Genomic DNA, 225,443 nt, shown 5'->3' with positions numbered 1-225,443 from the left:
CGCTGGAGAGCTCGTTGACCCCGCGGTCGCGGTCGTTGGCGGTGGCGATCAGGTTGAAGCCGCGCACGGCCTGGACCTCTTCGCCCAGCTCCGGTATCGGGAGCGTCTTCTCCGACAGGACGGTGATGAGGGTGTCCTGCACGTCGGCCGGGATGCGGGTGAGCTCCTCGACGCGGGCGGTCATGCCCTCGGCCATGGCCCGCATGACGGGGCTGGGGACGAGGGCTTCGCGGCTGGGGCCGTGGGCGAGGAGGCGGGCGTAGTTCCAGCCGTAGCGGATGGCCTCCTCCGGCGTGCCGGCCGTGCCCTGCACCAGGAGGGTGGAGTCCCCGCTGACGGCGGCGGCGAGGTGTTCGGACACCCAGGTCTTGGCGGTGCCGGGGACGCCGAGCAGGAGCAGGGCGCGGTCGGTGGCGAGCGTGGTGACGGCGACCTCGACGATCCGGCGCGGCCCGACGTACTTCGGCGTGATGACGGTGCCGTCGGCGAGCGTGCCGCCCTGGAGGTAGGTGGCCACGGCCCACGGGGAGAGCTTCCAGCGGGCCGGGCGGGGCCGGTCGTCGGCGGCCGCGAGGGCTTTCAGTTCGTGTGCGAAGGCGTCTTCGGCGTGCGGTCGCAGCGCCTCGCCGCCGGTGCCGTTCTCGGGCGTGCTCATGGTCCCCCTCCGATCCTCGGCAGCCGCTCCCGACTGCTGGTCCCACCGTGCACCATGCCACTGACAACGCCCCCTGTTCGCAGCGTTGTTGCAGGTCACAGGGATTGTCAGTGGGGGTCTCTACGGTGGTTGACATGACTGAGCAGGGGGTCCGCTGGACGGCGGAACAGGTACTGGCTCTGGCTCCTGACGAGGCGTCACGCAAGGCGGGGGGCAGGCTGGGAGGGGCGGGTCCGTGGTCACAGACCGGAGGTTCCGCTTCCGGTGCGGTGTGGGGATCGTGCAAGGGCAGTGGCAGTACGCCGTACCGGACGGTCGTCGACCTGACCGGACCGGCGTTCAAGTGCTCCTGCCCGAGCCGGAAGTTCCCGTGCAAGCACGCGCTGGGGCTGCTGCTGCTCTGGGCGGCGGAGGGGCTCGGCGAACCGGGCGAGGCTCCGGACTGGGCGGCGGAATGGCTGGCCGGGCGCGCGGCGAAGGCGGCGCGGCCCGCGGGCCCGGCGGCCGGGCCGGTGGACGTGGAGGCGGCCCGCAAGCGGGCCGAGCGGCGGGCCGGACGCGTCAGCGCGGGCGTCACCGAGCTGGAGCAGCGGCTCGTGGACCTGCTGCGCGGCGGGATCGCCGGGCAGCAGCAGGCCGGCTACGCGCCCTGGGAGGAGGCCGCGGCCCGCATGGTCGACGCCCAGGCACCCGGACTCGCCGCCCGGGTACGGGAGTTGGGGACAATACCCGGTTGCGGCCCCGGCTGGCCCGCCCGGATGCTTGAGGAGTTCGCGCTGCTGCACCTGCTGGACAGGGCCTGGCTGGGGGTGTCCGGGCTGCCGGAGCCGCTGGCCGCGACCGTCCGGAGCCGGGTGGGGCTGCCGTCTCCGGCGGAGGGTGAGACCGTCCGGGACCGCTGGCTCGTACTGGCCCAGTACGACTCGGTGTCCCCGGACGGCCGCCTCACCACCCGCCGGATATGGCTGCGCGGGCTGGAGGGCGGACGCCCGGCGCTGGTACTGGACTTCGGCCCGCCGGGGCGGCCGCCGGCGCTGGCGCTGCCCGTCGGACTGGTGCTGGAGGCGGAAGCCCGCTTCCGGCCCGGATCGGCGGGGCTGCGGGCGGAGTTGGGGGACCGTACCGCGGCCGCGGTGCCGGCCGCCCGCACTCCGCCCGGGGTGAGCACCGCCGAGGCCCTGGAGTCCTACGGGGCCGCGCTGCGGGAGGACCCGTGGCTGGAGTCCTGGCCGGTGGTGCTCGGCCCCGTGATCCCGATACCGGGTGAAGGGGGCGAGGCGGCCTGGCAGCTCGCGGACGCGCAGGGGACGTCCGCACTGCCGGTGGCGCTCGGCCAGGGCCGTTCGCGGTCCGGCCTGTGGCAGCTGGCCGCCCTCTCGGGCGGCGGCCCGGTCACGGTCTTCGGCGAGTGCGGCCACCGCGGCTTCACCCCGCTGACGGCCTGGCAGCCCGGCTCGCCCGAGCCGGTGGCCCTGGTCTGAGCACGGGCGGAACCACAAGAAAACGCAGGGGGCCTGGGGGCCCGTATGCCTTCGGAGGGGGGCGGCACGGGGAGGGGCGCACGGCGCGGGGGCGCCGGAGCGCGAAGAAGGACGAGAAGCCGGGGGGCTTGTATGAACGACAACCACGCCAGTTGAACGCGGTCGAGCCGCACACCGGCGGCCCGGTCCCGCGGAGGGGGCGGGACCGGGCCGCCGGCGGCCGGCCGACGACGAGGGGCCCCGGCCGCCGGCTTCCGGCAGGCCGCAGCCGGCGGATGGCGGCCGGGCCGTTGGGCGGGAGTCGGCGGTCGGTGGAGGACGGGGTACCGGTGATGAGGGAGGGGTTCGATGGACAAGGGTGACGAGGGGTACCGGGACTGGGAGGAGCTGGTCACCGCCGCGCTGCTGGGCACCGAGCGGCGGGGCGGTTCACCCGAGGCGCTGCTCGACGCGGCCGCCGTGCAGACGCTGCGCCGCCGCGCCGGGCTGCGGCCCGCGGAGGCGGCCCGGCGGCCGCAGCCGGCGGCGCGCGATCCGCGGCCGGCGCCTCCGGAGGCCGCCCGGCGGCGGCTCGCGCAGCTGCTGGCGGGCCGGACCGCGGCGGCCGGCGGCAGTGGGCGGCGCGGGGCCGCCCCGGATCTGACGGAGCTGCTCCCGCAGTGGCTGGCCGCGGCCGCGCGGCACGGGTACCGGGCGCCGTCGGCGCTGGTACCGGCGCTGCTGGACGCGGCCCGCGCCAGGACCGACCTGCGCCCGCAGGCCCTGGCGTTGGCGGGGGCGCGGGGGCTGTGGCTGGCCCGGCTGAATCCGGAGTGGCGGTTCGCCCTGCGCGGCGCGGCCGGCGGTGCCGGGGAGCTGCCCGACCCCGCGGACGGGGAGGCGGTGGCCCGGCTCTGGCAGGAGGGGCTGTTCGCGGAGCGGGTCGCCCTGCTCGGCGCCGTACGGGCCCACGAGCCGGCGGCGGCGCCCCGGCTGCTGGCCACGACCTGGGCCACGGAGCGGGCCGAGGACCGGCTGATGTTCCTCGACTCGCTGCGGGCGGGTCTGTCCGAGGAGGACGAGCCCTTCCTGGAGGCGGCGCTGGGTGACCGCAGCCGCAACGTCCGGGCGACGGCCGCCGAACTGCTGTCCGCGCTGCCCGGCTCGGCCCTTGCCGGGCGGATGGCGGAGCGGGCGCTGGCCTGCGTGGGCCCGGGGGCAGTGGTGCCCCCGGCGGAGTGCGACGCGGGGATGCTGCGCGACGGGGTGGTCAAGCGGCCGCCGGCCGGGCGCGGGGAGCGGGCGTGGTGGCTCGGCCAGCTGGTGGAGGCGGCGCCGCTGTCCTGCTGGCGGGAGCGGTTCGGGGGGCTCGGTCCGGCGGAGATCGTGGCGCTGCCGGTGGCCGAGGGCTGGGCGGAGGAGATCCACGCGGCCTGGTGCCGGGCGGCGGTGCGCCAGCGCGACCCGCAGTGGGCGAAGGCCCTCCTCGGGCCGGCTTCCGCCCCGCCCGCGGCCGGTCCCGGCACGGCTTCGCTGGCCGAGCGGGCGAAGCTGCTGGAGACGCTGCCGGAGGAGGAACGGGCCGAGTGGGTGGCCCGGTTCGTACGCGCCCACGGGCTCTCGGAGGCGTTCCAGCTGCTCGGCGTGTGCCTGGTGCCCTGGGCGGGGGCGCTGGGCCGGGCGGTGGTGGACGCGCTGGACGCCGCGCGCGAGGCGGGCAGCTACCCGTGGAGCTTCAGCGGGGTGATGGGCCTCGCGGAGCGGTGCCTGGACCCGGCGGAGGCGGACCGGCTGGAGGCGATGACGGCCGTCGCGCAGGACCCGCCGGAGGCGTCGCCGGGAGCCGCCGCCTACTGGGCGGAGGCCTTCCAGCGCCTGGTGGCCACCCTGCGCCTGCGCGCGGCCATGCTCGCCGAACTGGCCCCGGCCGCCGCCTGATCCCCGGCGCGGGCGGGCACCGGAAGCGGCGCCGACGGCGAACAGCGCCCCGGCGCACACGCTCGGCCCGAGCGTGCCCGGGCCCAGGCCCGGTGCGCCCGGCCCGGATGCGTCCGGGCCGGATGCGTCCGGGCCGGATGCGTCCGGGCCGGATGCGTCCGGGCCGGGGGGCCGCCGGCCCGGGAGGAGGCGTCAGGCCTGGCGGACGTTGGCGTTGACCCAGTCCACGATGGAGGTGGTGGTGGCGCCGGGCGTGAAGATCGCGGCAACGCCCTTGGCCTTGAGGGGGGCGATGTCGTCCTCCGGGATGATCCCGCCGCCGAACACCTTGATGTCCTCCGCGTCGCGCTCCTTGAGGAGTTCGAGAACGCGGACGAAGAGCGTGTTGTGCGCCCCGGAGAGGATGGAGAGGCCGATGGCGTCCGCGTCCTCCTGGATGGCGGTGTCCACGATCTGCTCGGGGGTCTGGTGGAGGCCGGTGTAGATGACCTCCATACCGGCGTCCCGCAGCGCACGCGCGATCACCTTGGCGCCGCGGTCGTGGCCGTCGAGACCCGGCTTGGCCACCACCACACGGATCGGACCGGTCACACCCATCGCACTGCCTCCCGAGTGAACGAACGTTAAGTACAGCATTGCGCACCGCACCGTTTCACGGTCAACGGGGAGGGGGAAATCACACGTGGGACGCCGTTGATTCATCACCGCCCCGTCGCCCCGCCACCGCGCCGACAGCCGCGCGGCACGGTGGCGGGGCCGCGTCGGCAGCACGGGCCCGCACCCGAGAGGTCCAGGGGGAGGCCGTCCATGGGGCTGACGATCGCACCGCTGCCCGTGCCGCGGACGGGCGCCGCCCTGCGGGCCGCGGTCCTGGAGGTGGCGGTGCTCGCCGGGCACCTCCTCCTCTACCCCACCGGGATCCTGGAGGAACGGCTCGCCGACCAGGCCGCCGGCCAGGCCTCCGCCCGGCCCGCCGGGCAGCCGCCGCCCGTCCTGCTCCTGCACGGCTTCACCGACAACCGCTCGGTCTTCGTCCTGCTGCGCCGCGCCCTCGGTGCCGGCGGCCGGCGGCGGGTGGAGACGTACAACCACTCCCCCTTCACCCGGGACCTGCGGGTGACCGCCCGCCACCTCGCCCGGCGCGTCGAGGAACTGTGCGAGCGCAGCGGCCAGGACCGGGTGGACCTCGTGGGCCACAGCCTCGGCGGGCTGGTCGCGCGGTACTACGTCCAGCGGCTCGGCGGTGACGCGCGGGTGCGGACGCTGGTCACCCTGGGCACCCCGCACGGCGGCACCCGGGTCGCCCCCTTCATGGACGCGCACCCTCTGGTCCGCCAGATGCGCCCGGACTCCGAGGTGATGACCGAGCTGCGCGCGCCCGCGCCCGGCTGCCTGACCCGGTTCGTGGCGTTCTGGAGCGAGTTCGACGCGCTGATGGCGCCCACCGGGACGGCCCGGATCCAGCACCCCGACCTGGACGCGACGAACGTGCAGGTCACCGGGATCGGCCACCTCGCCCTCCCCGTCCATCCCGCCGTCATCACCGCTGTCCGGCGCGCCCTCGACGGCCCGGTCCGCGCAGCGGACGGCACGCCCCGCACGACGGAGGCCGCCCGCGCCACGGGAACCGAGGGCCACAGCCAGGTCGTCTGACCGGGACCAGGACCGGGACCGGAACCGGGACCAGGCCCAGGACCGGGAGCCGCATCAGGGGCCGGAACAGGCCCCGTGGCCGGGAAGTCCTACAACACCGGTGGACCCACAGTCGAACGAATTTCGAACTCAAGGCCAAGGCTCGGTCTTTCAGCGACCGAAAGACAGCCGAATGCCCGGTTCCGCTGAGGACGAAACCCCCGGAAGATTGTCGTGACGAGTAACCGCCGGGTACAGTCACGCCACTGCTCTCCTCCGGTGAACTTTGAGTTCCCCGGCCACCCAGGCCCCCACTGCCGAGGCGAAAGAGAAGTTGGTGAACGACCGCCCGACGTCGGGCCAGTACCCCGATTCGGGGTACGACGGCCTTTCCACCACCACTTTCGCTGGTGACCAGACCTATGCGTCCTATGAAACGCAGGGCCAGGGATATCAGTACGTCACCGACTACGCCGCTTCCGGCAGTTACGGAACGTACGACGCGTACGGGGCCTACCAGTCCGCCGCCGACACCGGCGCGTACGACACCACCGCCTGGACCGCGCCGGAGAGTTACCTCTCGAGCGTCCCGGCCCAGAGCGCCCCGGCGGACACCACCGGCCAGTACGACGCGAGCGCCTGGAACGCGGCGACCGCCGAGTACCAGCCGAACTCCTACGGCTACGACGCCACCGCGACGGAGCAGACCGGCCACTGGACCCTCCCCGGCTACGGGCAGGACACCGGCAGCTACGACGCCACCGCCTGGAACGGGGGCGCGGCCGACGGGGCCACGGCCGCCGGTTACGAGGCCACCACCGTCGTCCCCGCGTACACGGGAACCCCCGACGCCGAAGCCGACGGCTACCCGGACGCCGATCCGTACGCCGACGACGAGACCTCCGTCTTCGAGCCCGTGGCCGTCGACGCCGAGGACGAGCCCGGCTCGCCGGACGGCCTCGTGCACGACCTGCCCACGCAGGCCGTACCCGTCACCCCGGCGGCGACCGCCCCCCGCGCCGGGCGCCGGGCCACCGGCAGGGGCAACGCGGCCAAGGGCGGCGGCGGCAGCGCCGCCGGCAGCCGCCGGCGCAGCCCGGCCAAGCGGTCCGCCCTCCTGACGGTGGCCGTGCCGTCCGCCTGCGTGATGGGCGTCGCGGGTGTGGCCGCCGCCTCCGTCGGCGGGCTCACCGGCGCCGACAAGCCGGCCGAGGAAACCACCACGATGGCCGCCCCCGACCCGGCCTCGGTGCGGCCGGTCGAGGCGAACAACAAGCTCGACACGCAGCTCGCGGCGCTCAGCGCCGACGCGGGCGACTTCGCGGACCGCGCGAGCCGCACGCAGGAGCGCCTCGACCTCAAGCAGCGCCAGGAAGAAGAGAAGAAGAAGCGGGCCGAGGAGGCCGCGGCCAAGGAAGCGGCCCGCCCCAAGTTCTCGGTCCCCGTCGCGCAGCGCGGCCTGAGCGCCAGCTTCGGTCAGGCCGGCGGCATGTGGATGTCGGTGCACACCGGCATCGACTTCCCCGTCTCCTACGGCACCCCGGTCATGGCCGCCACCGACGGCACCGTGCGCACCCAGTGGAACAGCGCCTACGGCAACATGGCCATAGTGACCTCCCCGGACGGCACCGAGACCTGGTACTGCCACCTCGGCAGCACCAAGATCCGGTCCGGCAAGGTCAAGGCGGGCGACGTCATCGCGTACTCCGGCAACTCCGGCAACTCCACCGGCCCGCACCTCCACTTCGAGGTACGGCCCGGCGGCGGCTCCGCGGTCGACCCCCTGTCGTGGCTGCGCAGCCACGGCCTGGACCCGACGTAGCCCACCGAGGGGCCCTGGCCCGGGCCCCCGGCGCAGGACGCCCGAGAGGCGCAGGACGCCCGAGAGGCCCTACAGCTTCTGCACCGGCGCGTAGCGCAGCAGCAGCCGCTTCGGCTTGGCGTCCCCGAAGTCCACGGTGGCCTGCGCCTCCGCGCCGGCCCCCTGGACCTCCATGACCGTCCCGAGTCCGAACTGGTCGTGCGTGACCCGGTCCCCGACGGACAGGGCGACGACCGGCTTGTCGGCGGCCCGGCGCGTGGCGAACCCGGACGGGCCCGACTTCGTGCGCGACGACGACAGGAACGCCTCGGGCGAGGTCCCGAAGGCGGCCTTCCCGGAGGACGAGCCGTACCCGGAAGCGCGCACCGGCCCCGCCGGCTTCTGCGCGGCGCCCGTGCGCTTCCACTGGAGGTACTCGGCCGGGATCTCCTCGAGGAACCGCGACGGCGGGTTGTACGAGGGCGTCCCCCACGCGCTGCGCATGCTGGAGCGGGTCAGGTACAGCCGCTCGCGGGCCCGGGTGATGCCCACGTAGGCGAGGCGGCGCTCCTCCTCCAGCTCCTTGGTCTGGCCCAGCGCGCGCATGTGCGGGAAGACGCCGTCCTCCATGCCGGTCAGGAAGACCACCGGGAACTCCAGGCCCTTCGCGGTGTGCAGGGTCATCAGCGTGATGACGCCGCTGCCGTCGGTGTCCTCGTCCGGGATCTGGTCGGAGTCGGCGACGAGGGCGACCTGCTCCAGGAACTCGGCCAGCGTCCCCGGGTTGTTCTCCTCGCGGCCCTGCTCGAATTCCAGGGCCACGGCCGCGAGCTCCTGGAGGTTCTCGATCCGGGTCTCGTCCTGCGGGTCCGTGGAGGCCTGGAGTTCGGCGAGGTATCCGGTGCGCTCCAGCACCGCCTCCAGCACCACGGCCGGGCCGGCGCCGGAGTCGGCGATCGTGCGCAGCTCCTCCATCAGCACGTTGAACCGCTTGACGGCGTTGGTCGAGCGCGCGGCCATCCCGAAGGCCTCGTCCACGCGCCGCAGCGCCTGGGGGAAGGTGATCTTCTCGCGCAGCGCGAGGGCGTCGATCATCGCCTCGGCGCGCTCGCCGATCCCCCGCTTGGGGACGTTGAGGATCCGGCGGAGGGGGACGTTGTCCTCGGGGTTGGCCAGGACGCGCAGGTAGGCCAGGACGTCCCGGACCTCCTTGCGCTCGTAGAAGCGGACGCCGCCGACGACCTTGTAGGGCAGCCCGACGCGGATGAAGATCTCCTCGAAGACGCGCGACTGGGCGTTCGTCCGGTAGAAGATCGCGACGTCGCCGGCCTTGGCCTCGCCCGCGTCCGTGAGCCGGTCGATCTCGTCTGCGACGAACTGGGCCTCGTCGTGCTCGGTGTCCGCGACGTAGCCGGTGATCACGGCGCCCGTGCCGGCCTGGGTCCACAGGTTCTTGGCGCGGCGGTTCTCGTTGCGCTCGATGACCGCGTTGGCGGCCGACAGGATCGTCTGGGTGGAGCGGTAGTTCTGCTCCAGCAGGATCGTCGTCGCGTCCTTGTAGTCCTCCTCGAACTGGAGGATGTTGCGGATCGTCGCGCCGCGGAAGGCGTAGATCGACTGGTCGGCGTCACCCACCACGCACAGTTCGGCGGGCGGCAGATCCGGGTAGCCGGGGCCGACCAGCTCGCGCACCAGCGTGTACTGGGCGTGGTTGGTGTCCTGGTACTCGTCGACCAGGACGTGCCGGAAGCGGCGCCGGTAGTGCTCGGCGACGTCCGGGAAGGCCTGGAGGAGGTGGACGGTGGTCATGATGATGTCGTCGAAGTCGAGCGCGTTGGCCTCGCGCAGCCGCCCCTGGTACATCGCGTACGCCTGGGCGAGGGTCTTCTCGAACCCGTCGGCGGCCTGCGCGGCGAAGACGTCCTCGTCGATCAGCTCGTTCTTCAGGTTCGAGATCTTGGCGTTGAAGGACTTGGGCGGGAACTTCTTCGGGTCCAGGTCCAGGTCGCGGCAGACGAGCGCCATCAGGCGCTTCGAGTCGGCCGCGTCGTAGATCGAGAACGACGAGGTGAAGCCGAGCCGCTTCGACTCGCGGCGCAGGATGCGGACGCAGGCGCTGTGGAAGGTGGAGACCCACATGGCGTTCGCGCGGGGGCCGACCAGGCTCTCGACGCGTTCCTTCATCTCACCGGCGGCCTTGTTGGTGAAGGTGATCGCCAGGATCTGGCCGGGGTGGACGTTCCGCGCGGACAGCAGGTGGCCGATGCGGTGGGTGAGCACCCGGGTCTTGCCGGAGCCGGCGCCGGCCACGATGAGCAGCGGCGAGCCCGCGTGGACCACGGCCGCGGCCTGCTGCTCGTTGAGCCCGTCCAGGAGCGTCGCCGGGTCGATGACGGGGCGCGGGGCGCCGTCCCGGTAGTACGCGTCCCCGCTCATGGGCACGTCGAAGGCGCCCCCGAAGAGGTCGTCCGCGCCGGGCTCCGGCTCGGCGTGCTCCTCGGGCGGCGGCGGGACCTCGTCGGAGGGGGTGAGGTCGGCCAGGAAGCTGTCGTCAAAGAGGCTGCTCATCGCCTTCCGAGTCTAGGGGGCGGGACCGACAGCCGGTCCCGCCCCCGGAAAATCCGCGGGAAACTGGTGCCCGTACGCTCGTCGGCATGACCGTTCTCACCCACATCTTCGTCGGCCTGCACATCATCGGCATCGCCTCGCTCCTGGGCGGTTTCCTGACCCAGATGAAGGCGATGGGCGCCGGCACGGCGCGTTTCGTGCCCGCGATGCTGCACGGCGCGCTGACCATGCTCGTCACCGGTGTGCTGCTGGTGGGCTTCAGGGAGATGGGCGACGGCGCGCCCCTGAACCACGTCAAGATAGGCGTGAAGCTGGCGGTCCTGTTCGTGGTCCTGGCGCTCGTCTACGTCAAGCGCGACGAGGAGCACGTCGGGAAGGGCGTCTTCGCGACGGTCGGCGGGCTGACCGTGGCCAACATCTTCATCGCCGTCCTCTGGCACTGAACCGTCGCGCCCTCCGGCACTGAACCGTCGCGCCCTCCGGCACTGATTCCTCGCGTCCTCCGGCACCGACCGGTCAGCCGAGACCAACCCCGGTCGGACGCGGCCAGTTCCGATCATCTCGTCATCTGACCGTTACCTTCCGGTCTAGCGTCCTCCCCGCAAAGACCTACGGGACGAGCGGAAGGACGTGAGGCCCCCGTGGCCAGTCATCGAAAGCCCAGGCAGCGCCCGCTCTCCGGCGGCACCGTACGCACCGCCGCCACCCTCGCCCTCGCGGGCGCTGCCACCGCCACCGCCTTCGAAGGCACCTCGCACGCCGAGCCGCAGCTCACCCCCGCCCAGGTCAAGACGGAGGTCGACCGGCTCTACGGGGAGGCCGAGGCGGCGACCGAGCGCTACAACGGGGCGAAGGCCGAGTCGGACGAGGCCGAGCGGGCACTGACCGGCCTGCGCGAGGAGGCCGCCCGCAAGCAGGACCGGCTGAACACGGCCCGCAGCGCGCTCGGCGCGCTCGCCGCCTCCCAGTACCGCAGCGGCGGCCTGGGTCCGGCCCTCCAGCTGGCCATGGCCTCCGACCCGCAGGACTACCTGGACCGGGCCGGCATGCTCACCCGGGCCGGGGACCGCACCGCCGCCGAGGTGGCCTCCGTCAAGCGCGGGCTCGACGAGGTCGGGCAGCTGCGCGACCAGGCCGCCGGCCGGCTCGCGGACCTGCGCGCCCGCCGGCAGGAGCTGGCCGGGCACAAGGCCGTCATCGAGGGCAAGCTCGCCACCGCCCGGCAGCTGCTCGCCCGGCTCACCGCCGAGGAGCGGGCGGCGTACGAGGCCCGGCCGGGCGCCGCCGGCACCGCCGCCCCCGCGGCCGCCCACGGCACCCCGCCTCCCCCCGCCGACGGCTCCCGCGCCGCCCGCGCGGTGGCCTTCGCCTACGGGGCGATCGGCAAGCCGTACGTCTGGGGCGCGACGGGACCGGGCGCGTACGACTGCTCGGGCCTGACCCAGGCGGCGTGGCGCGCGGCCGGGGTGTCCCTGCCCCGCACCACCTACACCCAGATCAACGCGGGCCGGCGGGTCTCCCGGGACCAGCTCGCCCCCGGGGACCTGGTCTTCTTCTACTCCGGGGTCACCCACGTCGGCATGTACGTCGGCAACGGCCAGATGGTCCACGCCCCGCGCCCCGGCTCCACGGTCCGGCTGGCGCCCGTCGACTCCATGCCCTGGGCCGGCGCGTCCCGTCCCGCGTAGCGCCGCACCCCGCTACGGCGTCTTGACCTGCCGGCTCAGCCACCCGAACGTCTGCGGCAGCTGCTTGGACCACGCGTCGAGGTTGTGGCCGCCGGTGACCTTCTCCGCGTGCACGGTGGTCGGGCTCTTCGCGAGCCCCTGGAGGTCCGTGCCCGACAGGTACCCGTCCTGCTCGGCGCCCGACATCCACAGCGCGACCGCCGGCGGCGCGGGCTGGGCCTGGAGCAGCGCCTTCAGGTTGTGGGTGCGGCGCAGCTCCGGGTCCTGGGCGACCAGCGAGCTGGGCTCCTGGCCGGGGTCGTTGTAGCCGGAGAGGGAGACGGCCGCGCCGTAGCGGTCGGGGTGCAGGATCGCCAGCTTGGCGGCGCAGTACGCGCCGGCCGAGTACCCGGCCACGCCCCAGGTGCGGGGGTCGTCGGAGGCGCGGAAGTTGTCGGTGACCATCTTGCGGACGTCGACGCTGAACCAGCTGTCGGCGTTGACCTTGCCGGGGATGTTCGCGCAGCCGGTGTCGCCGTTGCCCAGGAGCATCGCGCGCGGGGAGACCAGGATGAAGGGCTGGACCTTGCCCTCCCTCATCAGGGGCTCCAGCACCTCGTGCGCCTTGAGCCCCTGGAACCAGGACTTGCCCGTGCCGGGGATGCCCGGGATCAGCTCGACCACCGGGAACTTCCTGTCCTTGTGGGCGGGGTCGTCGTACTGCGGCGGCAGCCACACCATGACGTCGCCCTTGACCCCGGAGATCCTGCCGTCCAGCTCGGTCTTCTTCACCCGCCCGCCGAGTCCCTCGACGGGCACGAACTCCTGGCGGACCTTCGGCTCCTGCCTGACCTGCTCGGCCTTCTTGCCGCCGAGCCCGTCCGGGCCGAGGTCCGGGGCGGCCTGCACGTACTTCCCGGTGCCCATCAGGTCGCCCCAGGAGACGTAGAAGTTCATCTCCCGGTTGAGCGCGAGGAAGACCAGGGCGACGGCGGTGGCCTGGGCGAACACCACCATCAGCCCGCGGGTGGCGACGCGTGCCGCGGCCGGGCCGCGCACCTTGCTCCACACGGCCAGCGGCAGGACGACGGCGGTCACGGTCAGGACGACCGCCGTCGCGAAGAGGGGGGTCCCGGTCAGGCTCATCACGCCACCCAAGAGTCGGGTGCGCCACCCTCCGGTTGCCCTGCGGACCTGCGGCGTGGATCACACCGGTCCGGGCCGGGATCCCGTCAGACCAGCCGGCGGGCCGTCGCCCAGCGGGTCAGCTCGTGGCGGTTGGAGAGCTGGAGCTTCCTGAGCACCGCCGAGACGTGCGACTCGACCGTCTTGACCGAGATGAACAGCTGCTTGGCGATCTCCTTGTACGCGTACCCGCGCGCGATCAGCCGCAGCACCTCGCGCTCGCGCTGGGTGAGCCGGTCCAGGTCCTCGTCCACCGGCGGGGCGTCCGTCGAGGCGAACGCGTCCAGGACGAAGCCGGCCAGGCGGGGGGAGAACACCGCGTCCCCGTCCTGGACCCGGAAGACCGAGTCCACCAGGTCGGCGCCGGTGATGGTCTTGGTGACGTAGCCGCGGGCACCGCCGCGGATGACCCCGATGACGTCCTCGGCGGCGTCCGACACCGACAGCGCCAGGAAGCGCACCGGGTTCTCGGCGGCCGCCATCAGCGGGGCGCAGCGCCGCAGCACCTCGACGCCGCCGCCGCCGGGCAGGTGCACGTCGAGGAGGACCACCTCGGGCCGGGTGGCGGTGATGACGGTGACGGCCTGGTCCACGTCGGCGGCCTCGCCGACGACCTCGACCCCGGTCCGGCCGGTGTCGCCGATCTCGGCCTGGACGCCGGTGCGGAACATCCGGTGGTCGTCGACGAGCACCACCCGCACCCTCCTGGTCTCGCCGCCGGTGGTCGCGTTGTTGTCCTCGGTCATGCTGCCTTCGCCGCCCTCTCCATCTCCAGCTCGACTACCGTGCCGCCGTCGGGCGCCGACCGCAGCACCGCGGTCCCCCCGTTGCGCTGCATCCGGCCGATGATCGATTCTCGTACGCCCATGCGGTCGTCCGGTACCGCTTCCATGTCGAAGCCCGGTCCGCGGTCCCGTACGGACACGAACACGGTCTGGCCCTCGACCTCCGCGTACACCTGGACGGCGCCGCCCTCGCCACCGTACTTGGCGGCGTTGACCATGGCTTCGCGCGCGGCCTGGACCTGGGCGCCCAGCCGCTCGTCGAGCGGGCAGTCGCCGACGACGACCACCTCGATCGGGACGCCGTGGTGGTCCTCGACGTCGGCGGCGGTCTTCTTCACGGCCTCGGCGAGCGTGGCCGGCTCCTCGGCCTCGTCCTTGCCGGTGCCCTCCGGCTTGTAGAGCCAGTTGCGCAGCTCCCGCTCCTGGGCCCGCGCGAGGCGGCGCACCTCCCCCGCGTCCTCGGCGTTGCGCTGGATCAGGGTGAGGGTGTGCAGCACCGAGTCGTGGACGTGCGCGGCGACCTCGGCGCGCTCCTGGGCGCGGATGCGCATCAGGCGCTCCTCGGAGAGGTCCTGGGTCATGCGGATCAGCCAGGGCCCGGCCAGCAGGGCTATGCCGACGAGGACGGCGAGGACGGCGGTGAGCAGGTTGCCGAGCTGGGCCGCGGAGCCGCGTACGACGATGAACACGGTCAGGCCCACCCCGACCAGCAGCACCCCGGCGAGGGCGCGGGCGGCCTGGAGGAGGCGCCGCTGGCGTCCGGCGGCTGCGCTCCAGTGGGCGCGCCGTGCGTTGTCGGCCTGGCGCCACACGAGGACGACGCCGGCGCCGACCAGCAGCGTGGGCCAGACGTAGCGGCCGCTCGCGCCGCCGACGCGCAGCTGGGAGACGAAGATGCCCACCCCGACGGCGAGCGCGATCAGCCCGGAGACCGCTCCCTTGTCGGGTTTGCGCAGCCGGCGGGTGCCGTCGCCGAGGGTCTCGAAGAAGGAGTGGTGTCCGGTCTTGCCGCCCTGGCCGAGCGGTACGAACACCCAGAACGCCGCGTAGAGCAGTACGCCGAGCCCGTCCCCGAACATGAACATGCCGAGGAAGGCGAGCCGGACCCAGAGCACGGGCAGCCCGAGGTGCCCGGCGAGACCGCGGGCGACACCGCCGAGCATCCGGCCGTCGGCGCTGCGGTAGAGCTTGCGCTGCGGGACGTCTTCCGGTTCGGCTGGGTGCGGGACGCGTGGGGCGGCGGCTACGGGCATGTCACCAAGGGTCACACGCACGGGCGCGGCCGGGCATCAGGGCGTCCCCCCAGTTCGGTAGGGGGGATATCAGGGTTGCGCCAGGGTCGGGCCCGGTGCCGGCGGCCCGCGCCGCCCGTCACCATGGACGCATGACCGACGTTCACGACGCCCCGCCCGAGGATCCGGGGGCACCCCCGCCGGCGGAGCGGCCGCTCCTGCGCCGCAGCAGGCGCGACAAGGTCCTCGCGGGCGTCTGCGGCGGCCTCGGCCGCTACTTCGACCTGGACCCGGTGGTGTTCCGGATCGTGCTCGGGGTGCTCGCCGTCACCGGCGGCGTCGGCCTGATCTTCTACGGATTCGCGTGGCTGCTGCTCCCCCTGGAGGGCGAGGAGGACAGCGAGGGCAAGCGGCTGCTGACCGGCCGGGTCGAGGGCGCCACCCTGGCCGCCGTGTTCAGCGCCCTGGTGGGCTGCGCGCTGTTCCTGTCGATGGTGGACAACGGGGTGATGGGGGCCTTCTCCGTCCTGGTCGTCCTGGCGCTCGGCGGGGCCTCCCACTGGGCCCGGCGCCACCGCGGCACCGCCGTCCCGGAGGCGCAGGCGCCCGCCGCGCACCGGCCGGCGCCGCCCGAGACGCTGGCGCCGCCGGTGCCCGGCAGCCCCTCCTGGTGGCGGGACCCGCTGGTCAAGGACGGCACCACCGGCCCGGTCGGCTCCTCCGGCTACCTGTGGGGCCCGGACGACGGCGACCCCGGCCCGGCGGGGCCGGACACCGCTCCGGCGCAGCCCCGGGCCGGCGCGCCCGCGCGGGCGGGCGGGGGCATCGGCGGCCGGGTGTTCGTGCTGGCCCTGCTGGCGGGAGCGGCCGGCACCGCCTCCGTGTGGGAGGGCAGCACGCTCGGGCACGCCCTCCAGGTGGGCCTGGCGTCCGCGCTCGCCGTCTTCGGGCTGGGTCTGGCGGTCAGCTCCGTCAAGGGCCGCACCGGCTTCGGCACGGTCCTGCTCGGCCTGATCACCGCCGGGCTGCTCGCGGGGGCGGTCGCCCTGCCGCGCGAGATCGGCACCGACTGGCGGGACGTGGCCTGGCGCCCGGCGGCGGTGGCCGACGTCCGGCCCGCGTACCGGGCGGGGACGGGGCTGGCGACCTTGGACCTGAGCCGCCTGGACGTGCCCAGGGGCGCCACCGTGTCCGTACGGGCCTCCATCGAGGCGGGCCGGCTGAAGGTGGTCCTCCCCCGCGAGGTCACCGCGAAGACCGACCTGTCCGTCCGGCTCGGCGACATCCAGCTGCCCGGTGACGGCGGCCCGGACATACGCGTGAGGAGCGAAGGGGAGACCCGCCGGGTGACCCTGCCCCCCGCCGCCGGCACCGAGGCCGGCGGGACGATCGAGCTGCGCCTGGACGCGGGCGTGGGACAGCTGGAGGTGGCCCGTGCCTCGTCATGAGTTCCAGCCGGGACGGCTGCTGGCGGGGCTGGTCCTGACCGCCGCGGGCGTGCTCTACCTGCTCGACGCGGCCGGCGAGACGGACGTGCCGTGGTTCCTGGTGGTGCCGCTCGCCCTGGGCGGCCTGACGCTGGCCGCCCTGGTCGGGGTGGTCACGTACGCCGTGCGCCGGGATCAGCGCGACCGGACCCTCGAGTCGAACGACCAGTAGGGCGCCCCCGCGAGGACGAGCGGGGTCCAGGCCATCAGGTAGGCCAGGTCGTTGCCGTAGTAGTACGGGGTCACCGCCCAGGAGACGGTGAGCCACAGGCTGAGCGAGATCAGCAGTCCGCCGGCGGCGGCGACCCGGGTCAGCACCCCGGCGAGCACGCCGAGGCCCACGAGGAGTTCCCCGATGGCGATGGCGGCGCCGAAGCCGACGGGGGCCTTCAGGGCCAGGTCCACCAGGGCCGGGACCGCGGAGGTGTCGCGCACCCCGCGCATCAGCTCGCCGATGGAGCCGCTGCCGGTCTCGGCGAGGAAGCCGGCGGCCGTCAGTTTGTCGACGCCTGCGTAGACGAAGGTCACGCCGAGGAAGATCCTCAGCGGGAGGAGCGCGTAGCGGGTGGCCCGCTCCTTGAGCGGGGTGGTCCGCTGCCCGGATGGGGCGTCAGTTCGGGTCACGCCCCCATGTCTACCCGCTTCACTCCGCCACGTCGACGACGCAGCGGTTGGATTCCACTCCCGCGGCCGTGACGACCTGGATGTCCACGCGGCCCGGTTCCACTTCCGCGGGCACGGGGACGGTGAGCACCGAGTCGGAGGGGTTGGTGAACCCGCCGGCCACCGGGACCAGCGGCACGTGCACGTGGACCGCCCCGATCCGCACCACCAGCCGGGCGAGCATCTCCGGCGTCTGCGCCCCGGGCGGCACGAAGCCGACGCCCCGGATCTCGATGTCGTCGCCGGGCCGGACGGCCGCGTCCAGGTCCCCCGGCTCGCGCCTGCGGACCACCGACAGCACGAGCGGGCGGCTCCCCTCCGCGTACTTCGCCGCGAGGTACACGGCCGCCGACAGCGCCACCAGCATGGCCAGTGCCCACGGGAGCTGGGGCAGCCGGTCGGGGAACCGGGCCAGCGACACCGCCGCGTAGGCGAGCACCACGGTGGAGACGAGCACGTACTGCGCGTCGGGGAAACTGCCGCGGCCGTCGTCGTCCGTCAGCAGGTCCACCCCGCGCGGCCGGTCCGCCGGCAGCTTCTGCAGCCGCTGCCGCATGATCCGTACGGAGACCACCCGGCGCACCAGCACCGCCACCGCCGAGGTCAGCGCGACCACCGCCAGCAACGGCAGCGCCCGGCCCAGCGCGAACCCCTGGTACAGGGCCTGGCGCTCGGGGCCGGGCGAGGAGGCGGCCAGCCGCAGCGCGGGCAGCAGCGCCGCGAACGCGGTCAGCACCAGCCAGGCGCTCGGCACCGCCTTCGAGGTGGACAGCCGGTTGTCCTCCCCCACGATCGGGGCCAGCAGGCCGCCGCGCACCGACTGGGCCCGGGCGGCGGCCGTGAGCAGCCCGGCCAGCACCAGCGCGGCCAGCAGCCCGGCGGTGCGGGCGGTGGACCAGCCGGTGCCGACCGCGGTGCCGACCTGCACCAGCAGCAGGACCCCGGCGGCGATCCACAGGGCGAGCACGGCCCGCCGCGAGAACAGGTACAGCCAGGAGTTGCCGGCCTCCCGGCCCCGGTCGGCGACCGTGCGGGCGGACAGGGCCAGCTCGTCGGACACCCACTGGCGGGAGGCGCCGAGGGAGTGGGCGACCGCGGCCGGCACCCCCTGCCCGGCGGCGAACTCGTCCCGTCTCTCGAGGAAGGCGGCGACCGCTCTGCGGTGCCCCTCCCGTGCGCAGTCGTCGCAGGCGCAGACGGCGGTATGGGAACTCCGGGACATCTCTTGGACAGCCACGTGCGTGCCGCCTCTCTGAACTACGGTGCGATGCCAGCGAATTGTGCACCACTGCGGCAGTGCTCCGGATTGCGCACGATGTCAGAGCAGGTGATTAACGGTTCATGATGTTGACGCCACCGTCCGCGACCGTCTGCCACAGCGGCTGGTAGCTCACCCACGCGGCGAGATCACCGCCGAACCGCTCGCGCGTGGCCACGGCTGCGCGGTGGCCGACGGTCACCGGCTTCCCGGCCGCCCGGGCGATCAGCTGCACCTGCGCGGCCCGCTCCGCGGCGATGAACCACCAGACGGCCGCGTCGACCGAGCCGCCGACCGTCAGCAGTCCCTGGTTGCGCAGGATCAGCGCCTTGTACGGGCCGACGGCGCGGGCGATCCGGGCGGGGTCCGCCGCGCCGTCCCCCGGGTACTCGTCCAGCAGCGCGTGGTCCTCGTAGAAGGCGCAGGCCTCCTGCGTGACCGGGGCCAGCAGCTCGCCGAGGCAGGCCAGCGCCCTGCCGTACGGGGCCTGCGTACGGACCACCGCGACCGCCTCGGGCCGGGCCCGGTGCACGGCGGCGTGCACCGCGAAGGCCAGCTCGTTGACCCGCCGCGCGCCCTCCAGCACCCGGCCGTCGCCGTCGGCCAGCAGCAGGTCCCCCGGGCGCAGCCCCGCGAAGGCCCGGCCGAAGGGGTTCACCCAGTAGCAGTCCTCGTACTCCGGGTCCCGTGCGGTGACGTGCCCCGAGACCCCGTCCTCGTACCCGAGGCGCCCCAGCAGCCGCAGCGCCCCGGCGAGCCGCTCCTTGCGGTACGCGCGCTCCTCGGCCGGGTCGGCGTGGACGGGCGGCATCTCGAAGGCCAGCCGGTCCACCGGCACGGGTACGGGCTGATCCGGCATGCGCCCTCCTCAGGCTCCTGCGGCGTGCGCGGCGCAAGGTACCGGCGCGGCCGTCAAGTGGCCAGGGGAAAGGCGGAAGCCGCCGCCCCCACGGAGGGGAGCGGCGGCTTCCGTCAGGCAGCGGTGGGGACTACTCCCACTCGATGGTGCCCGGGGGCTTGCTCGTGCAGTCCAGCACCACGCGGTTCACGTCCGGCACCTCGTTGGTGATCCGGGTGGAGATCCGCGCGAGCACCTCGTACGGCATGCGCGTCCAGTCCGCGGTCATCGCGTCCTCGGAGGAGACGGGGCGCAGCACGATGGGGTGGCCGTAGGTGCGGCCGTCGCCCTGCACGCCCACGCTGCGGACGTCCGCGAGCAGCACGACCGGGCACTGCCAGATCTCCCGGTCCAGGCCGGCGGCGGTGAGCTCGTGGCGGGCGATGGCGTCGGCCTCGCGCAGCAGGTCCAGGCGCTCCTTGGTGACCTCGCCGACGATGCGGATGCCCAGGCCGGGGCCCGGGAAGGGCTGGCGCTGGACGATCTCCTCGGGCAGGCCGAGCTCCTGGCCGACCATCCGGACCTCGTCCTTGAACAGCTGGCGCAGCGGCTCGATCAGCTCGAACTCGATGTCCTCGGGCAGGCCGCCCACGTTGTGGTGGGACTTGATGTTGGCGGTGCCGGTGCCGCCGCCGGACTCGACGACGTCCGGGTACAGGGTGCCCTGGACCAGGAACGCCACGTCCGGGCCGCCCTCGGCCTCGGCGATGATCTCCGCCTGGGCCTGCTCGAAGACGCGGATGAACTCGCGGCCGATGATCTTGCGCTTGGTCTCCGGGTCGGAGACGCCGGCCAGCGCGTTCAGGAAGCGCTCCTGGGCGTCGACGACCTTCAGCTGGACGCCGGTGGCCGCGACGAAGTCCTTCTCGACCTGCTCGGTCTCGCCCTTGCGCATCAGGCCGTGGTCGACGTACACGCAGGTCAGCTGGGAGCCGATGGCCTTCTGGACGAGGGCCGCGGCGACCGCGGAGTCCACGCCGCCGGACAGGCCGCAGATGGCGCGCTTGTCGCCGACCTGCTCGCGGATGGCCGCGATCTGCTCCTCGACGATGTTGCCGGTGGTCCAGGTGGGCTTCAGGCCCGCGCCCCGGTAGAGGAAGTGCTCCAGCACCTGCTGGCCGTGCGTGGAGTGCATCACCTCGGGGTGGTACTGCACGCCGAACAGGCGCTTCTCGTCGTTCTCGAAGGCCGCGACGGGGACGACGTTGGTCGACGCGGTGACCGTGAAGCCCTCGGGGGCGGCGGAGCAGGCGTCGCCGTGGGACATCCACACCGACTGGTTCTCGGGGGTGCCCTCGAAGAGGGTCGAGCCGCTCTTGGAGACGGCGAGCGGGGTACGGCCGTACTCGCGCGCACCGGTGTTGTCGACGGTGCCGCCGAGGGTCGTCGCCATCAGCTGGAAGCCGTAGCACATGCCGAAGACGGGGACACCGGCTCCGAAGAGGCCGTCGGCGTCGTCCAGGCGCGGGGCACCCTCCTCGTACACGGACGACGGTCCGCCGGAGAGGATGATCGCCTTGGGGTCCTTGGCGAGCATCTCGGCCACGGGCATCGTGCTGGGCACGATCTCGCTGTAGACCCGCGCTTCGCGGACACGACGGGCGATGAGCTGGGCGTACTGGGCGCCGAAGTCGACGACGAGAACCGTGTCCGGGGCGCTGTCGTGGGCGGCGGAGGGTGCTTCTGGCACGGGACGGCCTTCCGGCGGAAAGAGGTGGCTGTTTTGTCGATTCTACCGGTGGCGCCGACCGCCGGTTTGTCGCACCATCCGAGGCCCACGTCACGGCCGGGGCGCCCGGGCGTGACGGGACCGCGTCACCGCCGGGGCGTCTCAGCATCCGGGCCCGGTTGGCCGGAGCGCGGGCCGGGGGCCATAATCCACACCATGCGCAAGCAGCTGAGCTTCCTCTTTACCTATGGCACCGGCCGGTCCGGTCGCCATGGGTCCGTGTGATGCTCGCTTGAGCCGCTGACTTCCCAGAGCGCCCCGGTCCGCACGGACCGGGGCGCTCCGCGTTTCCGCTCCTGCGGGCCACCACCAACCACAGGAGAAACGCCATGACCACCATGACCACCACCCCCGAGCAGCTGATCGCCGGCTCCCGCGAGCGCATCGACGCCCTGGACGACCGGATCATCGGGCTGATCCAGGAGCGGATGGCCGTCTCGGCCGTCATCCAGGAGGCCCGGATCGGGGCGGGCGGCAGGCGGGTGCACCTCTCGCGCGAGATGGAGGTGCTCTCGCACTGGAGCGACGCCCTCGGCAAGCCCGGGACCGCCCTGGCGATGACCCTGCTGGAGCTGTGCCGGGGCCGGGTCTGACCCCGCGGGCGCCCGTTCACCCGTCCGGAGCGTGACCGGCCCGGGAGGCCTTCGTTGGTGAGGTTGTCCGTGCCAGCCAGGCGCGGGACGCAGCACCACGCGTGGCTCTACGGGAGCGATGAGGCGCGACGCCCGACGGCGCGCGTCGTGGGACCTCGCTCCCTGCGTGTGACCGGACGGCAGGGGACAGCAGCCCGGTCACCCCATGAGGACGGTCGGCCCGGGGGACGCCCCGGGCCGGCCGTTCGTCTTTCACTGCCTTCACGCGGTCACGCGGTCACGCGTGCGCGCCGCCGCCCGCCCGGCGGCGGAAGGACAGGTACAGCGCGGCGCCGACGGCGAGCAGGCCGGCGCCCGCGACGCCGACCAGACCAGCCGTGCTGCCGGTGGAGGCCAGCGGACCGCCGCTGCGGCCTGCGGCGGCCGAGGCGTTGTTGCCGGTCCCCGTGGTGGAGCCGGTGCTGCTCCCCGCGGTGGGCGAGGCGCTCGTGGAGGCGCTCGGCGAGGCGCTCCCGGAGGGGGAGGGGCTCGGCGACTTGGTCGGGGTGACCGTCGGATTCGCCGTGAAGGGGGCCTGGTTGTTGGCCAGCACCGGGTCGAAGGCGTGCCTCTCGGGTTCGCCCTTCGCGCCGAGGCGGCCGACGGTGATGGCGCCCTTGGCGTCCTTGACGGCCTTCTCGATCTTCAGCTCGAAGGGGAACTCCAGCTTCTCGTTCTCCAGCACGCTCGTCCCGCCGGCGCAGCGGTACTGCGCCGGCTGCACGGCGCGGCAGGCCGCCGGAGCCGTGAGGACCTTCACGCCCTCGGGGAGGGCCACGTCGACCACGGCCGCGGGGTCGTTGCCGGTGCCGGTGACCCAGGCGGGACCGTTGTTGCGTGCGGTGACGACGGCCTTGACCGTCGTGCCGGCGGCGCCCTTGACGGTGAGGGGCTCGGCCGCGAAGTCGGCCTTGTTCGGCACGGAGAGCTCGAACACGCGCTTGTTGTCGGCGAGGTTCAGGTCGGGCCCGTGCAGGGAGGCGGCGGCGGGCGCGGCCTTCTTGCGGGCGACGAGCTTGCGGCCCGAGGCGGTGGCGCCGCCCGCGACGGGGCCCTTGGCGTTGGCGTCCGTCGCCTGCTGCGGGGTGGGCGCCGGGTAGATGCCGTAGCCGAACCGCTCGGTCAGGGCGTTCGCACCGGCCTTCAGGTGCAGCGGGCTGTCCCCGGCCAGTTCGTAGGCGGCCTTGGCCTCGAAGTCCCCTTCGACGGTGCAGACGGCGGTGGTCGAGGTGCGGGTGGTGCGGTAGGTGCAGTTGTCGTACCGCTCCGGGAACTCCATGCCGTGGGTGGCCTCCAGTTCCAGGACCACCCCCTTCGCCGGCAGCGTCCCCTCGTTGCTGAAGGCGAGGGGCAGGGCCTGGCTCTCGCCCGGCTTCGGGTCCTTCTTGAGGTCCAGCTTCCGCATGACCAGGTCGGGGCCGCCCACCGAGAGGGTGGTCGAGGCGGGGGTGACGGTGGCCCCGGCGGCCGTGCCGGTCACGGTGAGCACGCCGAAGACGCCGTCCTTGGCGTCCTTCACGGCGACGGCCTCCAGGTCGACACCGGAGTGCGGGCCCTTGTCCTTGCAGACGAGGGTGGTGCCCTTGTCCTCACACTTCTTGCCCCCCGCCGCCTCCTTCACGGACGCGACGCCGGCGAGCTTGGTGAGGTCGACGGTGAGGACGGACTCGCCGCCGAAGGTGTCGGCGTCGAGGAGTCCGTAGTGCAGGGCGACCGGCTGCGGGGAGCCCTGCCGAAGGGCGAGGGCGGCGGGGCCGTTCAGGCGGAGGACTGGATCCGCGGATTCGGCGGCCATCGCGGTGGGGGTGGTCAGCCCCACGGCCACCAGGCCGCACGCGGCCAGCAGGGAGATGCGCTGTCTCATGCCCCCCTTGACCCCCGGACCGCCTTCGCGGTTGCGCACTCGACCGTGTGACCGACACCACAGCCCCCGGCAAAGGATTCCGGTACAACCTTTTTCGGCGACCGCCTGTCCACTCATGTACCGCGGTGAGTACCGCGCTCGGAGGGGGAGCGCGGTACTCGCCGTCGTCGTTCTCGCGGCGTCAGTGCTCCGGTTCCGCTTGCCTGGACGGCACTTCGGGGACCGCGAGGAAGGGCAGCCGCAGCGCCCCGAAGGCCTCCTTGGGCACCGCCGGACGGATCGGCTCCACCGCCTCCAGCCGCTCGTACGCCGCTCCCTGCGCGGGCCGCCGGTCCGGCTCGCCCTTGTTGGGCCAGTACGACATCGCCCGCTCCGCCTGTGCCGTGATGGTCAGCGACGGGTTGACCCCGAGGTTGGCGGAGACCGCCGAGCCGTCGACCACCGAGATGCCGGGGTGTCCGTACAGCCGGTGGTACGGGTCCACCACGCCCTCCTCGGCCGAGGCGCCGATCGGGCAGCCGCCGAGGAAGTGCGCGGTCAGCGGGGTGCCCATCAGCTCGCCGACGTTGCTGCCCGGGAAGCCGTTGATCTCCTCGGCGAGCAGGGTCGCGGCGCGGGTGGCCTCCTCGATCTGCACCGGGTTGGGCGCGCCGTGGCCCTGGCGGGCGGTGAGCAGCCCCTTGCCGAGCCCGCCGGGCTTGCGGTAGGTCGTCAGGGAGTTGTCCAGGGACTGCATGACGAGCCCGATGATGGTCCGCTCCGACCAGCGCCGGTTCGACAGGGAGCGCAGCAGCTGCACCGGGTGCGTGGCGCTGCGGGCGAACCAGGCCCGGACCCGGTGCCGGGCGTGGGGCACCTGGAGGACGGTGAGGAACCCCATGGCGTTGGAGCCCCTGCCGTAGCGGACGGGCTCGATGTGGGTGTCGGCGTCGGGGTGCACGGACGAGGTGATGGCCACCCCGCGGGTGAAGTCCGCCCGGGCTCCGGCGCCGTGCCGCTTGCGGTAGCGGCGGTCGTCGGTCTGGGCGCCGACCAGGCCCTCGGAGTTGGTCCGGGTCAGCTCGCCGAGCCGGCCGGAGATCCGGGGCAGTTCGCCGAGGTCCTTCATGGTGTGCAGCAGGGTCTGGGTGCCGTAGGTGCCCGCCGCGACCACCACGTACCGGGCGCGCAGCACCGTGGCGCGGCCCTTGGGGCCCTTGTGCCCCTTGGGGGCGGTGCGGCGCCGGTCGGTGGGGACGGTGCGGACCCGGTAGCCCCCGTCGGGGTGCTCGGCGAGCGCGGTGACGGTGGTCATGGGGTGGATGACGGCGCCGGCCCGTTCGGCGAGGTGCAGGTAGTTCTCGTTGAGGGTGTTCTTCGCGCCGTGCCGGCAGCCCGTCATGCACTCGCCGCATTCGGTGCAGGCCTTGCGGGTGGGTCCGGCGCCGCCGAAGTAGGGGTCGGCGACCTCCTGGCCGGGCCGGGCCTTCGGCCGGCCGTCGGCGTCCGCGCCGTCGCCGAAGAAGACGCCGACGGGGGCCATGTGGAAGGAGTCGCCGACGCCCATCTTCTCGGCGACGGCCTTCAGGTGGACGTCGGAGGGGGTGAGCGTCGGGTTGAGCCGTACGCCGAGCATCCGCTTGGCCTGGTCGTAGTACGGGGCGAGTTCCGCCCGCCAGTCGGTGATGGAGGCCCACTGCCGGTCCTCGAAGAAGGCGGCGGGCGGCACGTACAGGGTGTTGGCGTAGTTGAGCGAGCCGCCGCCGACCCCGGCGCCCGCGAGCACCATCACGTTGCCGAGCAGGTGGATGCGCTGGATCCCGTACAGTCCGAGGGCGGGCGCCCACAGGTAGTTGCGCAGGTCCCAGCTGGTGCGGGGCAGCTCCTCACGGGTGAAGCGGCGCCCTGCCTCCAGGACGCCGACCCGGTAGCCCTTCTCGGTGAGGCGCAGTGCCGAGACGGAACCTCCGAAACCCGATCCGATGACGATGACGTCGTAGTCGTACTGGTCGTCGTGCGGCACGGATGCCCACCCTTCAGCGCAGTCGGAGGGCCTTGAGGACCTTGAGGCTGGTGGTCATGAAGCGGGCGTACTGCTCGTCGTCCATGCCGAGCGAGGGCGCCATCGGGAGCAGCCGCTGGTGCGCGACGGTCTGGGCCTCCGTGTACTTGAGGATGCCCTCGGAGCCGTGCCGCCGGCCGAGCCCGGAGTCCTTCATGCCGCCCATGGGCGCCCGGGCGCTGCCGTAAGCCGGGGCGTAGCCCTCGTTGATGTTCACGGTGCCGGTGCGCAGCCGGGCGGCGACGGCGTGGCCGCGGCGGGCGTCCCTGGTCCAGACGCTGGAGTTGAGGCCGTAGGGGGTGGCGTTGGCCCGGGCCACGGCCTCGTCCTCGTCGGTGAAGCGGTAGACGGAGACGACCGGGCCGAAGGTCTCCTCGGCGCAGACCGACATGGGGGCCTCGACCCCGTCGAGGATGGTGGGCTCGTAGAAGAGCGGGCCGATGTCGGGGCGGGCCACCCCGCCGGCGACGAGGGTGGCGCCCTTGGCGACGGCCTCGTCCACGTGCCGCTGTACGGTTTCCAGCTGGCGCGTCCCGACGAGCGAGCCCATGTCGGCCCCATAGGCGAGGGAGCTGCCGAGGCGCATGGCCTTGGTGCGGGCGGCGAACCGCTCCAGGAAGGCGTCGGCTATGGACGCGTGGACGTAGAGGCGCTCGATGGAGATGCACAGCTGGCCGGCGGAGGAGAAGCAGGCGCGGACGGCGCCGGCGGCGGCCTTCTCGACGTCGGCGTCGTGCAGGACGAGCATGGCGTTCTTGCCGCCGAGTTCGAGGGAGACGCCGACCAGGCGGGCGGCGGCGCCCTGGGCGACCTCGCGGCCGGTCCGGGTGGAGCCGGTGAAGGAGACGTAGTCGGCGTGCCGGACGACCTCGGGGCCGACGACCGGGCCCTCGCCGAGGACGACCTGGAAGACCTCGGCGGGCAGTCCTGCCTCGATGAGCAGGTCGCGGGCCCACAGGGCGGTGAGGGCGGTCTCGGTGTCGGGCTTCATGACGACGGCGTTGCCCGAGACGAAGGCGGGCAGGGCGTCGCCGACGGAGAGCTCCAGGGGGTAGTTCCAGGGGGCGATCTGGCCGACGACCCCGCGCGGCTGGCGCAGCTCGGTGACCTTGGTGAGGGTCGGCACGGCGCCCGTGTGGCCCTTGGGGCGCAGGTACGAGGGCGCCTTGCGGCCGTAGTGGCGGGCGGCGATCGCGACGGCCTGGACCTCCTCGTGGGCGTGCAGGCGGGCCTTGCCGGTCTCCAGCTGGATGAGGTCGAGGACCTCGGCCTGGCGGTCGAGGACCAGGTCGTGGAAGCGCAGCAGTACGGCGGCGCGCTCGCGCACGGGCAGCGCGGCCCAGGCGGGCTGGGCGGCGCGGGCCCTGGCGAAGGCGTCGGCCACGTCCTCGGGGGTGGCCTCGGGCAGGACCGCCAGCTCGTCCCCGGTGAAGGGGGTGTGGTTGGCGGTCCGGCCGGAGCCGATAACTCCGCGGGTGAGCCGGGTGACCAGGTCGGGGGTCACCACGTCGGCGGCGGTACGGGCGCCTGCCGGGGCCGGGGCGACCGGGTTGGTGGGCTGCGGTGCGGTGCGGAGGGTGGCGGCGGGGGCCTGCGAGTCCGTCATGGCGGTGAGCGTATTGGGCGGGCGGGCCTTTGGGTACCCGTGGGTAACCGGATTTTGCCACATCTGCCAGTGATCGCTGGCAGGATGGCCGGGGAGCGGGGGCTCAGCCCTTCTTCCCGGCCGGCTCCCAGCCGCTGAGCACGGTGTCGAACTGCTGGCGGGTCGTGGCCCAGTCCGCGGCCGGTCCCGTCATGTAGATCGCGTACTCGGTGCCGTCCGGGGCGTAGTACATCTGCTCGATGGCCCGGCGCGGCCCGGCGTGGACCCCCTTCTCCGTCCACGTGAAGTCCCACAGCACGGCGTTGGTGGTGTCCCGGAAGGTGTTCGGGTTGAGCTTCTGCCGCTTGTAGTCCGTCCGCTTCGCCACCTGCTTCTCCAGGTCGAGCAGGTGCGCGTACGGGTCCGGGAAGTCCGGGGTGGGGTCGACGGCGATCCGGATGTAGTGCTTGCCGTTGTCCGCCGTGTAGTCGATCTGGTTGCCGTCCGTCTGGCGCGTCCAGCCGTTCGGCACGAAGAGCGTGAAGCCCTCCTTGTCCGTGACCTTGTTCCAGCCGGGCGGCGGGGTGGGGGCGGCGTCCTTGCGGCCCTCCTGGCCGCCGGTGGCACTCGTGTTCTTGTCGGAGCCGCCGCCCTTGTCCCCGTCGCCGTCCCCGTCCCCGGTGAACTTCAGCAGCCCGAAGACGGCGCCGCCGCCCAGCAGCGCCGCCACCAGGGCGACCGCGGCGACCTTCCGCACCCGGCCCGGCGGGCGCCCGGCGGAGGCCGCGGGCCGCTCGGGCAGGGCGGCGGTGGCGGCCGGGGCGGAGGCGGGCGCGGGGTCCGGCGCCGGGTCCGCGGCCGCCCGGGCCGGGGCCCGCTCCTCCTCGCTCACCGCGCGCGTGGGCACGTACGCCTGGGCCGCCCTCGGCTCGCGGCCCTCCATCGCCTCCAGCAGCATCCGCTCGGCTTCCGCCGCCGAGGGGCGCTCGGCCGGGTCCTTGCGCAACAGCGCGGTGATGACCGGGCCCAGGGCGCCGGACTGGCGCGGCACGGGCGGCTCGTCGTTCACCACGGCCTGGAGGCTGGAGATGGGCGAGGTACGGCGGAAGGGCGAGCGTGCCTCGACGGCCGTGTAGAGGGTGGCGCCCAGCGACCAGAGGTCGGAGGACGGGTCGGGGGCGCCGCCGGTGACGCGCTCCGGGGCGAGGTAGTCGATGGAGCCGACGAGTTCACCCGTACGCGTGATCGACGAGTCGCCCTCGATCGCGGCGATCCCGAAGTCGGTCAGCAGCACCCGGCCGTCCTTCGCCAGCAGCACGTTGCCCGGCTTCACGTCCCGGTGCAGTACGCCGACCGCGTGCGCGGCGCGCAGCGCGCCCAGCACGTGCAGCCCGATCCGGGCCGCCTCGCGCGGCTCGATCCGGCCGGCGGCCTTGGCGGCCTCGGCGAGGGAGGGGCCGTCGATGTGCTCCATGACGATCCACGGCCGGTCGTCGTGCTCCAGCACGTCGTGGACGGTGACCACCGCCGGATGCTGGATCCGGGCCGCGGCCCGCGCCTCCTTCTGCGTACGGGCGTGCAGGACCTCCCGGTCGGCCTGGGCCACGTACAGCCCCGCCGTCAGTTCCTTGACCGCGACCGTCCTGTGCAGCAGCTCGTCATGCGCGCGCCACACCTTCCCCATGCCGCCGCTGCCGATGGGCTCCACGAGCCGGTAACGGCCCGCCAGCACCGCACCCGCGCCTGTCTGCTGTTCCACGAATTCCCGCCGCTCTGTGCACTCGACGTCAGATTACGGAGCCCGCGGGTGCTGCCGGAACCGGGCGGGCCCCATAAGACAGCACTGTGACGCAATCGCCGTACTGATCGACCGTCAGCCACCCGCCCGGTAACTCGCCGTCGTCTTCTCGAAGACGTCGGTGACCTCGTCCTGGTTGTCCTCCGGGCCGGTGACCATGACGACGTGGTAGGCGCCGCCGAGCGCGACGACGAAGTTGCGGGCGAACAGCGACCGGCCGGCCGCGTCGATCCAGGTGTAGCGGCCCGTCACCCGCAACTGCTGCCCCACCCGGGTGGATTTGACGTCCCCGCCCGACGCCCAGGTGGAGTTGCGGTACGGGGCCAGCTCGGGCTCCTTGTCCTTCTGGTACCCCAGCGGGTCCGGGCTGCCGCCCTCGACCCGGTCCCGACCCGGGACGACGATCAGGGTGAACTGGCCGCGGGTGTAGCGCACCTGGCCGGCCTCGTTGAGGGACTGGCGCTCCCAGCCGGCCGGTACGGCGATGCTGAAGTGCGCCGGGTCCTGCTGGACGGTGTAGCCCTCCGGCGCGGGTGCGTCGCCCTGCGGGGCGGGCGTGGACTCCGGGCTCGCGGCCGGAGTGCGGCCGGGCGTCTGCGCCGGCCGGGGCGCGGGGCCCTGCGGGGAGCTGCGCGGCCCGGGGGAGGTGGCCGCGGGGCCCTGGGAGGCGGCGGGCTGCTGCCCGGAGTCGCCCGCGCGCGGCAGGAAGAGCATCGCGTACGCCACCCCGCCCGCGAGCAGGGCCAGGACGCCGACCAGCAGGCCCCGGCCCAGCGAGCGCGGCTTGCGGGGGCCGGCGGGGTTGCGGTGGCGTCCGTGCAGGTCGCCGCGGCGGCGTACGACGGGCAGCCGGGCCGGGTCCGGCTCCGGCAGCGGGAGCCCCGCGAAGTCCCCGTCGGGCTCCGGGGCGGAGCGGATCAGCGAGCGCAGCCAGCCGCGGAGCTCCTCGAAGTCGGGCCGCTCGGTCGGGTCCTGGCGCAGCAGGGACTCCACCACGGGGCGCAGCGGGCCGCACTCCTCGGCGAAGGCGGGCGGCTCGGCGCAGACCATCTCGACGAGTTCCGCGACGCTGTCCTCGGGGTACGGGGCGTGGCCCTGGACGGAGCGGTACAGCAGCGCCCCGAGGGCCCAGAGGTCGGTGGCGGGCCCCACGGGCGCGGCCAGCTGCCAGTTGCCGTGGACGGGGCCGGCCTGCTCGGGCGCCCAGCGCTCGGTGAGGGGGCCGACGACGGCCATCCGGGTCTGGCGGGCCCGCTCGGCGTCCAGACCGGTACGGGGTCCGCCCCAGGCCCCGCCGGTCGGCCGGGGGCGGGCTTCGGGGGCCGCGGGGGCTGCCGGCACCGCGGGCGGGCGGGCCGGCCGCGGGGCGGGGGGCCGTACGGGCTCGGGCGCGGCGGGGGGCTCCGCCTGGCGGTAGCCCTGCGGGAGGGCGAGCTGCGCGGGCAGCGCGGGGCGGGCCGGCTCGGCCGGCAGCTCGGGCTGCGGCGGCCGCTCCGGTGCGGGATCCGGCTCCGGGACGGGCTCCGGCTCGGGCTCCGGCTCGGCCCGGCGGCGCGGGGTCGCCCCGTGCCAGGGCGTGGCGGCGGTGTCCGGTCCCCCGTACGGGTACGCGTACTCCTGGGGCAGGTTGGCGCCGGTCGGCGGCAGCACCGGCACGACCACGGGGCCGCGCTCGCCGCGCTGCCGCGCCACCTCGGCGGTCGCGGCCCGGCGACCGGCCCGGTAGGCGGCGATGGTCCCGGCGCGGGCGGCGGCCTCGGCGGCGGCCCGGTCCGGGGCGGGCGGGGCGGGCTGGTCCGGCTGGACCGGCTGGACCGGCTCCGGGGTGATGTGGTCCGTGTAGCGCGGGCCGGTGTCGTAGCCCGGCGCCACCAGCGGCGCGTACCGGGGCCCCTCGTCCGGGATCCCGGCCGGGGGATGCCCCGGTCCCGGCCCGCCGGCCGCGTACCGTGCGCCCCGACCGGTCCCGGGGTGCGAGGACTCCCCGTCCACCTCCGCCCCGGCATACCCGGCGGCATCACCCGCCTCCATTCCGGCATACCCGGAGGCGTCATCCACCTCCGCCCCGGCGTACCCCGAGGCGTCATCCGCATCGGCCCCGCCGTACCCGGCGCCGTACCGACCGGCGTCGTCCGCCTCCGCCCCGGCGTACCCGGCGCCGTACCGACCCGCGTCGTCCGCCTCGGTTCCGCCCGGCCAGGGCACGGGCACCGGGTCGTACCCGCACAGCGCCTCCTCGGCGGCGCCCGCCGCCAGGCCCGTCAGGACGACCCGGCCGTCCTCGCATATCAGCACGGTCCGGGCGGTGATGTTGCGGTGCGTCCAGCCGTGCGCGTGCAGCACCCGCAGCGCGGTCAGCACGTCGGAGGCCACCTCCGCCGCACGGTAGGGGCTCAGCGGTCCGTCGGCGATGAGCGCGGCCAGCGGCCTGGCGGGGACGAGTTCGCTCACTATCCACAGCGAGCCGTCCTCCGCGAAGACGTCGAAGACCTGGTCGAGGCGGGGATGGTCCGGCACGGAGGCGGCCGCCTGCGCGGCGGCGATCGCCCGCCGCACGGCGGGGAGTTCCCCCGTGGCCCCGGCCCGCGCGCGGGTTCCGTCGAGCAGCTCCGCGTCCACGACCTCGGGTAACGGCACCTGCCGGACGAGGACTTCCTGCCCGCTGCGCGTGTCGAAGGCGCGGGTCTCTATCAGCTCGTACTCGTCGGACGGCGGAATCGGCAGACGGTAGCGGTCGGACAGGATCCGGCCGGCGTAGTCCTCCACATCGCCTCCCCCGAGTGCGGTCCCCATGGCCCCCGCTGGACACGATACGTCGCCGGGGCCGCCCGCGTCCTGGGCTTGCGAGGGCCGTCAGCCCAACTGCTGGAAGGTCTCGAAGGCGGTGTTGCGCAGCTGCGTGCACTCGGGGCCGTCCCACTGGTCGGCGGCGCAGCTGATCATGATGGCGTAGCCGTGCGAGGCGTCCGTCTTGAAGCCCCGGTCGAGGACACGGACCCGGACGCCCTGCTGCTCGCGCTCGAACTCCCAGTCCGCGACGGTCGGGTACCCGCGGTAGTCCACGGTGTCCAGGCGGATCTGGCGGTAGCCCTTGCTGCTTCCGGCCACGGCCGGGGCGAGCTTGGCCCAGGCCAGCCGGGCGTCACTGCCCGGGCTGTTCGTGTAGTCGACCTGGATCCGCGGGAAGCCGCCGTCGCGGGTGTATATGGCGCCGGAGCCGGCGCCGGCGGTGTCGGTCTGGTGGAAGCCCTCGGGCATCGCCATCGAGAAGTGGTACCGCAGGTCGGTCACCGTGGCGAACCCGGCCGGGAGCCCGGCGCCCGGGCCGCCGGGGCTGGCCCCCTGGCCCTGGCCCTGACCCTGGCCCTGGCCCTGGCCCGTGTCGCCGCCGCCCGGGGTTCCGCTGGGCGCGGGAGTACCCGGGGTGCCGCTCGGGGTCGCGCCCGGCGAGGAACCGGCCGAGGCGGCCGGCGCGTTGCCCGAGGCGCCGGGCGAGGGACTGCCGGACGCGACCGGGACCGGTCCGCCCTTGCCCTCGTCCTTGCGGCCGCCGCCCTTGTCGTCGCCGTGGGCCATGTACGCGATGAGCGAGCCGACCAGCGCGAGCACCACGACCACGCCGGCCACGGCCAGCGCGATGGTGCGGCGCGACACCACGTCGGTGAGTGAGGCCGGGGCCTGCGCGGGCCGGGCCGGCGGTGCCTCGGCCGCGGTGGCGGCGGCCGCCTCGGCGGCAGCGGCCTTGCGGGTCGCCTTCAGCGCGGCCCGGGTCCGCTCGCGCTGCTCGCGCTCGCGGCGCTCGCGTTCCTTCCTGGCCGCCTTCTCGGCCGTCGCGTCGGCCTTGGTGAGGGAGATCGGGCGGGTCTCCTCGACCGTCGCGACCGGCTCGGGCTCCGGTTCGGCCGCGACCGGCTCGGGGGCGTTGACCACGGCGGTGAGCATCGACCGCGCCTGGTCGTCGCCCAGACGGTGGGCCGGGTCCTTGACCAGCAGCCCGTAGATGACCTCGGTCAGTGGGCCGGCGTTCTTCGGCGGGTCCACGGGCTCCGTCATCACCGCGGTGAGGGTCGCCAGCGCGTTGCCCTTGTCGTACGGGGGCACGCCTTCGACGGCCGCGTACAGCAGACCGCCGAGGGACCACATGTCGGCGGGCGGGCCGGGCTTGTAGCCGCGGGCGCGCTCGGGGGAGATGTAGGAGGGGGCGCCGACGAGCATGCCGGTGGAGGTGATGGACGGGTCGCCCTCCACCTGCGCGATGCCGAAGTCGGTGAGGACGACGCGGCCGGATGCGGCGATCAGCACGTTGGACGGCTTCACGTCGCGGTGCAGGATCCCCTGCCGGTGGGCGGCGCGGAGCACGTCGAGCACGGCGAGCCCGACCTCGGCGGCGCGGTGCGGGGTCAGCGGGCCGTTCTCCCGGACGAACTCGGCGAGCGAGGGGCCCTCGATGAGCTCCATGACGATCCAGGGGCGGGCGTCCTCGTCGACGACGTCGAAGACGGTGACGGCCCCTTCGCTGCGGATGCGCGCGATGGCCTTGGCCTCGCGCAGGGTCCGGGTGATGAGGCGGCGCTTCTCGTCCTCGTCGACGCCGTTGCCGAACCGGAGTTCCTTGACGGCGACCGTCCGTCCGAGGACCTCGTCCTCGGCGCGCCACACGGTGCCCATGCCGCCCTTGCCGAGCACGGCGCCGAGCCGGTACCGGCCGGCCAGCAGCCGCCCCTCGCGCCGCGCGTCCTCGGCCGCTTCCTCGGCGTCGTCCTCGTCCCCGACGCCGACCCCGGCGGCCGCGGCCTTTTCGGGCGCGGCCTTCGCGGGCGCGGCTTCGGCTCCCGGCTTCGCGTCCTCGACGCCCTTGCCGGTCTCGGTCTTCGCCCCGGACACCTCGGCGGGCGCGGCGTCCTCGGCACCGGAGCCGCCCCCGGCCGCAGCCCCGGCCTCTGCGGACTCCGCGTCCTCGACGCCCTTGCCGGTCTCGGCCTTCGCCCCGGACACCTCGGCGGGCGCGGCGTCCTCGGACCGCGCGCCCGTCGGCTCCGCGTCCTCGGGTTCCGCTTCGGCGCTCGCGCCCTTCGCGGCGTCAGGACGCCGCCCGCCGGCGGGAGCAGCACCGCCCGACCTCGGCCGGGGCACGGCGGCCGGCTCGGCCTCCGCCGTCCCGGCGCCGGCCGCGGGCTTCGCGTCCTCAGGCGCTCCGGGCCGCCCGCCCGCCGGTGCAGCCCCGGCCCCGCCGTCCGGTTGGGCCGCAGGCGCACCGGCGCCGTCCGGCTTCGCCGCGCGCGCCCCGGCAGACGACTCGGTGTGCTCCGGCTTCGACATGCGTCCCCTCTGCGATCGTGCAGCCTGCCCCGGCTGCCTCGGCAGCCGCCGGAGGGCACGGTAATCCACCCCGGCAGAAACCTCATTGTTGCTCACTCCGCATCGGACGGGAGCCCCGGGTCCGACGGTTCCCCCTTCCGCATCGCGGAGTTACAACGGCACGATGTCCGGCGCCCCCAGCCGGGCCGCGTCCGCCGTCTGGTCGTCGGGCTGACGCTGTGACTCCCGCTCGGCCTGCACCCTCTTCTCGTAGTGCTCGATCTCCTTCTCGATCTGCTGCTTGTCCCAGCCCAGCACCGGAGCCATCAATTCCGCGCACTCCCGCGCCGATCGGGTCCCCCGGTCGAAGGTCTCGATGGAGATCCGGGTCCGCCGCGTCAGCACGTCGTCCAGGTGCCGGGCGCCCTCGTGCGAGGCGGCGTAGGCGATCTCCGCCCTCAGGTAGTCGTCCGCCCCGGTCACCGGCTCCCCCAGCCCGGGGTCGGCCGCGATCAGGTCGAGCAGTTCCTCCGTCAGGGATCCGTAGCGGTTCAACAGGTGCTCCACCCGCACCACATGGAGTCCCGTCCGGGCGGCGATGCGGGCGCGGCCGTTCCACAGGGCGCGGTAGCCCTCCGCCCCCACCAGCGGCACGTCCTCCGTCACGCACGCCGCGACCCGCTGGTCCAGCCCGTGCACCGCCTCGTCCACCGCGTCCTTCGCCATGACCCGGTACGTCGTGTACTTGCCGCCCGCCACCACCACCAGGCCCGGCACCGGGTGGGCCACCGTGTGCTCGCGCGAGAGCTTGCTCGTCGCGTCCGACTCGCCGGCCAGCAGCGGCCGCAGGCCCGCGTACACGCCCTGGACGTCGTCCCGCGTCAGCGGCACCGCCAGGACCGAGTTCACGTGCTCCAGCAGGTAGTCGATGTCCGCGCTGGACGCCGCCGGGTGGGCCTTGTCCAGGTCCCAGTCGGTGTCCGTGGTGCCCACGATCCAGTGCCGGCCCCACGGGATCACGAACAGCACCGACTTCTCGGTCCGCAGGATCAGCCCCGTGTTCGAGTGGATCCGGTCCTTCGGGACGACCAGGTGGATCCCCTTCGAGGCCCGCACGTGGAACTGCCCGCGTTCCCCGATCAGCGCCTGGGTGTCGTCCGTCCACACCCCGGTGGCGTTCACGACCTGCTTCGCGCGGATCTCGTACTCGCCGCCGCCCTCGACGTCGCGCACCTTCGCCCCGACCACCCGCTCGCCCTCGCGCAGGAAGCCGACCACCCTCGCCCGGTTGGCGCAGTGCGCCCCGTACGCCGCGGCCGTCCGTACGAGCGTGGTGACGTAGCGCGCGTCGTCCATCTGGGCGTCGTAGTACTGCAGGGCGCCCACGAGCGCGTCCTTGCGCAGGGCCGGCGCGATGCGCAGGGCCCGTTTGCGCGAGAGGTGGCGGTGGGTGGGCAGGCCCCGCCCGTGCCCGCTGGAGACGGACATCGCGTCGTAGAGGGCCACGCCGGAACCGGCGTAGAACCTCTCCCAGCCCTTGTGCTGGAGCGGGTACAGGAACGGCACCGGTTTCACCAGGTGCGGGGCGAGCCGCTCCAGCAGCAGCCCGCGCTCCTTGAGCGCCTCCCGTACGAGGGCGAAGTCGAGCATCTCCAGGTAGCGCAGGCCGCCGTGGATCAGCTTGCTGGACCGGCTCGACGTCCCGGACGCCCAGTCACGGGCCTCCACCAGCCCGGTGGACAGGCCCCTGGTCACCGCGTCGAGCGCGGTGCCCGCACCGACCACCCCCGCGCCGACGACCAGCACGTCCAGTTCCCGCTCGGCCATCCGGGCGAGCGCCTGCGCGCGCTGCTCCGGTCCCAGTGTCGCTGTCCTCACGGCTGCCTCCCGTTGGTGCGGGCCGTACCCGCTCGGTGCGCGGGTGATCCCGCTCACATCCCCCGCTTCACGATTCTGACCGGCCGCACCGGCATCAGCCACCGCCTGTGGACAACACAACGGCGACCACCACCCCACAATGCGGCATATCGGTCATACATACACCTAGTCTGACATTGCGCCAGCTCCAGTCGTCCACCGGACGTGCGCGCACCGCCCCCTCATGCATGCCAGGGAAGGGAAGGGACGGCCCCCCATGCCCGCAGATCTCGCCGTCATCGGACTCGGCCACCTCGGCCTCCCCCTCGCCCAGGCGGCCGTCGCCGCCGGAATCGAGACCGTCGGCTACGACAGCGGCCCCGCCACGGACAGCACCCTCACCGCCGCCGAGATCCGCCGCATGTCGGCGGCCGGCTTCCGGGTCACCACCAACCCCGCCGAACTCGGCCGGGTCCGCACCGCCGTCATCTGCGCCCCCACCCGGCTCGGCGCCGACCGCGCGCTCGACCTCGGCGCCGTCGGCGAGGCGGGCCGCACCCTCGCCGCCCGGCTGCGCCCGCACACCACCGTCATCCTGGAGTCCGCCGCCCACCCGGGCGTCACGGAGGACTACCTGCGGCCCGTACTCGAAGAGGGCTCGGGCCTGCGGGCCGGCCGGGACTTCCACCTGGCCTACTCCCCCAGCCGCCTGGACCCGGGCAACCGGACGCACACCATCTCCAACACCCCCCGGGTGATCGGCGGCCTCACCCCCGCCTGCACCGAGTCCGCGCACGCCTTCTACGCCCGGCTCACCGACAAGGTCGTCCGCGCCCGCGGGCTGCGCGAGGCCGAGACCGTACAGCTCCTCGAAACCAACTACCGGCACGTCAACATCGCCCTGATGAACGAGATGGCCGTCCTCTGCCACGACCTCGGCGTCGACCTGTGGGACGTCATCCGCTGCGCCGAGACCAAGCCGTACGGGTTCCAGGCCTTCCGCCCCGGCCCCGGCGTCGGCGGCCACGGCGTCCCCCTCGACCCCAACTACCTCCCCCACACCACCCGCACCCCCGGCCACCCGCTGCGCATGGTCGGCCTGGCGCAGGAGATCAACAACCGGATGCCGCAGTACGTCATCCAGCGCTCCGCCACCCTGCTGAACGAACACGGCAAGTCCGCGCGCGGGGCCCGCGTCCTCCTCCTGGGCGTCACCTACAAGCCCGACCTCGCCGACCAGGAGGGCTCACCGGCCGGCGAGATCGCCAGCCGGCTCCTCGACCTCGGGGCCCAGATCAGCTACCACGACCCGTACATCGCTAGCTGGCGGGTCCGCGACCAGCCGGTACCGCGCGCCGAATCGCTCTACGAGGCCGCCGCGAACGCCGACCTCACGATCCTGCTCCAGCACCACCGCACGTACGACATGCAGGGCCTGGCGGTGAAGGCGCAGCTCCTGCTGGACACCCGCGGCGCCAGCCCGGCGGGCGCGGCCCACCGCCTCTGACCAGCCCCCGGAGCAGTCCACGGGCCGATTACGGCTCGATCATCCGACCGAAATCCCCTCTTGGAACGCCACCGTCCCCTGCTAACCTGCGGCGTCGCTTATCCCGCACTTATGCCTGATCGCACGGGTGCGCCATGATCCCTGGGGGGGATTTCCATGAGCCAGAACTTCCAGCCGCCCGCACCCGCCCACTTCGCCGAGACCCCGGCGCCGGCACGCAGGGGCAACATCGGCTTGGGCGTCGTCGCCGCGGTCGTCGCCGGCCTGATCGCCGCAGCGGCGTACGGCGGCATCATGTACGCGATCGACCGGGAGCGGTCCTTCGGCGCGATCGGCATCGGCCTCCTCGTCGGCTTCGCCGCAGGGAAGATCGGCGGCCGGAACCCGGCCCTGCCCGTGGTCGCGGGCCTGGTGTCGGTCGGCGGCGTCTACCTCGGGAAGCTGTTCCTCTTCGCGCTCGCCTTGGCCGAGCTCAACAAGATCGGCCTGTCCGAGCTGATCGACAAGATCGGCATCAGCGGCCTGAACGACATCACCAAGGACTCCCTGGACGGCTGGGCCTTCGTCTACATCGGCCTCGCCGCGCTCGTCGCCGTCGGAACGGCCAAGAAGGCCAACGACTGACGCCGCCCACGCCGGAGGGCCGGCACCCCGCTCGGGGTGCCGGCCCTCCGGCGTACGTGCGCTGGACCGGTCAGCGGCTGTGCTCCGCGTCCGCGACCGTAACCTCGACCCGCTGGAACTCCTTGAGCTCGCTGTAGCCGGTGGTGGCCATCGAGCGGCGCAACGCGCCGAAGAGGTTCATCGAGCCGTCCGGGCTGTGCGACGGGCCGGTGAGGATCTCCTCGGTGGTGCCGACCGTGCCGAGGTCGACCTTCTTGCCGCGCGGCACGTCCTCGTGGACGGCCTCCATGCCCCAGTGGTTGCCCTTGCCCGGCGCGTCGGCGGCGCGGGCCAGCGGGGAGCCCATCATCACGGCGTCCGCGCCGCAGGCCACGGCCTTCGGGATGTCGCCCGACCAGCCCACGCCGCCGTCGGCGATGACGTGCACGTAACGGCCGCCGGACTCGTCCATGTAGTCGCGGCGCGCCGCGGCCACGTCGGCGACGGCGGTGGCCATCGGGACCTGGATGCCGAGCACGTTGCGCGTGGTGTGCGCGGCGCCGCCGCCGAAGCCGACGAGGACGCCCGCCGCGCCGGTGCGCATCAGGTGCAGGGCCGCCGTGTAGGTGGCGCAGCCGCCGACGATGACCGGGACGTCGAGCTCGTAGATGAACTGCTTGAGGTTGAGCGGCTCGGCGGCACCGGAGACGTGCTCCGCCGACACGGTGGTGCCGCGGATCACGAAGATGTCGACGCCCGCCTCGACGACGGCCTTGGAGAACTGCGCGGTGCGCTGCGGGGAGAGCGCGGCGGCGGTCACGACGCCGGAGTCGCGGACCTCCTTGATCCGCTGCCCGATCAGGTCGGCCTGGATCGGCGCCTCGTAGATCTCCTGGAGGCGGCGGGTGGCGGTCGCCTCGTCCAGCTCCGCGATCTCGTCGAGCAGCGGCTGCGGGTCCTCGTAGCGGGTCCACAGGCCTTCGAGGTTCAGCACGCCGAGGCCGCCGAGCTCGCCGATGCGGATCGCGGTCTGCGGGGAGACCACCGAGTCCATGGGGGCGGCCAGGAAGGGGAGCTCGAAGCGGTACGCGTCGATCTGCCAGGCGATCGAGACCTCCTTCGGGTCCCGCGTACGCCGGCTGGGGACGATGGCGATGTCGTCGAAGGCGTACGCCCGGCGGCCGCGCTTGCCGCGCCCGATCTCGATCTCAGTCACGTGTGGTGGCCTTTCCTCTGGGTCTGCCCGTCCAGTATCCCCGAACGGCGGGGACCCGCGTTCCGGTGACCGCTGTACGGACGCACGGCGAAGGGGCGGACCCGCCGAGCGCGGGTCCGCCCCTCCGGGAGCCGGTCAGCCCTTGCGGGAGTAGTTCGGTGCTTCCACGGTCATCTGAATGTCGTGCGGGTGGCTCTCCTTGAGGCCCGCCGAGGTGATCCGCACGAAGCGGCCCCGGTCCTGGAGCTCGGGGACGGTGCGGCCGCCGACGTAGAACATCGACTGGCGCAGGCCGCCGACCAGCTGGTGGACCACCGCGGAGAGCGGGCCGCGGTAGGGGACCTGGCCCTCGATGCCCTCGGGGATCAGCTTGTCGTCGCCGCCGACCCCTTCCTGGAAGTAGCGGTCCTTGGAGAAGGACTTGCGGTCGCCGCGGGTCTGCATCGCGCCGAGCGAGCCCATGCCGCGGTAGGACTTGAACTGCTTGCCGTTGATGAAGAGCAGCTCGCCCGGGGACTCCTCGCAGCCCGCGAGCAGCGAGCCGAGCATCACCGTGTCGGCGCCCGCGACCAGGGCCTTGGCGATGTCGCCGGAGTACTGGAGGCCACCGTCGCCGATGACGGGGACGCCCGCGGCCTTGGCGGCCAGGGAGGCCTCGTAGATGGCGGTGACCTGCGGGACGCCGATGCCGGCGACGACGCGGGTGGTGCAGATGGAGCCGGGGCCGACGCCGACCTTGATGCCGTCGCAGCCGGCGTCGATGAGGGCCTGGGCGCCGTCGCGGGTGGCGACGTTGCCGCCGATGACGTCCACGCCGGAGTTCGACTTGATCTTGGCGACCATGTCGCCGACCAGGCGGGAGTGGCCGTGGGCGGTGTCGACGACGATGAAGTCGGCGCCCGCCTCGATCAGGGCCTGGGCGCGCTCGTACGCGTCGCCGGCGACACCGACGGCGGCGCCGACGAGCAGCCGGCCTTCCTTGTCCTTGGCGGCGTTCGGGTACTGCTCGGCCTTGACGAAGTCCTTGACCGTGATGAGGCCCTTGAGGATGCCCGCGTCGTCGACCAGCGGCAGCTTCTCGATCTTGTGGCGGCGCAGCAGCTCCATGGCGTCCACGCCGGAGATGCCGACCTTGCCGGTGACCAGCGGCATCGGGGTCATGACCTCGCGCACCTGGCGGCTGCGGTCCGGCTCGAAGGCCATGTCGCGGTTGGTGACGATGCCGAGCAGCTTGCCCGCCGGGTCGGTGACCGGGACGCCGGAGATGCGGAACTTCCCGCAGAGCTCGTTGGCCTCGCGCAGCGTCGCGTCCGGGTGCACCGTGATCGGGTCGGTGACCATGCCGGACTCGGAGCGCTTGACCAGGTCGACCTGGTTGGCCTGGTCGGCGATGGAGAGGTTGCGGTGCAGTACGCCGACGCCGCCCTGGCGGGCCATCGCGATGGCCATGCGGGCCTCGGTGACCTTGTCCATGGCGGCGGACAGCAGCGGAACGTTCACCCGGACGTTGCGCGAGATGAGGGAAGAGGTGTCGATCTCATCGGGGGCCATGTCCGACGCGCCCGGCAGCAGCAGCACGTCGTCGTAGGTCAGTCCGAGCGTGGCGAATTTGTCGGGCACTCCGTCGGCGGTCATGACACCTTCCCAAATGGTCTTGCTCAGCGCGGATGTCCATGCTAACGGGATCCCGAGGCGTCTCATTCCACGACCAAGGTCAACCAGAAGATTCGTCGGTTCCTACGACAGAAAGGGAGCGAAACGGAACACGCACCTCCGAGCGCGGCGATCACCTCTTGGCGATCACCGCTCGGCAATCACTGCTCGGCGAGCGCGCGCAGCCGGCTGAGCGCGCGGTGCTGGGCCACCCGCACCGCGCCCGGGGACATCCCGAGCATCTGACCGGTCTCCTCCGCGGTCAGCCCGACGGCCACCCGCAGGACGAGCAGCTCGCGCTGGTTCTCCGGCAGGTTCGCCAGGAGCTTCTTGGCCCAGGCGGCGTCGCTGCTGAGCAGCGCGCGCTCCTCCGGGCCCAGCGAGTCGTCCGGCCGCTCCGGCATCTCGTCGGAGGGCACGGCCGTGCTGCCGGGGTGCCGCATGGCGGCGCGTTGCAGGTCGGCGACCTTGTGCGCGGCGATGGCGAAGACGAAGGCCTCGAAGGGCCGGCCGGTGTCCCGGTAGCGGGGCAGGGCCATCAGCACCGCCACGCAGACCTCCTGCGCGAGGTCCTCCACGAAGTGACGGGCGTCACCCGGCAGCCGCGACAGCCGGGTGCGGCAGTAGCGCAGGGCGAGCGGGTGCACGAAGGCCAGGAGGTCGTGCGTGGCCTGCTCGTCCCCCTCGACCGCACGGCGTACGAGCGCGCCGACGGCCCCGGCGTTGCCGCCCTTGGCGGCGCCGGTGGGGCCTGTGGCCGCAGGTGACCCCGGGGCCTCGTCGTCGCGCATCAATCCATGGTGCCTTGGCGCGGAAGCGTTCGCGGCACCGCGGTCCGTGTTGTGCATCGAAGCGTTATGAGCGGGTGCGCCGGAACTCGTCATCTGCGCCCTCCCCTCCGCTCGGCCCGAATCGTCGTCCCGGAGGACTCGACCTCTCCAAGAATGCGGCACACCATCAAGGATGCGGCATCGCGCCCGAAGCGACACGTCCCCCGGATTGTGCCCCGCCAATCCCCGGCGGAACACCGGGTGCGGCGGGACCGCCCCTCCGGCGGCGCGGGCGGACGCCCGCCGCCCCCGCCCGCCGGCGGCGGACGGGACCGGCCGCGCCGGCCGCCGGTGCCGTGGTCAGCGGACGAGACCCCAGCGGAAGCCGAGTGCCACCGCGTGCGCCCGGTCGGAGGCGCCGAGCTTCTTGAACAGCCTGCGGGCGTGCGTCTTGACCGTGTCCTCGGAGAGGAAGAGCTCGCGCCCGATCTCCGCGTTGGACCGGCCGTGGCTCATGCCCTCCAGGACCTGGATCTCGCGCGCGGTCAGGGTGGGGGCGGCCCCCATCTCGGCCGAGCGCAGGCGCCGGGGCGCCAGCCGCCAGGTGGGGTCGGCGAGCGCCTGGGTGACCGTGGCCCGCAGCTCGGCGCGCGAGGCGTCCTTGTGCAGGTAGCCGCGGGCGCCGGCGGCGACCGCGAGGGCCACGCCGTCCAGGTCCTCGGCGACCGTGAGCATGATGATGCGGGCACCGGGGTCGGCGGACAGGAGCCGGCGGACCGTCTCGACACCGCCCAGGCCGGGCATCCGTACATCCATCAGAATCAGGTCGGAGCGGTCGGCACCCCAGCGGCGGAGGACTTCCTCGCCGTTGGCAGCCGTCGTCACACGCTCGACGCCGGGCACGGTGGCAACCGCGCGACGGAGCGCCTCTCGGGCAAGCGGGGAGTCGTCGCAGACGAGGACGGAAGTCATGACCGCCCTCCGCAGCTGCTGATGCGCGTCACCTTGAGCCTCCAGGCTGGGTACGTATCGTCACCTGTGCGGTCGACGCCCTCGGACACCTGTCCGGGAACTTCTCGTTTCAACCGCACTCGCTCTCTCAACGATGGTCACTCGAAAGAGTTACGGGTCGGACGGACACCTTCGGCACTCTACGTGAGGAAGCGATCACCGTGCCGGAGCCACCAGCCATCTGTCCTCCATCTGGAGGTATGCCCTATTTGGCGGCTTTCCTTCCGTTTGCCATGTGTCTGAGGCTAGATTCCCAATGAGTCATATTTACATCTACTACGACAGTAGGTGTGGAGACATGGACCGTATCCGCCTCAGTACCGGCACCAAGAGGACTACCCATGGCAGATTTCTCCCGCCTCCCCGGACCGAACGCCGACCTGTGGGACTGGCAGCTGCTGGCCGCCTGCCGCGGAGTCGACAGCTCCCTCTTCTTCCACCCGGAAGGCGAGCGGGGCGCGGCCAGGAGTGCGCGCGAGGCCTCGGCTAAAGAGGTCTGCATGCGCTGCCCGGTGCGTTCGGAATGCGCGGCGCACGCACTCGCCGTCCGCGAGCCCTACGGGGTCTGGGGAGGGCTCACCGAGGACGAACGCGAGGAGCTGATGGGCCGCGCACGCCACCGCCTGATCCCCGCCTCCAGCACGATCGGCCCCCTCCCTCCGCACTGACGGCCGGCCGGACGCCCGACGCACACACCCTCGAAGCGGACACCCCCGACGAACATCCATCCGAAGAATCGTTGCCTCGTATCCGCGCGCGCTTCCGGGCGTGTCGCGACCGACTCCGGTCCGGGCCGTCACCCGTCCGGCCGTACACCCCCGTACGGTCAGCGCGCGGCGGCCCGCACCAGCTCGCCCAGGGTCGCCGCCACGGCCGGTACGCGCGCCAGGTCCGGCAGGGTCAGCGCCACGATCTCCCGCTCCACGACCGGCTCGACGGCCAGGATGCTCACGCCCTTCGCCCGTACGGACTCCACCGCCAGCTCCGGCAGCACCGCCACCCCCAGCCCCGCGCCGACCAGTCCCACCACGGCCGGGTAGTCGTCGGTGGCGAAGTCGATCCGCGGGGTGAACCCCGCCCCCTCGCACACCTCCACCAGGTGGCGGCGGCAGCGCGGGCAGCCCGCGATCCACGGCTCCCCGGCCAGCTCCGCCATGCCCACCCGCCCGGCGCCGGCCAGCGCGTGGCCCTCGGGAACCAGCCCGACGAGCCGGTCGGTCAGCAGCGGCGTGACGACCAGGTCCTCCCACTCGGCCGCGCTGCCCGCCGCCGGTCCGTCCCCTCCGTACCGGAAGGCCAGCGCCACGTCGCAGTCGCCCTCGCGCAGCATCTCCACCGACCGCGGCGGCTCCGCCTCGACGAGGGAGATACGGGTCCCCGGGTGCTCGGCGCGCATCGCCGCGAGCGCCGTCGGCACCAGCGTGGAGCTGCCGCTCGGGAAGGAGACGAGCCTGACCCGCCCCGCGCGCAGCCCGGCGATGGCCGCGACCTCCTCCTCGGCGGCCGTCAGCCCGGCCAGGATCCCGGCGGCGTGCCGCACCAGCGCCTCGCCCGCCTGGGTCAGCCGCATCTCGCGGCCGGTGCGCACGAGCAGCGGGGTGCCGGCCGACTGTTCCAGCGCCTTCATCTGCTGGGAGACGGCGGGCTGGGTGCAGCCGAGCTCGCGGGCGGCGGCGGAGAAGGAACCGGTCCCGGCGACAGCGCGCAGGATCCGCAGGTGGCGTGCCTCAATCACCCTTCGAGCATAAGGCCGGCTTTGATCCTGGCGCCAATATCCCGCCGCCGCTTTGGGCAAGGACGACCGGGGACGGACGGGGGCCGACGCGGGCGGCTATTTTGCGCACATGACGACTGCGCTGATCACTGGATCCACGGCGGGCATCGGTGCCGCCTTCGCCCGGCGGCTCGCCTCCCAGGGCCACAACCTCGTACTGGTGGCCCGCGACACCGAGCGGCTGGCCGAGCAGGCCACCGAACTGCACGACCGGCACGGCATCGAGGCCGAGGTACTGGCCGCGGACCTGTCCACCGAGGAGGGCATCGCATCCGTCGAGACCCGCCTCGGGGACCGTACGCACCCGGTGGACCTGCTCGTCAACAACGCGGGCTTCGGCAACAAGGGCCGCTACCTCGAGGTCTCGATGGCCGACGAGCTGACCATGCTGAAGGTGCACATCGAGGCGGTGCTGCGGCTGACCTCGGCGGCGACGGAGTCGATGCGCTCGCGCGGCCGCGGCGGGGTCATCAACGTGGCCTCGGTGGCCGCCTTCGTACCGCGCGGCACCTACGGCGCCAGCAAGGCCTGGGTCGTGCAGTTCACCCAGGGCGCGGCGCGGGACCTCGGCGGGACCGGGGTGCGCCTGATGGCCCTGTGCCCCGGCTTCGTGCGGACCGAGTTCCACCAGCGGGCCGGCATGGGCACGGACAACATCCCGGGCTGGCTGTGGCTGGACGCGGACAAGCTGGTGGCCGCCGCGCTGGCCGACCTGGCGCGCGGCAGGACCGTGTCGATCCCGGACCCGCGCTACAAGGCGCTGATGGGCGTGGTGAAGCTGACGCCGCGCGGGCTGCTGGGCGGCGTCTCCTCGCGGACGGGCCGCAAGTACGGGCCGCAGTGAGCGGGGAGCCCGTCGGCTGATCTGGCGGGTGACCTGCCGGGCGATCTGCCGGTGACCCGCCGGTAGACCGGCCGAATGGGGGAATTATTCCTAAAATGGACATGTCCCATCCAGCCCGGGAGACGGCCATGACATTCGTACAGATCATCGATTACAAGACGCGCCGGCAGGACGACCTCAACAGGCTGCTGGACCAGTACGTCTCGCAGAGCCAGGGCAAGCGCACCGTCACCCACAGCGTCGTGGGCAAGGACCGCGAAGCCGACGACCACTACGTGGACATGGTCGAATTCCCCTCGTACGAAGACGCCATGAAGAACTCTCAGCTCCCGGAAACGGACAGGATGTTCCAGGAGATGATGTCCCTCTGCGAGGGGATGCCCACCTTCACCAACCTGGACGTCGTCCGTGACGAGCACCTCAACACGCGGCTCGCGAACCGCATGTTCGAGGAGATGGCGATGAAGGGCGACATGTCGGTCGCCGACGAGATCTTCGCGCCGGACTACCGCGACCACGACATCGGGAACCCCCAGGACAAGACCGGTCCCGAAGGAATGCGCGAGGACGTCGAGATGTGGCGGGGCGGCTTCGACTTCACCTTCACCCGCAACGCGCAGATGGCCCAGGACGACTACGTCACCACGCTGTGGACCTGGGAGGGCACCCACAAGGGCGAGTTCATGGGCATCGCCCCGACCGGCAAGAGCTGCACGATGACCGGTACGACCGTCTTCCGCTGCGAGGACGGAATGATCAAGGAAGGCTGGTGGCACTACGACGCCATGGGCCTCATGAAGCAGCTGGGCGCCATGTAGCCGCAACGCCGCACGCGCAAAGGCCCTGGTCACCACCGCTCGGCAGTGGTGACCAGGGCCTTTTCACGCGTCGGGCGCGAAGGGCTGCGCGTCAGGCGTCAGCCCGCGGGCCTCAGTGGCTGTGGCCGTGACCGTGGCCGTGACCGGCCTCGGCCTCTTCCTCGGCCGGCTTCTCGACGACCAGGGTCTCGGTCGTGAGCAGCAGGGAGGCGATGGACGCGGCGTTCTCCAGCGCGGAGCGGGTGACCTTGACCGGGTCGATGACGCCGGCCTTGACCAGGTCGCCGTACTCGCCGGTGGCGGCGTTGAAGCCCTGGCCCTTGTCGAGCTCGGCGACCTTCGAGGTGATGACGTAGCCCTCGAGGCCGGCGTTCTCGGCGATCCAGCGCAGCGGCTCGACCGCGGCGCGGCGGACGACCGCGACACCCGTGCCCTCGTCGCCGGCCAGGCCGAGGTTGCCCTCGAGGACCTTGACGGCGTGGACGAGCGCGGAGCCACCGCCGGAGACGATGCCCTCCTCGACCGCGGCGCGGGTCGCCGAGATGGCGTCCTCGAGGCGGTGCTTCTTCTCCTTCAGCTCCACCTCGGTGGCGGCGCCGACCTTGATGACGCAGACGCCGCCGGCGAGCTTCGCCAGGCGCTCCTGCAGCTTCTCGCGGTCCCAGTCCGAGTCCGTGGACTCGATCTCGGCCTTGATCTGGTTGACGCGGCCCGCGACGTCAGCGGCGTTGCCGCCACCGTCGACGATGGTCGTGTCGTCCTTGGAGATGGTCACGCGGCGGGCGGAGCCCAGCACGTCCAGACCGGCCTGGTCGAGCTTGAGGCCGACCTCCTCGGCGATGACGGTGGCACCGGTGAGGGTCGCCATGTCCTGGAGCATCGCCTTGCGGCGGTCACCGAAGCCGGGGGCCTTGACCGCGACCGCGTTGAAGGTGCCGCGGATCTTGTTGACGACGAGGGTGGAGAGGGCCTCGCCCTCGACGTCCTCGGCGATGATCAGCAGCGGCTTGGAGCCACCCGCCTGGATGACCTTCTCCAGCAGCGGCAGGAGGTCCTGGATGGAGGAGATCTTGCCCTGGTTGATCAGGATGTACGGGTCGTCGAGGACGGCCTCCATACGCTCCTGGTCGGTGACCATATAGGGGGAGAGGTAGCCCTTGTCGAAGGCCATGCCCTCGGTGAACTCGAGCTCCAGGCCGAAGGCGTTGGACTCCTCGACGGTGATGACACCGTCCTTGCCGACCTTGTCCATCGCCTCGGCGATGAGCTCGCCGACCTGGGCGTCCTGCGCGGAGAGCGCGGCCACGGCGGCGATGTCGGACTTGTCCTCGATCGGGCGGGCGGTCGCGAGGAGCTCCTCGGACACGGCCTTGACCGCGGCGTCGATGCCCTTCTTCAGGGCGGCCGGGGAGGCGCCGGCGGCGACGTTGCGCAGACCCTCGCGGACCAGCGCCTGGGCCAGCACGGTCGCGGTGGTGGTGCCGTCACCCGCGATGTCGTTGGTCTTGGTCGCCACCTCCTTCACCAGCTGCGCGCCCAGGTTCTCGTACGGGTCGTCCAGCTCGACCTCGCGGGCGATGGTGACACCGTCGTTGGTGATGGTGGGGGCGCCGAACTTCTTGTCGATGACGACGTTGCGGCCCTTGGGGCCGATCGTCACCTTGACCGTGTCGGCAAGCTTGTTGACGCCGCGCTCGAGGGCGCGACGGGCGTCCTCGTCGAACTTCAGGATCTTCGCCATGGGAGCGGTTCAGCCCTCTCGAAAAATCGGGTTTAACGAACCGCGCCCCTCGCCGCCCGGCAAATCAGCGGGGTGACCAGGGGCGCAGCTCAAGCAAACTTCGTGAAGCGAATTACTTCTCGACGATCGCGAGCACGTCGCGAGCCGAGAGGACGAGGTACTCCTCGCCGCTGTACTTCACTTCGGTGCCGCCGTACTTGCTGTACAGCACGATGTCGCCGACGCTGACGTCCAGCGGGAGACGCTGGCCGTCCTCGAAGCGGCCCGGGCCCACCGCGAGGACGACGCCCTCCTGGGGCTTCTCCTTCGCGGTGTCCGGGATGACCAGGCCGGAGGCCGTGGTCTGCTCGGCGTCGAGCGGCTGGACCACAATGCGGTCCTCAAGCGGCTTGATGGCAACCTTGGAGCTGGCGGTCGTCACGATCCGACCTCCCCCTTCGGAGATCCGGGGTTAACTGTCTGAGGTGGCGACCAGGTCGATCCGTCGTCGCGGGTGCCGGACCTGCCTGTCGCTGTGTTGGCACTCACCAGGGGCGAGTGCCAGGTGCGAGACTATTCCGGCGATTAGCACTCGGTCAAGCGGAGTGCCAACACGGACCGTCGGTTCCACGTATTCCGGCCGCCGAACCCCCCGTTCGGCTGAACACCGACCCTCCGGGCCCGTCCGCCGGGCAAGGAACCACAGCGGGGGTGTGAACGTCTTAGACGATATGAAGATAAAGCGCCGCAATGCCGAGCAGAACGGCCCCAGGTCGACCGCTGCGACGACCCCGGCCGCTCCGGGCGGCGCACCGTCTTCTCCTCCCCCTCCCCCCGCGCGTTCATCCGCCCCGCCGCCGCCCCCTCCGCAGCCGGAGGCGGGCGCCCTCGCCGGCGGCGGCGTCCCGTGCGCGGCCTGAGGCCCCTGACGGTGGCGGGCGCCCGCCGCCGCACCGAAGCGCTGCTGCTGCTCCTGGTCATCGGCATCGCCGTGTTCGGCCACGTCAGCGCCGGGCTGGCCATGAACGGCGAGCTGCCGCAGCACCTCACCAGCTTCGTCATCAGCATGACGCTGCTGTCCCTGGTGGGACACCTGGGCATCCGCCGGTTCGCGGCGTACGCGGATCCGCTGGTCTTCCCGCTCGCCATGCTGCTGACGGGGCTCGGGCTGGTGCTGATCCACCGGCTCGACCAGGGCTACATCGAGCGCTGGGACTCGACGGCCAACGCGCCCGACCAACTGCTGTGGACGGTGGTCGGGGTCGCCGCCTGCCTCCTCGTGGTGGCGCTGCTGCGGGACCACCGGCTGCTCCAGCGCTTCATCTACATCACCATGGCCGTCGCGCTGGTGCTGCTGATCGCCCCCGCGTTCTTCGGCGCGGACACGTACGGCGCGAAGCGCTGGATCATCCTGTTCGGTTTCTCGCTCCAGCCCGGCGAGTTCGTGAAGATCATGATCGCTGTCTTCTTCGCCGGCTACCTGGTCGTCCACCGGGACTCGCTGGCCCTGACGGGCCGCAGGTTCCTGGGCGTGCGGCTGCCCCCCATGCGCCAGCTCGGACCGATCATCACGGTGTGGATCCTGTCGCTGCTCGTCCTGGTCTTCGAGCGCGACCTCGGCACGTCGCTGATCTTCTTCGGCGTCTTCGTGGTGATGCTGTACGTCGCCACCGAGCGCACCAGCTGGATCGTGTGCGGCCTGCTCATGGCGGCGGCGGGGGCCTTCGTGGTGGGTTCGACCGAACCCCACGTCAAGGCGCGCGTCGCGGCCTGGCTGAACCCACTGGCGATCTACTCGCCGAACCCTCCGCCGGGCCTGAACTCGGAGCAGTCCGCGCAGGCGCTGTTCAGCTTCGGCACCGGCGGCGTCTCGGGCACGGGCCTCGGCCTGGGCCACCCGGAGCTGATCAAGTTCGCGGGCCGCAGCGACTTCATCCTGACGACGGTCGGCGAGGAGCTCGGCCTGGCGGGGGTCATGGCCGTCCTGCTCGTCTACGCCCTGCTGGTCCAGCGGGGCCTGCGCATGGCGCTGGCCGCGCGGGACCCCTTCGGCAAGCTGCTGGCGGTGGGCCTGGCGGCGGCACTGGCGCTCCAGGTCTTCGTGGTCGCCGGCGGCGTCACGGGCCTGATCCCCCTGACCGGCAAGGCGCTCCCCTTCCTGGCGAAGGGCGGCTCCTCCCTCCTGGCCAACTGGATCATGATCGCCCTGCTCCTCCGCATCAGCGACAGCGCGGAACGCCAACGCGAGGCCGACGCCCTCGGCCCGGCGGAGACCACGATCACCCCCGTGGTCGCGGGGGTGGGGAGGGCCTAGTGGCCGTGGGGGCTGCGCATCTCCAGGAAGCGGAGTTCGAGGTCCGTGGCCAGGTAGTCCATCCGGCGCTCCCAGAAGTCCCGCAGGTGCGGCAGGGCGAGGTGGGCGTCCAGGTCGGCCCGGCTGCGCCACACCTCGTAGAAGACGAACACGCCGGGCTCCTCCCGGTCCTCGTGGAAGTGGTACTCGAGGCAGCCCGGCTCCTGGCGGGTGGGCTCCACGAAGGAGAGCAGCAACCGCATCAGCTCCGCGGCGCGTTCGGGCTTGGGGCGGGCGGTGCCCATGACCGTGACGAGCTGGTCCATCGGAGTTCTCCCCATCAGTAGGTACGACTGGATTCGTACCTGCCGGACGGTAGCAGCCGCCGCAGGTAAGATCCAATCCATACCTGAGGGAAGGGGTCGCCACCATGCCCGACGACGAGGGCCACCCGGCCGTCGAGGAGATCGAGCTCGGCAAGGTCCTGGCCGCGCTCGCCGACCCGCTGCGCCGCCGCGTCGTGCGCGAGCTGGCCACCGCCCCGGAGGGGACGGCGCGCACCTGCGCCTCGTTCGCGCTCCCCGTCTCGAAGGCGACGGTCACCCACCACTTCCGGACCCTGCGCGAGGCGGGCCTGATCCACCAGGTCGACCGGGGCAACAGCCGGATGGCGGCCCTGCGTCGAGCCGACCTCGAGTCCCGCTTCCCCGGCCTTCTGGCCATCCTGGCGTCCGAACCCGCCGCCACCTGACCCCTGCCGGCCCGGGACGGGCGGCCGGGGGTTGACCTGGAGTGCGCTCCAGGCCCTAGGGTCCGCCGGTATGACCATGCGATACCGAAATCTGGGTGGGACCGGCATCGAGGTGAGTGCGTACTGCCTCGGCACGATGATGTTCGGCGCGGTGGGCAACCCCGACCACGACGACTGCGTACGAATCATCCACACCGCCCTCGACCAGGGCGTCAACTTCGTGGACACCGCCGACATGTACTCCGCCGGCGAGTCCGAGACGATCGTCGGGAAGGCGCTCAAGGGGCGGCGCGACGACGTCGTGCTGTCCACCAAGGTGCACTTCCAGATGGGCGAGGGCCGCAACCGGAGCGGCAATTCGCGCCGCTGGATCACCCGGGCCGTGGAGGAGAGCCTGGGGCGGCTCGGCACCGACTGGATCGACCTCTACCAGGTGCACCGGCCCGACCCCTCGACCGACATCGAGGAGACCCTGTCCGTCCTCGGCGACCTGGTCAGGGCCGGGAAGATCCGGGCGTTCGGCTGCTCCACCTTCCCCGCCGAGCAGATCGCCGAGGCGCACCACGTGGCCGAGCGCCGCGGGCTGCCGCGGCTGCGCACCGAGCAGCCCCCGTACTCGATCCTCGCGCGCGGCGTGGAGCGGGACGTGCTGCCGACGGCCCGGCGCTACGGCATGGGGGTGCTGACCTGGAGCCCGCTGGCCTCCGGCTTCCTGAGCGGCAAGCACCGGCTGGGCCGTGACATCGACATGACGACCGGCCGCGCCGCGCTGCATCCCGCGCGCTTCGACCTCTCGATCCCGGGGAACGTCGCCAAGCTGGAGGCCGTCGAGAAGCTGGCCGAGGTGGCGGACGGCATCGGCCGCACGGTGCCGGAACTCGCCCTGGCCTTCCCGCTCGCGCACCCGGCCGTCACCTCGGTGATCATCGGTCCGCGGACGGCCGAGCAGCTGGAGGCCGCGCTCAAGGGGGCGGACCTGGTCCTGGACGACGCGGTGCTGGACCGGATCGACGAGATCGTGCCGCCCGGCACCAACCTCTACCACCCCGACGGCGTATGGCAGCCGCTGGCCCTGACCGACCCCGCCCAGCGCCGCCGTCCCCTCACCGACCGCTCCGCCGGTTAGCCGCCCGCCGCCGGGCGCTCCACCGCTCCCACGGACGCACGACGAAGACCACCGGTGTGGGCCAGGCCCGTCCCACTCGCGGAGGCGCCCCCGGCCCTTCCGCCCTACAGGTAGTCCTCCAGCCGGGCGATCCGGTAGCCCTGCTCCTGTATCCGCTGGAGCATCCGCGTCGTCATCTGGGTCTCGGTCGCGCCCTTGAGTTCCGAGCGGCCGCGGAAGTGGGCCAGGATGATGTCACCCGGCTTGAGGGCGGAGCCCTCCGCGTACTGGAAGTCGTTGATCTGCATCGACGCCCGCCACAGGACGACCGTCGGGGCCCCGCACTCCGCGGCGGCCTTGAGGGTGTCGTCGTTGTAGTTGCCGAACGGGGGCCGGAAGAGGGGCGGGCGCTTGCCGAAGCGCTTCTCCAGGCGCTCCTGCTGGCCGCATATCTCCTTCTTCTGCGCCGCGAAGGGCAGGGTGCGCAGGTTCGGATGCGTCAGGGTGTGGTTGTTTATCGTGCTGCCGGAGCCGTTGTCGCGCAGCTTCTCGAAGTGCCCGTAGTCCGCGGAAGCCACGTTGTCCGTCAGGAACATGCTGATCGGCAGCTTCAGGTCCGCCGCCATCTTCAGGAACTCGGGGTCCTTCTCGGCGCCGTCGTCGAAGGTCAGGAAGACGACCTTCTCCGTCGGCGCGACGGGTATTCGGTCCAGTACGGCCGCCTTGCCCGGGGCGGCCTTGGGGAGCTGGGGCTTCTGGGCCGGCTTGGGGGCGTACTGGACGGGGGCCGTCAGACCCCACTTCCGGTAGGCCTCGTCCCCCGCCGTACCGGCCTTCGCGGAGCTCGCCGCGGGGGCCGGCACGGACGGGGAGGCCGACGGGGAAGCGGTGTCCTGCGCGGTCTTGCGGCCCAGTCGTTCGATGGGATCCACGCTGTTCCCGCATCCCGTCAGGGACAGCGCGAGCGCGCCGGCCGTCAGCGTCCCGGCTACGAACCGGCGCGCGTACCTCACAAGTAGTCCTCCAGGCGGGCCACGGCATATCCCTTGTCCGTGACGGTCTTCATGACATGACGGATCATGTCAGGCATCGTGCCCTTCCAGTCCTCCCGGCCCCGGAAGTGCGTGAGGATGATGTCACCGGGGTGCAGGTCGCGGTCCCATTCGCGGTAGTCCATCCGGTTCACGAACGCCTCGGCGTTCCACAGCGGAACCGCCTTGATGCCGCAGGACTTGGCGGCGCGCAGCGTGTCCTGGTTGTAGTTGCCGTACGGCGGGCGGAAGAGCGAGGGCCGCTTGCCGAACTGCTTCTGGATGGTGTCCTGCTGGCCGCAGATCTCCTCGCGCTGCTGCTCGTAGGAGAGCCCCGGCATGTAGCGGTGGTTGAGGGTGTGGTTGTTCAGGGTGACACCCGCCGCCTGCATCTCCTTGAAGTAGGGGTAGTTGTCGCGTACGAGGTAGTCGCTGAGGAACGCCGTGTACGGGATCTTCAGCTCCCGCATCATCCTGATGAACTCGGGGTCCTTCTCGGCCCCGTCGTCCACGGTCAGGAAGACGACCTTGTCCTCGGTCGGGACGGTGGTGAAGACCGGGGGGAGTTCGTCCTGGTCCTCGACCTCGAAGCCCTCGCGGGTGGTGATCTCGGGCTTCGTCTTCGGCGCGGCCGGGGCCAGGAGCGGTGGCTTGGCCAGCCGCCACTTCTTCGCGGCGGCGATCCGGGCCTGCTGGGCGGCCTTGAGCTCCTCGGCCGGATTGGCGAGCGCGCCCGCCGCGCCGCCCGCCTCGGCGGCGCCGGGCTTGCCCTTGGCCGGCTTGGCGGGCTCCGCGGAGCCGCAGCCCGTGCCCAGGGCGGCGACGAGCAGTGCGGCCAGGGCCACCCCGTACCGGCCGCGCGGGCGTCCCGCGAGCCGGTGACCAAACTGCGCAGTATTTCCCTTTTGTCGTACAAGCTGCATAGCAGCGGATCCTCGCACCGCGCGGCGCCGCGCCCCGGACGACACCACGGCCCGGGCCCTGCCTTCCACCGGCTGGCCCACAATGGAGCGGTGACTCCCGAAGACTTCGCCGCGCTCCTCACCCCCGAGGGCCGCGCTCTCCTCGACTCGCTCCGCGACCACGACCCCGCCCAGGAGCTCGCCGTGGCCACCCGGCTGCGCCGCGAGCACCCCGCCGGGCTGGTGTCGGCCGCGCTCGGGCAGGCCCGGCTGAGGCAGCGCGCGGTGGCGAAGTTCGGGGCCGAGGACGCGTTCCGCATGTACTTCACCCCGGGCGGCGGCGAGATGGCCACCCGCGCGCCGGTGGCCGCGTACCGCGCCGAGCGGCTCGCGGAGCTGGGCGTACGGAGCGTCGCGGACCTGTGCTGCGGGATCGGCGGGGACGCCCTGGCCCTGGCCCGGCGCGGGATCCGGGTCCTGGCCGTGGACCGCGACCCGCTGACGGTAGCCGTGGCCCGCGCCAACGCCGACGCGCTGGGGCTGGCGGACCTGATCGAGGTCCGCGAGGCCGATGTGACGGCGGTGGACGTGTCCTCCTACGACGCCGTCTTCATCGACCCCGCGCGGCGGGGAGGGCGCGGCCGCGTCTTCGACCCGGAGGCCTACTCGCCCCCGCTGTCCTGGGCGGTGGAGACGGCCCGTGCGGCCCGGTACGCCGCCATCAAGATCGCGCCCGGGATCCCGCACGAGGCGGTCCCGGCCGAGGCCGAGGCCGAGTGGATCTCCGACCACGGGGACGTGAAGGAGGCCGTGCTGTGGTTCGGCACCGCCCCGGGGACGGTACGGGCCACCCTGCTGCCGGGGCCGCGCGGCCTGGAGACCGCCGAACCGCTGCCGGACCCGCAGGCCGGGCCGGTCGGACGCTGGCTGTACGAACCCGACGGGGCCGTGATCCGCGCGCACCTCGTGGCGGAGGTGGCCGAGCAGCTGGCCGGCCGGCTGATCGACCCGACCATCGCGTACATCACCGCCGACGAACTGCGCGCGACGCCGTACGCGACGGCGTACGAGATCACGGACGTGCTGCCGTTCGGGCTGAAGAAGCTGAAGGCGCTGCTGCGCGAGCGGGAGGTCGGGATCCTGACGGTGAAGAAGCGGGGGTCCGCGATCGAGCCGGAGGAACTGCGCAAGAAGGTCAAGCCGCAGGGGCCGAACTCCGCGACGGTCTTCCTGACCCGGGTGGCGGGAGCCCCGTCGATGCTGATCGGCCACCCTTCCCCTGGCCGGGGGTGACGGGTCACGCTGCCGCGCCGCCGCGCAGGCGGCCCCGGGCTGCGCCCGGGCCATCCGGGGGCTCCGTCCCCGGACCCCCGCGCCTCACACGCCGGCGGGGCTGGATTCTGCCGACCGGCGCCGGCGGGGCTGGAACTCCGGGGCGGGGCCGTGCGTCCAGCGGTGGTGGGTGGCGGCCTTGGCCAGCCCCAGCAGGGCGGTGATCCACAGGATCATGCCGAATCCGGTGGAGAACGCCACCTCCCCGTACGTGTCCGTGCCCGGCCACGCCCCCGCAGCCGGCGCGAAGGCCAGCCAGAGCCCGGCCGCGCCCAGTGCCCCCGAGGCCGCCAGCCACACCAGGCTCCGCGCCGGGGCCCGCAGCCGGGCGTCCGCCTCGGGGTCCCGGCCCGCCAGGACCCAGGCGCACAGCAGCTGCCGCACCTCCCGCTCCCGCCGGGCGCCCCGCGCGAAGCAGAGCCCCGCGCCTCCCAGGACAGCCGGCCCGGCCACCGCGCAGACGGCGCCGGCGAGGTACCCGGGCGGCCCGCCGGCCGCGAAGGACGTCACGGCCAGCCCGACGAGGGCCCAGCCCAGCGCGAAGGCCGCCGCGACGCCCCAGAGCGCCAGCAGCCGCCCCAGGCCCATGCTGCGCCGGCTCAGCTCCGCGAGGAAACGCGCGCGGTCGGCCCGTACGACGTCCTCGTCCAGCCACTCGCGCAGGTGCGCGGGCGGCGGCGGGGGCGGGAGCTCACGGCTGGGGGGCATGGACATGACCCTAGCGGCGGCCCTTCGAGCTTCACCGCAGCCCGCCTCGACCACCGTCCCGACCGGAGCCTCAGGCCGCGCCCGTGGCCTCCACCGACTCGAACCGCCAGCGGTGCACCGCCCGGGTGATCAGGTCCGCGGCCGGCTCCGGCAGTTCGGGCAGCTCCGCCGCCAGGCCCTCGGGGGCGTCCCACCAGGTGATCACGAGCACCCGGTCGTGCGGGGCGCGCAGCACCTCGCGGCGCACCGGCTCCCGGGCCAGGACCTGCGCCCGGGCCCATTCCAGGAGTTCGTTGCCCCGCCCGTCGGCCGCCCGGGCCTCCCACATCAGCGCGACGGTGCTCACGAGTAGAGGTTGTCCTTGCTGAGTTCGTGCACGTGGTCGTGGTCATGGCCGTGGCCGTGACCGTGCGGGTGGCCGTGCTCGGCGGACGTCCCCGGCACGTGCGGGTCGGTCACCGGCAGCGAGGAGTCGGCCGACAGGTCCCAGTCGGAGGCCGGCCGGTTGCGGCGGACCATCTCCGAGCCCAGCGCCGCGACCATCGCGCCGTTGTCGGTGCACAGCTTGGGCCGCGGCACCCGCAGGATGATCCCCGCGTCGTCGCAGCGCTCCTGCGCGAGCGAGCGCAGCCGGGAGTTGGCCGCCACGCCGCCGCCGATCATCAGGTGGTCCACGCCCTCGTCCTTGCACGCGCGGATCGCCTTGCGCGTCAGCACGTCCACCACGGCCTCCTGGAAGGACGCCGCCACGTCGCGCACCGGCACCTCCTCGCCCGCCTTGCGCTTGGCCTCGATCCAGCGGGCCACCGCCGTCTTGAGGCCGGAGAAGGAGAAGTCGTACGCCGCGTCGCGCGGCCCCGTCAGACCGCGCGGGAAGTGGATCGCCGTGGGATCGCCCTCGCGGGCGAGCCGGTCGATGACCGGACCGCCCGGGAAGCCCAGCTGGAGCACGCGGGCGATCTTGTCGAAGGCCTCGCCGGCGGCGTCGTCGATGGTCGCGCCCAGCGGCCGGACGTCGCTGGTGATGTCGGGGGCCAGCAGCAGCGAGGAGTGCCCGCCGGAGACCAGCAGCGCCATGGTCGGCTCGGGCAGCGGCCCGTGCTCCAGCTGGTCGACGCAGATGTGGGAGGCCAGGTGGTTCACCCCGTACAGCGGCTTGCCGAGCGCGTACGCGTACGCCTTCGCCGCCGAGACGCCCACGAGCAGGGCGCCCGCGAGGCCCGGACCGGCCGTGACCGCGATGCCGTCGAGGTCGCGGGCGCTGACCCCGGCCTCCTTCAGCGCGCGCTCGATGGTGGGGACCATCGCCTCCAGGTGCGCGCGGGAGGCCACTTCGGGCACGACCCCGCCGAAGCGGGCGTGCTCGTCGACGCTCGACGCGACCGCGTCGGCCAGCAGGGTGGTGCCGCGGACGACGCCGACGCCGGTCTCGTCGCAGGAGGTCTCGATGCCGAGGACGAGCGGTTCGTCAGCCATTGCTCTCACTGCTCTCAGGGTTTTCGGTTCTGGTCTGTGCCGGGTCGGTCAGGCGCATCACGAGCGCGTCGACGTTGCCGGGCTGGTAGTAGCCGCGCCGGAAGCCGATCGGCTCGAAGCCGAACCGCTCGTAGAGCCGCTGGGCGCGGGTGTTGTCCACGCGGACCTCCAGCAGCACCTCGGCGCACTCGAAGGCGGTCGCGGCGCGCAGCAGGTCGGTGAGCAGCCTGGCGCCGAGGCCGGTGCCCCACTGGTCCTTGGCGGCCGCGATGGTCTGTACGTCGCCGAGGTCGCCCGCGGCGGCCAGTCCGGCGTAGCCGACGAGGCGTCCGGTGCCCGGCTCTTCGGCGACGACGTAGCGGCGGGTGGCCGCGGGGCCGCGCGCGTGGGCGAGCTCGGACCAGAACATCCCGGCCGACCAGGCGTCGTCGGGGAAGAGCTCGTGTTCCAGCTCCAGCACCGGTTCGATGTCCCACCAGCGCATCTCGCGGAGCACCGTGGTCGGGGCGGTCACTGCGGGGTGACCACCTTGTAGTTCTTGGGCACCTGGGCGTCGGGGCGGCGCAGGTAGAGGGGGGTCGGAGGCATGCCCTCGGCGTTTTCGAACGCCGCCCCGGCCGCCAGCCGTTCCGCGGCCAGCGCGGCCAGCGCCGCGGCCGACTGGTGCTCGGGGCCGCGCGCGTCCGGGAAGACGTCCGGGTACAGCGCGGCGCCCTGGCCCACCGCCGGGAGGCCGGCGACGCGGTCGGCGATGTCGGCCGGGCGGTCCACGGCGGGCTCGCCGACGCGGGTGCGCGGGTCCTCGTACCGCGCCCAGTAGACCTCCTTGCGCCGGGCGTCGGTGGCGACGGTGAAGGGGCCCTCGATCCCGGCGGCCCCGGCGGCGTACGCGAGCCCGTCGAGGGTGCACAGTCCGTGCACCGGGGCGCCGAGGACGGCGGCGAAGGTGGAGGCGGTGACGAGGCCGACGCGCAGCCCGGTGTAGGGGCCGGGGCCGACGCCGACGACGATGCCGGTGACGGCTTCGAGCTTCACCCCGGCCTCGGCGAGGACGCGGTCCACGGAGGGCAGCAGCAGCTCTCCGTGGCGGCGGGCGTCGACCTGGTTCGACTCGGCGAGCACGGACTCCCCGTCGTGCAGGGCGACGGTGACGGCGGGCGTGGCGGTATCTACGGCGAGCAAGAGCACGCGAACAGCCTACGACTCCTCGGACCCGGGGCCTTGCGGCCGGTCGGGGCGGGGACCGGCTGCTACCTTTCGACCGGGTACTCAGCCACGTTCGGCAGAGAGTTCGACAACGCAGGCGCGGAGAGGTGGAGCAAGGTGGCACGCAGCAGCTCGGGAATCGTGGCCGGGCTCACGGTGGCGGCGCTCGCCGCGATCGGCTTCCTCGGCTACCAGGCCTCCGCGACGGCGCCGGCGCTCCCCGCGAAGCCGGGCGCGCACGCTCCGGCCGCACCCCAGGCGCAGGCCCCGGCGAAGCAGGACCCGGCCAAGCCGGCGGCGGTGCCGGCCGACTCCGGGACCGGGACGCGGGTCGTCTACTCGGTGTCGCAGAAGCGGGTGTGGCTGGTCACGGAGGACGGCAAGGAACCGCGGACGTTCACGGTGATGCCGAGCACGGTGCACCCGGCGCCGGGCAGCTACCTGGTCGGCTCGCGCGCGGGCACGGTCACCGGCACGGACGGGGTGCCGATCGAGCACGTCGTGCGGTTCGCGAGCACGGACGGGATCGCGATCGGCTTCAGCGCCCGCGTGGACGGTTCGATGCCGGAGCCGGACCTGGCGAAGAAGACGGGCGGCATCCGCATGTCGCGCGCGGACGGCGACGCGGTCTGGGCCTTCGCGACGATCGGCGCGAAGGTCGTGGTCGTCGCCTGACGCCTGCCCGGGGCCTTCCCGGGCCGTGGCCCTCGTCCCCCTGCGGGGATGTCCCGCGCAACGCACCACGCCGAGGCACGACACCACGCGGGGTGATTCACCCGAACGCGGTACCGGGAGGCGGTGTCAGGCCGCTTCCGAATCCGGGGCGGCCCGTTCCGCGTCCGTCCCGGGCCCGGCCCCCGCTTCCGGTTCGGGCTCCGCGCGCGCCGGCGGCGTGGACACCGCCGTGGCGGCCACGCCCGCCGCGAGCAGGGCCCGCATGGACACGACGGGCGCTCGCTCTGCTCCTGCTGCCGACATGGCTGCCTCCTGAGACCCGGGACGCCGTACTTAGGCACACCTAACCAGCGCTCGGTACCATGTCATCACGCGAGCCGGGGCCGGCGCAATATCTTCCCGACGAGTTGTCGGTACGTCGTCGGGAAGACGCCCCGAAGCCGTCCCCGCCCCGTCGCTCCGGCGCCGGACGGGCCCGGGCCCCGGGCGCGGCCGCTACCGCGCCGCGGAGAGCGCCGTCAGCTCCGCGTCGGCCCACCGCGCCCCCACGCCGCGCAGCACGACCTCGCGCACGTCGTCCAGGACCTCCTCGTGGCCGACCGCGCGCCCGATGACCACGTGCAGCCGGTCGTCCGACAGTTCCTCGACCTTGCCGTCGCCCCACTCCACGACGACCACGGACTCGGGCAGGGAGACGTCGAGGTCCAGGTCCTCCATCTCCTCGAGCCCGCCGCCGAGCCGGTACGCGTCCACGTGCACCAGCGGCGGACCGTCGCCCAGGGACGGGTGCACCCGGGCGATCACGAAGGTCGGCGAGGTCACGGCCCCGCGCACGCCCAGCCCCTCCCCCAGTCCCCGCGTCAGGGTGGTCTTGCCCGCGCCGAGTTCGCCGGTCAGCAGGACCAGGTCGCCCGGGCGCAGCAGGGCGGCGATCCTGCGGCCCAGCTCCTGCATGGAGGCGGGCGAGTCGACGGTGATCAGGGTTTCTGCGGCGGCCTCGGCCAGGGCCTCAGCGGCCGGGCTGCGCGGCGCTTCCCGCGGTACTTCTTCCATGTCCCCCAACGTTAGCCGCTGCGGGGACGGCTCCGGTGCGCGCCAGGAGGCCGGTGAGCAGCCCGGTCACGAGGTCGGGGCGCTCCAGCATCATCAGGTGCCCGGTGTCCTCCAGCACCGCCAGCTCGGCGGCCGGCAGTGCCTCCTTGATGCTCACGCTGTGCGCCGCCGGGATGATCATGTCCCGGTCGCCGGCGACGACGGTGACGGGGATGCCCGCGAAGTGCTGGAGGGCGGCGCTCTTGTCGTGGATCTGGAAGGCCGGGTAGAACTCGGCGACCACGTCGATCGGGGTCGCCTCGATCAGCCGCTCGGCGAAGCGCGCCACACCGGGATCCACGTCCCGGGAGCCGAACGAGTACATCTTGATCATGCCGGCGAAGAGGTCGGCGGTGGCCCGGCGGCCCTTCTCCACCAGCTCGACCTGCGTGCCGAGGGCCTTGAGCACGCCGGGCAGCAGGCGGCGCACCGCGCCCTGCCCGAGGGAGGGCAGCCCGTACGTCACCTCGTCGAGCCGGCCGCTGGAGGTGCCGATCAGCGCCACCCCGAGGACGCGGTCGCGCACCAGCTCGGGGAACTGCTCGGCGAAGGCCATGACGGTCATGCCGCCCATGGAGTGGCCGACGAGGACGAGCGGGCCCTCGGGCGCGGCGGCGTCGATGACGGCCTTCAGGTCCCGGCCGAGCTGCTCGATGGTCACCGGTTCACCGTCGGCCTGGGCCAGGCCCCGCGCGCTGCGGCCGTGGCTGCGCTGGTCCCAGTACACGGAGCGGACCACTCCGCGCAGGGCGGCGCGCTGGAAGTGCCAGGAGTCCTGGGCGAGGCAGTAGCCGTGGCAGAAGACGACGGTGGCCCCGGCCGCGCCCTTGCGCCGCAGCCGGTGCTCCTCGCCGTCCTCGGGCAGTTCGTCGACCTCGTAGTGGAGCTCGGTGCCGTCCTCGGCGCGGCAGCCGCCCTCGGTGCCGCGCAGCGAGCCGTAGTCCCCGGCGGCGTCCAGCGCCAGCCGCGCCTTCATCCGGATGCCGCGCCCCACGGTGATCCGTTCGACCGCGACACCGGCCGCGGCGCCCGCCGCCAGCACGCCGATGGCGGCGCCGGCCCAGCCCGCCTTGCGCCAGTTCTCGCTCACGACGTCGCCGTCCTCACTCAGGCCGTCACTGCCGGGTCAGCCGCCGAGGTACACCCGGGGGACGCGGCTTCCGATACGGGTGACGATCTCATACGCGATCGTGTGTGCCGCTTGAGCCCAGTCCTCGGCGGTCGGCTCGCCGCGCTCGGCGTCCCCGAAGAGGACCGCCTCGTCACCGGCTTCGGCGCTGTCCTCGCCGAGGTCCACGACGAACTGGTCCATGGCGATCCGCCCGGCGGCCTGCCGGACCTTGCCGCCCACGAGCACCGGACCGCGGCCGGAGGCGTTGCGCGGGACGCCGTCGGCGTAGCCGGCGGGGACGAGCGCGAGGTGCGTCTCGGACTCGGTGACGTAGTGGTGGCCGTAGCTGACGCCGTGCCCGGCGGGGACCGTCTTGACCAGCGCGAGGGAGGCCTTGAGGGTCATGGCGGGGCGCAGTCCGAGCTGGGCGGGGGTGCCGAGTTCGGGCGAGGGGGAGACGCCGTAGACGGCGATCCCGGTGCGCACCAGGTCGAAGTGGCTCTCGGGGAGGGTGAGCGTCGCGGGCGAGTTGGCGATGTGCCGGACCTCGGGGTCGACGCCCTCCTTCTCCGCGTAGGCCAGCATGTCGCGGAAGGCGTCGAGCTGGAGCCGGATGGAGGGGTGGCCGGGCTCGTCGGCGCAGGCGAAGTGGGACCAGACGCCGGTGACCTGGACGGTGCCCTCGGCCTGCGCGGCGACGGCCGCGCCGACCAGCTCGGCCCAGTCGGCGGGCTGGCAGCCGTTGCGGCCGAGGCCGGTGTCGGCCTTGAGCTGGATCCGGGCGCTGCGGCCGGCCGCGCGGGCCGCGGCCCGGACCTCGTCCAGGGCCCACATCCCGCTGACGGACACGTCGACGTCGGCCTCGACGGCCTCCCGCCAGGGCCCGCCGGGGGTCCAGAGCCAGCACATGACCCGGCCCTCGATACCGGCGTCGCGCAGGGCGAGCGCCTCCTCGGGGGTGGCGGTGCCGAGCCACGTGGCACCGGCCTCCTGGGCTGCGCGGGCGCACTGGACGGCACCGTGCCCGTAGGCGTTCGACTTGACGACGGCCATCAGCTCGGCCCGGGGTGCCCGCGCGCGCAGGGCGCGCACGTTCTCCCGTACCGCGTCAAGATCGATCTCGGCGTACACGCGCATCGGTGTCTCGTTCATCGCCCACAGTCTCTCAGAAGCCTCCCCGAGCCCCTGAGCTGCCCGGCGGCAGCATCGCAACAAGCCCCCGCCCGGGTGGCGGCCGAACCGCCGCCCGGGGTTCGAGGCGGCCCCGGGGAACGGGCGGAGGGCGGGGCGGGGGCAGGCACGCCCGGCGGCCGCCCGCCGGGGTCGGAGGCCCGGCCCGTGGGGGAGCCCGCGCGGCGGCGGCCCGCCGGGGTCAGGTCCGCACCGAACGCCACGCCTGCGGCAGCGCGGCGGCCACCTCCTGCGCCACCACCGGCGCCCCGTCCGCCGCGAACCGCCCGGCCAGCCCGTGCAGGTAGGCGGCGACCGACCCCGCGTCGACCCCCGACAGCCCGCCCGCCAGCAACGCCCCCGCCAGCCCGGACAGCACGTCCCCGCTCCCGGCGGTGGCCAGCCAGGGCGTACCCGTCGCATTGACCCGTACGACCCCGCCGGAGGCGACCAGCGTCGTCGAGCCCTTGAGCAGCACCGCCGCCCCGTACCGCCCGGCCAGCTCCCGTACGGCGGCCAGCCGCCCCGCCTCCACCGACTCCCTCGGCACCCCCAGCAGCGCCGCCGCCTCCCCCGCGTGCGGCGTCAGCAGGGTCGCCCCGCGGCGTCCGCGCACCACCGCCGGGTCCAGCCCGCGCAGCCCGTCCGCGTCCACCAGCACCGGCACGTCCCGGTCGGCCAGGGCCCGTTCGACGTCGGCCGCCCGCGCGGACCCCAGTCCCGGGCCGACCACCCAGGCCTGCACCCGTCCCCGCCCGACCAGCACCTCCGGGTGGCGGGCCAGCACGGCGTCCGCCGCCGGGCCCACGTACCGCACCGCGCCCGCGCCGCCGCGCAGCGCCCCCGCCACGGCGAGCACGGCCGCGCCCGGGTACTGCTCCGACCCGGCGACGACTCCGACCACGCCCCGCCGGTACTTGTCGCTCGACGCCGCCGGGAGGGGCAGCAGCCCCGCCACGTCGGCGTGCTGGAGGGCCTCCATCTCCGCGGGTTCCGGCAGGTCCAGGCCGATGGGCACGAGCCGCACCGCGCCCGCCCGCGAGGCCCCCGGGTCGGTCAGCAGCCCCGGCTTGTACGCCCCGAAGGTGACCGTCACGTCGGCCGACACCGCCGGGCCCGCCACCTCCCCGGTGTCCGCGTCCACCCCGCTGGGCAGGTCGACGGCGACGACGAGCGCCCCCGCCGGGACCGCCCGGGCCAGGGCGGCCGCCGCCGGCCGCAGCCCGCCCCGGCCGCCGATCCCGACCAGCCCGTCCAGTACGAGGTCCGCCCGCGCGGGTACCGACTCCGCGAGCCGTCCCCCGGCGGCCCGCAGCGCGGCCAGCCCGCCGGGGTGGATCCGCCCCGGGTCCATCGGCACCGCCGTCACCCCGGCCCCGCGCCGCGCCAGCCGCGCGCCCGCGTACAGCGCGTCGCCGCCGTTGTCCCCGGGCCCGGCCAGCACCACGACGCGGGAGCCGTAGACCCGGCCCCGGCGGCGCGCCAGCAACTGCGCGCACACGGCGGCCAGTCCGGCCGCCGCCCGGGCCATCAGGGCGCCCTCCGGCAGCCGTGCCATCAGCTCGCGCTCGGCGGCCCGTACGGTCTCCACGCTGTAAGCAGTACGCATGCCCCCAGCCTGCCCCACGACGGGGCCGCTCCCCGGGCGGTGCCCGGTCCGGGCGCGGTGGCGGCGTCAGCCCTCGGCGATGACCACCGCCGAGGCGACGCCGGCGTCGTGGCTCAGCGAGATGTGCCAGGACTTCACGCCGAGCGCCCGGGCCCGGGCCTCGACCGTCCCGGACACCCGCAGCCGGGGCTGCCCGGAGTCCTCCACGTACACCTCGGCGTCGGTCCACAGCAGCCCGGCCGGCGCGCCAAGGGCTTTGGCCAGGGCTTCCTTGGCCGCGAACCGGGCGGCGAGCGAGGCGGTTCCGCGCCGCTCGCCGCTCGGCAGGGTCAATTCGGAGTCGACGAAGAGACGCCGGGCCATCTGCGGCGTCCGCTCCAGCGCCGCGCCGAACCGCTCGATCTCGGCCACGTCAATCCCCACACCGACGATCACAACAACCCCAGCCCCTATTCCACGGTCACCGACTTGGCGAGGTTACGCGGCTGGTCGACCTCGTTGCCCCGCGCCGTCGCCAGTTCGCACGCGAACACCTGGAGCGGCACCGTCGCCACCAGCGGCTGGAGCAGCGTCGGCGTCACCGGGATGCGGATCAGGTGGTCGGCGTACGGGACCACGGCCTCGTCGCCCTCCTCCGCGATGACGATGGTCCGCGCCCCGCGCGCCCGGATCTCCTGGATGTTCGAGACGATCTTGTCGTGCAGGACCGAGCGCCCGCGCGGCGACGGTACGACGACCACCACCGGCAGGTCCTTCTCGATCAGCGCGATCGGCCCGTGCTTGAGCTCGCCCGCCGCGAAGCCCTCGGCGTGCATGTACGCCAGCTCCTTGAGCTTGAGCGCGCCCTCCAGCGCCACCGGATACCCGACGTGGCGGCCCAGGAACAGCACGGTGTCCTTGTCGGCGAGCGAGCGCGCCAGGGCCCGTACCGGCTCCATCGTCTCCAGTACGGTGTCCACCGCCGCGGCGATGTCCGACAGCTCCCGGACCACCGCCTGGATCTCGTCGCCCCACTTCGTGCCCCGCACCTGCCCGAGGTACAGCGCGACGAGGTAGCAGGCGACCAGCTGCGTCAGGAACGCCTTGGTGGAGGCGACGGCCACCTCCGGACCGGCGTGCGTGTACAGCACGGCGTCCGATTCGCGGGGGATGGTCGAGCCGTTCGTATTGCAGACGGCCAGCACCCGGGCGCCCTGCTCGCGCGCGTGCCGCAGCGCCATCAGGGTGTCCATGGTCTCGCCGGACTGCGAGATCGCGATCACCAGCGTCCGCTGGTCCAGGATCGGGTCGCGGTAGCGGAACTCGCTGGCCAGCTCCGTCTCGCACGGGATGCGGGTCCAGTGCTCGATGGCCAGCTTCGCGATCATGCCCGCGTGGTACGCCGTACCGCAGGCCACGATCACGACCTTGTCGACCTCGCGGAGCACCGAGGCGGGGATGCGCACCTCGTCCAGGGTCAGCAGGCCGCTCGCGTCGATCCTGCCCAGGAGGGTGTCGGCGACAGCCTTCGGCTGCTCGGCGATCTCCTTGAGCATGAAGTAGTCATAGCCCCCCTTCTCGGCCGCCGAGGCGTCCCAGTCCACGTGGTACGCCCGCACGGTCGCGGGCGCACCGTCGAAGCCGGTCACCGTGACCCCGTCGCGGCGGAGTTCGACGACCTGGTCCTGCCCCAGCTCGATCGCGGACCGGGTGTGGGCGATGAACGCGGCCACGTCCGAGGCGAGGAAGTTCTCGCCCTCTCCAACGCCCACCACCAGCGGGGAGTTCCGGCGCGCGCCGACCACCACGTCCGGTTCGTCGGCGTGCACCGCGACCAGCGTGAACGCACCCTCCAGCCGCCTGCACACCTGCCGCATGGCCGCCGCGAGCCGCCCGCCCCCGCCCCCGGCGCCGGCGCCCGCGCCCGCGCCCGCGCCCGCCACCGTCCCGAACTGCTCGGCCAGCAGGTGCGCCACCACCTCGGTGTCCGTCTCGGACTCCAGCCGGTGCCCGCGCTCGGCCAGTTCGGCGCGCAGCTCGGCGAAGTTCTCGATGATGCCGTTGTGCACGACCGCCACCCGCCCGGAGTTGTCCAGGTGGGGGTGGGCGTTGACGTCGGTGGGCCCGCCGTGGGTCGCCCACCGGGTGTGCCCGAGCCCGGTGGAGCCGGCCGGCAGCGGCCGACTGACCAGTTCCTTCTCCAGGTTGACCAGTTTTCCGGCTTTCTTGGCGCTGGCGAGGGCGCCGTCGGCGAGCACGGCGATCCCTGCCGAGTCGTAGCCGCGGTACTCGAGCCGCTTCAGTCCGGCGATGACCACATCGAGCGCAGACTGCGCTCCTACGTAACCCACAATTCCGCACATAGGCGGCAGCGTACGCCGTGCCCGGCCGCACGCCGCGTACCCGAACAAGACGAAAACCCCGCCCCGGTGAATCCACCGGGGCGGGGTTGACGCTGTTTTCGAACGATCCGTTCGACGTGTCCTCAGCCGAGCTTGCGCAGCTGCGCCTCGACCACGGGAGCCGCGAGCTCGGCCGCTCCGGAGGCCCGGCCGGCCACCAGGTTGGCGAGGGTGCCGCCCTTGCGCACCACCATGAGCTCGGTGGCGTACTGCTCGCCGTCGCGCTCGGCCTCGACCGTGTACGCGAGTGCCTCGTCACCGCCGTGCGCGGCGTGCGCGAGGACCCGGGTGACCCGGACGGTCTCCCCGTTCGCCGTCACCGAGTAGCCCGTGCCGCACGCCTCCCCCGCGGCCCGCACCCCGGCGAAGTGCCCGCCGGCGGTGTCCCCCGCGTACGAGCCGAGGGTCACCACGGTCACGGTCGAGCTGGCCGCGTCCAGGGCGGCCGCCCGCTTCTGCGGCTCCGGGGCGTCCTGCGGCAGCGGCGCCGGCACGGCGACCACAGACGCCTTGGCCCAGCCGGTCCGCCCGGCCGGCAGGTAGCCGGTCACGGCGTAGGCCAGTTCTCGGCACTCGGGCCGGTCCACGCTCACCGGGGCGCCGTCCGCGCCCCCGGGGCTGACCTTGTGGTCGGCCAGGTCCCCCTGCGCCAGGATCAGCCGGGACGGGAGCTCGTGCGCCCTGCCCTTCGAGGCGTGCTCGGCCGCCCCGGAGGGCGACTCGGCCGCCGGTACGATCTCCAGGACCAGGCCGGGCCGGGCGGTCCCGCATCCGGTGGCGAGCAGGGCCAGCGTCAGCCCGGAGAGGGCCGAGGCGCCCAGTGCGGCCGCGCGCCGCGCGCGGGCCCCGCTCATCCGAGCTTCTTGGCCTGCGCCTCCACGACCGCCTTGGGCTGGGCGGCCTCACCGGTCACGTTCATCGCGTAGAAGGTGGCCAGGGTGTCGCCCTTGCGCACGACCACGAACTGCATCGTGGCCTTGTCCCCGTCCTTCAGGTCCATCACGGTGTTGTAGGCGAGGGACTCGTCCCCGGCGGAGACCGCGGGGGAGGACCCCACCTTCTCGATCTTGGTGGACTCGGTGCCCTGGGTGACCGTGTAGCCACCCGCACAGGCCGTGGTCGCGGCCTTCAGCGCGCCGAAGGCCTCCTGGGCACCCTTGTCGTCGTACGAGGCGAGACCGACCGAGGTACGGGTCACGGCCAGGCCGCCCTTGAGCGCGTCCAGCTTGTCCTCCACCGACGCGCCCTCGGCCGGCTTCTTCGGCTTCTCCGTGGCGGCGACGGTCGCGGTGCCGGCCGGCTTGCCGAGCGGCACGAGGGTCTGGAGCTGGACCAGCGGCTTGCACTCGGCCTTGTCGGGGGCGGCGTTCTGCTCGGCCCCGGCCTTCGCGGCCGCGTCCGGCTCCACCTTGTGCTCGGGCAGGTCGGCCTGCGTGACCAGCAGCGGCGCCAGCTCCGCGGCCGACTTCCCCTTGGCCGCGGCGGCCGGCGCGGACGCGGACTGCTTCGGGTCCGCCTTGCCGTCGGCCTCGGCACCCGAGTCACCCGAGCCCGAACCGCAGGCGGTGGCCAGCAGGGTCAGGGACAGGGCCGACGCGGTCAGGACGGCACGACGGACGACAGTGGTACGCACGAACAATCTCCCCCATGAACAACAGAACGCCGTCAGGACGCAGGTCGGCGCCGCGGCGACGAACAATCTACGGCCCGATCGATCACACGAGCGGGTTTTCGGGCGAACGGGCGGAATCGTGATGCGCACGAGACCGGGCAGGCCTCCGATCGATACGTACACGTGCACGACCGGTCCCGCCCCTGCCACCTGCGCTTCCTCCTGCGGTCACCGCCACGTGACCGACCCCACCACCCACGAGCGCCCCCGAGCCCCGACAATGGCGGTGTGATCACCTCGCCGACGCGTTGTACGCCGGACCGCGCAACGGAGCGTCCCGGCCCCCGCCGGGCCCATGACGCCTCCCCGTACGTCGACCTCACCCGGGCGGAGTGGAGCGCCCTGCGCGAGCGGACGCCGCTGCCCCTGACCGCCGAGGAGGTCGAGCGGCTGCGCGGCCTCGGCGACGTCATCGACCTCGACGAGGTGCGGGACGTGTACCTGCCGCTCTCCCGCCTGCTCAACCTCTACGTCGGCGCCACCAGCAACCTGCGCGGCACCGTGAACACCTTCCTCGGCGACGCGGCCAACGGCCACGGCGCCCAGCCGGGCACCCCCTTCGTGATAGGCGTCGCCGGCTCCGTCGCCGTCGGCAAGTCCACGGTCGCGCGTCTGCTCCAGGCGCTCCTGGCCCGCTGGCCGGAGCACCCCCGCGTCGAGCTGGTCACCACGGACGGCTTCCTGTACCCGATGAAGGAGCTCCAGCGCAGGGGCCTTACCTCCCGCAAGGGCTTCCCCGAGTCCTATGACCGGCGGGCGCTCACCCGCTTCGTCGCCGACATCAAGGCGGGCAAGGACGAGGTGAGGGCCCCGGTCTACTCCCACCTGATCTACGACATCGTGCCCGGCGAGGAGCTCGTCGTACGCCGCCCGGACATCCTCATCGTCGAGGGCCTCAACGTCCTCCAGCCCGCCCTGCCCGGCAAGGACGGCCGCACCCGCGTCGGGCTCGCGGACTACTTCGACTTCAGCGTGTACGTGGACGCGCGCCCCGAGGACATCGAGCGCTGGTACCTCAACCGGTTCCGGAAGCTGCGCGAGACCGCGTTCCAGAACCCCTTCTCCTACTTCCGCAAGTACACCCAGGTCTCCGAGGAGGAGGCCCTGGAGTACGCGCAGACGATGTGGCGGACCATCAACAAGCCCAACCTGCTGGAGAACGTGGCCCCCACCCGCGGCCGGGCCACCCTCGTCGTCCGCAAGGGCCCCGACCACAAGGTGCAGAAACTGAGCCTGCGCAAGCTCTAGCACTAGGGTGCGGCCATGCTGCATCTGAGGATGATCACCCCGCCCCACCTCACCGAGGAGGTGGTGGGACTGGTCGAGCAGACGGTCGGGACCACCCACCTGGTCGTGCTCGCCGGCGCCGCCCGCGACCCCGTGGGCGATCTGGTGCTGTGCGACGTGGCGCGCGAGGCGGCCGACGAGCTGCTGCACGGGATGCGCTCCCTCGGCATCGACGAGAGCGGGTCCATCGCCGTCGAGAACATCGACCTGTCCATCTCCCGGCACGCCGACGCGGCGGAGGAGGAGGCGCCGGGCGAGGCCGCCGACGCGGTGATCTGGGAGCAGCTCGCGGAGTCGACCCACGAGGAGTCGACCCTGACGATCACCTACAGCGTCTTCATGATCGTCGCCACGATGATCGCGGCCTGCGGCGTGGTCCTGGACAACGCGATCCTGATCGTCGGCGCGATGGCCGTCGGCCCCGAGTTCGGTCCGCTCGCGGGGATCTGCACCGGGCTGGTGCGGCGCGCCCCGAAGGACGCGTGGCGCTCGCTGGTGGCGCTGCTGGTCGGCTTCGCCGCGGCGATCGTGGGGACGACCCTGTTCAGCCTGGCGATGGACGCGCTCGGGCTGTTCCACCCGGGCATACTCGACAAGGCGCGGCCGAACACCAGCTTCATCTGGCAGCCCGACCCGTTCTCGTTCGTCGTGGCGGTGCTCGCCGGCGTGGCCGGGATGCTGTCGCTGACGTCGGCGAGGGCCGGGGCGCTGGTGGGCGTGGCGATCTCGGTGACCACCGTCCCGGCCGCCGCCAACGCGGCCGTGGCTCTCAGCTACGGGGAGTTCGCCCAGATGTGGGGATCGGCCGAGCAACTCCTGCTGAACCTGCTCGGCATCATCGTCGCGGGCTCGCTGACCCTGATCGGCTGGAAGCTGCTGTGGCGCACCCAGCAGCCACGGATGAGCCGGCTGCCGGGTACGCCACGGAGGAAAATGATCGACTAGCCGAGGGCCGACTTCACGACGTCGGCGAGCCGGCCGGCGACCGCGCGGGCCTGCTCGATGTCGGCGGCCTCCACCATCACCCGTACGAGCGGCTCCGTACCGGACGGACGCAGCAGCACCCGGCCGGTGGCTCCCAGCTCGCGCTCGGCGTCGGAGACGGCCGCGGCCAGCTCGCCGGAGGTGGCGACGCGGGACTTGTCCACGTCCGGGACGTTGATCAGGATCTGCGGCAGCCGCTGCATGACCCCGGCCAGATCGGCCAGCGGGCGCCCGGTGGCCGCGACCCGCGCCGCGAGCATCAGGCCGGTCAGGGTGCCGTCGCCGGTGGTCGCGTGGTCGAGGATGATCACGTGGCCGGACTGCTCGCCGCCCAGGGCGTAGCCGTGCTCCTTCATCGACTCCAGGACGTACCGGTCGCCGACGCCGGTCTGTACGACCTGGATGCCCTCGGCCTCCATGGCCAGCTTGAAGCCCAGGTTCGACATGACGGTGCCGACCACGGTGTTCTCCCGCAGTCCGCCCGCCTCGCGCATGGCGAGCGCCAGCACCGCGAGGATCTGGTCGCCGTCGACCTCGGCGCCGGTGTGGTCCACCGCCAGGCAGCGGTCGGCGTCCCCGTCGTGGGCGATGCCGAGGTCGGCGCCGTGCTCGACCACGGCCTGCTTCAGCAGGTCGAGGTGGGTGGAGCCGCAGCCGTCGTTGATGTTCAGGCCGTCGGGCTCGGCGCCGATCGTGACGACCTCCGCGCCCGCCCGGGCGAAGGCCTCGGGCGAGACGTAAGCGGCCGCGCCGTGGGCCTCGTCCAGGACGACCTTCAGGCCATCGAAGCGGTTGGGCAGGACCCCGATGAGGTGGGCGACGTACTTGTCGAAGCCCTCGTCGTAGTCGGAGACCCGGCCGACGCCGGAGCCGGTGGGGCGCTGCCAGGGCGCGCCCGTGCGGTGCTCCTCGTACACGGATTCGATGCGGTCCTCGAGGTCGTCGGCGAGTTTGTGGCCGCCGCGCGCGAAGAACTTGATGCCGTTGTCCGGCATGGCGTTGTGGCTCGCGGAGAGCATCACGCCGAGGTCGGCGCCCAGCGCACCGGTGAGATACGCCACCGCCGGGGTGGGCAGCACACCGACGCGCAGGACGTCCACGCCGGCGCTGGCGAGGCCCGCGACGACCGCGGCTTCCAGGAACTCGCCCGACGCGCGGGGGTCCCGGCCGACCACCGCGGTGGCGCGGTGCCCCTCGAAGGTGCCTGCCTCGGCCAGTACGTGTGCGGCCGCCACGGAGAGGCCGAGCGCGAGCTCCGCCGTCAGATCCGCGTTGGCGACGCCGCGTACACCGTCCGTCCCGAAGAGTCGTCCCACTGTTGTCCTCCCGAGTTCACACTTCGCTTGTGACCGCTAGTGACAGGTATGTGCCGCTTATGGCGGTAAACGAACCGCCCCGGCAGCACAGAGAGTGCTGCCGGGGCGGTTTCGTTGCAGAACAGCAGGCGCAGATTAACGCTTGCTGTACTGCGGAGCCTTACGGGCCTTCTTGAGACCGGCCTTCTTGCGCTCGACCGCACGGTCGTCGCGGGAGAGGAAGCCGGCCTTCTTCAGCGCCGGGCGGTTGTTGTCCACGTCCGCCTCGTTCAGCGCGCGGGCCACGCCGAGGCGCAGGGCGCCGGCCTGACCGGAGACGCCGCCACCCGAGATGCGGGCGATGACGTCGTAGCGGCCGTCAAGCTCGAGGAGCTTGAAGGGCTCGTTGACTTCCTGCTGGTGCACCTTGTTGGGGAAGTAGTCCTCAAGGGTGCGACCGTTGATCTTCCACTTGCCGGTGCCCGGAACGATCCGGACGCGGGCGATGGCGTTCTTGCGACGGCCCAGGCCGGCGGCCGGCTGCGGGTCGCCGAAGCGGCCGGCAAGGGACTCGGAGGTGTAGTCGCCCTCGACGGCGACGTCCGACTCGGTGGTGTACTCCTCGACGCCCTCGAACTCGTCGACGGGGGTCTCGGCGGTGGTCTCGGCCACGATGCTCCTCAGAATTTTCTACGTCTTAGGGGGTGGCCGGAACTACTGCGCGACCTGGGTGATCTCGAACGGCACCGGCTGCTGGGCAGCGTGGGGGTGCTGGTCGCCCGAGTAGACCTTCAGCTTCGAGAGCATCTGACGGCCCAGGGTGTTCTTGGGGAGCATGCCCTTGACGGCCTTCTCGACGGCCTTCTCCGGGTTGTTCGCCAGGAGGTCGTCGTAACGCACCGAACGCAGACCGCCCGGGAAACCGGAGTGGCGGTACGCCATCTTCTGGGAGGCCTTGTTGCCCGACAGGTGGACCTTGTCGGCGTTGATGATGATGACGAAGTCGCCCATGTCCATGTGGGGGGCGTAAGTCGGCTTGTGCTTGCCGCGCAGGAGGGCGGCGGCCTGGGTCGCCAGACGGCCGAGGACAACGTCCTGGGCGTCGATGACGAGCCACTGGCGCGAGATGTCGCCGGGCTTGGGGCTGAACGTACGCACGCGTATGCCTTCGCTTCTTCAGTGGTGGGTCATCCCATAGGGCGCTAGCCCCGAGGGAAGGGTCCTGACAGGGTCACCACGGACGATCACGACAGCCCTCGTTCACATCGGGGACGCAACCCGTGTGAACCGCTGGTCATCGGCCCGGTGGACCGGCGTAAGGCCCTCACGTGAGAATGAGCAAGCCACTACGCATAACAAACCAGCAGAGTACCCAAGCAAACCCGTACGGGTCAAAACGCGGTCCGCGATGCCGATTCTGCTGGCGTCGCGGCGCACTCCGGTTCGGTCCTGGGTGGGGACCCCGCAGTTGTTACGGGCTCAAGGGTAACCCGACCGGAGCGCAGCGCACGACGCGCCAGCAGAACCGCGAGCCCGCACAGCGTCGCCATGTCCTTGAACGCGCGCCGCTTGTGGGCCAGCTCCGAGGGCCACGGGACCAGTGCCACCTGGGGCGTCAGGGCCGCCCAGAACCAGGGCGAGCGGGGCATCGAGCCCGGCCGCACCCCCGACGCCAGCAGCAGCGGCAGCACCACCAGCAGGTAGTGGTCGAAGGAGGGCCGCGAGACCAGGAATGCGGCGAGCATCACCATGGCGGCCGTCTCCGCCAGCCGCAGCTCGCCGCCGTCGGGCTCGGCGGAGTCCGGCCGCCGCCAGCGCCGCCAGGCGCCCCAAAGCCCCGCCCCGGCCCCCGCGAAGGCCAGCGCCACCGCCACCGGCTGGGGCACCCCCAGCCGCGGCAGCACCGCGATCGGCGAGGCGTCCCACGGCAGCGCGTAGGCGTCCTGCCCCTGGAACAGGAAGGGCAGGGTCTTGGTGAAGAACAGCGTCGGGCTCGGCATCAGCAGCGCACCCGCCAGCGACATCCCCACCGGCACCAGCACCGCCACCGCCAGCCCCCGCCACTGCCGGGCCAGCACGAAGAGCAGCCCCAGCGGCACCAGCATCGGCTTGCAGGCGATCGCCAGCCCCACCACCAGCCCCGCGGCGCCCCACTGCCGCCGGTGCGCGAGGAGCAGGGCCGCCGGCAGGGCGGCCGCCGAGATCGCCGTCCAGTTCCCGAGCATCACGAGGTTCACGTACGGCTTGTAGGCCAGCGCGAGCAGCCCGAGGCCGCCCACCGCCATCCGCGAGCCCAGCGGCACCGCGAACAGCCGCAGCGACGCCCACCACCCGGCACCCAGCAGCCCGGTCATGCCGGCCGGCAGCAGCCAGCGCAGCACGGCCCGCGGCACCATCGCCTCCGGCACCGCCATGATCACGGCGCTCGGCAGGTACAGGAACCGCTTGTCCTCGTACGGGGAGACCCCCGCCAGGAGCGCGTCCGCCGCCTTGACCACGAAGGCGTTGTCCGAGCCCCACTTCGGCTGGAGGCTCGCGGACACGGCGATGACCAGCAGGATCCCGGCGGAAGCCACCCGCCAGGGCCGCGGGGCCGGCCCCAGGAGCCAGGCCGTCACCCGGCCCGCCGTGGCCGGCTGATCCCATCGCATGAGCCAGATGCTAGGCCGCAGCCCCACAGCTCTCCTCCTCGCCCCGCCGAGGGGAGGTCACCCCCTGGCACTCGCGCCCGACGCCTACGTCCGTCCCGGACGACCGTAGGCGTCTCCTCCCTCAGCGCTTGCGCTCGACCCTACGTTCGTCCCAGACGGGCTCCTGAGTCTCCCGCACAACACCGTCGGAACCGAAGACCAGGTAACGGTCAAATGTGCGCGCGAACCAGCGGTCGTGCGTCACGCACAGCACGGTCCCGTCGTACGACTCCAGACCGTCCTGCAGGGCCTCCGCCGACTCCAGGTCGAGGTTGTCCGTCGGCTCGTCCAGCAGCAGCGCCGTCGTACCGGCCAGCTCCAGCAGCAGGATCTGGAAGCGCGCCTGCTGCCCGCCCGAGAGCTTCTCGAACTTCTGCTCGCCCTGGCGGTCCAGCTCGTAGCGGCGCAGGACGGCCATGGCGGCGCCCAGCGGCTTCGCGGCCTCCGTCCACAGGATGTCGACGAGGGTGCGCCCGAACAGCTCCGGGTGCGCGTGCGTCTGCGCGAAATGGCCGGGGAGCACCCGCGCGCCCAGCTTCCAGCTGCCCGTGTGCTTGACGTCCTCCCCCGCCAGCAGCCGCAGGAAGTGCGACTTGCCGGAACCGTTCGAGCCGAGCACCGCGACCCGCTCCCCGTAGAAGACCTCCAGCGAGAACGGCTTCATCAGGCCGGTCAGCTCCAGGTTCTCCACGGTCAGCGCGCGCACGCCCGTCCGGCCGCCCTTGAGCCGCATCCGGATCTCCTGCTCGCGCGGCGGCTCCGGCGGCGGGCCGGCCTCCTCGAACTTCTGGAAGCGGGTCTGCATCGCCCGGTACCGCGAGGCCATGTCGGGGCTGCTCGCGGCCTGGTTGCGCAGCCGCAGCACCAGGGCCTTCAGGCGGGCGTGCTCCTCGTCCCAGCGGCGCTTGAGCTCCTCGAAGCGCGCGAAGCGCTCCTTGCGGGCGTCGTGGTAGGTGTCGAACCCGGCACCGTGCACCCAGACGTCCGTACCCGTCGGGCCCGGCTCCAGGCTGATGATCTTCTCGGCGGCCCGGGACAGCAGCTCCCGGTCGTGCGACACGAAGAGCACCGTCTTGCGGGTGGCCGCCAGCTGCTCCTCCAGCCACCGCTTGCCGGGCACGTCGAGGTAGTTGTCCGGCTCGTCGAGCAGCAGCACCTCGTCCGGCCCGCGCAGCAGCGCCTCCAGCACCAGCCGCTTCTGCTCACCGCCCGACAGGGTGCGCACCTCGCGGTACTGCGCCCGGTCGAACGGGATGTCCAGCGCGGCCGTGGTGCACACGTCCCACAGGGTCTCCGCCTCGTAGCCCTGGACGTCGGCCCAGTCGCTGAGCGCCTGCGCGTAGGCCATCTGCGCGGCCTCGTCGTCCACCGTGAGGATCAGGTGCTCGGCGTGGTCCACGGCCTTCGCGGCCTCCCGAATCCGCGGCTGCGCCACCGAGACCAGCAGGTCCCGTACGGTCGTCTCGTCCCGGACCGAGCCCACGAACTGCGACATCACGCCGAGGCCGCCGCTGATGGAGACCCCGCCGCCGTGCGGCTGGAGCTCACCGGAGATCAGCTTCAGCAGGGTGGTCTTGCCGGCGCCGTTCGCCCCCACCAGGGCCACCACCGACCCCTCCCCCACACGGAAGGAGACGTCGGGGAGCAGGACCCGCCCGTCGGGAAGGTAGTACTCAAGGTGGCTGGCTTCGAGGTGTCCCATGCCGCGCATTGTCCCCGCCCCGCGGCGCGGGGCCCAAACCGATTAGCAGCAGCCCTTGCCCGGCAGGGTGCGCATGTTCCGCGCCTCCTTGCTGCGCGCGGCCAGCAGCTCGTCGGCCGGATAGCCGACCTCCTCCAGGGTGAGCCCGTGCGGCTTGACCACGTGGACCGAGGAGTCCCGTACGGCGGCGGCCAGCACCTGCCCGGGCCACTCGACGGGCCGGTGCCCGTCGCCCACGTGCAGGAGCGCTCCGACCAGCGAGCGCACCATGTTGTGGCAGAACGCGTCCGCCCGCACGGTGGCGGTGACGATCCCGTCCTCCGCCCGCTCCCAGCTGAGCTGCTGGAGCGTACGGATGGTCGTGGCGCCCTCGCGCTTCTTGCAGTACGCGGCGAAGTCGTGCTCGCCCACCAGCGCGGCGGCGGCCTCGTTCATGGCGTCCACGTCGAGCGGCCACTGGTGCCACAGCACGTGCCCGCGGCGCAGCGGGTCCACACCGGCCTGGTGGTCGCCGACGCGGTACGCGTAGCGGCGCCAGATGGCGGAGAAGCGGGCGTTGAAGCCCTCGGGGGCCCGTGCCGCCCTCCACACCCGCACGTCGTGCGGGAGCCGCCCCGCGAGGCGCCTCAGCAGCTTGTCGTGGTGCTCGGCCCACACCTCTTCGGCCAGGTCGAACTGCGCGACCTGTCCCCGCGCGTGCACCCCGGCGTCGGTGCGCCCGGCCACGGTCAGCTCGACGGGCTCCTTCAGCCGCATCACGGTCTGCAGGGCGCTCTCCAGCTCGCCCTGCACGGTCCGCAGCGTGCGCTGCTTCGCCCAGCCGGAGAAGTCCCTGCCGTCGTACGACAGGTCCAGCCGTACCCGGACGTGCCCGGGCTCCACCTCGTCACTCACGTGACAGATCCTCTCTCACACGTACCGGAACGCAGAACGGGCCCGCCCCGGAAGGGGGCGGGCCCGTTCAGAGCCGATCAAGAACGCTTGATCCCGGGCGGGGATCAGGCCTCCTTGGTCTCCTCGGCCGGAGCCTCGGTCTCGGCGGGAGCCTCGGTCTTGGCCTCGGCCTCCTTCACCGCACGCTTGGTGGCGGCCTCGGCCTCACCGGTGGCCTGCTGGGCCACGGTCAGGGCCTCGACCAGCTCGATCACGGCCATCGGGGCGTTGTCGCCACGACGGTTGCCGATCTTGGTGATGCGGGTGTAACCACCGGGGCGGTTCTCGTAACGCGGGGCGATCTCGGTGAACAGCGTGTGCACGATGCTCTTGTCCGTGATCGTCTGCAGCACCAGGCGACGGTTGTGAATGTCGCCCTTCTTCGCCTTGGTGACCAGACGCTCGGCGTAGGGACGCAGGCGACGGGCCTTGGCCTCGGTGGTGGTGATGCGGCCGTGCTCGAAGAGCGCCTTCGCGAGGTTCGCGAGGAGGTGCTTCTCGTGCGCGGCGGAGCCGCCCAGGCGGGCACCCTTTGCGGGACGCGGCATTGTTACTCCTTCATATCTGCACCGGCCGTGTCAGGTACCGGTGTCAGTTCCCTCAGGCGGTCGCGAGAGGGGGGTGCGGGGGGCGCGAGCCCCCCGCAAGCTTTCTCAGTACTGCTCGGTCTCGACGAAACCGGCGTCCGCGTCGTCGTCGGCGCCGAAGGCGTCGGCGGCGGCGGTCGGGTCGAATCCGGGCGGGCTGTCCTTGAGGGCCAGGCCCATGCCGGCCAGCTTCGCCTTGACCTCGTCGATCGACTTCGCACCGAAGTTGCGGATGTCGAGCAGGTCGGCCTCGGAACGCGCCACGAGCTCACCCACGGAGTGGATGCCCTCGCGCTTGAGGCAGTTGTACGAGCGGACCGTGAGCTCGAGCTCCTCGATCGGCAGCGCCAGGTCGGCGGCCAGGGCCGCGTCCGTCGGCGAGGGGCCCATGTCGATGCCCTCGGCGTCGATGTTGAGCTCGCGCGCCAGACCGAACAGCTCGACCAGGGTCTTGCCGGCGGACGCCATGGCGTCGCGCGGGCGCATGGCCTGCTTGGTCTCGACGTCGACGATCAGCTTGTCGAAGTCGGTGCGCTGCTCGACTCGGGTCGCCTCGACCTTGTAGGTGACCTTGAGGACCGGGCTGTAGATGGAGTCGACCGGGATGCGGCCGATCTCCTGGCCCAGCTGCTTGTTCTGGACGGCGGAGACGTAGCCGCGACCGCGCTCGACGGTCAGCTCCATCTCCAGCTTGCCCTTGCCGTTGAGCGTGGCGAGGACGAGGTCCGGGTTGTGCACCTCGACACCGGCCGGGGGCGCGATGTCGGCAGCGGTGACCAGGCCGGGACCCTGCTTGCGCAGGTACATCACGACCGGCTCGTCGTGCTCCGAGGAGACGACCAGCTGCTTGATGTTGAGGATGATGTCCGTGACGTCTTCCTTGACGCCCGGCACGGTGGTGAACTCGTGCAGGACGCCGTCCACGCGGATGCTGGTGACAGCGGCACCCGGGATGGAGGACAGGAGGGTACGGCGCAGGGAGTTGCCGAGGGTGTAGCCGAAGCCCGGCTCCAGCGGCTCGATCACGAACCGCGAGCGGTACTCGTCGACGACCTCTTCGGTCAGCGAAGGACGCTGAGCGATAAGCATGTCTGTTCCTTCAGTCGTGGACGCCCACTATTTGACGCCCGACGGTGCGGCCCCGGAGGGCCGCGGACTTACAAGGGTACGGGCGGTACGTCCCCCGAAGGGAGCGCACCGCCCGGACACTCAAGAACGCACAGGGCGTCCGCTGCGTCAGACGCGGCGGCGCTTGGGCGGCCGGCAGCCGTTGTGCGGGGTGGGGGTGACGTCCTGGATCGAGCCGACCTCGAGGCCGGTGGCCTGGAGGGAGCGGATCGCGGTCTCGCGGCCGGAGCCCGGACCCTTCACGAAGACGTCGACCTTGCGCATGCCGTGCTCCTGCGCGCGGCGGGCGGCCGACTCGGCGGCCATCTGCGCGGCGAAGGGGGTGGACTTGCGCGAGCCCTTGAAGCCGACGTGGCCGGCGGAGGCCCAGGAGATCACGTTGCCCGAGGGGTCCGTGATCGAGACGATCGTGTTGTTGAACGTGCTCTTGATGTGGGCGTGCCCGTGAGCGACGTTCTTCTTTTCCTTGCGGCGCACCTTCTTGGCAGCGCCCTGACGACCCTTGGGGGGCATCTAAATCTCCTACGGGAGGTGGTCGGTCCTACAGCGCAAGACCGCTGAACAGGACTACTTCTTGCCCGGCTTCTTCTTACCGGCGATCGCGCGACGCGGGCCCTTGCGGGTACGCGCGTTCGTGCTGGTGCGCTGACCGTGCACCGGCAGGCCACGACGGTGGCGGATGCCCTGGTAGCACTGGATCTCGATCTTGCGGCGAATGTCGCCCTGGATCTCGCGGCGGAGGTCACCCTCGGTACGGAGGTTGGCGTCCACGTACTCGCGGATCTTGACGAGGTCCTCTTCGGCCAGGTCACGAACGCGGGTGTTCGGGTTCACGCCGGTGGAGGCGAGGATCTCCTTGGACCGGGTGCGCCCGATACCGAAGACGTAGGTGAGTGCGATCTCCACACGCTTTTCGCGCGGGATGTCAACACCGGAAACGCGTGCCACAAATGGCTCCTGTGTGTTCGGGGGTCTTCCGCAGAACCACTCCCGACCGCCGACCACCCTGATGGATGGTGGTACGTCCGGGTCCCCGGCCCCCGCCGGAGGTACCGCCGGCCCTGTGCAGGGCTGGGCGGGTTCTGCGTATGTACGTTTTTACGTCGCGCTGAAGAACTGCGGAGTGCAGGTCGGTCGGCGTGCGTCAGCCCTGGCGCTGCTTGTGGCGCAGGTTGTCGCAGATGACCATGACCCGACCGTGACGGCGGATCACCTTGCACTTGTCGCAGATCTTCTTGACGCTCGGCTTGACCTTCATGTTGGTGAGGTTCTCCGGGTCAGTGCCACCACCCGCACCGGGACGGACGCCCAGGCAGGAGTGAGGACAAGATCTACTTGTATCGGTAGACGATCCGGCCACGCGTCAGGTCGTAGGGAGAGAGCTCCACGACGACCCGGTCATCGGGAAGGATGCGGATGTAGTGCATGCGCATCTTCCCGCTGATGTGCGCGAGGACCTTGTGACCGTTCTGGAGTTCCACCTTGAACATCGCGTTCGGGAGGGACTCGATCACGGTGCCCTCGATCTCGATGGCACCTTGCTTCTTGGCCACGCTTCGCCTTTCGAATCGGCTACCTTGATCGGCCCACAGGCATGGAAATGCACGCGAGCCGACGAGTCAGTCTACGTCAGGGCACCCAGAAAGACGAATCCGGAAAGTTTGCCCATGAGTCTAGATCATTAAGCGGCGGCTACCCGAGGGGGTCCGGGGCCGTCGTGACCCCGTACTCCGCCAGCTTCGCCTTGCCGCAGTCCGGGCTGGTCAGGACGATGGGGCCGGCCTCGGTCAGCGCGACCGAGTGCTCCCAGTGCGAGGACCAGGTGCCGTCCGTGGTGATGACCGTCCAGTCGTCCGCCAGTACCTCCGTCTGGGCGGTGCCCAGGGAGACCATCGGCTCGATCGCCAGGCACAGGCCCGGCACCAGCTTGATGCCCTTGCCCCGCTTGCGCGAGACGTAGTTCAGCAGGTGCGGGTCCATGTGCATCTCGGAGCCGATGCCGTGGCCGCCGTAGTCCTCGATGATCCCGAACTTGCCGAGGCTGTGCTCACCGGTCGCCGGCCTGGGCTGCCGCTTGATGTAGCCCTCGATCGCCTTGGAGATGTCCACCAGGCGGTTGCCGGACTTCATGGCGGCGATGCCGGCCCACATCGACTCCTCGGTGACGCGCGACAGCTCGAGGAGCTCCGGGGCGTGACCGGTGCCCACGAAGGCCGTGTACGCCGCGTCGCCGTGCCAGCCGTCGACGATGGCGCCCGCGTCGATGGAGATGACGTCCCCGTCCTTGAGGACCGTCTTGTCGTCCGGGATGCCGTGGACGACGACCTCGTTCACCGAGGTGCAGATGGTCGCGGGGAAGCCCCCGTAGCCGAGGAAGTTCGACTTGGCCCCGGCGTCCGCGATCACCTTCCGCGCCACCATGTCCAGGTCCCGCGTCGTGGCGCCCGGCACGGCCGCCTCACGGGTCGCCGCGTGGATCGCGGCGACGACCAGCCCTGCCTCCCGCATCTTCGCGATCTGCTCGGGGGTCTTCAGCTGAACCATGAACGGGGACCTTCCACCTTCGAAAACGGGTCTTCTCAACAGTAAGGCCGCGGTGTCACTGGGACACCGCGGCCGTACTGCCGGTCACAAGAGGAGTGACTACTTCTGCAGGGCGTCCATCGCCCGCTGGGTGATCTCGTGCACCTCGCCGAGCGCGGCGATCGTCACCAGCAGGTCCTGGGCCTTGTAGTAGTCGATGATCGGCTCGGTCTGCGTGTGGTAGACCTCCAGCCGGGTGCGCACCGTGGCCTCGGAGTCGTCGTCGCGCTGGTACAGCTCGCCGCCGCAGACGTCGCAGACGCCCTCGGCCTTCGGCGCCGCGTACGAGACGTGGAAGACGTGCGCGGAGTCCTTGCGGCAGATGCGCCGCCCGGCGATCCGCTTGACGACCTCGTCCTCCTCGACCTCCAGGTCGAGGACGGCGTCGAGCTTCATGCCCGCGCCCTGGAGCATCTCGTCGAGCGCCTCGGCCTGCGACACGTTGCGCGGGAAGCCGTCGAGCAGGAAGCCGCCCGCGGCGTCCGGCTGCTCCATGCGGTCCTTGGCCATGCCGATGGTGATCTCGTCGGGGACGAGGTCTCCGGCGTCCATGAACGCCTTCGCGCGCCGGCCCAGCTCGGTGTTCTTGCTGATGTTGGCGCGGAAGAGATCGCCCGTGGAGATGTGCGGGATCGACAGGTTCTTGGCGAGGAACGCGGCCTGCGTTCCCTTGCCCGCACCCGGGGGTCCGACGAGGACGATTCGCATCAGCGGAGGAACCCTTCGTAGTTGCGCTGCTGGAGCTGGCTCTCGATCTGCTTCACGGTTTCCAGACCCACACCCACGATGATGAGGATGCTCGTCCCGCCGAACGGGAAGTTCTGGTTCGCTCCGAAGCCGGCCAACGCCATTGTCGGCACAAGAGCGATCAGACCCAGGTACAGCGACCCCGGCCAGGTGATCCGGTTGAGTACGTAGCTCAGGTACTCGGCGGTAGGCCGGCCGGCGCGGATGCCCGGGATGAACCCACCATACTTCTTCATGTTGTCGGCAACTTCCTCGGGGTTGAACGAGATCGCCACGTAGAAGAACGCGAAGAAGACGATCAGGAGGAAGTAGGCGGCGATGTAGTACGGGTGGTCGCCCTTGACGAAGTGCTTCTGGATCCAGGTGGCCCAGCCGGCGGTCGAACCGCTGAACTGCACGATCAGCGCCGGGATGTACAGCAGCGACGAGGCGAAGATGACCGGGATGACACCGGCCTGGTTCACCTTGAGCGGGATGTAGGTGGACGTGCCGCCGTAGGCACGGCGTCCGATCATGCGCTTCGCGTACTGGACCGGGATCCTGCGCTGCGCCTGTTCGACGAAGACCACCAGGGCCACCATCGCGAGGCCCACCAGGATGACCACGGCGAACTCCACCCAGCCATCAGCGATCTTGCCCTGGAGCTTGATCGTCCAGAGAGCGCCGACGAAGCCGGCCGCGATCGAGATGAACATCAGGATGGACATGCCGTTGCCGATGCCGCGGTCGGTGATCAGCTCACCGAGCCACATGACGACACAGGTACCGGCGGTCATGGTGAGCACCATGACGACCGTGGTGAAGATCGAGCGGTCGGGAACGATCTCACGGGCGACGGGGCAGGTACCGAAGAGGGCGCCGGTCCGCGCGGTGGCGACCAGGCCGGTGCCCTGGAGGATCGCCAGGGCGACCGTCAAATAGCGCGTGTACTGGGTGATCTTCGCCGTGCCGGACTGTCCCTCTTTTTTGAGGTTCTCCAGCTTCGGGATGACCACGGTCAGCAGCTGCAGGATGATGCTCGCCGTGATGTACGGCATGATGCCGAGCGCGAAGATCGTGATCTGCAGCAGCGCACCGCCGCTGAACATGTTGACCAGACCGAAGAGGCTGTTGCTGCTCCCCATCTGGTCCACGCAGATCTGGACGTTCTTGTAGCTCACGCCGGGTACCGGGATGTGGGACCCGAGCCTGTACAGCACGATGATGCCGAGTGTGAAGAGCAGCTTCTTGCGCAGGTCGGGCGTCTTGAACGCCCGGGCGAACGCGGTGAGCACGGTGCCTCCTGCGACCCCCGCGCTACTGCGTCAGAGGTGACGGTCTGAGGGATCGACGAATACGTACGAGCAAAGGTGCAGGCCACCTTACCGGCGACTGCGCCCCCCGTGGAACGACCGACCGGGGATGCCCCATATGTGAGGCATCCCCGGTCGGGTTTTACTCGCTATTTGTCACAGAGTTCGTCTTAGACGAGCTCGGTCACGGTGCCGCCGGCGGCGGCGATCTTCTCCTTGGCGGAGGCGGACACGGCGTCGACCGACACCGTCAGCGCCACGGAGATCTCGCCCTGGCCCAGGACCTTGACGAGGCTGTTCTTGCGAACCGCGCCCTTGGCGACCAGGTCGGCCACCGTGACCTCTCCACCCTCGGGGTAGAGGGCACCGAGCTTGTCCAGGTTGACGACCTGGAACTCGGTGCGGAACGGGTTCTTGAAGCCCTTGAGCTTCGGCAGGCGCATGTGGAGGGGCATCTGCCCGCCCTCGAAGCGCTGCGGGATCTGGTAGCGGGCCTTCTGGCCCTTCGTACCACGACCGGCCGTCTTACCCTTCGACGCCTCACCACGACCGACACGGGTCTTCGCGGTCTTGGCGCCGGGGGCGGGACGGAGGTTGTGGGCCTTCAGCGGGCTGTTCTCAGCCATGTTAGTCAACCTCCTCAACCGTCACGAGGTGGCGGACGGTGTGAACCATTCCGCGGAACTCGGGGCGGTCCTCCTTGACGACCACGTCGTTCAGGCGCTTGAGCCCGAGCGAACGCAGAGTGTCGCGGTGGTTCTGCTTGCTGCCGATGTACGACTTCGTCTGCGTGATCTTGAGGCGGGCCATCAGACACCCGCCCCTGCACGAGCACGGAGCAGAGCCGCGGGGGCGACGTCCTCGAGGGGCAGACCACGGCGAGCCGCGATCTCCTCGGGACGCTGCAGGCCCTTGAGGGCCGCCACGGTCGCGTGCACGATGTTGATCGCGTTGGACGAGCCGAGCGACTTCGACAGGATGTCGTGAACGCCGGCGCACTCCAGAACGGCGCGCACCGGGCCACCGGCGATAACACCGGTACCGGGGGAAGCCGGCTTCAGCAGCACGACGCCCGCGGCACGCTCGCCCGTGATCGGGTGAGGGATGGTGCCCTGGATGCGCGGAACCTTGAAGAAGTTCTTCTTGGCTTCCTCGACACCCTTGGCGATGGCCGCGGGAACTTCCTTGGCCTTGCCGTAACCGACACCTACGGTGCCGTCACCGTCGCCCACCACGACCAGCGCGGTGAAGCTGAAGCGGCGACCACCCTTGACAACCTTGGCGACGCGGTTGATCGCGACAACGCGCTCAACGTAAGCGGTCTTCTCGGCGGCAGCGCCACCGTCGCGACCCTTCCGGTCCCGCCGCTCGCCGCCACCGGCACCGCTTCCGCGGCGCTGGGGTCCAGCCATTGGATTACCTCTCTCTGTTACGTCCGTGAGTCCCGGAACCGGGGCTTAGAACTTCAGCCCGGCTTCGCGGGCGGCGTCAGCCAGAGCGGCAATGCGCCCGGCGTATCGGTTGCCACCGCGGTCGAACACGACGGTCTCGACACCCGCAGCCTTGGCACGCTCGGCGACGAGCGCGCCGACAGCCTGGGCCTGGGCGCTCTTGTCGCCTTCGCCACCGCGGATCGAAGCGTCCAGGGTCGACGCGGACGCAAGGGTGTGACCCTTGAGGTCGTCGATGACCTGGGCAACGATGTTGCGGTTCGAACGCGTCACGACGAGGCGCGGACGCTCCGCCGTACCCGAGACGTTCTTGCGGATGCGGATGTGGCGGCGAGCCTTGGCAGCGCGCTTGTACGCGTCGCCCTTGGCGATCTTCACACCGTATGCCATGGCTACTTACCAGCCTTTCCGACCTTGCGGCGGATGACTTCGCCGGCGTACTTGACACCCTTGGCCTTGTACGGGTCGGGCTTCCGCAGCTTGCGGATGTTGGCGGCGACCTCGCCGACCTTCTGCTTGTCGATGCCCTCGACCGTGAACTTGGTGGGCGACTCGACCTTGAAGGAGATGCCCTCGGGCGCCTCGATCAGGATCGGGTGGCTGTAACCAAGCTGGAACTCCAGAGCGGAGCCCTTCGCGGCGACGCGGTAACCGACACCGCTGATCTCGAGAGCCTTGACGTATCCCGTGGTCACACCGGTGATCATGTTCGCCACCAGCGTGCGGGACAGGCCGTGCAGGGCCTTGTTCTGACGCTCGTCGTTGGGGCGGGTGACGTTCAGAACGCCGTCCTCACCCTTGACGATCTCGATCGGCGCGGCGACGGTGTGCGAGAGGAGACCCTTGGGGCCCTTCACCGCGACCGTGCGGCCATCGATGGTGACGTCCACACCGGCGGGAACCTGGATGGGGAGCTTGCCGATTCGCGACATTGCTTTTCCTCCGTTCCCGACTACCAGACGTAGGCGAGGACTTCCCCACCTACGCCCTTCTTGCCTGCCTGCTGGCCGGTCAGGAGACCGTGCGACGTGGAGATGATCGCCACGCCCAGGCCACCGAGGACCTTCGGCAGGTTGGTGGACTTCGCGTACACGCGCAGACCGGGCTTCGAGATCCGCTTGATGCCCGCGATGGAGCGCTCACGGTTCGGCCCGAACTTCAGCTCGAGGACGAGGTTCTTGCCGACCTCGGCGTCCTCGACCTTCCAGCCGGTGATGAAACCCTCCTGCTTGAGGATCTCTGCGATGTGCGACTTGATCTTGCTGTGCGGCATCACGACGGTGTCGTGGTACGCCGAGTTAGCGTTACGCAGACGCGTGAGCATGTCTGCGATCGGGTCAGTCATGGTCATGAAGTGGCCTTCGGCCTCTCTCGCCGGGGTTTCCTGTATGCGCCATCCCTCTCCCCGCTCAGAGGCGGGACGGGTGCGGTGCGGGGACCTACGGCGTAGTAAGTCGTTATGGGCGGCGGACGCCCAACCACACAAGCCTAAGGCATGCGGGGCCGGGCATCCGCCGACCAGATGCTTACCGAGAGTCTCTGGAACTTCCCCAAGTCCTTACGGACGGGAGGGAGTTACCAGGAGCTCTTGGTCACGCCCGGCAGCTCGCCACGGTGAGCCATCTCACGAAGGCAGACGCGGCACAGGCCGAACTTGCGGTACACGGAGTGGGGGCGACCGCAGCGCTGGCAGCGGGTGTACGCACGCACACCGAACTTGGGCTTGCGGGCAGCCTTCGCGATGAGAGCCTTCTTCGCCATCTCGCTTACGCCTCCTTGAAGGGGAAGCCGAGGTGACGAAGGAGAGCGCGGCCCTCGTCGTCGTTGGTCGCCGTGGTGACCACGGTGATGTCCATACCCCGGGTACGGTCGATCTTGTCCTGGTCGATCTCGTGGAACATGACCTGCTCCGTGAGACCGAAGGTGTAGTTGCCACGGCCGTCGAACTGCTTCGGCGACAGACCACGGAAGTCACGGATACGCGGCAGCGCGAGCGACAGCGTACGGTCCAGGAACTCCCACATGCGGTCACCACGGAGGGTGACGTGGCACCCGATCGGCTGACCCTCGCGCAGCTTGAACTGCGCGATGGACTTGCGGGCCTTCGTGACGGCCGGCTTCTGGCCGGTGATCGTCGTCAGGTCGCGGATGGCGCCGTCGATCAGCTTCGAGTCACGGGCGGCGTCGCCGACACCCATGTTCACGACGATCTTGACGAGGCCGGGGATCTGCATGACGTTCTCGTAGGAGAACTCCTCACGCAGCTTGCCCGCGATGTCCTCGCGGTACTTCGTCTTCAGACGCGGAGTGGTAGCCATCAGATGTCCTCACCCGTGCGCTTGGCAACGCGGATCTTGTTGCCTTCGTCGTCGAAGCGGTAACCGACGCGGGTGACGACCTTCTTGCCGTCCTTCTCCACGACCAGCTGCACGTTGCTCACGTGGACCGGGGCCTCGGTGATGACGATGCCACCGGCCTGGTTCTGCGCGGCCTTGGTGTGCTTCTTGACCCGGTTGACACCCTCGACCAGGACGCGGTTCTCGCTGGGCATGGCCGCGATGACCTTGCCCTGCTTGCCCTTGTCCTTACCGGTGATGACCTGGACCAGGTCGCCCTTCTTGATCTTCATGCTTACAGCACCTCCGGCGCGAGCGAGATGATCTTCATGAACTTCTTCTCGCGCAGCTCACGGCCCACGGGGCCGAAGATACGGGTGCCGCGAGGGTCGCCGTCGTTCTTCAGAATGACGGCGGCGTTCTCGTCGAAGCGGATGTACGAGCCGTCCTGGCGGCGGCGCTCCTTGACGGTGCGAACGATGACCGCCTTGACGACGTCACCCTTCTTCACGTTGCCACCGGGGATCGCATCCTTGACGGTGGCGACGATGACGTCACCGATGCCCGCGTAGCGGCGACCGGAGCCACCGAGAACACGGATGCAAAGGATCTCCTTGGCACCAGTGTTGTCGGCGACACGCAGTCGCGACTCCTGCTGGATCACGTCTATCTCCTGTTTGTCTGCCGGTTCCCGGCCGGGGCTTCAGTGAAGCCCCGGCCGAGCCTGGCGGAACGAACCTGAAGGGTTACCCCTTCAAGTGATTACTTGGCCTTCTCGAGGATCTCGACGATGCGCCAGCGCTTGGTCGCCGACAGCGGACGCGTCTCCATGATGAGGACGCGGTCGCCGACGCCGGCAGCGTTCTGCTCGTCGTGCGCCTTGAGCTTGTTCGTACGGCGGATGACCTTGCCGTACAGCGCGTGCTTCACGCGGTCCTCGACGGCGACGACGACGGTCTTGTCCATCTTGTCGCTGACGACCAGACCCTCACGGGTCTTGCGGAATCCGCGGTCGGTCTTCTCAGTCACGTTGTTCTCGCTCATCAGGCGTTCTCCACCGTCTCGATACCGAGCTCACGCTCGTGCATCAGGGTGTAGATGCGAGCGATGTCCTTACGGACGGACTTGAGCCGGCCGTTGTTCTCCAGCTGACCCGTGGCCGCCTGGAAACGGAGCTTGAACAGCTCCTCCTTGGCCTCGCGCAGCTTGCCAACGAGCTCCTCGTTGCCGAGCTCACGCAGCTCGGACGCCTTGGTTCCCGTCGCCATCACGACTCACCTGCCTCGCGCCGCACGATCCGGCACTTCATCGGAAGCTTGTGAGCAGCGCGGGTGAGCGCCTCACGAGCAATCTTCTCGTTCGGGTAGGACAGCTCGAACATGACCCGGCCCGGGTGCACGTTCGCGATCCACCACTCGGGAGAACCCTTACCGGAACCCATGCGGGTCTCGGCCGGCTTCTTCGTCAGGGGGCGGTCCGGGTAGATGTTGATCCAGACCTTGCCGCCACGCTTGATGTGGCGGGTCATCGCGATACGAGCCGCCTCGATCTGGCGGTTCGTCACGTAGGCGGGGGTGAGCGCCTGGATGCCGTACTCGCCGAACGAGACCTCAGTACCGCCCTTGGCCATACCGCTGCGCTTCGGGTGGTGCTGCTTGCGGTGCTTGACCCTACGAGGGATCAGCATGTCGGTCAGGCCTCCGTTCCGGTGCTCTCGGCCGGAGCGGCGGCGGGAGCGTCGGCCTTGGGGGCCTCGGCACCAGCAGCCTGCTGCGGCTTGCGGCCACCACGGCCGCCGCGCTCGCCACCACGGCCACCACGGCCGGCGGGACGGTCGCCAGCGCCGGCGCCACGGGCCGGGCGGTTACCCGCACGGGCCGCAGCGTTCTCGGCGCGAACCTCGGCGATGTTCTTGACGTCGCCCTTGTAGATCCAGACCTTCACACCGATACGGCCGAAGGTGGTCTTGGCCTCGAAGAAGCCGTAGTCCACGTTCGCGCGCAGCGTGTGCAGCGGCACACGACCCTCGCGGTAGAACTCGGAGCGGGACATCTCGGCGCCGCCGAGGCGGCCGCCGCACTGGATCTTGATGCCCTTGGCGCCGGCCTTCATGGTGCCCTGCATGCTCTTGCGCATGGCACGACGGAAGGAGACGCGGGAGGAGAGCTGCTCGGCAACGGCCTGGGCAACGAGCTGAGCGTCGAGCTCGGGGTTCTTGACCTCGAGGATGTTCAGCTGGACCTGCTTGCCCGTGAGCTTCTCGAGGTCGCCGCGGATGCGGTCGGCCTCGGCGCCACGGCGGCCGATGACGATGCCGGGACGGGCGGTGTGGATGTCCACACGCACGCGGTCACGGGTGCGCTCGATCTCAACCTTCGAGATGCCGGCGCGCTCCATGCCGGACGTCATCATCCGACGGATGGCGACGTCTTCCTTGACGTAGTCCTTGTACAGCTTGTCGGCGTACCAACGCGACTTGAAGTCCGTGGTGATGCCGAGTCGGAACCCGTGCGGGTTTACCTTCTGGCCCATTACCGGGAACCTTCCTTGCTGCTGACGACCACGGTGATGTGGCTGGTCCGCTTGCGGATCCGGTAGGCACGGCCCTGGGCACGCGGACGGAACCGCTTCAGGGTCGGGCCCTCGTCCACGTACGCCTCGCTGATGACCAGCGTGGAGGCGTCCGGGTGGTTGTAGTTGTGTGCGGCGTTGGCAATGGCGCTGTCCAGCACCTTGCCGACCGGCACGCTCGCGGCCTGCGGGGCGAAACGCAGGACCGCCTGAGCCTCCGTGGCATCCATGCCACGGATAAGGTCCACCACGCGGCGGGCCTTCATGGGCGTGACGCGGATGTACCGCGCCTGGGCCCTGGCTTCCATGGTTGTCCCTTCGGTGTAAGTCATAGTCGTAACCACCCCGCCTTTAGCGGCGCTTCGACTTCCGGTCGTCCTTGACGTGGCCGCGGAAGGTGCGAGTCGGCGAGAACTCGCCGAGCTTGTGGCCGACCATCGACTCGGTGACGAACACCGGGACGTGGGTCTTGCCGTTGTGCACCGCGATGGTGTGACCCAGCATGCTGGGGATGATCATCGAGCGACGGGACCAGGTCTTGATGACGTTCTTGGTGCCGGCTTCGTTCTGGACGTCCACCTTCTTTACGAGGTGGTCGTCGACGAAGGGCCCCTTCTTGAGACTGCGCGGCATCTAAACCCGCTCCTAGCGCTTCTTGTTCGTCTTGCGGCGGCGGACGATGTACTTGCTCGAAGCCTTCTTCGGCGAGCGAGTACGACCCTCCTTCTGACCCCACGGGGAGACCGGGTGGCGACCACCACTGGTCTTGCCCTCACCACCACCGTGCGGGTGGTCAACCGGGTTCATCGCGACACCGCGGACGGACGGGCGAACGCCCTTCCAGCGCATGCGGCCGGCCTTGCCCCAGTTGATGTTCGACTGCTCGGCGTTGCCGACCTCGCCGACCGTGGCGCGGCAGCGCGCGTCGACGAGACGGATCTCGCCCGACGGCATGCGGAGGTGGGCCATGACGCCCTCCTTCGCGAGCAGCTGCACGGAGGCACCGGCGGAGCGGGCGAACTTGGCGCCGCCACCGGGACGGAGCTCGATCGCGTGGATCGTGGTACCGACCGGGATGTTGCGGAGCGCGAGGTTGTTGCCCGGCTTGATGTCGGCCGTCGGGCCGTTCTCGATCCGGTCACCCTGCTGCAGACCGCGCGGCGCGATGATGTAGCGCTTCTCGCCGTCGGCGTAGTGCAGCAGCGCGATGCGCGCGGTGCGGTTGGGGTCGTACTCGATGTGCGCGACCTTGGCCGGCACGCCGTCCTTGTCGTGACGACGGAAGTCGATCACGCGGTAGGCGCGCTTGTGTCCGCCACCCTGGTGGCGAACGGTGATCCGGCCGGTGTTGTTACGGCCGCCCTTGCTGTGCAGAGGGCGAACCAGCGACTTCTCCGGCGTGGACCGCGTGATCTCGACAAAGTCGGCGACGCTGGAGCCACGACGGCCCGGGGTCGTCGGCTTGTACTTGCGGATACCCATTTCTCAGTCCTCGTCCGATTCCGGACGACTAGACCTCCGCTAGGAGGCCTGGCCGCCGAAGATGTCGATACGGTTGCCCTCGGCAAGGGTCACGATGGCGCGCTTGGTGTTGGCGCGCTTGCCGAAACCGGTCTTGGTGCGCTTGCGCTTACCCTGACGGTTGATCGTGTTGACCCCGGTGACCTTGACCGAGAAGACCGCTTCCACGGCCTGCTTGATCTGGGTCTTGTTGGCGCCGGGCGCGACGATGAACGTGTACTTGTTCTCGTCCAGCAGCGCGTAGCTCTTCTCCGAGACGACCGGCTTGATCAGCAGGTCGCGCGGGTCGGTGAAGGTCTTGCTGGTAACGGTCGCCTCAGACATCAGGCGTCGCTCCCTTCGGTCTCGTCGGCCTTGGGGCCAGACACGAAGGACTCGAGCGCGGCCTGGGTGAAGACCACGTCGTCAGAGACGATCACGTCGTACGTGTTCAGCTGGCCCGGCTCCAGGATGTGGACCTGGGGCAGGTTGCGGGCGGACAGCCACGCGGCCTCGTCGGCACGCTCGACGACCAGGAGCAGGTTCTTGCGCTCCGAGATCTTGCCGAACAGCGTCTTGGCGGCCTTCGTGGAGGCGGCACCCTCGACCACGCCGGTGACGACGTGGATGCGGGAGTGACGCGCACGGTCCGAGAGGGCACCGCGGAGGGCGGCGGCCTTCATCTTCTTGGGGGTCCGCTGCGAGTAGTCACGCGGCTGCGGGCCGTGGACGACGCCACCGCCGGCGAACTGCGGAGCGCGGGTCGAACCCTGACGGGCGCGGCCGGTGCCCTTCTGGCGGTAAGGCTTCTTGCCACCACCACGGACTTCGCCACGGGTCTTGGTCTTGTGCGTGCCCTGACGGGCAGCTGCCAGCTGGGCGACAACGACCTGGTGGATCAGCGGAACGCTGGTCTTCGCGTCGAAGATCTCCGCGGGGAGCTCGACGGTACCGGCCTTGTCGCCTGCCGGCGAAAGGATGTCAATGGTGCTCATTACCTCAAGCCCCCTTGGCCGCGGTACGGACCAGGACGAGGCCGCCGTTCGGACCGGGGACCGCGCCCTTGATGAGGAGCAGACCCTTCTCCGCGTCAACCGCGTGGATGGTCAGGTTCTGGGTGGTGACGCGCTCGTTACCCATGCGACCGGCCATGCGCATGCCCTTGAAGACACGCCCAGGGGTGGCACAGCCACCGATCGAACCGGGGGAGCGGTGCTTGCGCTGCACACCGTGACCGGCGCCGAGGCCCCGGAAGTTGTGCCGCTTCATGACACCGGCGAAGCCCTTGCCCTTGCTGTTGCCCGTGACGTCGACCTTGACGCCGGACTCGAACACCTCAGCAGTGATCTCCTGGCCGAGCGTGTACTCGCTGGCGTCGGAGGTGCGGAGCTCCACCAGGTGGCGGCGGGGGGTCACGTCGGCCTTGGCGAAGTGGCCCTTGAGGGGCTTGTTCACCTTGCGCGGGTCGATCTCGCCGAAGGCGATCTGGACCGACTCGTAGCCGTCGATGTCGTTCGTACGGACCTGGGTAACGACGCAGGGTCCGGCCTTGACGACGGTCACCGGGACGACACGGTTGTTCTCGTCCCAGACCTGGGTCATGCCGAGCTTCTCGCCCAGGACGCCCTTGATCTGCTTTGCCATCTTCTCGACGCCTCTCAGAGCTTGATCTCGATGTCAACGCCGGCCGGAAGGTCCAGGCGCATCAGCGAGTCAACGGTCTTGGGCGTCGGGTCGAGGATGTCGATCAGGCGCTTGTGCGTGCGCATCTCGAAGTGCTCGCGCGAGTCCTTGTACTTGTGCGGCGACTTGATGACGCAGTACACGTTCTTCTCAGTGGGCAGCGGCACCGGGCCCGCGACCGACGCACCAGTGCGCGTCACCGTCTCGACGATCTTCTTCGCCGAGGAGTCGATGACCTCGTGGTCGTAGGCCTTGAGCCGGATGCGGATCTTCTGTCCCGCCATGGCTACTCCGTAGTCCTGTCTCTGTGTGGAAACGCTCTGGCTCCCGGAAGGCTGCGGAACCGGGGTTCCGCGGCTTCTCTCCGACCCACGCGGTCGGGCGTGTCGCACTCCCTCTACAGAAAATTCCCATAGGGAATTCCCTCGTCCAAGGGGGTGCGGTCCTTGACCGCGCATCGGGGGAGAAACACCCGCCGAGTGCCTGGTGGGCACCGTGCTGACACTTCCCAGAAGATTCCCGTACGTCCGCCCTCATTGCTGCCCCGAAAGGCAGATTAAGGACGACGAGTACTGTGGGACTCGCTTCCGGTCCTCCCGGCGGGAGGCGCACAGCATCGGCACTCAACCGAGCAACTTGAGTAGTCTGCCATACGAGACACGTACCTGGCCAATCGGGGCGAAGAGCTTACCCCGCCGCGCGGACACGTCAAACCGCGCCGCGCGTTTGCCCGGGGGGTTCCTCCCAGGTCAGGAGCGGGATGCCGTCGTGCACTCCTGCGGCAGCTCGGCCATGGACCTGCTCCGGTCGTACGGATCCACGACCGGCCCGGACGGGCCCGGCCCGGGCGCCCTGAGCTCGCTGTCGAACTGGGGGTGGAGGAAGCCGGTCCCCTCCCGCGTGCAGTCGTCGTTGCCGGCGGTCTCCCGCCACTCCACGACCTGGAGCTTGCCCGCGGTCGCGACCACCTTGCGCGGGTCGGACAGCGCCAGGACCATCGTGCGCCGCACCACCGTGCGGGCCACCTCGTCCGCGCCGGGCTTCGCCCGGACCACGGGGTACACGAAGGTGTAGTCGGCGTGCACCTTCACCTCGCCGTCCCGGCTGCTGTCGAAGCTCATCCGGCCGCGCGTCTTGACCACGTCGCCGTGGACCCGGACCTCCGCCGGGTCGAACCGGCTGACCAGCCACAGCGGGTCCGCGTCCGCCGAGGGGCGGGCCAGCGCCTGCTCCATGAGGCCCTTCCCGTCGCCCTGGAGCGGGTCCAGCAGGTCCAGCGCCGCCTGGGGTCGCTCTCCCCGCAGGGCGGCGGGGTCCAGGTTGGACGCGACCAGCAGTGCCTTGGTCTTCGCCAGGGCGTCCGCGACCTGTTCCTTCGACATCCCGCCCACGGCACTGGCCTCCGGGACCTCGATGCCGGCGGCTCCATCGGCCCACTGGAGGGCCGGAGAGCCCCGGAACGGCTCCTTCAGGGTCGGACGGTCCGGGTAGCCGGCCTCCGGGGCCGCCGTCGGGCGGGCGGACTCGGCCGGCAGCGGCGAGGCCCCGGCGGCCGCCCGACGGGCCTCGGTCCTGCCGGTCAGCCGGTCGATCAGCAGCTCCGGCCGTACGACGACCAGCGCCAGGGCCGCGACGCCCACGATCGCCGCAACGGCCTTGAGCCCCCGGCGGCGCCGACGCCGGCCCTCCAGCTCCTGCCAGGCAGGCCCCGTACGCCAGCCCGGCGGGTCACTCGGCGCGGGCCGGCCCGTCCCGAAGCGGCGCCGGCCGGCCGCCCGTTCGCGCTCCGCGTCCTCGCGCCGCAGCCGCTCGGTGACCATCCGCGCCCGCGCGGACGGCTCCTTCGGCGCGTCCGCGCTCTCCCGCGCCAGCTGCTCGCTGAAGCGCGCCCACTCCTCGTCCGATATCCCGGCCCCGTCGGCGTCCTGCCGCCCCATGATCCCCACCTCGAACGTTCGTACGTGATCCGTGCCGGAGCCTCTCACGCCCCCCGCGTCCATCATTACCGGGGGGTACGACAAAGGACCCCTCCCCCACCGCCGGAGCGGTGGGAGAGGGGTCCCTCGGTCGGACAAGGTGCTCGCTCTCACGAGCTACCAGGTCAGAACACGAATTACTTCGTGATCTTGGTGACCTGGCCGGCGCCCACGGTACGACCACCCTCACGGATGGCGAACTTCAGGCCCTCCTCCATGGCGACCGGCTGGATCAGCGCGACCGTCATGTCGGTGTTGTCGCCCGGCATGACCATCTCGGTGCCCTCGGGGAGGGTGACGACGCCGGTCACGTCCGTGGTACGGAAGTAGAACTGCGGGCGGTAGTTGTTGAAGAACGGGGTGTGACGACCACCTTCGTCCTTCGACAGGATGTACGCGGCGGCCTCGAACTCGGTGTGCGGCGTGACCGAACCGGGCTTGATGATGACCTGGCCGCGCTCGACGTCCTCGCGCTTGATGCCACGGAGGAGCAGACCGACGTTCTCGCCGGCCTGGCCCTCGTCGAGCAGCTTGCGGAACATCTCGATGCCGGTGACCGTGGTGGTGGTCTTCTCGGTCTTGATGCCGATGATGTCGACGGTCTCGTTGACCTTCAGGACACCACGCTCGATGCGACCGGTGACGACGGTGCCACGACCGGTGATCGTGAAGACGTCCTCGACGGGCATGAGGAACGGCTTGTCGGTGTCACGCGGCGGGGTGGGGATCGACTCGTCGACGGCCTTCATGAGGCCGAGGAGCTTCTCGCCCCACTCCTTGTCGCCCTCGAGCGCCTTCAGCGCGGAGACCTGGACGACCGGCAGGTCGTCGCCCGGGAAGTCGTACTCGGAGAGCAGCTCACGGACCTCGAGCTCGACGAGCTCCAGGATCTCCTCGTCGTCCACCATGTCGGCCTTGTTCAGGGCGACGACGATGTAGGGGACGCCGACCTGGCGGGCCAGGAGCACGTGCTCCTTGGTCTGCGGCATCGGGCCGTCGGTGGCGGCGACCACGAGGATCGCGCCGTCCATCTGCGCGGCACCCGTGATCATGTTCTTGATGTAGTCCGCGTGACCGGGGCAGTCAACGTGGGCGTAGTGACGCGCCTCGGTCTGGTACTCGACGTGCGCGATGGAGATGGTGATACCGCGCTGGCGCTCCTCAGGAGCCTTGTCGATCTGGTCGAAGGCCGAGGCCTCGTTCAGGTCCGGGTACGCGTCGTGCAGCACCTTGGTAATGGCGGCCGTGAGGGTCGTCTTACCGTGGTCAATGTGACCGATGGTGCCGATGTTGACGTGCGGCTTAGTCCGCTCGAACTTCGCCTTCGCCACGGGGGTCCTCCTGGAGAGTGGTTCTGTACGCCTTACAGATCGGCGCCAGGTGATCTTTGCTGGGAAGCCGGGTTCCCCGGGGCAACGGGAGGGTTGCTCCTGTTGCCCCAGAGGCTCCGGTGACAAGCCTAAAGCGTGTACTCGGAAGAGTTACTCGCCCTTGGCCTTCGCGATGATCTCCTCGGCGACGTTCCGCGGAACCTCGGCGTAGGAGTCGAACTGCATCGAGTAGCTGGCGCGACCCGAGGTCTTGCTGCGGAGGTCTCCGACGTAGCCGAACATCTCCGAAAGCGGCACGAGGCCCTTGACGATCTTGGCTCCGTGACGGTCCTCCATGGCCTGGATCTGGCCACGGCGGGAGTTGATGTCACCGATGACGTCGCCCATGGACTCCTCCGGCGTGGTGACCTCGACGGCCATCATCGGCTCGAGGAGCACGGGAGAAGCCTTGCGCGCGGCCTCCTTGAAGGCCTGCGAACCGGCGATCTTGAAGGCGAGCTCGGAGGAGTCGACCTCGTGGTAGCCACCGTCGAGAAGCGTGACGCGGACGCCCGTCATCTCGTAGCCGGCCAGGATGCCGAACTGCATGGCCTCCTGCGCACCGGCGTCGACCGAAGGGATGTACTCCTTCGGCACGCGGCCACCGGTGACCTTGTTGACGAACTCGTACGCCGGACCATCGGCGTCCGTGATCGGCTCGATCGCGATCTGCACCTTGGCGAACTGACCGGTACCACCGGTCTGCTTCTTGTGGGTGTAGTCGTGACGCTCGACGGCCTTGCGGATCGTCTCACGGTACGCGACCTGCGGCTTGCCGACGTTGGCCTCGACCTTGAACTCGCGCTTCATACGGTCGACCAGCACCTCGAGGTGCAGCTCGCCCATACCGCCGAGGATGGTCTGGCCCGTCTCCTCGTCCGAGTGAACGTGGAAGGAGGGGTCCTCCTCCGCGAGACGCTGGATGGCGACACCCAGCTTCTCCTGGTCACCCTTGGACTTGGGCTCGATGGCGACCTGGATGACCGGGGCCGGGAAGTCCATGGACTCCAGGATCACCTGGTTCTTGTCGTCACACAGCGTCTCACCGGTGGTGGTCTGCTTCAGGCCCATGACGGCGACGATGTCGCCGGCGCCCACCGAGTCGATCTCCTCACGCTTGTTCGCGTGCATGCGGTAGATCTTGCCGATGCGCTCCTTCTTGCCCTTGACGGAGTTCAGCACCGCAGTGCCGGCCTCCAGGCGGCCCGAGTAAACCCGGACGAAGGTGAGCTTGCCGAGGTGCGGGTCGCTCATGATCTTGAACGCGAGCGCCGCGAGGGGCTCCTCGTCCGACGGCTTGCGCCGCACGACGACCTCGGCGTCCTTGACGTCGTGGCCCTCGATGGCCTCGATGTCCAGGGGGGACGGGAGGTAGCGCACGACGGCGTCGAGCAGGGGCTGGACGCCCTTGTTCTTGAACGCCGTACCGCAGAACACCGCGGTGATCGTGGGCTCGCCCTTGCCCTTGCCGGAGCCGAGGATGATGCGGCGCACGGCCGCGTGGAGCTGCTCCTCGGTGGGCTCGGTGCCCTCGAGGAAGAGCTCCATCATCTCTTCGTCGTTCTCGGCAACCTGCTCGACGAGGGTGGCGCGCCACTCCTCGGCCAGCTCGGTGTGCGTGGCCGGGATGTCGACGACGTCGTACATCTCGCCCTTGGTGGCCTCGGCGGACCACACGAGCGCCTTCATGCGGACGAGGTCGACGACGCCCTTGAAGTCCGCCTCGGCACCGATCGGCAGCTGCATGACGATCGGAACCGCACCGAGGCGGTCCTTGATCATGTCGACGCAGCGCATGAACTCGGCGCCGGTACGGTCGAGCTTGTTGACGAAGCAGATGCGCGGCACGCCGTAGCGGTCCGCCTGACGCCAAACGGTCTCGGACTGCGGCTCCACACCGGCGACACCGTCGAACACGGTGACGGCACCGTCGAGGACGCGGAGCGAACGCTCCACCTCGACCGTGAAGTCAACGTGACCCGGGGTGTCGATGATGTTGATGGTGTGGTCGACGTCCTCGAGCGGCCAGTGACAGGTCGTCGCGGCGGACGTGATCGTGATGCCGCGCTCCTGCTCCTGCTCCATCCAGTCCATCGTGGCAGCGCCGTCGTGGACCTCACCGATCTTGTACGACACACCGGTGTAGAACAGGATGCGCTCGGTGGTGGTCGTCTTGCCCGCGTCGATGTGGGCCATGATGCCGATGTTGCGCACCTTGGCCAGGTCAAGCGAAGTGGTAGCCATAAGGCTTCGGTCTTCTCTCGGTCTCGATGTGGGGTGGGACTACCAGCGGTAGTGCGCGAAGGCCTTGTTGGACTCGGCCATCTTGTGCGTGTCCTCGCGCTTCTTGACGGCAGCGCCAAGACCGTTGGAGGCGTCGAGCAGCTCGTTCATGAGGCGCTCGGTCATGGTCTTCTCACGGCGGGCGCGGGAGTAACCCACGAGCCAGCGGAGGGCCAGGGTCGACTGACGACCCGGCTTGACCTCGACGGGGACCTGGTAGGTCGCGCCACCGACACGGCGGGACTTGACCTCGAGGGACGGCTTGACGTTCTCCAGCGCGCGCTTCAGCGTGATGACCGGGTCGTTGCCGGTCTTCTCGCGGAGGCCTTCCATGGCGCCGTAGACGATGCGCTCGGCGGTGGAGCGCTTGCCGTTCAGCAGGATCTTGTTGATGAGCGAGGTCACCAGAGGAGATGCGTAGACCGGGTCGATGATGACCGGGCGCTTCGGGGCGGGGCCCTTACGAGGCATTCTTACTTCTCCTTCTTGGCGCCGTAGCGGCTGCGGGCCTGCTTGCGGTTCTTGACAGCCTGGGTGTCAAGCGCACCGCGGATGATCTTGTAACGAACACCCGGCAGGTCCTTCACACGGCCACCACGCACGAGCACGATGGAGTGCTCCTGCAGGTTGTGTCCCTCACCCGGAATGTAAGCGGTGACCTCGATGCCGGAGGTCAGACGCACACGCGCGACCTTACGGAGCGCCGAGTTCGGCTTCTTCGGGGTGGTCGTGAACACACGCGTGCAGACGCCGCGACGCTGGGGCGAAGCCTCGAGCGCGGGAGTCTTTGTCTTCTCGACCTTGTCCTGCCGGCCCTTACGGACCAGCTGCTGGATCGTAGGCACTACTTCTCCGGTTTCTGTGTGCCGTGTAGTGAAGCTAACCTGGAACTTTGCCGACCCACGCGGTCGGGTGTGTCGGATCCGGCGGAGCTCCCCGCAGAAGCGGAAAGACGCGTGGATCGCAGTGGCCGTTGACTCTCTCGTGCGGTTGATGGACACGCACGGGAGCCCAGGCACACCCCAGGCACAAGGTCTGAGCGTACCCACCGCATCCACTCCGGTCAAAACATAAGCCGCACCGCGGCCCCCGGGACGAGCGCACAGCTCAGGCGCCGCACGGGCGCGGCCCCTGTCGGACGGGGCGGGCGCGCGCAGCGCGCACCGGCGTGGTAGTGCGGGCGAACTACACTGCGCACCGAATCCCAGCGAATCAGTCCACATCGTACGAGCGCCAGGAGCAGGACATTGGGGACGGTCAGCACGGAGCCGGCGACGGCGGAAACCCCGCCCCCTGACGGCGGCCGGGCCCCCAGGTCACGGCGGCGAACCGGGCTCACCCGGCTGTACGGGCCGCTGCTGGCCTTCCTCGTCACCTCGGGCGCCTTCTGCGCGGCCTGGGTGGCCCGGGGCACCTTCCCCTTCGGCGACACGGGCCGGGCCGTCAACGACCAGGCCAACCAGTACGTGCCCTTCCACCGCGCCCTCTGGGACCTGGTGCACGGCCAGGCCGCCGGCGACGTGCTGTTCACCTGGCGGGGAGGCTTCGGACAGCAGTTCCTGTCCGACTACTACACCTACCTCGGCAACCCCTTCTCCTGGCTCGCGGTGCTGGTGCCGCGCGAGCACGTGGACCTGGCCGTCTTCGTGATCACCCCGGTCACGATGGGCACCGCGGCCGCCCTGATGACCGTCTACCTCGGCAAACTGCACCCCGGGCCGTGGTGGCAGCGCGGGGTGCTCGGGGCGACGTACGGCCTGTGCGGGTGGGCGCTGAGCGACGCCTCGTACATCCCCATGTGGCTGTGGGGCCTGGTGGCCCTCCCGCTGCTCGGCATCGCCGTCGAGTGGTGCCTGGAGGGCCGCCGCTGGCCGGGGGTTGCGCTGCTGGTCGCCCTCGCCTGGTTCGGGAACTTCTACACGGCGATGATGGCCACGATGGCGGCCTGCGTCCTGCTGGCGATCCGCCTGGTGACCCTGGACATGACGGGCGCGCAGCGGCTGCGCGCCGTGGGGCGGGCGGCCACCGCGGCCGCCACGGGCATCCTCCTCACGCTCCCCCTCCTCCTCCCGTCGTTCCTGTCGAGCGGGGCCGCGCAGCCCACCAAGGCCGGTGCCTTCGACCCCGTACGGATCGAGGTCTTCCTCGCCGGGATGCTCCCGGCCACCCACCTGTGGGGCGGCCGGCCGCGCCTGTACGTCGCCTCCCTCGGCCTGATCCTGGCCGGGAGCTTCCTGCTGAACGGCCGGATCGCCGCGCGCACCCGCCTGACGTGGGCGGCCGCCACCCTCCTGGTCCTCGTGTCCTTCCAGTTCCCGCCGACCCAGTACGTGTGGCACGGCCTGGCGGTGCCGAACGGCAACCCGTACCGCGAGGCCTTCGTCTTCAGCGGGATGGTGGTCGTGGTGGCCTGGCTGGCGCTGGCCAACCGCCCGCGCCCGCTGCACCTGGCCCTGTCGGCCGGCCTCCTGGTCCTGGCCACCTTCGTCCTGCGCCACACCGACGACTTCGGCGGCTGGACCTGGCCCGCCGTCCTCGCCGGCGGCGCGGTGTCCCTGCTGGCCCTGACCCTCCTGGCCCTGGGCGAGAAGCGCCGCGCCCTGGTCCCGGTGGCCGCGCTGCTGATGATCGGCGTCGTCTTCGCCGAATCGGCGGTCGCCGCGGCCAACGCGGACGCCCGCCGCTCCCGCGAGCGCTGGGCCCACCCCGCCGCGACCTCGAACCGCTCGATCACCAACCACTTCGAGGCCGTCCGGAAGGCGGACGGCTGGCCCGCCTACCGGACGGACTCAGGCGCGCCGCAGACCTCGTACAACGACGCCCTCGCCCTCCGGGCGGAGGGACCGCAGTACTACAGCAGCTACCTCCCCGAGGCCACCTACCGGGCCCTGGAGCCCCTCGGCTACGGCTACAAGAACGACGGCCGGACCTTCTTCGGCGCCGACAACCCGGTACTGGACGCGATCTTCTCCATCGGCGCCCGGGTCCGCCCCGGGACGGAGCCGAACACCTGGACGTCGACCCGCTCCCCCGCCCCTCCCCTGGTCACGCTCCGCACGGCCCCGTACACCTCCCCCAACCCGGCCGGCTCGGTCTACGCCCGCCAGGAGAACGTCCTGGGCGCCACGGTCTACGAGGTCCCGCGGACCACCCGGACGGGCACCCCCGCCACCCAGACCTACACGGCCCAGTGCACCCCCGGCTCCGAGGCGTACTGGTACTCCCCCGCCCTCCACGGCACGCTACGCACCGGCGCCTCCGCCCTCGCCCTCCAGGACCGCATGACGGGGGTCCTCCCCCTCGGCCCCGTCCCCGCCTCCGGCACGATCACCACCACGGTGGAGACCCGCACGGAGAACGCCACGGCCGGCCCGACCCCCATCGGCTGCCTGGACCGCACCCGCCTCGACGCGGCGGTCCGCCACCTGACCGCCACCGGCGCCACCACCGTCCGGGCGGGCGGCCACACCCTCGAAGCCACCCTCCCGCCGAACACCACCGGCACCGCCGTCCTCGCCGTCACGAACATCCCCGGCTGGCAGTGCTCGGCCCCGATCCGCGACCACCACGGCCTGCTCTCCCTCCCGGTCACCCCGGGCACCGGCCACCTCTCCTGCACCTTCACCCCCAAGGGCCTCACCCCGGGCCTGGCAGCCGCCACCCTGGCCCTCCTCACCCTCACCTCGGTCACCACAACGACCCACCTCAGACGCCGCCGCGGGATCCGCTAATCCGCCGTCACGCATCCCCGGTGACCAGTACATTGACCGCCCTGACAACCGGGGGGTGCACATGGCATCGGAGCACGTGGCGGGCGACGGAGGGCTGGACGACCGGGTCCCCTTCCTCGCCCGTTTGGAGGACGAGGACGGCGCTGCGTTACGGGCACTGGGCCACGAGCTGACCTTCGCGCCCCGCGCACACCTCATCCACCAGAACGAACCCGCCGCCCACGTCCTGCTGATCCTCCATGGCTGGACGAAGGTCACCAGCTCCGCCGCCAACGGCAAGGAGGCGCTGCTCGCTCTGCGCGGCCCGGGCGACATCATCGGCGAATCCGCCGCCCTCACGGGGCGCGCCCGCTCCGCCACCGTGACCGCGCTCGAACCGGTGCGCGCCGTGGCCGTCGCCCCCGAACGCTTCCGCGCCTTCCTCGCCCGCGTCCCCGCCGCCGCCTTCCAGCTCCTGGCCCTCACCACGGACCGCGCACGCGCCGGCGACCGGAGGCGGCTGGAGTTCGCCTCGCTGAGCGTGCGCGAGCGGCTGGCCGTCCTGCTCCAGGACCTGGCACGTACCCACGGGCGGCGCACCGAGGAGGGGATCGAGATCACCGTCCCCCTCAGCAAGCAGGAGATCGGCGGAGCGATCGGGGCCTCCCGCGAGATGGTCCAGCGCCAGCTCAAGGACCTGCGCGACCGCGGGGTCGTCATCACGGGCCGCCGCACGACGGTGATCACACGGCCGGACGTACTGCGCCGGATCGCCCATGCGCAGGGCGAGAGCTGAACCGTCCCTTTCAGTGCAGGCCGTCACACTCCGGGTGTGCCATCCGCCCTCTCGGCGGCGCGCCCGTCTGCGCCAATCTTTTGTCATCCCTGCTGTCACCGCAGGAAGCCCACCACGAGAGGCGAGCATGAGCGACCCGATCCCCCGCACCTTCCTCCTCGTCGACACGGAGCGGTTCAGCGACCGCGACGACGTCCAGCAGGCCTATCTGCGCCGGATGCTGTACGACGTCGTCGACCGGACCCTGCTGGCCGCCGGAATCGATCAGACGTTACGGCTGCGCGCCGACCGGGGCGACGCGGTCATGGAGCTGATCGACCCGCATGTCCCGCTCAACATCCTGCTGCGCGCCCTGCTGACGGAGTTCCCCGCCCAACTCCGAGCCGTGAACCGGATGGCCGCCGCCTCGGCCCAGATTCGGCTGCGGGTCGTGCTCGCGACCGGGATCGTGATGATCGACGAACACGACGGATGGGTGGGCACCGACCTCAACGAGGCCTGCCGGCTCCTGGACGGCGAACCACTGCGTGCGGCGCTGCGCGAGCGGACGGACGACTACGCGCTCTGTGTTTCCCAGTCGGTCCACGCCGGGATCGTGCGGCACAACCACACCGGCATCCCTTCGGAGGAATTCCGCGAGATCACCATGCCCAGCAAGAACGGCCCGCTACAGGCGTGGCTGTACGGCGCCCTGCCTTCGGGAACAGCCCCCCAGCCGGTGACGGCCCCCGCGTCGACGGACCCCCCTCGGGGACCCCGAGGAGCGGGAGCCGGGGCGGAGACTGCCGGAGAGGGCCGGCCTGACGCCCCCGGAATCCGCTTCCAGGGCGTCAACGACGGATTCGTCGCCGGTCACATCGAGGGCAACGCCGTCCGGGCCGACGTGGTCCACGGCGACATCATCTTCGGTGACCGCCGGTGAGCGATCAGCCGGACCAGCCGGCCAACCCCGCCGAGGAGCCCGAGCCGGCACCAGCGGAAGACGGGGGCGCGGCCGAACAGGAGAAGAAGACCGAGGAGGAGGTCCAGCAACCCTGGGCCACCCGTCGCGAGCTGCACGCCCACGCACCGAAGTCGATGGCGTTCGACGGCACCAACCACGGCGTCGTCGCCGACCGGATCATCGGCAACGTCACCACCGAAATCCACTACAGCTTCGGCGGGCTCGGCAGCGGCACCCCCGCCTCGGGGGAGATATCGCCTGCCTACCTCGACCGGCTGTCCGGTGTCTTCGTCGACGAGGGCACCCGCTTCGCGCAGCTGCGCGACCGCCTCTTGAAGGAGCAGGTCCTCGTCCTCACGGGGACACCCTTCACCGGGCGCCGGGCTGCCGCGCTCATGCTCCTCCGCTCCGTGGGCGCCACCCCGGTGCACGCCCTGGACAGCACCACGGCCCCGGGGAACCTGACGGGCCTGTTCGGCACACCCGGGAAGGCGGCCGGCTACGTGCTGTGCGACCTGACCACCAGCCGCGACGACCCCTTGCGCGAAGCCCAGTTCAACGCACTGCGCGACCTCATGCACGAACAGAAGACCCATCTGGTGATCACCACCGGTGTGGGGGCATACCTGGAAGACGCCATCCGCCCCGAGGAGTGGAAGCCTCCGGGCCAGAAGGCGGTCCTGGCCGCCCGGCTCACCGTGGACGTCGGAGCCGAGGCCACCTCCCGGTTGCTCGCCCTCCCGGGCGTCGACGAGTTCCTCTCCCGCGGCCACCAACTCCGCGAGGTCGTCGGATACGCGACGGAGTTACGCCAGTACGCAGTGGGCCAGCGCGACGAGAGCGAGCTGGCCGACTACTCCCTGCGCGCGCTGAAGCACCAGGTGCGTGAGTGGTTCGCGGAGCCCGAGGAGATCATCCACCTGCGGGAGAAGGCCTTCCTCATCGCCTTGGCCGCCTTCGACGGCGGCCCGTACGCCCTGACCGCAGAACTCAGCGACCTGCTGTACTCCCAGCTCCAGCGTGTCGGCGACCCCAAGCGCCACGAAGCCATCCCCGTCTTCAGCACCCACATCGGCAAACGGCTCCAGCTCGCCCGGGCGGATACCTATGCGGAGGCCGAGGACACTGAGTGGGGCGAGGTCACCCAGCTCAAAGCGGCCTTTCTCGACGACCGGACGGCCCTCGTCCTGCTTCCGGAGGTGTGGACTGGACATCCCGCCGCCCGCCCGGCCCTGGTGAAGTGGCTGAACGAGCTCGCGGACGACGGGCGGCCACTGGTGCGCACCCGCGCCGCCGCCACCGCCGCCGTACTCGCGCGCACGGACCTGCCGTCCACGATGGCCCTGATCATCGAACCCTGGGCCCGCTCGGACAGGGCCCGGAGGCGGACGACAGCTGTCAGCGCCCTCACCCTCGCCCACCAGATCGACGCGCCGAACATCCCCCGCATCATCGACGCCTGGAGCGCGGATGCGGACGACCCCCGCCCCTGTTGGGTCGCGGTGCGGGCCCAGGGGCTGATCGGAACCGAGCGCCCCGAGGCTGCCCTGGCCTCCCTGCGCGCACAGGCCCAACGGCAGCACGCGAGGAAGAACCCCGACCAGCAGGTGCGCGACGAACTCCCGAAATCGGTCGCCCTCCTCCTGCTCTCACCCGAAGCGGACACCGTCCTCGCCGAACTGTTGCGGAGCCTTCCCGACCACCGTTCCGCCCGCGAGCTCGCCGTGCAGGGCTTCCTCACCGCGTGCGGTCGGCGTGACGAGGAAGCCAGACACGGCCGCCCGCTGGTCCTCGACTGGTATGCGCGCGCCGACCAGGACGACAGCCCGGCGGCGCTCGGAATCGTGCAGCTCGTGCGTGACGCCCTCGACGACCGCGCCTTCACCGAGGAAGCCGAGCGGGTGCTGCGTGGCTGGATCCAGGCCGCCGACCAGGACGAGAAGGCGGAATGGGCTCTGGCCTCGCTGCTGACCCGGCTGGCCGCGACCCCCCGCGAGATTTCCCGCCTGGACTACCTGCTGCGCAACCCGCAGGGCCCCGACGGTGGCCCGTATCCACAGGTCGCCACCCGGCTGCGCGCCGTGCTCCCCCGCCCCATGCCCGCCTGAAGGGAAGGCCCGCACGATGTACGACTTCAACCAGCGCGCCGAACGCAACACCAAGCTGACCGACCCCGTCGTCACGGTCCGCCAGATCGGCCGCTTCGAGTTCGGCGGCCTGGCGGCGACACGCATCGACCACGCCTTGGTCTACGCGACCCCGAAGGGCACGTACGTGACGTATCTGCCCCCGAACCGGCCACGTCCCAGGACCACACGTCTCTACACCGCCGTGTACGAGGTGGACATGGGGGCGCATCCCGTCCAGGCGCAGATCTCACTGCCCAGTGACAATGACGCCCACGAGTTCACAGCAGCGGTCGACCTCACCTGGCAGGTCGCCGACCCCGCCCTGTACGTGCGAAGCGGCTGCCGTGACGTCCCCCGGCTGCTGATCGGCGAACTGGAACAGTCCTGCCGGCCGGTGACCAGAGGCTTCCACATCACGGGCAGTGCGGCTGCCGAAGAACGGCTGCTCGCCACGGTGAACGCCGGCAAGCCGCTCGGCGAAGGCGTCGGACTGCGCGTCGACTGGACGGTCCGCTTGCGCCGCGACGCCGACAACATCGAACACGAGCGGCGCCTCCAGGCCGCCCGGCACGAGCTGGAGCTCCAGCGGTACGAGGCCCAGAAGATCGCCTTCTACCAGCAACACTTCACCCAGGGCGGCATCCAGGCCTGGGCCCTGCACCTGGCCCGACACCCCGAGGACACCCAGCTCGCGCTGGACAGCATGGAGAAGCACCAGCTCGCGCTCCTCCGCTCGCAGCTCGACCAGGTCAAGACGCTCCTGGGCCCCGACGGTGGTGAGGCCCACGAGCTGGACCGCACCCGACAACTCATGATCGAGCAGATCAACAAGGCTCTCGCGCCCCACTCCCATACCCCACTGCCCACGCCGGAGCTCCCGGAGCTGCCGCCCGATTACGGACGCCGCCCCCATCCGCCCGCCGGCCCGGAGCGGGCGCGGTGACCAAGCCCGCCGAGTCGCCCGGTCCCCCGCCGGATTACCCCCGGTACCCAGAGGCCCCACCGCCCACGCCCGCGCACGTCCCCTCGCAGCCCAGCCCGGAGCACGACGATCTCGACTACCGCCACCCCGGCGGGACACGCGTCCATTACCGCGCCCGGCAGCGCACCGCCGACGCCACCGCCCTCGGCCGGCTCGCTCTGCACCTGCCGGGATTCCTGACGAGCCTGCTCGTCGTGCTGGGAATGGCCACATTGCTGGAAGCCTGGGTCGGGCTGCCGGCCTGGCTGCCGACCGCCCTGTGGCCGGCTTCCGGTGCCCTCACGTTCCACCGACCCAGCGAGCGGTTCCTGGCCCGTCACCTGCTCCGGCTCAAGCACCCGATCCCTTCCGAGCTGGCCCTGCTCACCCCCGTGTGGCGTGAGGTGACCGCCCGTGCCGGCGTGGACGGCGACCGCTACGAGCTGTGGATCGAAGACAGCGACGACCTGAACGCCCTCGCCGCCGCCGGCCATATCGTCGCCGTCACCCGTCGGGCCCTGGAACGGCTGCCCGAGGCGCAACTGGCCGCGGTACTCGCCCACGAACTGGGCCATCACACCGCCGGGCACGCATGGACAAGCCTCCTCAGCTGGTGGTATTCGCTCCCGGGCCGGTTGGCCTGGCAGTGCCTGGCCGCAGCCACCGTAGGGCTGATCCGCATCACGAGCGGGTTCTCGTACGTGGCCGCAGGCATCCTGATCGTCCTGCTTGGGTGGATCACCTTCGCCACCCTGACCCTGACCTACGGCCTGCCGCTGCTCCTGCTCGCGCTGCCCTACTTGTCCGCCGCCGTCGGACGCCGCGCCGAACTCCGCGCCGACATGCACGCAGCCTCACTGGGCTTCGCTCCGATGCTCTCGCGGACGCTGCACGACGGACTGGCCGAGGAAGCACCACCGTCCGACGACGGCATGCTGTCCCGGCTGCTCTCCACCCACCCCGACCACCGGACCCGCCTCCACCACCTGCAGCGCTACCTCACACCGCGCCCCTAGAACGCCGCAGGGCGGTCACCCTCTCGGGTGACCGCCCTGCGGTTACTGCTCTTCGACGACTCAGCCGTTGTACGGGCCGTAGTCGTAGTCCTCCAGCGGGACAGCCTGGCCGGAGCCGGTGCCGAAGGGCGAGTAGTCGATGTCGTCGTAGCCGACGGCCGAGTACATCGCTGCCTTGGCTTCCTCGGTGGGCTCGACCCGGATGTTGCGGTAGCGGGACAGGCCCGTACCGGCCGGGATGAGCTTACCGATGATGACGTTCTCCTTGAGGCCGATGAGGCTGTCGGACTTGGCGTTGATCGCCGCATCCGTCAGGACTCGGGTCGTCTCCTGGAAGGAGGCGGCCGACAGCCAGGACTCCGTCGCCAGCGAGGCCTTGGTGATACCCATCAGCTGCGGACGGCCGGAGGCGGGGTGACCGCCCTCGGTGACCACACGACGGTTCTCGGTCTCGAACTTCGAGCGCTCGACGAGCTCGCCCGGCAGGAGCTCCGCGTCGCCGGACTCGATGATCGTCACGCGGCGCAGCATCTGCCGGATGATGATCTCGATGTGCTTGTCGTGGATCGACACGCCCTGCGAGTTGTAGACCTTCTGGACTTCGCCGACCAGGTGGACCTGGACGGCACGCTGGCCGAGGATGCGCAGCACGTCGTGCGGGTTGGTGGCACCCATGGTGAGCTTCTGGCCCACCTCGACGTGGTCGCCCTCGTGCACGATGACCTTGGCGCGCTTGGAGATCGGGAAGGCCGTCTCCTCGCTGCCGTCGTCGGGCGTGATGACGATCTTCTTCGTCTTCTCGGTCTCCTCGATCCGCACGCGGCCGGCGGCCTCGGAGATCGGGGCGACACCCTTCGGGGTACGGGCCTCGAAGAGCTCGACGACACGCGGCAGACCCTGCGTGATGTCGTCACCGGCCACACCACCGGTGTGGAAGGTACGCATCGTCAGCTGGGTACCGGGCTCACCGATGGACTGGGCGGCGATGATGCCGACCGCCTCGCCGATGTCGACGAGCTTGCCGGTGGCCAGCGAGCGGCCGTAGCAGAAGGCACAGGTGCCGACCGCGGACTCGCAGGTCAGGACCGAGCGGGTCTTGACCTCCTCGACGCCGTTCGCGATGAGGGCGTCGATGAGCACGTCGCCGAGGTCCACGTTCGCCGGCGCGATGACCTTGCCGTCGATGACGACGTCCTCGGCCAGCATGCGGGCGTACACGGAGGTCTCGACGTCGTCCGCCTTGCGGAGGACACCCGCCTCGTCCTTGACACCGATCTTGAGCTTGAGGCCGCGCTCGGTGCCGCAGTCCTCCTCGCGGATGATGACGTCCTGCGAGACGTCCACCAGACGACGGGTGAGGTAACCCGAGTCGGCGGTACGCAGGGCGGTGTCCGCCAGACCCTTACGGGCACCGTGCGTGGAGATGAAGTACTCCAGAACGGTGAGGCCCTCACGGAAGGACGCCTTGATCGGACGCGGGATGGTCTCGTTCTTCGCGTTCGACACCAGACCACGCATACCGGCGATCTGTCGCATCTGCATCATGTTTCCTCGGGCACCCGAGTCAACCATCATGAAGATGGGGTTCGTCTTGGGGAAGTTCGCGTTCATCGCCTCGGCAACCTCGTTGGTCGCCTTGGTCCAGATCGCGATGAGCTCCTGCGTGCGCTCGTCCTTGGTGATCAGACCGCGCTCGTACTGCTTCTGGACCTTCTCGTCCTGCGCCTCGTAGCCCGCGACGATGGCCTTCTTGGCCTCGGGCACGACGACGTCGGAGATGGCCACGGTGACGCCCGAACGGGTCGCCCAGTGGAAGCCGGCCGCCTTCAGGTTGTCGAGCGTCGCCGCCACGATCACCTTGGGGTAGCGCTCCGCCAGGTCGTTGACGATCTCGGAGAGCTGCTTCTTGCCCACCGAGTAGTCGACGAACGGGTAGTCCTCGGGCAGCAGCTCGTTGAAGAGCGCGCGACCCAGGGTCGTCTTCAGACGGAAGCTGTCGCCCGGCTGGAACTCCTGCTCGCCCTCCTCGGCGACCGGCGGCACCCAGCCGCGCGGCGGGATGGTGCCCACCGGGAAGCGGATGTCGACGGACGACTGCAGCGCGAGCTCGCCGGCGTCGAACGCCATGATCGCCTCGGCCGTGGAGCCGAACGCACGGCCCTCGCCCTTGGTGTCACGGAGCTCACCGTCGGTGGTCAGGAAGAACAGACCCAGGACCATGTCCTGCGTCGGCATCGTGACCGGACGGCCGTCGGCCGGCTTGAGGATGTTGTTCGAGGACAGCATCAGGATGCGGGCCTCGGCCTGCGCCTCCGCGGAGAGCGGCAGGTGCACGGCCATCTGGTCACCGTCGAAGTCCGCGTTGAACGCGGTGCAGACGAGCGGGTGGATCTGGATGGCCTTGCCTTCGACCAGCTGGGGCTCGAAGGCCTGGATGCCGAGGCGGTGCAGCGTGGGCGCACGGTTCAGCAGCACCGGGTGCTCGGCGATGACCTCTTCGAGCACGTCGTAGACGACCGTGCGGCCGCGCTCGACCATGCGCTTCGCCGACTTGATGTTCTGCGCGTGGTTCAGGTCGACCAGGCGCTTCATCACGAACGGCTTGAAGAGCTCCAGCGCCATGGCCTTCGGCAGACCGCACTGGTGCAGCTTGAGCTGCGGGCCGACGACGATGACGGAACGCGCGGAGTAGTCCACGCGCTTGCCGAGGAGGTTCTGACGGAATCGACCCTGCTTGCCCTTCAGCATGTCGCTGAGGGACTTCAGCGGGCGGTTGCCGGGGCCCGTCACCGGGCGGCCGCGACGACCGTTGTCGAAGAGCGCGTCCACGGCCTCCTGGAGCATGCGCTTCTCGTTGTTCACGATGATCTCGGGGGCACCGAGGTCGAGAAGGCGCTTCAGGCGGTTGTTGCGGTTGATCACGCGGCGGTACAGGTCGTTCAGGTCGGAGGTCGCGAAGCGGCCACCGTCCAGCTGCACCATCGGACGCAGGTCCGGCGGGATGACCGGCACGCAGTCCAGCACCATGCCCTTGGGGCTGTTGCTGGTCTGCAGGAACGCGGAGACGACCTTGAGGCGCTTGAGCGCACGGGTCTTCTTCTGGCCCTTGCCGGTACGGATGATCTCGCGGAGGCGCTCGGCCTCCTCCTCGAGGTCGAAGGACTCCAGGCGCTTCTGCAGCGCCGCGGCACCCATCGAACCGTCGAAGTACGTACCGAAGCGGTCGCGCAGCTCGCGGTAGAGCAGCTCGTCACCCTCGAGGTCCTGGACCTTGAGGTTCTTGAAGCGGTTCCACACCTCGTCGAGGCGGTCGATCTCGCGCTGGGCGCGGTCACGGAGCTGCTTCATCTCGCGCTCGGCGCCTTCGCGCACCTTGCGGCGCACGTCGGCCTTGGCGCCCTCGGCCTCGAGCTCGCCCAGGTCGCTCTCGAGCTTCTTGGCGCGGCCTTCGAGGTCCGCGTCACGGCGGTTCTCGATCTGCTGGCGCTCGACGGAGACGTGGGCCTCCAGCGACGGCAGGTCGCGCTGACGGCGCTCGTCGTCGACGAACGTGATCATGTACGCGGCGAAGTAGATGACCTTCTCGAGGTCCTTCGGCGCGAGGTCGAGCAGGTAGCCAAGACGCGACGGAACGCCCTTGAAGTACCAGATGTGGGTGACGGGAGCGGCGAGCTCGATGTGGCCCATCCGCTCACGGCGCACCTTGGCGCGCGTGACCTCGACGCCACAGCGCTCACAGATGATGCCCTTGAAGCGGACACGCTTGTACTTGCCGCAGTAGCACTCCCAGTCCCGGGTCGGACCGAAGATCTTCTCGCAGAAGAGTCCGTCCTTCTCGGGCTTGAGGGTGCGGTAGTTGATGGTCTCCGGCTTCTTGACCTCGCCGTGGGACCAGGTTCGGATGTCGTCCGCGGTGGCAAGGCCGATCCGCAGCTCGTCGAAGAAGTTGACGTCGAGCACTGTGCGTCAATCCCTCTTTCGGGGTCGAGTCTCAATCATGGTCTGAACGGTCCCGGGGGCGGCCGGGGGGATCACGCGGATCCCCCCGGCCAGGCCCGTCAGACCTCTTCGACGCTGCTCGGCTCGCGCCGGGACAGGTCGATACCGAGCTCCTCCGCCGCGCGGAAGACGTCCTCGTCGGTGTCGCGCATCTCGATGGACATGCCGTCCGAGGACAGCACCTCCACGTTGAGGCAGAGCGACTGCATTTCCTTGATGAGCACCTTGAAGGACTCGGGAATGCCCGGCTCGGGGATGTTCTCGCCCTTGACGATGGCCTCGTAGACCTTCACGCGGCCGGTCACGTCGTCGGACTTGATCGTCAGGAGTTCCTGGAGTGCGTACGCGGCACCGTAAGCCTCAAGCGCCCACACCTCCATCTCACCGAAGCGCTGACCACCGAACTGCGCCTTACCACCCAGCGGCTGCTGCGTGATCATCGAGTACGGACCGGTCGAACGGGCGTGGAGCTTGTCGTCGACCAGGTGGTGCAGCTTGAGGATGTACATGTACCCGACCGAGATCGGGTCCGGGAACGGCTCGCCGGAGCGGCCGTCGAACAGGCGGGCCTTACCGGTCGGGAGCACCATGCGCTCGCCGTCGCGGTTCGGGATGGTGTGCTGGAGCAGGCCGGCCAGCTCGTCCTCACGCGCACCGTCGAAGACGGGGGTGGCGACGTTGGTGCCGGGGGCGACCTGGTCGGCGCCGATCGCCTGGAGGCGCTGCGCCCACTCGTCCGCCAGGCCGGAGACGTCCCAGCCGCGGCTGGCGAGCCAGCCGAGGTGGATCTCCAGGACCTGTCCCGGGTTCATTCGGGACGGGACACCCAGCGGGTTCAGGATGATGTCGACCGGAGTTCCGTCCTCGAGGAACGGCATGTCCTCGATCGGAAGGATCTTCGAGATGACGCCCTTGTTGCCGTGGCGGCCGGCGAGCTTGTCACCGTCGGTGATCTTGCGCTTCTGGGCGACGTAGACGCGGACCAGCTGGTTCACGCCCGGAGGAAGCTCGTCGCCCTCCTCGCGGTCGAAGACGCGGACGCCGATGACCTTGCCGATCTCACCGTGAGGCACCTTGAGCGAGGTGTCGCGCACCTCGCGGGCCTTCTCACCGAAGATCGCGCGGAGCAGGCGCTCCTCGGGGGTCAGCTCGGTCTCACCCTTGGGCGTGACCTTGCCGACCAGGATGTCGCCGGCGACGACGTCCGCACCGATGCGGATGATGCCGCGCTCGTCGAGGTCGGCGAGGACCTCCTCGGAGACGTTCGGGATGTCCCGGGTGATCTCCTCGGGGCCCAGCTTGGTGTCACGGGCGTCGACCTCGTGCTCCTCGATGTGGATCGAGGAGAGGACGTCGTCCTGCACGAGGCGCTGCGACAGGATGATCGCGTCCTCGTAGTTGTGGCCTTCCCACGGCATGAACGCGACGAGCAGGTTCTTGCCGAGGGCCATCTCGCCCTCTTCGGTGGCCGGGCCGTCGGCGAGGACCTGGGCCTCGACGATCCGGTCGCCCTCGTTGACGATGACCTTCTGGTTGACCGAGGTGCCCTGGTTCGAGCGGGAGAACTTGGCGACGCGGTACGTGGTGTACGTGCCGTCGTCGTTGGCGACGGTGATGTAGTCGGCCGAGACCTCCTGGACGACACCGTCCTTCTCCGCCTTGATCGAGTCGCCGGCGTCGACCGCACAGCGGTACTCCATGCCGGTGCCGACGAGCGGGGCCTCCGCCTTGATGAGCGGAACGGCCTGGCGCATCATGTTCGCGCCCATGAGGGCGCGGTTGGCGTCGTCGTGCTCGAGGAAGGGGATCATCGCGGTCGCGACGGACACCATCTGGCGCGGCGAGACGTCCATGTAGTCCACGTCGGACGGCTCGACGTAGTCGACCTCGCCGCCACGCTTGCGGACCAGGACGCGGTTCTCGGTGAAGCGCAGGTCGTCGTCCAGGCGGGCGTTCGCCTGGGCGATGACGAAGCGGTCTTCCTCGTCGGCGGTGACGTAGTCGACCTCGTCGGTGACCTGGCCGTCGACGACCTTGCGGTACGGGGTCTCGATGAAACCGAACGCGTTGACGCGGCCGTAGGAGGCGAGCGAGCCGATCAGACCGATGTTCGGGCCTTCGGGGGTCTCGATCGGACACATGCGGCCGTAGTGCGACGGGTGCACGTCACGGACCTCGAAGCCGGCCCGCTCACGGGAGAGACCGCCGGGACCCAGGGCCGAGAGGCGACGCTTGTGCGTCAGACCCGACAGCGGGTTGTTCTGGTCCATGAACTGCGACAGCTGGCTGGTGCCGAAGAACTCCTTGATGGAGGCGACGACCGGCCGGATGTTGATCAGGGTCTGCGGCGTGATCGCCTCGACGTCCTGGGTGGTCATGCGCTCGCGCACGACGCGCTCCATACGGGCGAGACCCGTACGGACCTGGTTCTGGATGAGCTCGCCGACGTTGCGCAGACGACGGTTGCCGAAGTGGTCGATGTCGTCGGTCTCGACGACGATCGAACGGCCCGACTCACCGATGGTCTCGGTCTCGCCCGCGTGGAGCTTCACGAGGTACTTGATCGTCGCGATGATGTCGTCGGTGGTGAGCACACCGGCGTCGAGCGGCTCGTCGGCGCCGAGCTTCTTGTTCACCTTGTAGCGGCCGACCTTCGCGAGGTCGTAGCGCTTCGGGTTGAAGTAGAGGTTCTCGAGCAGCGTCTGAGCGGCCTCGCGGGTCGGCGGCTCGCCCGGGCGCAGCTTGCGGTAGATGTCGAGCAGCGCGTCGTCCTGGCCCTGGGTGTGGTCCTTCTCCAGGGTGGCGCGCATGGACTCGTACTCGCCGAACTCCTCGAGGATCTGCTCGGTGGTCCAGCCGAGAGCCTTCAGGAGGACGGTGACGGACTGCTTGCGCTTGCGGTCGATGCGGACACCGACCATGTCGCGCTTGTCGACCTCCATCTCCAGCCAGGCACCCCGGGACGGGATGATCTTGGCGGAGAAGATGTCCTTGTCGGACGTCTTGTCGATGGAGGAGTCGAAGTAGACACCGGGGGAGCGGACAAGCTGCGACACGACGACACGCTCGGTGCCGTTGATGACGAAGGTGCCCTTGTTGGTCATGAGCGGGAAGTCGCCCATGAAGACCGTCTGAGACTTGATCTCTCCGGTCTCGTTGTTCGTGAACTCGGCCGTGACGAACAGCGGAGCCGCGTACGTGAAGTCGCGCTCCTTGCACTCGTCGACGGAGTTCTTCGCCGGCTCGAAACGGTGGTCGCGGAAGGTCAGCGACATCGACCCGGAGAAGTCCTCGATCGGCGAGATCTCCTCGAAGATCTCTTCCAGACCGGACTTGGTGGGGACGTCCTGTCCACTCTCAAGCGCCGACTCGACGCGGGACTTCCAGGCGGCGTTGCCGAGCAGCCAGTCAAAGCTCTCGGTCTGCAGCGCCAGGAGGTTCGGAACCTCGAGCGGCTCCTTGATCTTTGCAAAGGAGATGCGCAGCGGGGCGGTGCTGGCACCGTTGTTCGTATTGGTCGAGGCGTTGCGCGAGGCGGCCAAGAGGGGGTCCTTCCGAGGGCTCGGACTCACTACGCGCGTACCGGTCCCAGCCGACACAAAGACAAGGTGCTTCCGATCTGGCCAAAAGGCCAGGTCAGGGCGGTCAGTCAGATGTGCTCGAGCGTGGGCATGCCCCTGGCGACGGGCAGGGGACAGCTAACAGGCAGCGCAAAGGGTCAGTGTAGCCACTCGGCTCACTGATGTCCAGACCGCGTCTCCGGCAACCGGCAACAGGCCCTTCCCTACGTTGTTCAACCGACACGCTGCGGCTCTCGAACACAGAGCGCGTATCAGTACTGCCCTCTTCGTAGTCGATCCATGCCTCGGATCCAGGATCGAGCTGGCCGACCTCACGACGGACTGAGAATTGCGCGCCGCTGGCCGTTCGTCAAGGCCCCGTGCTCCGAGCGGATCATCTCCGGACCCTGCTTCGAGGCAACGAAGATCACCCTACTCCCCAACGAGACCAGGGCAAGTCAGGCACTGCGCATACGCCGAAGGGCGACCACCCTTACGGGTGATCGCCCTTGGCTGAGGCCGTCTAGGCGGCCTCAGAGGTGTTACTTGACCTCGACGGAGGCGCCGGCAGCCTTGAGGGCCTCAGCGGCCTTGTCAGCGGCTTCCTTGTTGGCCTTCTCGAGAACCGGCTTCGGGGTGCCGTCGACGAGGTCCTTGGCCTCCTTCAGACCCAGGGAGGTCAGCTCGCGCACGACCTTGATGACCTGGATCTTCTTGTCGCCGGCGCCGGTGAGGATGACGTCGAACTCGTCCTTCTCCTCGACCTCGGCAGCGGCACCGGCGCCCGGGGCACCCGGGGCGGCGACGGCGACGGCCGCGGCGGCGGTGACGTCGAACTTCTCCTCGAAGGCCTTCACGAACTCGGAGAGCTCGATGAGGGTCATCTCCTCGAACTGGGCGAGGAGGTCGTCCTGAGAGAGCTTCGCCATGATGGGCGATCCTTCCACTTAATTCGGCAGGTGCCGGATGTATAGAGAGGCGGGCGTAACGGCCCGCTACGACCCGCGCACTAGGCGGCGCGGATCAGTGCGCGAGCCGAATTACTCGGCACCGCCCTGCTCGGCGAGCTTGACGCGAAGCGCTTCCGCGGTGCGGACGAACTTCGACGGCAGCGCCTGGAAGAGCGAGGCAGCCTGAGACTGCTTGCCCTTGAACGCGCCGGCCAGCTTGCTGAGCAGAACCTCGCGGGACTCGAGGTCCGCGAGCTGCTTGATCTCATCGGCGGTCAGCGCCTTGCCATCAAGGACACCGCCCTTGATGATGAGGTTCGGGTTCTCCTTGGCGAAGTCACGAAGACCCTTGGCCGACTCCACCGGGTCACCGGTGATGAAGGCGGCACCCGTCGGACCAGTGAACTGGTCGTCGAGCGAGGTGATCCCGGCGTTGTTAGCCGCAATCTTGGTCAGCGTGTTCTTCACCACGGCGTACTGGGCGTTCTCACCGAGCGAGCGACGCAGCGTCTTGAGCTGCGCGACGGTGAGACCCCGGTACTCGGTCAGCACAACGGCGTTCGAGCTGCGGAACTTGTCCTCAAGCTCGGCTACGTCGGCAGCCTTGTCGGGCCTTGCCATAGAGCGTCGGCCTCCTTCCGGGTGATGAGGACCGCTCAGAAGGGGCTGACATACAAAACGCCCCGGCGCAGGCGCCAGGGCGTAGCTCAACCGGACGAAGTCCGGGAACGATTCCTCAGTCACCTGCGCGGGTCGTCCGCAGTAGCGGATCCTTCGGCCACCGCACCCTTCCAGGCACGGCAACGACCAGCGGTCTTTGGCTTCTGTGGAAGCGTACGCGAACCATGGGTGCGGGTGCAAATCCGCCCGTACGGCGGAGCCGCCCCCGCGCCCCCGCCGGCCCCAGGGCGGGCGGGGAGGCCTGCGGGGAGGACGCGGCCGCCGCACGGCCCCGTCGGCCCTCTTCCCGTCCCCTCCCGTCCTCTCCCGTCCTCGCGGGCCGTCGTGGCCCACCAGGGCATGCGCCGCATCCGACGGGCACGGAACACGAAGAACGGGCCCTCCGCTCCCCGCGAGGGGAGTGGAGGACCCGTTCAGCCACTCAGGCGAGCCGTGAGGCTCAGACCGCGGCCGGGTCTTCCTCGACGAGGAGGTTCCGGGTGCGGTTGGAGTCCAGCTGGATGCCGGGGCCCATCGTGGTGCTCAGGGCGGCCTTCTTGATGTAGCGGCCCTTGGCGGCGGACGGCTTCAGACGGATGATCTCGTCCAGGGCCGCCGCGTAGTTCTCGACCAGCTGCTCATCGGAGAAGGAGACCTTGCCGATGATGAAGTGCAGGTTCGAGTGCTTGTCGACGCGGAACTCGATCTTGCCACCCTTGATGTCGGTGACAGCCTTGGCGACGTCCATGGTGACGGTGCCGGTCTTCGGGTTCGGCATGAGACCACGCGGACCGAGCACGCGGCCGAGGCGGCCGACCTTGCCCATGAGGTCCGGGGTGGCCACGACGGCGTCGAACTCGTTGAGGCGGTTGCCCTTGGCGATCTCGTTGATCAGCTCGTCGTCGCCGACGATGTCGGCGCCGGCGGCTTCCGCGGCCGCAGCACGGTCACCGGTCGCGAAGACCAGGACCCGGGCGGTCTTGCCGGTGCCGTGCGGGAGGTTCACGGTGCCGCGGACCATCTGGTCGGCCTTGCGCGGGTCGACACCCAGGCGGAAGGCAACCTCGACGGTGGAGTCGAACTTGGTGGTGCTGGTGTCCTTGGCGAGACGGACGGCCTCGAGGGGAGCGTAGAGCTTCTCCCGGTCGATCTTGGCGTCCGCAGCGCGGAGAGTCTTGCTGCGCTTCACTTCTGCTCCTGTGTAAGTACTTCAGGCGTGGAGTCGTGGTGCGGACCAGCGCTTGGTCCTACCACTGGGGACTGCGAGGGGGCTGGATCAGCCCTCGACCGTGATACCCATCGAACGGGCGGTGCCGGCGATGATCTTCTCGGCGGCGTCGATGTCGTTCGCGTTGAGGTCGGGCATCTTGATCGTGGCGATCTCGCGGACCTGGTCACGCGTGAGCTTCGCGACCTTGGTCTTGTGCGGCTCGCCGGAGCCCTTCTCGACGCCCGCGCTCTTCAGGATGAGGCGCGCGGCCGGCGGGGTCTTGGTGATGAAGGTGAAGGAGCGGTCCTCGTAGACCGTGATCTCCACCGGCACGACCATGCCACGCTGCGACTCGGTCGCGGCGTTGTAGGCCTTGCAGAACTCCATGATGTTGACGCCGTGCTGACCGAGCGCGGGGCCGACCGGCGGAGCCGGGTTGGCCGCACCGGCCTTGATCTGGAGCTTGATAAGCCCCGTGACCTTCTTCTTCTTGGGAGGCATTGCTCTCTCCGGGTCCTAGTGAGAGTTTTCAGCCGTCCTTCCGGTCATCCGGATGGAGGCATACCGCACCACGATAGCGGGTATCAGTGCGGGGCTAAAAACCGAGCAGGTCAGACCGCCCTTGACGGGCTGGTCTGACCTGTTTCGGAAGCGTTTGGTCCGGAAGATCAGTTCTTCTGGATCTGGTCGAAGCTGAGCTCGACCGGGGTCTCGCGGCCGAAGATCTCGACGAGGCCCTTGACCTTCTTCGAGTCCGGGTTGATCTCGTTGATCGTCGCCTGGAGCGTGGCGAACGGGCCGTCCGTGACGGTGACCGAGTCGCCGACCTCGAAGTCCAGGACCTCGATGGTGCGCTTGACGGCGGGCGCGGGCAGGCCGGCCTCTTCGGCAGCCTGCTTGGCGGCCTTCTCCTGCGCCTCGGGGGCGAGCATCTTGACGATCTCGTCGAGGGTCAGCGGGTACGGGTCGTACGCGTTGCCGACGAAGCCGGTGACGCCCGGGGTGTTGCGGACGACGCCCCAGGACTCGTTCGTCAGATCCATGCGGACGAGAACGTAACCGGGCAGCTTGTTCTGCCGGACGTTCTTGCGCTCGCCGTTCTTGATCTGGACGATCTCTTCCTCGGGCACCTCGGCCTGGTAGATGAACTCCTCGACGTTCAGCGAGACGGCGCGCTGCTCCAGGTTGGCCTTCACGCGCTTCTCGTAGCCCGCGTAGGTGTGGATCACGTACCACTCACCGGGGAGCAGGCGCAGCTCCTCGCGGAGGGCCTGGATGGGGTCGACGGGCTCCGCCGGCTCGGCCGGGGCTTCCTCGTCGGCCTCGGCCTCGGCCTCGACGGCCTCGATGTCGGCCTCGTCCTCGGCGTCCTCGTCGGCGATGTCGGCGTCGGCGGCCTCTTCGGCCTCGGCGCCATCAGCCTCGGCGTCGACCTCGTCCTCGACGTGCAGGGCGGCTTCCTCCGCGGCGGCGCCGGCTTCGGCGTCGGCGAGCTCGGCCTCGTCGGGGTCCACAGCGTCCGCCGCCTCGACGATGTCGAGCTCGTCCTCGACGGACTCGACGGAGTCGTGGCTCACGTTCAGGTTCGGGTCAGACACGGTGGCTGCTTCTTCCTGGATACAAAAGGTGGTGGAACATGCGAAAACGGGCGGCACCCATCAGGCGCCGCCCTCCGCGGGGATCAGCCGAAGACGAACTTGATGGCTTCCTGGAACCCATAGTCAATCACGGTCACCAGACCGATCATGATGACGACGAAGACGATCACCACGGTGGTGTACGTCGTGAGCTGGTTCCGGGTGGGCCAGACGACCTTGCGGAGTTCCGCGACGATCTGGCGGTAGAAAAGCGCGAGGCGCCCCAGGGGGCCCTTCTTCCCGCGCTTGCCGCCCTTGCGGGCCTTCTTCTCTCGAGTGTCGCTCTCGGCGTCAGGCATGTCGATGGAGCCCAGGGCGTCCGTCACGTCTCTCACCTGAATCCGGGTCGTGGCCGTAGCCGCGCCCGGTTGCGCCGCACGGCGTTGCATCGAAGTACGTACCTGCGCACACGTCCGAGAAGGAGTGTGAAGCAGGGCCGGAGGGACTCGAACCCCCAACCGCTGGTTTTGGAGACCAGTGCTCTACCAATTGAGCTACGACCCTTTGCGTTCCCCAACCTACCGCATCCGAGCGAGTGCACGGAGTGCTCACGCTCTGGGGCGGCTGTTGAGGACCAACGACAGGTGAGTGTACGTGGTCCGGGCCCTGACGTCGAACAGAAGACATCCGGATCTGCTCCGTCCGGTAACTGAAACGGTGTGCGGCGCTTCTCGGCCGTCTGGGACGATTGGCCCCATGACCTCTGCAACGCCTTCCTCCGAGCGCCGGGTGTCTGCCCGCATCGGCGCCATTTCCGAGTCCGCCACCCTCGCCGTCGACGCCAAGGCCAAGGCCCTCAAGGCCGCCGGCCGACCGGTCATCGGCTTCGGCGCGGGCGAGCCCGACTTCCCGACGCCGGACTACATCGTCGAGGCGGCGGTCGAGGCCTGCCGCGACCCGAAGTTCCACCGCTACACCCCGGCCGGCGGCCTGCCCGAGCTGAAGAAGGCCATCGCCGCCAAGACGCTGCGCGACTCCGGCTACGAGGTCGACGCCTCCCAGGTCCTGGTGACCAACGGCGGCAAGCAGGCCATCTACGAGGCCTTCGCCGCGATCCTCGACCCGGGCGACGAGGTCATCGTCCCGGCCCCCTACTGGACCACCTACCCCGAGTCGATCCGCCTCGCCGGCGGTGTCCCGGTCGAGGTCGTCGCCGACGAGACCACCGGCTACCGGGTCTCCGTCGAGCAGCTCGAGGCCGCGCGCACCGAGCGCACCAAGGTCGTCCTGTTCGTCTCCCCGTCCAACCCGACCGGCGCCGTCTACAGCGAGGACGACGCCCGCGCCATCGGCGAGTGGGCGGCCGAGCACGGCCTGTGGGTGCTGACCGACGAGATCTACGAGCACCTCGTCTACGGCGACGCGAAGTTCACCTCGCTCCCCGTGCTGGTCCCGGCCCTGCGCGACAAGTGCATCATCGTCAACGGCGTCGCCAAGACGTACGCCATGACGGGCTGGCGCGTGGGCTGGGTCATCGCCCCGCAGGACGTCATCAAGGCCGCGACCAACCTCCAGTCGCACGCCACCTCCAACGTCTCCAACGTCGCCCAGGTCGCCGCGCTGGCCGCCGTCTCCGGCAACCTGGACGCCGTCGCCGAGATGCGCAAGGCCTTCGACCGCCGCCGCCAGACCATGGTGAAGATGCTCAACGAGATCGACGGCGTCTTCTGCCCGACCCCCGAGGGCGCGTTCTACGCGTACCCGTCGGTCAAGGAGCTGCTGGGCAAGGAGATCCGCGGCAAGCGCCCGCAGACCTCGGTCGAGCTCGCCGCGCTGATCCTCGACGAGGCCGAGGTCGCGGTCGTCCCGGGCGAGGCCTTCGGCACCCCCGGCTACCTGCGCCTGTCGTACGCCCTGGGCGACGAGGACCTGGTCGAGGGCGTGTCCCGCGTCCAGAAGCTCCTCGCGGAGGCCAAGGCCTAGCCTGCGGCGGTCCCATGGCCAGAGATCCTGGGCGGCGGCTCCCCCGGTACGGGGAGCCGCCGCTCAGGCGTTTCCGCGGCGCGGGCCCGTCCCCTGCTCGGCGTTCCGCCGGGCTCCCGCTCCAGACCCCGGGCGGCGCCGGAAAGGTCCCCCGCAGCGGCACCGAAGCCCCGCTCTCGCGTTCGGACAAGCCCCCGAAAGGTAAAACCCCCTCCCGCCCAGCGCCGCGGTACGGCAGGATCACCAGATGGAGCACGTACGCGATCTCACGCTTCTGCCGAAAGCCCACCTCCACCTGCACTTCACCGGCTCGATGCGCCCGTCGACCCTGCTGGAGCTCGCCGACAAGTACGGCGTCCGCCTCCCCGACGCCCTGACCGCCGGGGAACCGCCCAAGCTGCGCGCCACCGACGAGCGCGGCTGGTTCCGCTTCCAGCGCCTCTACGACGCCGCCCGGAGCTGCCTGCGCGAGCCGGAGGACATCCAGCGGCTGGTGCGCGAGGCCGCCGAGGAAGACGTACGGGACGGCAGCGGCTGGCTGGAGATCCAGGTCGACCCCACCTCCTACGCGCCCCTCCTCGGCGGCATGATCCCGGCCGTCGAGGTCATCCTCGACGCCGTCGACAGCGCCTCCCGCGAGACCGGCCTCGGCATGCGGGTCCTCATCGCGGCCAACCGCATGAAGCACCCCCTGGACGCCCGCACCCTCGCCCGCCTCGCCGTCCGCTACGCCGACCGCGGCATCGTCGGCTTCGGGCTCTCCAACGACGAGCGCCGCGGCATGGCCCGCGACTTCGACCGGGCCTTCGCCATCGCCCGCGACGGCGGCCTCCTCGCGGCCCCGCACGGCGGCGAGCTGACGGGCCCCGCCTCCGTCCGCGACTGCCTCGACGACCTGCACGCCTCCCGCATCGGGCACGGCGTACGGGCCGCCGAGGACCCCCGGCTGCTGAAGCGGCTCGCCGACCGGCAGGTCACCTGCGAGGTCTGCCCCGCCTCCAACGTCGCGCTCGGTGTCTACGAGCGGCCCGAGGACGTACCGCTGCGCACCCTCTTCGAGGCCGGGGTGCCGATGGCCCTGGGCGCCGACGACCCGCTGCTCTTCGGGTCCCGGCTCGCGGCCCAGTACGAGATCGCCCGCCGCCACCACGCCTTCACGGACGCGGAGCTGGCCGAACTGGCCCGTCAGTCGGTGCGCGGCTCGGCCGCGCCGGAGGAGGTCAAGAACAAGCTGCTGGACGGCATCGACCACTGGCTGGCCGGGTGAGCCGCAGGTCCCCCTCGTGGCAGTCGGCCCGGACCCGGTGGCCGTCGGGGAAGCCGATCTCCAGGTGGGTGCGGCCCTGCTCGGGCAGCGCGAACTCGGCGACCGACTCGACGGTCTGGCCGAGGTGGCGCAGGAAGGGGTGCTCGCCGAGGTCCTCGCCGACTTCGATCCGGCCCCACTCCCCCAGGTCGTAGGGCCCGTGCGGCTCGGCGCGCTCCACGATGAGGCACTGGTCCGACCCGGTGGTGATGCGCGTGGTCTCGCCGGCGCTGTCGATCAGCCAGACGTCGAGCGGTGCCTCGGAGCGCTCGCCCTCGCAGATGTGCCAGGACGCGACGACCCGGCGGATCTCGCGCCCCACCAGTCGTGTGGGGTCCGTACCGGCCCCGTGCAGGGGGCAGTGCATGTCAGATGCTGACGCCGACCGTCACCGGCTCGTTGACGAGGGTGACGCCGAACGCCGCGTGGACGCCCGCGACGACCTCCCGGGCGAGGGTCAGCAGGTCCTCGGTCGTGGCCGCGCCCCGGTTGGTGAGGGCGAGGGTGTGCTTGGTGGAGATGCGGGCGGGGCCGCTGCCGTAGCCCTTGGTGAAGCCGGCCTTGTCGATCAGCCAGGCCGCGCTGGTCTTCGTACGGCCTTCACCGGCCGGGTAGGCGGGCGGGGTGGTGTCGGTGCCGAGGCGGTCCTGGACGCGGGCCAGGAAGGCCGCGTAGGCCTCGTCCGTGAGGATCGGGTTGTGGAAGAAGGAGCCGGCCGACCAGGTGTCGTGGTCGGCGGGGTCGAGGACCATGCCCTTGCCGGCGCGCAGGCGCAGGACGGTCTCGCGGGCGAGGGCGGCCGGGACGCGGTCGCCGGCCTCGACGCCGAGGGCGCGGGCCGTCTCGGGGTACTTGATCGGGGCCGAGAGGCCGCCCGCGTCCTCCAGGGCGAAGCGCACGCGCAGGACGACGTAGCGGTCGGGCTGGTCCTTGAAGGTGCTGTTGCGGTAGCGGAAGGCGCATTCGGCGGCGGTCAGGGTGACCGTCTCGCCGGTGGTGCGGTCGTAGGCGACGACCTCGGTGATGGTGTCGCAGACCTCCTGGCCGTACGCCCCGACGTTCTGGATCGGGGTGGCGCCGGCCGAGCCGGGGATCCCCGCGAGGCACTCGACTCCGGCGAGCCCGGCCTCGACGGTGCGGGTGACGGCGTCGCTCCAGTTCTCGCCGGCCGCCAGCTCCAGGGTGGTGCCGTCGAGCCGGAAGCCGGTGGTGGCGATGCGCAGGGCGGTGCCGTCGAAGCCCTGGTCGCCGATGACCAGGTTGCTGCCGCCGCCGATGACCAGCAGCGGGGTGCCGCTCGCGTCCGCGGCGCGGACGGTTTCGACGACTTCGGCGTCGGTGGTCGCGGTGACCAGCCGGGCCGCGGGGCCGCCGAGGCGGAAGGTGGTCAGCGGGGCGAGGGGGGCATCGTGGAGTTCCTGCACGTGCACAAGAGTACGGTCCGTCCCCCTCGCGTCCCGGCGGGGCACTCAGTGGCCCTGGTTCCGCTCGGCCAGACGGCGTTCGGCCTCGGGCCAGCCGAGGGGGAGTTCCGAGGCGGGGACGGTCCAGAAGGTGAAGGCGGACTCCTTCATGTACGCGCTGGCTGCTCGGGAGCCGGAGCGGTGCGGCTCGCTGCGGGCGAAGCTGTAGAGGGCGTCCCGGTCCTCCCAGGCGGAGAGGGTGAGGAAGGTGCGGTCCAGGACTCGGGCCCGCAGGGCCACGCCGTGGGCGCCGGGAGCCTTGCGGATCTGGCGGATGATGCCGGGCGCCTTGAGGAAGAACTTCACGGCGCCGGCGAGGGTCGCGGTCTCGAAGCGGGAGGCCATGACGTAGACCTCGGCGCCGGGAGCGGCCTGGGTGGGCGTGGACCAGGGGATGTCGGGCATGACGGGTTCTCCTTCGCTGGTCGGGTGGGGCTCAGCCGGCCCGGACCGGGGCGGGGACGGTCACGGCTTCGGGGGTGACGGCCGGGGTGCTCTTCGTCCTGCGCGGGAGCAGCAGGGCGAGGGCGGCGGCCAGGGCCACCGCGGCGGCGCCTATCCACAGGGCGGGGACGGTGCCGTCGGTGAAGGTCTGCGGGGTCTCGTAGCCGCCCCGGGCGGAGAAGACGGAGGCGAGCACCGCCACGCCGAGGGCGCCGCCGACCTCGCGCAGGGCGTTGTTGGCGCCGGAGGCCTTGCCCTGGTCGGCGGGGGTGACGGTGGACATCAGCACGTTGTTGGCGGGGGCGAAGTACAGGGACATCCCGATGCCGCTCAGGACGAGCGCCGGGAGCTGGGCGGCGTACGAGACGTCCGGGCTCAGGATCACCGCGAACCAGCCGAGCCCGAGCGCCTGGAGGGCCAGCCCGGCGACGACGACGGGCCGGCCGCCGATCCGGTCGGACAGCACCCCCGCGATCGGGGCGACGAGGACCGCCATCCCGGTCCAGGGGAGCATCCGCAGTCCGGCCTGGGTGGGCGAGTAGCCGGCGACACCCTGGAGGAACTGGCTGAGCAGGAAGATCGACCCGAACATGCCGAGGTACATCAGCAGGCTGGCGATGTTGATCCCGAAGAAGCCGCGGCTGCGGAACAGCCGCATGGGGAGCATGGGGTTCGCGTTGTGGAAGCCGTGGTGGACGAAGCCGCCGATGAGCGCACTGCCCGCGATGAGGCCGGTCAGGACGGGGGCGCTGGTCCAGCCGTGGGCGTTGGCGTTGACCAGGCCGTAGACGACGCCGAAGAGGCCGCCGCTGATCAGCAGAGTGCCGGGGACGTCGAGACGGGAGTCCGGGGCGGTGGACTCGGCGAGGCGCAGGCGGGCGAGCGGGACCAGGGCCAGGCCGATGGGCACGTTGAGCCAGAAGATCCACTGCCAGGAGATGTGCTCGGTGAGGCTGCCTCCGACGAGGGGACCGCTGGCGACGGCGAGCCCGCCGACGGCCCCGTAGATCCCCAGGGCCATCCCCCGCCGGGCGGCGGGGACGGCGGCGGTGAGCAGGGTGAGGCTGAGCGGCATCATGATCGCCGCGCCGACGCCCTGCACGGCGCGGGCGGCAATGAGCTGGCCGATCCCGGACGCGAGGGCGGCTGCGGCGGAGGCGCCGGTGAAGACCAGGAGCCCGGTGACGAAGAGCCGCCGCCGGCCGAATCGGTCACCGAGGGCGGAGCCGAACATGAGCAGGACGGCGAAGGTGAGCGTGTAGGCGTTCACCGTCCACTCCAGGTCCTCCAGCTTGCCGCCGAGGTCGTTCCGGATGGCGGGGAGGGCGGTGGTGACGACGAGGTTGTCGAGGGCGGCCATGAAGCTGGCGGCCCCGGTGAGCACGAGGGCCCATATCGCGGGCGGGCGGAGCTTGGTCTCGGCTGGCTGGGTCACGGTTTCCCCCTGAGGGTTGTTAGTTATTGCTGACTAACTTTCGTGGGCAGGGAAGGGCCGGGGGGCCGGGCCGGGCGGGGCGCGGCGTGAGGGCCTCGGGCCCGGGGGGCCTCGGGCCCGGGGCCTACTGCCCCGGGCTGGACTGGGCCTGGGTGGGCGCGCTGCGGGCGGGGGTATGGAACCCCTCCCAGATGCGGTGCCCGGACGGGAACCCCATCGCGGTCAGGGTGTTGATGAGCATCCCGTAGGCCATGAAGGTGGTCGTCTCCCTGACGTCCCCGCCCAGGGGCACCTTCACGGTGTCCCACAGCTCCAGCCAGCCGGCCCGTACGAGCTCACCGAGCTCCCGGTCCCCGGCCGCCTCGGCGGCGGCGACGGTGACGTACATCTGGAGCTGCATCTGCACGATCTGCGGGTCCTCGGCGATGTGCCGGGTGTAGGCCTCGGCCATGGCACGCTCGGCGTCCTCCCCGCTCAGCCCCTCGACGGCCTCGGCGAACACCTCCCGGGTGCGCTTCAGGCAGCGGGCGGCGGCCGCGAGGAAGATGGCCTGCTTGTTCGGGAACAGCCGGAAGAGGTACGGCTGCGAAACCCCGACCCGCTTGGCGATCGCCTCGGTGGAGGTCCCGTAGTAGCCGCCGCGCGCGAACTCGTGGATCGCCGCGCGAATGACGCTCTCACGCCGCTCGTCCGCACTCATCCTTGCCATGGTTGTAAGTTAGTACTCAATCACTAACCGAGTCAAGGGGTGGGGCGGGGTCGGGCGAGCGGGGTTTCGGTGGGGCGGTCTCAGGGAGGGTTCGGGGGTTTCCCGTCAGTCCCATCGTCATTCCGTGCCGTGCCGGTCCCTCAAGGGCGCTCCTTCGTCGCGTCGCTTCGCGATGGCCTTCGGCCACCCTTGACCGACCGACCCGCCCCGGAAAGCCGAAAGACTGCCGGGAACCCCCCAAAAGAACGGTCACCAGGGACACGTCCGAGGAGCGGGTCTCTCAGGGACGAGGCGAGGGGTCAGGGGCCATGACCCCCTCCCGGATCCGGGACCATGTCCCACGCCCAGGGCCGGGGGCCCGGCCCCACCCGCACCGAACAGCGACCAGAGCAGCGCGGGAAGCGCCCAGGCGCGACAGATCGCTAAGCGCCTCTCACGTCTCGGCGACCGACGGCCGTCTGGGGCTGATACCTGCACCAAACGGTGATCAGAAGCCCGTCCGGGGCCGACGGGCGCGGCGGATCGCTACGCGCTGCGCTCCGGGGAGGGAAATGGGCCCTTCGGGGCGGGCTCGGGGGCCTGTCGGACCCTACGGACACCATTTCTGTCGGCAGATTCCGACAGAAGTCCTTCACCCCTCACGCCAACCGCTGAAAGCGGGCAAACAGGACGGGAAAGGTCTCGCGGTGGCTCCTCACCAGCCCCAGACGGGCCGCAGGCGCCCGGCGAAGCATGCCCCCGGTCCCTCGCCTCATCCCTGACGGGGCCGCTCCTGGGACCTGTCCACCGTGACCGTTCTTTTGGGGGCTTCCCGGCAGTCTTTCGGCTTTCCGGGGCGGGTCGGTCGGTCAAGGGTTGAGCGCAGCGAAATCGCGAAGCGACGCGACCGAAGGGAGCGCCCTTGACGGACCGGCCCGACACGGAATGACGATGGGACTGACGGGAAACCCCCAAACCGGCTCTGAGACGGCCCAGCGGAACCCCGCCCCCACCCCGCCCCGCGGCTCCCGCCCCGCGGCTCCCGCCCCGCCCCGCCGCTCAGGCCAGCTTGACCACTGCGCGGGACATGCCCAGGACCTTCTGGCCCGCGCTCATCGCCGTCAGGTCGACCCGCACGCGGTTGTCCTCCAGCTTGGCGGCGACCTTCGCGGTGACCTCGATCAGCGCGCCCTTGTCGTCGTTCGGGACGACGACCGGCTTGGTGAAGCGGACTCCGTACTCGACGACCGCACCCGGGTCGCCCACCCAGTCGGTCACCACGCGGATCGCCTCGGCCATGGTGAACATGCCGTGCGCGATCACGTCCGGCAGTCCGACCTCCTGGGCGAACTTCTCGTTCCAGTGGATCGGGTTGAAGTCACCCGAGGCGCCGGCGTAGCGGACGAGGGTGGCGCGCGTCACGGGGAAGGACGCCGCCGGGAGCTCGGTGCCGACCTCGACGTCGGCGTACTGGATCTGCGCGGTCATCTCAGGCCTCCTCGGGGGCGCGGGACACGAGCTTGGTCCACGCGGTCACCACGTGCTCACCGGACTCGTCGTGGACTTCGCCGCGGATGTCGACGATGTCGTTGCCGGCGAGCGACTTCACGGCCTCGATGGTGGAGGTCACGGTGAGCCGGTCACCCGCCCGCACGGGGCGGACGTACGCGAACTTCTGGTCGCCGTGCACGACGCGGCTGTAGTCCAGTCCCAGCTGCGGGTCCTCGATGACCTGGCCGGCCGCCGCGAAAGTGATGGCGAACACGAAAGTCGGCGGGGCGATCACATCCTGGTGACCGAACGCCTTGGCGGCTTCGGGATCGGTGTAGACGGGATTCTCGTCACCCACCGCGACCGCGAATTCGCGGATCTTCTCCCGGCCGACCTCGTACGGCTCGGTGGGCGGGTAGGTCCGCCCCACGAAGGTCTGATCGAGGGCCATGGCTCACTGCCTCCTGTTGCAGGGACACGATGAAGGGGCACGTTCCGAGGACACGTGCGGAGGGGCACGGAACGAACACAGCGGTCGCGCCCGGGCCGGTACGCAGCGGATCGGATCAAGATCCGCTGCGGAAACGACACAAGGTCGCCCCCATTGAAGGGGACGACCTCATGACGGTGCCTATATTCGAGACTTCGCCAGTGACTAGCGGGTCTCGCGGTGCGCGGTGTGCGAGTTGCAGCGCGGGCAGTGCTTCTTCATCTCAAGACGGTCCGGGTTGTTACGCCGGTTCTTCTTGGTGATGTAGTTCCGCTCCTTGCACTCCACGCAGGCCAGCGTGATCTTCGGGCGGACGTCGGTGGCAGCCACGTGAGTGCTCCTTGACGGACTATGGGACGGATGAACGCATAAAAGAGTAGCCGATCGGGAGACCGACCCCGCAATCGGCTACTGGGTGTAGCGGCGACCGGACTTGAACCGGTGACACAGCGATTATGAGCCGCTTGCTCTACCGACTGAGCTACGCCGCTTTGATGAGATCCGTTCCCCACCCGAGGGTGGGGAACCTCTCTCACCAGAGCCCCAATGCGGAATCGAACCGCAGACCTTCTCCTTACCATGGAGACGCTCTACCGACTGAGCTATTGGGGCGAGCGATGAAGACATTACACGGTTGCCTGCCGATCGCCCAAATCCTTTGGGGGGACTGGGCTCCGAAGACACCGTCGGGTCTTTCCCGGACCGCCCGCCCCGCCCTTTGTGGCGGGGATCACGCCCCTCGGCCTCCTTGCGGCCCCGCCGAGCCCGCTCAGCCGCACGGGCACCACACCGGTACGACTATTGCGCTCTTCCGCGAACCCGGCACCCCCGCGCCCTAGGCTCTGAGCACGCTGCGTGATCTTGGGCCGAGGGCTGCGGCCACGGCACAGGAACCGCCCGAGCCACCGCAGGAGCGCGATGTCCGACAGCCAGCCGCAGCAGCCCTCCCCCTCCCCGCGCCACCCCGTCGGCGGCCCCCTCGGCGGACCCGTCCCCGAGGCCAGCGGGCTCCTGCTGACCGGGGCGCGGCTCACCGACGGCCGTACCGTCGACGTCCGGCTGGGCGGCGGCCGTATCCAGGCCGTCGGCACCGCCGGCAGCCTCCCCACCCCCGGCCTGTCCCGGGTCGACCTGCGGGGTTACCTGCTCCTGCCGGCCCCCGCCGAGCCCCACGGCCACGGGGACACCGCGCTGACCGCGGACGCCGAGGGGCCGGTCTCCTACGCCCCCGACGAGGTGCAGCGCCGGGCCACCGAGGCGGCGCTGCTCCAGCTCGGCCACGGCGCCACCGCCGTGCGCTCCCACGTGCGGATCGGCGACGTGCACGGGCTGGGCCCCATGGAGGCCGTGCTCCAGGCCCGCCGCTCCCTGCGCGGCCTCACCGACCTGACCACGGTGGCCGTGCCCCGGCTGCTGACCGGGGTGGCCGGCGCCGACGGGCTCGCCAGGCTGCGCGACGCCGTGAAGATGGGCGCCTCCGTGATCGGCGGCTGCCCCGACCTGGACCCCGATCCGACGGGCTTCCTCGAGGCGGTCCTGGAGCTGGCCGCGGAACACGGCTGCCCGGTGGACCTGCACACCGACGGTGACGACCCGGGCCGGCTGGCCCGGCTGGCGGCCATGGCCGGGGGGCTGCGCCCCGGGGTGACCATCGGCCCGTGCGGCGGCCTGTCTCGGCTCCCGCTGGACTCGGCCACCCGCGCCGCCGACCGGCTCGCGGCGGCGGGCGTACGGGTGACGTGCCTGCCCCAGGGCGACTGCGCGGCGCTGGAGCGGCGAGGCCTGCGCACCGCCCCGGTACGCCTCCTGCGGGCGGCCGGGGTCCGGGTCGCGGCCGGCAGCGGGGCCCTGCGGGACGCCGGGAACCCGGTCGGCCGGGGCGACCCGCTCGAAGCCGCGTACCTGCTGGCCTCGCAGGGCGGGCTGCGCGCGGGCGAGGCCTACGAGGCGGTGAGCGCCGCCGCCCGGGAGGCCATGGGGCTGCCGGAGGTGCGGGTGGAGGCCGGCTTCCCGGCGGAGCTGCTCGCGGTGCGCGGGGAACGGATCGCGGGGGTGCTGTCGCTGGCGTACAGCCGCATCGTGGTCCACCGGGGGCGCGTGGTAGCCCGTACGAGTGCCGTGCGGGAGTACTGCGACTCCGCGGTCGCGGTGGCCCTGGACCTGCCCCGGCAGGGCCGTACGGAGCCGGGGCCCTGATCGTCGCCCCGGCTGTTCGCGGGCGGGGGCGCCCGGGTCGTCGTACGGTCGGGGCATGCGCATCGTCATCGCGGGTGGACACGGTCGGATCGCGCTGCGGCTGGAGCGCCTGCTCGCCGCGCGCGGGTACGAGGTCGCGGGCATCATCCGGGACCCGGAGCAGGGCGGCGACCTGCGGGAGGCCGGTGCCGAACCGGTGCTGTGCGACCTGGAGTCGGCCTCGCTCGAGCACGTGGCGGGGATCCTGCAGGGCGCGGACGTGGCGGTGTTCGCCGCCGGGGCCGGTCCGGGCAGCGGCGCGGCCCGGAAGGACACCGTGGACCGGGACGCGGCGGTGCTGTTCGCCGACGCCGCCGAACGGGCCCGTGTGCGCCGCTTCCTGATGGTCTCCACGATGGGCGCCGACTCCCGGCACGAGGGCGACGAGGTCTTCGACGTGTACCTGCGCGCGAAGGGCGACGCCGACGCGCACCTGCAAACCCGGCTGGGGCTGGAGTGGACGGTGCTGCGCCCGGGCCGGCTGACGGACGACGCCGGCACGGGGCTGGTCCGGCTGGAGGCCCGCACGGGCCGGGGCATGGTCCCGCGCGACGACGTGGCGGCGGTGCTGGCGGAGCTGGTCGAGACCCCGGCGACGGCCGGCCTGACGCTGGAGCTCGTCTCGGGGTCGGCGCCGGTGTCGGTGGCCGTGAAGGACGTGGCGGGCAACTGACGCGGCGGGCCCGGCCGCCGCGCAGCCGTCGACCGTCCGTCAGAAGCCCGCTTGCACCGCGGCGTCGGAGCGTTCGACCGAGCCCTGCGGGAACTGCTTGCGGTACTGCTGCCGGATCCGCTCGACGCGGGCGCCGCGCTCGTCGGCCTCCTTCTCGGGGTAGAGCAGCACGACCTCGTAGGAGCTTTCGCGGACGATGGAGCCGTCCTCGCCGCGCCACTGGCCGGACCCGTCCCGGAGGGTCAGTCCCTCGGGGAAGGCGGGGGTGACCTCGTCGTCGAGGAACCGCCCGAACTCGCCCTGGGCGACGGGTTGCCGTCCGTCGGGGCGCTGCGTGCCGAAGTACAGCCGGGTTTCCCGGTAGGGCTGCCCGGTGTCGCTGTGCAGTGCCGCCCCCACCAGGGCGGGGATCCCGGCGCCGAGCAGGGCGATGAGTACGCCGCCCCCGGCCTTGCCGCGTCTGTCCGAAGTCCATGTCACGCCCCGTGAAACGACCGGCCGCCCGCTTCGGTGCGTGGCGGGGGGCCGATAGGGTCACCCGGAAATCGGCCGCAGGGGGCGGTCGTACGGGTTCCGGGGTGGGGCATGGGCGACGGCGAGTGGCGCGTCAGCGCGGCGGAGGGCGGCCGGCTCGCGGCCCGGTGGTGGCGGTGGGCCCTGTCCGCGCCGGACGGGGAGAGCCCGGTGGGGGACACGACGGGCGCGTACGCCGGGTGGCGGCAGCCCCGGAGCGTGTGGTTCCTGGCGGGTACGCACGGCGGGCGGGTGGTGCGCCGGTGCAGCATCCCGTCGGGCCGGCCGCTGTTCTTCCCGGTGCTGAACACCAGGCGGACGGCGGTGCCGTTCGTGACCAAGCCGTGGCGGCTGGAGGTCACCCGGGCCTCGGCGGCCCTGAACAGCTCGCCCCTGAAGCTGCGGGAGTTCTCCTCGAAGCCCTTCCCGGTCCTGGGCATACCGCAGGTCGCCTGGGGGCTGTGGTGCGCCCTCGAACCCCTCCCGCCGGGTCAGTTCGTCCTGGAGATCGAGGCCGCGGCGTCGAACGGCTTCTGGATCGACACGACCTACCACCTGACGGTCACCGAGCCCCGGCCCTGAACCCGCGCCCCGTGCCGCGGGGCGGCCGTGGACGGGACATGCGAAGAAACCCCCGTCCACTGCGCTTCCGCAGATGAACGGGGGTTCCACTCGCGTGGCGGCGCCAGGATTCGAACCTGGGTAGGCTAAGCCGACGGATTTACAGTCCGCTCCCATTGGCCACTCGGGCACACCGCCATGGGATGTCGCCTCGGATCCCCCGCCTTGCGGCGTTGTTCCCTGGCAACGACGTAAACGATACCCGATGCTCGGGGGTGGTTCGCCACCGGATTGATCAGCGCCGCACGTGGGCGCGGTGGCTAGGCTTTGCGGAGCGGGCCGGGGATGTCCGGACGCGCCCTCCGGGGCACACCACAGCCGACTTCAAGGAGCCACAGCACATGGCCGACTCCAGTTTCGACATCGTCTCGAAGGTCGAGCGGCAGGAGGTCGACAACGCCCTCAACCAGGCCGCCAAGGAGCTCTCGCAGCGCTACGACTTCAAGGGCACCGGCGCCACCATCGCCTGGTCCGGCGAGAAGATCCTGATGGAGGCGAACTCCGAGGAGCGCGTCAAGGCCGTCCTCGACGTGTTCGAGACGAAGCTGGTCAAGCGCGGGATCTCGCTGAAGGCGCTGGACGCCGGCGAGCCGCAGCTGTCCGGCAAGGAGTACAAGATCTTCGCGTCGATCGAGGAGGGCATCTCCCAGGAGAACGCCAAGAAGGTCGCGAAGATCATCCGGGACGAGGGCCCCAAGGGCGTCAAGGCCCAGGTCCAGGGTGAGGAGCTGCGTGTCAGCTCCAAGAGCCGTGACGACCTCCAGGCCGTCCAGGCGCTCCTCAAGGGCAAGGACCTGGACTTCGCGATCCAGTTCGTGAACTACCGCTGAACCACCGCTGAGCTGCGCGTACGTCGCTGAGCGGACCCGTGGGGCACAACGGGGGCGATCGCCGGGCCTGACCGGCGGCCGCCCGCGTTGTGCCCTTCGTCATGGGGCGCCACGGCAGGGAGGGTGCTGGCCGCGGGGGTGCTCCAGCTGGGCATGGGGCTGCTGCGGCTCGGGCGGTGGTTCCGGGCGATCTCGGTCGCCGTGGTTCACGGGATGCTGGCCGGTATCGGTCTCGTGCTGATCGCCGCAAACGCGTGCCGCTGCCGGGCCGGGAGGGCGTCGGCTAGGGAACGCCCCGGGCGTCATCTTGCCCCGTTACCCTCCGCCCGTGGACAACGAGCTGAAGCGCAGCCTGGGGGTGTCCGACGCCGTCGTGGTCGGACTCGGCGCGATGGTCGGCGCCGGCATCTTCGCCGCCCTCGCCCCGGCGGCACGCGCCGCGGGCGGCGGGCTCCTCGCCGCCCTCGCTGTGGCGGCCCTGGTGGCGTACTGCAACGCCCGTTCCTCGGCCCGGCTGGCCGCCCGGTATCCGGCCTCCGGCGGGACCTACGTCTACGGGCGCGAGCGGCTCGGCCCCTTCTGGGGGTATCTGGCCGGCTGGGGGTTCGTGGTCGGCAAGACGGCTTCCTGCGCGGCGATGGCCCTGACCGTCGGCGCGTACGTGTGGCCCGGGCGGCAGCACGCGGTGGCCGTCGCGGCGGTGGTGGCGCTGACCGCCGCCGGCTACGGCGGGGTGCAGAAGTCCGCCCGGATCGCCCGGCTGATCGTGGCGGCGGTGTTGGCGGTGCTGGCCGGGGTCGTCGTGGTGTGCCTGACCTCCGACGCGGCGGATCCCGGGGCCCTGGCCGGCGGGGGCTGGGGCGCCGCCGGGCTGTTGCAGGGGGCCGGCCTGCTGTTCTTCGCCTTCGCGGGCTACGCCCGGATCACCACCCTGGGCGAGGAGGTGCGTGATCCGCAGCGCACGATCCCGCGCGCGGTGCCGCTCGCGCTGGGGATCGCCCTGCTGGTGTACGCCGCCGTGGCGGTGGCGGCCCTGTCGGTGCTCGGCAGCGCGGGTCTGGCGGCGTCGGCCGCCCCGCTGGCCGACGCGGTGCGCGCTGCCGGGTGGCCCGGACTGTCCCCCGTCGTCCGGGTGGGCGCGGCGCTGGCCGCGCTGGGCTCTCTGCTGGCCCTCGTGCTCGGGGTGTCGCGCACGGCCCTGGCGATGGCCCGGGACGGCCACCTGCCGCGCGCGCTGGCCGCCGTACATCCCCGGCATCAGGTGCCGCACCGTGCGGAGCTGGCCGTGGGTGCGGTCGTGGCGGTGCTCGCGGCCACCGCCGATCTGCGGGGCGCGATCGGCTTCTCCTCCTTCGGAGTGCTGGTCTACTACGCGATCGCGAACGCCTCCGCGTGGACTCTCGGTTCAGGTGTCAAGGGCCGGGCCGTGGCAGCGGTGGGGCTGTCCGGCTGTGTGGTGCTGGCCTGCACGCTGCCCTTCGCGGCGGCGGTCGCGGGGGCGGCGGTGCTGGTGCTGGGCGCGGCGGTCTACGGGGTTCGGGGCCGGTTCAGGTCCGGGAGCTGAACTCGGGCCACGGGATCGGGTCCATGTCGTCGTCCCCCCAGTCGTCGCGGAACCAGCCCGCACCGTCGAGCCAGTCGCGCAGCCAGCCCGCCAGGCTCGGTGAGTGGAGGTACCAGGCGAGCGCGGGCTCCCCCGGATTCGGTTCGAAGAGCAGGACCTGGGCGGTTTCGGAGCGGCAGTCCACGCAGGCGTACATGGCACAGCCGAAGTCCGCTATCGGCAGGACACCCTCGGGCCAGCCCCAGTCGGACGCTCGGCCCGACTCGTATGCGGTGATGGCCTGACGCAGCGGCAGCAGTCCGCCTTCGGGACCGAATCCGCCGTCGCCGACGCGCGTGTAGAGCGCGGCGAGGAGGGGCGGCAGGGCGAAGCCGAGTATCTGCTCGGCGCGGTCGGCCTCCGCCGGCGCCAAAGGCGCGGGCAGGCGCTTTCCGCGTCGGCGCGCGGGGTCCCGTACGTGCTCGGTGACTTGCTCCAGCAACTGCTCGGTTTCGTTCATGTGTTCATGGTGGCGTACCCCGCCGACAGTCGTCCTCGCCTGTGGACAACTCAGGCGAGGACGACGTCGATGCCCTTCTCCCGGAGGAAGTCGAGGAGTTCGGGGAAGGTGGCCGGGCTTCTCACCAGCGGCTGCAGGCCCAGGCAGCGGCGGGCCACCTCGTGGTGGTGCCAGACGAGGGTGAACGGCCATGTGGCTCCGAATCCGCCGCAGAGGGCGTCCGAGACACCGTTCAGGCAGCGCCCGAAGTACCCGCCCGGCCCGTTGACGGCCTCGCCGAGTGCGCAGAAGAAGCCATCGGCGTCGGTGACGTGCCTCCCGTCGAGGTGGTAGGTGCCGCCGGCCGGCCGGTCCGGGCCCCTGCGGTGCGCCAGGGCCGGATCCAGCCAGAGGGCCCGGCCGCTGCCGTCGAACCGCGCCCACAGGTTGGGGACGGCCGGAGTGCCGTCCCGCCACAGCGGCCAGATGTCCGCGACGACGGGCGGCTGGGGCTCCATGTGCACGGTCAGGTCGTACAGGCCGGGGCCGCGCGGGGAGGGCTGCCAGTCGACGATGTGCGGGTATCCGACCGGGGCGAGGACCGCGCCGGCGGCGTCCAGGGCGTCCAGGTGCCGGTAGCCGAGCGGCCGCTCCTCCCGGCCTTCCAGCACCTCCCGCAGCGGCCCGCGCACCGCGCACCCGAGCAGGCGTACGGAGTGCGGCGGCGGCTCCTCGACGGGCAGCACCTCGGCGAGGTCCCGGAAGTGGCCCAGGACCCGGTCCTGGTGGTCGGACAGGCTGAAGCCCACTGCCGAGGGGGCTCCGGCCGGGTGGGGCGGCTGGTCGTCCGGGCGGACGGCCTCGACGGTCACGTCCTGCCGCGACCCGTCACGGGCGCGGGTGGCGAGGACGCGGGCGTCCTCCAGGTACCACTCCCGGGCGGGCCGGCCGTGCTCGTGGAGCGGTTGCAGTACGAGGAATCCGAGCGCGGCCGGGAGTGCGGCCTCCGCGGTGAACCCGCGCAGCTCGTAACGCCGCCGTACGGGCTCCGGCGGTTCGGCGAAGAGGCCCTCCGCCTCCTCGCACGAAGCCCACAGCTGCTCTTCCTCGTGGTCCTCGTCCTCGCCCCACAGGGCGAAGCGCACGCCGGCCGTCACCGGGAGGCGAAGGGGGCGTCGGTCGGGACGATTTCGCGGCCCAGCGGGAGCAGGGAGAGGGGGACCATCTTGAAGTTGGCGATGCCGAACGGGATGCCGATGATCGTGACGCAGAGCGCGAGGCCCGTGACGATGTGGCCGAGGGCCAGCCACCAGCCGGCCAGGAGGAGCCACAGGACGTTGCCGACGCAGGACGGTGCGCCCGCGTCGCGGCGTTCGACCGCGGTGTAGCCGAAGGGCCAGAGGGCGTAGACGGCGATGCGGAAGGCGGCGATGCCGAAGGGGATGCCGATGATGGTGACACAGAGGATCAGGCCGGCCACGCAGTATCCGAGGAACAGCCAGATCCCGCTGAGTATGAGCCAAATGACGTTGAGGATTGTCTTCACTGGCTGTGGCCTGCCATCTGTTCGAGCCGGGCGATGCGCTCGGCCATCGGAGGGTGCGTCGAGAACATCCTGGAGAGCCCCTGACCTGGCCGGAAGGGGTTGGCGATCATCATGTGGCTCGCCGTCTCCAGGCGGGGTTCGGGGGGCAGCGGGAGCTGCTTGGTGCCGGCGTCGAGCTTGCGCAGGGCGCTGGCCAGGGCGAGCGGGTCGCCGGTGAGCTGCGCTCCGGAGGCGTCGGCCTCGTACTCGCGCGAGCGGCTGATGGCGAGCTGGATCACGGAGGCGGCCAGCGGGCCGAGGAGCATGACGAGCAGCATGCCGAAGAGGCCGGGTCCCTCGTCGTCGTTCGAGCGGCCGACCGGGATCAGCCAGGCGAAGTTCACCAGGAACATGATCACGGAGGCGAGTGCTCCGGCGACCGACGAGATGAGGATGTCGCGGTTGTAGACGTGGCTCAGCTCGTGCCCGATGACTCCGCGCAGTTCGCGTTCGTCGAGTATGCGGAGGATGCCCTCCGTGCAGCAGACGGCGGCGTTGCGCGGGTTGCGGCCGGTCGCGAAGGCGTTGGGGGCCTCGGTCGGAGAGATGTAGAGCCGTGGCATGGGCTGGCGCGCGGAGGTGGAGAGCTCGCGCACCATGCGGTAGAGCTCGGGGGCCTCGAACTCGCTGACGGGGCGTGCGCGCATCGCGCGTAGAGCCAGCTTGTCGCTGTTCCAGTACGCGTACGCGTTCGTCCCCAGGGCGACGAGGACGGCGATGATCAGGCCGTTCCGTCCGAAGAAGCTTCCGATGAGGATGATGAGTGCGGACAGCCCGCCGAGGAGTACGGCGGTCTTCAGCCCGTTGTTCCGGCGGTGCACGGTACGCCCTCCAAGTGGTGCGGCAGGGGAGCCCCGTCGTGGAACCGAGGGACTTCGGTCCAGTGGACCCTCCCTTTCTGGTCAACGCGAGGTGGCGGCGTCTGGTTCCCAGGGCACGGCGGCGCCGCCGCCCCCGGGGCGCGGGCCGGGGGGCGGCAGCGGGCGTTGCTCCGTACGGGTGAGCGGCGGGCGGCCGGGAGGGCTACAGCGGGAAGAGGCTGCCGGAGGCGAAGCGCAGGACGAGCTGCGGGGCGCCGGAGAGGACCAGGGCCGTGATGGCGGTGAGTGCGATCGCGGCCGCGACGGGCCAGGGGGCCTTCGTACGGGCGGGTACGCCCTCGGCGGCTTCCGGGGTGCGGAACAGCAGGGCGGTCCACCGCAGGTAGTAGTACAGGGCGACGACGACGTTGACCGCCATGACCACGGCGAGCCAGCCCAGGCCGGCGTCGACGGCCGACCGGAAGACGGCGACCTTGGCGAAGAGCCCGATGATGCCCGGCGGCAGCCCCGCCAGGCAGAGCAGGAAGAAGGCCATCGACAGGGCGGCGGCGGGACGCTGCGCGTACAGGCCCCGGTAGTCGCTGATGCGGTGCAGCGGCTTCGTACGGGCGACCAGCGCGGCCACGGCGAAGGCTCCGAGGTTCACGGCCGCGTACATCAGCGCGTAGGCGACGGTGGAGCCGATCTGGTCGCGGTCGGAGTACGCGGCCGCGGCGATCGGGACCAGCAGGTAGCCGGCCTGGCCGACGGAGGACCAGGCGAGCAGCCGTACGGCGCTGTGGGGGCGGTCGGCGGACTGGCGCAGGGCTGCGGCGTTGCCGAGGGTCATGGTGAGCGCCGCGAGCACGGCCAGGGCCGGCCCCCAGATGTCGGAGTACGCCGGGAAGGCGATCACGGTGACGAGGACGAGGCCGGTGAAGCCGACGGCCTTGCCGATCACGGAGAGGTATCCGGCGACGGGCAGCGGGGCGCCGACGTAGGTGTCGGGGACCCAGAAGTGGAAGGGGACGGCGGCGGTCTTGAAGGCGAAGCCGACGAGGGTGAGCGCGACGCCCGCCATGGCGAGGGTGTCGAGCTGCCCGGGTACGTCTTCGAGCCGGCCGGCGACCTGGGTGAGGTGCAGGGAGCCGGTGGCGGCGTAGACGAGGCTGACGCCCATCAGGGAGACGGCGGTGGCGGTGACCGAGGACAGGAAGAACTTGAGGGCGGCCTCGGAGGAGAGCCGGTCGCCGCGCCGCATGCCGACGAGGGCGAAGGCGGGCAGCGAGGCCACTTCGAGGGCGACGATCAGGGTGGCGAGGTCGCGGGAGGCGGGCAGCAGGGCGGCGCCGGCGGCGGAGGACAGCAGCAGGAACCAGTACTCGCCGGCCGGGGTGCGGGCCTCGCGGACGACGGTGACCGACATCAGCGCGGTGACCAGGGCTCCGGCGAGCACGAGGAACTGCACGACGAGCGTGAAGCGGTCGGCGGTGTAGCTGCACGCGGCCGGGTCGGTGGTGAGGCAGAAGGTGGTGCGGTCGCCGCCGCGCAGCGGCAGCAGGGTGGCGGTCGCGGCGGCCAGGCCGGCGACCGAGATCCAGCCGAGGAGCGGTTTGCGGCCCTCGGGGACGAAGAGGTCGGCGACCAGGACGGCCAGGGCGACGGCGGCGGTGATGACCACGGGCGCGATCGCGAGCCAGTCGACGGACTGGACGAGGCTGGGGGTGTCGGCGGCGAGGACCGTCGTGGCCGTCATGCGTTGCCTCCTGCGAGGAGCTTCTGTACGGCCGGGTCGGTGAGGCCGAGGAGGAGGGCCGGCCACAGGCCGGCGAGGACGGTGAGGGCGACGAGCGGGGTCCAGGCGGCGAACTCGTAGCGCTGGACGTCCGCGAGGGTCACCTCGGGGCCGGCCTTCGGGTCTCCCATGCAGACGCGGCGTACGACGATCAGCAGGTAGGCGGCGGTCAGCAGGGTGCCGAACGCGCCGACGGCCATGTAGGTGAGGAACGCCGGGCGGGAGAGGCCCTCGGCCGGGTCGAAGGCCCCGAACAGGGCCAGCATCTCGCCCCAGAAGCCGGCCAGGCCCGGCAGGCCGAGGGAGGCGACGGCGGCGAAGGCGAGGAGTGCGCCGAGGCGGGGCGCCCGGCCGTAGAGGGCGGCGCCGGTGGCTCCGGCGAGGGTGTCGAGGTCGCTGCTGCCGTAGCGGTCCTTGAGGGCGCCGACGAGGAAGAAGAGGAGGCCGGTGATGAGGCCGTGGGCGATGTTGGCGAAGAGCGCGCCGTTGACTCCGGTGGGGGTCATGGTGGCGATGCCGAGCAGGACGAAGCCCATGTGCCCGACGGAGGAGTACGCGATGAGGCGCTTGAGGTCGCCCTTGCCGTTCTTGCGGGTCAGCGCGAGGCAGGCGAGGGATCCGTAGACGATGCCGACGGCGGCGAAGGCGCCGAGGTAGGGGGCGAAGGTGTGCATGCCGTCGGGGGTGACGGGCAGCAGGATGCGGACGAACCCGTAAGTGCCCATCTTCAGCATGACGCCGGCGAGCAGGACGGAGCCGACGGTCGGGGCGGCGGTGTGGGCGTCGGGCAGCCAGGTGTGCAGCGGCCACATCGGGGTCTTCACGGCGAGGCCGATGCCGATGGCGAGGACGGCCAGGAGCTGGGTGGTGTGGCTCAGTCCGCGCCCGTTGTCAGTGGCGAGTGCCACCATGTCGAAAGTGCCGCTGTTCAGCCCGATCAGCAGCAGCCCGAGCAGCATGACCACGGAGCCGAGGAGCGTGTAGAGGATGAACTTCCAGGCGGCCGCCTGCCGCTGAGCACCGCCCCAGCGGGCGATGAGGAAGTACATCGGGACGAGGACCATCTCGAAGGCGAGGAAGAAGAGCATCAGGTCGAGTACGGCGAAGGTCGCGAGGGTGCCGGACTCGAGTACGAGGAGCAGCGCGACGAAGCCCTTGGCGGAGGGGCCTTCGGGGAGCTTGAAGTAGCTGTACACCGCGCAGAGGAAGAACAGCAGCGCGGTCATCAGGAGGAGGGGGAGCGAGATGCCGTCGATGCCGAGGTGGATCCGGATGTTCAGCGCCTGGATCCAGCTGATGTCCGTCGCCGCCTGGAAGCGGGACGGGGCGTCGTGGTCGAAGCCCAGGGTGAGGGCGACGGCTGCGGCGAGGACGACTGCGGTGATGGTGACGCCGTGGCGGAGCACGGCCTGTTCGGGGCTCTTGCCCTTGAGTCCGGGCGGGGCCGGCAGGAGGGCCGCGACGGCGCCGAGGAGCGGTGCGGCCACGATGAACGCCAGAAGGAACTGCATCACGGACGGGCTGATATCGATCACGGCTGACTCTCGGCTCACGATCCGGCGTTGACGTTGGCGAGGACGGCGGTGGCGATCGCCAGGACCACGGCGCCGGCGAGCAGGGCGCTCAGGTAGCTCTGCACGTTGCCGGTCTGGGCCCGGCGGACGAGGCTGCCGAGCAGCCGGGGGCCGGTGCCCGCGCCGCGGACGTACGTGTCGACGACCTCGCGGTCCAGGAAGCGCACCAGGCCCGCGGCCGCCCGGGTGGGGCGGACGAAGAGCCGGTCGTAGACGGCGTCGAGGTGGAAGCCGTCGGCGGCGTGGCGGTGCAGCGGACCGAGCAGGGCCCGGCCGGGGTCGGCCGCGGGGGCGGCCGGGACGGCGGGGTGGTCGTGGGTCACCTCGGCCACCTCAGGGGTCTCGGCGGCGGATTCGGCGGCCGCGACGGAGGCGGGCACGGCGGCTCCGTTGCGGATCCCGGCGGCGGCGCGGGCGGTGGCGCGCTGCCAGAGGGCGTACGTGAGCACCACGCCGATCAGGGCGGCGCCCGTGCCGAGGACGGAGGTGGTCACGGACGGGGTGAGTTCCCTGCCGTCGAACCAGTCGGCGAGGGGGCCGGCGGCGAGGCCGAAGGCGACGGACGGGACGGCCAGCAGCCACAGCACACCGGTCATGGCGACGGGTTCCCTGCCGTGGTCGGGGGCGGCGGCGCCCCGGCCGCGGAAGGCCATCAGCCACAGCCGGGTGGCGTAGGCGGCGGTGAGCAGGGCGGTCAGCAGGCCGGCGGTCAGGACGATCCAGCCGGCCGCGCCGGGCACGAGGTCGGAGTGTCCGCCGGCGGTGTGCTCGGCGGCGACGAGGACGGCTTCCTTGGAGAAGAAGCCGGCGAAGGGCGGGATGGCGGCGAGCGCGAGCAGCGCGACCGTCATCGTCCAGAAGGCGTCGGGGATGCGCTTGGCCAGGCCGTCCATACGGGACATGGCGGCCAGGGAGTTCGTTCCGGCGGCGTGGATGATGACGCCCGCGCCGAGGAAGAGGAGCGCCTTGAAGGCGCCGTGGGACAGGAGGTGGAAGACGGCGGCGCCGCGGTCGCCGACGGCCAGGGCCCCGGTCATGTAGCCGAGCTGGCCGACCGTGGAGTAGGCGAGGACGCGCTTGATGTCGTCCTGGGCGAGGGCGGCGAGGGCGGAGCCGACCATCGTGACGGCGGCCATGACGGCCATGACCACCAGTGCGGCCCGCGAGGCCGTGAAGACGGGCAGGAGGCGGGCGATGAAGTAGACACCGGCGGCGACCATCGTGGCGGCGTGGATCAGCGCGGAGACCGGGGTGGGGCCGGCCATGGCGTCCGGGAGCCAGGTGTGCAGCGGGAACTGCGCGGACTTGCCGGCGACACCGGCGAGCAGGAGCAGGGCGATGAGCGTCGGGTGGTCGAGTCCGCCCGCGGCGACGGTGCCGAGGATCTTGGTGATCCGGAAGGAGCCGGCGTCGGCGGCGAGCGCGAACAGGCCGATGAGGAAGGGGACGTCGCCGAGCTTGGTGACGAGGAAGGCCTTGAGGGAGGCGGAGCGGGCCGCCTCGGTCTCCCAGTAGTGGCCGACGAGGAAGTACGAGCAGATGCCCATGACCTCCCAGCCGACCAGCAGCACCATGAGGTCGCCGGAGTAGACGACGAGCAGCATGGCGGAGGTGAACAGGGAGACCAGCGCGGCGTACGAGGGGTAGCGCGGGTCCTCGCGGAGGTACGCCGTCGAGTAGAGCTGTACGCAGGTGGCGACGACCCCGACGAGGGCGGCGACCAGGACGGCGAAGCCGTCCAGGTGGAGTGACAGCTCGATCGGCACCGAGCCGGTCGGGGTCAGCTCGGTCGCGGTGTCGATGGCCGGTCCGCCTCCCTGGCGGACGGCGACGAGCACGGCCAGGACGGCCGCGGCCAGGGCCGGGAGCACGGCGAGCGGCCTGACGAAGCCGGGAGCCGAGCGGCCCAGGAGGAGACCTGCGACCGCGCCGAGGAACGGGAGGAGGGGGACGAGGACCGCGAGGGTCGTGGTGCTCACGCGGCGACCTCCGGCCGGGCAGTGGTGTCGTCGGGCCGGCCGCTGTCGCGGCCCTCGGCGGTGTCGCGGAGCTTGTCGACGTCCGAGGTGCCCCGGTTGCGGTACACCATCAGCACGATGGCGAGGCCGATGCCGATCTCGGCGGCGGCGATGGCGATCGTGAAGAGGGTGAGGGCCTGGCCGGCGTGCAGGGTGTCGCGGAGCCAGACGTCGAAGGCCACCAGGTTGAGGTTGACGGCGTTGAGCATGAGCTCGACGGACATCAGGACCAGGATGGCGTTGCGGCGGGCGAGCACTCCGTAGAGGCCGGTGGCGAAGAGGAGGGCCGCGAGGACCGCGGGGTAGGCGAGGTGCATCAGCGCTGTTCCTCCTGGCGGCCCGCGCGGGCGGCGGCGTCGGCGGCTTCCTCGGCGGGGGTGTTGCGGCGGGAGAGCACGATGGCGCCGATCAGGGCGGCGAGGAGGAGCACGGAGAGCGCCTCGAAGGGCAGCACCCAGTGCTGGAAGAGGATCTCCCCGGAGACCTTGGTGGAGCCCTGGGCGGGTCCGTCGAGGTCGATCCAGGTGGTGCGGAAGGCGTCGGTGACGACCCAGACGAGCGAGGCTCCGGCGGCCGCGGCGACGGCGAGCGCCACCGGGCGGTTGCCGGAGTCGGCATCCGGGGAACGGCCGATGGGGGCCTTGGTGAGCATCAGCCCGAAGAGGAGGAGGACGACCACGGAGCCGAGGTAGATCAGGACCTGGACCCAGGCGATGAACTCGGCGGTCAGCAGCAGGTACTCGACGGCGATCCCGCCGAGCGCGACGACCAGCCACAGGGCGGCGTGCACGAGCTGCTTGGTGGTGACGGTGATGACGGCCGCGCCGAGGGTGGCGAGGCCGACGAGGAGGAAGGCGATCTCGACGCCGGTCGGCGAGAGGAAGCCGGGGCCGGGCGCGGGCGCGGGGGCGCCGACGGCCGCGGCCGCTGCGAGGTGGGCGGCGTACATCAGGCGGTGCCTCCCGCCGGGGTGTCGGGGGTGCCGTCGGCGGGCGGGGCCGATCCGGCCTGCGCCGCTGCGGCCGCCGCGGCGGCTTCGGCTGCGGCGGCGGCTTCGGCCTTCTCCACGGCCTTGCGGGCGGCCGCGACCTCCTTGGGCTCCTCCGCCGCGGGGTCGAGGGCGGGCGGGGCCGGCACGGTCCACATCCACTCGCGCAGCTTGTCGCGCTCGTGGGTGAGCTCGTGGATGTCGGTCTCCGCGTACTCGAACTCCGGCGACCAGAAGAGGGCGTCGAAGGGGCACACCTCGATGCAGATGCCGCAGTACATGCAGAGGGAGAAGTCGATGGCGAAGCGGTCGAGGACGTTGCGGCTGCGCTCGCGGCCGCCGGGCGTGGCGGCCGGCACCGTCTCCTTGTGGGAGTCGATGTAGATGCACCAGTCGGGGCACTCGCGGGCGCACAGCATGCAGACCGTGCAGTTCTCCTCGAACAGGCCGATGACCCCGCGGCTGCGGGGCGGGAGCTCGGGCTGCACCTCGGGGTACTGGGCGGTGTGCGCGCGCTTGGTCATCGTGCGCAGGGTGACGGCCAGGCCCTTGGCGAGGCCGGATCCGGGAATCGGGGGCATTACTGGATCGCCACCTTCACGATGCCGGTGAGCGCGATCTGGGCGAGCGCGAGGGGGATGAGTACGGTCCAGGCGAGCTTCTGGAGCTGATCCTCGCGCAGGCGCGGGTAGCTCACCCGGAGCCAGATGACGACGAAGGCGAGGAGGGCGGTCTTGAGCAGGGTCCAGAACCAGGCGAGGTCGTCACCGCCGAAGGGGCCGTGCCAGCCGCCGAGGAAGAGGACGGTGGTGAGGGCGCAGAGGACGACGATGCCGGCGTACTCGGCGAGCAGGAACAGCGCGAAGCGCAGGCCGGTGTACTCGGTGTAGGCGCCGAAGATGATCTCGGAGTCGGCGACGGGCATGTCGAACGGGGGCCGCTGGAGTTCGGCGAGGCCGGCGGTGAAGAAGACGACCGCGCCGATGATCTGCCAGGGCAGCCACCACCACTCGAACGCGCCGACGATGCCGGGCAGGGAGACGGTCCCGGCGGCCATGGCGACCGAGGCGGCGGCCAGCAGCATGGGCAGCTCGTACGCGAGCAGCTGGGCCGCGGTGCGCAGGCCGCCGAGCAGGGAGAACTTGTTGGCGGAGGCCCAGCCGCCCATGAGGCTGCCGAGCACGCCGACGCCCATCACGGCGAGCGCGAAGAAGAGGCCCGCGTCGATGACCTGGCCGACCGCGCCGTTGCCCGGGCCGATGGGGATGGCGAGCAGGACGAGGAGGTACGGCAGCAGCGCGACGGCGGGGGCGAGCTGGAAGATCCGCCGGTCGGCGTTGGCCGGGACGATGTCCTCCTTCTGCGCGAACTTCACGCCGTCGGCGACGAGCTGGGCCCAGCCGTGGAAGCCGCCCGCGTACATGGGGCCGAGGCGGCCCTGCATGTGCGCCATCACCTTGTGCTCGGTCTGCCCGATGACGAGCGGCAGCACGAGGAAGACGGCGAAGACGACGATCAGTCGCAGGGCGACGTCGAGGACGTCGTTCACGCGTCGCCTCCGGTGGTGTCGGGGTCGGGCTTGGGGTCGGTGTCGGGCTCGGGCTCGCGGCCGGGGTCCGGCTGCGGTGCGGTGGTGGCCGGGGGCTCCTCGAAGGCGGGCTTCGGGTCGTGCCAGGGCGCGTCCGCGCTGCGTTTCGCCGCCGGCGGGGTGACCGGGCGCGGGGCGTCAGGGGCGTCGGCCGGCTCGGCCGGGGCCGGGGTGGCCTGGCTGGCGGAGCCCTCCGTCACCGAGCGGGTGCGGCGCGGCGGGCGCGGGGTCTGCGGGACGCCCTCGCCGGCGGTGTCCGGGGCGGCGGCCGCCTGGCTGGCGGAGCCGTCCGTCACCGAGCGGGTGCGGCGCGGCGGGCGCGGGGTGTCCGGGGCGCCCTCGCCGGCGGCGGCCGCCTGGGTGGCCGAGCCCTCCGTCACCGAGCGGGTGCGGCGTACCGGGGCGCCCTCGCGGGGGGCGCGCGCCGGGCCGGCGCCGGCCGCCGCGCCCCGCGGGGTGCGGGCCGGCCGGGCCGGGGCCGGGGGCAGCTGGCCCTTGAGGGGGCCCCAGTCGTTCGGGTCCGGTACCCCGGGAGGGAGCATCTGGCGGCGCTTGGGGGCGTCGGGATCGTGCGCCTCGCCCGGCTCCTTGGCTCCGGGCCAGGCCTTGGCGACGCGCGCCGCCAGGACGAAGTCCTTGCGCAGCGGGTGTCCCTCGAAGTTCTCGGGGAGCAGCAGGTGGACGAGGTTCGGGTGGTCGGTGAAGGTCACCCCGAACATCTCGAAGGTCTCCCGCTCGTGCCAGGCCGCGCCCGCGTACACCGCGACGGCCGAGGGGAGGGAGGGCGCCGCGTGCGGAACGGTCGTACGCAGCAGCAGGCGGCGCACCCGGTGGTTCTCCAGGGCGACGACGTGCGCGCAGACGCGGAAGCCCGTGCCGGGTTCGTCGACGGCGCTCAGCCAGTCGAAGTAGGTGCAGCCGAGCTTGTCGCGGGCGATCTCCAGCGCGGGGATCCAGGAGCCGGCCGGGACGTCGACGGTGAGGACGTCGTACGCGGACGAGGCCACGGCCTCGGCGCCGAATACCGTCGCGGCCGCTTCGGGGAGGGAGTCGTAGAGGTTCACGCGCCGGCCCCCGGTGCGGGCGGCGGGGTGACCAGGCCGCTGGTGAGCTGGGCGACGGACGGGGTCGCCGCGTAACGGTCCGCCAGGGACTCCCGGGCGATCTTCTCCTGGAGTTTGAGGATGCCCTGGAGGAGGGCCTCCGGGCGCGGCGGGCAGCCCGGCACGTAGACGTCGACCGGAATGATCTGGTCCACGCCCTTGGTGACGGAGTACGAGTCCCAGTACGGCCCGCCGCAGTTGGAGCAGGCGCCGAAGGAGATGACGTACTTCGGCTCGGGCATCTGCTCGTACAGGCGCCTGACGGCCGGGGCCATCTTGTCCGTCACCGTGCCGGAGACGATCATCAGGTCGGCCTGGCGCGGCCCGGGCGCGAACGGGATGACACCCAGGCGGATGAAGTCGTGGCGGGCCATGGACGCGGCGATGAACTCGATCGCGCAGCAGGCGAGGCCGAAGTTGAAGACCCACAGGCTGTAGCGGCGGCCCCAGTTCAGGACCACCTTCATGGGCTCCGGGGCGAGGCGGGAGAGCACTCCCAGCCTCTTCGGCTCCGGAAGCGGCTGGGGCTCCGGGGTGACGGCCGGTGTCACGTCCATTCGAGGACGCCCTTCTTGTACGCGTAGAGCAGGCCGACGGCCAGGAACCCCAGGAAGACGAACATCTCGACCAGGGTCGTGGCGCCGTAACCGGCGGCGGCGAACACCGTCGCCCACGGGAAGAGGAAGATCGAGTCGACGGCGAAGACGACGTAGAGGAAGGAGTAGACGTAGTAGCGGACCTGGGTGTGCGCCCAGCCCTCGCCCACGGGGTCCACGCCGCACTCGTACGTCAGCAGCTTCTCGGGGGTCGGGACCACGGGCCGCAGCAGGCGGCCGGCGCCGAAGGCCACGGCGACGAAGAGCACGCCGAGCACCGCGAGCAGGCCCACGACCGAATAGCTCCGGAAGTAGTCCGCCGCGATCACGGCTGCTGTCGATACCGTTGGGTCGGGCACGTCCGTTCCTCGCTCCTCGGCCACTGTCGACGATCTGGTGATCTGGTACGGCAGGGAGTCTAGGGCCTGGGCTGCACGGGGTGGGGTTACCCCCCGTTCACTCCGCCCGGCCGCCCCATGGCGTCGGCCGGGCGGACTTGGCAGGCTGAGCCGCATGACCGCGAACGATCAAGCTTCCGCTCCCCCTCCCGTGCGCCCCGCCTTCGACGCGGCCACGTGGAAGGAAATCGCTTATCTGCTGAGCAATCTGCCGGTGGCGTTGATCGGATTTGTTTACACGGTTTTCATGCTCGCAACGGCGGGCGGTCTGTCCGTGACCGCGATCGGACTGCCGTTGATCACATGCGGTCTCCTCGGTTCCCGGCAGCTCGGAAAGCTCGACCGCGTCCGGGCGCGGGCCCTGCTGGGCGTGCGGGTGGACGAGCCGACCCCGCTGCCGGGGCCGGGGCGGGCCGGCGGGTTCTTCGCCTGGCTGTGGGCCGGGCTCAAGGACCCGGTGGGCTGGCGGACCGTGCTGTACGAGCTGGTCCGGCTGCCGTGGGGAGTACTGACCTTCAGTATCGCGCTGACGGGCCTGTTCGTGCTGTGGCCGGTCCTGCCGTACGTGGTGCGCGGCCTGGCGAACGTGGACCGCGCGATGGTACGGGGCCTGCTGTCGCCCTCCGACGAGCTGGAGCGGCGCATCGCCGAGCTGGAGACCGGGCGCGGGGTCGTCGTGGACACCGCGGCCGCCGACCTGCGGCGCATCGAACGGGACCTGCACGACGGGGCCCAGGCACGCCTGGTGGCGCTCGCCATGGGGCTGGGCCTGGCCAAGGAGAAGCTGCTCGAGGACCCGGAGGGCGCGGCCGCCATGGTCGACGAGGCGCACGGCGAGGTGAAGCTGGCGCTGCGGGAGCTGCGGGACCTGGCCCGCGGGATCCACCCGGCGGTGCTGACCGACCGGGGGCTGGACGCGGCGCTGTCGTCGGTGGCCTCGCGGTGCCTGGTGCCGGTCAAGGTGCTCGTGGACCTGCCGGCGCGGCCGGCGGAGGCGATCGAGGGGATCGCGTACTTCACGGTCTCCGAGCTGCTGCAGAACGTCAGCAAGCACGCGGGGGCGCGGGGCGCGAGCGTCGAGGTGTGGCGGGCGGGCGCCCGGCTGCTGGTCCGGGTCTCCGACGACGGCCGCGGCGGAGCCAGGGCCTCCGGCGGGAGCGGGCTGGCGGGGCTGGCGGAGCGGTTGCGGGCGGTGGACGGAGTGTTCGCCGTGGACTCCCCCGAGGGGGAGGGGACGGTGGCGACGGCGGAGCTGCCGTGGCGCGACCGCGCGTAGGGGGGTGCGGGTGGCGGTGCCGGTGCCGTGCGGGCCGGTGCCGGCGGGAGAGCGCCTGCGGGTGGTGTGCCGCTGCGCGGGGTGGTGTCCCCTACCCGCCCTTCCACCGTTCCCCGGGGCTCCGCCCCGGACCCCGCGCCTCAAACGCCGGCGGGGCTGAAAGGCCCAGGAGCACCGCCCCGGACCCTGCGCCTCACACGCCGGCGGGGCTGAAAGGCCCAGGGGCTCCGCCCCGACCCGCACCGCGAACGCCCAGCGGGCTGGAGCGTGCCGGCCGGGCCGGAAGGCCACGGCTCTGCCCCGATTCCGCGCCTCGGTGCCGGGCGGGGCTGGAGCGTGCCGGCCGGGCCGGAAGGCCACGGCTCCGCCCCGATTCCGCGCCTCGGTGCCGGGCGCGGTGGGTGGGGTTATCCCCCCGGGGGAGACGCCGACTCGCCTCATGGCTCGGGCAGAGGGGCGGGCGGCAGGGTGGGAGGGTCAACGGATGAGCTGAAGGGCGGGTCGGGATCATGGGCAACGGCAAGGCGGCTGCGGTGCTACGGGCCCCGGTGGCCGCGCAGACCTGGCGCGAGTTCGCGTACCTGCTCGTCGGCCTCCCCCTCAGCACCCTGTACTTCTCGCTCGCCGTCACCGGAGTGGCCCTCGGCGCCGGGCTGCTCGTGACGTTCGTCGGGGTGCCGGTGCTGGCCGGGGCGCTGGCCATGTGCCGGGGGTTCGGGCAGGTGGAGCGGGCCCGGGTGCGCGGGATGCTGCGGGTCCCGCTCGCCGATCCGGCACCGGTCCGCCCGGCCAAGAGCGGCGCGGTGGCCATGGTCGGGGCACTGCTCAAGAGCGGCAGCGCCTGGCGGCACGCGCTGTACTCGGTGGTCCACCTGCCGTGGGCGGTGTTCGCCTTCTCGACGGCGGTGGTGCTGTGGAGCGCCGGCTGGAGCATGCTGCTGTACCCGCTGTGGTTCTGGGTCTTCCCCGCCTTCACCGACGAGCCGGGTCTGCCGGTCCTCCAGAACGGCGACTACGCCTTCTACCTCGACTCCCCCCTGTCGATCGCCGCCGCCTTCGCCGTCGGGCTGGGCCTGACGCTGGCCACCCCGTGGGTCCTGCGGGCCCTGACCACCGTGGACCGCGTCCTGGTCGGCGGGCTGCTCGGCCGGTCCCGCCTCGACGACCGGGTCAGCGAGCTGGAGTCCGACCGCGGGACGGTCGTGGACACCGCCGCCGCCGACCTGCGGCGCATCGAACGCGACCTGCACGACGGGGCGCAGGCCCGCCTGGTGGCGCTGGCCATGGACCTGGGGCTGGCGAAGGAGAAGCTCGCCGAGGACCCGCAGGCCGCCGCCCGCATGGTGGACGAAGCCCACGGCGAGGTGAAGATCGCCCTCCAGGAGCTGCGCGACCTCGCCCGGGGCATCCACCCGGCGGTGCTGACCGACCGGGGGCTGGACGCCGCCCTGTCGTCGGTGGCCTCCCGCTGCGCGGTGCCGGTGCGGGTGGAGGTGGACCTGCCGGCCCGGCCGGCGGCGGCGATCGAGGGCATCGCCTACTTCACGGTCTCCGAGCTGCTCCAGAACGTCAGCAAGCACGCCGGGGCGCGGGGCGCGCGGGTCGAGGTGTGGAAGTCCGGGGAACGGCTGCTGATCCAGGTCAGCGACGACGGGCGCGGCGGGGCGAGGCCCTCCGGCGGGAGCGGGCTGGCGGGGCTCGCGGAGCGGCTGGACGCGGTGGACGGGGTGTTCGCGGTGGACTCCCCGGAGGGGGAGGGGACGGTGGTCACGGCGGACCTCCCATGGCGTCCTGACCGCGGCTGACGGGGGTTCCTCCCGGGGCCGTCCGCCGCCTGCGGGGTGATGTGCCGCTGCGCGGAGCCGGTCCCCTCCCCGCCCTTCGCCCGTTCCCCGGGCGCTGCCCGGACCCACGCCTCAAACGCCGGCGGGGCTGCAAGACCCTGGGGCTCCGCCCCAGACCCCGCGCCTCAAACGCCGGCGGGGCTGGATGTGCCGACGCCGGTCATGCGCCTGCGGACCGTTTCCCGGGGGCCAGCCCCCGGACCCCCGCGCCTCAAACGCCGGCGAGGCTGGGTTGGGCACTCACCGGAGGGGGCGGGGGCGGGGTGGGGTGTCGTCCGGGACTAAAACGAGATGAATTCGGCGCGAGGCACCGCCCCGCACACCACACCCGGAACAGGCGCCGAACATCGAAGCCCGTCCCGGACGACACCCCACCCCGCCCCCGGCCCCGGCCCACACGCAGCCACCCCACCCGACCGCGCCCGGCCAGGGCACCGGCCCCGCCGGGACACCGGCAATCCCACACCGCCCGCCCACGCCCCCCGCTCCCCCTGGGGGCGCCCCCACCCGGCACCCCGCCCGGCCAGGGCATCGGCAAGGGTTTTGGCCATCTATTCGCTTCCTGGCCGGGATTCGCCCTCCGCCAGGGGTCCGGCTGGGATGCTTGGCCCTGCCAAGTGGGTGGACGAGTGACGCGGGAGCTGCTGGAACGTGGACGACAGGGTGCGTGTGGTCATCGCCGAGGACTCAGTGCTGCTCCGTGAGGGCCTGACCCGGCTGCTGACCGACCGGGGGCATGACGTCGTGGCCGGCGTCGGGGACGCGGAAGCCCTGCTCAAGACGGTGGCCGAGCTCGCCGCCGAGGACGCGCTGCCGGACGTCGTGGTGGCCGACGTGCGGATGCCCCCCACCCACACGGACGAAGGCGTACGCGCCGCCGTCCGCCTGCGCCGCGACTACCCCGGCATCGGGGTGCTCGTCCTGTCGCAGTACGTGGAGGAGCAGTACGCCACCGAACTGCTGGCCGGTTCCAGCACCGGCGTGGGCTACCTGCTCAAGGACCGCGTGGCCGAGGTCCGCGAGTTCCTCGACGCCGTGGTGCGCGTCGCCCGGGGCGGTACCGCGCTGGACCCGGAGGTCGTCGCCCAGCTGCTGGGGCGCAGCCGCAAGCAGGACGTCCTCGCCGGTCTGACCCCGCGCGAGCGGGAGGTACTGGGCCTGATGGCCGAAGGACGCACGAATTCCGCCGTGGCCAAGCAGCTCGTGGTGAGCGACGGAGCCGTGGAGAAGCACGTCAGCAACATCTTCATGAAGCTGGGGCTGTCCCCGAGTGACGGGGATCACCGGCGTGTACTGGCGGTCCTCACCTATCTGAGGTCCTGATGGACTGACACCCTGTCAGGCAGGACGCGCCGCTCCGGCGCGCGCCCCGGCGACCGCCGGTTGGTTTGGAATATTTCGAGTAGTGCACGACGTCTGTCGGACAGGCCGCCCCGGAAAGGGGCGGTCCAGAATGCGGGCGACCCAGGGCCGGACGACCCCGCGGACGTAGGGTTGGCTCTGGGAGCGAGCGCCCGCGCCTCGAAGGAGGTCCAGTTCAGTGACCAGCCAGGTCAGTAGCCCGGCCGAGCAGGCCGACGGGGCCGGTGGGTCCATCGGCGAGCAGCGCACCGCGCCTCAGCCCGGTGGAGCCGGCAAGGAGATCCGTCGCGTAGACCGCGTGATCATCCGTTTCGCGGGTGACTCGGGTGACGGTATGCAGCTGACGGGTGACCGTTTCACCTCGGAGACGGCGTCCTTCGGAAACGACCTCTCCACGCTGCCGAACTTCCCCGCCGAGATCCGGGCGCCTGCCGGAACCCTGCCGGGCGTGTCCTCGTTCCAGCTGCACTTCGCCGACCACGACATCCTGACCCCCGGTGACGCGCCGAACGTGCTGGTCGCGATGAATCCGGCGGCCCTGAAGGCCAACATCGCCGACGTGCCGCGCGGCGCGGAGATCATCGTCAACACCGACGAGTTCACCAAGCGGCCCATGGCCAAGGTCGGCTACGAAACCTCCCCGCTGGAGGACGGCTCCCTCTCGGCCTACAACATCCACCCGGTGCCGCTGACCACCCTGACGGTGGAGGCGCTGAAGGACTTCGGCCTCAGCCGCAAGGAGGCGGAGCGCAGCAAGAACATGTTCGCGCTGGGCCTGCTGAGCTGGATGTACCACCGCCCCACCGAGGCGACGGAGAACTTCCTGCGGCAGAAGTTCGCGAAGAAGCCGGACATCGCCGAGGCGAACATCGTCGCCTTCCGGGCCGGCTGGAACTTCGGCGAGACCACCGAGGACTTCGCCGTCTCCTACGAGGTCGCTCCCGCGACGCAGGCGTTCCCGACCGGCACCTACCGCAACATCTCCGGGAACCTGGCCCTGTCCTACGGCCTGATCGCCGCGGCCCAGCAGGCCGACCTGCCGCTCTACCTGGGCTCGTACCCGATCACCCCGGCCTCGGACATCCTGCACGAGCTGTCGAAGCACAAGAACTTCGGCGTGCGGACCTTCCAGGCCGAGGACGAGATCGCCGGCATCGGCGCCGCGCTCGGCGCGGCCTTCGGCGGCTCGCTCGCCGTCACCACCACCTCGGGCCCGGGCGTGGCCCTGAAGTCGGAGACCATCGGCCTGGCCGTGTCCCTGGAGCTGCCGCTCCTGATCGTGGACATCCAGCGCGGCGGCCCCTCCACCGGCCTGCCCACCAAGACCGAGCAGGCCGACCTCCTCCAGGCCATGTACGGCCGCAACGGCGAGGCCCCCGTCCCGATCGTCGCCCCGCGCACCCCGGCGGACTGCTTCGACGCCGCACTGGACGCGGCCCGGATCGCCCTCACCTACCGGACGCCGGTCTTCCTGCTCTCCGACGGGTATCTCGCCAACGGCTCCGAGCCCTGGCGGATCCCCGACGTGGCCGACCTCCCCGACCTCACGGTCCAGTTCGCGACGGCCCCGAACCACACGCTGGCCGACGGCACCGAGGTGTTCTGGCCCTACAAGCGCGACCCGCAGACCCGGGCCCGCCCGTGGGCGGTGCCGGGCACGCCGGGCCTGGAGCACCGGATCGGCGGGATCGAGAAGCAGGACGGCACGGGCAACATCTCCTACGACCCGGCCAACCACGACTTCATGGTCCGCACCCGCCAGGCCAAGATCGACGGCATCGAGGTCCCGGACCTGGACGTCGACGACCCGGACGGCGCCCGCACCCTCGTCCTGGGCTGGGGCTCCACCTACGGCCCCGTCACCGCCGCCGTCCGCCGCCTGCGCCGGCACGGAACCCCGATCGCGCAGGCCCACCTGCGCCACCTCAACCCCTTCCCGAGGAATCTCGGAGAGGTCCTGAAGCGTTACGACAAGGTAGTGGTGCCCGAGATGAACCTCGGGCAGCTGGCCACCCTGATCCGGGCGAGGTACTTGGTCGACGCCCAGTCGTACAACCAGGTCAACGGAATGCCCTTCAAGGCGGAGCAGCTCGCGAAGGTTCTCGAGGAGGCCATCAATGACTGAGGTGACCGACGCCCCCACCCTGCTGTCCCTGGTCCCCAAGGCCGAGGCGAAGCAGTCGATGAAGGACTTCAAGTCGGACCAGGAGGTCCGGTGGTGTCCGGGCTGCGGTGACTACGCGGTCCTGGCCGCCGTACAGGGCTTCATGCCCGAGCTCGGCCTCGCCCGGGAGAACATCGTCTTCGTCTCCGGCATCGGCTGCTCCTCCCGCTTCCCGTACTACATGAACACCTACGGGATGCACTCCATCCACGGCCGCGCCCCCGCCATCGCCACCGGCCTGGCCACCTCCCGCCGGGACCTCTCCGTCTGGGTCGTCACCGGCGACGGCGACGCCCTCTCCATCGGCGGCAACCACCTCATCCACGCCCTGCGCCGCAACGTCAACCTCAAGATCCTCCTCTTCAACAACCGGATCTACGGCCTCACCAAAGGCCAGTACTCCCCCACCTCGGAACTCGGCAAAATCACCAAGTCCACCCCCATGGGCTCCCTCGACGCCCCCTTCAACCCCGTCTCCCTCGCCCTCGGAGCCGAAGCCTCCTTCGTCGCGCGCACCATCGACTCCGACCGCCGACACCTCACCGAAGTCCTGCGCCAGGCCGCCGACCACCCCGGCACCGCCCTCGTCGAGATCTACCAGAACTGCAACATCTTCAACGACGGCGCCTTCGACGCCCTCAAGGACCAGGACCAGGCCCAGGACGCGGTCATCCGCCTCGAACACGGCCGGCCCATCCGCTTCGGCGCCGGCGACACCAAGGGCGTCATCCGCAACCCCGGCACCGGTGACCTCGAAGTCGTCGAGGTCACCCCGCAGAACGAAGCACAGATCCTCACCCACGACGCCCACGCCGCCAGCCCCACCACGGCCTTCGCCCTCTCCAGGCTCGCCGACCCCGACACCCTCCACCGGACACCCGTCGGCGTCTTCCGGAGCGTGCAGCGGCCCGTCTACGACACCCTGATGGCCGACCAGCTCGACACCGCCGTCGACCAGCACGGCAAGGGTGACCTGGCAGCCCTGCTCGCCGGCTCCGACACGTGGACCGTGGTCGGCTAGGCACACCGCCCGACCGGCCGACCGGTGACCGACAGCCCGGACCCGCTCCAGGGTCCGGGCTTCGTCGTATCCCCACCCGGGTGTCATGAGCATCTCCCTGAGACGGGCATGACAGCGGCGCCGTACGGCGCTACCGTCGTTGAGGTTGTGAGATTGGCTGGAAGTCGCACTGGAGGCCCCGTGAAGGCGGAGAACGAACAGCGCACGGGTCTGCTCTACGGATTCGGCGCATATGGGATGTGGGGGCTCGTCCCCCTCTTCTGGCCCCTCATCAAGCCTTCCGGGGCGATCGAGATCCTCGCCCACCGCATGGTCTGGTCGCTGGGTGCCGTCGGGATCGCGCTCCTCGCGCTGCGGCGCTGGGGGTGGATCAGCGAAATGGTGCGCCACCCGCGCAAACTCGGGCTGACGGCGCTGGCCGCCACCGTGATCAGCGTGAACTGGGGCCTGTACATCTGGGCGGTCAACAACGGCCAGGTCGTCGAGGCCAGCCTCGGCTACTTCATCAACCCGCTGGTCACCATCGCCATCGGCGTCCTGGTGCTGGGCGAGCGGCTGCGCCGGGCCCAGTGGGCGGCGGTGGGGATCGGCTTCGCCGCCGTACTGGTCCTGGCCGTCGGCTACGGGCGGCCCCCGTGGATCTCGCTGACGCTGGCCTTCTCCTTCGCCACCTACGGGCTGATCAAGAAGAAGCTCGACATGGGCGGACTGGAGTCGCTGGCCGCCGAGACGGCCCTGCAGTTCCTGCCCGCCCTCGGCTACCTGCTGTGGCTGGGAGTCCAGGGGCGGTCGACCTTCGCCTCGGAGGGGCTCGGACACTCCGCGCTGCTCGCCGCGACGGGGCTGGTCACCGCGATCCCCCTGGTCTGCTTCGGGGCGGCCGCGATCCGGGTGCCGCTGTCCACGCTGGGACTGCTCCAGTACCTGGCCCCGCTGTTCCAGTTCGCGCTCGGGGTCGTCTACTTCCACGAGGCGATGCCGCCCGAGCGGTGGGCCGGCTTCTCGCTGGTCTGGGCCGCGCTGGTGCTGCTGACCTGGGACGCCCTGCGGACCGCCCGGCGCTCCAGGGCCCTGCTCGCCGAGGCGGCCGCCGCCGCCCGGCCGCCGGCGCCGAGCCGCGAGCCCGCGTAACCGCACGCCCCTGCACCACACGATCCCCGGTACGGAACATCCGTACCGGGGATCGTCCGTTTTCCGAACGCCCCTGACCGGATTGTGGTCTTGACGGATAGTCATACTCTCGCTGACCATCAGGCTCGCACTGACGCACCACGCTCACCTGCACGATTCCCGCACGTTCCGTCTCATCCCCAACGGATCATCCCAAACGGAATCCCGGAGCCCCCACATGAGCCTGTCCGTCTCCCGGCGTCTCGCCGCCGCGTCCGCACTCGCGGTCGCGGGGCTGCTGTCCGCCACGTCCCCCGCCGCGCTCGCGGCCCCCACGGCCGTCACGGCAGCGCCGACGCCGCCCGACATCCCGCTGGCCAACGTCAAGGCCCACCTGTCACAGCTCCAGACCATCGCCACCAACAACGGCGGCAACCGAGCCCACGGCCGGGCCGGCTACAAGGCCTCGATCGACTACGTGAAGGGCAAGCTGGACGCGGCGGGCTTCACCACCACGCTCCAGACCTTCACCTCCAGCGGCGCCACCGGCTACAACCTGATCGCCGACTGGCCGGGCGGCGACCCGAACTCGGTCCTGATGTCCGGCTCGCACCTGGACTCGGTGACCTCGGGCCCCGGCATCAACGACAACGGCTCCGGCTCGGCGGCCGTCCTGGAGACGGCGCTCGCGGTGTCCCGCGCGAACCTCCAGCCGACCAAGCACCTGCGCTTCGGCTGGTGGGGCGCGGAGGAGCTGGGCCTCGTCGGCTCGAAGTACTACGTCAACAGCCTGCCGGCGACGGAGAAGGCGAAGATCTCCGGCTACCTGAACTTCGACATGATCGGCTCGCCGAACCCGGGCTACTTCGTCTACGACGACGACCCGACGATCGAGCAGACCTTCAAGAACTACTACGCGGGCCTCGGCATCCCCACCGAGATCGAGACCGAGGGCGACGGCCGCTCCGACCACGCGCCGTTCAAGTCCGCCGGGATCCCGGTCGGCGGCCTGTTCTCCGGCGCGGACTACACCAAGACGGCCGCGCAGGCCCAGAAGTGGGGCGGCACCTCCGGTCAGGCCTTCGACCGCTGCTACCACTCCTCCTGCGACACCACGGCGAACATCAACGACACCGCCCTGGACCGCAACGCCGACGCCATCGCCTACGCGGTCTGGAACCTGGGGGCGGCCACCCCCGTCCCGCCCGGCCAGTCCTTCGAGAACACCGCGGACGTGACCATCCCGGACTCCCCGGCCGCCGCGGTGACCTCGCCGATCACGGTCTCGGGCGTCGCGGGCAACGCCCCGGCCACCACCAAGGTGGACGTGAACATCGTCCACACCTACCGCGGTGACCTCCAGATCGACCTGGTCGCCCCGGACGGGACGGCGTACCGGCTGAAGAACTCCAGCAGCTCGGACTCGGCGGACAACGTGGTGGCGAGCTACACGGTGAACGCGTCGAGCGAGGTCGCCAACGGCGTCTGGAAGCTCCAGGTCAAGGACGTGGCCGCGCAGGACGTCGGCTACATCAACAGCTGGAAGATCACCTTCTGACGGGACCGGACGACGGCCCGCCGGGTCCTGGACGGCCCCGGCCCCGGACGGCTCCGGTCCTCGACGGCACTAGTCCTCCCCCGCTCCGGCGTGACCCGACTGGATCACGCCGGACAGGGGGTCCTGGATGCGGGCGCGCAGCTCCTGGGCGACCGCCGAGACGTCCGCCCGGCCCAGCTTCGCGGCCTCCACCAGGTCGCCCAGCTCCTCCGGCGAGGGCAGCTGCTTCGCCCCGGCCACCCGCAGGTACGAGCGGGTCGCGGCGGCGGCGTAGAACTCGTTCATCGGCGATTCCAGCGCCGGGCAGACGGCGAGCGTGTGCAGGAAGGCCGCCGCCCGCCAGGCGGTGTCGGGGGCGGGCTGCTCCGGGACCATCACCAGGTCGTTCTGGTGCCGGGCGACGGCAGCGGCCACCCCGGAGGGGTCCCACACGGCGGGATCCGACGGCAGATGGTGGGCCAGTGCGGTCCAGGCCCACTCCATGGTGATCTTCAATTGCCGAACCGCTCCTGGAAGTAGCCCCAGTGGTCGGCGAACTCCTCGATGCCCGTGAGGAACGTCTTGCGGTCCTCGTCGAGTTCGCGTTCCGTGACCTCGGTGATGAGCGCGGTGACCGTCGTACCCAGCGCCGCCGCGCGCGCCTTCAGGCGTTCGTGGAACTCTTCGTCCAGGCGGATGGTGACGTGTCTCGACATGTCCATCACGGTACAGCGGCCGCGCTGTACGCAGGAGGGGAACGGCACAAGGGTGGCCGGGGACACAGGTCCCCGGCCACCCCCGGCGGTGCTGCGGCTACTTCGCGGAGTCGGCCGTCCTCACCAGCTGGTCCTTGGTGACCGCACCGACGTAGACCTTGCCGTCGTCCGTGATCAGCGCGTTGACCAGGCGGGTGGAGAAGAACCGGCCCTCGCCGAACTTCCCGGAGACCTTGTCCCCGAGGGAGTTCAGGAACTGCTTGGCCTCCTTCGGCGCGTTCTTGTCGTTCTCCAGGTCCTTCAGGGACATCCCGGACGCGCCGGCCCCCGAGTCGATCCGCGCCACCGTGGACCAGCCCTCGCCAAGGACCTTTACCTCGCCCTTGCCGTCCGCCCCGCCGGCCAGGGCGCCGAGGCCGGGGAAGGACTCCAGCGCCTTGAGCGGCTTGTCCTCCTTCCCGTCCTTGCCGTGCTCCGAGCCCTCCGTCACCTTGGCGCCCTTCGGCGGGGCGAAGGCGAAGGCGTCCGCGGCCGGCTTGGCGAAGTCCACCTGGGTGAAGCCCGCGTCCACGATCGGCTTGCCGCCCTGGCTGGACAGCAGCCGGACCCGCAGCGGCACGCCGTTCCCGGCGTCCACCGCGATCTGCACCGAGCCGACGGTGGAGCCGCCCTGCTTGGGCTTGAGGACCAGCTGGTAGGCGTCGCGCCCGGCGACCTGCGCGGTGTCGCCGACGCTGATGTCGGTGGTGGGGCCGGCGGCCTTGAGGACCTCCTGCGCCAGCTCCTGCGGCGAGGCCGCGAGGCGGTCGGCGGCCTTCCCGTGCTCCTGGCCCGCGGCGTCCCGCCCGCCCTTCTCGTGGAAGGCCTCGTTGGACTTGGAGTCGTAGCCCCAGACGTCCTCACCGTTGTGGACGAGGGTGTACTCGTCCTTGCCGTCGAGGAAGGTCACCTTCTGGCGGTCCGGGCCGTCGGCCGCGACCCGGAAGGTGTGCGTGCCGTTCGCCAGCTGCGCGATCTTGTCCTGCGGGTCGGCCGACCCGCCCGCCATGCCGCCGCCGCCGAGCAGCCCGGAGGCCAGCTGGGGCAGACCCAGATCGGTGGTGATCTTGGCGGTGCCGGAGAGCTGCTCCACGTCGGAGGCCGCGACCTTCTCGATCAGCTGCTGCGCCGTCACCTTGGGCAGGTCCGGTCCGCCGGCGTTGGCGAAGGCCGGGACCATCGCCACGGTCGCCGCCGCGACCCCCGCCACGGCGACCGGTACGGCGTACCGGGCGGCCTTGCGCGAGGTCTTCGTGTTCGCTGCCATGTCAGTCCCTGCCCTCTGTGTCCACGGCGGCGACCCCCGTGTCGCCGCGCTCACCCGATCCGGTGGGGTTCTCGATGGCTCCATCTGACCAAAACGGGGAGCCCGGGGCGTCAGCCCCCGGAATCAACTCCGCGTACGACCGTGGGATGACATGGGAAGGGCCCCCGCTCCGCGACCCGTAGGGGTCCCCGGGCCGCGGGGGCCCTTCCACTGCCAGGGGCGCCGGTCAGCCCGCGCGGTGGACCACCGCGTCGCACAGCTCCTCCAGCGCCGACTTCGCGAAGCACTCCGGCAGCGGGGCGAGCGTGGCGCGCGCGTCCTCCGCGTACTGGATGGTGTCGCGGCGGGCCTGCTCCAGCGCGGGGTGCACCCGCAGCCGGGCGAGGACCTCGGCGTGCCGGGCGTCGTCCGTGAGGTCCCCGTCGAGCAGGGCCACGAGCTCCAGGTCCTCGGGGCGGCGGTCCCGCTCGGCCGTCTCGCGCAGCCGCAGCACGGGCAGGGTCGGGATGCCCTCGCGCAGGTCGGTGCCGGGGGTCTTGCCGGACTCGTGCGAGTCGGAGGCGATGTCGAGGACGTCGTCCGCGAGCTGGAAGGCGGTGCCGAGGCGCTCGCCGTACTGGGTCAGGATGTCGACGACGGACTCGTCGGCGCCGGACATCAGCGCGCCGAAGCGGCCGGAGACGGCGATCAGCGAGCCGGTCTTGCCGGCGATGACGTCCAGGTAGTGCGCGACCGGGTCGCGGCCGTCGCGCGGACCGGCCGTCTCCAGGATCTGGCCGGTCACGAGCCGCTCGAAGGCCTCGGCCTGGATGCGCACGGCCTCCGGCCCGAGGTCCGCGAGGATGTGCGACGCACGGGCGAACAGGAAGTCACCCGTCAGGACCGCCACGGAGTTGCCCCAGCGGGTGTTGGCGCTCTCCACCCCGCGGCGCACGTCCGCCTCGTCCATGACGTCGTCGTGGTACAGCGTCGCCAGGTGGGTGAGCTCCACGACCACCGCGGACGGCACGATCCCGGGCGCGTAGGGATCGCCGAAGCGGGAGGCCAGCATCACCAGCAGCGGCCGGAAGCGCTTGCCCCCGGCGCGCACCAGATGCTGCGCGGCCTCGGTGATGAAGGGGACTTCGCTCTTGGTGGCCTCCAGCAGACCCGCCTCGACGGCGGCCAGTCCGGCCTGGACATCGGTCTCAAGAGCCTGGTCCCGCACGCTCAGTCCGAACGGCCCGACGACGGTCACGAGGGGTACTCCTGTCTGCTGACGATCACGCTGACGATCACATGGATTGTCGATGTGTCGCTGCCATCACTCAAGCCAGCGTATCCGGTCTGTTTTCGATCACCGAGAGGGCCTGTCCGGTTGCCGCGCACGCGCGGTCCGATCCGTCCCGGTATGTTCGGTGGGAGCCGAAACAACCGGAGCATCTGTTTTGTCCAGAACTGCTACCTCCGTGGTCGAGTCCAGGCAGGCCCCGCCGGACGGGCGGCCCTCCGCGCGCCGCCAGATCCGCCCGTTCCGCCGCGGGCGTCAACCCCGGCGGCCGTGCCGCGCCCGCCGCCCGGCGGGCACCGGCCGGTTGACGACGGGCCGTTTCGCGCCGCCCGGGCCGTCGCGGATCCGGCCCTCGCGGGTCCGGCCGTGGCGGTCCGGACCGCGCGCCGGCCGGGTCCCGGCCGCGCCGTACGGGGCGTCCCGTCCACCACTGAGGGGCCGGTGAAGGAATCCCGATGATCATCCGTACCGACTTCCCGTACGCGACCGCCCGCGAGGATGTCCGGATCCCGACGCCGGACGGGGTGGATCTGTACGCCCGCATCTGGCGCCCGGTGACGGACGAGCCCGTTCCCGCCCTGCTGGAGTACCTCCCGTACCGGCTGACCGACGGGACCGCGCCGCGCGACGGGCAGCGCCACCCCTGGTACGCCGGGCACGGCTACGCCTCCGTACGGGTGGACGTGCGCGGCCACGGCTGCAGCGGGGGCCGGCCCGGGGACGCGTACGACGCCCGCGAACTGGCCGACGGGGTCGCGGTGGTGGAATGGCTGGCCGCGCAGCCGTGGTGCACGGGTGCGGTGGGGATGTTCGGCATCGGCTGGGGCGGGTGCAACAGCCTCCGGATCGCCGCGCTCGCCCCGAAGGCGCTGAAGGCCGTCGTCACCGTCTGCTCGACGGACGACCGCTACGACGACGACGGCCACTACATGGGCGGCTCCGTGCTGGCCGTGGACATGCACGCCCGGGCCGCCGCCCTGCTGGCCTTCGCCTCCCGCCCGCCGGACCCGCTCCACGTCGGCGACGGCTGGCGCGAGCAGTGGCTGGACCGGCTGGAGGGCGTGGAGCCCCTGATCCACACCTGGCTCTCGCACCAGACCCGCGACGCCTACTGGCGCCACGGCAGCGTCTGCGAGGACTACGCGGCGATCGGCGCGGCGGTGCTCGCGGTGGGCGGCTGGCACGACCCCCACCGGGACGCGGTGCTGCGGCTGGTCTCCCACCTGCCCGCCTCCCGGGTGCGGGGCCTGATCGGGCCGTGGTCACAGCAGTACCCCGACCGGGAACGGCCGCCGGGACCGGCGATCGGCTTCCTCCAGGAGACCCTGCGCTGGTGGGACCACTGGCTGAAGGGCGACGACAACGGGGTGATGGACGAGCCGCTGCTGCGCGCCTGGATCAGCGGCTCGCACCCGCCCGCGACCGCCTACGAGCGGCTGCCGGGCCGCTGGGCCGGCGAGAAGGCGTGGCCGTCGCCCTCCGTCGTGCCCGTCTCGTACGGGCTCCAGGGCGCGCCGGTGGCGGTGGCCTCGCCGCAGCACACCGGGCTGGACGCCGGGCGGTTCTCCCCCTCGGGCAACGAAGCCGACCTGCCGCCGGACCAGCGGGAGGAGGACGCGAAGTCGGCCTGCTTCGAGTTCCCGGTCGCGCCGGGTGAACCGGTGGAGATCCTGGGCCGGCCGTCGGTGACGCTGCGGCTGCGGATGGACGTCCCGTACGGGCAGGTGGTGGCGCGGCTGTGCGACGTCGCCCCCGACGGGGCGTCGACGCTGGTCACGCGCGGGGCGCTGAACCTCTCGGCGCGGCAGGGGCGGGAGCGGGCGGTGCCGTGGCGGGTGGGCGCGTACGAGGACGTCACCTTCGAACTGAACGGCATCGGCCACTCCTTCTCCCCGGGCCACCGGATCCGGCTCGCGCTGTCCTCCGCGTACTGGCCGTGGATCTGGCCGCGGGCCGGCTCCGAGGCGGGCTGGACCCTCGACCCGGGGGGCAGCACGCTGGAACTGCCGGTCCGCGCGGCCTCCTCCCTCGACGGGCAGATCGCCTTCGGGGCGCCGGAGCAGGCGGAGCCGCCGGCGGTGGTCCATCCGGAGACCCTGGACGATCCGCGTCCGGAACGCGTCGTCGTACGGGACGTCGCCCGCGGCCTCTGGCGGCTGGAAGTGGACCCCCGGTCCGGGGGGACGCGGGTGTACCCGGACGGGCTGGAGTACGAGGAGGACGCGGAGGAGTCGTACGAGATCCGGTCCGCGGACGCGCTGTCCGCGCGGACGGGCTCGCGGTGGCGGATCCGGCTGCACCGGGCGGAGCTGGGGTGGGACGCGCGGGTGGAGACCCGGTCGGAGATCTCGTGCGACGAGGGCGGCTTCGTGACGGTGAACGAGGTCGTCTGCCGCGAGGGCGAGGAGGTCCTCTTCCACCGCACCTGGGAGCGCCGCCTCCCCCGCGCGGCGGGCTGAGCCCGTCCGGCTCGGCCGTGCCCGGCTTCCCCGGCTCCGCGCCGCGGCCGGACCTCCGGCCGTCGGACCGGGACGGGGCCGCGGGCGGGTGCCCGCCTGCGGGGGGGGTGCCGCTGCGCGGGGCTGGTCCCCTGCCCGCCCTTCCCCCGTTCCCCGGGGCTCCGCCCCGGACCCCGCGCCTCAAACGCCGACGAGGCTGGGTCTGCCTGCGCCGGCCCCCAGCCGCCCCGTGGCCCCGCCGCGGCGTCGACGGACGGAGTCCGGCGCAGCGGGCCGAAGCCCGGGAAGCGCGCCAGCGCTGAGCGGTGCGAGGACCGCGTCAAGAGGGTCCGTACAGCCGTTCCAGGACGACCGCGATGCCGTCCGCCTCGTTCGACAGCGTCACCTCGTCGGCGACGGCGACCAGTTCGCGGTGCGCGTTCGCCATCGCCACCCCGTGCGCTGCCCACGCGAACATCGGGACGTCGTTCGGCATGTCGCCGAAGGCGATCGTCGACTCCGCCCCCACCCCCAGGGCCGACGCCGCCCGCGCGAGCCCACTGGCCTTGTCGATGCCCGGTGGCTGGAGTTCCACCGTGTGCTCCCCCGCCATCGTGACGTTCACCAGCTCCCCGACCACCGACCGCGCCACCCGCGTCAGTTCGTCGTCGTCCAGCCGCGGATGCTGGAGCAGCACCTTGTTGATCGGTGACGACCACAAGTCGCCACGCCCCCGCACGCGGACCATCGGCAGGTGCGGGTGCGGCATCCGGTAGCCCGGCCCCACCAGCATCTCCGCGTCCACCCCCTCCTGGTTGACCGCCACGTACACCTCGCCGATCTCCGCCTCGATCTTGCCGAGGGCCACCTCGGCCAGGCCCCGGTCCATCGCGACGGAGTGCAGCAGGATTCCGCGCGCCGCGTCGTACACCTGCGCTCCCTGCCCGCACACCGCGAGCCCCGTGTAGCCGAGGTCGTCCAGGACGTGCCGGATCTGTGGGACCGGGCGGCCGGTGACGACGATGTGGCGGGCGCCGGCCGCGCGCGCCGTCGCGAGCGCCGCGCCGGAGCGGGGGGAGACGGTGTCACCGGCGCACAGCAGAGTCCCGTCCAGGTCGGTGGCGATCAAGGCATAGGGGAGGGCGGAAGTCACGGCGCCAAGGATACGGACCCCCTTGGACAAGTCCTACAAATAGCGCCCTAATCCGGCCTCCCACAGACCCCACACGCCACGTAACGTGTCAACCAGCCCCCGGGACACCCCCCGGCCCCCCTCGAAAGCGAGGCAGCACCCCATGCCCCAGCAGAGCCCCCTCGACGTCCCCGAGGGCGACCCGTTCGGGCCGCACAACCTCCCCTACGGCGTGTTCTCCACTCCGGCGGAGCCGCAGCGCCGCCGGGTCGGCGTGCGCCTCGGCGGGTACGTGCTCGACGCGGGGGCCGTCGCCGTCGCGCTCGGCTCCCCCTACGCCGGGGTCCTCGCCCAGGGTTCGCTCAACCCGCTGCTGGCCGCCGGCCGCACCGCCTGGCGCGACGTGCGCCGCGCGCTGACCGCCTGGGTCACCGACCCCGGGCACCGCGAGACGGTCGAGCCGCACCTGCTGCCGCTGGACGCCGTCGCGCTGCACCTGCCGTACGAGGTCGCGGACTACGTCGACTTCTACGCGAGCGAGCACCACGCCACCAACGTCGGACGGATCTTCCGCCCCGACGGGGACGCGCTCACCCCCAACTGGAAGCACCTGCCCATCGGTTACCACGGCCGCTCGGGCACGATCGTGGTCTCCGGGACGGACGTGGTGCGGCCTTCCGGGCAGCGCAAGGCCCCCGCCGACCCGGCGCCGGTCTTCGGTCCGTCGGTGAAGCTCGACATCGAGGCCGAGGTCGGCTTCGTCGTCGGCACCCCCTCGGAGCTGGGCCGTCCGGTCGCGCTCGGCGACTTCGAGGAGCACGTCTTCGGGCTGTTCCTCCTCAACGACTGGTCCGCGCGCGACATCCAGGCCTGGGAGTACGTACCGCTCGGCCCCTTCCTCGGCAAGTCCTTCGCCACCTCCGTCTCCGCCTGGGTGACCCCCCTGGAGGCCCTGGACGCGGCCCGCGTCGCGCCGCCCGCCCGGGACTTCCCGCTGCTGCCCTACCTCGACGACGCCGACGTCGACCGCCCCGGCGGCTTCGACCTGCGCATCACGGTCTCCGTCAACGGGCAGGAGGTCGCCCGGCCGCCGTTCGCCTCGATGTACTGGACCGCCGCCCAGCAGCTGGCCCACATGACCGTCAACGGCGCCTCGCTGCGCACCGGCGACGTGTTCGGCTCCGGCACGGTCAGCGGCCCCGAGGTCGACCAGCGCGGCTCGCTGCTGGAGCTCACCTGGAACGGCCGCGACGCCATCGAGCTCGCCGACGGCAAGCGCACCTTCCTGGAGGACGGGGACACCGTCACCCTCACCGCCTGGGCGCCGGGCGCCGACGGCACCCGCGTGGGCCTCGGCGAGGTCACCGGCCGCATCACGGCCTCCCGGTAGCCCGGAGACGGGAGCGGCGGGTCTCCCCCGCCGCCCCCGGATACTCCGCCCGCGCCGCCTGAGTGGCGGGGGCCCGGGGCCGCGGTGACGCTGCTGGCATGGCCTCTCGTACCGCACAGCTCGCCCCCCTGGCCCTCGCGGCCACCGCCTCCCTCGCCCTCGGCGCCGCCCCCGCCGCACCGGCCTCCCCCCCGGCCGCGCCCGCCGCCCAACTGGCCGCGTCCTACCGCGCCACCGCCAAGTACCACCGGCACGAGGCGGCCGTCGCCGCCGGCTACGTCCCCGACCAGTACTGCGTCGTCAACCCGGGCGACGGCGGCGGGGCCCTCGGCTACCCGCACTTCAACCACGCCTACGACGGCTCCACCGACCCCCAGAAGCCCACCGCCCTGCTCTACGAGGGGGACGGCGCGGGGCACTGGCGCCTGGCCGGCCTCGAATGGATGGTCGTGGACCGCGACGGCCGCATCGACACCGACGACGACCGCCCCTCCCTGTTCGGGGAGCCGTTCCGCGGCCCGCTTCCCGCCCGCTACAAGGGCCAGAAGGTCCACTACTCGCTCCACCTGTGGCTGTGGAAGGACAACCCGTCCGGGCGGTTCGAGCCCTTCAACCCGTCGGTGACCTGCCGTCCCGGCACCACCAGGCCGCGCCCCGCCACGCCCTCCACCGCGTAGCGCGGCGCCGCCCCCCGTTCGGATCCCCGCCGCGTGCGGGGCCCCCGCCGTCCCGGGATGGTGGACGAAAGCCCCTCCGGGACCGGCCCCGAACACCAGGAGCTCCCATGTCCGTACCCCGCAGCCCCAAGGCCCTGCTGGCCTGCGCCGTCGCCGGCGCGTCCCTGCTCCTGGCCGCCCTGCCGCCGGCGCAGGCGGTGGAGGGCCCGGCGCCCGACCCCCGCAACCCGCAGGCGATGCGCGACATGGCCACGGCGATCGCGGTGACCGCGAAGTACGTCGACGAGCAGCAGGCCCTCAAGGACGGGTACGTCCCGCACGGCCAGGAGTGCATGACCAACCCGTTCGGGGTCGGCACGATGGGCTACCACTACGTCAAGGAGTCCAACTGGGGTTCGACGGACCCCGCCAGGCCGACCGCGCTCCTCTACAGCACCGCCAAGGACCGCCACGGCCGCCGCAAGCTCCAGACGGTGGAGTGGATGTCCGCCGACCGGGACCAGGACCTGAAGACCACCGACGACCGGCCCACCATGTTCGGGCTGCCCTTCGACGGCCCCATGCCCGGCCACTGGGCGGGCATGCCCAAGCACTACGACCTCCACATGTGGGCGTACCGGGAGAACCCGGCCGGCCGCTTCCACAACTGGAACCCCGGGCTGAGCTGCCCCCCGAAGGCCCCCGGCGCGGCGGCCGCCACCCCGGCGGCCGCGTCGCACGCGCACGGGCACTAGGCACCGCCCGGACCGCCCCCGCACGGCGCAGGGCCCGGCCCCCCGAGGGGGCCGGGCCCTGGCGTCCGTACGGACCGGGTCAGCGGACGAAGGTGCTCGCCTGTCCCGCCAGGTCCAGGAAGTACTGCGGGGCCAGGCCGAGGACCAGGGTGACCGCGACGCCCACCGCGATGGTGGTCATGGTCAGCGGCGAGGGCACGGCCACCGTCGGGCCGTCGGCCTTCGGCTCGCTGAAGAACATGAGCACGATCACCCGGATGTAGAAGAACGCGGCGATCGCCGACGAGACGACACCGACCACCACCAACGCCCCGGCGCCGCCCTCCGCGGCCGCCTTGAACACCGCGAACTTCCCGGCGAAGCCGGACGTCAGCGGGATGCCGGCGAAGGCCAGCAGGAACACCGCGAAGACGGCCGCGGTGAGCGGCGAGCGCCGCCCCAGGCCCGCCCACTTCGACAGGTGCGTCGCCTCGCCGCCCGCGTCGCGCACCAGCGTGACCACCGCGAAGGCGCCGATGGTCACGAAGGAGTAGGCCGCCAGGTAGAAGAGGACGGACTTGACGCCCTCCTCGGACGTGGCGATCACACCGGCCAGGATGAAGCCGGCGTGCGCGATGGAGGAGTACGCCAGCAGCCGCTTCACGTCGGTCTGGGTCACGGCGATCACCGCTCCCGCGAGCATCGTGACGATCGCGACGCCCCACATCACCGGCCGCCAGTCCCACCGCAGCCCCGGCAGGACCACGTACAGCAGCCGCAGCAGCGCGCCGAAGGCGGCCACCTTGGTCGCCGCCGCCATGAAGCCGGTGACCGGGGTCGGGGCGCCCTGGTAGACGTCCGGGGTCCACATGTGGAAGGGGACCGCGCCGACCTTGAACAGCAGGCCCATGAGGATGAGCGCGCCGCCGATGAGCAGCAGCGCGTCGTTGCCCATGGTGGACGCCAGCGCCGGGTCGATCCGGGTGACGGTGCCGTCCACCACGTCGGCGATGACCGCGTAGGAGACCGAGCCGGCGTAGCCGTAGAGCAGTGCGATGCCGAAGAGGAGGAACGCCGAGGAGAACGCGCCGAGCAGGAAGTACTTGACGGCGGCCTCCTGCGACATCAGCCGCTGGCGGCGGGCGAGGGCGCAGAGCAGGTACAGCGGGAGGGAGAAGACCTCCAGGGCGACGAACAGCGTCAGCAGGTCGTCGGCGGCCGGGAAGATCAGCATGCCGGAGACCGCGAACAGGGCGAGCGGGAACACCTCGGTGGTGGTGAAACCGGCCTTGACGGCGGCCTTCTCGCTGTCGCTGCCCGGGACGGACGCGGCCTGGGCGGCGAAGGAGTCCACCCGCTTGCCGTGCGCCATCGGGTCGAGGCGGCGCTCGGCGAAGGTGAACACCGCGACGAGGGAGGCGAGCAGGATGGTGCCCTGGAGGAAGAGCGCCGGGCCGTCCACCGCGATGGCGCCCATGGCCGCGATGTGCGCCTTGGTGCTCCCGTACCCGCCGGCCGCGAGGCCGACGACCGCCGCGAAGGCCGAGGCCAGGGCGGCGACGGCGAGGAACACCTGGACGTAGTAGCGGGACCTGCGCGGGACGAAGGCCTCGACGAGGACGCCGAGGACGGCCGCGCCCACCACGATCAGCGTGGGCGCGAGCTGCGCGTACTCGATGTGCGGGGCCGGGATCCGGTCGGCCGGTCCGTTGGCCGCCAGCGTCAGCAGGTGCTGGGATGCGATCACTTGGCCGCCTCCACGTTCTGGATGGACAGCTCGGGCTTCGGGTCCGTCTGCTTCACGTCCGACATGGTGTGCTCCACCGCCGGGTTGACGATGTCGGTGAGCACCTTGGGGTAGACGCCCAGCCCGATCAGCAGGGCGATCAGCGGGGCGACCACCAGCAGTTCCCGTGCGCGCAGGTCCGGCATGGCGCGGACCCCCTCCTTGACGGGGCCGGTCATGGTGCGCTGGTAGAGGACCAGCGTGTACAGGGCGGCCAGCACGATCCCGATGGTGGCGATGATGCCGATGACCGGGTAGCGGGCGAAGGTGCCGACCAGGACCAGGAACTCGCTGACGAAGGGGGCGAGGCCCGGCAGGGACAGGGTGGCGAGGCCGCCGATCAGGAAGGTGCCGGCGAGGACCGGGGCGACCTTCTGCACGCCGCCGTAGTCGGCGATGAGCCGCGAGCCGCGCCGGGAGATCAGGAAGCCGGCTACCAGCATCAGCGCCGCCGTGGAGATCCCGTGGTTGACCATGTAGAGCGTGGCGCCTGACTGGCCCTGGGAGGTCATCGCGAAGATGCCCAGGATGATGAAGCCGAAGTGCGAGATCGACGCGTAGGCGATCAGCCGCTTGATGTCCCGCTGGCCGACCGCGAGCAGCGCGCCGTAGACGATGCTGATCAGGGCCAGGACGAGGATCGCCGGGGTGGCCCACTTGCTGGCCTCGGGGAAGAGCCCGAGGCAGAAGCGGAGCATCGCGAAGGTGCCGACCTTGTCGACGATCGCGGTGATCAGGACCGCGACCGGGGCGGTGGCCTCGCCCATCGCGTTGGGCAGCCAGGTGTGCAGCGGCCACAGCGGGGCCTTCACCGCGAAGGCGAAGAAGAAGCCGAGGAAGAGCAGCCGCTCGGTGTTGGTGGCCATGTCGAGCGTGCCCGCGGCGCGGGCGGCGGTGATCTCCTGGAGCGAGAAGTTCCCGGCGACCACGTACAGCCCGATGACGGCGGCCAGCATGATCAGGCCGCCGGCCAGGTTGTAGAGGAGGAACTTGACGGCCGCGTACGAGCGCTGCGCGGCGGCGTTCTCGTCCGTTCCGGCGTGCGCCCGGTCCCCGAAGCCGCCGATGAGGAAGTACATCGGGATGAGCATGGCTTCGAAGAAGATGTAGAAGAGGAAGACGTCGGTGGCCTCGAAGGAGATCACCACCATCGCCTCGACCAGCAGGATCAGGGCGAAGAAGCCCTGGGTGGGCCGCCAGCGGGAGGAGGCGGTCTCCAGGGGGTCGGCGTCGTGCCAGCCGGCCAGGATCACGAAGGGGATCAGCAGGGCGGTGAGCGCGATGAGCGCCACGCCGATGCCGTCGACGCCCAGTTCGTAGCGGACGCCGAAGTCGGCGATCCAGGCGTGGGACTCGGTGAGCTGGTAGCGCTTGCCACCGGGCTCGAAGCGGACCGCGACCAGCACGGCCAGGGCCAGTGTGGCCAGCGAGAAGAGCAGCGCGAGCCATTTGGCGACGGTCCTGCGGGCGGCCGGGACGGCCGCCGTCAGGACCGCGCCGGCCGCGGGTACCGCGGCCGTCACCGTCAGAAGCGGGAAACTCATTTCACACCGCCCTCATCAGCAGGGTCGCGGCGATCAGGATCGCCGTGCCCCCGAACATCGAGACCGCGTAGCTGCGGGCGTAGCCGTTCTGCAGCTTGCGCAGCCGGCCCGAGAGTCCGCCGACCGAGGCGGCCGTGCCGTTGACCACTCCGTCGACGAGGCTGTGGTCGACGTACACCAGGGAGCGGGTCAGGTGCTCTCCGCCCCGTACGAGGACCACGTGGTTGAAGTCGTCCTGGAACAGGTCCCGACGGGCCGCCCGGGTGAGGAACGAGCCGCGCGGGGCGACGACGGGGACGGGCCGGCGGCCGTACACGGCCCAGGCGAGGGCCACGCCGACGACCAGGACCACCATGGTGGAGGCGGTCACCGTCATGGCGCTGACCGGTGGGTGGCCGTGCTCGTACCCGGTGACGGGCTCCAGCCAGTTCAGGAAGCGCTCGCCGATCTCGAAGAAGCCGCCCGCGAAGACCGAGCCGAAGGCCAGCACGATCATGGGGATGGTCATGGACTTCGGCGACTCGTGCGGGTGCGGCATCCGTCCCGCCCGGTGCTCGGCGGCCGGTTCGGCGCTCGGCGTCCCGTCGGCGTCGGGCGCGGGCTGCCAGCGCTTCTCGCCGAAGAAGGTGAGGAGCATGACCCGGGTCATGTAGAAGGCGGTGATGCCGGCGCCCAGCAGGGCGACCCCGCCGAGGATCCAGCCCTGGGTGCCGCCCTTGGCGAAGGCCGCCTCGATGATCATGTCCTTGGAGAAGAAGCCGGACAGGCCGGGGAAGCCGATGATCGCGAGGTACCCGAGGCCGAAGGTGACGAAGGTGACCGGCATGTAGGTGCGCAGGCCGCCGTACTTGCGCATGTCGACCTCGTCGTTCATCCCGTGCATGACGGAGCCCGCGCCGAGGAAGAGGCCGGCCTTGAAGAAGCCGTGCGTCACCAGGTGCATGATCGCGAAGACGTAGCCGACCGGGCCGAGGCCGGCGGCGAGGATCATGTAGCCGATCTGCGACATCGTGGAGCCGGCGAGGGCCTTCTTGATGTCGTCCTTCGCGCAACCGACGATCGCACCGAAGAGCAGGGTCACCGCACCGACGACGGTGGTGACGAGCTGCGCGTCCGGTGCCCCGTCGAAGATCACGCCCGAGCGGACGATCAGGTAGACGCCCGCGGTGACCATGGTGGCGGCGTGGATGAGGGCGGAGACCGGGGTCGGGCCCTCCATCGCGTCACCGAGCCAGGACTGCAGCGGGACCTGCGCCGACTTGCCGCAGGCCGCCAGCAGCAGCATCAGGCCGATCGCGGTCAGCCTGCCCTCCGAGGCGTCGCCCGCGGAGGCGAACACCGGCCCGAAGGCGAACGTCCCGAAGGTGGTGAACATCAGCATGATCGCGATCGACAGGCCGATGTCGCCGACCCGGTTGACCAGGAAGGCCTTCTTCGCGGCGGTGGCCGCGCTGGGCTTGTGCTGCCAGAAGCCGATCAGGAGGTACGAGGCGAGGCCGACGCCCTCCCAGCCGAAGTACAGCAGCAGGTAGTTGTCGGCGAGGACGAGCAGCAGCATCGCCGCGACGAACAGGTTGAGGTAGCCGAAGAAGCGGCGGCGGCGCTCGTCGTGCTCCATGTACCCGATCGAGTACACGTGGATGAGCGTGCCCACCCCGGAGATCAGCAGGACGAAGGTCATCGACAGCTGGTCCAGCTGGAAGGCGATGTCCGCCTGGAAGCCCTCCACCGGCACCCAGCTGAACAGGTGCTGGGCCAGGGCCCGGTCCTCGGCGCCGCGCCCGAGCATGCCGGCGAACAGGACGACGCCGATGCCGAACGAGACGGCCGCGAGCAGGGTGCCGATCCAGTGGCCGGCCTTGTCGAGGCGCCGGCCGCCGCACAGCAGCACCACCGCTCCGAGCAGGGGCGCCGCCACCAGCAGCGCAATCAGATTCTCCACTGTGAACGCCCCTTACAGCTTCATCAGGCTGGCGTCGTCGACCGAGGCCGAGTGGCGGGTACGGAACAGCGACACGATGATCGCGAGGCCCACCACGACCTCGGCGGCGGCGACGACCATCGTGAAGAACGCGATGATCTGGCCGTCGAGGTTGCCGTGCATCCGGGAGAAGGTGACGAAGGCGAGGTTGCAGGCGTTGAGCATCAGCTCGACGCACATGAACAGCACGATCGCGTTCTTCCGGATGAGTACGCCGGCCGCGCCGATGGTGAACAGCAGGGCGGCCAGGTACAGGTAGTTGACCGGATTCACTTCGAGGCCTCCTCTCGGCCGAGGCGCTCCGCGGAGCGATGTTCCAGCGCCTTGAGGTCGTCCAGGGCCTGGCCGGAGACGTCCCGGACCTGGCCGCGGGCGCGCAGCGTCTTGTTCACGGTCAGCTCGGACGGGGTGCCGTCGGGCAGCAGGCCGGCGACGTCCACCGCGTTGTGCCGGGCGTAGACGCCGGGGGCCGGCAGCGGCGGGAGCTGCACGCCCTCGCGGACGCGCTTCTCGGCGAGTTCGCGCTGGGTGGCGGCCCGCTCGGTGCGCTCGCGGTGGGTGAGCACCATGGCGCCGACGGCCGCCGTGATCAGCAGTGCGCCGGTGATCTCGAAGGCGAAGATGTAGCGGGTGAAGATCAGTTCGGCGAGGCCCTCGACGTGCCCGGCGGAGTTGACCCGGCCGAGCCCGTTGAAGTGGCCGAGCCCCGCGTGGCCGATGCCGGCGATCAGCAGGACGCCGAAGCCGAGCCCGCACAGGGCGGCCAGCCAGCGCTGCCCCTTGAGGGTCTCCTTCAGCGAGTCGGCCGCCGTGACGCCGACGAGCATGACCACGAAGAGGAACAGCATCATGATGGCGCCGGTATAGACGACGACCTGGACCACGCCCAGGAAGTACGCCCCGTTGGCGAGGTAGAAGACCGCCAGGACGATCATCGTCCCGGCCAGGCACAGGGCGCTGTGCACGGCCTTCTTCATCAGGATGGTGCACAGCGCGCCGATGACGGCGACCGTGCCGAGCACCCAGAACTGCACGGCCTCACCGGTGGAGGTCGAGGTGGCGGCCGCGGCGATGGCGCTCATGCCCCGACCCCCTCGGTCGTACCGGCGGGCGCGTCGGCGGGGGCGTCGGCCGGGGCCGTCTCCCCCTTGGAGACGGCCACCTGCCGGACCGTGCCCGGGGCGGCGCCCGTCACCAGCCCACGGTAGTAGTCCTGCTCGTCGGTGCCCGGGAAGATGGAGTGCGGGGTCTCGACCATGCCCTCGGTCAGCCCCGCGAGGAGCTGCTCCTTGGTGTAGATCAGTGACTCCCGGCTGGAGTCGGCCAGTTCGAACTCGTTGGTCATCGTCAGCGCCCGCGTCGGGCACGCCTCGATGCACAGGCCGCACAGGATGCAGCGGGCGTAGTTGATCTGGTAGACCCGCCCGTACCGCTCACCCGGGGAGTAGCGCTCCTCCTCGGTGTTGTCCGCGCCCTCCACGTAGATCGCGTCGGCGGGACAGGCCCAGGCGCACAGTTCGCACCCGATGCACTTCTCCAGGCCGTCGGGGTGGCGGTTGAGCTGGTGCCGTCCGTGGAAGCGCGGAGCGGTGGTCTTCGGCTGCTCCGGGTACTGCTCGGTGAGCCGCTTCTTGAACATGGCCTTGAAGGTCACGCCGAAGCCGGCCACCGGGTTCTGCCACTTGTCGCCCTCTGCGTCAGGCATGGTCAGCACCCTCCTCTCGGTCACTGTCGGTGTTCGCCCCGCCGCTGACCATCAGCTCCCGCTCGCCGCGGGGACGTCGGCGCGGTACAGGGGCCAGGTGCTGGCCGGGCTTGGGCGGTACGGGGAAGCCGCCGGCCATCGCGTCGAAGGGCTCGGCCGCGGCGGCCTTCCCGGCCTCGGCGGCGGCCGCCTTCTCCCGCTTGTCCCGGAAGTGGTCCGCGACGGAGGAGACCAGCAGGACCGCGATGACCGCGCCCCCGACGTACAGGACGATCTCGCTGAAGTCGTAGCGCTCGTTGCGCAGCGCCCGGACGGTGGCGACCAGCATCAGCCAGACCACGGAGACCGGGATCAGGACCTTCCAGCCGAGCTTCATCAACTGGTCGTAGCGCACGCGCGGGAGCGTGCCGCGCAGCCAGATGAAGAAGAACAGCAGCAGCTGGACCTTGATGACGAACCACAGCAGCGGCCACCAGCCGTGGTTGGCGCCCTCCCAGTACGTGGAGATCGGCGCCGGGGCCCGCCAGCCGCCCAGGAAGAGGGTGACCGACACCGCCGAGACGGTGACCATGTTGACGTACTCGGCCAGCATGAACAGCGCGAACTTGATGGAGGAGTACTCGGTGTTGAAGCCGCCGACGAGGTCGCCCTCGGACTCCGGCATGTCGAAGGGGGCGCGGTTCGTCTCACCGACCATCGTGACGACGTAGATGATGAAGGACACCGGCAGGAGCACGATGTACCAGCGGTCCGCCTGCGCCTCCACGATCGCCGAGGTCGACATCGACCCGGAGTAGAGGAACACCGAGGCGAAGGCCGCGCCCATCGCGATCTCGTACGAGATCATCTGCGCGCAGGAGCGCAGGCCGCCGAGCAGCGGGTAGGTGGAGCCGGAGGACCAGCCGGCGAGGACGATGCCGTAGATGCCGACCGAGGCGACCGCGAGGACGTACAGCATCGCGATCGGGAGGTCCGTCAGCTGCATCGTGGTGCGCTGGCCGAAGATCGACACCTCGTTGCCCGAGGGGCCGAAGGGGATCACCGCGATGGCCATGAAGGCCGGGATCGCCGCGATGATCGGGGCCAGGACGTACACCACCTTGTCGGCCCGCTTGACGACGACGTCTTCCTTCAGCATCAGCTTCACGCCGTCGGCGAGCGACTGGAGCATGCCCCAGGGGCCGTGCCGGTTGGGGCCGATGCGCAGCTGCATCCAGGCGACGACCTTGCGCTCCCACACGATGGAGAAGAGCACCGTCACCATCAAGAAGGCGAAGCAGAACACCGCCTTGACGAGGACGAGCCACCAGACGTCCCTGCCGAACAGGGTGAGGTCCTCGGCGGCCAGGATGTGCGGCTGCGCCGCGAACGGGGCGAGGTGGGTCACGGTCGTACCTCCGCGTCGGCCGCAGGGCCGGCCCCGGCCGGGCCGATCCGTACGAGGGTTCCGGGGCGGGCGCCGGTGTCGGCGAGGACTCCGGAGCCGGTGGAGTTCAGCGGGAGCCACACCACCCGGTCGGGCATCTCGGTGATCCGCAGCGGGAGTTCCGCCACGCCCGCCGGGCCGGTGACGGCGAGGACGTCGCCGTCCTTGACGCCGGTCTCGGCGGCGGTGGCGGCCGAGAGCCGGGCGGCGGCCTCGTGCCGGGTGCCGGCCAGGGCGTCGTCGCCCTCCTGGAGCCGGCCCAGGTCGAGCAGCAGCCGGTGCCCGGCGAGGACGGCCTCGCCCGCGCCGGGGCGGGGCAGCGGCTCGGGGGCGGTGGACCGCTCGGGCGCCAGCTCCCCCTCCCAGGGGCCGAGCCGCGCCAGCTCCCTGCGTACGGCGTGTACGTCGGGCAGCGCGAGGGGCCGGTCGGCGGCGTCGGCGAGCATGTGCAGCACGCGGGCGTCGGCGGGGGCGAGGCGGCGGGTCATCTGGTCGGGTTTGAGGGCGGCCTCGAACGGGCGGACCCTGCCCTCCCAGTTGATGAACGTCCCGGCCTTCTCGGCGACGGCGGCGACCGGCAGGACCACGTCCGCGCGGTCGGTGACCTCCCCGGGCCGCAGCTCCAGGGAGACCACGAAGGCCTCCTCCAGGGCGGTGCGGGCGCGGGCCGGGTCCGGCAGGTCGGCGACCTCGACGCCCGCGACCAGCAGGGCGGACAGCTCCCCGGTGGCGGCGGCCTCGACGATCTGCCCCGTGTCGCGGCCGTAGCGGTGCGGGAGTTCCTCCAGCCCCCAGGCCGCGGCGACCTCCTCGCGGGCCCGCGGGTCGGTGGCGGGGCGCCCGCCCGGCAGCAGCGACGGCAGCGCGCCCGCCTCGACGGCGGCCCGCTCCCCGGCCCGGCGCGGGATCCACACCAGGCGGGCCCCGGTCGCGGTGGCCGTGCGGACGGCGGCGGTCAGCGCGCCGGGCACGCCGGCCAGGCGCTCTCCGGCGACGATGACCGCGCCCGGCCGGCGCAGCGCCTCCGCGGCCTCGGAGCCGCCCGCCTCCAGGCCGGTGCGGGTGGCCAGTGCGTCGAGCCACTCGGGCTCGGTCCCGGGGGCGGCGGCCAGCAGGGTGCCGCCCGCCTTGGCGAGGCCGCGGGTGGCGAAGGGGGCGAGGGCGAAGGTCTGCTGCTTGTGCCTGCGGTGGGCCTTGCGCAGCCGCAGGAAGACCCCGGGGGCCTCCTCCTCGGCCTCGATGCCGACGAGGAGCACGGCGGGGGCCGCCTCCAGCGAGGAGTACGTGACGCCCGTCCCGTCGAGGTCCTTTCCGGTGCCGGCCACGGCGGCGGCCAGGAACTCGGTCTCCTCCGCGCTGTGCACCCGGGCCCGGAAGTCGATGTCGTTGGTGCCGAGCACCACCCGGGCGAACTTGGCGTAGGCGTAGGCGTCCTCGACGGTGAGCCGGCCGCCGGTCAGCACCCCGGCCCGCCCGCGCGCGGCGGTGAGCCCACGGGCCGCCGCCTCCAGCGCCTCGGGCCAGCTCGCGGGCGCCAGCACCCCGTCCGCGCCGCGGACCAGGGGCGTGGTCAGCCGGTCGGGGCGCTGCGCGTAGCGGAACGCGAAGCGGCCCTTGTCGCAGATCCACTCCTCGTTGACCTCGGGGTCCTCGGCGGCGAGGCGGCGCAGCACCTTGCCGCGCCGGTGGTCGGTGCGGGTCGCGCAGCCGCCCGCGCAGTGCTCGCACACGCTCGGGGAGGAGACGAGGTCGAAGGGGCGGGAGCGGAACCGGTAGGCGGCCGAGGTGAGGGCGCCGACCGGGCAGATCTGGATGGTGTTGCCGGAGAAGTACGACTCGAAGGGGTCGCCCTCGCCGGTGCCGACCTGCTGGAGCGCGCCGCGTTCCAGCAGTTCGATCATCGGGTCGCCGGCGATCTCGTTGGAGAAGCGGGTGCAGCGCGCGCACAGCACGCACCGCTCGCGGTCCAGCAGCACCTGGGTGGAGATCGGGACGGGCTTCTCGTAGGTGCGCTTCTTGCCCTCGAAACGCGATGCGGCGTTGCCGTGCGACATCGCCTGGTTCTGCAGCGGGCACTCGCCGCCCTTGTCGCAGACGGGGCAGTCCAGCGGGTGGTTGATGAGCAGCAGCTCCATCACCCCGCGCTGGGCCTTGTCGGCGGCCTCGGAGGTCAGCTGGGTCTTGACGACCATGCCGTCGGTGCAGGTGATGGTGCAGGAGGCCATCGGCTTGCGCTGGCCCTCGACCTCGACGATGCACTGGCGGCAGGCGCCGGCCGGGGGGAGGAGGGGGTGGTCGCAGAACCGGGGGATCTCGATGCCGAGCTGTTCGGCGGCCCGGATGACGAGGGTGCCCTTGGGGACGGACAGTTCGATGCCGTCGATGGTCAGGGAGACCAGGTCCTGCGGCGGCTTCGCGGCCTCGCCGCCGCCGGCGGGGGCATTGGTGGCGACGGTCATGCGTTCACCTCGGAGTTCTTGGCCGGACCGTCAGCCCAGAGGGTCGACTTCCTGGGGTCGAAGGGGCAGCCCTTGCCGGTGATGTGCTGCTCGTACTCCGCGCGGAAGTACTTCAGCGAGGAGAAGATCGGGCTGGCCGCGCCGTCGCCGAGCGCGCAGAACGACTTGCCGTTGATGTTGTCGGCGATGTCGTTCAGCTTGTCGAGGTCGGACAGGACGCCCTGGCCGGCCTCGATGTCGCGCAGCAGCTGGACCAGCCAGTACGTGCCCTCGCGGCACGGGGTGCACTTGCCGCAGGACTCGTGGGCGTAGAACTCGGTCCAGCGGGTGACGGCGCGCACCACGCAGGTGGTCTCGTCGAAGCACTGGAGCGCCTTGGTGCCGAGCATCGATCCGGCGGCGCCGACGCCCTCGTAGTCGAGCGGGACGTCCAGGTGCTCGTCGGTGAACATCGGCGTGGAGGAGCCGCCCGGGGTCCAGAACTTCAGCCGGTGCCCGGGGCGCATCCCGCCGCTCATGTCGAGGAGCTGGCGCAGGGTGATGCCGAGCGGGGCCTCGTACTGGCCGGGGCCCGCGACGTGCCCGGAGAGCGAGTACAGGGTGAAGCCGGGGGACTTCTCCGTCCCCATCGCCTTGAACCAGTCCTTGCCCTTGTTGAGGATCGCGGGAACCGAGGCGATGGACTCGACGTTGTTGACGACAGTGGGGCACGCGTAGAGCCCCTCGACAGCGGGGAAGGGGGGACGCAGCCGGGGCTGACCGCGCCGGCCTTCGAGGGAGTCGAGCAGTGCCGTCTCCTCGCCGCAGATGTACGCGCCCGCTCCCGCGTGCACCGTGATGTCGAGGTTGCGCCCGCTGCCGGCGATGTCCTTGCCGAGGTATCCGGCCGCGTACGCCTCGCGCACCGCCTCGTGCAGGCGCCGCAGGACCGGGACCGTCTCCCCGCGCAGGTAGATGAAGGCGTGCTCCGACCGGATCGCGTAACAGGCGATGATCATTCCCTCGATGAGGGAGTGCGGATTGGCGAAGAGGAGGGGGATGTCCTTGCAGGTTCCCGGCTCCGACTCGTCCGCGTTCACCACGAGGTAGTGCGGCTTGCCGTCGCCCTGCGGGATGAACTGCCACTTCATCCCGGTGGGGAAGCCCGCGCCGCCGCGTCCGCGCAGACCGGAGTCCTTGACGTACGCGATCACCTCGTCCGGGGTCATCGCGAGGGCCTTGCGCAGGCCTTCGTAGCCCTCGTGGCGCCGGTAGGTCTCCAGCGTCCAGGACTCGGGCTCGTCCCAGAACGCCGACAGGACGGGTGCGAGGAGCTTCTCCGGGCTCCCTCCCCCAGCCTTCGGCTGGGAGGGGCCCCCATGACTTTCCTTGGATGACACCGTCATCACTCCCCTCCCTCGGTGGTGGCCTCGCCGCGCGGGTGCACGATCGGGGCGTGCGGGGATTCACCGCGGGCGATGCGCAGGCCGATCAGGGAGGCGGGGCCCGCCCCGCCGCTCGCCCCGACCGCGCCCTCGCGCTCGTCGGGGAAGCCCGCCAGGATCCGGGCGGTCTCCTTGTACGTGCACAGCGGCGCGCCCCGGGTCGGCTCGACCGGGCGGCCCGCCAGCAGGTCGTCGACGAGGGCCTTGGCGGACTGGGGGGTCTGGTTGTCGAAGAACTCCCAGTTGACCATCACCACGGGTGCGTAGTCGCAGGCCGCGTTGCACTCGATGTGCTCCAGCGTCACCTTGCCGTCGGCGGTGGTCTCGTTGTTGCCGACCCCCAGGTGCTCCTTGAGCTCGTCGAAGATGGCGTCGCCGCCCATCACCGCGCACAGGGTGTTCGTACAGACGCCGACCTGGTAGTCCCCGGAGGGGCGGCGCCGGTACATCGTGTAGAAGGTGGCGACCGCGGTGACCTCGGCGGTGGTCAGGCCCAGCACCTCGGCGCAGAAGCGGATGCCGGTGCGCGAGACGTAGCCCTCCTCGGACTGGGTCAGGTGCAGCAGCGGCAGCAGCGCGGAGCGGCTGTCGGGGTAGCGGGCGATGATCTCCTTCGCGTCCGCTTCGAGCCGCTCGCGCACGGCGGCCGGGAAGTCGGGGGCGGGAAGCTGCGGCATGCCCAATGAGATGTCGGTCATCGGTCGACGCCTCCCATCACGGGGTCGATGGAGGCGACGGCCACGATGACGTCGGCGACCTGGCCGCCCTCGCACATCGCGGCCATGGCCTGGAGGTTGGTGAAGGACGGGTCGCGGAAGTGGACCCGGTAGGGGCGGGTACCGCCGTCGGAGACGACGTGCACGCCGAGCTCGCCCTTGGGTGACTCGACGGCCGCGTACGCCTGGCCGGCCGGTACCCGGAAGCCCTCGGTCACCAGCTTGAAGTGGTGGATGAGGGCCTCCATGGAGGTGCCCATGATGTTCTTGATGTGGTCGAGCGAGTTGCCGAGGCCGTCGGGGCCCATGGCCAGCTGCGCCGGCCAGGCGATCTTCTTGTCGGCGACCATCACCGGGCCCGGCTCCAGCCGGTCCAGGCACTGCTCGACGATCCGCAGCGACTGGCGCATCTCCTCCAGGCGGACCAGGAAGCGCCCGTAGGAGTCGCAGCTCTCGGTGGTGGGGACGTCGAACTCGTACGTCTCGTAGCCGCAGTACGGGTCCGCCTTGCGCAGGTCGTGCGGCAGCCCGGCCGAGCGCAGGATCGGGCCGGTGGCGCCGAGCGCCATGCAGCCGGTGAGGTCGAGGTAGCCGACGTCCTGCATGCGGGCCTTGAAGATGGGGTTGCCGGTGGCGAGCTTGTCGTACTCCGGCAGGTTCTTCTTCATCGTCTTGACGAACTCGCGCAGCTGGTCGACCGCGCCCGGGGGCAGGTCCTGGGCGAGGCCGCCGGGGCGGACGAAGGCGTGGTTCATGCGCAGGCCGGTGATCAGCTCGAAGACGTCGAGGATCAGCTCGCGGTCCCGGAAGCCGTAGATCATGATCGTGGTCGCGCCCAGCTCCATGCCGCCGGTGGCGATGCACACCAGGTGCGAGGAGAGCCGGTTGAGCTCCATCAGCAGGACGCGGATGACGGTGGCGCGGTCGGGGACCTGGTCGGTGATGCCGAGCAGCTTCTCGACGCCGAGGCAGTAGGCCGTCTCGTTGAAGAACGGCGTCAGGTAGTCCATGCGCGTCACGAAGGTGGTGCCCTGCGTCCAGTTCCGGAATTCGAGGTTCTTCTCGATGCCGGTGTGCAGGTAGCCGATGCCGCAGCGGGCCTCGGTGACCGTCTCGCCGTCGATCTCCAGGATCAGGCGGAGCACTCCGTGGGTGGACGGGTGCTGGGGTCCCATGTTGACGACGATGCGCTCGTCGTCGGCGCGGGACGCCGACCGGACGATCTCGTCCCAGTCGCCGCCGGTGACGGTGTAGACGGCGCCTTCGGTCGTCTCGCGCGCGGAGGCGTGGTCTTCCGCGTGGTTCGGGGTGGGGGACATCAGCTGTACGACCTCCGCTGGTCGGGAGCCGGGATCTGGGCGCCCTTGTACTCGACGGGGATCCCGCCGAGCGGGTAGTCCTTGCGCTGGGGGAAGCCCTGCCAGTCGTCCGGCATCATGATCCGGGTGAGGGCGGGGTGGCCGTCGAAGACCAGGCCGAAGAAGTCGTACGCCTCGCGCTCGTGCCAGTCGTTGGTCGGGTAGACCGTGACGAGCGAGGGCAGGTGCGGGTCGGCGTCCGGGACGGACACCTCCAGCCGCAGGATCCGGCCGTGGGTGAGCGAGCGCAGGTGGTAGACGGCGTGCAGCTCGCGGCCCTTGTCGCCGGGGAAGTGCACCCCCGAGACGCCGGTGCAGAGCTCGAAGCGCAGGGCGGGATCGTCGCGCAGGGTGGAGGCGACCCGCACCAGGTGCTCGCGGGCGATGTGGAGGGTCAGTTCCCCCCGGTCGACGACGGTCTTCTCGATCGCGTGCTGCGGGAGCAGGTCCTGCTCCTCCAGGGCGCCCTCCAGCTCGTCGACGACCTCGTCGAAGTACGAACCGTAGGGGCGGCCGGTCGCGCCGGGCAGTGCCACGGTGCGCACCAGGCCGCCGTAGCCGGTGGTGTCGCCGTCGCCGCGGCTGCCGAACATGCCCTTGCGGACGCCGATCACCTCGGGCCCGGAGCCGGGCCGGGGAGCGGGGACGTTGTTGCCGTTCTCGACGGCCGGGTCGTCGCTCACCGAAGGAGCCCCTTCATCTCGATGGTGGGGAGGGCCTTGAGGGCGGCCTCCTCCGCCTCGCGCGCCGCCTCTTCCCGGTTCACGCCGAGCTTCGAGCCCTGGATCTTCTGGTGGAGCTTGAGGATCGCGTCCATCAGCATCTCGGGGCGGGGCGGGCAGCCGGGCAGGTAGATGTCCACCGGGACGATGTGGTCGACGCCCTGGACGATCGCGTAGTTGTTGAACATTCCACCCGACGAGGCGCACACGCCCATGGAGATGACCCACTTCGGGGCGGGCATCTGGTCGTAGACCTGGCGCAGCACCGGCGCCATCTTCTGGCTGACGCGTCCCGCCACGATCATCAGGTCGGCCTGGCGCGGGGAGCCGCGGAAGACCTCCATGCCGAAGCGGGCCAGGTCGTAGCGGCCGGCGCCGGTGGTCATCATCTCGATGGCGCAGCACGCCAGGCCGAAGGTGGCCGGGAAGACGGATGCCTTGCGCACCCAGCCCGCGGCCTGTTCGACGGTGGTGAGCAGAAAGCCGCTCGGCAGCTTCTCTTCCAGTCCCATGGGAATTCAGCCCCTCAGTCCCATTCCAGGCCGCCGCGGCGCCACACGTAGGCGTAGGCGACGAAGACGGTGAGCACGAAGAGCAGCATCTCGACGAGCCCGAAGATCCCCAGGGCGTCGAAGGTGACGGCCCAGGGGTAGAGGAAGACGATCTCGATGTCGAAGACGATGAAGAGCATCGCCGTCAGGTAGTACTTGATGGGGAAGCGTCCGCCGCCGGCGGGCACGGGGGTGGGCTCGATGCCGCACTCGTAGGCTTCGAGCTTCGCCCGGTTGTACCGTTTTGGGCCGATCAGCGTGGCCATGACCACGGAGAAGATCGCAAACCCTGCGCCGATGGCGCCGAGCACGAGGATGGGTGCGTACGCATTCACGCTCCTCGCTCCTTCCAGTCGTCCTTGACCGTTGGACCGCTGCGCCGGCGCCGCGTGCCCCGCCCCTTCGAAGGCCACCCCCTCGAACAGGGGCCGATCGCATGTGAGGCAGTTCACAAGCCGGACTGGTGCGCATCTTATGCCCGCCGGTCTGTGATCTGCGACACGGGTTGCAACACCGGGTTTGTGATCTCCACCACCCGGCGAACGATCATGAAGCCCAATGAGTGGTGATCTTCATACTCAAGGCATCCACATGATCACCAAAGGTGACATCCGGCCCCGTAGGCGCAGGTGGAAGGCGTGGTGCTCTATCAAATGATGGGCAGTGCAGGCAAATTGGCGAAGCGGTGTCCGAACTGGTAAGGGGATGTGCGTCCCCCGGTCGGGGGAGGGGCCCGGTACGGGAGTGGACGCGGTGACCGGGATTCGCCGCCGACGGGAACCGGGCGGAGATCCTGTGCATCCGTTCACGAACCGCACGGCGGCTTCACGGCGGGATCACGGACCGGTCACAGCGCCCTCACGGCGACGGGTGACTGTGACCTGCGACACACCGAACAGGGGTCGCCGAAAGGGGGCTTGGCCATCTGTACGGGTGGATGGTAGGCCGTGGATCAATTCGGACTTATTACTGAAAGCCCATGATCACAGCCTTGTGAAAGCGTGTCCGTTACGTCCGTTACGGCGTCAATAAGAGGCGTCGCACGCCCGGTTAGCGGCCCTCGCGCGCAACTGTGGCGCAGACCACGTTTCTTGAAGGAAACCCGGCACCCCTGATAGCGGTTGTCCCATGTCCCACACCGCTCACATACCCAGCCACCGGAAGCCCCGCCGCAGCGCCTCGAAGCTCGCGGTCCGCGCCGGAGTTGCCGGTGGCGTCCTCAGCACCCTGGCCATGGCCGGAACCGCGAGCGCGTCGCCGTCCGAGCCCGTGGCCGAGACGACGCTCGAGATGCCGGTCCTCGACCTGGACCTCGGCGCCGAAGTCTCCAACGCCGTCAACACGGCCGCGGAGAACACCCGCGTCGCCGCCGTCGAGGCCGCCGTCACCGGCGAGCTGAACGCCCAGGAGGAGAGCGCCCGCACGGGTGCCGCCGCCGAGGCGAAGCAGGCGAAGGAAGACGCCACCAAGGCCGCCGAGCTCAAGGCGAAGCAGGAGGCCGACCGCAAGGCCGAGGCCGAGCGCGCGGGCCGCGGCACCGACCGCACCTCCCTGACCACCGCCTCCGCCTCCGACGACGGCGGTTCCTCCGTCGCCAAGGGCTCGGGCAGCGGCTCCACCGCCTCGAAGCCGGCCACCGGCTCGGCGGCCGCCATCGTGAACTTCGCCCGCGCCCAGATCGGCAAGGCCTACGTGATGGGCGCCACCGGCCCCTCCGCGTACGACTGCTCGGGCCTCGTCCAGGCCGCCTACCGCCAGGCGGGCATCACCCTGGACCGCGTCTCGCAGGACCAGTCCATGGCCGGCCGCTCGGTCTCGCTGAGCAACCTGCAGCCCGGCGACATCCTGTACTGGGGTGCCAAGGGCAGCGCGTGGCACGTCGCCATCTACGTGGGTGGCGGCAAGTTCGTCGGTGCGCAGAACCCGAGCACCGGCATCGTCGAGCGCAACCTGAGCTACGACATGCCGACGGGCGCCGTCCGCGTCCTCTGACCGCGGCGTTCCCCGATCGCGACGGTCCCCGTGTCGCACGGTCCCTGAAGGTCCGGCACTCCCCCTCCCCCGGCTACCGCTGGGAGGTACCCCCAGGGGGCGGAGTGCCGGACCTTCGGCATGCTGGGAAAATGGCCGCTGCGCGCGGCCGTTCGAACCGATCAGCCCTGGAGGTGGTGGTCCGTGAGCAGACCGTCCTACGAGGGCCGCGGCAAGGAGGGCCACCGCGACGAGGACCGGCTCGCCGGCGACCGCACCGCCGTCCCGGCCGCCCTCGGGCTGGGGCTCCTCTCGGTCGGCGGCTGGCTGCTGACCACCACCCGCCCGTGGCACAAACCGGGCAATCCCCTGACGCTGGGCCTCGGCTGGACCGTCTCCGGCGCGCTGCTGCTGTCCGGGCTCGTCCTGCTGGCCCGCTGCGTCCGCACCGTCCACGGCGGCCCCGGGGCGGCCGGGGCGGCCGTACGGGGGCCTGGGAGCGACGGGAACGACTGAGCCGCCCCCGGAGACCCGGGAGCGGCTCACAGGCGCCGCAGAGCGCCCTGGCGGGCCCGCTCAGGCCTTCGGGGCCACCTTCGAGAGGCCGTTGATGATGCGGTCCATCGCGTCGCCGCCCGTCGGGTCGGTCAGGTTCGCCAGCATCTTCAGCGTGAAGCGCATCAGCACCGGGTGCGTCAGGCCCCGCTGCGCGGCCACCTTCATGACCTTCGGGTTGCCGATCAGCTTCACGAAGGCACGGCCCAGCGTGTAGTAGCCGCCGTAGGTCTCCTTGAGGACCTTCGGGTAGCTGTGCAGGGCCAGCTCGCGCTGCGCCGGGGTGGCGCGGGCGTGCGCCTGCACGATCACCTCGGCGGCGATCTGCCCGGACTCCATCGCGTAGGCGATGCCCTCGCCGTTGAACGGGTTGACGAGCCCGCCCGCGTCACCGACGAGCAGCAGCCCCTTGGTGTAGTGCGGCTGCCGGTTGAAGGCCATCGGCAGCGCCGCACCGCGGATCGGGTGCGTCATGTTCTCCGGGGTGTAGCCCCAGTCCTCCGGCATGGACGCGCACCAGGCCTTGAGGACCTCGCGCCAGTCCAGCTCCTTGAAGGCGGAGGAGGAGTTGAGGATGCCGAGGCCGACGTTCGACGTGCCGTCGCCCATCCCGAAGATCCAGCCGTAGCCCGGCAGCAGCCGGTCCTGGGGGCCGCGCCGGTCCCACAGCTCCAGCCAGGACTCCAGGTAGTCGTCGTCGTGCCGGGGCGAGGTGAAGTACGTGCGCACCGCGACGCCCATCGGGCGGTCCTCGCGCCGGTGCAGGCCCATCGCCAGGGACAGGCGCGAGGAGTTGCCGTCGGCGGCGACGACCAGCGGGGCGTGGAAGGTGACGGGCGTCTTCTCCTCGCCGAGCTTCGCCTGCACGCCCGTGATGTGCCCGGTACGGGGGTCGCGCACGGGCTCGCCGACGTTGCAGCGCTCGTACAGCCGGGCGCCGGCCTTCTGCGCCTGGCGGGCCAGGGTCTCGTCGAAGTCGTCACGCTTGCGGACGAGTCCGTAGTCCGGGTAGGAGGCGAGCTCCGGCCAGTCCAGCTGGAGCCGCTGCCCGCCGCCGATGATGCGCAGGCCCTTGTTGCGGAGCCAGCCGGCCTCTTCGGAGACGTCGATGCCCATGGCGACCAGCTGCTTGGTGGCACGCGGGGTCAGACCGTCGCCGCACACCTTCTCGCGCGGGAACGCCGTCTTCTCCAGGAGCAGGACGTCCAGGCCGGCCTTGGCGAGGTAGTGGGCGGTGGTGGAACCGGCGGGCCCGGCGCCGACGACGATCACGTCCGCGGAGTGCTCGGAGAGAGGCTCGGTCACTGCGGGGTCTCCCGAAGGCTCGATAAGGGGTGCCCAACGGCACGGGACATGACGCAGTCTATGCAGCGGCGCGGACCCGCCCGGGGCCGGTCCGCGGGCTAGAAGACGCTGAGGCCCGTCAGGGTCGTGAAGCGGTCCAGCGCCGCCACTCCCGCCACCGAGTTGCCCCGGGCGTCCAGGCCCGGGCTCCACACCGCGAGGGTGCACCGGCCCGGGACCACCGCGATGATGCCGCCGCCCACGCCGCTCTTGCCCGGGAGGCCCACGCGGTAGGCGAACTCGCCCGCCGCGTCGTACGTACCGCAGGTCAGCATCACCGCGTTGACCTGCTTCGCCTCGCTGCGCGTCAGCAGGCGCGAGCCGTCCGCGCGCAGGCCGTGCCGGGCCAGGAAGCGGCCGGCCAGGGCGAGGTCGGCGCAGCTCATCTCGATGGAGCACTGCCAGAAGTAGTGCTCCAGCAGCGCCGGCACCGGGTTGTCGATGTTGCCGTACGCGGCCATGAAGTGGGCCACCGCCGCGTTGCGGTCGCCGTGTTCCTGCTCGGAGGCGGCCACCTCCGGGTCGAAGCCGATGCCCGGGTTGCCGCTCTCCTGCCGCAGGAAGTCCAGGAGCTCGCTGCTCGCGTCACCGGTCAGCGTCTGGAGCCGGTCGGTGACGACGAGCGCGCCCGCGTTGATGAACGGGTTGCGGGGGATGCCGTTCTCGTACTCCAGCTGCACCAGGGAGTTGAACGGATTGCCCGACGGCTCCCGGCCCACGCGCTCCCACAGGCCGTCACCGCCCTCCGCGAGGGCGAGGGCCAGCGCGAAGACCTTCGTCACGGACTGGGCGGAGAAGGGCGTGCGCCAGTCGCCGACCCCGAAGACGTTGCCGTCGAGGTCCGCCACCGCCATGCCGAACTGCCGCGCGTCGACCTTGGCCAGCGCCGGGATGTACTCGGCCGGCGTCCCGCTGCCCACGAGCGGGGAGACGTCGGCCGCGACCCGCTCCAGCAGCCCCTGGTAGTCCATGCAGGGTTACGCCTTGACCCCGCGGTGCAGCGCCACGATGCCGCCGCTCAGGTTCCGCCAGGCCACCTTCGACCAGCCGGCCTTCTGCAGCAGGGCCGCCAGCGCCGGCTGGTCGGGCCACGCGCGGATGGACTCGGCGAGGTACACGTACGCGTCCGGGTTGGAGGAGACCGCCCGGGCGACCGGCGGCAGGGCGCGCATCAGGTACTCGGTGTAGACGGTCCGGAAGGGGGCCCAGGTGGGCTGCGAGAACTCGCTGATCACGACCTGGCCGCCGGGCTTGGTCACCCGGTACATCTCGCGCAGCGCACCCTCCGTGTCCTGGACGTTGCGCAGTCCGAAGGAGATCGTCACCGTGTCGAAGACGTCGTCCCCGAAGGGGAGCCGGGTCGCGTCGCCCGCCGTCAGCGGCAGCCACGGGTTGCGCTTCTTGCCTTCGCGCAGCATGCCGAGGGAGAAGTCGCAGGGGACGACGTACGCGCCGGTCGCGGCGTACGGCAGGGACGAGGTGGCGGTGCCGGCGGCCAGGTCGAGCACCTTCTGGCCGGGGCGGGCGGCGACCGCCCTGGCGGCCTCCTTGCGCCACAGGCGCGCCTGGCCGAGGGACAGGACGTCGTTGGTGAGGTCGTAGTTCGCGGCCACCCCGTCGAACATGGAGGCGACTTCGTGCGGCTGCTTGTCCAGGGAAGCCCTTGTCACTGGCGTTGGCCCCTCGGTGCTCGGTGTGTCTGCGTCGGACGGGTACCCGGTCATCCTCTCAGGCCGCCGGTCCGGCCCGGCCGCTGCCCCGGCCCGGCCGGCGTTCCGGTGGATCCGGACCGGAAGCGGGCAGACTGTCGGACATTCCGAACAAAGGGTTGACGGATGCCGGCAGGCCGATCAGGGAGCGCACGGCGGGCGGAGCGGCGCGGGCGACTGCGCCACACGGTCCTCCTGTCGGCGCTGCTCGCCGCCCTCGCGGTGGCCGCCCACCGGCTGGGGCCGCGCGAGGGGGACGCCGACGGCCGCGGCGGGGCTCCCCCGCGGCCGGAACGGGTGACCTCGGTGCCGGTGGGGTTCACGGCCTCCTCCGCCACCGGGCGGCCCCAGGGCGAGGGCCGCCCGCTGCGCTGGCGGGTGGAGGTGGAGAACGGCAGCGGCGTCGACCCGGACGACGCCGCCCGGGCCGTGGAAGCGGTCCTCGGGGACCGGCGCGGCTGGACACGCGACCCCGCGAACGGCTTCCGGCTCGTCGGCCGCGGGGAGCCGGTGGACTTCACGGTCCGGATCGCCACGCCCGCCACCACCGACCGGCTGTGCGAGGTGGTCACCCCCGAGCTGGTCGGGGAGGCCAACTGCCGGGCCGGGCACACCGTCGTCGTCAACCTCAAGCGCTGGCAGGAGGGCTCGCCCCGGTTCAGCGGCACGCCGGCGGAGTACCGGGCGCTGATCGTCAACCACGAGGTGGGCCACGAGCTCGGCCACGGCCACGAGACCTGCCCGCGCCCCGGAGCCCCCGCCCCGGCGATGATGCAGCAGATCAAGGGGCTGCTCGGCTGCACGTCCAACGCGTGGCCCTACGCCGCCGCCGGCACGTACCTGGCGGGCCCGCCGGCCCCGTAGGCCATCCCGCTCAGAGGCCGTTGCCGGAGACCGCCGTGCCGCAGCTGCTCGCGCTGCCGCGACTGCGGGTGCCGTCGCGGCCGCCGCCGTCGCAGTCGGGCCGGCCGGCGGGAGAGCTCTCGGCCGCGCGGCGCCTGCCGGACGCGGCGAGGAATCCCGCGACGCCCGCGGCGACGCCGGCGACCGTGAACCCGACGGTCTTCTTGTGCAGGGCCATCGCGACCTCCGGAGCGGTTCGGGAACACCCGGCACTGTGCCCCGCCCGGAAGGTCCCGACACCTCGCGCGGCTCCGGCGCCCGGCTACCGCCGCCGGTGCAACAGGCGGCCCGCGATGACCGTGGCCACGCACGTGGTCGCGCCGCGTTCCAGCAGCTCCGCCTCGTCCGCCACCGCGAACACCGCGAACCGGGCCGGGGCGCCCGCCTCCAGCACCCCGTGGTACGCCTGCCCGGCCGACTCCCGCCCGGCGAGCGGGTCCAGGGCGGGCGTGCCCTCGTACGGGGCCGGCGGCACCACCGCCAGGCCCGAACGGACGACCGCGGTGCGCACGGAGGCGGTCGTGAAGCGCCCGGCCACCGCCACCACCCCGCGCGCCAGCAGCTTCTGCGTGCCCCGCCGGGCGCTGTTGCCCCAGCGGGCCTCGGTCATCTTCAGCGCCTCGAGCGCCTCGGCCCCGGTGATCGGGTCGGCGCCCAGCTCGGTGACCTCGTACGGGTCGTCCGGGTAGTACGTCCGCTCCAGCAGCTCGTCCGCCCCGCGCGCGAGCAGCCCCGGGGTGAGCACCCCGGGCCAGCGGCGGACCCGGGCGTGCGGCGCGGCCGCGCCGAGTTCCCCGTACGGGCCCACGCGGACGGCCCGGTCGCCCTCGACCAGGACCGCGCCGTCCTCCAGCGGAACGGCGCCCGGTCCGGTGACGAGGAGCTCGGCGGTGTGCAGCGTCAGCATGGGGCGTCAGTTCGTGGAGATGAGCTTCAGCTCGGGGTGCGCGGTGCCCCCCTCGATGGCGGTCGAGGAGATGTGCGAGACGACGCGGTCGTCGACGGGGTCGTTCGCCGGGTCGTCGTGCACCACGAGGTGCTCGTACGTGGTCGCGCGCTGCGCGGGGACGCGGCCCGCCTTGCGGATCAGGTCGATGATCTCCTGGCGGTTCGAACGGTGCCTGGCGCCGGCCGAGGAGACCACGTTCTCCTCCAGCATGATCGAGCCGAGGTCGTCGGCGCCGTAGTGCAGGGCGAGCTGGCCCGCCTCCTTGCCGACGGTGAGCCAGGAGCCCTGGATGTGCGCGACGTTGTCGAGGAAGAGCCGTGCGATGGCGATCATGCGCAGGTACTCGAAGACGGTCGCCTGGGTCCGGCCCTTGAGGTGGTTGTTCTCGGGCTGGTAGGTGTACGGGATGAAGGCGCGGAAGCCGCCCGTGCGGTCCTGGGTGTCGCGGATCATCGCGATGTGCTCGATGCGCTCGGCGTTGGTCTCGCCGGTGCCCATCAGCATGGTGGAGGTGGACTCCACGCCCAGCCGGTGGGCGATCTCCATGATCTCCAGCCAGCGCTCGCCGGACTCCTTCAGCGGCGCGATCGCCTTGCGCGGGCGCTCCGGCAGGAGTTCCGCGCCGGCGCCGGCGAAGGAGTCGAGGCCGGCTGCGTGGATGCGCCGGATGGCCTCCTCGGCGCTGACGCCGGAGATGCGGGCCATGTGATCGACCTCGGACGCGCCGAGGGAGTGGATGACCAGCTGCGGGAAGTCCTTCTTGATCGCCGAGAAGTGGTGCTCGTAGTACTCGACGCCGTAGTCCGGGTGGTGGCCGCCCTGGAACATGATCTGCGTGCCGCCCAGCTCGACGGTCTCCGCGCAGCGGCGCAGGATGTCGTCGAGGTCGCGCGACCAGCCCTTCTTCGTGTCCTTGGGGGCCGCGTAGAAGGCGCAGAACTTGCAGGCCGTGACGCACACGTTGGTGTAGTTGATGTTGCGCTCGATGATGTACGTCGCGATGTGCTCCGTACCGGCGTAGCGCAGCCGGCGCGCGGCGTCGGCGGCCTGGCCGAGCGCGTGCAGGGGGGCGTGCCGGTAGAGGTCGAGGGCCTCTTCCCTGGTGATCCGGCCCCCTGCGGCGGCGCGGTCGAGGACGGACTGGAGTGCGGCCAGGTCGGTCACCGGTGGATCACCTTTCGGCGGTGTGTCAAGGGTCCGGACCGAGCCAGCCTACGCCAGCGGCCGTGGGCCCTTTCCAGGGCGGGGGTCACGGGCTGCGGGTGAGGTCCCCTTCGGGGTTGCCCGCCGCCTTGTCGCCCGACGTGTAGTGCAGCGAGCCGCCGGCGTTCAGGCTGAACCGCTCGTCGGCGGATCCTCCCGCGCAGATGCCCGGAGCCGGATTGGGGCCGCCCGCCGTGTCGAGGACCAGGGAGCGGTCGGTGGCGGAGACCAGCTTCCAGTCGCCGCTGCAGTCGGTCCCGAGGAGCGGCAGGACCGACTTGTCCCGGGCGACGACCTCGCCGGTCTTGCCGCCCTTGATGGTGATCTCGAACTGGCTGGTGGCGCCGAGGTGGGTGGTGACGGTGCCCTTCCAGGTGCCGATGAGCTCCTTGGGGACGTCGGTACGGGTCCCCTTTGACGGGGCCGGGGACGGGGACGCCGACGGGTGGGCGGAGTCCGGCGCGGAGCCCGCCGGGGCCGGGGAGTGCTGCGGCGGCTTGCCCGCCACCTCCCGGTGCTCCCCCTGGCCGGGCAGCAGGCCCGTCGCGTACAGCCCGCCGGACAGCGCCGCCAGCACGCAGGCGGCGCCGAGCACCAGGGTGCAGCTGAAGCGGCGGCCGGCCGCGGTGAGGGTGACCCCGCGGGTGTCGCCGGCTGCGGTGCGCGGCTTCGGCACCCCGGCCCCCGCCCCGCCGGCCGTCTCGGTCGGGGCGCCGTACACCCCGGCCCCCGCGCCGGCGGATCCGTACGGGCCGGCCTGCGCGAAGGAGTCCGGCGTCCCGAAGCCGACCCCGGCGGGGCCCCCGTACGAGGGGTCCGGCGTCCCGAAACCGGCGCCGGCCGGCCCCCCGAAGGACCCGGCCGTGAACGGCACCGGCTCGGAGCCCGAACCGGCCGGGGCGGGCGACCCGAAGCCGGAACCGGCCGGGGTCCCGGTGCCGGACCCGGAACCGGCCTGGGCCCGGGATCCCGACCCGGCCGCCGTGCCGTACCCCGCCGGGTGACCGGCACCGGCGCCCGGGCCGGAGCCGGAGCCCGCCGCAGCCCCGGCGGGATCGGCGTCCAGGTCCAGCAGCGCCACCGCCGCCCGGGTCGCCTCCTCCACCAGCGGCGCCGGCAGCCACCCCGGCGCGCCGAGGGCGCCGCCCAGGGCCGCCGCGAGGTCCTCCGGCCGCGGCCGCCCGGACGCCGTCTTGGCCAGGCAGGACCCGATCAGCTCGCGCAGCTCCCCCGCGGGGATCCCGTCCAGCTCCGGCGGCTCATGGACCACCTTGTAGAGGAGGGTCGCGGAGTTGTCCCCGGTGAAGGGCGGCCGGCCGGTCGCCGCGAAGGCCAGCACCGCGCCCAGCGAGAACACGTCCGAGGCGCCGCTGACGCCCTTGCCGAGGATCTGCTCCGGGGACATGTAGCCGGGCGAGCCGATGGAGACCCCGGTGGAGGTCAGCGAGGCGGTGCCCTCCGTGGCCCGGGCGATCCCGAAGTCGATCAGGCGCGGCCCGTCCAGGGTCAGCATCACGTTGGAGGGCTTCACGTCGCGGTGGACCAGCCCCAGCCCGTGCACCGCCACCAGCGCGCGGGCCAGCCCCGCACCCACCGCCCGCGCCGAGGCCTCGGGCAGCGGCCCGTGCCCGGCCACCGCCCGGTCGAGGGAGGGGCCCGCCACGTAGCCGGTCGCCACCCACGGCACCGCGGCGTCCGGGTCGGCGTCCAGCACCGGCGCGGTCCATTCCCCGCCGACCCGCCGCGCGGCCTCCACCTCGCGGCGGAAGCGTGCGCGGAACTCCGCGTCGGCGGCGAAGTGCGGGTGCACGATCTTGACGGCGACGGTCCGGCCGCCGGCGCTGCGCCCCAGGTAGACCCGGCCCATGCCGCCCGCGCCGAGCCGGCCGAGCAGCCGGTACGCCCCGATGGTGCGCGGCTCGCCGGCTTCGAGCGGCTGCATCGCGTCCCCCGTCCCCCGAGATCCGTGTGTGCGAACAGACAGCACCTTAGGGGGTGGCGGGGGCGCGTTCCCGCCGAATACCGCGCGCTTCCGCCGCCGCCCTTCGCATTCGCCTCCGGTGGAGGTGAATACGAAAGGCGAACGAATTCCCGGCAAACGGAACATTCCCGAAGAGGGAAGTGGAAGGCCCGCCGGGAAACCGTGATCAGTGATCCGGCGCGGCCGCCTCGAGCAGCTCCACGCGGACGTCCGCGTCGTACCCGGTGTCCGCTCCCGTGCGCCGCGCGAATTCGCGTACGCCGGCCAGCTGCTCGGGTCCGAAGCGGAAGTCGAGGGTGGTGAAGTAGCGCTGGAGGAGCTCGGCGTCGAAGGCCTCCCAGCGGGCCGCCTGCTCGGCGACCTTGACGACCTCTTCCAGGGAGACGTCCCGGGAGGCGAGGAACGCCTCGTGGATCTCCCGCACCACGGCGGGCTCGCGCTCCAGGTAGTCCTTGCGGGCGGCCCAGACGGCGAAGACGAACGGCAGTCCCGTCCAGTCCTTCCACATCCGGCCGAGGTCGTGCACGGCCAGCCCGAGCCGGGGCGCGTCGTGCAGCGAGGCGCGCAGCGCGGCGTCGCCGATCAGGACCGCCGCCTGCGCCTCCTGCATCATCAGCCCCAGGTCAGGGGGGCAGGTGTAGTAGTCGGGGCGGACTCCGTACTGCTCGGCGAGGAGCAGCTGGGCCAGGCGTACGGAGGTGCGGGAGGTCGATCCGAGGGCGACCCGGGCGCCGTCCAGCTGGTCCAGCGGGACCTGCGAGACGATCACGCAGGACATCACGGGGCCGTCGCAGCCGACCGCCAGGTCGGGGAAGGCGACGAGCCGGTCCGCGTTGCGGAGGAACTCCACGAGGGTGATGGGGGCGATGTCCAGGTCACCCTGGACGAGGCGCTCGCTCAGCTTCTCGGGGGTGTCCTTGGTCAGCTCCAGGTCCAGCAGCGTGCCGGTTCGGGCCAGCCCCCAGTAGAGGGGCAGGCAGTTCAGGAACTGGATGTGGCCGACGCGGGGCCGGCTGCGATAGACGTCCACATCGCGAGACTAGCCCCGCTTCTCCGTCAGCGATCGAGCGGGTCTTCAAACGTCCGAGTGACGTGATCTTTCCCTCTGGTCTCGGCCCGAGGGTGCGTGCTAGGCTCGACGCAAGTTGCAGTTTGGTTTCCCTTGCAGTACGAGGCCTGCGGAGCATGTAACCCGCAGGCTTTTGTAGTTTTCAGACTTCTTAGCAGGTTCTGGAGCAGGGCGACCCTTTGGCCCATAGGAGGGCTCATGGCTACCGGAACCGTGAAGTGGTTCAACGCTGAAAAGGGCTTCGGCTTCATCGCCCAGGACGGCGGCGGCCCGGATGTCTTCGTCCACTACTCCGCGATCAACGCCTCTGGCTTCCGCTCCCTCGAGGAGAACCAGCAGGTCAACTTCGACGTCACGCAGGGCCCCAAGGGTCCGCAGGCGGAGAACGTCACCCCGGCCTAGTCGCCAGGCCGGCCGATCGCGGTCGGAATTCGCAGTACCCAAGGAGCCCTGCCTCCTCCGTGTGAGCGGAGGGGGCGGGGCTCCTGCCTTTTTCCCGTCCCGGTCCGTCCGCAGCGCCGTTCGGGGTGCGCCGATGGTTCCGTTGGGTGACCGTTCATCACATGGCGTGTTCGCCGGGGGCGGGCCGGGGAGGCTGGGTCCCGTCACCGAGGCCGGGCACGGGAAAGGAAGCACATGAGGAAGCTCGCTTGGGCCGCACGAGGAATCTCCGCCGTATCCGGGGCCGTGCTCCTCGGAGCGCTGATGGCCCCGTCCGCGGCGGCCGGCGGTCCGACGCCGGACCCGAACCCGCACGGCAAGAACCGGTGCGGTCCGGTGGCGCGGCACGTCAGCTCCGCCGCCCCCGACTTCTCCTTCGCGCTGGGCACGGTGTTCCGTCTGGCCACCGACCGCGAGGGGCACACCTTCCTCAACGACAGCCGCAACCAGGGCGTGTGGATCAACCTCGATGTCGTCCCCAACGCGCCGAGGTGCGTCGTGGACGTCGCCGTCTCCGTCGAGGAGAACTCCGGGGGCCGGCTCACCCTCACGCTGCTCAGCAAGAGCGGCGTGATCTACGAGGCCCGCTGCACCACGTCCTCGACGCCGTTCAGCCCCACGAACCTGCCGGGCACCTGCGGCGTCGGCTTCCAGGCCCTCCAGGCCACGCCCGTCGTCTAGCGCTCCCTGCGGCGCGACGCCGCGACAGGAGACGGCCGGTCGCCCAGGGCGGCCGGCCGTCTCGTGTGCGGAGCTGCGGGTCAGGCCTTCGGGGCGGTGACCTCGATCGTGACGATCAGCTCGGTCTTGTCCGCCGTCCGCAGCCGCAGGTGGTAGGTGCCCTGGGGGACGTCCGTGGTGAGCAGGTCCGGGAGGGCGGTCGTGCCGTCGGCGCCGGTCTCGGGCAGCTCCAGGGCGAACAGCTTCTCGCCGGCCGCGGCTCCCTTGAACCAGGGGCCCTTGGCGGTCTTCGGGTCCACGGGGGCCCAGACGCCCGGCCGGCCCGCGACCTCCTCGACCAGGGCGGCGGTCAGCCGGGCGCCCGCCACCGGCTCGCCGCCACGGGCGGCCCGGAACTCCAGGCCCTTGACGGCGGTGCCGGCGGAGGCCTTCACCGGTCCGGTGCCGTCGGTGCGGGTCACCACGAGCGGCTCGGCGGCCGGCTTGGCGGTGACCTTGCCGTCCAGGGCCACGGTGAACTGGCTCTTGGCGTCGTAGGCGGTGGCCCGCAGGGTGAAGGTGCCCGCCTGCGGTCCTGCCTTGAGCCGGGGTGCGGTGGCGACGCCGTCGGCGTCCGTACGGACGACCACGCTCGACTCGTCGCCGAAGACGAAGCCCGTGCCGCCGGTGGTGTCCTGCTCGACGGCGACGACCACGGCCTGGCCCGCGGCCGGCTTGCCGTCGCTGAGCACCGCCTTGAAGCGGGTGCCCTCCGCGAACAGGCTGCCGGCCTGGGCCTCCAGCTTCGCGTCGCCGACCCGCTCCAGCTTGGCCAGGGTCGCGGGCGCCGGGGTCGGCTTGGACGGCTCCGGCGTCGGCGTCGGCTTCGAGGGCTCCGGCTTCGGGGTGGGCTTGGGGTCCGGGGTCGGGCGGGACGGGTTCACCGGGGTGCCCGGCCTCGTCGCCGGCGGCTGCGCGGTGGGGACGTGCGGGGTCGGCAGGGTCGACGTGGGCGGGGTCGGGTAGGTGCCGACGGGCGGGTTCGGAATGCCTGCGGTGCCGTCCTGCTGGTACTGGCGCATGTAGCCGAGGACGGAGTTCACGTACTCGCGGGAGCTGTTGTAGCCGAGGATCGCCTTGTCGAGGTCGGCCGGCAGCGAGAGGTCCTTGCCGCCCGAGCAGAGGTAGAGGCCAGCGCCGAGCGCCGCGTCGTAGATGTTGTTGGCGTCGCGCTTGCCGTCGCCGTTGCCATCGGCCTTCCAGGTGGCCCAGGTGGAGGGGATGAACTGGAGCGGGCCGAAGGCGCGGTCGTACTCGGTGTCCCCGTCCCACTCGCCCTTGTCGGTGTCGAGGATCTTCGCGAAGCCGTTGCCGTCCAGGCGCGGGCCGCGGATCAGCTTCTCGGTGGTGCCGTCGGACTTGAGCCCGTAGCCGGAGGCGTGCACCGACTCGACGCGGCCGATGCCGGCCAGCAGCGCCCAGGGGAGCTTGCAGGTGGGCAGGGCCGCGGCGACCGCCACCTCGGCACGCTTGTAGGCGTCCAGGGCGGTCGCGGGTATGCCGGAGGCCCCTTCGGCCGCGGTGCCCGTACCGGCGGCGGGCGGGACCACCGGGTCGGCGAGCTGGCCGGGCAGGTCGAGGCGGGCGTCGCCGCGGTCGGCGGCCTGGGGGCTGTCGGGCGTGGGCTCGGCCTCGCCGGCGCCGGCGACCGGGGTGTTGGTCACGACGGCGGCGGTGGTCAGGCTGGCCGCGAGCGCGGCGGTGCACAGGACCTTGCGTGAGGTGTTGACTACGTGGCGGTGAAGCGGCTTCACGGTGCGGCGATCCCCCCAAGGCGGCCGGCAAAGGCGTGCGGCCGGTCGGGCCGCGATTGTTCTGTCTATCAGGTATTCCGATACGACTCACCATCGCCCCCGTAGATATGACACACCATTCGTCTCGGCTTCACCGTCCTGTGGCCCAGGACGTCCAGACCGCCTCCGGCGGCCCTGCGGCCGGGCGGGGAGGGGGCCGCGGATGCCCGTCCGAAAGGCCCCGAACACCCCTGCTGGTGCCGCTCCGTGGGGCTTTACGACGGTTGTCGGGGAGGGCGGCCGCGAGGGGGGCCGGGCTGTCAGGGGAGCCTGGTACGTTCGTGACCCATCGAGCGCACTGGTGTTCGGCACCTCCTCCTCCGTGACAACAGCCGGAGGAGGCAACGGAATCGGTCCGGGGTGTCCGGCCGGTCGCCGCTCCCCGCCCGCGCCGATACCGAAGGCCTGCCATGACCACTCCGCCGAATCCCTACTCCGGAGCCCCGGTTCCGCCGAACCCGCACCCCGGCCCTCCGGCCGGGCAGAACCCGTACGGCCAGAGCCCGGCGGGGCAGAACCCGTACGCCCCCGGCCCCGCGGCCGCGCACCCGGCCGCCGCGCCCCCGGCCGGGCAGAACCCGTACGCCCCGAACCCGGCCGCCCCGAACCCGTACGGCCCGCCCGCGGGCGGCCCCGGCCACCCGGCCGCCGGCCACCCGGCCCCCCACCAGGGCCACCCCACGCCCGGCTACCCGGCCCCCGGCCCGGGCCACCCGCAGCAGCCCCAGCCGCAGCACCCGCAGTACGCGGCCCCGCACCCCCACGCCCAGGCGCCCGGCTGCCGCAACTGCGGCGCCCCCGAGGCGGCGAACTTCGCGGTGCGCGCCCACGTCGGCGTACTGGTCCTGATGCGCTTCCACACCCTCAACGGGCCCTTCTGCCGCCAGTGCGGGCGGGCGCTGGTGCGCACCATGACCACCAAGACCCTGTGCCAGGGCTGGTGGAGCCCCCTGTCCCTGGTGGTCTTCACGCCGTTCACGCTGCTCTGGAACCTGATCGCCGCGATGAAGTTCGCCAAGCTGCCGCACCCCACCCCGGCGCCGGGCCACCGGCCGCTGGACGAGGGCCCGCCGGTGCACGCGCGCCCGCTCGCCTACGTGGCGATCATCCCGCTGCTCTGGGCCACCTGGGTCGTGGTCAACATCGTCCTGGACGTGACCGGGCGCCGCTGAGCCCGCCGGGGGCCGGCCCCCGGCGCCGCACCCCTTCACACCGGTGGTCCGCACCCCTACCCTGACGGCCCGTCAGATTCCTGGACCGAGCCGCCTGGGGGCGCGTCATGCTGCTGCGAGGGAAGACCGTCGTCGTCTCCGGTGTGGGGGCCGGGCTCGGCCACCAGGTGGCCGCCGCCGTGGTCCGCGACGGCGGCAACGCCGTCCTCGGCGCGCGCACCGAGGCCAACCTGGCCAAGTCCGCCGCCGAGATCGACCCGGACGGCACCCGCACCGCCCACCTGCCGACCGACATCGGCGACGAGCGCCAGTGCGAGGCCCTGGCCGCCCTCGCCCGCGAAAGGTTCGGCGGCATCGACGCCGTCGTGCACGTCGCCGCCTGGGACTCGTACTTCGGCGGCCTGGAGGACGCCGACTTCGGCACCTGGCAGCAGATCCTCGACGTCAACCTCCTCGGCACCCTGCGCATGACCCGGGCCTGCCTGCCCGCCCTCAAGGCGGGCGGCGGCTCCGTGGTCTTCATCGGCACCCAGTCCGCCGTCGCCGCGCCGAGCGAGGTCCGCCAGGCCGCCTACGCCGCCTCCAAGGGCGCGCTGACCTCCGCCATGTACTCCCTCGCCCGGGAGCTGGGCCCGCACCGGATCCGCGTCAACACCGTGCTGCCCGGCTGGATGTGGGGCCCGCCCGTACAGGCCTTCGTCACCTTCACCGCCCACACGGAGGGCGTCCCCGAGGCCGAGGTCCACCAGCGCCTGACGGGGCGGATGGCCCTGCCCGACCTCGCCACCGACGGGGACGTGGCCGATGCCGCCGTGTTCCTCGCCTCCGACCGGGCGCGGGCGATAACCGGCCAGTCCCTGCTGGTCAACGCCGGTGAGCTGATGCGATGACGCCCTCCACCGGCACCCGGCCGGATCGTATGCTCGCCCCATGACCAGTGCGAGCGACGCCCCGACCGACAACGCCATGCGCCGTGCGCTGCGGCGGGCCCGCGACGGCGTCGCGCTCGACGCGACCGAGGCGGCCGTGCTCCTGCGGGCGCGCGGCGCGGCGCTGGAGGACCTGGCGGCCTCCGCCGCCCGGGTCCGCGACGCGGGCCTGGCGGCCGCCGGCCGCCCGGGCGTGATCACGTACTCGAAGAGCGTGTTCATCCCCCTCACCCGGCTGTGCCGCGACAAGTGCCACTACTGCACCTTCGCCACCGTCCCCGGCCGGCTGCGCCGCGCCGGCCACGGGATGTACATGTCCCCGGACGAGGTCCTCGACATCGCCCGCCGGGGCGCCGCGCTCGGCTGCAAGGAAGCCCTCATCACCCTCGGCGACAAGCCCGAGGAGCGCTGGCCCGAGGCCCGCGAGTGGCTGGAGGCCCACGGCTACGACGACACGATCTCCTACGTGCGGGCCGTCTCCATCCGCATCCTGGAGGAGACCGGGCTGCTGCCCCACCTCAACCCGGGCGTGATGTCGTGGTCGGACTTCCAGCGCCTCAAGCCCGTCGCGCCCTCCATGGGGATGATGCTGGAGACGACCGCCACCCGCCTGTGGTCGGAGCCCGGCGGCCCGCACCACGGCTCCCCCGACAAGGAGCCGGCCGTCCGGCTGCGCGTCCTGGAGGACGCCGGGCGCTCCTCGGTGCCCTTCACCTCCGGGCTGCTGATCGGCATCGGGGAGACGTACGAGGAGCGCGCCGAGTCGCTCTTCGCGCTGCGCCGGATCTCCCGCGCCTACCACGGGATCCAGGAGCTGATCATCCAGAACTTCCGCGCCAAGCCGGACACGGCCATGCGCGGCATGCCGGACGCCGAACTGGACGACCTCGTCGCCACGATCGCCGTCGCCCGGCACATCATGGGTCCCTCGGCCTGCCTCCAGGCCCCGCCCAACCTGGTCGACGGGGAGTACGCCCGGCTGATCGGCGCCGGCATCGACGACTGGGGCGGCGTCTCGCCGCTGACCCCGGACCACGTCAACCCGGAGCGGCCCTGGCCCCAGATCGACCTGCTGGCCGAGCGGTCGGCGCAGGCCGGCTTCGAACTCCGCGAACGGCTCTGCGCCTACCCGGAGTTCGTGCGGCGCGGCGAGCCGTGGCTCGATCCCCGGCTGCTGCCGCACGTGCGCGCCCTCGCGGACCCGGAGACCGGGCTCGCCGATCCGGACGCGGTGGTCGAGGGGCACCCGTGGCAGGAGCCCGAGGACTCCTTCGCCTCCTACGGGCGCACCGACCTGCACACCGCCGTCGACACCGAGGGCCGCACCGGCGACCGCCGCGAGGACTTCGACCACGTCTACGGCGACTGGGAGGCCCTGCGCGAGGCGGCCGCGCCCGGGATGGCGCCCGAGCGCATCGACACCGACGTACGGGAGGCGCTCGCCCGGGCCGCCGACGATCCGGAGCGGCTCACCGACGGCCAGGCCCTGGCCCTGCTGCACGCGGACGGCCCGGCGCTGGACGCGCTGTGCCGGATCGCGGACGACCTGCGCAGGTCGGTGGTGGGCGAGGACGTCACGTACGTCGTCACGCGCAACATCAACTTCACCAACGTCTGCTACACCGGCTGCCGTTTCTGCGCCTTCGCGCAGCGCCGCACGGACGCCGACGCCTACACCCTGTCGCTGGAGCAGGTGGCCGACCGCGCGGCGCAGGCCTGGGACGTCGGCGCGGTCGAGGTGTGCATGCAGGGCGGCATCCACCCCGACCTGCCGGGGACGGCGTACTTCGACATCGCCCGGGCCGTGAAGGAGCGGGTCCCGGGGATGCACGTGCACGCCTTCTCCCCGATGGAGGTCGTCAACGGCGCCACCCGCACGGGGATGTCCGTACGGGACTGGCTGACGGCCGCCAAGGAGGCCGGTCTGGACTCGATCCCGGGCACGGCGGCGGAGATCCTGGACGACGAGGTCCGCTGGGTGCTCACCAAGGGCAAGCTGCCGGCGGCCGACTGGATCGACGTCGTCACGACGGCGCACGAGCTGGGCATCCGCTCCTCCTCCACCATGATGTACGGGCACGTGGACCAACCCCGGCACTGGCTCGGACACTTCCGCACCCTCTCCCGCATCCAGCAGCAGACGGGCGGCTTCACCGAGTTCGTGACGCTGCCCTTCATCCACACCAACGCCCCCGTCTACCTGGCCGGGATCGCGCGGCCCGGTCCGACGGTCCGCGACAACCGGGCGGTGACGGCGATGGCCCGGCTGCTGCTGCACCCGCACATCCCGCACATCCAGACGAGCTGGGTGAAGCTGGGCGCGGAGGGCGCGGCCGAGATGCTCCGCTCCGGCGCCGACGACCTGGGCGGGACCCTGATGGAGGAGACCATCTCCCGGATGGCGGGCTCCTCCTACGGCTCGTACAAGTCCGTCCAGGACCTGATCGCGGTCGCCGGGGCGGCGGGCCGGCCCGCGAAGGCCCGTACCACCCTGTACGGGGAGGTCCCGCAGGAGCGCCAGGACGCGGCCCGCGCCTCGGACGGCCACCTGCCGGAGCTCCTGCCGGTCCTGGACTGAGCGCGCGCGAGGGGGCTCCGGCCGGCGGCCGGGGCGGTGGCCGGAACCGTTCGCGTTCCGGCCGTTCTCCGCTCACTTACGGGCGACCCGACCGACTGCTTCCGAAAACGACCGAAGCCGTCCACTACAGTGCGCGTCCTGAGCCTGGGGGGAACGGCATGGACACGACGACGAGCACGCTGCGCACCACGACGGGCACCGCCGGACCCGCGGCCGCCGGGCCGGGAACAGCCACCGCCCTGTGGGGCCGCGCCGAACAGCAGGACTTCCGAAGCCGGGTGCGCGGCACCCTCCTCGGCGCCGCCCTCGGGGACGCCCTCGGCGCCCCCGTCGCCGGCCTCTCCCCCGACGCCCTCCGCGCGGCCCACGGCCCGGCAGGACCGGCCGGACCGGCCCCGGCCCGCGGCCGCCGCGGCGCCGTCACGGCCGCCACCCAGCTGACCCTCTTCACCGTCGACGGCCTGATACGGGCCCACGTCCGCCGCGACACCGGCGCCTGGCACCCGCCGACCGACGTCCACCGCGCCTACCGCCGCTGGGCCGCGACCCAGCACGACTGGGGCCCCGACGAGCGGCGCGAGGACAACGGCTGGCTCGCCAACGAGGAGTGGCTCTACGCCCGGCGCGACCCCGACCGGGCCTGCCTGACCGGCTTCGCCGACGACACCCTCGCCACCCTGGAGAAGCCGAAGAACCCCACCGCCCGCGGCGCCGCCCCCGCCCTCCGCTCGGCCCCCTTCGGGCTGCTGGTCGGCTGGGAGCCCCCGCTCGTCCTCCAGCTCGCGATCGAGTGCGCCGCCCAGAGCCACGGCCACCCCACCGCGTACCTGGCCGCGGGAGCCGTCGCGGTGATCGTCCACGGCATGACCCGGGGCGAGGCCCTGGACGCCGCCGTCCGGCGCGCCCTCGTCCTGCTCGCCGCCCGACCCGGCCACGAGCCCGTCACCGAGGCCCTGCGGCGCGCGGTCACCGCCGTCACCCGGGGCGCGCCCGGGCCCGGCCCGGTCGAGGCCCTCTCCCGCGGCGGGGCCGACGGCGCGGACGGGCCCGACGCCGCCGACGCACTCGCCGTCGCCGTGTACTGCGCGCTCGTCGCCGAGGACGTCCCGCACGGCCTGCGCCTGGCCGTCGACCACGGCGGCGACTCCGCCGCCACCGGCGCCCTGTGCGGCGCCCTCCTCGGCGCCCTGCACGGCGAGACGGCCCTCCCGGCGCCCTGGCTCGCCGAACTGGAGGGCCGCCCCACCCTCCTGGAACTGGCCGACGACTTCGCCCTGGAGATGACCCAGGGCGCAGCCCTGCACGGCCCCGCGGTCACCTCACCGGGCTGGCTGGCCCGCTACCCCCGCGGCTGACACCCGGGGGGCGGGCCGCTCAGGCGTGCGGCTGCCTCGGGTGGATCCACAACGCCTCGCCGACGGCGCAGAGTTCCCCTCCGGCGGTGGCCAGCGCGGTGCCCACGGTGTACTTGCGGCCCTCCGCGCCCAGCAGCCACGCGTACGACACCAGCCCCGCGGCCGCCGGAACCGGGCGCAGCAGCCGCCCGGCCAGCGACGCCGTGACCGCACCGGCCGGGCCGCCGCCGCCCAGCAGCCGGCCCGCCGCGTTGCCCGGGCAGTCCAGCGCGGCCCACGCCAGCTCCGGCGGCAGCAGCCCGTCGCCGTCGAGGAGCCCGGCGTCCGGAGTCCAGGCCGTCGCGACGAGGTCCCGCCCGGGCACCGGCCCGCAATGCAGCCGCAGCCCCGTCGCCGGGGTCCTGCCCAGCCCGCAGCCGAAGCAGTCGACCTGCCCGGCCGGCGGATCCGCCCGGTAGGCGTCGGCGGCCTTCGAAGCCTCCGCCCAGGAGGGCGCCCCCGGCACCTCCCCACCCGGCGCGGCCACCGCCGACGCCGAGGCGAGCAGCACCCCGTCCCCGTCGAACAGGGCGGCTCCGCCGGCCGCGTCCGGATCCAGCCGGACCGCCGTACCGGTCGGCACGGGCCGCCGGAAGTCCACCCGGACCGCCTCCGCGCCGGCCGCCAGGCGCCCGGCGAGCAGACCGGCGACGTAGCCGCCGAAGGCCACCCCCGGATAGCCGTGCAGCGTCTCCGGAACCGTGATCGTCTCCATCGAGTCCATGGCGCCCACCTCATCACACGCCGTGCGCCGGGCACCCGGCCGGCCGCTTCACCCGCGCCGCCGGCCGCGGGCCCTGCCGCCCTCGCGGGCGAACCCGTACCTTGGCCCTCCCGACGTCTCGGAGGTGCCCTCGCCATGCGGATCGCCACGACCATCTTCCTCACCGACCGCACCGTCTCCCCCACCCGTCTCGCCCGCTCCCTGGAGGAGCGCGGCTTCTCCGGCCTCTACCTCCCCGAGCACACCCACATCCCCGTCAGTCGCGACACCGACGCCCCCATGGGCGGTGAGCTCCCCGAGCAGTACGGCCGCACCCTCGACCCCTTCGTCGCCCTCGGGCAGGCCGCCGCCGTCACCGAACGCCTCCACCTCGGCACCGGCATCACCCTCGTCGCCCAGCACGACCCCATCGGCCTCGCCAAGCAGGCCGCCACCCTGGACCACCTCAGCGGCGGCCGCCTCACCCTCGGCATCGGCTACGGCTGGAACGTCGAGGAGGCCGCCGACCACGGCGTCGACTGGCGCACCCGGCGCGAACGCGTCCGGGACCACATGGCCCTGATGCGCGCCCTGTGGTCGCCGGAGCCGACCGCGTACGAGGGCCCGTACGCCTCGGTCCGCGCCAGCGCGGCCCACCCCAAGCCGGTGCAGCCCCCGCGCGAACTCGGCCCCGGGCGGCCGCTGTACGGCCCGCGCACCCTGATCGGCGGCGCGGCCGGCCCGAAGCTCTTCGCCGCCGTCGCCGACCACGCCGACGGCTGGCTCCCCATCGGCGGACGCGGCCTGACCGAAGCCCTGCCGGCTCTGCGGCGGGTCTGGGAGGACGCCGGGCGCGATCCCAAGGAGCTCCGGGTGGTCCCGTACGCCGTCCAGCCGACGCCCGGCAAGATGGGGCACTACGCCGACCTGGGCATCGAGGAGGTCGTCCTCCAGCTCCCCTCGGCGCGGGAGGCGGAAGTCCTGCGCCACCTGGACGACTTCGCCCAGTACCTCTGAACCACCGCCGCACGGAACCGGATCACCCCGCCCGCGCGTGTCAGCGGGTGATGCCCGCCGCCCGCCCGGACGGCCGGTGGCCTGGCCCGTCTTTCGATCGACTCGCTCCTGGGGGACCTCCCGTGCACAGCAACCTGCGTATCTCCGTCGCCGCCGCAGCCGGAGTCGCGGCCGTCCTCACCCTGACCGCCTGCGGCAGCGGCAGCAAGCCGGCCGAGGACAAGAAGCCGAGCGCCGCCGCCCCCTCCGCCCCGGCGGCCTCCCCGTCCGCCCCCGCCGCCGCGGGCACCCTGGACGGCGGCTGGATCGCCATGGCGACCCCGGGCAAGGGCGTGGTGCTCACCGTCAAGGGCCAGCGGGCGTTCGTGGTCGAGGCCGCCACCGGCCTCACCTGCGAGGGCACCACCAACGGCTCGACCCTGGACCTGAAGTGCCCGGCGGGCGCGACCCGTTCGAAGGGCAAGGTCGACTCGGTGGACGCCACCACCCTGAAGGTCACCTGGGAGGGCGCCGGCCAGGACACCTTCCAGAAGAGCGAGCCGGGCAAGCTGCCGTCGCTCCCGGCGCTGCCGAAGTCGTAGGACGCACCCACCGGTCCGCCGCCCCGCACCGGGGGGCGGACCGGCCGGCTCAGGCTTCGACGTCGAGGTCGAACGCCGTCTGCACGGCCACCCGGACGACCTCTCCGGCTGCCGACCGCCCCACCCACACCGGGTAGACCCCGTCGCCGCCCGTGCAGAACACCGCGAGGTCCGCACCGAGGCTCCCGCCGTCCAGGTGCATGCCCGCGACGGAGTCGGAGAGCCGGCCGTGCTCCGGGGACCCCTTCCGCCGCGCCCGCTCCAGCAGGTCCCGCAGCTCGTCCCAGGCCCCGGCGTCGCCGAAGGCGCCCGTGGCCGCGTCCGTGCCGAAGCCGAAGGCCTCCCCGGCGCGGAGCCGGAGCGTGTCGTCACCGGGCCCGAGCGCCATCTCCCAGGCCGCCACGGGGGCGTCCCCGATCCGCAGCCTGACGGCCGCCACGTCCTCGTACGACCCCCAGTGCTCCTCCTCGACCTCGACCCAGGCCGCCTCGACGGGGTACGTGCCCGGCGGCACCGCCACCGTGACCCCGGACAGCCCCTCCCCGGTGTCCGGGCAGGCCACCGCCAGCACCCCGCTGGGCAGGCGCAGACTGCCGCACGGCACCGGGTCGAGGACCTTCAGCCCGGGGATCCGCGTCCCGGGCCGGAACACCCGGTCGAAGTCGGCGGGACCGCGCAGCCGCGAGGGCTCCCGCCGCCAGCCGGCCGCCTCCCCGTCCAGCCGCGCGGCCACCCAGTGCGGGAGCGCGTCCGCCACCGTGAGCAGCGGCCAGTCGTCGAAGCCCGGCCGGGCCGCCCACAGGTCCCCGTCGGCCACCTCCGCCTCGGCCTCCAGGGAGTCCCCGCGCATGCCCCCGGGCTGGTGCGAGATCCGGGCGGTGCCGTCGGCGGAGCACTCCACCGCCGTCCGGGGGCAGTCCATCGCGTCCTGCCCCGTCCGCTCGTCCGGGTACCGCCGCACCAGCAGGCGCCGGACCAGCATCCGCCCCGCGTCGTCCCGCAGCCGCAGCTCCGCCTCGGCGGTCCGGCGGCCGTGCTCGTCGTACGCCCAGGCGTCGACACATCCGGCCCGCCAGGCCACCATCCGCACCCCGAGGGGCACTTCACGGCCCGGAGCGCGGTAGACCACCGCGTACGGGAGCCCCTCCGCGTCCCGCGCCCTGGCCTCCTCGGGGGTCAGCTCGCGACCGCCGGTACGGGACGCCGCGTGCCAGGACTCCTCGAAGGTCACGTACGTCCCCTCAGGCACCGGCGGTGTCCCCGTCCCGCTCCGGGAGGATCTCGGGCATCCCCTCGACCAGCACCACGACCGCCACCACGTCGCCGGATGCGGAACGCCCGACCCACACGGGGTAGGTACCGTCCCCGGTCGTCGCGAAGGCCACCAGCTCGCCGCCGGTGGCGGTGTCCCGAGTGCGGTGTATGAACATCGACCCATCGGCGAGGTCCTCGTACCCGTCGAGGTCCGGCTCGCCCTTGATCAGCCCGCGCTCGAAGAGCGAGAGGAGGGTCTCGAAGGCCCCGGCGTCGGCGAAGCAGCCGGTGGCGCCGTCGGTGTCGAAGCCGGCTATCTGCCCCTCGATGAAGATCCGGAGGTCGTCGTCCGCGCCGAGGGCCATCTCCCAGGACGCGGCCGGGGTCTCGCTGACGAGCAGGCGGACCGCGGTGGGGTCCGTGGTCGTGACCTCGGCGTTCCGCCACTCGCAGTGGTAGCTGTAGCGGACCCGGGCCTCGTCGAGTACGTACTCGCCGGGCGGGACGGGGACGGTGATCGCCGGTTCCTCGTCGCAGTTGTCGGGGCCGGACACGGCCAGGAGCCCGCTGGGCACGCGCAGGGTGCCGACGCGGCGTGGCTCCACAACCGTCTGCTCGGGGTGGTACCCGTCGGTGACCCGCACCCCGGGCCGGAACAGCTCGCCGATCCGGCCCGGCTGCGCGGGCCGCGGCGGCCGCCAGCAGGTGGCCGGGGCTTCCCCGCCGTCGCCCTCGGAGACCTCGGCCGCCTCGAAGACCGGCGGCTCCGTCAGCCCGTGCATCCGGGCCGAGAGCAGCGGCCACTCCCCGAAGGCGGGCCGGTCCATCCAGCGCTCGTCGTCGCGGAGCGTGGGGGTGGTGGAGTACCCGCGGGGCTCCTCGGTCCGCCGCCCCCGCCCGTCCGGGACGAGGTCCACGATGACGCGCGGGCACTTCGGGTCGAACTCGGCCATCTCCGGGCCGGTGTAGTACCAGCCCACGGAGTACCGGCGGAACAACCGCTGCGGGTCGTCCAGCAGCCGCAGGTCCAGGTCGAAGGTACGGCGGCCCTGGTCGTCGTAGACCCACAGCCCGACGTAGTGGTCCCGCCAGGACACGAGCCGGACCTCCAGCGGCGCCTCCCGGCCCGCCGTCCGGTACACCGCCACGTACGGCAGCCCGGCGGCGTCCCGCTCCCGGGCCTCCCCGGCGGTCATCGGCCGCCAGGGCGTGCGGGCCTCCGGGTCCCACGCCCGCGCGTACCCCACCTCGACGACCATGGCCGCTCCTTGCTCGTGTCCCGTTGCCTGTGCAAGGTAGCCGCCACCGGTGACAGCGGCCCTACCGGGCCAGTTCCGCCCAGACGGTCTTGCCGATGATCCGGTCCATCACCCCCCAGTCGCTCGCGAGCGCGTCCACGATGCGCAGCCCGTACCCCGACTCCGCCTGGTACGCCTGCGGCTGCACGGCGGGGCGGCGGTCCCGGCGCGGGTCGGACACCTCCAGACGCAGGACGCCGCCGGTGGGGTCGCCGTCCAGCAGGGTCATGCGCAGCTCGAAGTCCCGCCCGAGGACCCGCCCGTGGGTGACGGCGTTGGAGGTGAGCTCCGCGACGAGGAGCCCGGCGTCGGCCGAGAGCCGCGTGCCCTCGGGGACACCCCAGTCGTGCAGCGAGACGAGGGCCAGCTGCCGGGCGAGGCGGGCGCCGCGGGGGGTGCAGCTGAAACGCTGAGTGAACACGCGTACGAAGGCCGGGGGGTGGCCGGAGGGTGCGGTCATGAGGAGAACATCCCGTGTGAACAGGGGAGTTCCCAGCAAGGCGACTACTACTGTTCAACAGTAGTAGTCCAGTGGCTGGACAGGTGCAGTCACCGACCGTGAGCATGGTGGTGGGGAGGTGACCGCTATGACCACCGGTGATGAGAGTGACGGCAACGACAGCGGTGACAAGGAGGCCTCGACACCGGATCCCGACCTCTTGGACTTCGGGAGGACGGTCAGGGCCTTCCGCAAACGCGCCGGCTGGACCCAGGAGGAGTTCCGCCGACGGGTCGGGTACTCGCTCCAGTACGTGGCCTCGGTGGAACAGGGCCGCCGCCACCCGTCGGCCGCGTTCGTGCGGAAGTCGGAGGAGGTCCTGGACGCGTTCGGCGTCATCGAGATCGCGGCGAAACGGCTGACGCGCAGGCGCGGGCTCGCGTCGTGGTTCAGGCAGTGGGCGGACCTGGAGCAGGACGCGGTGGCGCTCAATACGTACGAGTGCAGGTCGATACCGGGGTTGTTGCAGACGGAGGCGTATGCGCGGGCGCAGATCCGCAACGTCCCGCCTCTGGCGACGGTGCTGGAAGCAGATGCACGTATCAGCGTTCGGATGTCACGGCAGGAACTGCTGCTCAAGACGCCTTACATCGCCTTCAGTTTCATCATCGAGCAGTCGGTGATCGAGCGGGAGACGGGCGGTCCGGAGGTGACGCGCGAGCTCATCGACCACCTGCTGGAGTGCACGAAGCTGCCCAACGTCGACATCCAGATCATGCCGACGATCAGTCCGGAGCACGCGGGCACCGATGGCCCCTTCCAGCTCCTGGAGACAGCAGAAAACGAGTGGCTGGGGTACAGCGAGGGACAGCAGTCGGGCCAGGTCATCAACAGCCTGAAAGACATAAGCCTTCTCCACCAGCGGTATGCCAAACTGCGCATCCAGGCCCTCAAACCGGCAGACACTGCGGGCCTGTTGATGCGAATGCGAGGATCCCCGTGAACAGCTCCCAGCTCCAGTGGTTCAAGAGCAGCTACAGCGGCAGCCAGGGTGACAGCTGCGTCGAGGTCGCCCTCTCCTGGCACAAGTCGACGTACAGCAGTGGGGACGGCGACGACTGCGTCGAGGTCGCCGCCTGTGCCGACACCGTCCACGTCCGGGACTCCAAGCTCACCGCGAGCCCGGAGCTGGCGGTCAGCCCCGCCACCTGGACCGCGTTCCTCGGCAGGGTCACCGCCTAAGGCGGCGGGATCGGGCCCGGCGCCGCCACGCCCGGGGCCGGACGCCAAAAGCGCCCGTCAGGCAGGGCCTGACGGGCGCTTAGGAAGTAGTCGGCATCGCGCTGGAACCGGACACCCGGCACGGCGCTGCGTACGTGCGCCCAGACGCTCGGCGCCACCCGGTACTCGCCGGCCACCATCCAGGGATCGTCCCCCAGCACGAAGAGGTGGCGGATCTTCAGGAACTGGTCGCGGGAGAGGGACACGGACTCGACTATCTCTTCGTCCTCGTCGCCGAAGCCGGTCAGATCCCAGACGAGGTTGTACCCGTCGGCGAATGGATAGTCGCTGCTCACCCGCCTCAAGCTAGGCGGCACCCACCGGCGGCCGCACCTGCTTTTACGGGGGCTCAGGCGCCGAACACCGCGTCGGTCAGGGCGCTCTGCACCTCCGCGAACGCTTCCGCGGCCTTTGCCATGTCCAGCCGGGCGTCGCCGGTGGTGAGGGAGGCGGTGAGGGTCGTCCCGCCGTCGGGCGAGCTGTACATGAGGGCGCCCCAGCCCCAGAAGCCACCGTTGTGGGTGTAGAGCGTGCCGTGCTCGGACTCCTGGACGATCAGGCCGAGGCCGTAGCCGAACTTCGGGTGCGGGGTGCGCATCTCGGCGAGCAGCGGGGCGGGCAGGAGCCTGCCGCTCATCAGGGCGGAGAAGAAGGTGTGCAGGTCGCGGGTGGTGGAGATCATGTCGCCGGCGGCGGAGATCCAGGAGGGGTTGGCGCGGGTGACGTCGACGGTCTTCCAGTCGCTGCCGTGCTGGTAGGTGTAGTAGCCGTGGGCGTGCGGCTCGGGGATCTCGGGTGAGGCGTCGGGGACCAGGGTGCCGGTCAGGCCGAGCGGGTCCAGGATCCGCCGTCGCATCTCCTCGGCGAAGGGGCGGCCGGTGACCTCCTCGACCAGGAGCCTGAGGATGACGTAGTTGGTGTTGGAGTAGCTCCAGTCCGTTCCCGGTGCGAAGCAGGCGGGCTTCGAGAGGGCGAGGCGTGCGAGCTCCTCGGGCCGGTAGGTGTGGAGGAGGTTGTCCACCCACTCCTGGCCGTCCCAGGCGATGCCGGGGGCGGTGGTTCCGTCTTCGTAGTACTCCCCGGTGAAGTTGAACAGGCCGCTGGTGTGCTGGAGCAGCATCCGGACGGTGATGCGCCGGTCCAGTTCGTAGGCGGGGAGGTAGTCGTCCGCCGGGCCGTCGAGGGCGATCCGGCCGTCGGCGACCAGCTGGAGGACGAGGGTGGCGGTGAAGGTCTTGGTGTTGCTGCCGATGCGGAAGTGGCCGTCGGGCTGCGGTGGGGCGCTGTCGCCGAGTGCGCGTATCCCGGCGCTGCCGGCCCATTCGCCGTGCCGGTCGTTCACGCGCAGCTGCACCCCGGCCCAGCTGCCGGATGCGGCGATCTCCTCGATGGTCTTCTGCAGTGCGGGGCGGTCGTTCGGGGTGGTGGTCATGGTGGCGGGTTCCTCCGGTGCGGTGGCGGGGTGGGTTCAGGCGGTGCGGGCGGTGATGTCGCCGTAGGCGGTGGTGGCGTGGATGGTCAGGGCGGGGGTGCCGCCGGTGTTCTGGAGGGCGTTGTGGATGCGGCCGTAGGAGGTGCCGGCGTCGAGGGAGGCGGTGATGCCGGGGGCGGCGCCGACGGAGATGTCGCCGTGCTCGGTGCGCAGGGTGAGGGTGCCGCCGGTGGCCTCGGTGATGGCCAGGTGGCCCTTCTGGGTGCGGAGGTCGGCGGAGCCGGACAGGCGGCCGACCGTGATGTCACCGGCGGCCAGGGTGATGCGGGCGCCGGCGGCCTCGTCCAGCTTCACGGTGCCGTGGGCGCTGTCCAGGGTGACCTCGCCGAGGCGTCCGACGCCCCGGATCTCCGCGCTGGCGGCCTTCGCCTCGACGTGGGACCCGGCCGGGAGCTGGACGGTGACCTCGACCGCTCCGGAGGCGCCGAACGCCTGGTTCTTCTGCGGGGCGTTGATGCGCAGGACGCCGTCCCGGTAGTCGACCGTGGTCTCCTCGGCGGCCTTCACGTCGCGGCTCTTGGAGGCGTTCGCGGGCAGGACCTCGACGGTGGTGTCGGCGCGGTCGGCGGCGATGAAGCGGATGTTCCCGGCGGGGACGTCGAGGACGGTGGAGATGGCGGCGGGGGTGGTGAACTTCTGCATGGTGGCCGTTCCTTCGGGCTCGTTGTTTCCGACGACCGAAAAGCTACGGCGCGTTCAGCAAGACGGCAACACATCTGTTGCGACGGGATGTCATTTATGCAGCTCAGAGCCGCAATATCGTTGCACCGTCTCTAAATCTAACGCAACGACAGCTGGCCGTTCGTTGCAACGGTTGAAATATGAACGCTACGATCAAGGCCACAGCAGACACCCGCGAGCGTGAAGGAGACCGCGATGCCGGGAGGCAGGCTCACCCCGCAGGAACGCCAGCAGATCGCGCTGGGGGTGGCCGACGGCCTCGCCTACGCGGAGATCGCCCGACGGCTCGACCGCCCCACCTCGACCGTCACCCGCGAGGTGATGCGCAACGGCGGGCCCGCCGGCTACCGCGCCGACCTCGCCCAGCGCGCCACCGAACACCGCACCCACCGCCGCAAGCAGGCCGCGCCCCGGGGGCCCCAGGCCTCCCCGCCGGCCCACGGACGCGATCCGGAGGCGGTGCGCGCGTACGAGGAGATGTTCACGACCGTCCTGATGCAGTCGGGCCTCCCCAAGATGACGGCCCGCGTCCTCGTCTCCCTCTACACCGCCGACAGCGGCACCCTCACCGCATCCGAACTCGTCCAGCGGCTCCAGGTGAGCCCGGGGTCGATCTCGAAGGCGGTCGCACTGCTGGAGGGCCAGGGCCTCGTCCGCCGGGAACGCGACCAGCGCCGCCGCGAGCGCTACGTCGTCGACGACGACGTCTGGTACGAGTCGATGATGGCCAGCGCCCGGTCCACCGCCCTGCTCGCCGAAACGGCGAGGAAGGGCGTGAACGTCCTCGGCCGCAACACCCCCGCCGCGACCCGCCTGGAGAACATCGGCCGCTTCGTCGACTTCGTCTCCGAGAGCATCGTCCGCGCCGCCGGCCAGGCCCGCGAAGTCCTCCACACGAAGCCGGCCCCGGCCCCGGGGGACCCTGCCACGCCCTGAGTCCCGGAGACCGTGCATGGTCGGTTCCCGCCGTGGCGCAGCGATGAGTTTCGTCGGTCCTGGCAGTCTCCTAGACGTCGACAGACGACGACGGAGGAGGAAACCCGTGGCGCAGGTGCAGCTGCTCAGAGTCCAGAACTTCAACGTCTCCCGGGACGGCTTCGGTGCCGGGGAGGACCAGAGCCTGGAGCGGCCCTTCGGTCATGCCGATCCCGGGACCATGTTCGCCTGGGCCGGCGCCACCGCGAGCTGGCCGAACCGCACCGATCCCGGCGGCAGCCGTGGCCTCGACGACTACTTCACGCGGGACTTCACCCATCACATCGGCGCCGAGATCATGGGCCGCAACAAGTTCGGGCCGCAGCGCGGGCCCTGGCAGGACCACGACTGGCAGGGCTGGTGGGGGGAGGAGCCGCCGTTCCACACGCCGGTGTTCGTGATGACGCATCACGAGCGGCCCTCGATCACGCTGTCCGACACGACGTTCCACTTCGTGGACGGCGACCCGGCCTCGGTCCTCGCGCGGGCGAAGGAGGCGGCGGGCGGCAAGGACGTAAGGCTCGGCGGCGGGGCCACCGTCATCAGGGAGTTCCTCGACGCCGGCCTCGTCGACACCCTGCACGTGGCGGTCTCCCCCCACGTGGAGATCGGCTCCGGCTCCCGGCTGTGGGAGTCCCCGGACGAACTGCTGGACCGCTTCCACCTGGAGGTCGTCCCCAGCGCCAGCGGCGTGGTCCACCACCTGTTCTGGCGCAGGTGACTTATCCGGTGGACAGGGGGCCGGAGCGGATCCGATAGTGCGGCCATGGCTTCTCTCGTGCGGCACGTGACCGTCGACTGCTCCGACCCCTACGCCCTGGCGCAGTTCTGGCTCGCCGCCCTCGACGGCAAGCTCGGGGACGGCGACTTCCCCGGCGACCCCGAGGTGCTGGTCGAAACCGCCGGTGCCGGGCTGCTGTTCATCCGGGTGCCCGAGGGCAAGACGGTCAAGAACCGGATCCACCTGGACCTCCAGCCGCAGGACCGGACGCGCGACCAGGAGGTGGAACGGCTGGCCGGCCTGGGCGCCACCGTGGTCGAAGACCACCGCAACGCCGACGGCACCGGCTGGGTCACCATGGCGGACCCGGCGGGCAACGAGTTCTGCGTGGAACGCAGCGCCGCCGAGCGGGCCTAGACGAGCTCCCACCTGACCTCGCCGTCCTGCCACCGGTCGGTGGGGGCGAGGCCGGCTGCGGCGGCGACGGCGGCCGACGCCCGGTGGTCGGGGTGGACGTGCGCGACGACCGTACGCGGCCGCAGCCGGGCGACGAGCCCGCTGGCGGCCTCGGTGGCGATCCCCCGGCCCTGCCAGGGGGTTCCCACCACCCAGGAGACCTCCGCGACGCCGTCGCCGACCGTCGCCTGGACGGTGCCGACGAGGCACCCCTCCTCACGGAGCCGGACGACCCAGTTGCACCAGGAGACGGCGGGGTCGGGCGAGCCCGCCTGCCAGCGTTCGTAGCGGGCGCGCAGGGCCTCGACCGTCTCCGGGGCGCCGCCGGTGAAGGCGTGCAGTCCGGGGTCGGACAGCACACCGGCCATCTCGTCGGCGTGCTCGGCCCGCAGCGGCAGCAGGTCGAGCCGGTCGGTGCGGATGATCTCGGGAAGGGTCACGACGACGAGTATGCGCGACGGCCGGCAGGGCCGAACGCCCGTGCTGCGCCGGTGTCTCGCGGACGCGTACGCCTCCGCCGGCCGGCCACCTGACACATCCCGCCCCGCCCCCCGGGCACCCCGCCGCCCCTCCCCCTACGCTCCCCGCATGATCGATGCACAGACCCACGTCCGCGTCGCCCGTCCCTCCCGGGACCTGGAGGCCGCCGAGCGGTTCTACGTCGACGGGCTCCGGCTCGACGTCCTGTGGCGCACCGCAGGACACGTACCCGGGGAGCACGACCTGCTGATGGTCGGGCCGGCCGGCGGCGGGTGGCACTTCGAGCTGACCCTCGACCCCGACCACCCGGTCGAGCCCTCCCCCACCGTGGACGACCTGTTCGTGGTCTACCTCGGGCAGGCCCCCGACGAGGCGCTCGTACGCCGCCTCGTCGCCTGCGGCGGGACCGTCGTGCCCTCGCACAATCCGTACTGGGACGAGTACGGGGTCACGGTCGCCGACCCCGACGGCTACCGGCTCGTGCTGTGCTCCCGCACCTGGGGCTGAGTCCCCGCCTCCCGGGCGTCGATGAGCTCGTCCCAGTGCTCCTGCGTCCACGCGCACGCCGCGTCGAGCGGCCCGAGGAGTCCGTGGCCGAGCAGGGTGAGGGCGTAGCCGCCCGGCTCCTGCCGTTCGACGAAGCCGTCGCGTTCCAGGCCGCGCAGGGACTGCGTCAGGGACTTGGCGGTGATCCCGCGCAGCGGGACCTTGAGCTCCGAGAAGCGGCGCGGCCCGTCCTGGAGGCAGCGCAGGATCAGCGGCGCCCACTTGTCGCCGACGCGGAACGGCACCAGCGTCGAGGGGCAGACGGGGTCGAACATCTCGGGGTCCAGGGGCGGCTGCGTCATGATCACCACGGTAGGCCGGTCCCGGCCGGTATCCAATCGGTAACCACCCCTTTCCTTACGCTCACGGCATGACGAGCCCCACCGCGAACACCGAGGACAAGGACGCCACCGTGAACACCGCCGAGAACACCACCGGCAGCACCACCCCCACCCGCCTCATCGTCTTCGGCGCCACCGGCCGCGTCGGCCGGGCCGTCGTCGCCGGGGCGCGGGCGCGCGGGGTGGAGGTGACGGCGGTGGGCCGGGCCGACGGGGAGGTGACCTCGGCGGCGGACGTGGCGCGGCTCGCTGCCGGGCACGACGCGGCGGTGGTCGCGGTGTACGACGCCCAGGCGGCGCCGGGCGAGTTCTTCCCGGCCGTGGCGCGGGCACTGGCGGCGGGCCTGCCGCAGGCGGGGGTGCGGCGGCTGGTGTCCGTCGGGCTGGCCTCCGTGCTGCCGACGGCGGACGGGACACCGCTGATGGACACCCCCGGCTACCCGCAGGAGTGGCGGGAGTTCTACGTCGGTCACGGCGCCGGCACCGAGGCGCTGCGGGCCGCCGCGCCCGAGGCCCTGGACTGGGCGGTGCTGTCCCCGGCGGGCGACTTCGACCACGAGGGCACCCCGCGCGGCGGCTACGCGGTCGCTCCCGCCGACGCCGGGAGCCGGATCACCCCGGCCGGTTTCGCCGAGGCCGTCCTCGACGAGGCCACGGCCCCGACCCTGCACGCCGTACACGCGGGCATCCACGAGGAGGCGGCCTCATGACCACCACCCCGGACACCCCCGCCCCCGTGACCGACAGCCCGAACCCCTGGGTGGCGGACCACATCCGGCGGTTCGAGGAGACCGGCGGGCGTCCGCGTCCCGGGATCTCGGACCTGCTGCTGACCACGCGGGGGCGCCGCTCGGGCGTGCTGCGGCGGACGGCGCTGGCGTACGTGCGCGACGGGGATGCGTACGTGCTGACGGCGTCGAACGCGGGCGGCGACCGCCACCCCGCCTGGTACCTGAACCTGACCGCCGACCCGGCCGTCACCCTCCAGGTCGGCACCGGCACCTTCCCGGCGCTCGGCCGTCGCGCGAGCCCGGCCGAGGCGGAGCGGCTGTGGCCGGCCGTGGTGGCCGCGATGCCCTCGTACGCGGTCTACCGCGAGGCGACGTCCCGGGAGATCCCGCTGGTCCTGGTCACCCCGACCTGAGGCCCGGCCCCTGGACGGAGCCGGTCACTTCACCTTCGGCGCGTCGGGGACCCCGGCGTCCAGGGCGGTGCCGGCGCCCGCGAGGGAGCTGTTGGTGGACCGCGTCGCGGATCCGGCGGCGGAGCTGGTCACCGCCAGGGCGGTCTTGGCGTCCTTCACCGCCTGGCCGGGGTGGTCGGCGATGTCGGCGACGCGCTTGACGACGGGCTGCCCCTCGACGGTGGGTCCGTCGGCGGCGTGCGCCGTGAGGGGGGTGAGTGCGAGTGCGGCCCCGCCGGTGAGGGCCAGGACGGAGAGGGTGCGCTTCAGTGCCTTCATGCCCCGCCCAACGACCCCCGGCACCCCGGGTCACCGCATGCCCGGCCCGTTCCGCGCATCGGATGACCCGGCCGGCCCGCGCCCGGCCCGGGAAGGCGGCCGGCGCCGGGCACGCGCGCGGCCCCGGATCGGGGGATCGATCCGGGGCCGCGGGCGATGACACAGCGGGACTTCGGGTGGTGCTGTCAGTCCTCGACCACCAGCGCCGGGGTCGACTTCGTCAGGACCTCGCCGCGGAAGAAGGCGGGGCTGCGGCGTCCGGTGGCGAACATGACGACCAGGCCCAGGGCCAGCAGGCCGACGCCGATGACGAAGACGCTGCCGACGCCGAAGACCGCGGAGCCGGAGCCGTAGGCGGGGTCCCAGGCGTCCGTCAGGGTCTTGAAGAAGACCGCGGCGAGGAGCAGGCCGCCGAGGACCGGGAAGACGCCCTTGAAGAACAGGTCGTGGGCGGAGCGGCGCAGCTCGCCGCGGAAGTACCAGACGCAGGCGAAGGCCGTCAGCGAGTAGTAGAAGCAGATCATCAGGCCGAGCGCGAAGATCGTGTCGGTGAGGACGTTCTCGCTGACCAGGGTCATCACGGTGTAGAAGGCGCCGGTCGCGATGCCCGCCATGACGGTGGCGCGGCCCGGGGTCTTGAACTTCGGGTGGACCTTGGCGTACGAGGACGGCAGGGCCTCGTAGGCGGCCATGGCCAGGACCGTGCGGGCCACCGGGATGAAGGTGGTCTGCAGCGAGGCGGCGGCGGAGGCGAGCACCGCGACGAAGAGCAGGATGCCGAGCAGCGGGCCCATCACCGGGCCGGCGAGGGCGGCGAAGACGTTGCCGGAGGTCTCCTCGTTGCCGAGGCCGAGGCCCTCGGCGCCGGAGCCGACGGCCATCTGGGCGGCGATGCCGGTGGCCAGGTACGAGCCGACGAGGACGACCATCGCGATGAGCGAGGCGCGGCCGGGGGTCTTGGCGGAGCCGGTGGTCTCCTCGTTGGTGGCCAGGCAGGCGTCCCAGCCCCAGTACATGAAGATCGAGAGGGAGAGGCCGGCGGTGAAGGCCGCCATGGATTCGACCGCGAAGGGGTTCATCCACTCCCAGGAGAAGTCCAGGCCGGTGTCGAAGGTGCCGGCGGAGGCCTTCTGGAAGGCCATCACGACGAAGATCGCCAGGACTGCGAGCTGGAGGCCGACCAGCGTGTACTGGACGCCCTTGGTGGCGGTCATGCCGCGGTAGCTGATGGCGGTCGCGACGGCGATCAGCGTCAGGCAGGTGGCGATGTGGACGAGCTTGTCGTCGTCGAGGGCCGCGATCGAGTCGTTGCCGGTGACCTCGCCGGCCAGCAGCCAGAAGTAGGAGGTGGCGACGCCCGCGAGGTTGGAGAGCACGATGATCGTGGCGATCACCAGGCCCCAGCCGCACATCCAGCCGATCCGCGGGCCGAAGGCCTTGACGGTCCAGGTGAACGAGGTGCCGCAGTCCGGCATGGCCTTGTTGAGCTCGCGGTAGGCGAAGGCGACCAGGAGCATCGGGAGGAAGCCGGCCAGGAAGACCGCCGGCATCTGGATGCCGACCTCGCCGGCGGTGGAGCCGAGGGTGGAGGTCAGGCAGTAGACGGGGGCGACGGTCGAGATGCCGATGACGGCGCTGCCCACCAGGCCGACGGAGCCCTTGCCGAGGCCCTTGCCGCGTACTTCGGCCGCGGCGTCGGCCCCGTGCCCGGCGCCGCCCTCGGCGACGCCGCCTACCGTGTCTCCGACCTGAGGCCGTGTGTCCAGCTGTGTCATGGGAAAGGACGTTAGATGCTGCGGTTTCCTTATCCGGAAGACTTAAGTCCGGTACTTCACAGGCCTAAATCCCTTTGATTACGAAGATCGAAAGCATTCACACGACCGCAATACAAGGTTCACTCAGGCACCTATCCATGATTCGAGAGGCGCTGACACGGGAGTTCCGGAATGCGGAAACCGCAGGAGTACCCGATATGTCCGTTTCAAAACTTTCCCGTGCCAATTTTCGAAGGCCCCCGGACCGTGCTCCGACCGCCAAACGACTGCGCGGCGTGAAAACCGCTGGACGGCGCGTGACCGCGCCTGACAGGCTCCCGGCATGACCTACGGAATCGAGTCCCACCCCGCCCGGTGAGCGGCCGCGACGAGCGCACGCCGCTCACTCCCGCACCCTCCCTCCACGACTACGCCCTCTTCCGCCAGGGCATCGAACCCGACGGCCGCTTCCCGCGCCGCGGCCACCCCTTCCCCGACGGGCCCGACGGGCCACCGCCCCCCGAGCCTTCCCGGCCCCGCCTCACCTGGACCCAGGCGCGGGACGAAGTGGCCGCCGCCCTCGCCGGGCCGCTGGCCGACCCGGACCCCGTCCGGGCCGCCGAGGCCGTCCACCACGCCGTCGCCCGGCTCCGGCTGCCGGACCGCACCCTGCGCGCGAACGCCACCCGGCTCCCGCTGGCCGACGAACCCGCCGCCCGGCGCACCGCACGGCAGCTGACCCGGACGGGCACCAGCCCCGCCGCCGTCGGCGTCGGCCTGGCCCTCCTGATCCGCCTCGGCGAACCCGAGGACGTGCCCTGCCTCAAGGCCCTCGGGCTGCTGCGCGGGCTGCGCTCCGTGGCCGCGGCCGCGCTCGACCCCCTCGACCGGCAGGCAGCCGCCCTGCTGACGCTGGCCGGCCGCAGCCGGTCCGCGGAACTGGACCCGCTCATCGAGGCGGTGGCGGCCGCCGGGTCCGCCCCCGCGGGCGGCGAAGCCGTACGCGACGCGCTCGTCGCCCTCCTCACCGCACCCGACTGGCCCGCGGTGGCCCGCTGGCAGGCCCGGCGGATCGCCGAGGCGGCCCGCCTGGACGACCTCCTGCGCGCCCGGCCCGAGGACGCCGCGCTGGTCACGGCCGCCGGACGGCTGCTGCACGCCATGGCCGACCGGTGCGAGCACCGGGCCGACCTCCTCGACTACGGCCCGGCCGCGCAGGTGTACCGGGCCGTCGTGGCCCGGGCGGCCGCTCCGGCACCGACCCTCGACCACCAGGTGCTCCTGCTGTCCCTCGCCTCCGACCTGCACAGCGGTACGGCCGCGCTGCTCGACTGGCCGGCCGGGGAGCGGGAGGCGCTCCTGGGCCGCCTGCAAGCGCACCTGCACCGCACCACCGCACCCGAACCCGCCGCGCCCGCCGACCGCCGACGCGCCGCCTGGCTCCGGCGCAACCGCCTGCGTCCCTTCCGCCTCCCGGTCCCGCCCGCCCCCCTGCGCATCGAGGTGGCGGTGGCCGACCCCGCCGACTCCCCGGCCGTCGAGACGCGGATCCTGATCCACGGCCGCCCCCTGCTCCCGGCCCTCTTCGGCAACGGCCCGGGCCACGCGCCCGAGTACCTGCTCGACAACGGCGCCCTGCTGGCCGGCCCCGAGCCGCACGAGGTGCAGCTCGCCGAGGCGTCCTGCACGGAGGGGTGCTGCGGCGCCCTGTACGTCACCGTCCGCCGCGACGGGGACGACGTCGTCTGGGACGGCTGGCGCGGGGCGACCGGCCCGCCCCCGCCGGAGCTGCGCTTCGACGCCGCCGCCTACGACGCCGAGGTCCGGCGCGCCACGGACGACGACTCCTGGTGCTGGCCGGCCCGCGCCACCGCCCGGCGGATCTCGGCGGCCCTGCGGGAGCGGCCGGAGCCGGCGGCGCGCTGGGGCCTCGGTCGGGCGCGGGCCCACACCGGCTGGCACGACCCGGACACCGTGAGCGTGACCTTCCACTACCGGCCCGAGCCGGCCACCCCGCCGGAAGGAGGGGACGGCCCCGGCCTGGTCTTCGTATGGGACCTGCCGGACGACGGCCGGCCGCCCGAGGTGCAGGCCGCGGCGGCGGTGGCGCGCATCGGGGCCACCGACCCCAAGGCCTTCGCCAGGGTGGCGGGCGGAAGCCGGGAGCTGGCCGAGTCCCTCGGCTACGCCTGGCCCCGGCGGGACTGAGGCGCGGCGCCCCCGGGTGCACCCGGCGACGGGACACCCGGGGGTACCGTGCGCCCTAGGTCGACCAGACCACCGACTGGATCTCGCTGTACGCGTGCAGGGCGTACGAGCCGACGTCCCGCCCGACCCCCGACCGTTTGAAGCCGCCGAACGGGGCCTCCATGTTGCGGCCGATCGTGTTGACCCCGACGCCGCCCGAGCGCAGCCGGCGCGCCACCCGGAACGCGCGGGCGACGTCCGCGGACCACACGTAGCTCAGCAGCCCGAAGTCGCTGTCGTTGGCCAGCCGGACGGCCTCCTCCTCGTCCCCCTCGAAGGGGACCACCACGACCACCGGGCCGAAGATCTCCTCCCGCACCACCCGCATGTCGTTCGTGCAGTCCACCAGCAGCGTCGGCGCCACGTAGAAGCCGCGGCCGTCCCCCACCACCGGGCGCTCCCCGCCGTGGGCGATCCGCGCGCCCTCCTTGCGCCCCAGCTCCACGTACGACTCCACGCGGTCCCGGTGCGCCGCCGAGATCACCGGCCCGACCACCGTGCCCCGGTCCGCCGGGTCGCCCACCTTCATGTACGCCAGATAGCCGCGCAGCTTCTCGACCAGCGGTTCGTACACCGACCGGTGGACGATGACCCGGGTGGGAGCGGTGCAGATCTGGCCGCTGTAGAAGGAGAAGGTGGTGCCGATCCCCGCCACCGCCGCGTCGAGGTCCGCGTCCTCGAAGACGACCGCGGCGCCCTTGCCGCCCAGCTCCATCAGCTGCCGCTTCATGGAGCGCCCGCACACCTCGGCGATGCGCCGGCCGACGTCCGTGGAGCCGGTGAAGGACACCATGTCCACGTACGGGGAGTCCACCGCCGCCTCGCCGACCTCCACCGAGGCGCCCGAGACCACGTTCACCACCCCCGCCGGGACGCCCGCCTCGTGCAGCGCCTCGGCCATCTTGAACACCGACAGCGGGTCCTGCGGCGCCGGCTTGACCACCACCGTGTTGCCCATCGCCAGCGCCGGGGCCACCTTGCCCGCCGGGTTCGCCCACGGGTTGTTGTAGGAGGTGATGCAGCTGACCACGCCGACCGGCTGGCGCACCTCCAGCGCGCCCAGCACGCTCGCCCTCCCCATCGGCCCGGCCTCGGTGACCTGCGGCGGCAGGCCCTTCTCGACCGGCTCCAGGGCACCCTTGGCGTACCGCCGGAAGCGGGACACCCCGACGCCGACCTGCATCCCGCGGGCGATCCCGGTCGGCGCGCCCGTCTCGGCCCGCGCCAGCGCCGCCCACGGTTCGAACTCCCGCTGCATGACGTCCGCGGCCCGGTCCAGGATCGCCGCGCGCTCCCCGGGGGGCGTACGGGACCACGTACCGAAGGCCTCGGCGGCGGCGCGGGCCGCCTCCTCCACCTGGGCGCGGGACGCCTCGGGGGCCAGGCCCACCACGGACTCGTCGGCCGGGTTGACCACCTCGTAGTGCCCGGCGTCGGGCTCCACCCACTCGCCGCCGATGTAGAGCCGCGTCATCGGGTGCTCACCGTCCTCGTGTCCCGGCCGGAACGGAGCACGGTCCCGGGGACCGCCCCCGTCACCTCGTCGTCGCGGATGGTCTCGACGCCGTTGACGCGTACGGACACGATCCCGATCGCCCGCGCGTCCAGCCGCGGGCTGTCGCCGGGCAGGTCGTGGACCAGGGTCGCGGGTGCCGCGTCGATGCGCTGCGGGTCGAAGAGGACCAGGTCCGCGTGGAAGCCCTCGGCGATCCGGCCGCGCCCGCGCAGCCCGAACAGCCGGGCCGGGTCGTCGGTGAGCATCCGTACGGCCTGCTCCAGCGGCACCAGCTTGCGGCCGCGCAGGCAGTCGCCGAGGAAGCGGGTGGTGTACGGGGCCCCGCACATCCGGTCCAGGTGCGCGCCGGCGTCCGAGCCGCCCAACAGGACGTCCTCGTGCTGCCAGGTCTCGGCGCGCAGGGCCCACGACGCCGGGTCGTTGTCGGTGGGCATGGGCCACAGGACGGTGCGCAGGTCGTCGTTGGCGCAGATCTCGACGAGGCACTGGAAGGGGTCCTGGCCGCGTTCGGCGGCGATGTCGCGCACGACGCGGCCGGAGAGGCCCTCGTTCTCCTTGCTGTACGTGTCACCGATGACGTAGCGCCCGAAGTCGGCCAGGCGCCGGAAGACGCCCGCCTCCTTGCTGTCGGCGCGGCGCAGCATCGCGGTGCGGACGTCCGGGTCGCGGAGGCGGGCGATCCGCTCGGGGACGGGCAGCGCGAGGACCTCGCCCCAGCCGGGGATGAGGTTGAGGGCGCAGAAGGTGCCGAGGGACATGTTCATGGGGGTGAGGATCGGCATGGTCAGCGCGACGATCCGGCCGCCGGCCTTGCGGGCGCGCTCGCTGG

General features: G+C 71.8%; 219 protein-coding genes and 4 tRNA genes (2 of these 223 cut by a window edge). 65 read left to right on the top strand and 158 right to left on the bottom strand.

Annotated elements, in window-relative coordinates; translation table 11 throughout:
* Window positions 1-655: the 5' portion of an ATP-binding protein gene (locus ACZ501_RS06525; protein ID WP_361610096.1), read on the bottom strand. 452 nt of this gene lie to the left of the window's left edge; the window shows 655 of its 1,107 coding nt (coding positions 1-655); its start codon is at window positions 653-655; its stop codon lies off the left edge, out of view.
* Between the two features lie 134 nt (window positions 656-789).
* Between ACZ501_RS06525 and ACZ501_RS06520 the strand changes: the two genes are divergently transcribed.
* Window positions 790-2,136: an SWIM zinc finger family protein gene (locus tag ACZ501_RS06520; protein WP_468793008.1), complete on the top strand. Its 1,347-nt coding sequence runs from the start codon at window positions 790-792 to the stop codon at window positions 2,134-2,136.
* Between the two features lie 348 nt (window positions 2,137-2,484).
* The gene (locus tag ACZ501_RS06515) at window positions 2,485-4,053 is read left to right on the top strand and encodes a DUF5691 domain-containing protein (RefSeq protein ID WP_468793005.1); all 1,569 of its coding nucleotides are present in this window, start codon (window positions 2,485-2,487) and stop codon (window positions 4,051-4,053) included.
* Window positions 4,054-4,245: 192 nt separating this feature from the next.
* Here ACZ501_RS06515 and ACZ501_RS06510 read toward each other — a convergent pair whose 3' ends face one another.
* A complete protein-coding gene (locus ACZ501_RS06510; RefSeq protein WP_361602608.1) occupies window positions 4,246-4,650 on the bottom strand; it encodes a cobalamin B12-binding domain-containing protein in 405 nt (134 codons plus the stop codon).
* Between the two features lie 210 nt (window positions 4,651-4,860).
* Here ACZ501_RS06510 and ACZ501_RS06505 point away from each other — a divergent pair, with 210 nt between their 5' ends.
* The gene (locus ACZ501_RS06505) at window positions 4,861-5,706 is read left to right on the top strand and encodes an esterase/lipase family protein (RefSeq protein WP_468793002.1); all 846 of its coding nucleotides are present in this window, start codon (window positions 4,861-4,863) and stop codon (window positions 5,704-5,706) included.
* Between the two features lie 316 nt (window positions 5,707-6,022).
* The gene (locus ACZ501_RS06500; protein WP_468792999.1) at window positions 6,023-7,507 is read left to right on the top strand and encodes a M23 family metallopeptidase; all 1,485 of its coding nucleotides are present in this window, start codon (window positions 6,023-6,025) and stop codon (window positions 7,505-7,507) included.
* Window positions 7,508-7,576: 69 nt separating this feature from the next.
* Here the strand turns inward: ACZ501_RS06500 and pcrA are convergent, their stop codons facing one another.
* A complete protein-coding gene (gene pcrA / locus ACZ501_RS06495) occupies window positions 7,577-10,054 on the bottom strand; it encodes a DNA helicase PcrA (RefSeq protein WP_468792997.1) in 2,478 nt (825 codons plus the stop codon).
* An 86-nt stretch (window positions 10,055-10,140) separates the two neighbouring features.
* Between pcrA and ACZ501_RS06490 the strand changes: the two genes are divergently transcribed.
* Both ACZ501_RS06490 and ACZ501_RS06485 read left to right on the top strand, forming a co-directional pair.
* Window positions 10,141-10,497, top strand: coding sequence for a hypothetical protein (locus ACZ501_RS06490; RefSeq protein WP_468792994.1), 357 nt, complete (start codon window positions 10,141-10,143; stop codon window positions 10,495-10,497).
* 198 nt (window positions 10,498-10,695) lie between these two features.
* The gene (locus tag ACZ501_RS06485; protein WP_361602623.1) at window positions 10,696-11,742 is read left to right on the top strand and encodes a C40 family peptidase; all 1,047 of its coding nucleotides are present in this window, start codon (window positions 10,696-10,698) and stop codon (window positions 11,740-11,742) included.
* Window positions 11,743-11,754: 12 nt separating this feature from the next.
* Here the strand turns inward: ACZ501_RS06485 and ACZ501_RS06480 are convergent, their stop codons facing one another.
* The 3 genes from ACZ501_RS06480 to ACZ501_RS06470 form a co-directional block, all read right to left on the bottom strand.
* Window positions 11,755-12,867 carry an alpha/beta hydrolase gene (locus ACZ501_RS06480; RefSeq protein ID WP_361602626.1) on the bottom strand — a complete coding sequence of 371 codons (1,113 nt, stop codon included), beginning with the start codon at window positions 12,865-12,867 and terminating at the stop codon, window positions 11,755-11,757.
* 86 nt (window positions 12,868-12,953) lie between these two features.
* On the bottom strand, window positions 12,954-13,652 hold the full coding sequence (locus ACZ501_RS06475) for a response regulator transcription factor (protein WP_361602629.1): 699 nt from the start codon (window positions 13,650-13,652) through the stop codon (window positions 12,954-12,956).
* Window positions 13,649-14,944, bottom strand: coding sequence for a PspC domain-containing protein (locus ACZ501_RS06470; RefSeq protein WP_361602632.1), 1,296 nt, complete (start codon window positions 14,942-14,944; stop codon window positions 13,649-13,651). Before ACZ501_RS06470 ends, ACZ501_RS06475 begins: the two co-directional genes overlap by 4 nt.
* A gap of 131 nt (window positions 14,945-15,075) precedes the next feature.
* Here ACZ501_RS06470 and ACZ501_RS06465 point away from each other — a divergent pair, with 131 nt between their 5' ends.
* Window positions 15,076-16,371 carry a PspC domain-containing protein gene (locus tag ACZ501_RS06465; protein ID WP_361602635.1) on the top strand — a complete coding sequence of 432 codons (1,296 nt, stop codon included), beginning with the start codon at window positions 15,076-15,078 and terminating at the stop codon, window positions 16,369-16,371.
* On the top strand, window positions 16,358-16,582 hold the full coding sequence (locus ACZ501_RS06460) for a hypothetical protein (protein WP_361602638.1): 225 nt from the start codon (window positions 16,358-16,360) through the stop codon (window positions 16,580-16,582). The genes ACZ501_RS06465 and ACZ501_RS06460 overlap by 14 nt, the downstream gene beginning before the upstream one ends.
* Here the strand turns inward: ACZ501_RS06460 and ACZ501_RS06455 are convergent.
* The 4 genes from ACZ501_RS06455 to guaA all read right to left on the bottom strand — a co-directional run bounded on the left by ACZ501_RS06455 (window position 16,546) and on the right by guaA (window position 20,919).
* Window positions 16,546-17,034 (bottom strand): DoxX family protein, encoded by a 489-nt coding sequence (locus tag ACZ501_RS06455; protein WP_362462722.1) that lies wholly within the window; start codon window positions 17,032-17,034, stop codon window positions 16,546-16,548. The two genes, ACZ501_RS06460 and ACZ501_RS06455, sit on opposite strands and share 37 nt — an antisense overlap.
* Window positions 17,035-17,053: 19 nt before the next feature.
* Window positions 17,054-18,295 (bottom strand): hypothetical protein, encoded by a 1,242-nt coding sequence (locus tag ACZ501_RS06450; RefSeq protein WP_468793816.1) that lies wholly within the window; start codon window positions 18,293-18,295, stop codon window positions 17,054-17,056.
* Between the two features lie 109 nt (window positions 18,296-18,404).
* A complete protein-coding gene (locus ACZ501_RS06445; RefSeq protein ID WP_468792991.1) occupies window positions 18,405-19,190 on the bottom strand; it encodes a class II aldolase/adducin family protein in 786 nt (261 codons plus the stop codon).
* Window positions 19,191-19,320: 130 nt separating this feature from the next.
* A complete protein-coding gene (gene guaA / locus ACZ501_RS06440; protein WP_361602650.1) occupies window positions 19,321-20,919 on the bottom strand; it encodes a glutamine-hydrolyzing GMP synthase in 1,599 nt (532 codons plus the stop codon).
* 335 nt (window positions 20,920-21,254) lie between these two features.
* Here guaA and ACZ501_RS06435 point away from each other — a divergent pair, with 335 nt between their 5' ends.
* The gene (locus tag ACZ501_RS06435; protein ID WP_468793813.1) at window positions 21,255-21,551 is read left to right on the top strand and encodes a chorismate mutase; all 297 of its coding nucleotides are present in this window, start codon (window positions 21,255-21,257) and stop codon (window positions 21,549-21,551) included.
* Window positions 21,552-21,828: 277 nt separating this feature from the next.
* Here ACZ501_RS06435 and ACZ501_RS06430 read toward each other — a convergent pair whose 3' ends face one another.
* The 7 genes from ACZ501_RS06430 to ACZ501_RS06400 form a co-directional block, all read right to left on the bottom strand.
* Window positions 21,829-23,454: a hypothetical protein gene (locus ACZ501_RS06430; protein WP_468792989.1), complete on the bottom strand. Its 1,626-nt coding sequence runs from the start codon at window positions 23,452-23,454 to the stop codon at window positions 21,829-21,831.
* Between the two features lie 181 nt (window positions 23,455-23,635).
* Entirely contained in the window at window positions 23,636-25,456 is a 1,821-nt protein-coding gene (locus ACZ501_RS06425) for a GMC oxidoreductase (protein ID WP_468792986.1), read from the bottom strand.
* A gap of 13 nt (window positions 25,457-25,469) precedes the next feature.
* Window positions 25,470-27,101 (bottom strand): succinic semialdehyde dehydrogenase, encoded by a 1,632-nt coding sequence (locus ACZ501_RS06420; RefSeq protein WP_361602662.1) that lies wholly within the window; start codon window positions 27,099-27,101, stop codon window positions 25,470-25,472.
* A 103-nt stretch (window positions 27,102-27,204) separates the two neighbouring features.
* Window positions 27,205-28,839: a serine/threonine-protein kinase gene (locus tag ACZ501_RS06415; RefSeq protein WP_468792983.1), complete on the bottom strand. Its 1,635-nt coding sequence runs from the start codon at window positions 28,837-28,839 to the stop codon at window positions 27,205-27,207.
* Between the two features lie 114 nt (window positions 28,840-28,953).
* A complete protein-coding gene (locus ACZ501_RS06410) occupies window positions 28,954-31,644 on the bottom strand; it encodes a protein kinase (protein ID WP_468793810.1) in 2,691 nt (896 codons plus the stop codon).
* Between the two features lie 87 nt (window positions 31,645-31,731).
* Window positions 31,732-34,197: a serine/threonine-protein kinase gene (locus ACZ501_RS06405; protein WP_468792981.1), complete on the bottom strand. Its 2,466-nt coding sequence runs from the start codon at window positions 34,195-34,197 to the stop codon at window positions 31,732-31,734.
* A 150-nt stretch (window positions 34,198-34,347) separates the two neighbouring features.
* Window positions 34,348-36,054: a glycerol-3-phosphate dehydrogenase/oxidase gene (locus ACZ501_RS06400; RefSeq protein WP_361597833.1), complete on the bottom strand. Its 1,707-nt coding sequence runs from the start codon at window positions 36,052-36,054 to the stop codon at window positions 34,348-34,350.
* 256 nt (window positions 36,055-36,310) lie between these two features.
* Between ACZ501_RS06400 and ACZ501_RS06395 the strand changes: the two genes are divergently transcribed.
* Together ACZ501_RS06395 and ACZ501_RS06390 are read left to right on the top strand one after the other, a co-directional pair.
* On the top strand, window positions 36,311-37,540 hold the full coding sequence (locus ACZ501_RS06395) for a nucleotide sugar dehydrogenase (protein WP_361597830.1): 1,230 nt from the start codon (window positions 36,311-36,313) through the stop codon (window positions 37,538-37,540).
* A gap of 156 nt (window positions 37,541-37,696) precedes the next feature.
* Entirely contained in the window at window positions 37,697-38,164 is a 468-nt protein-coding gene (locus ACZ501_RS06390) for a hypothetical protein (protein ID WP_468792978.1), read from the top strand.
* Between the two features lie 70 nt (window positions 38,165-38,234).
* Here ACZ501_RS06390 and ACZ501_RS06385 read toward each other — a convergent pair whose 3' ends face one another.
* The 4 genes from ACZ501_RS06385 to ACZ501_RS06370 all read right to left on the bottom strand — a co-directional run bounded on the left by ACZ501_RS06385 (window position 38,235) and on the right by ACZ501_RS06370 (window position 42,754).
* A complete protein-coding gene (locus ACZ501_RS06385) occupies window positions 38,235-39,359 on the bottom strand; it encodes a GuaB3 family IMP dehydrogenase-related protein (RefSeq protein ID WP_468792975.1) in 1,125 nt (374 codons plus the stop codon).
* Between the two features lie 135 nt (window positions 39,360-39,494).
* On the bottom strand, window positions 39,495-40,994 hold the full coding sequence (gene guaB / locus ACZ501_RS06380) for an IMP dehydrogenase (RefSeq protein WP_361597821.1): 1,500 nt from the start codon (window positions 40,992-40,994) through the stop codon (window positions 39,495-39,497).
* Between the two features lie 179 nt (window positions 40,995-41,173).
* The gene (locus tag ACZ501_RS06375; RefSeq protein WP_361597818.1) at window positions 41,174-41,803 is read right to left on the bottom strand and encodes a sigma-70 family RNA polymerase sigma factor; all 630 of its coding nucleotides are present in this window, start codon (window positions 41,801-41,803) and stop codon (window positions 41,174-41,176) included.
* Between the two features lie 339 nt (window positions 41,804-42,142).
* Window positions 42,143-42,754 (bottom strand): response regulator transcription factor, encoded by a 612-nt coding sequence (locus tag ACZ501_RS06370; protein ID WP_003948568.1) that lies wholly within the window; start codon window positions 42,752-42,754, stop codon window positions 42,143-42,145.
* 380 nt (window positions 42,755-43,134) lie between these two features.
* On the opposite strand from ACZ501_RS06370, the gene ACZ501_RS06365 reads away from it, so the two are divergent.
* Window positions 43,135-43,461 carry a WhiB family transcriptional regulator gene (locus tag ACZ501_RS06365; protein WP_030864318.1) on the top strand — a complete coding sequence of 109 codons (327 nt, stop codon included), beginning with the start codon at window positions 43,135-43,137 and terminating at the stop codon, window positions 43,459-43,461.
* Between the two features lie 158 nt (window positions 43,462-43,619).
* Here the strand turns inward: ACZ501_RS06365 and ACZ501_RS06360 are convergent, their stop codons facing one another.
* Complete coding sequence (locus tag ACZ501_RS06360; RefSeq protein WP_361597813.1) at window positions 43,620-44,528, bottom strand: LysR family transcriptional regulator; 909 nt, start codon at window positions 44,526-44,528, stop codon at window positions 43,620-43,622.
* Window positions 44,529-44,637: 109 nt separating this feature from the next.
* On the opposite strand from ACZ501_RS06360, the gene ACZ501_RS06355 reads away from it, so the two are divergent.
* A complete protein-coding gene (locus tag ACZ501_RS06355; protein WP_362462693.1) occupies window positions 44,638-45,411 on the top strand; it encodes an SDR family NAD(P)-dependent oxidoreductase in 774 nt (257 codons plus the stop codon).
* Between the two features lie 128 nt (window positions 45,412-45,539).
* Window positions 45,540-46,229, top strand: coding sequence for an ester cyclase (locus ACZ501_RS06350; protein ID WP_361597807.1), 690 nt, complete (start codon window positions 45,540-45,542; stop codon window positions 46,227-46,229).
* 112 nt (window positions 46,230-46,341) lie between these two features.
* Here ACZ501_RS06350 and groL read toward each other — a convergent pair whose 3' ends face one another.
* Both groL and groES read right to left on the bottom strand, forming a co-directional pair.
* Window positions 46,342-47,970, bottom strand: coding sequence for a chaperonin GroEL (gene groL, locus ACZ501_RS06345; protein ID WP_361597804.1), 1,629 nt, complete (start codon window positions 47,968-47,970; stop codon window positions 46,342-46,344).
* A 112-nt stretch (window positions 47,971-48,082) separates the two neighbouring features.
* Window positions 48,083-48,391 (bottom strand): co-chaperone GroES, encoded by a 309-nt coding sequence (gene groES / locus ACZ501_RS06340; RefSeq protein ID WP_030230757.1) that lies wholly within the window; start codon window positions 48,389-48,391, stop codon window positions 48,083-48,085.
* Window positions 48,392-48,856: 465 nt separating this feature from the next.
* Between groES and ACZ501_RS06335 the strand changes: the two genes are divergently transcribed.
* Entirely contained in the window at window positions 48,857-50,263 is a 1,407-nt protein-coding gene (locus tag ACZ501_RS06335; RefSeq protein WP_361597801.1) for an FtsW/RodA/SpoVE family cell cycle protein, read from the top strand.
* Here the strand turns inward: ACZ501_RS06335 and ACZ501_RS06330 are convergent.
* Window positions 50,260-50,568, bottom strand: a complete 309-nt coding sequence (locus ACZ501_RS06330) for a putative quinol monooxygenase (protein ID WP_361597798.1) — start codon at window positions 50,566-50,568, stop codon at window positions 50,260-50,262. The two genes, ACZ501_RS06335 and ACZ501_RS06330, sit on opposite strands and share 4 nt — an antisense overlap.
* A gap of 104 nt (window positions 50,569-50,672) precedes the next feature.
* Between ACZ501_RS06330 and ACZ501_RS06325 the strand changes: the two genes are divergently transcribed.
* Window positions 50,673-50,993: an ArsR/SmtB family transcription factor gene (locus ACZ501_RS06325; protein ID WP_361597795.1), complete on the top strand. Its 321-nt coding sequence runs from the start codon at window positions 50,673-50,675 to the stop codon at window positions 50,991-50,993.
* Window positions 50,994-51,069: 76 nt separating this feature from the next.
* Window positions 51,070-52,119: an aldo/keto reductase gene (locus tag ACZ501_RS06320; RefSeq protein ID WP_361597839.1), complete on the top strand. Its 1,050-nt coding sequence runs from the start codon at window positions 51,070-51,072 to the stop codon at window positions 52,117-52,119.
* Window positions 52,120-52,223: 104 nt separating this feature from the next.
* On the opposite strand, the gene ACZ501_RS06315 is transcribed toward ACZ501_RS06320, so the two are convergent.
* Complete coding sequence (locus tag ACZ501_RS06315) at window positions 52,224-53,111, bottom strand: polysaccharide deacetylase family protein (RefSeq protein WP_361597792.1); 888 nt, start codon at window positions 53,109-53,111, stop codon at window positions 52,224-52,226.
* Entirely contained in the window at window positions 53,108-54,052 is a 945-nt protein-coding gene (locus ACZ501_RS06310; protein WP_468792972.1) for a polysaccharide deacetylase family protein, read from the bottom strand. The genes ACZ501_RS06315 and ACZ501_RS06310 overlap by 4 nt, the downstream gene beginning before the upstream one ends.
* Before the next feature lie 90 nt (window positions 54,053-54,142).
* On the opposite strand from ACZ501_RS06310, the gene ACZ501_RS06305 reads away from it, so the two are divergent.
* On the top strand, window positions 54,143-55,324 hold the full coding sequence (locus ACZ501_RS06305) for a class I SAM-dependent methyltransferase (RefSeq protein WP_468792969.1): 1,182 nt from the start codon (window positions 54,143-54,145) through the stop codon (window positions 55,322-55,324).
* A gap of 84 nt (window positions 55,325-55,408) precedes the next feature.
* On the opposite strand, the gene ACZ501_RS06300 is transcribed toward ACZ501_RS06305, so the two are convergent.
* From ACZ501_RS06300 to tsaB, 5 genes are all read right to left on the bottom strand, one after another.
* Window positions 55,409-56,071, bottom strand: coding sequence for a hypothetical protein (locus tag ACZ501_RS06300; protein ID WP_468792967.1), 663 nt, complete (start codon window positions 56,069-56,071; stop codon window positions 55,409-55,411).
* A 70-nt stretch (window positions 56,072-56,141) separates the two neighbouring features.
* Window positions 56,142-56,417 (bottom strand): hypothetical protein, encoded by a 276-nt coding sequence (locus ACZ501_RS06295; protein WP_361597783.1) that lies wholly within the window; start codon window positions 56,415-56,417, stop codon window positions 56,142-56,144.
* Window positions 56,414-57,547, bottom strand: coding sequence for a tRNA (adenosine(37)-N6)-threonylcarbamoyltransferase complex transferase subunit TsaD (gene tsaD, locus ACZ501_RS06290; RefSeq protein WP_361597780.1), 1,134 nt, complete (start codon window positions 57,545-57,547; stop codon window positions 56,414-56,416). The genes ACZ501_RS06295 and tsaD overlap by 4 nt, the downstream gene beginning before the upstream one ends.
* Window positions 57,540-58,061: a ribosomal protein S18-alanine N-acetyltransferase gene (rimI, locus tag ACZ501_RS06285; RefSeq protein ID WP_361597777.1), complete on the bottom strand. Its 522-nt coding sequence runs from the start codon at window positions 58,059-58,061 to the stop codon at window positions 57,540-57,542. Before rimI ends, tsaD begins: the two co-directional genes overlap by 8 nt.
* Window positions 58,058-58,735 carry a tRNA (adenosine(37)-N6)-threonylcarbamoyltransferase complex dimerization subunit type 1 TsaB gene (gene tsaB / locus ACZ501_RS06280; RefSeq protein WP_468792964.1) on the bottom strand — a complete coding sequence of 226 codons (678 nt, stop codon included), beginning with the start codon at window positions 58,733-58,735 and terminating at the stop codon, window positions 58,058-58,060. Before tsaB ends, rimI begins: the two co-directional genes overlap by 4 nt.
* A 135-nt stretch (window positions 58,736-58,870) precedes the next feature.
* On the opposite strand from tsaB, the gene ACZ501_RS06275 reads away from it, so the two are divergent.
* Entirely contained in the window at window positions 58,871-59,428 is a 558-nt protein-coding gene (locus ACZ501_RS06275; protein WP_468792961.1) for a hypothetical protein, read from the top strand.
* Between the two features lie 126 nt (window positions 59,429-59,554).
* Here ACZ501_RS06275 and ACZ501_RS06270 read toward each other — a convergent pair whose 3' ends face one another.
* The 9 genes from ACZ501_RS06270 to ACZ501_RS06230 all read right to left on the bottom strand — a co-directional run bounded on the left by ACZ501_RS06270 (window position 59,555) and on the right by ACZ501_RS06230 (window position 68,424).
* Entirely contained in the window at window positions 59,555-59,731 is a 177-nt protein-coding gene (locus tag ACZ501_RS06270) for a hypothetical protein (RefSeq protein WP_468792959.1), read from the bottom strand.
* Between the two features lie 192 nt (window positions 59,732-59,923).
* The gene (gene tsaE / locus ACZ501_RS06265) at window positions 59,924-60,481 is read right to left on the bottom strand and encodes a tRNA (adenosine(37)-N6)-threonylcarbamoyltransferase complex ATPase subunit type 1 TsaE (RefSeq protein ID WP_362458169.1); all 558 of its coding nucleotides are present in this window, start codon (window positions 60,479-60,481) and stop codon (window positions 59,924-59,926) included.
* Window positions 60,438-61,631, bottom strand: a complete 1,194-nt coding sequence (locus ACZ501_RS06260) for an alpha/beta fold hydrolase (RefSeq protein ID WP_468793807.1) — start codon at window positions 61,629-61,631, stop codon at window positions 60,438-60,440. Before ACZ501_RS06260 ends, tsaE begins: the two co-directional genes overlap by 44 nt.
* Before the next feature lie 15 nt (window positions 61,632-61,646).
* Window positions 61,647-62,783: an alanine racemase gene (alr, locus tag ACZ501_RS06255; RefSeq protein ID WP_361597759.1), complete on the bottom strand. Its 1,137-nt coding sequence runs from the start codon at window positions 62,781-62,783 to the stop codon at window positions 61,647-61,649.
* Window positions 62,784-63,003: 220 nt separating this feature from the next.
* Entirely contained in the window at window positions 63,004-64,410 is a 1,407-nt protein-coding gene (locus ACZ501_RS06250; RefSeq protein ID WP_468792956.1) for an NAD(P)H-hydrate dehydratase, read from the bottom strand.
* Between the two features lie 66 nt (window positions 64,411-64,476).
* On the bottom strand, window positions 64,477-64,845 hold the full coding sequence (locus ACZ501_RS06245) for a holo-ACP synthase (RefSeq protein WP_361597753.1): 369 nt from the start codon (window positions 64,843-64,845) through the stop codon (window positions 64,477-64,479).
* Between the two features lie 14 nt (window positions 64,846-64,859).
* Window positions 64,860-66,752, bottom strand: coding sequence for a glutamine--fructose-6-phosphate transaminase (isomerizing) (gene glmS / locus ACZ501_RS06240; RefSeq protein WP_468792954.1), 1,893 nt, complete (start codon window positions 66,750-66,752; stop codon window positions 64,860-64,862).
* 122 nt (window positions 66,753-66,874) lie between these two features.
* Window positions 66,875-67,645: a hypothetical protein gene (locus tag ACZ501_RS06235; protein ID WP_361597747.1), complete on the bottom strand. Its 771-nt coding sequence runs from the start codon at window positions 67,643-67,645 to the stop codon at window positions 66,875-66,877.
* Window positions 67,642-68,424, bottom strand: coding sequence for a hypothetical protein (locus tag ACZ501_RS06230; protein WP_468792951.1), 783 nt, complete (start codon window positions 68,422-68,424; stop codon window positions 67,642-67,644). The genes ACZ501_RS06235 and ACZ501_RS06230 overlap by 4 nt, the downstream gene beginning before the upstream one ends.
* A 267-nt stretch (window positions 68,425-68,691) precedes the next feature.
* On the opposite strand from ACZ501_RS06230, the gene coaA reads away from it, so the two are divergent.
* Together coaA and ACZ501_RS06220 are read left to right on the top strand one after the other, a co-directional pair.
* Window positions 68,692-69,711, top strand: a complete 1,020-nt coding sequence (gene coaA, locus ACZ501_RS06225; RefSeq protein ID WP_361597741.1) for a type I pantothenate kinase — start codon at window positions 68,692-68,694, stop codon at window positions 69,709-69,711.
* A gap of 15 nt (window positions 69,712-69,726) precedes the next feature.
* A complete protein-coding gene (locus ACZ501_RS06220) occupies window positions 69,727-70,695 on the top strand; it encodes a DUF389 domain-containing protein (RefSeq protein WP_468792949.1) in 969 nt (322 codons plus the stop codon).
* On the opposite strand, the gene glmM is transcribed toward ACZ501_RS06220, so the two are convergent.
* The 41 genes from glmM to rpsL all read right to left on the bottom strand — a co-directional run bounded on the left by glmM (window position 70,692) and on the right by rpsL (window position 99,706).
* On the bottom strand, window positions 70,692-72,050 hold the full coding sequence (gene glmM / locus ACZ501_RS06215) for a phosphoglucosamine mutase (protein WP_361597735.1): 1,359 nt from the start codon (window positions 72,048-72,050) through the stop codon (window positions 70,692-70,694). The two genes, ACZ501_RS06220 and glmM, sit on opposite strands and share 4 nt — an antisense overlap.
* 135 nt (window positions 72,051-72,185) lie before the next feature.
* Window positions 72,186-72,701 carry a 30S ribosomal protein S9 gene (rpsI, locus tag ACZ501_RS06210; RefSeq protein ID WP_030031261.1) on the bottom strand — a complete coding sequence of 172 codons (516 nt, stop codon included), beginning with the start codon at window positions 72,699-72,701 and terminating at the stop codon, window positions 72,186-72,188.
* A gap of 42 nt (window positions 72,702-72,743) precedes the next feature.
* A complete protein-coding gene (gene rplM / locus ACZ501_RS06205; RefSeq protein WP_356811224.1) occupies window positions 72,744-73,187 on the bottom strand; it encodes a 50S ribosomal protein L13 in 444 nt (147 codons plus the stop codon).
* Between the two features lie 233 nt (window positions 73,188-73,420).
* The gene (locus ACZ501_RS06200) at window positions 73,421-74,680 is read right to left on the bottom strand and encodes a glycosyltransferase family 87 protein (RefSeq protein ID WP_361597730.1); all 1,260 of its coding nucleotides are present in this window, start codon (window positions 74,678-74,680) and stop codon (window positions 73,421-73,423) included.
* A gap of 121 nt (window positions 74,681-74,801) precedes the next feature.
* Complete coding sequence (locus ACZ501_RS06195) at window positions 74,802-76,430, bottom strand: ABC-F family ATP-binding cassette domain-containing protein (protein WP_468792946.1); 1,629 nt, start codon at window positions 76,428-76,430, stop codon at window positions 74,802-74,804.
* A gap of 33 nt (window positions 76,431-76,463) precedes the next feature.
* On the bottom strand, window positions 76,464-77,315 hold the full coding sequence (gene truA / locus ACZ501_RS06190; RefSeq protein ID WP_361597724.1) for a tRNA pseudouridine(38-40) synthase TruA: 852 nt from the start codon (window positions 77,313-77,315) through the stop codon (window positions 76,464-76,466).
* Between the two features lie 104 nt (window positions 77,316-77,419).
* Complete coding sequence (gene rplQ / locus ACZ501_RS06185; RefSeq protein ID WP_361597721.1) at window positions 77,420-77,902, bottom strand: 50S ribosomal protein L17; 483 nt, start codon at window positions 77,900-77,902, stop codon at window positions 77,420-77,422.
* Window positions 77,903-78,007: 105 nt separating this feature from the next.
* Complete coding sequence (locus tag ACZ501_RS06180) at window positions 78,008-79,030, bottom strand: DNA-directed RNA polymerase subunit alpha (protein WP_007265920.1); 1,023 nt, start codon at window positions 79,028-79,030, stop codon at window positions 78,008-78,010.
* A 147-nt stretch (window positions 79,031-79,177) separates the two neighbouring features.
* On the bottom strand, window positions 79,178-79,582 hold the full coding sequence (gene rpsK, locus ACZ501_RS06175) for a 30S ribosomal protein S11 (protein WP_003956432.1): 405 nt from the start codon (window positions 79,580-79,582) through the stop codon (window positions 79,178-79,180).
* A gap of 54 nt (window positions 79,583-79,636) precedes the next feature.
* Entirely contained in the window at window positions 79,637-80,017 is a 381-nt protein-coding gene (rpsM, locus tag ACZ501_RS06170; protein ID WP_007265919.1) for a 30S ribosomal protein S13, read from the bottom strand.
* Between the two features lie 196 nt (window positions 80,018-80,213).
* Window positions 80,214-80,327 (bottom strand): 50S ribosomal protein L36, encoded by a 114-nt coding sequence (gene rpmJ, locus ACZ501_RS06165; RefSeq protein ID WP_003956441.1) that lies wholly within the window; start codon window positions 80,325-80,327, stop codon window positions 80,214-80,216.
* A gap of 73 nt (window positions 80,328-80,400) precedes the next feature.
* On the bottom strand, window positions 80,401-80,622 hold the full coding sequence (infA, locus tag ACZ501_RS06160) for a translation initiation factor IF-1 (protein WP_003956442.1): 222 nt from the start codon (window positions 80,620-80,622) through the stop codon (window positions 80,401-80,403).
* Window positions 80,623-80,761: 139 nt separating this feature from the next.
* Window positions 80,762-81,613: a type I methionyl aminopeptidase gene (gene map / locus ACZ501_RS06155; RefSeq protein WP_468792944.1), complete on the bottom strand. Its 852-nt coding sequence runs from the start codon at window positions 81,611-81,613 to the stop codon at window positions 80,762-80,764.
* A 99-nt stretch (window positions 81,614-81,712) separates the two neighbouring features.
* Window positions 81,713-82,360 (bottom strand): adenylate kinase, encoded by a 648-nt coding sequence (locus ACZ501_RS06150; protein ID WP_361597714.1) that lies wholly within the window; start codon window positions 82,358-82,360, stop codon window positions 81,713-81,715.
* The gene (gene secY / locus ACZ501_RS06145) at window positions 82,360-83,673 is read right to left on the bottom strand and encodes a preprotein translocase subunit SecY (RefSeq protein WP_361597711.1); all 1,314 of its coding nucleotides are present in this window, start codon (window positions 83,671-83,673) and stop codon (window positions 82,360-82,362) included. The genes ACZ501_RS06150 and secY overlap by 1 nt, the downstream gene beginning before the upstream one ends.
* A gap of 188 nt (window positions 83,674-83,861) precedes the next feature.
* Window positions 83,862-84,317, bottom strand: coding sequence for a 50S ribosomal protein L15 (gene rplO, locus ACZ501_RS06140; protein ID WP_030154704.1), 456 nt, complete (start codon window positions 84,315-84,317; stop codon window positions 83,862-83,864).
* 1 nt (window position 84,318) lies between these two features.
* Window positions 84,319-84,501: a 50S ribosomal protein L30 gene (gene rpmD, locus ACZ501_RS06135; RefSeq protein WP_005313525.1), complete on the bottom strand. Its 183-nt coding sequence runs from the start codon at window positions 84,499-84,501 to the stop codon at window positions 84,319-84,321.
* Window positions 84,501-85,103: a 30S ribosomal protein S5 gene (gene rpsE, locus ACZ501_RS06130; RefSeq protein ID WP_356811230.1), complete on the bottom strand. Its 603-nt coding sequence runs from the start codon at window positions 85,101-85,103 to the stop codon at window positions 84,501-84,503. Before rpsE ends, rpmD begins: the two co-directional genes overlap by 1 nt.
* A gap of 45 nt (window positions 85,104-85,148) precedes the next feature.
* A complete protein-coding gene (rplR, locus tag ACZ501_RS06125) occupies window positions 85,149-85,532 on the bottom strand; it encodes a 50S ribosomal protein L18 (RefSeq protein WP_356851287.1) in 384 nt (127 codons plus the stop codon).
* 2 nt (window positions 85,533-85,534) lie between these two features.
* Window positions 85,535-86,074, bottom strand: a complete 540-nt coding sequence (gene rplF / locus ACZ501_RS06120; protein ID WP_030298217.1) for a 50S ribosomal protein L6 — start codon at window positions 86,072-86,074, stop codon at window positions 85,535-85,537.
* A gap of 20 nt (window positions 86,075-86,094) precedes the next feature.
* On the bottom strand, window positions 86,095-86,493 hold the full coding sequence (gene rpsH / locus ACZ501_RS06115; RefSeq protein WP_007265911.1) for a 30S ribosomal protein S8: 399 nt from the start codon (window positions 86,491-86,493) through the stop codon (window positions 86,095-86,097).
* 224 nt (window positions 86,494-86,717) lie between these two features.
* Window positions 86,718-86,903, bottom strand: a complete 186-nt coding sequence (locus ACZ501_RS06110; protein ID WP_003956452.1) for a type Z 30S ribosomal protein S14 — start codon at window positions 86,901-86,903, stop codon at window positions 86,718-86,720.
* Between the two features lie 5 nt (window positions 86,904-86,908).
* Window positions 86,909-87,460, bottom strand: coding sequence for a 50S ribosomal protein L5 (rplE, locus tag ACZ501_RS06105; RefSeq protein ID WP_030298216.1), 552 nt, complete (start codon window positions 87,458-87,460; stop codon window positions 86,909-86,911).
* Complete coding sequence (gene rplX, locus ACZ501_RS06100; RefSeq protein ID WP_249767358.1) at window positions 87,460-87,771, bottom strand: 50S ribosomal protein L24; 312 nt, start codon at window positions 87,769-87,771, stop codon at window positions 87,460-87,462. The genes rplE and rplX overlap by 1 nt, the downstream gene beginning before the upstream one ends.
* Window positions 87,772-87,773: 2 nt before the next feature.
* Window positions 87,774-88,142 (bottom strand): 50S ribosomal protein L14, encoded by a 369-nt coding sequence (rplN, locus tag ACZ501_RS06095; protein ID WP_003956455.1) that lies wholly within the window; start codon window positions 88,140-88,142, stop codon window positions 87,774-87,776.
* Between the two features lie 98 nt (window positions 88,143-88,240).
* A complete protein-coding gene (gene rpsQ, locus ACZ501_RS06090) occupies window positions 88,241-88,522 on the bottom strand; it encodes a 30S ribosomal protein S17 (protein ID WP_361597701.1) in 282 nt (93 codons plus the stop codon).
* Complete coding sequence (gene rpmC, locus ACZ501_RS06085; protein ID WP_054222532.1) at window positions 88,522-88,746, bottom strand: 50S ribosomal protein L29; 225 nt, start codon at window positions 88,744-88,746, stop codon at window positions 88,522-88,524. The genes rpsQ and rpmC overlap by 1 nt, the downstream gene beginning before the upstream one ends.
* Entirely contained in the window at window positions 88,746-89,165 is a 420-nt protein-coding gene (gene rplP, locus ACZ501_RS06080; protein WP_112447745.1) for a 50S ribosomal protein L16, read from the bottom strand. The genes rpmC and rplP overlap by 1 nt, the downstream gene beginning before the upstream one ends.
* A 5-nt stretch (window positions 89,166-89,170) precedes the next feature.
* Entirely contained in the window at window positions 89,171-90,010 is an 840-nt protein-coding gene (gene rpsC / locus ACZ501_RS06075) for a 30S ribosomal protein S3 (protein ID WP_007265905.1), read from the bottom strand.
* Entirely contained in the window at window positions 90,010-90,357 is a 348-nt protein-coding gene (rplV, locus tag ACZ501_RS06070) for a 50S ribosomal protein L22 (RefSeq protein WP_007265904.1), read from the bottom strand. Before rplV ends, rpsC begins: the two co-directional genes overlap by 1 nt.
* A 43-nt stretch (window positions 90,358-90,400) precedes the next feature.
* The gene (gene rpsS, locus ACZ501_RS06065) at window positions 90,401-90,682 is read right to left on the bottom strand and encodes a 30S ribosomal protein S19 (RefSeq protein ID WP_008739713.1); all 282 of its coding nucleotides are present in this window, start codon (window positions 90,680-90,682) and stop codon (window positions 90,401-90,403) included.
* Window positions 90,683-90,694: 12 nt separating this feature from the next.
* Window positions 90,695-91,531: a 50S ribosomal protein L2 gene (gene rplB / locus ACZ501_RS06060; RefSeq protein ID WP_030388860.1), complete on the bottom strand. Its 837-nt coding sequence runs from the start codon at window positions 91,529-91,531 to the stop codon at window positions 90,695-90,697.
* A 39-nt stretch (window positions 91,532-91,570) separates the two neighbouring features.
* A complete protein-coding gene (rplW, locus tag ACZ501_RS06055; protein ID WP_007265901.1) occupies window positions 91,571-91,894 on the bottom strand; it encodes a 50S ribosomal protein L23 in 324 nt (107 codons plus the stop codon).
* Window positions 91,894-92,544 carry a 50S ribosomal protein L4 gene (gene rplD / locus ACZ501_RS06050; protein ID WP_030959024.1) on the bottom strand — a complete coding sequence of 217 codons (651 nt, stop codon included), beginning with the start codon at window positions 92,542-92,544 and terminating at the stop codon, window positions 91,894-91,896. The genes rplW and rplD overlap by 1 nt, the downstream gene beginning before the upstream one ends.
* A 4-nt stretch (window positions 92,545-92,548) precedes the next feature.
* Window positions 92,549-93,193: a 50S ribosomal protein L3 gene (gene rplC / locus ACZ501_RS06045; RefSeq protein ID WP_007265899.1), complete on the bottom strand. Its 645-nt coding sequence runs from the start codon at window positions 93,191-93,193 to the stop codon at window positions 92,549-92,551.
* Between the two features lie 14 nt (window positions 93,194-93,207).
* Entirely contained in the window at window positions 93,208-93,516 is a 309-nt protein-coding gene (gene rpsJ, locus ACZ501_RS06040; RefSeq protein ID WP_003948644.1) for a 30S ribosomal protein S10, read from the bottom strand.
* A 465-nt stretch (window positions 93,517-93,981) separates the two neighbouring features.
* A complete protein-coding gene (locus tag ACZ501_RS06035; RefSeq protein WP_468792941.1) occupies window positions 93,982-95,169 on the bottom strand; it encodes a hypothetical protein in 1,188 nt (395 codons plus the stop codon).
* A gap of 176 nt (window positions 95,170-95,345) precedes the next feature.
* Complete coding sequence (gene tuf, locus ACZ501_RS06030; protein ID WP_361606931.1) at window positions 95,346-96,539, bottom strand: elongation factor Tu; 1,194 nt, start codon at window positions 96,537-96,539, stop codon at window positions 95,346-95,348.
* A gap of 150 nt (window positions 96,540-96,689) precedes the next feature.
* A complete protein-coding gene (fusA, locus tag ACZ501_RS06025) occupies window positions 96,690-98,822 on the bottom strand; it encodes an elongation factor G (RefSeq protein ID WP_361606934.1) in 2,133 nt (710 codons plus the stop codon).
* Between the two features lie 39 nt (window positions 98,823-98,861).
* Window positions 98,862-99,332, bottom strand: coding sequence for a 30S ribosomal protein S7 (gene rpsG / locus ACZ501_RS06020; RefSeq protein WP_007265894.1), 471 nt, complete (start codon window positions 99,330-99,332; stop codon window positions 98,862-98,864).
* 2 nt (window positions 99,333-99,334) lie between these two features.
* Window positions 99,335-99,706 (bottom strand): 30S ribosomal protein S12, encoded by a 372-nt coding sequence (rpsL, locus tag ACZ501_RS06015; protein ID WP_007265893.1) that lies wholly within the window; start codon window positions 99,704-99,706, stop codon window positions 99,335-99,337.
* A 402-nt stretch (window positions 99,707-100,108) separates the two neighbouring features.
* On the opposite strand from rpsL, the gene ACZ501_RS06010 reads away from it, so the two are divergent.
* The 6 genes from ACZ501_RS06010 (at window position 100,109) to ACZ501_RS05985 (ending at window position 108,416) form a co-directional block, all read left to right on the top strand.
* Window positions 100,109-102,592 (top strand): YfhO family protein, encoded by a 2,484-nt coding sequence (locus ACZ501_RS06010; RefSeq protein ID WP_468792938.1) that lies wholly within the window; start codon window positions 100,109-100,111, stop codon window positions 102,590-102,592.
* Window positions 102,593-102,653: 61 nt separating this feature from the next.
* Window positions 102,654-103,367, top strand: coding sequence for a Crp/Fnr family transcriptional regulator (locus ACZ501_RS06005; RefSeq protein ID WP_361606942.1), 714 nt, complete (start codon window positions 102,654-102,656; stop codon window positions 103,365-103,367).
* A gap of 127 nt (window positions 103,368-103,494) precedes the next feature.
* Window positions 103,495-104,289, top strand: coding sequence for a hypothetical protein (locus ACZ501_RS06000; RefSeq protein WP_361606945.1), 795 nt, complete (start codon window positions 103,495-103,497; stop codon window positions 104,287-104,289).
* On the top strand, window positions 104,286-106,418 hold the full coding sequence (locus ACZ501_RS05995) for a hypothetical protein (RefSeq protein WP_468792936.1): 2,133 nt from the start codon (window positions 104,286-104,288) through the stop codon (window positions 106,416-106,418). Before ACZ501_RS06000 ends, ACZ501_RS05995 begins: the two co-directional genes overlap by 4 nt.
* 16 nt (window positions 106,419-106,434) lie before the next feature.
* Window positions 106,435-107,382 carry a hypothetical protein gene (locus ACZ501_RS05990; RefSeq protein WP_468792933.1) on the top strand — a complete coding sequence of 316 codons (948 nt, stop codon included), beginning with the start codon at window positions 106,435-106,437 and terminating at the stop codon, window positions 107,380-107,382.
* Window positions 107,379-108,416, top strand: a complete 1,038-nt coding sequence (locus tag ACZ501_RS05985) for a M48 family metalloprotease (protein WP_468792931.1) — start codon at window positions 107,379-107,381, stop codon at window positions 108,414-108,416. The genes ACZ501_RS05990 and ACZ501_RS05985 overlap by 4 nt, the downstream gene beginning before the upstream one ends.
* Window positions 108,417-108,476: 60 nt before the next feature.
* Here the strand turns inward: ACZ501_RS05985 and ACZ501_RS05980 are convergent, their stop codons facing one another.
* From ACZ501_RS05980 to ACZ501_RS05940, 9 genes are all read right to left on the bottom strand, one after another.
* Window positions 108,477-112,376, bottom strand: coding sequence for a DNA-directed RNA polymerase subunit beta' (locus ACZ501_RS05980; RefSeq protein ID WP_362458112.1), 3,900 nt, complete (start codon window positions 112,374-112,376; stop codon window positions 108,477-108,479).
* Between the two features lie 98 nt (window positions 112,377-112,474).
* Window positions 112,475-115,957, bottom strand: coding sequence for a DNA-directed RNA polymerase subunit beta (gene rpoB / locus ACZ501_RS05975; RefSeq protein ID WP_361606082.1), 3,483 nt, complete (start codon window positions 115,955-115,957; stop codon window positions 112,475-112,477).
* Window positions 115,958-116,517: 560 nt separating this feature from the next.
* Complete coding sequence (gene rplL / locus ACZ501_RS05970; RefSeq protein ID WP_361606079.1) at window positions 116,518-116,904, bottom strand: 50S ribosomal protein L7/L12; 387 nt, start codon at window positions 116,902-116,904, stop codon at window positions 116,518-116,520.
* Window positions 116,905-117,015: 111 nt separating this feature from the next.
* Window positions 117,016-117,546, bottom strand: a complete 531-nt coding sequence (rplJ, locus tag ACZ501_RS05965; RefSeq protein ID WP_361606076.1) for a 50S ribosomal protein L10 — start codon at window positions 117,544-117,546, stop codon at window positions 117,016-117,018.
* Between the two features lie 499 nt (window positions 117,547-118,045).
* On the bottom strand, window positions 118,046-118,774 hold the full coding sequence (gene rplA / locus ACZ501_RS05960; protein WP_361606073.1) for a 50S ribosomal protein L1: 729 nt from the start codon (window positions 118,772-118,774) through the stop codon (window positions 118,046-118,048).
* Window positions 118,775-118,861: 87 nt separating this feature from the next.
* Window positions 118,862-119,296, bottom strand: coding sequence for a 50S ribosomal protein L11 (gene rplK / locus ACZ501_RS05955; protein WP_361606070.1), 435 nt, complete (start codon window positions 119,294-119,296; stop codon window positions 118,862-118,864).
* A 167-nt stretch (window positions 119,297-119,463) separates the two neighbouring features.
* Window positions 119,464-120,393 carry a transcription termination/antitermination protein NusG gene (nusG, locus tag ACZ501_RS05950; protein WP_468792928.1) on the bottom strand — a complete coding sequence of 310 codons (930 nt, stop codon included), beginning with the start codon at window positions 120,391-120,393 and terminating at the stop codon, window positions 119,464-119,466.
* A gap of 83 nt (window positions 120,394-120,476) precedes the next feature.
* Entirely contained in the window at window positions 120,477-120,758 is a 282-nt protein-coding gene (gene secE / locus ACZ501_RS05945) for a preprotein translocase subunit SecE (protein WP_361606085.1), read from the bottom strand.
* A gap of 105 nt (window positions 120,759-120,863) precedes the next feature.
* A tRNA-Trp gene (locus ACZ501_RS05940) sits at window positions 120,864-120,936 on the bottom strand.
* 192 nt (window positions 120,937-121,128) lie between these two features.
* On the opposite strand from ACZ501_RS05940, the gene ACZ501_RS05935 reads away from it, so the two are divergent.
* Complete coding sequence (locus ACZ501_RS05935) at window positions 121,129-122,355, top strand: pyridoxal phosphate-dependent aminotransferase (RefSeq protein ID WP_361606064.1); 1,227 nt, start codon at window positions 121,129-121,131, stop codon at window positions 122,353-122,355.
* Window positions 122,356-122,602: 247 nt separating this feature from the next.
* Window positions 122,603-123,622 carry an adenosine deaminase gene (locus ACZ501_RS05930; RefSeq protein ID WP_468792926.1) on the top strand — a complete coding sequence of 340 codons (1,020 nt, stop codon included), beginning with the start codon at window positions 122,603-122,605 and terminating at the stop codon, window positions 123,620-123,622.
* Here ACZ501_RS05930 and ACZ501_RS05925 read toward each other — a convergent pair.
* From ACZ501_RS05925 to ACZ501_RS05880, 10 genes are all read right to left on the bottom strand, one after another.
* Window positions 123,576-124,028 carry a hypothetical protein gene (locus ACZ501_RS05925; protein ID WP_362458103.1) on the bottom strand — a complete coding sequence of 151 codons (453 nt, stop codon included), beginning with the start codon at window positions 124,026-124,028 and terminating at the stop codon, window positions 123,576-123,578. The genes ACZ501_RS05930 and ACZ501_RS05925 overlap by 47 nt on opposite strands.
* A gap of 1 nt (window position 124,029) precedes the next feature.
* Window positions 124,030-125,130: a UDP-N-acetylmuramate dehydrogenase gene (locus ACZ501_RS05920; protein ID WP_468792923.1), complete on the bottom strand. Its 1,101-nt coding sequence runs from the start codon at window positions 125,128-125,130 to the stop codon at window positions 124,030-124,032.
* On the bottom strand, window positions 125,131-125,529 hold the full coding sequence (locus ACZ501_RS05915) for a DUF3291 domain-containing protein (RefSeq protein ID WP_468792920.1): 399 nt from the start codon (window positions 125,527-125,529) through the stop codon (window positions 125,131-125,133). It abuts the gene before it with no gap.
* A gap of 31 nt (window positions 125,530-125,560) precedes the next feature.
* Window positions 125,561-127,003, bottom strand: coding sequence for a DHA2 family efflux MFS transporter permease subunit (locus ACZ501_RS05910; RefSeq protein WP_468792918.1), 1,443 nt, complete (start codon window positions 127,001-127,003; stop codon window positions 125,561-125,563).
* 124 nt (window positions 127,004-127,127) lie between these two features.
* Window positions 127,128-127,712 (bottom strand): TetR/AcrR family transcriptional regulator, encoded by a 585-nt coding sequence (locus ACZ501_RS05905; protein WP_361606046.1) that lies wholly within the window; start codon window positions 127,710-127,712, stop codon window positions 127,128-127,130.
* A 1,038-nt stretch (window positions 127,713-128,750) separates the two neighbouring features.
* On the bottom strand, window positions 128,751-129,179 hold the full coding sequence (locus ACZ501_RS05900) for a MaoC family dehydratase (RefSeq protein WP_468792915.1): 429 nt from the start codon (window positions 129,177-129,179) through the stop codon (window positions 128,751-128,753).
* Between the two features lies 1 nt (window position 129,180).
* Window positions 129,181-129,633 (bottom strand): MaoC family dehydratase N-terminal domain-containing protein, encoded by a 453-nt coding sequence (locus ACZ501_RS05895; RefSeq protein WP_362458089.1) that lies wholly within the window; start codon window positions 129,631-129,633, stop codon window positions 129,181-129,183.
* 204 nt (window positions 129,634-129,837) lie between these two features.
* Window positions 129,838-130,002: a 50S ribosomal protein L33 gene (gene rpmG, locus ACZ501_RS05890; RefSeq protein ID WP_003956487.1), complete on the bottom strand. Its 165-nt coding sequence runs from the start codon at window positions 130,000-130,002 to the stop codon at window positions 129,838-129,840.
* Between the two features lie 88 nt (window positions 130,003-130,090).
* Window positions 130,091-130,163 (bottom strand) — tRNA-Met (locus ACZ501_RS05885).
* Between the two features lie 48 nt (window positions 130,164-130,211).
* A tRNA-Thr gene (locus ACZ501_RS05880) sits at window positions 130,212-130,284 on the bottom strand.
* A 306-nt stretch (window positions 130,285-130,590) separates the two neighbouring features.
* Between ACZ501_RS05880 and ACZ501_RS05875 the strand changes: the two genes are divergently transcribed.
* Together ACZ501_RS05875 and ACZ501_RS05870 are read left to right on the top strand one after the other, a co-directional pair.
* On the top strand, window positions 130,591-131,868 hold the full coding sequence (locus tag ACZ501_RS05875) for an amidohydrolase family protein (protein WP_468792912.1): 1,278 nt from the start codon (window positions 130,591-130,593) through the stop codon (window positions 131,866-131,868).
* A 55-nt stretch (window positions 131,869-131,923) separates the two neighbouring features.
* A complete protein-coding gene (locus ACZ501_RS05870; RefSeq protein ID WP_468792910.1) occupies window positions 131,924-132,580 on the top strand; it encodes an SDR family oxidoreductase in 657 nt (218 codons plus the stop codon).
* A 39-nt stretch (window positions 132,581-132,619) separates the two neighbouring features.
* Here ACZ501_RS05870 and ACZ501_RS05865 read toward each other — a convergent pair whose 3' ends face one another.
* Window positions 132,620-133,060 (bottom strand): DUF3574 domain-containing protein, encoded by a 441-nt coding sequence (locus ACZ501_RS05865; RefSeq protein WP_468792908.1) that lies wholly within the window; start codon window positions 133,058-133,060, stop codon window positions 132,620-132,622.
* 105 nt (window positions 133,061-133,165) lie between these two features.
* Between ACZ501_RS05865 and ACZ501_RS05860 the strand changes: the two genes are divergently transcribed.
* Complete coding sequence (locus ACZ501_RS05860) at window positions 133,166-133,675, top strand: hypothetical protein (RefSeq protein ID WP_361606167.1); 510 nt, start codon at window positions 133,166-133,168, stop codon at window positions 133,673-133,675.
* Between the two features lie 95 nt (window positions 133,676-133,770).
* Here the strand turns inward: ACZ501_RS05860 and ACZ501_RS05855 are convergent.
* Window positions 133,771-133,852: transfer RNA gene (locus tag ACZ501_RS05855), tRNA-Tyr, on the bottom strand.
* 203 nt (window positions 133,853-134,055) lie between these two features.
* Here ACZ501_RS05855 and ACZ501_RS05850 point away from each other — a divergent pair.
* Window positions 134,056-134,544: a YajQ family cyclic di-GMP-binding protein gene (locus ACZ501_RS05850; RefSeq protein ID WP_030298135.1), complete on the top strand. Its 489-nt coding sequence runs from the start codon at window positions 134,056-134,058 to the stop codon at window positions 134,542-134,544.
* Between the two features lie 328 nt (window positions 134,545-134,872).
* Window positions 134,873-136,108: an APC family permease gene (locus ACZ501_RS05845; RefSeq protein ID WP_361606163.1), complete on the top strand. Its 1,236-nt coding sequence runs from the start codon at window positions 134,873-134,875 to the stop codon at window positions 136,106-136,108.
* Here the strand turns inward: ACZ501_RS05845 and ACZ501_RS05840 are convergent.
* The 14 genes from ACZ501_RS05840 to ACZ501_RS05775 form a co-directional block, all read right to left on the bottom strand.
* Window positions 136,092-136,607, bottom strand: a complete 516-nt coding sequence (locus ACZ501_RS05840; protein ID WP_361606160.1) for an SMI1/KNR4 family protein — start codon at window positions 136,605-136,607, stop codon at window positions 136,092-136,094. The two genes, ACZ501_RS05845 and ACZ501_RS05840, sit on opposite strands and share 17 nt — an antisense overlap.
* Window positions 136,608-136,657: 50 nt before the next feature.
* Entirely contained in the window at window positions 136,658-137,731 is a 1,074-nt protein-coding gene (locus ACZ501_RS05835; RefSeq protein ID WP_468792906.1) for a barstar family protein, read from the bottom strand.
* Between the two features lie 8 nt (window positions 137,732-137,739).
* A complete protein-coding gene (locus tag ACZ501_RS05830) occupies window positions 137,740-138,132 on the bottom strand; it encodes a YccF domain-containing protein (protein WP_361606154.1) in 393 nt (130 codons plus the stop codon).
* Entirely contained in the window at window positions 138,129-138,992 is an 864-nt protein-coding gene (htpX, locus tag ACZ501_RS05825) for a zinc metalloprotease HtpX (RefSeq protein ID WP_361606151.1), read from the bottom strand. The genes ACZ501_RS05830 and htpX overlap by 4 nt, the downstream gene beginning before the upstream one ends.
* A gap of 202 nt (window positions 138,993-139,194) precedes the next feature.
* Window positions 139,195-140,727 carry an NADH-quinone oxidoreductase subunit N gene (locus ACZ501_RS05820; RefSeq protein ID WP_468792903.1) on the bottom strand — a complete coding sequence of 511 codons (1,533 nt, stop codon included), beginning with the start codon at window positions 140,725-140,727 and terminating at the stop codon, window positions 139,195-139,197.
* On the bottom strand, window positions 140,724-142,277 hold the full coding sequence (locus tag ACZ501_RS05815; protein ID WP_361606183.1) for a complex I subunit 4 family protein: 1,554 nt from the start codon (window positions 142,275-142,277) through the stop codon (window positions 140,724-140,726). Before ACZ501_RS05815 ends, ACZ501_RS05820 begins: the two co-directional genes overlap by 4 nt.
* A gap of 38 nt (window positions 142,278-142,315) precedes the next feature.
* Window positions 142,316-144,319, bottom strand: a complete 2,004-nt coding sequence (locus ACZ501_RS05810; protein ID WP_468792901.1) for an NADH-quinone oxidoreductase subunit 5 family protein — start codon at window positions 144,317-144,319, stop codon at window positions 142,316-142,318.
* Entirely contained in the window at window positions 144,316-144,675 is a 360-nt protein-coding gene (nuoK, locus tag ACZ501_RS05805) for an NADH-quinone oxidoreductase subunit NuoK (protein WP_468792898.1), read from the bottom strand. Before nuoK (ACZ501_RS05805) ends, ACZ501_RS05810 begins: the two co-directional genes overlap by 4 nt.
* Window positions 144,675-145,307 (bottom strand): NADH-quinone oxidoreductase subunit J family protein, encoded by a 633-nt coding sequence (locus ACZ501_RS05800; protein ID WP_468792895.1) that lies wholly within the window; start codon window positions 145,305-145,307, stop codon window positions 144,675-144,677. Before ACZ501_RS05800 ends, nuoK (ACZ501_RS05805) begins: the two co-directional genes overlap by 1 nt.
* On the bottom strand, window positions 145,307-145,927 hold the full coding sequence (locus ACZ501_RS05795) for a NuoI/complex I 23 kDa subunit family protein (RefSeq protein ID WP_361606136.1): 621 nt from the start codon (window positions 145,925-145,927) through the stop codon (window positions 145,307-145,309). Before ACZ501_RS05795 ends, ACZ501_RS05800 begins: the two co-directional genes overlap by 1 nt.
* Complete coding sequence (locus ACZ501_RS05790) at window positions 145,927-146,895, bottom strand: complex I subunit 1/NuoH family protein (RefSeq protein WP_361606133.1); 969 nt, start codon at window positions 146,893-146,895, stop codon at window positions 145,927-145,929. The genes ACZ501_RS05795 and ACZ501_RS05790 overlap by 1 nt, the downstream gene beginning before the upstream one ends.
* A complete protein-coding gene (locus ACZ501_RS05785) occupies window positions 146,892-147,998 on the bottom strand; it encodes an NADH-quinone oxidoreductase subunit C (RefSeq protein WP_468792893.1) in 1,107 nt (368 codons plus the stop codon). The genes ACZ501_RS05790 and ACZ501_RS05785 overlap by 4 nt, the downstream gene beginning before the upstream one ends.
* A complete protein-coding gene (locus tag ACZ501_RS05780; RefSeq protein WP_361610750.1) occupies window positions 147,995-148,594 on the bottom strand; it encodes an NADH-quinone oxidoreductase subunit B in 600 nt (199 codons plus the stop codon). Before ACZ501_RS05780 ends, ACZ501_RS05785 begins: the two co-directional genes overlap by 4 nt.
* Window positions 148,585-148,992, bottom strand: a complete 408-nt coding sequence (locus ACZ501_RS05775) for an NADH-quinone oxidoreductase subunit A (RefSeq protein WP_361610751.1) — start codon at window positions 148,990-148,992, stop codon at window positions 148,585-148,587. The genes ACZ501_RS05780 and ACZ501_RS05775 overlap by 10 nt, the downstream gene beginning before the upstream one ends.
* 154 nt (window positions 148,993-149,146) lie before the next feature.
* Here ACZ501_RS05775 and ACZ501_RS05770 point away from each other — a divergent pair, with 154 nt between their 5' ends.
* The 7 genes from ACZ501_RS05770 (at window position 149,147) to ACZ501_RS05740 (ending at window position 159,366) form a co-directional block, all read left to right on the top strand.
* Window positions 149,147-150,307 carry a sensor histidine kinase gene (locus ACZ501_RS05770; protein WP_362458725.1) on the top strand — a complete coding sequence of 387 codons (1,161 nt, stop codon included), beginning with the start codon at window positions 149,147-149,149 and terminating at the stop codon, window positions 150,305-150,307.
* Between the two features lie 509 nt (window positions 150,308-150,816).
* Window positions 150,817-152,112 carry a sensor histidine kinase gene (locus tag ACZ501_RS05765; RefSeq protein WP_468792890.1) on the top strand — a complete coding sequence of 432 codons (1,296 nt, stop codon included), beginning with the start codon at window positions 150,817-150,819 and terminating at the stop codon, window positions 152,110-152,112.
* Window positions 152,113-152,814: 702 nt separating this feature from the next.
* Entirely contained in the window at window positions 152,815-153,474 is a 660-nt protein-coding gene (locus tag ACZ501_RS05760; protein ID WP_361608429.1) for a response regulator transcription factor, read from the top strand.
* A gap of 217 nt (window positions 153,475-153,691) precedes the next feature.
* Window positions 153,692-155,638: a 2-oxoacid:acceptor oxidoreductase subunit alpha gene (locus ACZ501_RS05755; protein WP_361608427.1), complete on the top strand. Its 1,947-nt coding sequence runs from the start codon at window positions 153,692-153,694 to the stop codon at window positions 155,636-155,638.
* Window positions 155,631-156,698, top strand: coding sequence for a 2-oxoacid:ferredoxin oxidoreductase subunit beta (locus ACZ501_RS05750; RefSeq protein WP_361608425.1), 1,068 nt, complete (start codon window positions 155,631-155,633; stop codon window positions 156,696-156,698). The genes ACZ501_RS05755 and ACZ501_RS05750 overlap by 8 nt, the downstream gene beginning before the upstream one ends.
* A gap of 180 nt (window positions 156,699-156,878) precedes the next feature.
* Entirely contained in the window at window positions 156,879-157,829 is a 951-nt protein-coding gene (rarD, locus tag ACZ501_RS05745) for an EamA family transporter RarD (protein ID WP_361608423.1), read from the top strand.
* 217 nt (window positions 157,830-158,046) lie between these two features.
* Window positions 158,047-159,366: a M28 family metallopeptidase gene (locus tag ACZ501_RS05740; protein WP_361608421.1), complete on the top strand. Its 1,320-nt coding sequence runs from the start codon at window positions 158,047-158,049 to the stop codon at window positions 159,364-159,366.
* Between the two features lie 69 nt (window positions 159,367-159,435).
* Here ACZ501_RS05740 and ACZ501_RS05735 read toward each other — a convergent pair whose 3' ends face one another.
* The 4 genes from ACZ501_RS05735 to ACZ501_RS05720 all read right to left on the bottom strand — a co-directional run bounded on the left by ACZ501_RS05735 (window position 159,436) and on the right by ACZ501_RS05720 (window position 162,604).
* Window positions 159,436-159,861 carry a hypothetical protein gene (locus tag ACZ501_RS05735; protein ID WP_361608419.1) on the bottom strand — a complete coding sequence of 142 codons (426 nt, stop codon included), beginning with the start codon at window positions 159,859-159,861 and terminating at the stop codon, window positions 159,436-159,438.
* Window positions 159,858-160,061: a hypothetical protein gene (locus ACZ501_RS05730; protein ID WP_361608417.1), complete on the bottom strand. Its 204-nt coding sequence runs from the start codon at window positions 160,059-160,061 to the stop codon at window positions 159,858-159,860. Before ACZ501_RS05730 ends, ACZ501_RS05735 begins: the two co-directional genes overlap by 4 nt.
* 97 nt (window positions 160,062-160,158) lie before the next feature.
* Complete coding sequence (locus tag ACZ501_RS05725) at window positions 160,159-161,367, bottom strand: LolA-like protein (RefSeq protein ID WP_468792887.1); 1,209 nt, start codon at window positions 161,365-161,367, stop codon at window positions 160,159-160,161.
* Window positions 161,368-161,593: 226 nt separating this feature from the next.
* The gene (locus ACZ501_RS05720) at window positions 161,594-162,604 is read right to left on the bottom strand and encodes a polyprenyl synthetase family protein (protein WP_361608413.1); all 1,011 of its coding nucleotides are present in this window, start codon (window positions 162,602-162,604) and stop codon (window positions 161,594-161,596) included.
* 488 nt (window positions 162,605-163,092) lie between these two features.
* Between ACZ501_RS05720 and ACZ501_RS05715 the strand changes: the two genes are divergently transcribed.
* Window positions 163,093-165,096, top strand: a complete 2,004-nt coding sequence (locus ACZ501_RS05715) for a CocE/NonD family hydrolase (protein ID WP_361608411.1) — start codon at window positions 163,093-163,095, stop codon at window positions 165,094-165,096.
* A 319-nt stretch (window positions 165,097-165,415) separates the two neighbouring features.
* Here the strand turns inward: ACZ501_RS05715 and ACZ501_RS05710 are convergent, their stop codons facing one another.
* Window positions 165,416-166,228 (bottom strand): HAD family hydrolase, encoded by an 813-nt coding sequence (locus ACZ501_RS05710; protein ID WP_361603066.1) that lies wholly within the window; start codon window positions 166,226-166,228, stop codon window positions 165,416-165,418.
* 142 nt (window positions 166,229-166,370) lie between these two features.
* Between ACZ501_RS05710 and fahA the strand changes: the two genes are divergently transcribed.
* The 3 genes from fahA to ACZ501_RS05695 all read left to right on the top strand — a co-directional run bounded on the left by fahA (window position 166,371) and on the right by ACZ501_RS05695 (window position 169,008).
* A complete protein-coding gene (gene fahA / locus ACZ501_RS05705) occupies window positions 166,371-167,597 on the top strand; it encodes a fumarylacetoacetase (RefSeq protein ID WP_361603063.1) in 1,227 nt (408 codons plus the stop codon).
* Between the two features lie 98 nt (window positions 167,598-167,695).
* Window positions 167,696-168,274, top strand: coding sequence for a hypothetical protein (locus ACZ501_RS05700; protein WP_468792885.1), 579 nt, complete (start codon window positions 167,696-167,698; stop codon window positions 168,272-168,274).
* A gap of 107 nt (window positions 168,275-168,381) precedes the next feature.
* Entirely contained in the window at window positions 168,382-169,008 is a 627-nt protein-coding gene (locus tag ACZ501_RS05695; RefSeq protein WP_468792882.1) for a hypothetical protein, read from the top strand.
* A gap of 79 nt (window positions 169,009-169,087) precedes the next feature.
* Here ACZ501_RS05695 and nuoN read toward each other — a convergent pair whose 3' ends face one another.
* Genes nuoN through ACZ501_RS05625 form a run of 14 tightly spaced genes read right to left on the bottom strand, consistent with a single transcriptional unit; the run spans window position 169,088 to window position 184,994 of the window.
* Entirely contained in the window at window positions 169,088-170,734 is a 1,647-nt protein-coding gene (gene nuoN / locus ACZ501_RS05690) for an NADH-quinone oxidoreductase subunit NuoN (protein ID WP_468792879.1), read from the bottom strand.
* Window positions 170,731-172,317 carry an NADH-quinone oxidoreductase subunit M gene (locus tag ACZ501_RS05685; RefSeq protein ID WP_468792877.1) on the bottom strand — a complete coding sequence of 529 codons (1,587 nt, stop codon included), beginning with the start codon at window positions 172,315-172,317 and terminating at the stop codon, window positions 170,731-170,733. Before ACZ501_RS05685 ends, nuoN begins: the two co-directional genes overlap by 4 nt.
* A 1-nt stretch (window position 172,318) precedes the next feature.
* Window positions 172,319-174,259: an NADH-quinone oxidoreductase subunit L gene (gene nuoL, locus ACZ501_RS05680; RefSeq protein WP_361603048.1), complete on the bottom strand. Its 1,941-nt coding sequence runs from the start codon at window positions 174,257-174,259 to the stop codon at window positions 172,319-172,321.
* A 12-nt stretch (window positions 174,260-174,271) separates the two neighbouring features.
* On the bottom strand, window positions 174,272-174,571 hold the full coding sequence (nuoK, locus tag ACZ501_RS05675; RefSeq protein ID WP_007265827.1) for an NADH-quinone oxidoreductase subunit NuoK: 300 nt from the start codon (window positions 174,569-174,571) through the stop codon (window positions 174,272-174,274).
* On the bottom strand, window positions 174,568-175,380 hold the full coding sequence (locus ACZ501_RS05670) for an NADH-quinone oxidoreductase subunit J (protein ID WP_468792874.1): 813 nt from the start codon (window positions 175,378-175,380) through the stop codon (window positions 174,568-174,570). Before ACZ501_RS05670 ends, nuoK (ACZ501_RS05675) begins: the two co-directional genes overlap by 4 nt.
* Entirely contained in the window at window positions 175,377-176,003 is a 627-nt protein-coding gene (nuoI, locus tag ACZ501_RS05665; protein WP_362458690.1) for an NADH-quinone oxidoreductase subunit NuoI, read from the bottom strand. Before nuoI ends, ACZ501_RS05670 begins: the two co-directional genes overlap by 4 nt.
* Window positions 175,996-177,390, bottom strand: coding sequence for an NADH-quinone oxidoreductase subunit NuoH (gene nuoH, locus ACZ501_RS05660; RefSeq protein WP_361603039.1), 1,395 nt, complete (start codon window positions 177,388-177,390; stop codon window positions 175,996-175,998). The genes nuoI and nuoH overlap by 8 nt, the downstream gene beginning before the upstream one ends.
* Window positions 177,387-179,888: an NADH-quinone oxidoreductase subunit G gene (locus ACZ501_RS05655; protein ID WP_468792872.1), complete on the bottom strand. Its 2,502-nt coding sequence runs from the start codon at window positions 179,886-179,888 to the stop codon at window positions 177,387-177,389. Before ACZ501_RS05655 ends, nuoH begins: the two co-directional genes overlap by 4 nt.
* Window positions 179,885-181,273 carry an NADH-quinone oxidoreductase subunit NuoF gene (nuoF, locus tag ACZ501_RS05650; RefSeq protein ID WP_361603033.1) on the bottom strand — a complete coding sequence of 463 codons (1,389 nt, stop codon included), beginning with the start codon at window positions 181,271-181,273 and terminating at the stop codon, window positions 179,885-179,887. Before nuoF ends, ACZ501_RS05655 begins: the two co-directional genes overlap by 4 nt.
* Window positions 181,273-182,010 carry an NADH-quinone oxidoreductase subunit NuoE gene (gene nuoE / locus ACZ501_RS05645; RefSeq protein ID WP_468792869.1) on the bottom strand — a complete coding sequence of 246 codons (738 nt, stop codon included), beginning with the start codon at window positions 182,008-182,010 and terminating at the stop codon, window positions 181,273-181,275. Before nuoE ends, nuoF begins: the two co-directional genes overlap by 1 nt.
* A complete protein-coding gene (locus tag ACZ501_RS05640; protein WP_361603027.1) occupies window positions 182,007-183,347 on the bottom strand; it encodes an NADH-quinone oxidoreductase subunit D in 1,341 nt (446 codons plus the stop codon). The genes nuoE and ACZ501_RS05640 overlap by 4 nt, the downstream gene beginning before the upstream one ends.
* Entirely contained in the window at window positions 183,347-184,069 is a 723-nt protein-coding gene (locus tag ACZ501_RS05635) for an NADH-quinone oxidoreductase subunit C (protein ID WP_361603024.1), read from the bottom strand. Before ACZ501_RS05635 ends, ACZ501_RS05640 begins: the two co-directional genes overlap by 1 nt.
* Window positions 184,066-184,620 carry a NuoB/complex I 20 kDa subunit family protein gene (locus ACZ501_RS05630; protein ID WP_045946776.1) on the bottom strand — a complete coding sequence of 185 codons (555 nt, stop codon included), beginning with the start codon at window positions 184,618-184,620 and terminating at the stop codon, window positions 184,066-184,068. Before ACZ501_RS05630 ends, ACZ501_RS05635 begins: the two co-directional genes overlap by 4 nt.
* A 14-nt stretch (window positions 184,621-184,634) precedes the next feature.
* Window positions 184,635-184,994, bottom strand: coding sequence for an NADH-quinone oxidoreductase subunit A (locus ACZ501_RS05625; RefSeq protein WP_361603020.1), 360 nt, complete (start codon window positions 184,992-184,994; stop codon window positions 184,635-184,637).
* 793 nt (window positions 184,995-185,787) lie between these two features.
* Here ACZ501_RS05625 and ACZ501_RS05620 point away from each other — a divergent pair.
* Both ACZ501_RS05620 and ACZ501_RS05615 read left to right on the top strand, forming a co-directional pair.
* On the top strand, window positions 185,788-186,651 hold the full coding sequence (locus tag ACZ501_RS05620) for a C40 family peptidase (RefSeq protein ID WP_361603017.1): 864 nt from the start codon (window positions 185,788-185,790) through the stop codon (window positions 186,649-186,651).
* A gap of 183 nt (window positions 186,652-186,834) precedes the next feature.
* Window positions 186,835-187,146 carry a hypothetical protein gene (locus ACZ501_RS05615; RefSeq protein ID WP_468792867.1) on the top strand — a complete coding sequence of 104 codons (312 nt, stop codon included), beginning with the start codon at window positions 186,835-186,837 and terminating at the stop codon, window positions 187,144-187,146.
* A gap of 60 nt (window positions 187,147-187,206) precedes the next feature.
* Here the strand turns inward: ACZ501_RS05615 and ACZ501_RS05610 are convergent, their stop codons facing one another.
* The 3 genes from ACZ501_RS05610 to ACZ501_RS05600 all read right to left on the bottom strand — a co-directional run bounded on the left by ACZ501_RS05610 (window position 187,207) and on the right by ACZ501_RS05600 (window position 190,199).
* Complete coding sequence (locus ACZ501_RS05610; protein ID WP_361603011.1) at window positions 187,207-188,490, bottom strand: geranylgeranyl reductase family protein; 1,284 nt, start codon at window positions 188,488-188,490, stop codon at window positions 187,207-187,209.
* Window positions 188,491-188,588: 98 nt separating this feature from the next.
* Window positions 188,589-189,500 carry a glutaminase gene (locus tag ACZ501_RS05605; RefSeq protein WP_361603008.1) on the bottom strand — a complete coding sequence of 304 codons (912 nt, stop codon included), beginning with the start codon at window positions 189,498-189,500 and terminating at the stop codon, window positions 188,589-188,591.
* A gap of 6 nt (window positions 189,501-189,506) precedes the next feature.
* Window positions 189,507-190,199 (bottom strand): demethylmenaquinone methyltransferase, encoded by a 693-nt coding sequence (locus ACZ501_RS05600; RefSeq protein WP_361603005.1) that lies wholly within the window; start codon window positions 190,197-190,199, stop codon window positions 189,507-189,509.
* Window positions 190,200-190,364: 165 nt separating this feature from the next.
* Here ACZ501_RS05600 and ACZ501_RS05595 point away from each other — a divergent pair, with 165 nt between their 5' ends.
* The gene (locus ACZ501_RS05595) at window positions 190,365-191,102 is read left to right on the top strand and encodes a DUF3152 domain-containing protein (protein ID WP_468792864.1); all 738 of its coding nucleotides are present in this window, start codon (window positions 190,365-190,367) and stop codon (window positions 191,100-191,102) included.
* 10 nt (window positions 191,103-191,112) lie between these two features.
* On the opposite strand, the gene ACZ501_RS05590 is transcribed toward ACZ501_RS05595, so the two are convergent.
* The 5 genes from ACZ501_RS05590 to ACZ501_RS05570 form a co-directional block, all read right to left on the bottom strand.
* The gene (locus tag ACZ501_RS05590) at window positions 191,113-191,319 is read right to left on the bottom strand and encodes a hypothetical protein (RefSeq protein WP_468792861.1); all 207 of its coding nucleotides are present in this window, start codon (window positions 191,317-191,319) and stop codon (window positions 191,113-191,115) included.
* A gap of 84 nt (window positions 191,320-191,403) precedes the next feature.
* Complete coding sequence (locus ACZ501_RS05585) at window positions 191,404-192,048, bottom strand: hypothetical protein (protein ID WP_361602999.1); 645 nt, start codon at window positions 192,046-192,048, stop codon at window positions 191,404-191,406.
* Window positions 192,049-192,054: 6 nt separating this feature from the next.
* Window positions 192,055-193,254: a cyclic dehypoxanthinyl futalosine synthase gene (gene mqnC / locus ACZ501_RS05580; protein ID WP_361602996.1), complete on the bottom strand. Its 1,200-nt coding sequence runs from the start codon at window positions 193,252-193,254 to the stop codon at window positions 192,055-192,057.
* Window positions 193,255-193,339: 85 nt separating this feature from the next.
* A complete protein-coding gene (locus ACZ501_RS05575) occupies window positions 193,340-195,235 on the bottom strand; it encodes a serine/threonine-protein kinase (protein WP_468792859.1) in 1,896 nt (631 codons plus the stop codon).
* A gap of 205 nt (window positions 195,236-195,440) precedes the next feature.
* A complete protein-coding gene (locus tag ACZ501_RS05570) occupies window positions 195,441-196,304 on the bottom strand; it encodes a menaquinone biosynthetic enzyme MqnA/MqnD family protein (protein ID WP_468792856.1) in 864 nt (287 codons plus the stop codon).
* A 237-nt stretch (window positions 196,305-196,541) separates the two neighbouring features.
* On the opposite strand from ACZ501_RS05570, the gene ACZ501_RS05565 reads away from it, so the two are divergent.
* A complete protein-coding gene (locus ACZ501_RS05565) occupies window positions 196,542-196,745 on the top strand; it encodes a cold-shock protein (RefSeq protein WP_007265804.1) in 204 nt (67 codons plus the stop codon).
* 234 nt (window positions 196,746-196,979) lie between these two features.
* A complete protein-coding gene (locus tag ACZ501_RS05560; RefSeq protein WP_361609091.1) occupies window positions 196,980-197,465 on the top strand; it encodes a hypothetical protein in 486 nt (161 codons plus the stop codon).
* 80 nt (window positions 197,466-197,545) lie between these two features.
* Here the strand turns inward: ACZ501_RS05560 and ACZ501_RS05555 are convergent, their stop codons facing one another.
* A complete protein-coding gene (locus tag ACZ501_RS05555) occupies window positions 197,546-199,258 on the bottom strand; it encodes a lytic transglycosylase domain-containing protein (protein ID WP_468792853.1) in 1,713 nt (570 codons plus the stop codon).
* Window positions 199,259-199,707: 449 nt separating this feature from the next.
* On the opposite strand from ACZ501_RS05555, the gene ACZ501_RS05550 reads away from it, so the two are divergent.
* The 4 genes from ACZ501_RS05550 (at window position 199,708) to ACZ501_RS05535 (ending at window position 205,331) form a co-directional block, all read left to right on the top strand.
* A complete protein-coding gene (locus ACZ501_RS05550) occupies window positions 199,708-200,469 on the top strand; it encodes an LppU/SCO3897 family protein (protein WP_468792850.1) in 762 nt (253 codons plus the stop codon).
* 107 nt (window positions 200,470-200,576) lie between these two features.
* On the top strand, window positions 200,577-201,359 hold the full coding sequence (locus ACZ501_RS05545) for an SDR family oxidoreductase (RefSeq protein ID WP_361609097.1): 783 nt from the start codon (window positions 200,577-200,579) through the stop codon (window positions 201,357-201,359).
* Window positions 201,360-201,399: 40 nt separating this feature from the next.
* The gene (locus ACZ501_RS05540) at window positions 201,400-203,976 is read left to right on the top strand and encodes a bifunctional FO biosynthesis protein CofGH (RefSeq protein WP_468792847.1); all 2,577 of its coding nucleotides are present in this window, start codon (window positions 201,400-201,402) and stop codon (window positions 203,974-203,976) included.
* Between the two features lie 158 nt (window positions 203,977-204,134).
* Window positions 204,135-205,331: an ADP-ribosylglycohydrolase family protein gene (locus tag ACZ501_RS05535; protein ID WP_468792845.1), complete on the top strand. Its 1,197-nt coding sequence runs from the start codon at window positions 204,135-204,137 to the stop codon at window positions 205,329-205,331.
* A 19-nt stretch (window positions 205,332-205,350) separates the two neighbouring features.
* Here the strand turns inward: ACZ501_RS05535 and ACZ501_RS05530 are convergent, their stop codons facing one another.
* On the bottom strand, window positions 205,351-206,094 hold the full coding sequence (locus tag ACZ501_RS05530; protein ID WP_361609898.1) for a hypothetical protein: 744 nt from the start codon (window positions 206,092-206,094) through the stop codon (window positions 205,351-205,353).
* A 135-nt stretch (window positions 206,095-206,229) separates the two neighbouring features.
* Between ACZ501_RS05530 and ACZ501_RS05525 the strand changes: the two genes are divergently transcribed.
* Complete coding sequence (locus ACZ501_RS05525) at window positions 206,230-207,090, top strand: TIGR03619 family F420-dependent LLM class oxidoreductase (RefSeq protein WP_362458640.1); 861 nt, start codon at window positions 206,230-206,232, stop codon at window positions 207,088-207,090.
* A 122-nt stretch (window positions 207,091-207,212) separates the two neighbouring features.
* Window positions 207,213-207,671 (top strand): hypothetical protein, encoded by a 459-nt coding sequence (locus ACZ501_RS05520; protein ID WP_468792843.1) that lies wholly within the window; start codon window positions 207,213-207,215, stop codon window positions 207,669-207,671.
* A gap of 49 nt (window positions 207,672-207,720) precedes the next feature.
* Here the strand turns inward: ACZ501_RS05520 and ACZ501_RS05515 are convergent, their stop codons facing one another.
* From ACZ501_RS05515 to ACZ501_RS05505, 3 genes are all read right to left on the bottom strand, one after another.
* Window positions 207,721-208,902 (bottom strand): DUF4241 domain-containing protein, encoded by a 1,182-nt coding sequence (locus tag ACZ501_RS05515; protein WP_468792841.1) that lies wholly within the window; start codon window positions 208,900-208,902, stop codon window positions 207,721-207,723.
* A 10-nt stretch (window positions 208,903-208,912) separates the two neighbouring features.
* On the bottom strand, window positions 208,913-210,184 hold the full coding sequence (locus tag ACZ501_RS05510) for a DUF4241 domain-containing protein (protein WP_468792838.1): 1,272 nt from the start codon (window positions 210,182-210,184) through the stop codon (window positions 208,913-208,915).
* Window positions 210,185-210,245: 61 nt separating this feature from the next.
* A complete protein-coding gene (locus ACZ501_RS05505; protein WP_468792836.1) occupies window positions 210,246-210,683 on the bottom strand; it encodes an ATP-binding protein in 438 nt (145 codons plus the stop codon).
* Window positions 210,684-210,810: 127 nt separating this feature from the next.
* Between ACZ501_RS05505 and ACZ501_RS05500 the strand changes: the two genes are divergently transcribed.
* A complete protein-coding gene (locus ACZ501_RS05500) occupies window positions 210,811-211,665 on the top strand; it encodes a helix-turn-helix domain-containing protein (protein WP_468792834.1) in 855 nt (284 codons plus the stop codon).
* Window positions 211,662-211,904 (top strand): DUF397 domain-containing protein, encoded by a 243-nt coding sequence (locus tag ACZ501_RS05495; RefSeq protein ID WP_468792831.1) that lies wholly within the window; start codon window positions 211,662-211,664, stop codon window positions 211,902-211,904. Before ACZ501_RS05500 ends, ACZ501_RS05495 begins: the two co-directional genes overlap by 4 nt.
* On the opposite strand, the gene ACZ501_RS05490 is transcribed toward ACZ501_RS05495, so the two are convergent.
* Genes ACZ501_RS05490 through ACZ501_RS05480 form a run of 3 tightly spaced genes read right to left on the bottom strand, consistent with a single transcriptional unit; the run spans window position 211,901 to window position 214,077 of the window.
* On the bottom strand, window positions 211,901-212,239 hold the full coding sequence (locus tag ACZ501_RS05490) for a hypothetical protein (protein WP_468792829.1): 339 nt from the start codon (window positions 212,237-212,239) through the stop codon (window positions 211,901-211,903). The genes ACZ501_RS05495 and ACZ501_RS05490 overlap by 4 nt on opposite strands.
* A gap of 53 nt (window positions 212,240-212,292) precedes the next feature.
* Window positions 212,293-213,375, bottom strand: coding sequence for a serine hydrolase domain-containing protein (locus tag ACZ501_RS05485; RefSeq protein ID WP_468792826.1), 1,083 nt, complete (start codon window positions 213,373-213,375; stop codon window positions 212,293-212,295).
* Window positions 213,376-213,411: 36 nt separating this feature from the next.
* On the bottom strand, window positions 213,412-214,077 hold the full coding sequence (locus ACZ501_RS05480) for a DUF4097 family beta strand repeat-containing protein (RefSeq protein WP_468792824.1): 666 nt from the start codon (window positions 214,075-214,077) through the stop codon (window positions 213,412-213,414).
* A gap of 234 nt (window positions 214,078-214,311) precedes the next feature.
* On the opposite strand from ACZ501_RS05480, the gene ACZ501_RS05475 reads away from it, so the two are divergent.
* The 3 genes from ACZ501_RS05475 (at window position 214,312) to ACZ501_RS05465 (ending at window position 216,229) form a co-directional block, all read left to right on the top strand.
* On the top strand, window positions 214,312-215,052 hold the full coding sequence (locus ACZ501_RS05475) for a GbsR/MarR family transcriptional regulator (protein WP_468792821.1): 741 nt from the start codon (window positions 214,312-214,314) through the stop codon (window positions 215,050-215,052).
* Window positions 215,053-215,158: 106 nt separating this feature from the next.
* Complete coding sequence (locus ACZ501_RS05470) at window positions 215,159-215,812, top strand: dihydrofolate reductase family protein (protein ID WP_361608503.1); 654 nt, start codon at window positions 215,159-215,161, stop codon at window positions 215,810-215,812.
* Between the two features lie 45 nt (window positions 215,813-215,857).
* Entirely contained in the window at window positions 215,858-216,229 is a 372-nt protein-coding gene (locus ACZ501_RS05465) for a VOC family protein (RefSeq protein ID WP_362458611.1), read from the top strand.
* On the opposite strand, the gene ACZ501_RS05460 is transcribed toward ACZ501_RS05465, so the two are convergent.
* Window positions 216,226-216,708 carry a GNAT family N-acetyltransferase gene (locus ACZ501_RS05460; RefSeq protein ID WP_468792819.1) on the bottom strand — a complete coding sequence of 161 codons (483 nt, stop codon included), beginning with the start codon at window positions 216,706-216,708 and terminating at the stop codon, window positions 216,226-216,228. The genes ACZ501_RS05465 and ACZ501_RS05460 overlap by 4 nt on opposite strands.
* Before the next feature lie 148 nt (window positions 216,709-216,856).
* Here ACZ501_RS05460 and ACZ501_RS05455 point away from each other — a divergent pair, with 148 nt between their 5' ends.
* Window positions 216,857-217,255, top strand: a complete 399-nt coding sequence (locus ACZ501_RS05455) for a VOC family protein (protein WP_468792817.1) — start codon at window positions 216,857-216,859, stop codon at window positions 217,253-217,255.
* Here ACZ501_RS05455 and ACZ501_RS05450 read toward each other — a convergent pair.
* On the bottom strand, window positions 217,219-217,596 hold the full coding sequence (locus ACZ501_RS05450) for a winged helix-turn-helix transcriptional regulator (RefSeq protein ID WP_361608495.1): 378 nt from the start codon (window positions 217,594-217,596) through the stop codon (window positions 217,219-217,221). The genes ACZ501_RS05455 and ACZ501_RS05450 overlap by 37 nt on opposite strands.
* 68 nt (window positions 217,597-217,664) lie before the next feature.
* On the opposite strand from ACZ501_RS05450, the gene ACZ501_RS05445 reads away from it, so the two are divergent.
* Together ACZ501_RS05445 and ACZ501_RS05440 are read left to right on the top strand one after the other, a co-directional pair.
* Entirely contained in the window at window positions 217,665-218,345 is a 681-nt protein-coding gene (locus tag ACZ501_RS05445) for an NAD(P)-dependent oxidoreductase (RefSeq protein WP_468792815.1), read from the top strand.
* Window positions 218,342-218,779, top strand: a complete 438-nt coding sequence (locus tag ACZ501_RS05440) for a nitroreductase family deazaflavin-dependent oxidoreductase (protein WP_468792813.1) — start codon at window positions 218,342-218,344, stop codon at window positions 218,777-218,779. Before ACZ501_RS05445 ends, ACZ501_RS05440 begins: the two co-directional genes overlap by 4 nt.
* A gap of 24 nt (window positions 218,780-218,803) precedes the next feature.
* Here the strand turns inward: ACZ501_RS05440 and ACZ501_RS05435 are convergent, their stop codons facing one another.
* Both ACZ501_RS05435 and ACZ501_RS05430 read right to left on the bottom strand, forming a co-directional pair.
* Window positions 218,804-219,097: a hypothetical protein gene (locus tag ACZ501_RS05435; RefSeq protein WP_468792810.1), complete on the bottom strand. Its 294-nt coding sequence runs from the start codon at window positions 219,095-219,097 to the stop codon at window positions 218,804-218,806.
* Window positions 219,098-219,282: 185 nt separating this feature from the next.
* The gene (locus ACZ501_RS05430; protein WP_468792808.1) at window positions 219,283-220,872 is read right to left on the bottom strand and encodes an APC family permease; all 1,590 of its coding nucleotides are present in this window, start codon (window positions 220,870-220,872) and stop codon (window positions 219,283-219,285) included.
* A gap of 354 nt (window positions 220,873-221,226) precedes the next feature.
* Here ACZ501_RS05430 and ACZ501_RS05425 point away from each other — a divergent pair, with 354 nt between their 5' ends.
* Window positions 221,227-223,059: a hypothetical protein gene (locus ACZ501_RS05425; RefSeq protein WP_468792805.1), complete on the top strand. Its 1,833-nt coding sequence runs from the start codon at window positions 221,227-221,229 to the stop codon at window positions 223,057-223,059.
* A 55-nt stretch (window positions 223,060-223,114) separates the two neighbouring features.
* Here the strand turns inward: ACZ501_RS05425 and ACZ501_RS05420 are convergent, their stop codons facing one another.
* Both ACZ501_RS05420 and ACZ501_RS05415 read right to left on the bottom strand, forming a co-directional pair.
* Window positions 223,115-224,572, bottom strand: a complete 1,458-nt coding sequence (locus ACZ501_RS05420) for an aldehyde dehydrogenase family protein (RefSeq protein ID WP_361608483.1) — start codon at window positions 224,570-224,572, stop codon at window positions 223,115-223,117.
* Window positions 224,569-225,443, bottom strand: partial view of an N-acyl-D-amino-acid deacylase family protein gene (locus ACZ501_RS05415; protein WP_468792803.1) — the 3' portion only. 862 nt of this gene lie beyond the right edge of the window; the window shows 875 of its 1,737 coding nt (coding positions 863-1,737); its start codon lies beyond the right edge, outside the window — the gene reads right to left on this strand; it ends in the stop codon at window positions 224,569-224,571. Before ACZ501_RS05415 ends, ACZ501_RS05420 begins: the two co-directional genes overlap by 4 nt.

The organism is Streptomyces sp. NPDC034085 (assembly GCF_055575555.1).
This window is presented reverse-complemented; position numbering and strand designations above follow the sequence as displayed.

Excerpts from the sequence above, each read along its gene's own strand:
- ACZ501_RS05740 (WP_361608421.1), top strand. The coding sequence starts at position 158,047 with ATGAGCCTGTCCGTCTCCCGGCGTCTCGCCGCCGCGTCCGCACTCGCG.
- rplR (WP_356851287.1), bottom strand. The coding sequence starts at position 85,532 with ATGGCATACGGTGTGAAGATCGCCAAGGGCGACGCGTACAAGCGCGCT.
- ACZ501_RS06475 (WP_361602629.1), bottom strand. The coding sequence starts at position 13,652 with ATGACCGAGGACAACAACGCGACCACCGGCGGCGAGACCAGGAGGGTG.
- ACZ501_RS06390 (WP_468792978.1), top strand. The coding sequence starts at position 37,697 with ATGAGCCAGAACTTCCAGCCGCCCGCACCCGCCCACTTCGCCGAGACC.
- ACZ501_RS05510 (WP_468792838.1), bottom strand. The coding sequence starts at position 210,184 with ATGGTCGTCGAGGTGGGGTACGCGCGGGCGTGGGACCCGGAGGCCCGC.
- ACZ501_RS06365 (WP_030864318.1), top strand. The coding sequence starts at position 43,135 with ATGGCAGATTTCTCCCGCCTCCCCGGACCGAACGCCGACCTGTGGGAC.
- ACZ501_RS05440 (WP_468792813.1), top strand. The coding sequence starts at position 218,342 with ATGACCACCACCCCGGACACCCCCGCCCCCGTGACCGACAGCCCGAAC.
- ACZ501_RS05730 (WP_361608417.1), bottom strand. The coding sequence starts at position 160,061 with ATGTCGAGACACGTCACCATCCGCCTGGACGAAGAGTTCCACGAACGC.
- tsaE (WP_362458169.1), bottom strand. The coding sequence starts at position 60,481 with ATGGAAGAAGTACCGCGGGAAGCGCCGCGCAGCCCGGCCGCTGAGGCC.
- ACZ501_RS06350 (WP_361597807.1), top strand. The coding sequence starts at position 45,540 with ATGACATTCGTACAGATCATCGATTACAAGACGCGCCGGCAGGACGAC.
- map (WP_468792944.1), bottom strand. The coding sequence starts at position 81,613 with ATGGTTCAGCTGAAGACCCCCGAGCAGATCGCGAAGATGCGGGAGGCA.
- ACZ501_RS06005 (WP_361606942.1), top strand. The coding sequence starts at position 102,654 with ATGGCATCGGAGCACGTGGCGGGCGACGGAGGGCTGGACGACCGGGTC.
- ACZ501_RS05700 (WP_468792885.1), top strand. The coding sequence starts at position 167,696 with ATGGCCTCTCGTACCGCACAGCTCGCCCCCCTGGCCCTCGCGGCCACC.
- ACZ501_RS06035 (WP_468792941.1), bottom strand. The coding sequence starts at position 95,169 with ATGGGGCGGCAGGACGCCGACGGGGCCGGGATATCGGACGAGGAGTGG.
- rplQ (WP_361597721.1), bottom strand. The coding sequence starts at position 77,902 with ATGCCGCGTCCCGCAAAGGGTGCCCGCCTGGGCGGCTCCGCCGCGCAC.
- nuoE (WP_468792869.1), bottom strand. The coding sequence starts at position 182,010 with ATGACCGACATCTCATTGGGCATGCCGCAGCTTCCCGCCCCCGACTTC.
- ACZ501_RS05930 (WP_468792926.1), top strand. The coding sequence starts at position 122,603 with ATGGAGCACGTACGCGATCTCACGCTTCTGCCGAAAGCCCACCTCCAC.
- ACZ501_RS06150 (WP_361597714.1), bottom strand. The coding sequence starts at position 82,360 with ATGCGAATCGTCCTCGTCGGACCCCCGGGTGCGGGCAAGGGAACGCAG.
- ACZ501_RS06480 (WP_361602626.1), bottom strand. The coding sequence starts at position 12,867 with ATGAGCCTGACCGGGACCCCCCTCTTCGCGACGGCGGTCGTCCTGACC.
- ACZ501_RS05655 (WP_468792872.1), bottom strand. The coding sequence starts at position 179,888 with ATGACCGTCGCCACCAATGCCCCCGCCGGCGGCGGCGAGGCCGCGAAG.
- ACZ501_RS05795 (WP_361606136.1), bottom strand. The coding sequence starts at position 145,927 with ATGCCCCCGATTCCCGGATCCGGCCTCGCCAAGGGCCTGGCCGTCACC.
- ACZ501_RS05575 (WP_468792859.1), bottom strand. The coding sequence starts at position 195,235 with ATGCAGCCGCTCGAAGCCGGCGAGCCGCGCACCATCGGGGCGTACCGG.
- ACZ501_RS06490 (WP_468792994.1), top strand. The coding sequence starts at position 10,141 with ATGACCGTTCTCACCCACATCTTCGTCGGCCTGCACATCATCGGCATC.
- ACZ501_RS06325 (WP_361597795.1), top strand. The coding sequence starts at position 50,673 with ATGCCCGACGACGAGGGCCACCCGGCCGTCGAGGAGATCGAGCTCGGC.
- rplK (WP_361606070.1), bottom strand. The coding sequence starts at position 119,296 with ATGCCTCCCAAGAAGAAGAAGGTCACGGGGCTTATCAAGCTCCAGATC.
- ACZ501_RS06465 (WP_361602635.1), top strand. The coding sequence starts at position 15,076 with ATGACCGACGTTCACGACGCCCCGCCCGAGGATCCGGGGGCACCCCCG.
- ACZ501_RS06505 (WP_468793002.1), top strand. The coding sequence starts at position 4,861 with ATGGGGCTGACGATCGCACCGCTGCCCGTGCCGCGGACGGGCGCCGCC.
- nuoF (WP_361603033.1), bottom strand. The coding sequence starts at position 181,273 with ATGACGGTGTCATCCAAGGAAAGTCATGGGGGCCCCTCCCAGCCGAAG.
- fahA (WP_361603063.1), top strand. The coding sequence starts at position 166,371 with ATGCCCCAGCAGAGCCCCCTCGACGTCCCCGAGGGCGACCCGTTCGGG.
- ACZ501_RS06200 (WP_361597730.1), bottom strand. The coding sequence starts at position 74,680 with ATGCGATGGGATCAGCCGGCCACGGCGGGCCGGGTGACGGCCTGGCTC.
- ACZ501_RS05455 (WP_468792817.1), top strand. The coding sequence starts at position 216,857 with ATGATCGATGCACAGACCCACGTCCGCGTCGCCCGTCCCTCCCGGGAC.
- ACZ501_RS05770 (WP_362458725.1), top strand. The coding sequence starts at position 149,147 with ATGACCGCGAACGATCAAGCTTCCGCTCCCCCTCCCGTGCGCCCCGCC.
- ACZ501_RS05915 (WP_468792920.1), bottom strand. The coding sequence starts at position 125,529 with ATGCCCGACATCCCCTGGTCCACGCCCACCCAGGCCGCTCCCGGCGCC.
- ACZ501_RS05445 (WP_468792815.1), top strand. The coding sequence starts at position 217,665 with ATGACGAGCCCCACCGCGAACACCGAGGACAAGGACGCCACCGTGAAC.
- ACZ501_RS06370 (WP_003948568.1), bottom strand. The coding sequence starts at position 42,754 with ATGACTTCCGTCCTCGTCTGCGACGACTCCCCGCTTGCCCGAGAGGCG.
- nuoK (WP_468792898.1), bottom strand. The coding sequence starts at position 144,675 with ATGCACCTCGCCTACCCCGCGGTCCTCGCGGCCCTCCTCTTCGCCACC.
- ACZ501_RS06445 (WP_468792991.1), bottom strand. The coding sequence starts at position 19,190 with ATGCCGGATCAGCCCGTACCCGTGCCGGTGGACCGGCTGGCCTTCGAG.
- ACZ501_RS05475 (WP_468792821.1), top strand. The coding sequence starts at position 214,312 with ATGCCGGGAGGCAGGCTCACCCCGCAGGAACGCCAGCAGATCGCGCTG.
- rpsG (WP_007265894.1), bottom strand. The coding sequence starts at position 99,332 with ATGCCTCGTAAGGGCCCCGCCCCGAAGCGCCCGGTCATCATCGACCCG.
- ACZ501_RS06300 (WP_468792967.1), bottom strand. The coding sequence starts at position 56,071 with ATGCCCCCCAGCCGTGAGCTCCCGCCCCCGCCGCCGCCCGCGCACCTG.
- ACZ501_RS05900 (WP_468792915.1), bottom strand. The coding sequence starts at position 129,179 with ATGACCGCGCAGATCCAGTACGCCGACGTCGAGGTCGGCACCGAGCTC.
- ACZ501_RS06310 (WP_468792972.1), bottom strand. The coding sequence starts at position 54,052 with ATGCAGCTTGTACGACAAAAGGGAAATACTGCGCAGTTTGGTCACCGG.
- ACZ501_RS06430 (WP_468792989.1), bottom strand. The coding sequence starts at position 23,454 with ATGAGACAGCGCATCTCCCTGCTGGCCGCGTGCGGCCTGGTGGCCGTG.
- rplO (WP_030154704.1), bottom strand. The coding sequence starts at position 84,317 with ATGGCTGAGAACAGCCCGCTGAAGGCCCACAACCTCCGTCCCGCCCCC.
- ACZ501_RS06470 (WP_361602632.1), bottom strand. The coding sequence starts at position 14,944 with ATGCCCGTAGCCGCCGCCCCACGCGTCCCGCACCCAGCCGAACCGGAA.
- ACZ501_RS06395 (WP_361597830.1), top strand. The coding sequence starts at position 36,311 with ATGCCCGCAGATCTCGCCGTCATCGGACTCGGCCACCTCGGCCTCCCC.
- rplE (WP_030298216.1), bottom strand. The coding sequence starts at position 87,460 with ATGGCTACCACTCCGCGTCTGAAGACGAAGTACCGCGAGGACATCGCG.
- rpsS (WP_008739713.1), bottom strand. The coding sequence starts at position 90,682 with ATGCCGCGCAGTCTCAAGAAGGGGCCCTTCGTCGACGACCACCTCGTA.
- ACZ501_RS05875 (WP_468792912.1), top strand. The coding sequence starts at position 130,591 with ATGTCCGACAGCCAGCCGCAGCAGCCCTCCCCCTCCCCGCGCCACCCC.
- ACZ501_RS05590 (WP_468792861.1), bottom strand. The coding sequence starts at position 191,319 with ATGGCCCTGCACAAGAAGACCGTCGGGTTCACGGTCGCCGGCGTCGCC.
- ACZ501_RS05605 (WP_361603008.1), bottom strand. The coding sequence starts at position 189,500 with ATGGACTACCAGGGGCTGCTGGAGCGGGTCGCGGCCGACGTCTCCCCG.
- rpsE (WP_356811230.1), bottom strand. The coding sequence starts at position 85,103 with ATGGCTGGACCCCAGCGCCGCGGAAGCGGTGCCGGTGGCGGCGAGCGG.
- ACZ501_RS05465 (WP_362458611.1), top strand. The coding sequence starts at position 215,858 with ATGGCTTCTCTCGTGCGGCACGTGACCGTCGACTGCTCCGACCCCTAC.
- ACZ501_RS05485 (WP_468792826.1), bottom strand. The coding sequence starts at position 213,375 with ATGACCACCACCCCGAACGACCGCCCCGCACTGCAGAAGACCATCGAG.
- ACZ501_RS05630 (WP_045946776.1), bottom strand. The coding sequence starts at position 184,620 with ATGGGACTGGAAGAGAAGCTGCCGAGCGGCTTTCTGCTCACCACCGTC.
- ACZ501_RS05815 (WP_361606183.1), bottom strand. The coding sequence starts at position 142,277 with ATGCAGTTCCTTCTGGCGTTCATCGTGGCCGCACCGCTCCTCGGCGCC.
- rplW (WP_007265901.1), bottom strand. The coding sequence starts at position 91,894 with ATGTCTGAGGCGACCGTTACCAGCAAGACCTTCACCGACCCGCGCGAC.
- ACZ501_RS05990 (WP_468792933.1), top strand. The coding sequence starts at position 106,435 with ATGTACGACTTCAACCAGCGCGCCGAACGCAACACCAAGCTGACCGAC.
- ACZ501_RS05715 (WP_361608411.1), top strand. The coding sequence starts at position 163,093 with ATGATCATCCGTACCGACTTCCCGTACGCGACCGCCCGCGAGGATGTC.
- ACZ501_RS06520 (WP_468793008.1), top strand. The coding sequence starts at position 790 with ATGACTGAGCAGGGGGTCCGCTGGACGGCGGAACAGGTACTGGCTCTG.
- ACZ501_RS05535 (WP_468792845.1), top strand. The coding sequence starts at position 204,135 with ATGGACACGACGACGAGCACGCTGCGCACCACGACGGGCACCGCCGGA.
- ACZ501_RS05525 (WP_362458640.1), top strand. The coding sequence starts at position 206,230 with ATGCGGATCGCCACGACCATCTTCCTCACCGACCGCACCGTCTCCCCC.
- ACZ501_RS06270 (WP_468792959.1), bottom strand. The coding sequence starts at position 59,731 with ATGTCGGCAGCAGGAGCAGAGCGAGCGCCCGTCGTGTCCATGCGGGCC.
- ACZ501_RS05670 (WP_468792874.1), bottom strand. The coding sequence starts at position 175,380 with ATGAGCGCCATCGCCGCGGCCGCCACCTCGACCTCCACCGGTGAGGCC.
- ACZ501_RS05725 (WP_468792887.1), bottom strand. The coding sequence starts at position 161,367 with ATGGCAGCGAACACGAAGACCTCGCGCAAGGCCGCCCGGTACGCCGTA.
- rplX (WP_249767358.1), bottom strand. The coding sequence starts at position 87,771 with ATGAAGATCAAGAAGGGCGACCTGGTCCAGGTCATCACCGGTAAGGAC.
- groL (WP_361597804.1), bottom strand. The coding sequence starts at position 47,970 with ATGGCGAAGATCCTGAAGTTCGACGAGGACGCCCGTCGCGCCCTCGAG.
- ACZ501_RS05505 (WP_468792836.1), bottom strand. The coding sequence starts at position 210,683 with ATGACCGCACCCTCCGGCCACCCCCCGGCCTTCGTACGCGTGTTCACT.
- rpsQ (WP_361597701.1), bottom strand. The coding sequence starts at position 88,522 with ATGAGCGAGAACAACGTGACTGAGAAGACCGACCGCGGATTCCGCAAG.
- ACZ501_RS06220 (WP_468792949.1), top strand. The coding sequence starts at position 69,727 with ATGCTGCATCTGAGGATGATCACCCCGCCCCACCTCACCGAGGAGGTG.
- ACZ501_RS05870 (WP_468792910.1), top strand. The coding sequence starts at position 131,924 with ATGCGCATCGTCATCGCGGGTGGACACGGTCGGATCGCGCTGCGGCTG.
- ACZ501_RS05595 (WP_468792864.1), top strand. The coding sequence starts at position 190,365 with ATGCCGGCAGGCCGATCAGGGAGCGCACGGCGGGCGGAGCGGCGCGGG.
- glmS (WP_468792954.1), bottom strand. The coding sequence starts at position 66,752 with ATGTGCGGAATTGTGGGTTACGTAGGAGCGCAGTCTGCGCTCGATGTG.
- rpsK (WP_003956432.1), bottom strand. The coding sequence starts at position 79,582 with ATGCCCCCCAAGGGTCGTCAGGGCGCTGCCAAGAAGGTGCGCCGCAAG.
- ACZ501_RS05820 (WP_468792903.1), bottom strand. The coding sequence starts at position 140,727 with ATGACGGCCACGACGGTCCTCGCCGCCGACACCCCCAGCCTCGTCCAG.
- fusA (WP_361606934.1), bottom strand. The coding sequence starts at position 98,822 with ATGGCTACCACTTCGCTTGACCTGGCCAAGGTGCGCAACATCGGCATC.
- rplF (WP_030298217.1), bottom strand. The coding sequence starts at position 86,074 with ATGTCGCGAATCGGCAAGCTCCCCATCCAGGTTCCCGCCGGTGTGGAC.
- ACZ501_RS05500 (WP_468792834.1), top strand. The coding sequence starts at position 210,811 with ATGACCACCGGTGATGAGAGTGACGGCAACGACAGCGGTGACAAGGAG.
- ACZ501_RS05620 (WP_361603017.1), top strand. The coding sequence starts at position 185,788 with ATGTCCCACACCGCTCACATACCCAGCCACCGGAAGCCCCGCCGCAGC.
- rpsH (WP_007265911.1), bottom strand. The coding sequence starts at position 86,493 with ATGACCATGACTGACCCGATCGCAGACATGCTCACGCGTCTGCGTAAC.
- ACZ501_RS05435 (WP_468792810.1), bottom strand. The coding sequence starts at position 219,097 with ATGAAGGCACTGAAGCGCACCCTCTCCGTCCTGGCCCTCACCGGCGGG.
- ACZ501_RS06375 (WP_361597818.1), bottom strand. The coding sequence starts at position 41,803 with ATGCGCGACGACGAGGCCCCGGGGTCACCTGCGGCCACAGGCCCCACC.
- ACZ501_RS05905 (WP_361606046.1), bottom strand. The coding sequence starts at position 127,712 with ATGGCAAGGATGAGTGCGGACGAGCGGCGTGAGAGCGTCATTCGCGCG.
- ACZ501_RS06320 (WP_361597839.1), top strand. The coding sequence starts at position 51,070 with ATGCGATACCGAAATCTGGGTGGGACCGGCATCGAGGTGAGTGCGTAC.
- alr (WP_361597759.1), bottom strand. The coding sequence starts at position 62,783 with ATGAACGAGACACCGATGCGCGTGTACGCCGAGATCGATCTTGACGCG.
- ACZ501_RS05765 (WP_468792890.1), top strand. The coding sequence starts at position 150,817 with ATGGGCAACGGCAAGGCGGCTGCGGTGCTACGGGCCCCGGTGGCCGCG.
- ACZ501_RS05565 (WP_007265804.1), top strand. The coding sequence starts at position 196,542 with ATGGCTACCGGAACCGTGAAGTGGTTCAACGCTGAAAAGGGCTTCGGC.
- ACZ501_RS05685 (WP_468792877.1), bottom strand. The coding sequence starts at position 172,317 with ATGAGTTTCCCGCTTCTGACGGTGACGGCCGCGGTACCCGCGGCCGGC.
- rplC (WP_007265899.1), bottom strand. The coding sequence starts at position 93,193 with ATGGCAAAGCAGATCAAGGGCGTCCTGGGCGAGAAGCTCGGCATGACC.
- ACZ501_RS06420 (WP_361602662.1), bottom strand. The coding sequence starts at position 27,101 with ATGACGGACTCGCAGGCCCCCGCCGCCACCCTCCGCACCGCACCGCAG.
- ACZ501_RS05750 (WP_361608425.1), top strand. The coding sequence starts at position 155,631 with ATGACTGAGGTGACCGACGCCCCCACCCTGCTGTCCCTGGTCCCCAAG.
- ACZ501_RS05550 (WP_468792850.1), top strand. The coding sequence starts at position 199,708 with ATGACCACTCCGCCGAATCCCTACTCCGGAGCCCCGGTTCCGCCGAAC.
- rpsJ (WP_003948644.1), bottom strand. The coding sequence starts at position 93,516 with ATGGCGGGACAGAAGATCCGCATCCGGCTCAAGGCCTACGACCACGAG.
- ACZ501_RS06405 (WP_468792981.1), bottom strand. The coding sequence starts at position 34,197 with ATGTCGAAGCCGGAGCACACCGAGTCGTCTGCCGGGGCGCGCGCGGCG.
- rplL (WP_361606079.1), bottom strand. The coding sequence starts at position 116,904 with ATGGCGAAGCTCTCTCAGGACGACCTCCTCGCCCAGTTCGAGGAGATG.
- rpmJ (WP_003956441.1), bottom strand. The coding sequence starts at position 80,327 with ATGAAGGTCAAGCCGAGCGTCAAGAAGATCTGCGACAAGTGCAAGGTG.
- ACZ501_RS06235 (WP_361597747.1), bottom strand. The coding sequence starts at position 67,645 with ATGAGCGGGGCCCGCGCGCGGCGCGCGGCCGCACTGGGCGCCTCGGCC.
- ACZ501_RS05420 (WP_361608483.1), bottom strand. The coding sequence starts at position 224,572 with ATGACGCGGCTCTACATCGGCGGCGAGTGGGTGGAGCCCGACGCCGGG.
- tsaD (WP_361597780.1), bottom strand. The coding sequence starts at position 57,547 with ATGGCTGACGAACCGCTCGTCCTCGGCATCGAGACCTCCTGCGACGAG.
- ACZ501_RS05480 (WP_468792824.1), bottom strand. The coding sequence starts at position 214,077 with ATGCAGAAGTTCACCACCCCCGCCGCCATCTCCACCGTCCTCGACGTC.
- ACZ501_RS06180 (WP_007265920.1), bottom strand. The coding sequence starts at position 79,030 with ATGCTTATCGCTCAGCGTCCTTCGCTGACCGAAGAGGTCGTCGACGAG.
- ACZ501_RS06515 (WP_468793005.1), top strand. The coding sequence starts at position 2,485 with ATGGACAAGGGTGACGAGGGGTACCGGGACTGGGAGGAGCTGGTCACC.
- ACZ501_RS06355 (WP_362462693.1), top strand. The coding sequence starts at position 44,638 with ATGACGACTGCGCTGATCACTGGATCCACGGCGGGCATCGGTGCCGCC.
- ACZ501_RS05540 (WP_468792847.1), top strand. The coding sequence starts at position 201,400 with ATGACCAGTGCGAGCGACGCCCCGACCGACAACGCCATGCGCCGTGCG.
- ACZ501_RS05545 (WP_361609097.1), top strand. The coding sequence starts at position 200,577 with ATGCTGCTGCGAGGGAAGACCGTCGTCGTCTCCGGTGTGGGGGCCGGG.
- ACZ501_RS05430 (WP_468792808.1), bottom strand. The coding sequence starts at position 220,872 with ATGACACAGCTGGACACACGGCCTCAGGTCGGAGACACGGTAGGCGGC.
- ACZ501_RS06330 (WP_361597798.1), bottom strand. The coding sequence starts at position 50,568 with ATGGACCAGCTCGTCACGGTCATGGGCACCGCCCGCCCCAAGCCCGAA.
- ACZ501_RS05840 (WP_361606160.1), bottom strand. The coding sequence starts at position 136,607 with ATGAACGAAACCGAGCAGTTGCTGGAGCAAGTCACCGAGCACGTACGG.
- ACZ501_RS05530 (WP_361609898.1), bottom strand. The coding sequence starts at position 206,094 with ATGGACTCGATGGAGACGATCACGGTTCCGGAGACGCTGCACGGCTAT.
- ACZ501_RS05695 (WP_468792882.1), top strand. The coding sequence starts at position 168,382 with ATGTCCGTACCCCGCAGCCCCAAGGCCCTGCTGGCCTGCGCCGTCGCC.
- rplD (WP_030959024.1), bottom strand. The coding sequence starts at position 92,544 with ATGAGCACCATTGACATCCTTTCGCCGGCAGGCGACAAGGCCGGTACC.
- ACZ501_RS06195 (WP_468792946.1), bottom strand. The coding sequence starts at position 76,430 with ATGCGCGGCATGGGACACCTCGAAGCCAGCCACCTTGAGTACTACCTT.
- ACZ501_RS06450 (WP_468793816.1), bottom strand. The coding sequence starts at position 18,295 with ATGTCCCGGAGTTCCCATACCGCCGTCTGCGCCTGCGACGACTGCGCA.
- ACZ501_RS05850 (WP_030298135.1), top strand. The coding sequence starts at position 134,056 with ATGGCCGACTCCAGTTTCGACATCGTCTCGAAGGTCGAGCGGCAGGAG.
- pcrA (WP_468792997.1), bottom strand. The coding sequence starts at position 10,054 with ATGAGCAGCCTCTTTGACGACAGCTTCCTGGCCGACCTCACCCCCTCC.
- nuoI (WP_362458690.1), bottom strand. The coding sequence starts at position 176,003 with ATGCCTGACGCAGAGGGCGACAAGTGGCAGAACCCGGTGGCCGGCTTC.
- ACZ501_RS06000 (WP_361606945.1), top strand. The coding sequence starts at position 103,495 with ATGAGCGACCCGATCCCCCGCACCTTCCTCCTCGTCGACACGGAGCGG.
- ACZ501_RS06510 (WP_361602608.1), bottom strand. The coding sequence starts at position 4,650 with ATGGGTGTGACCGGTCCGATCCGTGTGGTGGTGGCCAAGCCGGGTCTC.
- ACZ501_RS05585 (WP_361602999.1), bottom strand. The coding sequence starts at position 192,048 with ATGCTGACGCTGCACACCGCCGAGCTCCTCGTCACCGGACCGGGCGCC.
- rpsC (WP_007265905.1), bottom strand. The coding sequence starts at position 90,010 with ATGGGCCAGAAGGTAAACCCGCACGGGTTCCGACTCGGCATCACCACG.
- ACZ501_RS05860 (WP_361606167.1), top strand. The coding sequence starts at position 133,166 with ATGGGCGACGGCGAGTGGCGCGTCAGCGCGGCGGAGGGCGGCCGGCTC.
- rplV (WP_007265904.1), bottom strand. The coding sequence starts at position 90,357 with ATGGAAGCCAGGGCCCAGGCGCGGTACATCCGCGTCACGCCCATGAAG.
- ACZ501_RS05935 (WP_361606064.1), top strand. The coding sequence starts at position 121,129 with ATGACCTCTGCAACGCCTTCCTCCGAGCGCCGGGTGTCTGCCCGCATC.
- rplP (WP_112447745.1), bottom strand. The coding sequence starts at position 89,165 with ATGCTGATCCCTCGTAGGGTCAAGCACCGCAAGCAGCACCACCCGAAG.
- ACZ501_RS05895 (WP_362458089.1), bottom strand. The coding sequence starts at position 129,633 with ATGGCCCTCGATCAGACCTTCGTGGGGCGGACCTACCCGCCCACCGAG.
- rpmD (WP_005313525.1), bottom strand. The coding sequence starts at position 84,501 with ATGGCCCGCCTCAAGATCACGCAGACGAAGTCGTACATCGGCAGCAAG.
- ACZ501_RS05925 (WP_362458103.1), bottom strand. The coding sequence starts at position 124,028 with ATGCACTGCCCCCTGCACGGGGCCGGTACGGACCCCACACGACTGGTG.
- guaB (WP_361597821.1), bottom strand. The coding sequence starts at position 40,994 with ATGACCGCCGACGGAGTGCCCGACAAATTCGCCACGCTCGGACTGACC.
- ACZ501_RS06250 (WP_468792956.1), bottom strand. The coding sequence starts at position 64,410 with ATGCGTACTGCTTACAGCGTGGAGACCGTACGGGCCGCCGAGCGCGAG.
- rplJ (WP_361606076.1), bottom strand. The coding sequence starts at position 117,546 with ATGGCAAGGCCCGACAAGGCTGCCGACGTAGCCGAGCTTGAGGACAAG.
- ACZ501_RS05780 (WP_361610750.1), bottom strand. The coding sequence starts at position 148,594 with ATGGACGTGACACCGGCCGTCACCCCGGAGCCCCAGCCGCTTCCGGAG.
- rpmC (WP_054222532.1), bottom strand. The coding sequence starts at position 88,746 with ATGGCGACGGGAACCAAGGCGTCCGAGCTGCGTGAGCTCGGCAACGAG.
- ACZ501_RS05560 (WP_361609091.1), top strand. The coding sequence starts at position 196,980 with ATGAGGAAGCTCGCTTGGGCCGCACGAGGAATCTCCGCCGTATCCGGG.
- rplB (WP_030388860.1), bottom strand. The coding sequence starts at position 91,531 with ATGGGTATCCGCAAGTACAAGCCGACGACCCCGGGCCGTCGTGGCTCC.
- ACZ501_RS05450 (WP_361608495.1), bottom strand. The coding sequence starts at position 217,596 with ATGACGCAGCCGCCCCTGGACCCCGAGATGTTCGACCCCGTCTGCCCC.
- ACZ501_RS05800 (WP_468792895.1), bottom strand. The coding sequence starts at position 145,307 with ATGTACGCCGCCCACCTCGCAGCGGCCGCGGCCGTCGGCGCCCCCGCG.
- ACZ501_RS05640 (WP_361603027.1), bottom strand. The coding sequence starts at position 183,347 with ATGTCCCCCACCCCGAACCACGCGGAAGACCACGCCTCCGCGCGCGAG.
- ACZ501_RS06110 (WP_003956452.1), bottom strand. The coding sequence starts at position 86,903 with ATGGCGAAGAAGGCTCTCATCGCGAAGGCTGCCCGCAAGCCCAAGTTC.